Genomic DNA, 230686 nt, shown 5'->3' with positions numbered 1-230686 from the left:
CAGACGAACGAAGATTTGGAGTGGTTGACACCGGACGAAGTGGACACTTTGGCGAAGGCTACGGACAAGCTCAGGGACGAATTGATTGTGAGATTGTTGTTCCAAACTGGGGCCAGAGTCACTGAGCTTTGCAACATCCGGGTTTCTGACGTTGACAGAGAAGCGCGAAGCGTGAACATTCGAGGGAAGGGGCGAAAGAACCGGACAGTCTACTATCAGCCTTCACTCACCTTCTTGATGGACGTGTGGCTTGATGAACGACGGCCAGCAGTCTACTACGCCGATGAATCTGAATACCTCTACCCTACGTCACACAGTGAGCAAATCACTCGACAGACGGTTGAAGAGGTTGTCAGGGAAGCCGCGAAGGAAGCCGGATTGCAGTCAGAATACGGAGAAAACGCAGACGGCCACACTCTGCATTCAGTGACACCCCACGTTATTCGTCATTCGTTCGCTATGGCCGCTCTTGAAGAGGGTTGGGACGTGTACACGCTTTCCCAAGCTCTCGGCCATGAGAGTACTGAAATTACTACTTCGACGTACCTGCATGATGATGAAGAGAAGGTGAGAAACGCTTTCCGAAGGCGCGGGCCAGCTACGGATGATTGACATTTAATCAAAGTTTGTGTCCTCGGGTACTTCATCACTATCTAAGTGTATTAATGCAGATTTTCGCAAGCCTCTCACACGGTCCAGTTGCCACTTCATATAATCATATTCCGCGGATGGGAATTCCTCACCGTTTGCCTCAAATTCCCGAACAGCAGAAACCATGTCGTTCAGGATGATTGCGTTGCTGTAGTAGTTTACAACCGCAGTGCGTTCTTTTTCACCAAGTAGTCCGAGTTCAAACGATTGGCCTTCATACAAGGATGTGGAGACTGCCGAACTATACGGCAGATTCTTTTGCTCATTTCCATTGTCTCCGTAGTTCTCTCCATTCTCTTCATTCTTATCACGCTTGTAATCAAGGTAAGAACCAATGTGTTCAAGACGTTCTGCTGACTCAATCTCTGTTCGGATTGCAGATTTGAGGGCTTTCTCTTTGTCGTTCTGTTTTTTTGCATATACACAATAGCTTCCAACCACAGCAAGTAGAGCCGGAACAAATAGGGAGAGAAACTGGAGGAGAAGTTCGGTTGTTGTCGGACTTTGATTCATATCAGGACTTCATAATCCCACCGAGAAAATGATTGGTGTTGCTACTGTACAAAGCCCTTATTTCCCGCGTTTCCTTCCGTAACCACATCATCATTTAGGTTTCCTGACTATTTAATTGATATAAATTGGTTATTTGGTTCCTTGGAGTTGTTTCAGAAATACAGACCTCAAATGTATTTCTGAATGTCGTTCCATTCAGAGATAATATCTTTTGCTTCATCCCACCAGTCTTCAAAAGACACCTCTTCCGTTGCTTTGTGAAGTTCCGCTTCTTGGTTCCTGTAAAGAGAATTTACTGGGGGGACATTCCAAGAAGCACCATCAGAGAGAATCCATCGGTCATGAAGATTCCCGAGGTGTTCTCCATCCGTCATCACACGCAATTCTGCTTCCACTCCTCTATTACTCATCTCTTGTTCAAATCGCTCAAAGTCTGACCTCATCTTGTGAGTAACATTATCGGGACCACAGAGAATTCGGACAGAGGTGAACCCATCACCGGTTACTTCGTCAGAAAGAGGTTCAAACCCTTTCTTTGGGAAGTGTTTTGCAATCCACATTAAATCCCCTTCGCAAGCCCGAATTGCCCTTCTCAATCGCTTGATATTGGAGTACGGCGTGCGGTTCGTCACTCTGTAACTGTCTTGGTTTTCTTCCTCAACCTGTTCCGCTTCGGTAAACTGAACATCGCCTGTTTTCTTGCTGTATGAGACAACATCGAGGGAGTTGAGCAAATTCAAGATTCGGCCGACTTCTCTATCGTTAGTCACGTCGGTCTTCGATTTGAGAAATCGCTCTACTTTATCACGCTCGGTTTTCTGACCGTAGAACGATTGACATAGCTCCCGAATTTCTTGGAGGTTCAACACTTCCTGCCTCAGCACGTCCTTGTGGTCTCCGTTCTCGAAGATGAACTTGGAATCAAGGTAGTGTTCCCCAATTGAGGATATTTCTCCATTTTCGAGAAACTGTATTCGTTCTAAGAAATCTCGGTCACTACCTTCCAATTCCTCACCCTCCTCGTAGTGTTCGAGGAACCTTTCCTCAATATTACTCCAGCTACTCTCCATTTTTGGTGAAAATATCGTTGATAATTTCCAGCTTATCCTCAACTTCGTTTGTTTCCATCTCCGTTACGTCCATTGAAATATCTACATCAACTGCAAGTCCGGCTTGGGCCAATGCTTGCGAGGTGGTCTGACCACGGACTTCTTGTTGACCATTCTCATCGGTGTTGGGTTGGGGGTTCGTGAGTGTAACTTGTTTACCCTCTGCCTCTGGCTCTTCTTCTCCTTCTGTTTGTTTCTCCGTCTCTTCCACCTCTTCGTCTCCTTGTGAGTCGTCTGAAGATGACTTATCGGCATCAGCACTTTCGTTCAAATCAGTGGGGACCGAGACTCCACCTTCTTCGTCAATCTCCAGAAACCCCAACTCTGCGAGAATACGAATACTTCGCTCAACATCGTTTACTTCATCTTGTGAGGCGGCTACTTCACTCGAACCTGCAACCTCCGTGACCAGCTCATCTAAGTCGAAATCGTTCACACCGATGTAGAAAGTTGCCTCGCTGTACAGTGGGTAGTCACTTATCCGGTCCTCGACCTTGTGTTTAGCCTTCTTTTGAACATCACCCCCTTCGATTTTGGTTTTGAAATCAACCACTTCTTCAGGTACTTTGTACTGTCCTGCTTTTGGTGATTCCAGTAGACCGATTTCACCGAGGAATTTCAAAGCCGTAGACACCGTGGATTTATCCATCCCAATGGCCGCCTCGTCGTACTTTACCGGCTCTCCGTCGCCGTTTCTCTCCCATCTTTCCACCAAGTTCGTTAGAGCTTGGTCGTACGTTTCTGCTGAATACTTGTGAGCAAGTGGTATCTCACTCATATGCACGAGTAAATGCGTGGAATGCAATAAAAGTGTTGGATGCAATGATTCAATGATTCAGTGAATATCTTCTGAGACGCACAGAATATTATAAAGAATGATAGTCTTAGCCGGTGTTTTGAGAGGGTATAGTCAGTAGACGTATATATTCTATCGCGGCAATTCTCTCAGTGGCAAACTCGACAGAAACACACGCTTATCGAGACTTGGAATTTATGGGGTTAGGACGTTTCAGAAGCATGATTTAGATTTGTTGCATGAGGGCATACGAAGTTTGCCAATACAACTGTCGCAACTCTCTAAAATACGAGATAAATATAAGAAAACTGTCTGTATATTTGGCCCCAATTCTGGTCTCTGTTTAAAATCATCAGCCTTGTTGACCACCGTCAGAAGTTATCTGAGAAGCATTGCGCAAAGTCGATAGACCCTAATACTTACACCAAAATATTTATATACTGTATATAAGTAATAGGGAAAGATTTATAAGGCTTGGAATACAATACAAGAATAGAATCAGTCGTTTCGTCGTTTTGACTGACGGAACAACTCACATTGCGGTGTCACCACTCAGACGCAAGTGAAAATGGCTGGCAGAAATGCCGGAGCCACCAAGAAGTCTCTCACTTTCTTCTTGGTTCTCCGAGTTAATAAAACTTTCGGTAAGGTTAATAAAATTCTGCCAGAAGACAACAAGGCCCACCGTGAAACGTGGTAGCCACTTGGCGATGCGACGGCAACCCCGGAGCAAAGCCCACCGAGCGCAGGTTGGGAGCATCGTTTGATGCGAACCTTCGTCCTTCAGCCTTCGGTGGCAGTCAGACGGCAGGAACTTCCTCTACGGAGTGTGCCCTTGTCGGTTGAAGACTGCTACGACAAGAGGGGATGCAAGAACCGAAGTGCGCCCGCCCGGTTCACCGAACCAAGTACGTGAGCCGTCATTGTGGCCCGGCAGTCGAGAGGTTGCCGGAGGTGACAACACAGTGGCTACGCTCCCTTGGCCAAGGGGGACAGAGAGGTTCATCAAGAGACGACAGAGAGGTTTTGATGGATTTGTGAGAACCGTTGTTACCACTCTTGGTGGTTCTCCTCACTCGGTGGGGGTTCACCAAGGCGACACCCGTCGGTGGATGTTGGAAGTAATCACACTGCCTCGGCTTCTTTCTCCCAACCGGGGCAGTGGACAGAAGGCAGGTCGCGTGTGATTAGAACACCTTGAACCACTACTGGAGGTGTCAGCACATCGAGGCCGTAACGGTGAAGGAATCCTTGGCAGAGTGTTGGGTCACACCAACACAGAATTACCATCTTGCACCACTTGTATCGGCTCACACCCTTTGCCGAACCGAAGTCGGAATCCGGAACCGCAGTCTCAGAGTGGGTGTGTCTTTGCGAGCGGTTTGCGCACAGTTGAGGATGGGCCGAGACTTTGCGTTTTAAAAAAGAATGCCGTGGCTCTCAGCTACCCATATTGGTTGTGACACAAAATTTCGAGAAACAACCACGCCCTTACCGATAATCGGCCAAATAGTATTACAAAGTACTACTGCTGAAACGCTAACTCGTACTTCTGTTTGTCCGACTGCTCCGATTCCTGCTGCTCGCTCATTGTCTGTTGTTCGCCGAGGTTGCGTAAGAACCTGTTGACAGTAGGGCGGCGCCGAGCGTAGGGAGGGGCCGCCGACAAAGCGAACGGCGACGCGCCGGTCGATTTTGTGCGACGGTCTGGCACGGACAGCCGGGTTTATATGACTGCCAGTATAGTGGACACACAATCAGAGTATGGCCGGGTACGTGTGCACGATTGCGGGCGGGAAAGGCGGCGTCGGGAAGACGACGACCGCCGTCAACGTCGGCGCTGGACTACAGGAGCAGGGGTACGACGTCGCCGTCGTCGACGCGGACCTCGGCATGGCGAACCTCGGAGCGATGCTCACCGTCGAACCGGAGAAGAGCCTCCACGAGATTCTCGCCGGTGACGCCGCCGTCAGCGAAGCACTCACCGACGCGCCCGGTGGGCTGACTGTCATTCCGGGCGAGCAGTCCTTGGAGGCGTTCGCCGACGCGGACCCGGCGAAACTCCGGAAGGTCATCAAGACGCTCCGGAACGCCTACGACGTGGTCCTCATCGACACCGGGGCGGGCCTGAGCCACGAGGTGGCAGTCCCACTCGGACTGGCAGACGGCATCGTCCTCGTGACGACGCCCGACGACGTGGCCGTCGGCGACACCGTCAAGACGGCGGAACTCGCCGACCGCATCGACGGTAAGGTCATCGGCGCCATCATCAACCGCGTCACTCGACACACGAACGTCGCCGACATCGACGACCAACTGGCGTTCCCCTTGCTCGCCGTCGTGCCGGACGACTCGCAGGCGACGACGGACGAACCGCTCGTGTTGAACCGCCCGGAGAGTCCGGCCGCCGATGCGTACCTCCGGTTGACCGACGCGCTCGAAGGGCTGTTCTTCGAGGGACAGAGCGTCGACGAGGACGTGGAGACCATCGTCGAGGACGGGTGGTTCCTCGACGAGGACGAGGAGTCCGACGCCGACGACGAGGGGTCGAGCGGCGGCGTGTTCGGCCTGTTCAACTGAGCGGCGGCCTTTTCCCCGACCCGGCTTACATCGAGTCCGGCGCTTCGACACCGATAGCGTCGAGTGCGTTGGCGACGGCGTGGCGCGTCCCGGCGACGAGCGCGAGCCGTGCGGCCCGCGTTTCCGCGTCGGCCGAGAGGACGGGACACTCGCGGTAGAAGGCGTTGAACGTCTCCGCGAGGTCCCGCGTGTAGGTGGCGACGGTGTGGGGCTGGAGGTCGTCGGCGGCCTCGTCGATGACCGCGGGGAAGCGAGCGATGACCCGCAGGAGGTCGCGTTCCTCCGGTTCGGAGAGATGCGCGATGTCGGGGGCGGACGGAATCTCGCCGTCGTCGGCTTCGTCGAGAATCCCGCAACAGCGGGCGTGGATGTACTGGACGTACGGCGCGGACTGGGCCTCGAAGTCGAGCGCGCGGTCCCACTCGAAGGTGATACCCTTCGTCGGCTGTTTCGAGACGATGTCGTAGCGGACCGCGCCGATACCGACCTGATGGGCGATGCGCTCGATGTCGTCTTCGGTCAGGTCGCCGCGAGAGCGGTCGTCGAGTCGGGACTCGACCTCCGCGCGGGCGCGGTCGATGGCCTCGTCCAAGAGGTCGTCCAAGTCGATGCCGGTCCCCTCGCGGGTGCTCATCCCGCCCTCGGGGAGGTTGACCCACGAGTAGAACACCTGCCGGAGTTGGTCGGTGTCGTTGCCGAGGAGGTCGAGGGCCGCGTCTAGCTGGTCGGCCTGCAGTTTGTGGTCCTCGCCCAGCACCGTGACCGCGCGGTCGTAGTTGTCGAACTTCCACTCGTGGTGGGCCAAATCGCGGGTCGTATAGAGGGAGGTGTCGTCCGAGCGCAGGAAGACGAGATTCTTTTCGAAGTCGGGGAGGTCGAGTTGCCACGCGTCCTCTTCGTAGACGGCGCAGTCGAGTTCCTTCAGGCGGTCGACGAGGTCGTCGGTGCTCCCGTCGCGCATGAACCGCGTCTCCTTGACGAACTCGTCGAAGACGGCGGGCAGGCGTTCGAGCGTGGCCTGCATCCCGCCGAGGACGGTGTCGACGACTTCGGCGACGCGGTCGTAGGTCGCCTCGTCGCCGTCCTCTAAGCCCTGCAAGATGGCCTGCACCTCGGCCTCGGCCTCCTCGACCTTGTCAGCGTCCGCCTCTTCGAGGAACGTGTTGCCCTTGCGGTAGTACCGGACCATCTCGTACTCGGGGGAATCACGCTCCGGTTCGGGCAAGTCGGACTCGTCGAAGGTTTCGTAGGCCCACGTGAACACCGCGATTTGGCGGCCCGCGTCGTTGACGTAGTAGTGGCGGTCCACGTCGTAGCCCGCGTAGTCGAGGACGCGAGCGACGGCGTCGCCGATGATGGGGTTGCGCGCTCGACCGACGTGGACGGGGCCGGTCGGGTTCGCGGAGGTGTGTTCGACGACGACGCTCGTCTCTCGGTCGGGCAGACGGCCGTAGTCGTCGTCGGTCGCGGCTTCGAGCGTCTCGGCGAAGTAGGCCTCGCTCGGCAGGAAGTTGACGTACGGTCCCTGTGTCGTGACCTCGCTGACGTAGGTGAGGCCCTCGGTGTCGATGGCGTCGGCCACGTCGGCCGCGACTTTCGGCGGCGGCGCGCCGACTTCGCCGGCCAACCGGAACGCCGCGCTCGACGCGAGGACGGCGTCGACGTCTTCGGGCGGCTCCTCGATACCGAGGTCGTCGGTCGGGAGGTCGAGGTCCGTGAGCGCGGCGGCCAGCGCGTCTTCGGCCTCCGCACGGAGCGCTAAGAACATACGCCAATCTCTCACGGCGGGGAGTAAATGGGTAACGAAAGGCGGTCCCTACGCGAAGAACCGCGGCCCGAACACCATCAGGATGAGGCCGCCGATCATCGAGACGGTGACGGCGATGGTCACCGCCGTCGTCAGCCGTCGCCGGTCCGGGACGGGGAGCCGCGAGACGACCGATTCAGTCCCCGCTCGGAGGATGTGTCCGCCGTCCAGCGGGAACGTCGGCACGCAGTTGAACTGGCCGATGACGACGTTTATCCAGCCGGTCCAGAACAGCGCGTTCGCCAGGAGGAAGACGGGCGTCGTCCCCAGCGCCGCGAGCGGTCCCTCGACGGTGTAGAAGTTGGTGGCGATGCCGGTGAAGCCAGCGAAGTTGTAGCCGAAGCCACCGGCCACCCCGATGAAGGGGAGGATGATGGTCGCGAAGATTCGCTGGACGAACGAGAACTCGCGGGCGGCGTTGGGGTCCTCGGGGTTCCCGCCGATGAACTCCAGGAACGCCGCGGCGGGGTACTCGTCGATGCCGAAGTCGTTCACCTCGAACCCGCTGATACCGGCCCGGAACGTGCTGGTCAGCGTGCCGCTGTCGGCACCCTCGCGCTCGGCGAGGGTCACCGCGTAGGTCTGGCGCTGGCCGTCGACGTACCCGACGACGGTCGCCCGCTGACCGGGGTCGGTGTCGGCGAGCGCCCGCCCCAGCGCGCTGGCGCTCTGGGTCCGCTGGCCGTCGAACGTCGTGACGATAATCGATGCGCCAGCGGGCGCACCGGCCTCGTTCAGGGGGCTCCCGGCCGCGACGCGGCCGTACGCGCCCAGCGGCGTCGTCACCGTCTCGCCGTCCTCGGTCTGGATGGTGGCGACGGTGTGGTTGCGGGCCACCCGTTCGAGGTCACCGGTGGTGTAGACGGCCGTGTCGTTGACCGCCGTGATTGTCGTTCCAACCCCCAGCGGCGCGCTCTGGACCGCGCCGACGACGATGGGCGCGCGGTCGACGGTTACCGTCGAGGCGTCCTTGCGGGCGACTTCGACGCTCCGTCGGTCGTTCTCGGCCAACACGGCCGACAGTTCCCGCCCGTTACTCACCGGTTGGCCGTCGATGGCGGTGATGACGTCGCCGGAGTCGATGCCCGCCTCGGCGGCCGCCGAACCGGGCAGGGAGTCGCCGACGGGGACGCCGTCGACGACGGCCACCGCCCCGGCGACCGGCCCGAACAGTAACAGGAGCGCGATAATCGCCAGCGCGAAGTTGTTCGTGACGCCCGCGGCGTACATCCGGGTCTGTGCGCCGCGATTCGACCGCAACAGCTCTTCTTCGTCGGGTTCGACGAACGCGCCGACCGGAATCACGGCCAGCAGCGCCAGTCCCATCGATTCGATGTCGATGTCCTCGACGCGACAGAGCAGGCCGTGGCCGCCCTCGTGGACGATGAGTCCGAGCGCGAGGCCCAGCAGGATTTCGGGGGCGACAGACAGCGGGAGGAAGTCGTTCACGCCGGGAATCGCCAGCGCGTTGCGGGGTTCGTTCAGCGCGGAGGGCTGGGGGTCGACGATGGCCTGATACGCTCCGAAGACGACCAGCAGGAACGACCCGACCATCACCACGAGGGCGACGCCGACGCCGAGGTTCCCCCAGGCCCGCCAGAACCGTTTCGGGCGGGCCAACCAGTCGAGAAAGACCTTCCCTTTCTGGGTGTGAATGGTCGTAATCGGGCCGCTGAACCGAATGAAGTCCGGGACCACGCCGCGGGTTTGCAACAGCATCGCGACCAACGTGTACGCGACGAGTCCGACGAGCACCCACGTCAGCGTGTTTACCATTTGTCGGACTGTGGGGCCAGCAAAGCAAGAGGGTTCGGGTTCGACCCGTTTCCGTCGGCGCTTATCGCTCGACGAAGACGAAGGGCCGGTCGGCGACCCACTCCGCGTCGTCTATCTTGGAACCCACCGATTGTTGGAGTCGGTCGGCCTCCTCGGCGGCGTAGGAGAACCCCCGCGATTCGAACTTCTCTATCCAGTACTCTCGGGGGGCTTCGTTCACGTGGTGGGTCCCCTTGTGTCCGGGCGGGGCGGCGGTGAAGACCACCCGCGGTGCCGCGGCCGTGAGGGTGTCGACGAGGGTGTCGGCGAACCGGGCCGGGATGTGTTCGGCGGTTTCGATACACAGCGCCAAATCGTACCGTGCGTCCAGTTCCAGCGGTTCGCGGAGGTCGTGGATAGTGAGGGCGGCGTCCGGTATCTCGGCGTGGTCTCGGGCCTCCGAGAAGCCCTCGACGCCGTGGACGGTGGCACCGTGGGCTTGGAACCCGGTGAGATACCGGCCGAGTCCACACCCGAAGTCTATCACGGAGTCCGGTTCGTACATTTCGTAGAGGACGTCGGCGATGGCGTGGGCCTCTTCGGTCGGCGTGAACGACACCAAGCGAAGCCAGCGGTCGCCGAACCCGTAGATGTGGTCGGGGGTGGCGATGCCGAGTTTGTCGGCCGTGGCGAGCATCCACTTACCGACTGTACTGACGTACGGATGCATACCACGTTGTTCGAACAGCGATACATCACTATACGTCGCCTACTCGGGGGCGTCGGCCCTGCGCCGCTGGATGGCGGACAACTGGCGCGTCGACTGAGAGACGTAAATCGGTTGCTACGGCGACGGTAACCGGACGCTTATCGGTTATCGAGTGGCTTCCCGTCTGCGCCCCTCAGTCGTCGGACACCACCGGGTCCGAGACGGGTTCGTCCTCCTCGGCCAGCACCGACCGGAGGTCGAACCGCTTGCGGACCACGTCGGCGGTGAAGATGGCCGTTCCGAGGATGATGAGGGTGTCACCGGGCATCCGCGCCCAGAACAGCAGTTCCACCAGCGGGCGCTCGTAGAAGGCGACGCTCCGGGCGGCGTCGTACCCCTGCGTGAACGCCGTTTCCAACTGGAGGAAGCCGACGGGCGTCACCGAGACGAGCACCATCAGCGCGAGTCCGACGTTCCAACACCAGAACGCGTAGCGGAGCCACGACCCGTCCCACTCGCTCGGGTCGACGCTGATGCGGAGCATGTACGTCGCCATCCCCAGCGCGAGGAAGCCGAACGCGCCGAACATCGCCGCGTGGGCGTGTGCGACGGTGAGGTACGTGCCGTGTTCGTAGTAGTTCACCAGCGGGAGGTTGATGAAGAAGCCGAGCACCCCGGCCCCGACGAAGTTCCAGACGCCGGAGGCGACGATGAACATGAAGGGGAGGGTGTACGGGAAGCCCTCGCCACCGGTCGCCATGGCGCGGTACTCGTTGATGGCCTCGTAGAGGATGAACACCAGCGGGACGAGTTCCAGCGTCGAGAAGGCGCTCCCGATGGGCACCCACAGGTCGGGCATGCCTATCCACCAGTAGTGATGCGAGACGCCGATGACGCCGGTGCCCATCACCAGCAGCGCCTCGAACATCACGGCCTTGGCGGCGCTCTGGCGTTTCAGCAGGTTCATCGACACCAGCGTGATGCCGACGATGGCGACGATGAAGAACTCGAAGGCCCCCTCGACCCACATGTGGACGACCCACCAGCGCCAGAACTCCGTGACCGCGATGTTGGTCTGGGGGGTGTACAGCATCCCGGCACAGAACAGCAGCGCGATGGAGCCACCCGCATAGAGGATGAGGTGCGAGAGGCCGTACTTCGGTTCGTCGTCCAACAGCGGCTTGAACCCGCGGTACGCGAGGCCGGCCCAGAGCAGGAAGCCCGCCAGCAGGCCCACCTGCCAGAGGCGGCCGACTTCGAGGTACTCTAACCCCTCGTTGCCGAGTATCCACCACAACTGGCCGTCGAAGTACCCCTGCGCGCCGAGCCAGATGCCCGCGAGGCCGCCGACGCTGACGACCACGAGCGCCCCCAGCAGTACGTTGACGAAGGTGCCCTGCCGGGCGGGTTCGCGGCCGGTCAACAGCGGCGGGAGGAACAGCCCGGCGCCCAGCCACAGGGTCGCTATCCAGAGGATACCGAGGTCGATGTGCCACGTCTTCGCGATGGCGAACGGGAGCCACTGGAGGACGTTCACGCCCAGTAGCTCACCGAGGCCGAAGAAGGCGGCCCGTTCGACGTAGAAGTGCGCGAGCAGGCCCCCTAACAGGACCTGCCCCAGGAACAGGCCCGCCGCGACGGGGATGAACCGCGTGGCGGCCCGCTGGCCGGGGAACAGCGCGACCTCGTCGGGCGCGGGCACGTCGATGCCCTCGACTTCCGGTTCCGGCAGGTCGACGGCCCGGTAGAGCCAGACGGCCGCGCCCGCACCCGCCACCAGCAGGATCATCGCGACGACGCTCCACGTCATCGCGGCGGCGGTGGCGTCGTTCCCGGCACCGGGGGCGTACGGCCACTCGTTCGTGTAGGAGTGGTCGCCCGCCGGGCGGTCGGCGTGAGAGAACCACGCCGTCCACATGGCGAAGTCGGCGAACTGGCGAGCGGCGGCCTCGCTCGCTATCATCCCCTCGGGGACGCCCCGTTCGTGGCTCCCCTCGTGGTACCGCTGGACGTACTCGTCGCGGACCTGTCGATGGGCGTACGTCTCGGCGGCGGAGTACCGGACCACGTCGCCGTCGGCCGTCCGGTCGAGTCGCTGTTCGACGCGGGTGGCGACGGCGGCCTGTCGTTCCTCCGAGAGCGCGTCGTAGTCGGTCCCGTACTCTTCTCGGGCGTGGTACTGGCGCATGTACTGGACTTTCAGGTCCAGCGCGTCGGCGGTGTAGTCGACGCCGTAGTACGCGCCGTTCCCGAGGATAGAGCCGTGGTTCATCAGCCCGGCCTTCTGGAAGGTGGTCTTCCCGGTGCGGATGTCCTCGCTCGTCGCGATGGTCGCGCCGTCGGGCCCCTCGATACGGTCGGGGATGGGCGGGGCCTTCTCGTAGGCCAGCGCCGCACCGGCCCCCATCACGACGAGGTTGACGACGAACGCGACGACGAGGAGTCGCGCGAGCGTCTGCCTGGTTACGTGCATACAGATGGGGGTCGATGGGCCACACGCTTCAACGACGGACGGCGTTCCCAGCGGGCGGCAGTGTGGTCGAACGTGTTCGGTCATCGGCTGACTACCGGCGGGGTCGACCGGTTCCCGGCGGCCGAGAACGGGGACGACGTTTTACCCACTCGGGCGACGGACCGTCGCGTATGGAGCGTGTCACAGTCTCGCGACAGTTCGAGGCAGACCCCGGGACGGTGCGCGACGCGATAGCCGACACCGCCGCGTTCATGCGCGGTGCGGAGTTCGACACCGTCGAGTACGACGGCGACAGTCTCTACATCGAGAACCGGGTGGGACTGTTCAACATCGAACTCGAACTCCGCGTGGTGTCCGAGGCGGACGCGGCACTCGTCTACGAGCAACGCGAGGGGGTCTTCGAGTCGATGCGGACCGAGTACCACGTCGAGGGCGGCGACGGCGGGACGACGGTCACGGCGACGACCGAATACGAGTCGCTGGATCTCTCGGTCGTCGGCGAACTGCTCGATTCGAGCATCGTCCGTCGCCAGCGCCGAAAGGAGCTAGCCTCGCAGTTCGACTGGTTGGCCGAGCGCGTAGAGTGACGAACATGTTCGTGACACGACTCTGGCCCGCGGCGATGCAACCGTCGGGTATGGTGACGAGCGACGACGCGTCCCTGACCGACCACGTCCACGAGAACTCGTGGTCGGCGAACCTGGAGACGCCCGACCACGCCGAGGACCGACAGTTGGTGACCGAACAGGCCGTCGAGGCCGTCGCGAAGACGGCGTCGGGCCACCACGTGAATCTGGTGACCCACGGGGACCACGGCCACCCCGAATCGTATCTCTACGCGGTCCTCGACGAGCGGTTCGACGAACGCATCGATTACGAGTACGTCGAGCAGTGTGGCTGTGGCGGCCACGTCACGAGGGTACACGTCCACTGATGTTCGGAGACATCGACTACGACGAGCGACCGCTGGTACTCATCTGGGAACTGACGCAGGCCTGTGAGTTGGCCTGCAAGCACTGCCGGGCCGACGCCCATCCCCAACGGCATCCCGACGAACTCACCACCACGGAGGGGAAGGCGCTGTTGGACGAGGCCCGGCAGTTCGGCGAGGGGCAGTTGGTCGTCCTCTCGGGCGGGGACCCCCTCGCGCGCGAGGACGTGGTCGAACTGGTCGACTACGGGACCGACCGCGGCCTCCAGATGACGCTGACGCCGAGCGGAACCACGTCCCTGACCGCCGACGCCCTCGCCGACCTCGACGACGCGGGGCTTCGGCGACTGGCGCTGTCTCTCGACGGCGGGAGCGAGGCGGCCCACGACGCGTTCCGGGGCGAGGACGGGAGTTTCGAGGCCACCGTCCGGGCGGCGGAGGCGGCCCGCGAGCGCGGCATCCCACTGCAGGTCAACACGACCGTCTGTGCTGAGACGGTCGAGCAGTTACCGGCCATCCGTGACCTCGTCGCCGACCTCGGGGCGGTGCTGTGGTCCGTGTTCTTCCTCGTCCCCGTCGGCCGTGGACGGGTCCTGACGCCCGTCGCGCCCGAGCGCGCGGAATCGGTGATGGAGTGGCTCCACGACGTGGCAGACGAGGCCCGCTTCGGCGTCAAGACGACCGAGGCCCCTCACTACCGCCGGGTCGCCGCTCAGCGGGCGGACGGCGAACGCGACGGCCTCCGCCGCCGGAAGGGGGTCCGGGCTGGCAAGGGCTTCGCGTTCGTCAGCCACACCGGCGAGGTGTACCCCTCGGGGTTCCTGCCGGAGTCGGCCGGAACCGTCCGCGAGGAGTCGGTCGTGGACATCTACCGCGAGGCCGACCTGTTCGAGTCCCTGCGCGACGACGGTGCCCTCCGCGGGGACTGCGGGGCCTGCGAGTTCCGCGCAGTCTGCGGTGGGAGTCGGTCCCGCGCGTACGCCCACACGGGCGACCCGCTGGCCGAGGACCCGCTCTGTGCGTACGAACCGGGGACGGACCGACAGCCAGCGGACGACTGAATCGCCGTCCACCGCCGCACCGAGCGCGGGCGGCAGTCATTTTCGCCGTCTCGCACGGCTCGAACGTCGTAGCCACCCAATCGACCGGTGGCAACCACGCCGATACCGCTGGCCCGTATAAAGGCCGGTCGAACATCTTCGTGACTGGTTCTCATGCCGTGAAAACGCGTTTCAGGGGCTGAGAAGGCCCTACTCGATATTTGTGTCATCCACACTCACATCCATCTGTACGGAGGCACACAGGATGTCCACGATTCCGACCGCGACGCGCCGCCGTGTACTACAGGCGCTCGGTGCCGGAACCGCCGTGATGGCGGGCTGTGCCGGCGCGCCGGGCGACTCGGCGGAGGAACAGACCACCGAACAGCGGACCGAACCACAGGAACCTGCCATGAATCCCGCAAAGAGCACCGACGTGGACCGTGTCGCAGCCGACCCGACCGACATTCCCGACCCCATCAGCCGTTCGTCTCCGACGTCCCACAGTTTCGAACTGACGACCCAAGAGGTGGTCGCCGAGGTCGAACCCGGCGTCACCTACACCTACATGACCTTCGACGAGCAGATTCCCGGCCCGATGCTCCGGGTCCGGCAGGGGGACACCGTCGAACTGACGGTCACGAACGAGTCGAGCAACTCCATGCCCCACAACGTCGACCTCCACGCCGTCCGCGGCACCGGCGGCGGCGCGGAGGCGTCGATGGTCGCTCCGGGCGAGACGGCGACGTTCAAGTTCAAGGCGACCTACCCCGGCGCGTTCATCTACCACTGTGCGGTCCCGAACATGGACATGCACATCTCCTCCGGGATGTTCGGGCTCATCGTCGTCGAACCCAAGGAGGGCCTCCCCGAGGTCGACCGGGAGTTCTACTTCGGCCAGCACGAACTGTACACGACCGGCGAGGCCGGTGAGGAGGGTCACCACGACTTCGACATGGAGGCGATGGCCGCCGAGGACCCCACCTACGTCTTGCTGAACGGCGAGAAGTACGCCATCACGCCGGATCGCTACGGCGCGCCGACCCTCGAAGTCGGGGAGACGGCGCGGGTGTTCTTCGTCACCGGCGGCCCCAACTTAGACTCCAGTTTCCACCCCATCGGGAGCGTCTGGGACAAGGTCTGGCAGCAGGGGTCGGTGGCCGGCCCCGCAAACCGGTACGTCCAGACCACGCCCGTCAAGCCGGGGTCGGCCGCCGTCGCGGAGTTCCACGCCGAAGTGCCCGGCCCGATAAAACTGGTCGACCACGCCCTCTCGCGGGTCGCCCGCAAGGGGATGCTCGGCATCATCAACCGCGAAGGGCCGAAAAACGCCGAGGTGTTCGACCCCGACCCCTGACCGGCCCTGGCCCCTGAGACGGGGGACCGAACCGATGCCTGTGTCTCGCTCGCCGCGCCCATCCTGAACCGGGCGCGTCTCGTTCTCATCGTCACCAGCACCACCAGCCGTTAGGCCGCCGGTCGACGCTTCAGAACGGGAGGTCGTCGGTCGCCGCGGGGCCGGTCTCCGGACCGTCTCCTTCGATATCGTCTGGGACGGTTCCGGTCTCGCGGTAGGCCTGTTCGAGTCGTTCGAGTCGCCCGTTGATGGCGGCCGACTGCTGGTGGACGGGTGCGACCCGGACGCGAACGAGGTCGTACTCGTGGCGGTCGGCCAGCCCGTTCCACGCCCGGAACGCGCCGACGGTCAGGGTGTCGCTCTGCGGGCAGAACGCCGTCGTCGGCGTGAACTCCGCCCGCAACGTCCCGTCTTCCTCGGGGTCGAGCGCGTAGCGAAAACCGGCGTCCTGGTGACGGTGGTCGAGGTTGAGGCGCGCGAGGTTGTAGCCGAAGGTCACGTCGTAGACGCCCCGTTCCTCGAACAGCGCCCGCGTCAGGCGGTGGAAGGCCGCGTGGTCGTCGCCGGTCAACACGTCGCCCGCCGCGAGGAAGTCGCCGGGGTCCGGGAGGTTGGCGGGCCGGTACTCGTCGTAGCCGTCGAATCCCTGGTCGTCGGTCCCGCGGAGGCCGGAGAGGAAGCTCATGGCTAGCATTCGGGTCGCCACCACACAGGGACTGTCGCCGAACACGTTCGGGAAAAGGCGCTCCCGGCGTGGGTTCGAACCTCCGGCGATGCCAGCGACCACACTCGACCTCAGAGAGACGCCGCCGACCGAGCGCCACCCGAAGATTCACGACGCCTTCGCGGCGCTCGAATCCGGCGAGACCCTCCGCATCGTCAACGACCACGAGCCGAAACCCCTGTTCTACGAGTTCGAGGCCGAGGTCGACGACTTCGACGCCGAGAACTACGACTGTCGGCGCGAAGGCCGTGAGAAGTACGTCGCGGACCTCCCGAAAGAATGAGCGACACTGAACGCGTCTCACTCGACGACCTCTCGGGTGCCGGTCGCCAGTCGCTGTTCGAGGGCGAACCGAAGACGGTCCGTCTCGCCCTCGACGCGGGCGAGGAAGTGCCGCCACACCAGCACCCGGAGCGCGACATCGTCTGTCACCTGCTGTCTGGTGACCTATCGCTCCGTCTCGGTTCCGAGACGGTCGCGCTGTCGGCGGGGGAGGTGGTCCGGTTCGACGGCGAGCAGGACATCTCCCCGCGGGCCGAGACGGAGTGCGAGGCGCTGTTAGTGCTCGCACCCGCCGTCTGAGCCAAACAGCGCGAGCGACCGCTCGACGGCCGCGTCGTCGCCCCCGGCGGCGAGCCGTCGGAGTCGCCGTTCCGGGACCGCGAGCAACCGCTCGACCAGCCGTTCGCTCAATCGCTCGACGGCCTCGCGCTGTGCGTCGCAGAGGTCGTCCCCGTCGAGTTCCGACAGCGCACGGTCTACCTGTTCCGCTCGCACGTCCTCGCCGCGGGTTCGAATCGCCTCGATGGCCCGGTCGGCGTCCGCACACCGCTCCGGCACGTCGTCGGGTGCGCTCATTCCTCCCAGATGGCGGTCACCGTCGCCTCGTCCGTCTCGACGGTGTCGTATGCGAACCCGCGGTCGTCCAGTTTCGGGTAGAGGTGCTGTGGTGCCCGGTCGTTGAGTTGGAGGAGGACGGCCTCGCTGTCCAGGTCCGCGAGCGCCTCCAGCGTCTCAGTCAGCGGCTTCGGCGGCCCTAGCGAGCGCACGTCGAGGCGTTCGGTGGGGGCGTCGGTCGGTGCGTTCGTCTCCCGGAGGACGGACGGTATCTCCGTCGACATACCTGTCAGTTGTCGCGGGCGGCCCCCTGCTGTTTCCCCGAACACGTTCGGCCACACGTCCAGCAGGGCGGCGCGGCTACTCATACGTATGAGCGCTGTCCCGGGTGACATCGACACCGACGCTGGCCCACCGATGACCGTGCCACTGCGCCACTTCGTCGTCGCGCTCTCGTTCCTCGTGGCCGGGGTGGCGGTCGGATGGGCGGCGGGCCGTCGAGGCCACCTCGCACAGGTCCACCTGCTGGTGGCAGGGTGGGTGTGTCTCACCGTTATGGGCGCGATGACGCAGTTCGTCCCCGTCTGGTCGGGGGTCGCGTTGCACTCTCGACGGCTTGCGGCGCTCCAACTTCCGCTCGCGGCGACGGGGTTTGCCGGACTCGCGTGTGGCTTCCTGCTCGACGTTCCCGTCTTGCTCCCCGTCGCGGGGGGAGTCGCCGTCGCCGGGGTCTGGACGTTCGTCTACAACGTCGGGCGCACGCTCGCGACCGCACAGCGAGACGTGACGACCACGCACTTCGCGGTGGCGCTCTGGTGGTTCCTTGCCCTGACGGTCCTCGGCCTCGCGCTAGCGCTGGACCACGCGACGGGCGTCCTCGCCGACGTGGGTCTCGTTCGCGCCCGTCTCTCGATGGCCCACGCCACCGTCGCCGTCTTCGGGGCGGTGCTGACCACCGTCGTCGGCGCGCTCGCGCAACTCGCGCCGATGTTCACCCAGACTGACGCCACCCGTCTCGACACCGTCCTCAAGCGGTTCGAGGCGGTCGGCTACCACGTCGGCGTCGCGGCACTGGCCACCGGTCGCCTCGTCGGGGCCCCGGCGCTGGCCCGCGTCGGTGGGGTGCTCGTCGCGGCCGGGTTGGGTGCGGTCGCCGCCGTCCTCGCGGGCCGCCTCTACCGGGCGCGCGTCGAGTGGAACCCGATGTTACGGCGCTACGCCGTCGTCGCCGTCGCGGTGCTGTGTTGGGCGCCGCTGGCGGCGCTCGCGTGGCTCCGAGACCCGCTGGCCTACGCGACCCTGTTCGGCCATCCCGCGACCGGGGCGCTCCTGTTGGTCGGCGTCGTCGGGTTCGTCGTCGCCGGGACGCTGTACCACGTCGTCCCGTTCATCGTCTGGGTCCACCGGTACAGCGACCGACTGGGGTTCGAGAGCGTCCCGACCATCGAGGACCTCTACGACGGTCGGGTGGCCGCCGCCGACGGCATCGCGATGGCGCTGGCCGGCGGACTCGCCGTCGCACACGAAGCGGGCGTCGCGCCGCCCGCGGCGGCGGTGGGGGCTGGCGTCCTCGCGTTCGTCGGGGCGGTGCTCCTCGCGGCCAACCTCACTGGCGTCGTCGTGGTCCACGGCCCACGGTCGCTCCCCGAACTGGCCGGCGGTCGGGTCGGGGCCGACAGTTCCGACCGATGAGGGATGGCTACCCGAACATGTTCGGCAACACTTACCCCCCGCTACGGCGAACATATTCGCATAGACGATGCCACGCGCCGAACTCACTCTCACGGTGCCGGAAGACACGTGGATAGGGGCGGTATCTCGGCGGTACGACGCCGCAACCGTCCGAATCCTCTCGGCGTTCCCCGGCGAGGAGACCGGCGTCGGACTCGCCGAGGTGACCGCGGAGGACCTCCCCGAACTGCTGAGCGACGTCGAGGCCGCCGACGGCGTCGACTCGCTCGAACTGCTCGGGCACCGGGACGGGACCGCTCTGGTCCAGTTCGAGACCAATTCGCCGCTCCTGCTGTCGCCGGTCCAAGGCTCCGGCGTCCCGCTGGAGTTGCCCTTCACCATCCGCGACGGCGAGGCCCGGTGGGAGATAACCGCCCCACAGAGTCGCCTCTCGGAACTGGGTCGCCAACTCGACGAGTTCGGCATCCCGTTCCGCGTCGAACGCGTCGAACAACACGTCGAGACGGACCGGTTGCTGACCGAGAACCAGCGCAAGTTGGTAGGGGCCGCCGTCGAGGCGGGCTACTACGACACCCCTCGGCAGTGCTCGCTGACCGACCTCGCCGAACGAGTGGGCATCGCGAAGTCGACCTGCAGCGAGACGCTCCACCGGGCGGAAGAACAGATAATCAAGCAGTTCGCCGAGAGCGAGACGGCCGGGCCGTCGTTGTCCTGAGCGACGGGCGCGAATCCACCGAGGGCGTCGCTACAAACCGAGTGACACCCTCCGGAAGTTACGTGGGTGGTCCCCTCGTGGGTCCTCCCATGCCGACCAGACGCCGACTCCTCACCGTCTGTGGCTGTCTCGGAGCCTCGGTCGTCGCGGGGTGTCTCGGTGCCCCGTCCGATACCGGCGGCACGGGAACGACCGACGACACGGCCACACCGACGACATCGCCCGAGGACTGCCTCCCGGCCGAACGACCGGCACCGTCCGACGCGTCGTCGTCGCCGCGGCCGTATCCGGACCGCCCAGACGAACTCACCGCCGAAACGGTCGAGACGTACGTGCGAGCGTTCGAGCGAGCGTACCGGTACAACAGCGCCCTCGCGGACGACCCACGGAAGGTCGGACGGACGAACGCGGTCACGGTGTCCGTCGCAGACGTGGCCGTCGAGTCCACGGCCGACGGGTTCGCCGCCACCGTCAGCGGGGCGGTTCGGTGGGAGATCCTCGACGCCGAATCGACGCCGGAGACACCGACGGCGACGCCGCTCCCGATGGGACAACGGCCGTTCGAGGCGTCCTACACGGTGGCTTCCGGGACGGTACGTCGGGACGGCGTCGTCGTCGCGTGCTGATGACTCGACGGCTCGTCGGCCACTTATTCACCCTTCCCGGCGCAACCGCTCGACGACGAACTCCCGGTCCAGTTTGGCGATGAAGGGGCCGAGTTGCGGGCCCTGCGTGTCGTCGAACAGCAGGCGGTAGCCAGCGGCGAAGAAGTCGCCGATTTCGATGTCGTGGCGCTTGGCCGTCTCGTAGATTTCGCCCTGAATCGCCTCGCCGTCGTGACCCGCTGCGACGAAGTCGGCCAAGTCGTCAAGCGCGGCGGCGGTGTCGTCGTCGAAGTCGACGGCGGGCATCTCGGCCCGTTTGAGTTCGTAGTCGAACTCGTTTCCGGTCCTGCGCGCCCAGTTGCGGGCGCGTTCGACGCGGGCCAGTGCGCCGTCGACGGCCCACTCGGGGGCGTCGTCGGGGATGTGGCCCTCCTTGCGGGCGATGTCCTCGCGCAGGGCGGGGTCGTCGGTCATCCCGAGGACGGCGGCGAAGGTGTAGGGGACGCGGACTCGCTCTTTCCGGGGGTCGTCGACGACCATCGGATACGCGCGGTCGGCGAGCGCTTTCTCCGCCTCGTCGCGTGGGTCGACCTCGTCGAAGTAGACGGCTTCGAAGCGGTCGAAGTCGTCGACCAACTGGTCGACGTTCGCGACGGAGAAGTCCCGCTGCTTCCGCGGGTTCTTCGTGAAGAAGTACTTGAACACCTCTGGTTCGAGAATCTCCAGCACCTCGTCGACGGTGACGACGTTGCCCGAGGAGGAGGAGAGCGGTTCGCCGTCCAGCGTGAACCACTCGTACACCATCGGGACCGGGGGCTGGATGTCGAGGACGTTCTCGGCGATGTCCTCGCCGGAGGGCCACGAACCCTCGGCGTGGTCCTTCCCGAACGGTTCGAAGTCGACGCCGAGAATCTCCCACTGGGCGGGCCACTCGAAGCGCCACGGGAGTTTCCCGTCTCGGAGGCCAGCCACGCCCTCGTGCCCGCACCCCTCGATAGTCTGGTCGCCCGCCTCTACGTCCGCACAGACGTAGTGGACCTCGCCCGCTTCCAAATCCACCTCGGTGACGCCCTCGGTGAGTTTCCCGCAGTCCTCACACTGGGGGACGAACGGGACGTAGTCGTCGTCGACCTTGTTCTGGTACTCCGCGAGCACCTCCCGGGCGCGGTCGGCGCGTTCCAGCACGCGTCGAGTCACGGCCTCGAACTCGCCGTCCGCGTACAGTTGGGTGTTCGAGACGAACTCCACGTCGACGCCGACGAGGTCGGCGCTCTTTTTCAGGAGGTTCGTGAAGTGCGCGCCGTAGGAGTCACAACAGCCAAACGGGTCCGGGATGTCCGTGTAGGGTTTCCCGAGATTCCGGCCGAGCGCGCCCGCGTCGACGTCGCCGAGGCCGACGATGTTCCAGTCTAAGTCGGCGAGTTGCCGGGGGACCTTCCGCAGGCGGTCCTTGTCGTCGGCGGTGAACACCTGTCGGACCTCGTGGCCCCGGTCGCGCAGGGCTTCGGCGACGAAGTAGCCCCGCATAATCTCGTTGAAGTGCCCGATGTGGGGGACCCCGGAGGGCGAGACGCCGCCCTTGATGACGATGGGGTCCTCGGGGTCACGGCCCTCGATAACGTCGGCGACGGCGTCGGCCCAGAACGCCTGTGTCCCGTCGCTACCGACTTCGTACGGGTCTTCGGCCATGATTACCCCTCCGGCGTGATTTCGGTCCCGTCGAACTCGCCGTCTTCGACGGCCCGAACGAGTCGGTTGGGGTCGGTGCCGTCTAAGACGACCGTGCGGATGCCCGACCGCTGGATGACCTTCGCCGCCAGCAGGTCGACCGGGGCGTTGCTCCCGGCGTCCATCTCCATGTCGGCGATGATGTCGACGAGTTCGCCCGCCGGGAGTTGGTCGAACCGGGTTGCATCGCCGTCCTGCTTGGGGTCGGCGTCGTAGACGCCGTCGACGGAGGTGGCGTACACCAGCAAGTCGGCGTCGACGTACTCGGCGAAGGCCGCGGCGACGGCGTCGGTGGTCTGAGCGGCGACGATACCGCCGAGGACGGGGATGTCACCGCGACGGATCGCCTGTCGACCCTCGTCGTAGCTCTCGGCGGGGGGCGAGGCCGCGCGTCCGCCGAGGGCGGCGATGAGGAGGCGAGCGTTCAGGCGAGTGACGGCGATACCCAGTTGGTCGAGTTCTATCTCGTTGGCGCCCAGTTCGCGAGCGGTCCCGATGTACTCGCGGGCGGTCGGGCCGCCGCCGACGACGGCACCGAGGGTGTGGCCCGCTTCGTCGAGCGACTGGACGGCGGCCGCGTAGTCGGCCACCCGGTCCGGTTCGAGGTCGGGAGCGAGGACGCTCCCACCGACGGAGACGACGACTTTCATTGACCCGGCGTAACCGCGAAACGCTCTTAAGGGTTGTCAAGCCCGACCGACCCCGTATCAGGGCGTGTGGCTGACGTACGTCCGACAATTTACGGCAAGAAATGCCGAAAATGCGCGTGGAAACCTCCGATAATCGGGGGTCGGCGGTCGCAATATTCCGGTGTCTGTAGACTCCCTCTTACGCTCTCAAAAATCGTTGTAAAACGTCTAATCGACTATGGAACGGTTGTAAAAGATGCGTTTCACGTCGATTTGACCTGAAAGACCCCGAAGTGACGCGAAGCTTCACCCCTTTATATACTCTCTCCGTCACAAGACGTAGTCGAGGTGAAGAAAATGAGCGCTACTGCAACGCCCTCCGGTGAGGAAGAGCCCTCCAAAGAACAGCGACTCAAGTCCTTCCTCGCGGAGAAGGCCGCCGACGGCGAGATGTACTTCAAGAGCAAGTTCATCGCCGACGAAGTCGGCCTCTCCCCGAAAGAAATCGGCGCGCTGATGGTCAAACTGAAGGACAGTGCCTCGGAAATCGAGGTCGAGAAGTGGTCGTACACGAGTGCGACCACCTGGCGTGTCGAACCCGCGTAACCCCAGCTACTGCCCCCCAGCAGCACCCCCGTCACACGCGGCGAATCCCGACCAGCCCATTGGTCCCCTCCGTTTCTGTTCGGTTCTCGCTGAACGCCACTCGCTGAACACCGTATATTTGTGTGCGCGGGCTGTACCAATCGATGATGAGTCGCCCCGCCGACGACCCTCCCGCTCCCGCCGATTTGGCGGGCGTGTTCCGCGTCGCGACCGTCCGGCGAACCGGTGAGACGGTCCGCTACGTGGGCGACCCGCTCGTTCCGCCCGACGCCGTCGACCGCGAACTCCGGTCGACGTTCGCCCAGCACGGCTACGACGTTCGACTCGAACGACAGCGCCCCGCGGGCGAGGCCGGACAGTCGCTGCCCGGCCTGGGTCCGCAGTACGTCCTCGTCGCGGAACCGACCGACGACGGCGGCATCCCGTGGCTGAACGTCGCCTTACTGCTCGCCACTATCGGGTCGACGCTGTACGTCGGCGCGAGCGGGTGGTACTACATCCCGGTGATGGAAGCGCCGCTGCGAATCTTCGAGGCGTGGCCGTTCGCCGTCGCGATGCTGGGCGTCCTGGGTATCCACGAACTCGGCCACTACGCCGCCGCCCGGTACCACGGCGTGGACGTGACGCTGCCGTACTTCATCCCCTTCCCGTCGCTCTTGGGGACGATGGGTGCGGTCATCAACATCCGCGGGCGGATTCCCAGCAGGCGCGCGCTGTTCGACATCGGCGTCGCCGGACCGCTCGCGGGGCTGGTGGCGACGGCTGTCGTCACCGTCATCGGTCTCTCGCTCGACCCCATCGCCGTCCCCGAACGCGTGCTGAACGGCGGGGCCGAGTACGCATTCCGCTTTCACGACCCGCTGTTGATGCAGGCCTTACAGGGACTGGTCGACGCGCTGGGTATCGGGACCGACTACGGCCCGAACGAGGCGGTCCATCCCGTCGTCTTCGCCGGATGGGCGGGGATGTTCTTCACCTTCCTGAACCTCCTCCCGGTCGGCCAGTTGGACGGCGGGCACATCGTCCGGGCCATCGTGGGACGGCGACAGGAGACCATCGCGGCGGCCGTCCCCGGGGCGCTGTTCGCACTCGCCGGGTTCCTCTACTTGACCCGCGAGGCCCCGCCCATCGGCTTCGGCGTCTGGACGCTCTGGGCGTTCTGGGGGCTGTTCGCGACGGGACTGGCGTACGCTGGACCCGCCCGCCCGACCGTCGACGAGCGACTCGACGGCGGCCGGGTGGCGCTCGGCGTCGTCACCTTCGTCCTCGGCGTCGCCTGTTTCACGCCCGTCCCGTTCGAAATCGTCGCGGCGGCGTAGATGGGCGGTCCGGTTGGCAGCGGTTACCGCCGTTTGAGCCTTCGTACCCCGACATGCCCCGTTGTGAACGGAGACGAAACGTCGTTAAACGTGTAAAATCACGAGAACAATCGCTCCGTTATAGGGGGTCTGCGCCCCAACGACTGACTACGATGCGCGCCCACCCCGCAGACGACGCGAACCTCGACATCGACCCGGACGCCGACGTGGGGGCGGCGGCCCTCTCTCACGACGAGCGCAAGACGGCCGCCCTCCACGCCGTCGAGCAGGTCGCGCTGGCCCTCGCCCGGAACCGTCAGTGAGAGTAGCCCCGGTCCGGTAGCGGCTCTCCGTCCAGTGTGATACCGGTCGCCGTGACGGTGCCGATGCGGTGAAGCGGACACGGCGTCGCCGCCTGCGCGTCCGCGACGGCCGACGCCGGTACCGTACACACCAACTCGAAGTCCTCCCCGAAGAACAGGCCCAGTTCACGCCGGTCAGCGGCGTCCTCGGCCACCGCGTCGACAGCGTCGGCTATCGGTAGCGGTTCGTCGAGCGCCGCGCCGCAGTCGCTCGCTCGGCAGAGTTGATGGACCGATCTCGCGAGGCCGTCGCTCGAATCGAGCATCGCCGTCGCGTAGTCTCGGAGCGCGACGCCCGCCCGGACGCGCGGTTCGAATCGGAACAGGTCGTTCGCACGCGCCGTCTCGCCGCGGTCGAACAGGCGGAGTGCGGCCCCGGACCGCCCGAGCGACCCGGTCACGCAGAGCGCGTCGCCCGGCGAGGCCCCCGACCGCAGTATCGGGTCGTCGGCGTCGCCGATGGCCGTCGTCGCCACGGTGAACTCCGCGTGGCCGTCCAAGTCGCCGCCGACGTACTCGGCCCCGACCAGTTCGCACACCTCGCTGGCCCCGTCGAGAAAGGCGGTCAGTTCAGCGTCGTCGAACGTCGGGGCGGCGTAGACGGCCACCGCGGCGGTGGCGTCGCCGCCCATCGCGGCCACGTCGGACAGCGACGCGCCGACGGCCCGCCAGCCAGCGGTGTAGCGGGTCGTCCCGTCCGGAAAGTCCGTCCGCTGGTGGAGCATATCGGTCGTGATGACCTGTCCGTCGACGACGGCGCAGTCGTCGCCCGCCACCGACAGTCGGTCGCCGATGAGCGCGAGGGCGGCTTGCTCGTCCATACCGGTCGGTGGCGACGCCGCGACAAAACGACAGGGGATGTCCGGCCGCCGGTCGGTACGTTGAAAGCCGAGACGGTCGACGCACCCTGTATGGACGGCAACCGCGTCGCGACTGTCGCCGGATTCTTCGGGGCGGTGGCCGTCCTCGCCGTCCTCGTCTGGGTCGTCGGCGTCGAGCGGACGCTCTCGGCGCTGTTGCGGGCCGACCCCGCCGCCCTCCTCGTGGTCGTCGGCATCGCCTCCGTCTGGCTGACGGCATGGGGACTGGCGCTGTGGTCGGTGTTGCGGGCGCTCGGAACGCCCGTCGCCCCGTACACGGCCGTCCTCGTCTACGCGGCCGCCGTCTTCTCGAACAACGTCACGCCGTTCGGGCAGGCCGGTGGCGAACCGCTGTCGGCCCTGCTCATCTCCTCGGCGGCCGACAGCGAGTACGAGACGGGCCTCGCGGCTATCGCCAGCGTCGACACGGCCCACTTCGTCCCCTCCATCGGCTACGCCATCGTCGGGTTCACGTTCGTCGCGGCGGGCGCGGTTCGTCTGGGCCGGAACCTCGTGTTCGCGGCCGTCGCCGTCGCCGTCCTCGCGGTCGGCCTCCCGGTCGGAGCGTACATGGGGTGGCGCTACCGCTACGAACTCGAAGCGACCGTCGTCGACCTGTTCACGCCGCTCATCCGCCTGCTCGGGAAGGTGGCCCCGCGCCGGTCGCCGCCGACCACCGACGCCATCGAGGCCCGCATCGAGAGCTTCTTCAGCGCTATCGACCGCATCGCCACGGACCGGCGGACGCTCCTCCAGACGCTCGGACTCTCGGCGGTCGGGTGGGCCTGTCTCGCGGCGTCGCTGTGGACCTCGCTGTACGCCGTCGGGTACGTCGTCCCGGTGGCCACCGTCCTCTTGGTCGTCCCCGTCGGAAGCATCGCCAGTATCGTCCCGCTTCCCGGCGGGTCGGGTGCCATCGAGACGGTGCTCGTGACCCTGCTGGTGTCGACGTCGCCGGTCCCGGCGGCCGCGGCGACCTCAGCGGTGCTCATCCACCGTGGGGCGACGTACCTCTTGCCGACGCTCGTCGGGGCCGGGGTGGCGAGCGCCCTCGGTGCGGACCGCGCCGTCGCCAGCGCGGGGGAGTGAACCGTTCACGCCCGCAGGCGCGAACGATGCGCTTAAATGACGCCGACGGAAAGCAAGTGCCAATGACGACACTCTACGACGCCCCGGCCGAGGACCTCATCGAGGCCCTCACTGCGACGCTCGACGAAGAGGACGCTATCGAAGCCCCCGAGTGGGCCACCTTCACGAAGACCGGCGTGGACCGCGAACTCCCGCCCGAACAGGACGACTTCTGGGCGCGCCGCGCCGCCAGCCTCCTTCGGAAGGTCGCCGTCGACGGTCCCATCGGCGTCAACGCCCTCCGCTCGGAGTACGGCACGTCCAAGCAGGGCACCACCCGCTACCGCGTCCGTCCGCACCAGAAGTCCAAGGGCTCGGGCAACATCATCCGCACCGCGCTCCAGCAACTCGAAGACGCCGGCTACGTCGAGACCAGCGAGAACGACGGTCGCCGCATCACCGGCGAGGGTCGCGCGCTCCTCGACGACACCGCCGGTGAGGTCCTCGAAGACCTCGACCGCCCGGAACTCGAACGCTACGCGTAAGTCCGGTTCTCTCTGTTTCTGTCCAGCGAACAGGGGTCCGAAATCGTTTTCCGGCAGACGCCGGTAGTTCCCTATAGCTATGAGTGGCGACCCCAGCGAGGAGGAACTCGAAGAACTCCGTAAAGAGAAGATGGAACAGCTGAAAGAACAGCAGGGCGAGGGCGACGCGGAGGCCCAGCAGGCCGCCCAAGAACAGGCCGAGGCCCAGAAGAAGGCCCTGCTCCGACAGCACCTCTCCGACGGCGCGCGCAAGCGGCTCAACACCGTCAAGATGTCCAAGCCGCAGGTCGGCGAGCAGGTCGAACAGCAAATCGTTGCGCTGGCCCGCAGCGGCCGGATTCAGGGGCAGGTCGACGAGGAGAAGATGAAGCAACTCCTCTCGGAACTCACGCCCGACTCGAAGAGCTTCGACATCAAGCGCCGCTAGATGCACTGCGGGTTGCTGTACAGCGCTGGGAAGGACTCGACGTTAGCCGCACTGCTCCTCGAGGATTTTTACGACGTGACCCTCGTCAGCGGCACGTTCGGCGTCGTCGACCCCGACCCGGCCCGCGAGGCGGCCGAATCGGTCGGGTTCGACCACGAGACGGTCGACCTCGACCCCGCCGTCGCACGGGAGGCCGTCGAGCGGATGTACGACGACGGCTACCCGCGAAACGGCATCCAGCGAGTCCACGAACACGCCGTCGAGCGCGTGGCCGAGGGCGAGTGGACCGAATCGCTGGACGCCGTCGCCGACGGGACGCGCCGGGACGACCGCGTGCCGACGGTCGACCGACCGCTGGCCCAGAGCGTCGAGGACCGCTTCGGTGTGGCCTACCTCGCACCGCTCGCGGGCGTCGGCCGCGGCGCTATCGACGCGATGGCCGCCCAGTCGCTGGACGTGGAGACGGGGCCGAGCGCCGAGATTCCGAAAGCCGATTACGAGGTGGAACTGCGGGCGCTACTGGTCGAGGAGTACGGGGAGGGGGCCGTCGACGAGGTGTTCCCCGACCACATCCAATCGCGGGTTCGCGGACGGTCCGAGTGACGTGAGCGTTCTCACAGACTGACGACGCACACCGGGGGCTAAGTGGCTCTCACTCGGATATTCACGTGGAGGGGGTACACGTGACGGTATTCGTCCCGTACGACGGCACGCCTATCTCGACGGACGCGCTGTCGCGCGCGCAGTCGCTGGCCGAACAGAGCGACGAGCGACTGGTCGTCGCCACCGTCGCGCCGCACAACCGCCGCGAAGCGGTCGAGTACGGTTGGCTGGCCGACGACGAGTCGTTCGACACCGAGACGGTTCGAACCCGGCTAGCGGTCCGCGTCGACCGCGTCGCCCCGGCCGCGGAATTCGTCTTCGAGGTGGCCGACGGCCGCATCTCCGCGGGCGGTATCGCCCGCGAACTCCGCGACATCGCCCGCGCGGCCGATGCCTCGATGGTCGTCGTCGGGAGCGAGAACGTCGGGCGGCAGGTCCGACCGTCCAACACCGTCGCGGGCAGGGTGGCCGCCCGATTAGAGACGGACCTCTACGTCGTCCAGACGGCCGACGCCGGGTTCCATCCGCTGCACGAAGGGCACTGAGGCGGAACGGACAGTTTCAAGCGCGCCCTGCCTGTACGCGCAGGTATGTACGACCGCGTGAAGGGCTTTCGCGATTTCTACCCCGAGGAGATGCAGGCGCGTCGGTGGGTCATGGACACCATCGAGGGCGTCGCGACCCGCTACGGCTTCCGGGAAATCGGGACGCCAGCGCTCGAACCGACCGAGATGTACGTCGACAAGAGCGGCGAGGAAATCGTCGAGGAACTGTACCACTTCGAGGACAAGGGGGGCCGCGACGTGGCGCTCACCCCGGAACTGACCCCATCGGTCGCTCGCATGTTCGTCGAGAAACAGCAGGCGCTCTCGAAACCGGTCAAGTGGGTGTCGACGCGCCCGTTCTGGCGCTACGAGCAGGTCCAGCAGGGGCGCTTTCGCGAGTTCTACCAGACGAACGTCGACATCTTCGGGTCGTCGGACCCGGCGGCCGACGCCGAGATTCTGGCCGTCGCCGTCGATATGCTCACCGACCTCGGGTTGGCCGACGAGGACTTCGAGATTCGCGTCTCCCACCGGGACATCCTCTCGGGCTTGCTGGAGTCGTTCGACGCCGACGTGGACACGCGCGAGGCCATCCGCACCGTCGACAAGCGGGCGAAGATAGACCGCGAGGAGTACCTCGACGACCTCTACTCGGCGGGCCTCAGTTACGACCAAGCCGAGACGTTCGACGACTTGCTCCAGAGCGGCGAGGAGGAACTCGATGCACTCGCCGACCGGTCCGAAGCGGTCGCCGACGCCGTCTCGAACCTGCGGGCGGTCCTCGACGCGACGGCGGACTTCGGGGTCCGAGACGCCATCACGCTCTCGCTGACCACGGCCCGCGGCCTCGATTACTACACCGGCGTCGTCTTCGAGTGCTTCGACTCGACCGGCGAAGTCTCGCGAGCGGTGTTCGGCGGCGGCCGCTACGACGACCTCATCGAGGGCTTCGGCGGCCAACCGACCCCTGCGGTCGGGTTCGCGCCGGGCCACGCGACCCTCCAACTGCTCTGTCAGCGCGCGGGCGTCTGGCCCGAGGAGGAACTGTCGACGGACTACTACGTCCTGCAGGTCGGCGACACCCGCGCGACCGCCGCCCGCATCGCCCGTGACCTCCGCGAGAAGGGCCACGTCGTCGAGACGGACGTGGCAGACCGCTCCTTCGGCGCGCAGATGGGCTACGCCGACGGCATCAACGCCGAGACGGTCGTCATCGTCGGCGAACAGGACCTGGCGAACGACGAGGTGACACTCAAGGAGATGGACGAGGGCGAGCAGATTTCCGTCCCGGTTGCGGAGTTCCCCGGCGACCGCGACCGGCCGACGTTCGAGGACTACGCTTAGAGCGGGCGCTCCATCTCGTGTTCGGCCCGGTCGCGCAGTCGCGTCTCGAAGCCGACCTTGTCGTACAGTTTCATCGCGACGTGGTTCGTCCGGGCGACGGCCAACCAGACGTGGTCTCGGCCGTTCGCCTGGCCGTAGCCGAGCAGAGCCTCGATGAGTCGCGTGCCGATACCCGCCGACTGGTACTCGGGATGGACGAAGATAGCGAGTTCCGAGGAGTCGCGCGAGGGGACCAGCACTGCGTGGCCGACGGCGGCCTCGTCGTGCCAGACGACGACGTTCAGCCCCTCCTCCAGTAGCGTCTCGACCCACTCGCGAATCTGCGTCTCGCCGCGCGGTGGGACGCCCTGTGCTCGGGACTCCTCGTCGAAGTCCGTGTACATCGCCACCAGCGGGTCGGCCCCGCCGTCGTACGCCTCGATGTCGACCGTCCGCGCTCGTTCGTCGGTGAACGTGAGCGGCGGTCGCGGGAACTGACGGACTTCGTCGGCGGCAGGTGTCATTGCTCGAAAAGAGGTGACGGACGCTCCTAAACCCGTCTATCGTTCCCAACCAGTGAGAGTCGGACTGCACAAGTGCGTCCCCGCCGAAACGGAGGTATGCGCGCGTACCGGGTCGCCTACGACGGGCGGCCCTACAACGGCTTCCAGCGCCAACCGGACGTGCCGACGGTCGAGGGGGCGCTCCTCGACGCGCTGGCCCGACTCGGCGCGTTCGACCGGGACGAGGGGACGCCGCCGGGATACGCCGCCGCGGGCCGGACCGACGCGGGCGTCTCGGCGGTGGCACAGACCGTCGCCTTCGCCGCCCCCGACTGGCTCTCGCCCGCGGCGTTCAACAGCGAACTCCCGGCGGACGTGCGCGCGTGGGCCAGCGCGGCCGTGCCCGACGACTTCCACGCGACCCACGACGCCGCCGAGCGCCGCTACACCTATCACCTGTACGCGCCCGACGCCGACGACGAACTGGCGAGCGCGGCGCTGTCGGCACTTCGTGGCGAACACGACTTCCACAACCTGACGCCGGACGACGACGGGACGGTTCGGACGCTTTCCGGGTCGCTCTCCCGGGACGGCCCGTTTCTCGTCGTCCACTTGCGGGCGGGCGGGTTCTGTCGGCAACTCGTCCGCCGCGTGGTCGGTCTCCTGTCGGAAATCGCGACCGGCGAGTCGCCGCCGTCGAAGGTCGACCGCGTCCTCGCCAGCGACCCGTTGCCGGGACCGGCGGGCGTCGCCCCGGCCGCCCCGTATCCGTTGGTGATGACCGGCGTCAGCTATCCCGGTGTCTCGTTCGCCGCCGACGCCGACGCCGTCGAGAGCACGCGGGCGGTGTTCGCCGACCGCCGGGCCGAACGGCTAGCAAGCGCGCGGGTCGCCGGGTCGGTCACCGACGGCCTGCCCGACGGCGAGTGACCGTCCCGGGTCGTTCGAGTGACGGTCTCGGACGACGCTCGGGACGCGATTCGGCGGCCGACGGCCGGAAAGGCTTACTTCCGGGCGGGTACTACGCCGGGCCATGAGTTCGGTACCCGCCCGCGAGGACATCGACGAGACGTACAAGTGGGACCTCGAATCCCTCTACGCGACCGACGAGGACTGGGAGGCGGCCTTCGAGGAGGCCGAGAGCCTCGTTTCGGACCTCGAAGCCTACGAGGGGCGCGCCACCGATGACGCCGCGACCCTGCTCGCGACCTTAGAGACCTACGAGGAACTGATGCGGACCGTCTCGAACGTCGTCTCCTACGCCCGGATGCGCCGCGACGAGGACACGACCGACGACACGTATCAGGCCCTGACGGCCCGCTCACAGTCACTCTCCTCCGATGCGAGTAGCGCGGCCTCCTTCCTCGAACCGGAATTACAGGACGTAGAGTGGGCGGACATCGAGGCGATGATGGCCGACGAACCCGACCTCGCGGCCTACGAGCACTACTTCGACGACGTGCTCCGGATGAAAGAACACACCCGCTCGGCCGAAGTCGAGAACCTGCTGGCCGAACTGGGCGAGGTCACCGGCGCGCCAGGTGAGGTGTACAACATGCTCGCCAACGCCGACATGGAGTTCCCCGTCGTCGAGGACCCCGACGGCGACGACCAGCCGATTACCCTCAACAACTTCACGACGCTCCAGAAACACCCCGACCGCGACTTCCGCCAGCGGGTGTACGAAGCGTTCTACGACGAGTGGGAGACGGTCCGCAACGCCGTCGGCACGGCCTACAAGAACGCCGTCAAGACGGACGTGAAGATGGCCCAGGCCCGCAACTACGATACCGCCCGCGAGGCGGCGCTCAACGGGCCGAACGTGCCGACCGAGGTGTACGACACGCTGGTCGACACCGTCCACGACAACATCGAGACGCTCCACCGCCACGCCGAACTGAAGCGCGAGGCAATCGGCGCGGACGAACTGCGGATGTGGGACCTCTACACGCCGCTCGTACAGGAGGAGTCGCCCGAAATCGAGTACGAGCAGGCCTGCGAGTACGTCACAGAGGCCGTCGCACCGCTGGGCGAGGACTACCAGTCCCGACTCGCCGAGGGCCTCGAATCCCGGTGGGTCGACGTCTACGAGACGAAGCACAAGCAGTCGGGCGCGTACTCGGGCGGCACCTACGACTCCCAGCCGTTCATCCTGATGAACTATCAGGACGACGTGGAGTCGATGTACACGCTGGCCCACGAACTCGGCCATTCGATGCACTCGGAGTACACCAGCGAGGAGCAACCGTTCGTCTACTCGGGCTACGAGATTTTCGTCGCCGAAGTCGCGTCGACGGTCAACGAGACGCTGCTGACCCATCACCTCTTGGAGACGGTCGAGGACGAACGCCTCCGTCGGCACGTCCTCAACGAGTACCTCGAACGGTTCCGGTCGACGCTGTATCGACAGACGATGTTCGCGGAGTTCGAGCACAAGACCCACGAGATGGCCGAGGCGGGCGAACCGCTGACGCCGGACCGCCTCGACGACCTCTACGCCGACCTGAAAGGCGAGTACTACGCGCCCGCCGAACTCGACGACCGCATCGCCCGCGAGTGGATGCGCATCCCGCACTTCTATCGGGCCTTCTACGTCTACCAGTACGCGACCGGCATCTCGGCCGCCGTCGCGCTGGTCGACGGTATCCTCGAAGCGGGCGAACCGGCCGCCGAGCGGTACATCGACTTCCTCGGCAGCGGTTCGCGCGAGTACCCGCTGGAACTGCTCCGCGGCGCTGGCGTCGACATGGCGAGTCCGGACCCTGTCGACGCGGCGCTATCGACGTACAGCGAGTACTTAGACGAGTTCGCCAGCCTCAGCTAATCCGGCGGACACCGTCGAACGTATAAATACGTTTCAGTCCCCCACCCACCCAAAGGCACTTTGTATCTCAGCCGCGTAGTGCCGTCTATCCAAATGTCGCGTAGTCCCTCGCTTCCGGAGCGACCGCGGTTGGACCTCGACCCCGATATGACCCCAGACGAACGGCTCGAGGCGCTCCGGGACCACTTCGAAGACATCGTCAGAGTGAACGAACAGCTTACCGACCAACTGGACAGCGCCCGCGACCGGCGACAGGGGCTCGCCGACGAAGTCGACCAGCTCGAACGCGAAAACGAGACGCTGAAGACCTCTTCGCTGTACATCGCCACCGCCGAGGAGATAACCGACGACGGCGTCGTCGTCAAACAGCACGGCAACAATCAGGAGGTGCTGACCGAGGTGTCGCCGTCCATCCGGGAGACGCTGGAGGCTGGCGACCGCGTCGCCATCAACGACTCCTTTAGCGTCAAGGAGATTCTCGACCCCGAGACGGACGCCCGCGCGCAGGCCATGCAGGTCACCGCCTCGCCCGACGTCACCTACGACGACATCGGGGGCCTCGAAGAGCAGATTCGCGAAGTCCGCGAAGCCGTCGAGGAACCGCTGGTCAACGCCGACCGCTTCCGCGAAGTCGGCATCGAACCGCCCAGCGGCGTCCTGCTCCACGGTCCGCCGGGGACCGGGAAGACGATGCTGGCGAAGGCCGTCGCCAACGAGACGGACGCCACCTTCATCAAGATGGCTGGCTCCGAACTCGTCCGGAAGTTCATCGGCGAAGGGGCGCGACTCGTCCGCGACCTGTTCGAACTGGCGAGCGAGCGCGAACCGGCTATCATCTTCATCGACGAAATCGACGCCATCGCCTCGAAGCGAACGGAGTCGAAGACGTCCGGCGACGCCGAGGTCCAGCGGACGATGATGCAACTGCTCTCGGAGATGGACGGCTTCGACGAGCGCGGTGAAATCCGCATCATCGCCGCCACCAACCGCTTCGACATGCTCGACCAGGCGATTCTCCGCCCGGGTCGCTTCGACCGCCTCATCGAGGTGCCGGAACCGTCGCTCGCGGGCCGCGAGCGCATCCTCGAAATCCACACCGAGGAGATGAACTTAGACGAGAGCGTCGACCTCGTGGCGATGGCCCAGCAGACCGACGGACTCTCCGGGGCCGAACTGGCGTCGCTGGCGACCGAAGCCGGGATGTTCGCCATCCGCGACGAGCGGACGACGGTCCAACAGCGCGACTTCGAGGACGCGCTGAAGAAGATAAACCACGACGAGGAGACGGGCAGTCAGCCGGTCGCGTTCGCCTGACCGGCGTCCCGGTCGTCGTTTTCTGCGGATTTCGGCGTTTCAGTTCCCGCGAACCTCGATTCTCGCGGCCCGTCGAACGGGCGTGTAGACCGACCCGGCGGTGACGGCGTACGTTCCGGGTCCTAGTTCGGTCCGTGCCAGCGCGCCGTCCCGGCAGGTAGCCGCGATGCAGGTAGCCGCATCGCGGGCGGCCGCGCCGACGGCCCGCCGGTCGCGCCCGCCGGGCGACAGCGGCGCGACCGCCGTGTGTCCGCTGGTCGAACGGCCGACCCACTCGCCCTCGACGAGTTCGAACAGCGTCCAGCGGTCCCGACGGACCGGACCGTGGCTGTGGTTGACGAGTTCGACGGCGAGTGGGTCGTCTGGGCCGACCCGTTCGCGCGTGGGCCGGAGATACGTCGTCGTCTCGGCGTTGGCCTCGTGGAACCACGCGACGCCGCCGTCGCCCGGGAGCGCTGGGAGCGACTCCCCGGCGAACCGAGAGCGGGTGGTCGGGCCGGGACTGTTCGAGTCCCAGAGGGTGAGCGTCGCGCTCGTCTCGCCGCCGAAGCGGTAGGTCCCGGTGGGACGAGCGGCCGAGTCGGGACCGCCGACGAGGCGGTACTCCAGCGGGACCCACTCGCCGGGAGCGAGCGCGTGTCGCCCGGTCAGCCAGCGGTCGGCGTCGGCGCTGACGACGCGCCAGTAGTCGCCATCGGCGGCTACCTCGGGAGGTCGCTCCGCGAGCGGATTCCGAGCGGTCGGCGCGAGATACAGGGTCGACTCGCCAGCGTCGTGACGAGCGGTAACGCTCCCGACGGCGGCGAGTCGCCGGAGGCTGAACACCCGCTCTGCGTCGCCGGTGTTGCGGAGCCATCCCTGCACGCGAGCGGGATGGTCGGCGGTCGCGGTGCGGTCGAACCACAGCGCCGCCGACCAGTCGGCGTCCGGCGGGACCGAGAGCGACAGCGCGCAGGTCCGCGGGCCGGTGTCGAGGGCGACGACGGGCGACGCCTCGGGCGGGCGGTGTAGCCGTAGCCACTCCTCGCTCGTCTCGGGCGCGGCGGCCAGGTCGGCGGGGGTGTGCATCGCAGACCCGGTCGGAATCTCGTCGACGGGCGTGTACTCCGGCGTCCTAGCGCGCCCGAACGAACACCCGGCCAACCCGGGCACGGCGGCGGCCAGCGAGGACAACACGGTACGGCGTCGCACGGGCGAGTGCTACACAGCATCGTACAAACCGCTTCCGACTCGTGAATCGGTCGTAGAGGCGGTAATTCAGCCGAATTGTGACGTTTCCAGACTCGGTCGGTTCGCCGCGTCATTTATCCCGTCCCGGTCGGTACGGGGGTGCGTGAACGAGCGCGGACACACGCGACGGGCGTTCTTGACCACCGTCGGCACCGCCGTCGTCGGGTCGGTCGCTGGCTGTCAGTCGGGATTCGACCCGCTGGCGTCGACATCGCTGGACGAATTCGCGGCCACGCAGTTCCGGAACGGCCTCCTGAATCGGGGCTACACCGACCGGCCGATACCGACGAGCGTCGAGAAAGCGTGGGAATTACCGACCAACCGCGGCGACCACACTGCGGCGAAGGGGAGTCCGGTGCTCGCCCCGACCGGTGACTTGGTCGTGGCCGACGACACCGGGCGGATACGCGCCGTCTCGACGGACGGCGAGGTGCAGTGGGCGACGACCATCACGCAGGCGGGTCGGGGGAGCCACGGGACGGCGGCTATCGCGAACGAGACGGCCTACATCGGGACGTACGACGGCGTGCTGTCGGCCGTCGACGTCGAGACGGGCCAGCGTCGCTGGCGGACCGACCTCGGGGACGCCATCGGCGCGAGTCCGACCTACTACAACGGGGTACTGTACGTCGCCGTCGAACACGCCGCGCCCAGCGGCAGTGTCGCGGCCGTCGACGCCGCCACCGGGAGCGTCCAGTGGCGCGACACGCGGCCGACGAACCACCCGCACTCGACGGTGGCGCTCGACCGCGAGAACGGTCACCTCCTCTTCGGGTCGAACGACGGCCACGTCTACGCGTGGACCTTTCCGGAACTGGAGCGGTCGTGGACCTACGACACCGGCGGCGACGTGAAAGCACCCATCGCCGTCGCGGACGGCCTCGCCGTCGTCCCCTCGTGGGCCGGGACCGTCACCGCGCTGCACGTCGCCGACGGGTCGATGGAATGGGAGTTCGAGGCCGACGCCGACCTGATGTGCGCTCCGGCGGTCGACGGCGGGACCGTCTACGTCGGCAGTCACGACGACAACGTCTACGCCATCGACCTCGCGACCGGCGAGGAACAGTGGCGCTTCGACACCGGCGGCTGGGTCATCGGCAGCGTCGTCGCTACGCCGGAGCACGCGTTAGTCGGGTCTTACAACGCCACGCTGTACGCGCTGGACCGGAAAAGCGGCGAGGTGGCGTGGGCCGTCGACAACCGCGGCCACGTCACGAGCGCACCGCTGGTCACCGAAGACGCCGTCTACTACACCGAGCGAGCGGTCGACGGGGCGGCCGACCGGCCGGGTCGCCTGTACAAACTCGTCGGGCAGTAGGTCTCAGTCCGACTCGGCGGTGGCGTCGTGACTCGCGGTCGCCTGCACGTCCGCGCCGTCGGCGTGGAACGACCCGAGAACGTTGTACAGGCCGCGCTCGTAGATGTCCGGTTCCTTGCTGATACCGATGTGTGAGCCGATTTTGGCGTCGGCCCAGTACGCCCGGTGTGGTCCCTCGAACAACCGTTTGAGCAGTCGGGGTTCGACCTCCATCTTCACCCACCCGTCGTCGTAGTCGTCGGTGTCCACGTCGGTGACGAACTCGAATCCCTCTCCGTTCATCGACAGCTCCAGACAGACGCCGTCGACGAGCGGAATCAACACCGTCGTATCGGTTTCGTAGCCGATGCGGGCGCGTTTCCCCTCCATGTTCTCGTAGGCCAGCGGGACGTACGCCCGGAACTCGTCGATGGTCGGCATCGGGTCGTCATCGAAGTCGAACGACCGGGGAGCCAGTTCCTCCTCGATGTAGCGCTGTTTGGCCGCCTTGTCGACGGGCGTGAAGGGGGCCGACCGCTCGCCCGTCGCCACGTCGATGTGCTCGCCGGAGTTGAGGAAGACGCACTCGTGGGCGTCCGTGTCGACGTGGGACTCGAAGAACGCCTTCGCCTCCTCGCGCGGCGGGTTCGCGGTGTACTCGTTCAGGTGCGCGAGGTCACCGGCGAGGACGTACTCCCCGGCGAACGGGAGGTAGTACGTCGGTTCGAACAGGTCGATGAAGTTCAGCGCGAGTTCGTGTTTCTCTTGGATGACCCGGTCGCGCTCGGCGATTTTCTCCTCGTGGTCGTAGTTGGTGACCGCCTGCGGGTAGAACTGCGCGGCGCTGTACTGGTGACAGAGCATGTCGATGTCGCCGTAGTCGGCCTTTATCTTCTGGCAACTGGACTCGGCCATCGGGTAGGGACAGTCGTTCGTGTTGACCAGCGTGTGCTCGCCGTCGTCGATGACGGCCATCGAGTCCACCTGCGTCGACCCGGTCTGGTCGGCCTCCGTGTCGTACCACGTACAGCCGAAGAAGTTGCCACAAAGTTCGGGGTCACAGCCGTCGGCCGCGAGGACGTTGATGTGGGTGTCGCCGCCGAGGTGGGTGCGCTCGTCGTGGGACAGTTCGATGGCCTCGAAGCCGAGGTCTTCGACGGCGTCTTTCAGGTAGTCCCAGCGATAGTCGTGGATGAGGACGGGGATGTCCGTGTCCATCCGCTTGAGCGTCTCGGGATGGAAGTGGTCGGGGTGGACGTGCGAGATGTAGATGTAGTCTACGTCGTTGAAGTCCTCCGGTTCGAAGTCCGGGTCCGGATAGTGGGCCCACGACCCGTAGTACGCGCCGTCGATCAGCCACGGGTCACAGAGAACGTCCACATCGGCCGTTTCGACGAGAACCGCTGCCGATTCGAGATACGTGACTTGCATAGCTTCCGGGTAGCGTCGCCATGTAATTGTTATCGATTGGTTGATTCGAATAGTCTGGCGTTATCAATTCGGGAAATGCCGATTACCGGCCGTAGTCAGATTGTACCCGCTGGGAGCACCCGTTTTTCTGTGGGTGGGTGTCGGCTCTCGGAAACGAAACCCCTTACCGGTCGGGTCGTCGATGCCCTCGTATGAGTACGATTCGGGTCGTGTGGGGGGCCGCCACCGGGCCGACCGCGCTGTCGTCGTACGACGCCGCGCTCGCCGAGGCTGGCGTCCACAACTACAACCTCGTGACGCTCTCGTCGGTCATCCCCGCCGGACCGGCAATCGAGATCGTCGGGACCGCCCCGGACCTCGGGCCGCCGGGCGAGGCGCTGGAAGTGGTCCAGTCGGCGGCTACCGCCGCGCCCGGAGAGCAGGCGGCCGCCGGTATCGGGTGGGCACGCACGGCCGACGGCCCGGGCATCTTCTACGAAGTCGACGGCACGGACCCCGAGGCCGTGCGCGCGGAGATTCGAGAGGGACTGGCCGCCGGGCGCGAACTCCGCGAGTGGGAGTTCGTCGAGCAGCAAGTCCGCGTCGAGTCGGTCGCTCCCGAGGAGTCGTTCGCCAGCGCCGTCGTCCTCGCCACCTACGGGCAGAGCCATCCCGTCGTGTAGGCGGTGACAAATGCCGTAGATAACCGTCGATAACGGCCGATTTCGCACAGTCATTGGGTTTTTAGTACCCACCCCCCTAATCTCATGAGAACGTCTATGTATGGTAATTCGCCGCTCGGTGGCGAGACGGAGAAGGTGACGCTCACGCCGGAACAACGGCAGACGCTTCGGAAGGACCTCGCGGGCGTCGCCGCCCGAACCCGGGAACTCCTGCCGGGCGAGTTCGTGGTTGGCTCCGAGATTAGCGACGGCCAGAACGGTCCCCGGGCGACCATCGCCGTCCAGCCACCGGTCGGGTCTGTCGTCAGCGCCGACTACACGCCGGAGGACCCGGAGAACGCGACCATCTCCGACGACGAACGAGACGACCTCGCACAGGGTATCGCGGCCTCCGCGGCCCTGCAGGTCAAGCAAGTGATGGGCGATACGGCGACGCCGACAGCCCAGTAATCTACGCCGCGGCCGGTTCTTCTTCGGGCGGGTTGTAAAACAGCGCGTAGCCGATGGACCCGCTCGCGGTGAGACTGCCCGCACTCAGCGCCGTGACGACGCTCAGCGAGGTGAGAACGCCGCCGAGACCCGCCAGCACCATCGAGAATGCGATACTCGCGAGGACGAGGTCGGCCGTCGAGAGCGTGTGGGCGGCTCCGAGCATCGTGTCTCCACGGAGACACGCCTGCTAATTAAATATTATTACTCGGTGTGAGTCCGGGCTTCGCCGTCGGTGTTCGCGGAATCGTTCCAGACCCGATTCGTCGCTACTTCCCCCAGAAGGGGTCCCGATTTCGATGCTTTTCGAGGTACATCGACAGCGCCTCTCGCTCGTCGACGGAGATGTCCTCTTTCAGTTCCTGTTCCAGTATCTTGGCGTGTTTCTCGGGAATCTCGACCCAGAGGTCGTCGCCCTCTTCGATTTGGCGGCCGACGGTGGGGCCGTCGATAGAGGCGGCCAGTCGTTCGCCGGTGCGGGCGGCGTCGATGTCCTCGCCCTCGTCCTGTAAGGACTTCAGTCGGCCGACCCGTTTCGGATCGCCGCCCTCCCACTTCACGACGTTGACGTTCCGCCGGAGTTCGCCCGACAGCACCTCGATGCCGACGACGGCGGGGTCGGACTGTCGGAAGGTGTGGTCCGGCAGGACGCGGAACTTCGCGGGGCGGGTGATGTTGTCCAGAATCTGCTCTTGCTGGGCTTCCTTGATGCCGGTGACGTGGTCGTCGTACTCCTCGATGAGTTGGTAGATGACGTCGTTCTCGAACAGTTCGACGTCCTCCTGTTCGGCCAGTGCGCGGGCGTCGTCGAGAACGTCGACGGAGAACGCGAGGATGGCCCGATGGGTCGGTTCGTTGGCGGTGTCGGCGACCCGGATGTCACGCGGGGCGACGGCCCCGACTTCGGCGCGCATGATGGGGATTTCCTCCTCGGCGAGCGTACTGGAGAGGGCTTCCAGCGACCCGAGCGTGTCGGCCTTGACGACGACGCCCTCCTCTTGGGTGGTGACCTCGATTTCGGCCAGTTCCTCCTCGACTTCGGCGATGACCTCGGCCCGGTTGCGGTTTCGGATGACGCGAATCGGCGCACCGGCCATCGCGTTGTCCAATTCGGGGGCGGCTATCTTCACGCCGTCCGCCGCGGCGACTTCGTCGACTTGCTCGAACTGCTTCTCCGTGCGTATCTCTTCGAGCGGCCGTGGGCGCAACAGCGCCCGAACGTCGGTGACGATGGGGCCTTGGAGGCCGCCGACGACGATGGTGTCGTCCGCGCGGATAGTGCCGTCGTAGATGATGGCGTCCAGCGTCGTCCCGAAGCCCTGGGTGTCTTTCACTTCGAGGACGGTGCCGACGCCGGGGCCGCTGGCGTCTATCTCCATCTCCTCTTTCATGTAGCGCTGGGAGAGGCCCATCATCACGGTCAGGAGGTCCGGGACGCCCTCGCCCGTCTCGGCGGAGACGGGGACGACGCCGATGTTGGCTTGGAAGTTCTGGACCCGCCAGTACATGTCGGCAGAGAAGCCGTTGTCGGAGAGTTCGCCGATAATCTCGTACAGTTTCTGGTTGAGGTCCGACTGGACGCGGTCTGACTGGGCGTCCATCGTCGCCTGGACCGGCATGTTCTCGTTGGGGTTCCACCCGGGGACGGTGTCTATCTTGTTCGCGGCGACGATGAAGGGCGTCTGCGTGCGTTTGAGGATGTCGATGGCCTCCAGCGTCTGCGGTTGGAAGCCGTCGTTCACGTCGACGACGAGGATGGCGATGTCCGCGAGCGCCCCGCCGCGGGAGCGAAGCGTCGAGAACGAGTGGTGGCCGGGCGTGTCGATGAACAGCAGGCCCGGCAGGTCGAAGTCCGTCGGGTCGACCAGTTCGCCGGCGATTTCGGAGATGACCGACAGCGGTACGGCGGTGGCGCCGATGTGCTGAGTAATCGCGCCGGACTCTCCGGCCGTCACGGCGGACCCGCGGATGCGGTCCAACAGGCTCGTCTTCCCGTGGTCGACGTGGCCCAGCACCGCGACGATGGGCGTCCGGAGGGTGTGGTCCGTCTCTGTGGTGGCGTCGGTGTCAGACATAGATGGCCCCAGAAGTTACCGGAAGGTGTCGGTGACGGTAGTTAAGTTCGTCGTCATGCGCTCACGGCCGCGAACTGCGCGCTTCACTCGGTGACGGTGAACGAACCGGCCATGTCGAGACTGCGGTGGGGCGCGCAGTAGTAGGCGTACTCGCCGGGCACGTCGAAGGTGTACGCGTAGGTGTGGCCCGAGGAGAACGTCCGGCCCGCGTCACCGGGCGTGCCCGTCCACTCGCTCCCGTCCGGCGTCGTCTCGGCTTTGACGTTGTGGTTGCTACCGCGCCACTCCCACAGGACCGTGCTACCGACCGGCACCGAGAACGTCGCCGGTTCGAAGACGAAGTCGCCGGGGCCGACGAGCACTCGCTGGGCCACGTCGGGCGTCGGCGTCGGGGTGGCCGACGGCGTCGCCGTCCCAGCGTCGGTCGCCGTTTCCGTCGGCGCGTCGGTGGCCGTCGCGGTCGGCGTCGGTGTGTCGGTCGCGGCGTCGGTGGCCGTCGGGGTCCCCGCGTCGGTCGGGGACTCCGACCCGCCGCCACAACCCGCCAGCGCGCCGGTGACGCCCGTCGCCATCGCCGCGAGGAACGACCGTCGACTCTGTTCCATGACAGTACTGCGGGCCAGACGCGTAAAACCGTGTTGCGGGCGTCAGACACCCCCGTGGCGTTTATGTAATCTCACACGGAAGGGCGAGTATGGCTGAGATACTCGCCGAGAATCTCTCGGGGAAAGACGTCATGGGCAGCGACGGCAAAGAACTGGGTAGCCTCTACAACATCACGATGGACCTCTCCTCGGGGGCGCTGAAGAACCTCGTCATCGACCCCGCGGAGACGGTCCACAACACCGACTTCGAGTACAGCGAACAGGGCCGTCTGCTCGTCCCCGTCGAGCGCGTGACGGCGGTGAAAGACCATATGATCGTCGACCGGTAGATGTACGTTCTCGATTCGTCCGCGTTCATCCAGGAGTATCACACCGACGAGCAGATAGCGTCGATTCCGCTCGTCCACGAGGAACTTGAAGGGCAGGCCGCCTTCCGCTTCGACGCGCTGGAAGGCTCCGGGATGCACCTCCACATCCCCGAATCGGGTACCGTCGACCGAATCGAACGGGCCGCCCGCGAGACGGGCGATTTGGCGGAACTCTCGGACACCGACGTTCGGCTGCTCGCGGCCGCCTTCGAACTCGACGGGCGACTGGTAACCGACGACTACGCGATGCAGAACGTCGCCGAGAAGATGGATATCGACGTGGAGGTCATCGCCCGCGACGGCATCTCCGAACAGCGCGACTGGCTGTTCCAGTGTGCCGGATGTGGTCGGGAGTTCGACGAGAACCACGACCGCTGTCCGATCTGTGGCAGTTCGCTCTCGCGGAAGAACCCCGCCTAACTCAGACCGACTTGCTTTCTACGTCTTCGAGGCCGAGGTCGATGAGTTGCTTGAGGACTTCCTCCTCGGTGATGCCGTAGCGACGGGCGAGGACGCCGATGGCTCGGGCTTGGCCGTCGTCGCACACGACCGTGTACCGAGTTGCCATGTCCCTGAGTGCAACTGCCGATTGCATAAACACCCGTCAGACAGCCGTCACACGGCCGAACGGCTCAGACCGGCAGTTCCGCGCCGGTGGTCACGAGGTAGTAGTTGAGGACGAACAGCCCGGCGTTCCAGAGGCCGTGGGCCAGCGCTGGAACGGCGATGCTCTCGGTGTACTCGTAGATAGCGCCTAACACGAGGCCCAGCGACCCGGCGACGAGGATGTACGTCCACGCGCTGCCGGAACTGATGGCGAAGTAGTGGCCGACGCCGAACAGCGCGCTCGCGAGGACGAGGCCGGGCACCAGTCCGAACGACCGGCGGAGCAGGCCTTGGACGACGCCGCGGAAGACGAGTTCCTCGGCGGGACCGACGAACAAGAGGGCGACGGGGACCATCCAGAGGAACAGTTGCGGGTTCGACCGGCCCTGCGTGATGATACTGTTCTGCCCGGTTTCGACGACGACGCCGAACAGGGCGTCCGCGAGGTAACTGAGTACTTCGACGACGACGCCCATGACCATCGCGCCGACGAAGATGCCGACGACGCCGACGAGCGCCCATCCCACGTCACCTAGCGTCGGCGAGCGAACGTGAATGAGCGAGCGGTCGTCCCTGACGACGACGAACCCGAGGGCCGCGACGATGAAACCGACGAACGCGAGGGCGTTCAGCGCGGCGTAGAGGCCCGGCGCGACCTGTGAGGGGTCTAAGGTGTCGACACCGAACGCCGCCATCCCGAGTTGGCCGAACAGCGCCGCGAGGATGAACGCCGCCGCGACGACGGCCAGCGCCCGGACGACGCTCGTGACGACGGTCCGGCCGTCGGCGACCGAGACGTACGGAGGGGTGAATGCCATGGCGAAACGTGCGCGACAGTAGGCGTGCGCCCCTCAAGACCCCACCGATTGGCGCATCGAGCGTCGCTACGCCGTCCGGTCGTCGATGTGATGGATTGCGCTCGGCGAGAGCAACCGACCGGTCGGGAGCTTCACCCAGCCGTTCGCCAGCACCCGTAGCGCCCCTTCGTGGAGCACCGTCTCTTGAGCCATGTCCGCGTAGACGACGGCGTCCTCGGACTCCTGTACGATGTTGTCGACGGCGTCGCCCCAAACCGGTTCGTCGGAGATGACCATTGGAGTGTCGTCTCGGCGGCGAGACAAAACAGTGTCGCGGCGTCCCTCGCGTCCGCCGTTCCCCTCCGAGACCCCTCCCTCCGGTCGCCGTCTCGCTACTCCACTACGTAACTCGGCCGGTCGGCGACGGTTCGCGTCTCCTCGGTGTCCTCACCGGCGAGCAGGCCCCGAGCGGCGCGTTTCCCCCACTCGACGGCCGGTTGGGTGAACGTCTCCACGTCGGCCAACTCGCCCACGAGGACGCAGGCGGCCTCCATCGCGTAGAGGAGTTCGCCGAGGCCGTGGGCGTCCAGACGGTCGATTTCCACCTCGACGGCGGGCCGCCCGGCCGCCGAGAGACTCGCCACCGTCGCGTCGTACTCGGCGTCCAGCAGTTCGCCGAGGCCCGTCCCGGCGAAGTACGAGAGCGAGTCGTGGTCGGTGTCGGGCACGTCGACGGCGGCCCGTTCGCGGGGGCGGACGACGGTCACCATCTTGTCCCGCGGGCCGGCCCGGTACAGTTGGAGTTGGGAGTGCTGGTCGGTCGCACCGAGGGCGCGGGCGGGGGTCTGTCCGCGGCCGTCTTTCCCCAGACTCTCGGCCCACAGTTGGGCGAACCACTCGGCGAAGAACTCCAGTCGCTCGGCGTAGGGCATGACGGCGTTGACGCTCGCGCCTTCTTCTTCGAGTGCGTAGGCCATCGCGCCGTAGGCGTACGCCGGAGTGTCGTACAGCGACGGCCCGAGGCCGTCGGCGACGCTCGCCGCGCCGTCGAGCAGTCCCTCGATGTCCAGTCCCAAGATAGCGGCAGGGACGAGTCCGACCGAAGACAGCGCGGCGAACCGGCCGGGGACGCCGTCCGGAACCGGGAGCGTCGGCAGGTCGTGTTCGTCGGCCAGTTCCCGGAGCGGTCCCGACTCGCCGGTCGTGACGACGGTCAACTCGGTCCAGTCGATGTCGAGGTCCTCGTAGGTATCGCGGACGACGAGGAAGTTCGCCAGCGTCTCCGCCGTCGTGCCGGACTTCGAGACGACGTTGATGGCCGTCTCCGCCAGCGGGAGCGAGTCCAGCGTCCGGCGGACGTGTTCTGGGTCGACGTTGTCGAGGATGACGTGTCGGTCGGGGTCGTCGGCCAGCGCCGCCGTAACCGTCTTCGCGCCCAGCGCGGACCCGCCGATGCCGACGGTGAGGACGTACTCGGCGTCCGCGACGGATTCGACGGCCGATTCGATGGCGGCCGCGTCGGTTCGCTCGGGGAGGTTCAGCGCGGCGTAGCCGAACTCGCCGTCCTCGCGGCCGCGGGCGATGCGTTCGTGGGCCGACGCCACGCGGTCGTCAAGGCCGTCGAGGGCGTCCTCGTCGACGCCGGGGTCGGCGACGGTGCCGAGTGCGGCACCGATGTCAACGTACATACGCGCCGAATCGGCGGCCTGCTACATAGGTCCCGTGGACCCGATAGCGGGGCGTTTAACCGCCCCGTTCACCTAGCCCCGACGATGACAGACGCGACGACGGTCGAGGGTGCCGAGGGCAAGACGTACAACGGCCTCCCCGGCGCCTTTCTCTACGCCCTGCGAACCAGCGAGTCGTGGCTGTTCAAGGGCTACGTCGTGTTAGCGCTCTTGTTGACTCTCGCCATCGGGTTCGTGTTCGTCTCCGGCCTCCTCTCCATCCTCGCGGCTACGAGCACGGTCCGGGGCGGGACGTTCACCTTCTCGCGCTCCTTCTTCCTGTTCGTCGGCTTGCTCGTCGTCGCGCCGCTTCTCGCCCCGGTGTTGCTCGTCGCCCGCCGCCACCGTCGCTCCGTCTCGACGGTCGCGTACGACCGCGGGATGGCCCTGTCGGCGCTGGGGTTCGTCGCGACGCTGTACGTCGGCCTGGTCGTCTCCGTGCCCCCGGCCCTGCAGGAATCGACGAGCAGTGGGGTTATCGCGGCGCTGTACGACCTGCCCCAAATCGCGGGCCTCGTCCCGCCACTCGTCGGCGTCGCCGTGATGTACGCGGTTCACCGCGTCCTTCGGTGACGGGTCGAAACCCGGAAAAACGCCGCCGACGTACCGCCGCCCATGAGCACGAAAGACGGGACGTTTCTCGTCACCCACGCCGACGACGAATCGGTAACGTTGCGCGACGTGGCTGACTCGCAGGTGCTGACCCTCTCGGAGAATCCCGGTCTCGACGTCGGCACGGTGGTCGAGGCGACGGTCGAACCCGAACCGCCGATGGAGGTCACCTACACCGTCGCCGACCTCCGCGACGAGCGGACCATCCCGGTCGAACGCACCGACCTCGAACCGACGGCACAGGCCAAAGACCTCGCGGCCGACCAGCCAGTCGGCGACCTCACGACGCGCGAACGCGCCGGTGAGGGCGAGATTCACGTCCTCACCGTCGACGAGGACGGCGCGGACGCGGCCGCCGACGAAGTCGTCGACGACGAGGCGACCCTCGCACGGGCCGCCCGTCTCGGCGTCGACCGGGTGGAGGTCCGAACCGCCACCGGCGTCGTGAGCGTGCGGTATCTGCCGGACTGACGCGGGCTGTCGGTTTTCGACGGTCGCGTCGCTCCGTGGTTCTCACTCGCGTCGCTCATCGAGGCACGAAACGCCTCGCAACCCTCGCAGATTAAGAAGGCTTATTCGGAGGCGTGCCACACCCACGGCCATGGTCGCGTTCGAGGTCCCGGAAGTCGATTACACGCAGTACACCAACCGCCAGTTGGTGGCGATACCGCTGGTTGTGTTGGCGCTGGCACTCGTGGTCCTCGCCGCGTGGTGGGCGATGACCGGGTCGCCCGTCGCGCTGGGTATCGACTTCACGGGCGGGTCGGAGGTCACCGTCGAGACGACGCTCTCACAGTCGGAGGTCCGAGCGGCCTTCGACGAACCGGTCGTCTCGGTGCAGGGCGCACAAGACAACCAGTACATCGTCACGTTCGACTCGGCGAACATCGACGCCATTCGGACGACGGTGGACAGTAATCCGGACATGGAGCGGTTGCGGAGCGGCCGCACCTCCCCGATATTCGGGGAAGAGAACCAACTGATGGCCGTGGTCGGCGTCGGCGTCGCCTTCCTCGGGATGAGTCTGCTCGCCTTCGCCTTCTTCCGCACGTTCGTCCCGAGCATCGCCATCGTCATCTCGGCCTTCTCGGACATCGTCATCCCCGTCGCCATCATGAATCTCGTGGGCATCAAGCTCTCTCTGGGGACCGTCGCCGCCCTCCTGATGCTCATCGGTTACAGTGTCGACTCGGACATCCTGTTGAACAACCACGTCCTCCGCCGGTCGGGCGGGTTCTACGAGTCGACGTACCGCGCGATGCGCACCGGTGTCACGATGACGCTCACCTCCATGGCCGCGATGGCCGTGATGGCCGTCACCGCGACGCTGTTCGGCATCGACCTGATGGCGTCTATCGGCCTCGTTCTCGTGCTCGGACTGGCCGCCGACCTGATGAACACCTACATGCTCAACGTCACGCTGCTTCGCTGGTACAAGTACGAGGGGGTCAATCGATGAGTACGATTCGCGACAACTGGCGCATCGGGCTGCTCGTCGTCCTCTTACTGGCGAGTTCCGTCGCGCTGTTCGTGCCGGGCACGCCGCCGGGCGCGTCGGCCGACGACGGGGCTGGGAACGCATCGAAACTGACCAACCTCCAGTACGGCATCCAACTGTCCGGCGGGACCCGCATCCGCGCGCCAATCGTCGGAACCACCGCCGAAGGCGTCGACGTTGCGGCCAACGACTCGACCCAACTCGCCGAAACCGTCGCCGCGGAACTCGGCGTCGACCCCATAGACGTGGAAGTCCGGTCGGGCGGTCCCAACCAGAACGGGACTGTCGAGGTGTTCACCCGGAACGTCACCGACGAGGAGTTGCGGACCACGCTCGAACAGGCGGGCTACTCCCCGACGACCGTCCGCGACGGCGTCACCCCGGCGACGCGGTCCGAGATGGTCGAGAGCGTCACCGAGAAGATACAGACCTCCGCGCTCAGCGGCGGGCGCGTCCAAGAGGTGAGTTCGCCCGGCGGCCGGAGTTTCATCAGCATCACCGCACCCGACCGCGAACCGGAGGAACTCATCGACATCCTCGAAGAACGTGGCGTCGTCCGCGTCTATGCCGTCCACCAAGAGAACGGGTCGTGGGTCCAGGACGAGGTGCTCCAGCAGAACGAGTTCGCCGGTATCGGGACCGCACAGCAGCAAGACGGCGAAGCGTACGTCCCGGTGACCGTCGAGTCCAGCGCCGCAGAAGACTTCCAAGAGGAGATGGTTCGGGTCGGCTTCGGCGACGGTCAGACGGTTCGGTGTACGGCGAGTCGGGACGAACACTCCAGCGTGGAGACCATTCAGTCCAACTGTCTGGTCGCGACGCTCAACGGCGAACCGGTGTTCATCGGCGGCGTCGATAGCGGCCTCTCGCAGTCCTTCGCCGACGGGACGTTCGCGGACAATCCGAGTTTCCGGATGACGACCGGTCCCGCCGAATCGGGCGGGATGGACGACGCTCGGAACCTCGCGCTCAGCCTGAAGGCGGGTCGACTGCCCGCGCCGCTTGACTTCGAGCGGTCCGACCAGTTCTCGCTGAGTCCGGCGCTGGCCGAGCAGTTCCAGCAGAACTCCCTGCTGACGGGCTTGCTCGCCGTCGTCGCGGTGAGTCTGGTCGTCTACGCTCGGTACGGCCGCCCCGAGGTGGCGTTCCCGATGATCGTGACCGCCCTGTCGGAGGTGTTCATCCTCCTCGGGTTCGTCGCGTTCGTCCAGTACCCGCTCAATCTCTCGCACCTCGCGGGGTTCATCGCCGTCATCGGGACGGGGGTGGACGACCTCATCATCATCGCCGACGAGATTCTCCAGCAGGGGAAAGTCGAGACGGGCCGGGTGTTCGAAAGCCGGTTCCGCAAGGCGTTCTGGGTCATCGGCGCGGCGGCGGCGACGACCATCGTCGCCATGAGTCCGCTGATGGTCCTCTCGCTGGGTGACCTCTCCGGGTTCGCCATCATCACCATCGTCGGCGTCCTCATCGGCGTCCTCGTGACGCGTCCGGCCTACGGGGACATCCTCCGCAATCTCGTCCTCGACGAGGACTGAGTCGGGCGATTTCGCCCCGACGACCCGTCGCTCGACGGGGGACTGATTTGTTTCACACAAACTACAAATTGCCGTTTGGGACGTTGTGTCATATCTGTTCAGATTGACTTATCATCTCAGCCATCCTATGGTAGGTTGTCCCGTGGGAACGCGGGGACACACTGAACGACGTGTTTCAGACTGCCCATCAGGTAGAACGGGACGCGTTGGGGGCAACAACCAAGCAGTCCGTAACAGGATTCCGAGGTTAACGCTCTGAAGAAGAACCGCCACAGTCCACTGCTGGCCCGGCTAGCCGGGTCGGTGTGAAGGCCAAGTACCGGACGCCACGTAAGCGGCGTTCGAGAATCCAGTACGTCGGCAAAAGCTGGTGTAAGCCCAGTTAAAGCTCGCAAGGGCAACGCCGGTGGAAGCCCGGCTAACGTCGACAGTGAGTGCTGGAAGGGCCGTACGGACTGTCGAAAACATCTTCCGTTCAGGTCCAAGCCGCGTTCGCGGGATTTTCCGTTTTCTACCCTCTATCACGACAGTATCCGCTCCGCTTTCCTCCACTTTTCCGTACTCAGAAATCGCCGAGCGACGCCTGTTCGGCCGCCGCGAGAACGTCGTCACAGGTCGACCACGTGGTGCGGGCGCAGTCGGGGAGCACGCCGTTGTCCTCGACGTACGCCGCGAGGAACGCCCGCGTCGTCGGGTCGCTCGGATAGCCCGACCCGACTTCGCCGTACCGTTCGGCCAGCGCCGCGACGTGCGCGTCGCGGGCCACTTTTGCGACGATGGAGGCCGCACCCACCAGCGGGTCCGTTTCGTCTGCGCCGTGTTCGGCCGTGACGGTCACGGTCGCGTCGACGCGGTCGGCGACCCGGCGACCGAATCGCTCGGCGTCGGTGTCGCCCGCGTCGACCGTCCCGCCGAGACCGTCCGCGGCGACGCCCGAGAGCGCCTCGGCGTGGGCCGCGACGGTCAGCGTGTTCATGTCCGTCTCGGGGTCGTCGATACGCGCGACGGGGATTTCGGCGACGGCGACGGCGTCGGCGGCCGCTCGAATCTCCTCGTCCAATCGCTCTCGCCGGTCGGGCGCGATGCCCTTCGAGTCGCCGACGCCGTCGGGCAGGGCCGCCGTCTCCGCGCGGACGGCCGCGGCGAACATCGACCCCAGAACCGGTCCCTTCCCGGCCTCGTCGACACCGAATCGCATTGCCGGGCGGTCACCGGGGGCGCGCAAAGCAGTTGCGGTTGTCCGTTGCGGGCGCGTTCGATTCGGCCCGGATACCTCTTGCAACGATTATACGAAAGGTTGACAGTCCCGACCCGTTTTTCCAGAGACGATGGCCGAATCGGAGTCGCAGTTGGACCGCGTCTACCGCGCGCTCGCCGCCGAGGAACGACGGCTCGCGGTGGCGTGTCTCCAGTCCCATCAGGAACTGACGCTCCCGGACCTCGCGGAGTTGGTCGTCGAGCGCCAGCGCGATACCGACCTCGCCAGCGTCTCCGGTGAACGAGTCCGCGACACGTACTTCCTCCTGTACCACAACCACGTCCCGATTCTCGAAGAGTGTGGGCTGATACGGTACCGCCAAGACGACGATATGGTCGTCGCGTCGCCGACGCTCCCCGACGCGCTCGACCGACTCCGCGCGGACGTCGAGTCGCTCAACGACCCGGCCGACGGCCTCGTGGAGTGACGACTCGCCCGACTACTCGCGGAAGAACTCCTCTGTGGCGAACGGTTCGTCTTCGCCCTCCACGTCGACCACGTCGAGTGCGGTCACGACGGCGCCGACGCCCAGCAGTCCGGCGAGACTCGGTTCCGTTCGCCCCTCGTCGCTGGAGACGAGTTCCTTCACGTAGAGGCCGCCCTCGCCGTGGATGCGGATGTCGGCGTGACGGTCGTCGACGAGTTCGCCGCTGGCGGCGTACACCCCGCGGGTGCGCGTGAGGTCGGCGCGTCGGTGGGCGACTCGCTGTGGCGTGTCCTGCTCGATGGTCGCGCCTTCGAGGTCGTCGAGCGCGGCCTGTAGCGCCTCCGCGGTGACCGGGTCGTCGAACTCCACGTCCATCCGGTAGGTCTTCGAGGCGTCCAGTTCCTTCACGCGTTCGACCATGTCGTGGGTCGCCAGTCGAAGCCCCTCGACCTCGACTTTCCCGTCGGCGAACTCGTTGACGTCGCGTTCGAGCGCCGCGGTGTCGACGTCCCGAACGTGGGGGTCGGCCACCTCGATGACGAACGGGCGACCGGATTCGAGCATCAGCGCGTCCACGTCCTCACGGCCCGCGCCGTGGAACGTCGCGGCCTCGCCCTCCATGGCCTCGGTGACGACGGGCGCGGTCAGTTGCTCGACGCTCTCGTCGTAGCGGTAGCCGGTCCCATCACATCCCTCACAGGGCTGGCCCTGCCAGAGGCCCGTGCCGTTGCAGTCGTTGCAGGGCCACTTCGTCTGCGGGATGTCGCGCTGGAGTTTCCGGTAGCGACCGTAGACGAACGCGGAGTTGACCTGCACGTCCACCTCGTCGGTCGCCACGTCGAGCGTGAACTGCACGTCCGGCCGTCCGAACTCGACTTCGGTGTCGGTCAACCGGCCGATGCGCTTGCCGACCTCGCGGTTCAGTTCGGTCTTCAGGGCCTCGCCCGCCTCCTCGTCGAGTCCCACGTCCTCTCGGAGGAGCGCGTCGTTCTCCTCGAACAGTGGCGGGACCTTCGTGCCGACCTGATAGGTCGCGAACTCGTAGCCGCGCACCGCCGTCGCCGCCTGTTCGGCCCACCAGTCGACGCGGTCGCTCTCGCCCTCGCAGACCCAGCAGTCCTCGTCGGCCTCGAAGGGTTCGTCGGCGTCGAGCGCGAGGGTCACGCGGAGGGCGTGGCCGCGCTCGGCGTTGGTCAGCCCGAAACTCCGGTCGGCGAACAGCCGTCCGAGGCAGGCGTCACAGAGCGGGCCGGTGTCAAGCGCGGCCTGCGCGTCGTCGAGTATACTCATTGTCGGTGCGAGGCGTGCGGGCGGTAACTGCGTTTCGACCTCGCGACGATTTAGGGGATTTTGACGTAGTGATAGCCCGCCGACTGCAGGCGGACCACCTCGCTCACGCCGCTGTCGACCAGTTCCACGCCGTCCGGCACGTCTTCGTGGGCGATGTCGCGGGCGTCCAGACACGTCTCGCCGACGACGGCGGTGAGGTCGTCGGCCACGAGGTCGACGAGCCACTCACGGTCGGGGGCGTCCGGCCTGACCATCTCGACGGCGTCTCTGTGGAGGAGCAGCGTCACGTCGTCGAGGGCCAGCGACTCGTTGGCCCCCAAGACAGTCACCGACCGCAAGGCGTGCTGTCGGTCGGCTTCGTCGTTGCTGGTGAGGTGGACAAATGCGTACATTACAGTGACGTTACAGCGCCGAGTTTATGAATTGTTGACACGAACGCTGGCAGTTACCGCTCGTCGCGGCCGCCGTCGGTGGGGACCTCACCGCCGAACGCGTCGTCGCGCGCCTCGGCGAACAACTCGCCCGGCACGTCGGTCACCGATACCGAGACGTCTCGCTGTGGGAACGGAATCTCGATACCCTCCGTCTGAAAGCGCTTGTAGATGGCGCAGTTGAGGTTGTGGATGGTCCGAGCGTTCACCGCCGGATTCGACACCCAACACAGGAGTTCGAAGTCCAGCGAGGACCCGCCGAACTCCCGGAACCGAACGCGGGGTTTGGGGCGGTCGACGACCAAGTCCTCGGCCACGGCCAGTTCCAGCAGTATCTCCTCGAGGATGTCGATGTCGGTCCCGTAGGCGACGCCGATGGGGACGCGAATGCGCCGCTTCTGTTTCGGGGTCGACTCGTTGACGATGGCGGCGTTCGACAGTTTCGAGTTCGGCACGGTGACGAGGATGTCGTCGCGGGTCCGGATGACCGTCGAGCGCACGGAGATGTCCTCGACGCGGCCGCGTTCGCCGGTCTCCAAGACGACGAAGTCACCGACCTTGTAGGTCCCGTCGAGATAGAGCGACAGCGACCCGAAGAAGTTCGCCAGCGTGTCTCTCGCGGCGAGGCCGACGACGATACCGACGACGCCCGCCGACGCGAGCAACGGCGTCACGTCCACGTCCCACAGCACGAGCAAGAGGAAGACGGCGGCCCCGGCGATGAGTGCGCTCCAGACGTTCTGGAGGATGGGGACCACCTGCCGGTCGATGTAGCGGCTATCGGTGGCGACGTTCGAGGCCCGGCGGCCCACCCGCATCAGCGTCACCATCCAGACGACGATGACGAGCGAGAGCGTCCCCGCTTCGAGGGGGACGGCGACGGACGGGGAAATGTCGTACACCTGCGTCCCGACGTAGCCACCGGCGATGGCGATGCTGACGTACAGCGCCCGGTGGACGCCTTTGAGGACGATATCGTCGACCTGCCCGTCGATGTGGTCGGTGACGCGCCTGACGAACCGGTCGCCGAAAAACTGGACGAGCGCGGCCAGCACGATACCGCCCAGAATGAGGAGCGTAAATCCCTGCCAGACCGGCAACGCGGCGAGCGAATCGACGATACCACCCAGTTGCATACCATTGGTTGGAGAGCCGACCTATATATACTGCCACGCTCCCGCGACCGAACCGCCTTTGTCCCCCGCCGACCGCCCGATACGTGTGAACGCGATTCTCGTCGCCGTCTTGCTGGGCCTCTTACAGGGGGTTCTGGAGTGGATTCCCGTCTCCAGCGAGGGCGGCGTGGCGCTGGCGTCGACGGCGCTGTCGGGGCTGAACCCGGCCGACGCGACGCGGTTGGCGCTGTTCCTCCACGGCGGGACGGCTATCGCCGCCGTCGGCTACTACCGCGGCGAACTCCGCGACATCACTCGCTCGGCGGCCAGTCTCTCGCGTCGCCCGTTCGCCGCCGAGACGGCTGACCTCTCCTTTCTGGTCGTCGCGACGGCGGCGACTGGCCTGACCGGCCTCCCCGCCTACCTCCTCTTGGAGACGGCCGTCTCCGAACTCGAAGGGGGGCTGTTCCTCGCGTTCGTCGGCGGCTTGCTCGTCGTGACCGGCCTCGTCCAGCGATTCGCGGCCACTCTCTCGCTCGGCGAGCGGACGCGCCCGAACTGGGTCGACGCCCTCCTCGTCGGCGGCCTCCAGGGAATCGCCATCCTCCCCGGCGTCTCCAGGTCTGGAACGACGGTCAGCGCCCTCCTGTTGCGCGGCCACGAGGGCGAGTCCTCGCTTAGGCTCTCTTTTCTCCTATCCATTCCCGCGGCGCTGGCGGCTAACGCGCTCGTTCTCGCCGATACGGGAGTCCCGTCTATCTCACCCACCGAGGCCGTCGTCGCCCTCGCGGTCAGCGCTGTCGTGGGGTATCTTACGGTGGACGCGCTGGTCCGCCTCGTCCGCGAAGTGCCGTTCTGGGCGGTCTGTGTCGTCTTCGGCGGCCTCGGCGTCGTCGGCGGTCTGCTGGTGACTGTGTGAGGGCGGTGCTGGAACTTATATATCGTCGGGGGCCAACTTCCCGATGACTGCGGCTATGAGTGGTGACGAACGAAAGATACTGGACACGTCGGGGGATTTCCAGTACGCCGTCCGGGACGGCGAGGAGGTCACCGACCCGCAGTGGCGTTCCTGCCGCCTCATCGTCACCAACAAGCGACTCGTCCTCGCGACCAACGGGAGCAAACAGCCGATTCCGCACGCGAACGTCTCGCTCGTCGACGATGCCGACGCCCCCGAGAACGCGCCCGCAGACGCGACGGCGTTGGAAGTCGGCAACAACGTCCTCGTGGTCGACGCGTCAAACGTCGACGACTTCGCGTTCGAGTACTGTCGAGCGACGCTTATCGGGCAGGTCGTCCTCGCGAAACACCCGGCCGTCGTCGGCGGCGTCGTCCAAGAGGACGCCGAGTGGTCGAAGGCACGGTTTCGACTCGACGACGGCGAGGTCACCCTCCAGTTCCCCGGGGGCGGGTCGACGGCCTTCGACATCGACGACGTGGGGACTATCGAAACGGGCGACAGCACCGTCATGGGCGAGACGCGCTCGGTCGTCGAAGTCGAACACACCGACGAGGAGGGCCGGAGCGTCGAGACGCACTTCTCCGGGATGGGCCACCACACCGCCGCGCTCGAAGCGCTGTTCTCCGGTGTCGTCGACCGACGAGAGGGCGATTACGAACTCTCGGAGATGGAGAGTCAGGTCCTGATGGCGCTGTATTCGGGCGTTTCGCCGTTCGAGATGGCCGATTTCGTCGGCACGACGCCCGACGAAGTCGAGGAGATTTATCAGAACTTGCTCGACGCCGGTGCCGTGGACGAGGTCAGGACGCGGACGGAAGTGGCGCTGAACGCGCAGGGCCGGAATATGGCGAGCGAAGCGATGAGTGGGGAGTAGCGCGGTTCGGAACGAGCGACATGAGAACCGCGGAATACGAGCGACATGAGAACCACGAAACCCGAGCGGGGAACGGAGTACCCCGGACGGAAACGATGGTCGACTACTCGTCGCCGTCGCCCTCGCGGACGGCCTCCAGCGAGGCGAAGAAGCCGAAGTACGCCACGACACCGCCGAGCATCGTGAGGTAGTAGAGCCACTCCGGCGCGCCAGCGAACAGGTCGAAGACGACGGTGACGACCGTGACCCACGCGAACGCGAACACGAGGTCGACGAGCATCCCCGAGCGATGTTCGCGGACGTGGTCACCGACGGTTTCGAGCAGTCCCTTCGCGGTCATGGGCATCCGTTACTCCGCCTCGTGTTCGTCGACGACCAGTACCGGCACGTGGGTCGACCGAAGGACGCGCTCGGTGACGCTACCGAGCAGGGCACGGCGGACGCCCGAACGGCCGTGGCTCCCCATCACGACGAGGTCGATGTCGTTGTTGTCGGCGTAGCCCGCGATGACGTCGTGGGGCGTGCCGACGCGGACCTCCTCGTGGACTTCGATATCGTGTTCTTCGGCGGCCGAGACGACGGCCCCGGTGGCGCTCTCGGCCTTGTCCTGCAACTCGGTCATCTCGCCGAAGTTGCCCTGTTTGATGCGGTCGACCTGCTCGGTGCCGAGGCCGAAGTTCACCGCGTCGATGTCGACGACGTACAGGGCGTGGAGCCGTGCCCCGTACTTCGCGGCGAGGTCGACCGCGTGGTCGACGGCGACGTTCGCGGTGTCACTTCCGTCCGTGGGGATGAGGATGTTGTCGTACATTGTTAGTCGTCTGCGGGGGTTTCGCCGCCGTTACTGGAGACGATGTCTTCTGCGGTCTGTTGCTGACCCATCGGTTCGGGGCTGTGACACTGTCGGACCATCCGCTTGGTCTCGAGCGGCGGTTCCGGCGTCACCAGCGAGACGGCGATGGTGACGAGGAAGACCAGCGGCGTGCCGACGAGTGCGGCCCCGATGGGCGGGACGTACTGCGCGTAAATCGGGACGAGCGCCTGCCCGGAGCCACCGGCGATATCGGCGAGAGCGCCGATGTAGGCGGGCAGCACGCTGTTGATGATGGAGGTTATCCACAGCAGCAGGCCGACGCTCATACCGGCCAGTGCCCCCTGTCGGTTGGTGTTCTCCCACCACAGGCCGAGGAAGAACATCGGGAACAGGACGGTTCCGGCCAGCGAGAACGCGTAGGCGACGAGTTCGCCGATGAGCGCCGGCGGGTTGAACGCGGTCACCGTGACCAGCGCGCCGATGACGACGATGGTCGCCCGACCGATGAGCACCTGCTGGCGCTGGGTCGCGTCGGGGTTGATGAGTTCGGAGTAGATGTCGTGGGCGACGGCCGAGGAGGCGGTGATGAACAGCCCAGCGGTCGTCGCGATTGCGGCGGCCATCGCACCGGCGGCGACGAGGCCGACGAACCACCGCGGCAGGTTCGCGAACTGCGCGGCCAGCACGACGATGACGTCGCCCTCCGCGCCGGACATGGCCTGCTCGCCGGTGAAGACGGCCTCCGGAGAGATGTTGTTCACGGCAGCGAACAGGTCGACGCCGAAGGCAGCCATCGCGGGCGCGGCCCAGTACAGTAGGAGGATGAAGAACAGCCCCCAGACGGTCGACCAGCGGGCGGTCCGCTCGCTCTTGACCGTGTAGAAGCGCACCAGCACGTGCGGGAGACCGCAGGTCCCGAAGATGAGCGAGAACGCCGTCGCCACCCACAGGTAGTAGCTGTTCCCGCCGATGAACGGCTCGGAGAACTGACGACCGAGTTCGGTGAAGAGCGCGCCGTACTCAATCTGCGGTAGGATGGTGGAGTACCCCTGCGTGAAGCCGACCACGTAGACGCCCGCGAGGAACGCGACGATGAGGATGACGTACTGCACCGCCATGTTCTTCGTCGCGCCCAGCATCCCGGAGAGCGCGAGGTAACCGACGGTGATGGTCATCATCACGATAATCATCGGGATGATGTCCAGACCGAAGACGTACTGCCCGACGAGGCCCATGCCGCGGGCCTGTCCGACAGAGTAGACGTACGCGATGAGCAGCGTCGTGAAGGCGGCCATCGCGCGAGCAGTCGGCGAGTTGAAGCGGTCGGCGACGAAGTCAGGCGCGGTGTACTTCCCGAAGCGCCGCATTTGCGCCGCGAGGAAGATGAGCAGGACGAAGTAGCCCGTCGTCCAGCCGACGATGAACGCGAGGCCGTAGAACCCGGCGAGAGCGACCAGTCCCGCCAGTCCCAGATACGACGCGGCGGACATCCAGTTGGCCCCGATGGCCATTCCGTTCTCGATGTTGCCGATTCCCCGGCCAGCGACCCACATCCCCTCCGTGTCGGCCACTTTGAACACGTAGCCGATGACGAGGAACGACGCCATCATCAGGAAGACGATGATGGCCGGGACGAGTTTGAACGAGATGTCGAGCGCTTCGGCCTGCAACGGAACCGTCATCGCTCGACACCTCCGTCGGTGGCCGTCGCGTCGCCCGTCTCACCGCTGTCGCCGTCCTCGGGCGCTCCGGAGGTGTCGTGGTCGATACCGTACTTCTCGTCGAGTTTGTCACGCTGACGGGCGTACACCGCCGCGAGGATGAGCGCGCCCGTCGGCGCGCCGAAGGCGACGAGGAAGTAGTGCAACGGGAAGCCAAGTACCGGCATCGTCACCGTCATCGCGCCGGGCGCGACGGCCGTCAGCGTTACCGGCCCGAAGACGATGAGCGCCCAGACGATGAAACTCGTCCAGACGATTCTGAGGTGGTCGCGCATGAACGCCGTCGACGGCTTCAGGAGGTTCACCTCCTCGTCGAGATAGTTCGTCTGTCGATGCTGTTGTGCGGCCTGCGTCGGCGCGCCGCCGTCCGTCCGCGCAGCCGATTGATTCCTCTCTTCGTGCGTGGCTTTATCTGTCATGGATGGTGTGTTCGCGTGTCGTGATGCGGTGTGTCGTGTGTTCGAAAACCGATGCCCGACGCCTCAGTCGCGGCTGACCTTCGACTGGATATCGCTGACGACGTCGGGGTTACGAAGCGTACTCGTATCGCCCAACTCTTCGCCGTTCGCGATGTCTTCCAGCAGTCGACGCATGATTTTCCCGGACCGAGTCTTGGGGAGCTCGGGCGTGAAGATGACCTGTTCGGGCCGGGCGATTGGGCCGATGGCGTCCTCGACGCCCTCGATGATGCGCTGACGGAGTTCGTCGTTCTCCTCGTAGCCGTCCTCCGTGATGACGTACGCGTAGACGGCCTCGCCCTTGATTTCGTGTTCGCCGCCGACGACGGCCGCTTCGGCGACGCCCTCGACGCCGACGATGGCGCTCTCAATCTCCATGGTTCCGAGGCGGTGGCCCGAGACGTTCAACACGTCGTCGACCCGACCGAGGACGGTGATGTAGCCGTCCTGGTCGATTTTCGCGCCGTCCTCGGGGAAGTACACCCAGTCGGCCGGGTCGTCGCTGTCGACGTCGGAGTACTCGCGCCAGTACTCGTCGATGAAGCGCTCGTCGTTGTTGTACAGCGTCCGCAACATGCCGGGCCACGGCTTGTTGACGATCAGATAGCCCGCCTCGCCCGCTTCGACGGGACTCCCGCTCACGTCGACGATGTCGGCGCTGATACCCGGCAGCGGCGGCCCGGCCGACCCGGGTTTCATGTCGCCGACGCCCGGGAGGGTCGTCAGCATCATCCCGCCGGTCTCGGTCTGCCACCACGTGTCGACGACGGGGCAGGACTCGTCGCCGATGTGCTTGTAGTACCACTTCCACGCCCGCGGGTTGATGGGTTCGCCGACGGTCCCCAGCAGTCGCAGGCTGGAGAGGTCGTGGCTGTCGGGATACTCCTGGCCCCACTTCATGAACGCGCGAATCGCGGTCGGCGCGGTGTACAGTTGGGTGGCCTCGTAGTCTTCGATAATCTCCCAGAGGCGGTCCTTGTCGGGGTAATCCGGCGTCCCCTCGTACATCATCGTCGTCGTCCCGAGCGCCAGCGGGCCGTAGATGATGTAGGAGTGGCCCGTAATCCACCCGATGTCCGCAGAGCAGAAGTAGGTGTCATCGGGTTTGATGTCCAGAACGGACTGGGAGGTCCACGCGGCGTAGGAGAGATAGCCGCCGGTAGTGTGCTTCACGCCCTTCGGTTCGCCCGTCGTCCCCGAGGTGTACATGAGAAAGAGCATGTCCTCGGCGTCTCGGGAGACGGGGTCGACCGTCGCGCCCTCGTGGTCGGCGACGAGGTCGTCGAACGCCACCTGATTGTCGGCGTAGTCGTGGTCGAAGCCGTCGCCGTCGCGGAGTCGTTCGGCGACGACCGCCGTCTGGACCTCGTGGTCGACGCCTTCGAGGCCCTCGTTGGCCTTCGAGAGGTGGTCGAGGGGGTCGCCGCGTCGGTAGTAGCCGTCACAGGTGACGAGGTACTCAGAATCGGCGGCGTTCATCCGCGTCGCCAGCGCGTCCGCCGAGAACCCGGCGAACACGACCGAGTGGGGCGCGCCGATGCGGGCGCAGGCCAGCATCGCGATCGGCAACTGCGGAATCATCGGCATGTACATCGTGACCACGTCGTCCTCGCCGACGCCCTGTTCGCGCAGGGCGGCCGCGAACTCGTTGACCTCGCGGTGAAGGTCTTCGTACGTATAGGTGATGTCGTCCTCGTCGGTCGGTTCGCCGACCCATTCGATGGCCGCCTCGTCGCCGCGCTCGTCCAGATGGCGGTCCAGACAGTTCGCCGACGCGTTCAGCGACCCGCCCGTGAACCACTCGTAGAACGGCGGGTTGGAGTCGTCGAGGACGGTGTCGTACTCGTCGTCCCAGTCGAGCAGGTCGGCCGCCCGCTCCCAGCACTCGGGCCAGTTCTCCTCGAACTCGTCGTAGATGTCCGAATCGGAGACGTTCGCCTGCTCGACGAACGACGCCGGTGGCTCGAAGACTGCCTGTTCTTCCAGCCGGGCTTCGAGTTGAACGTCATCATCTGACATGGTCTATCACTTACAATCAACGGGGAACGTATAAACGGGGGGTCTAACTATGGCAACATTTGCCCGGCCTCTACTCGTCGAGCGCCGTCGGCGGTTCCGTCGACGCATCGGTGAAAAACGCCGTCAGAAGCTTCTGCTGGGACTTTCGAAGGTGTTTGTGGAGCGTCGGCGAGGAGACGGCGAGCGAGTCCGCCAGTTCCTCGGCGGTGGTTCCGCGCGGCCACTCGAAGTAGCCGCTGTGATAGGCCGCTTCGAGGACGGTTGCCTGTCGCTCCGAGAGGCGGTCCGACAGGCGTTCGCGAAAGCCCGTCTCCGTCTCGATGGAGCGCTCGGCCTCGCGTTTCGCGGTCAGCGTCGTCTCGGCGTACGTCTCCACGACGGCGTCGACGACTTCGCGGAGGTCCACGTCCCCGGGCAGTTCCGTCTCGATGGTCGTCGTACCGCGGTCGGCCGCGAGCGTGCGGATGCGGCCGCCGCTCTCGACGAGTTCGAGGGCGGGCGCGGCCGTCACGACCGCTTCGATGAGCGCGCCGTCGCCGTAGTCCTCGACTAATCGGGCGTCGTCGATGTCCGGATGCTCGACGGCGTACGACAGCACCGGTCCGGCGGCCGCGCCCTCGACGACCAGATAGTACAGGAGCGAGCGCCCGCCGACGGGGACGACGCCCGAGAGTTCGAGCGTACAGTCGAGCGTCGCCGTCAGGCCGACGGTGAACGCCTCGCTGTCGGTACATTCGAACGCCAGTTCGGTCACCGTGTCGGCGAGTAGGAGGCGCTTTCGCTCGACGGCCGCCAGCGCCGCGCCGACCTGTGCGCCGAGCGCTCTCAGCAGGTCGCGTTCGGCGTCCTCGACGACGCCGAGGGTCCCGATCGCCAGCACCCCGGCAGCGGTGTCCTCGCGGACGATCGGCACGAAGGCCGTCGGACCGTCTCGCCCGTCGGTGACGCGCACGTCGTGGCTGTCCATCGCCGCCGTCGCCGTCTCGCCGTGGTCGGCCACCTGTTCGGCGACCCGCGCATCGTCGATACCCGCCGTGGCACGGGGCGTGAGGCCGTCGCCGGTGCGCTCGGCCACCCACGCGAAGCGAAAGCCCTCCGTGTCGGCCAGTCGCTCGCAGACGAGTCGCTCTATCTCCTCGCCGGTGGCCGCGCCCGCCAGCGTCTCGCCCACGTCGGCGGCGACGGTAATCGCCCGACGCAAGCGGGCCGGTGTCGGCGCGGCTTCGGTGCGCTCGATGGCCTCGACCACGGCGTCCCTATCGGGGTCGGGCAGGAGGGGCGCGAGTCGTTCGAGGCGGTCCCACCCGCCCAACGCGCAGACGACGTGAGGCGGGACGCCGTCGTCGAGCAAGCGCGCCGCGAAGCGCCAGCGCAGGTCGCGCGAGGACACGTCGGCGAGCCGCGGCGCGGTTTCGGCGGCCCGGTCGGCCGCCTCGCCGACGAGCATCTGGAGTCGCCGGGCAGAGACGGCAAACACCGGGTCGTCGCCGTCGACACCGGCCGTGTTCGCGTACTTCCGCAGGTCGTGTTCGACGCTCGCGGGCAGATAGGCCTCCCGCGTGACGCCCGATTCTCCCCGAACGGTCAGGAAATAGTGGTCGCCCGCGCTGGTCACATCGTCGGGCCTGACTCGCGCCATCTCCGCCGGGCGCAGTCCCACTTCCGCGCCGAATCGCAAGACGAGGTCCGAACGGTGCGTCTCGGCCGCCCGGCGTAACTGCTGGTACCCGCGGGGACCGAGTACGTCGGCGGGGCCAGACATGTTTCGAAAATGCACAGGCTTGCGAAATAACTCTATGGTTTGTTTGGTGGCCGAGTCGACGACTCTATCGGAGGCGGGTGCGAATCTACCCGCTATCGGTTCGGATTCTGTTTCGCTGTATTCGAACTATCCGAAACGCGCTACGAATCGGGGGTGGCCGACTGCAATTCCCCGACTATCTCGGGATTGCGGAGCGCGCTGATGTCGCCCAGCGGGTCGTCGTTGGCGACGGCGGCCAGCAGGCGGCGCATCACCTTCCCCGAGCGAGTCTTCGGGAGGTCCGGCGTGAACACCACCGCCTCGGGTTTCGCGACGCCGCCGATGGCGTCGGTCACCGCCTCCGCGATTCGCTCGCGCAGGTCGGCCTCGGTGTAGCCGTCTTCGGCGGAGACGTAGGCGTACAGGGCCGTCCCGGTCGTCTCGTGGTCCGCGCCGACGACGGCGGCCTCCGCGATACCGGTGACGCCCGTAATCGCGGACTCCAGCTCCATCGTGCTGAACCGCCGCCCCGCGACGTTGATGGCGTCGTCGACCCGGCCGAGGACGGTGATGTAGCCGTCGTCGTCTATCGTCGCGCCGTCCTCGGGGTAGTAGCGCCACTCCTCGCCGCGGGCCGCGGCCGCGCCCCAGTCCTCGCCGGTCCGAAGCGCGTCGGGCATCCCGGGCCACGGTCGCGTGACGACGAGTTCGCCCGCCTCGCCCTCGCTGACGCCCTCTCCAGCGGGGTCGACGACGCCCGTCTCGATGCCCGGTAGGGGCTTCCCGGCCGCGCCGGGTTTCATCCCGTCGACGCCCGGGAGCGTCGAGACGAGAATCGCGCCCGTCTCGGTCTGCCACCACGTGTCGACGACGGGACACTCGCCGCCGCCGATGTGTTCGCGGTACCACCGCCACGCTCGCTCGTCGATGGGTTCGCCGACGGTCCCCAACAGACGGAGGCTGGAGAGGTCGTGGCCCGCGGGGTGTTCCTCGCCCCACTTCATGAACGCCCGCACCGCCGTCGGCGCGGTGTAGAACACGTCGACGGCGTACCGCTCGACGAGTTCCCACAGGCGGTCCTTCTCGGGGTGGTCCGGCGTCCCGTTGTAGAGGACGGTGGTCGTCCCGAGCGACAGGGGGCCGTAGACGATGTAGGAGTGGCCCGTAATCCAGCCGATGTCGGCCGAACACCAGTACGTGTCGCCCGGTTTGATGTCCAACACCGACTGGGCGGTCCACGCGACGTGGGCGAGATAGCCGCCGGTGGTGTGGTCGACGGCCTTCGGTTCGCCCGTCGTCCCGGAGGTGTAGATGCGAAACAGGGTGTCGTCGGCCGCCCGGGGCACCGGGTCGACTTCCGCCCCGTCGTGGGTCGCCCGCAGCGCCTCGTAGTCGTAGTAGCCGTCGCCTAAGTGCACGTCCAGCCCCAGTCGCTCGACGACGACGACCGACACGTCTTGGTCGACGGCGATGCGGGCGTTGTCGGCTTTGTTCTTCTGTGCGACGGCGCTTCCGCGGCGATAGTAACCGTCGCAGGTCACGAGCAGTTCCGACCCCGTCCGCTCCATGCGTTCGGCCAACGCGTCCGCCGAGAAGCCCGCGAACACGACGTTGTGGACGACGCCCAGACGGACGCAGGCCAGCATCAGAATGGGGAGTTCGGGGACCATCGGGAGGTAGATGGTCACCACGTCGTCCGCCTCGACGCCGTGGTCTCGTAGCGCCGCCGCGACGGCGTTCACTTCGCGATAGAGTTCCCGGTAGGTGTAGGTCGTGGCGTCGCCGAGCGGTCCCTCCCAGATGAGCGCCAACTGGTTCTTGCGCTCGGGGAGGTGTCGGTCGATGCAGTTGTAGGATGCGTTCAACCGCCCGCCGGGGAACCACTCGAAGGGGGGCCGCTCGTCGCCGCGAAACACGGCGTCGTAGGGGTCGTCCCAGTCGAGTAACTCGCCCGCACGGTCCCAGCACTCGGGCCACTCGGCTTCGAAGGCGTCGTACACTGACGGGTCCGAGACGTTCGCTTGCTCGACGAACCACGCCGGTGGGTCGATGGCGGGCCGGTCGTCGATGGCCGTATCGCGCCCGGTTCCGTCGCCCATCGTCATTATTCGATGCTTCGACGGCGCGGTCATAAGCCTTGGCGCTAGGGAACCCGGCGCGACGGCGGTGCTGCCGTTCTCAGATGCGACATTCGCGGCGGAAGCTATATTCACTCCCCTCGATTACGAACGGACGAGAGGCCGGTTCCGGGGTATGAGCGACACGGAAAAGAAAATCGCCGACACGCAGGGTCAGTACTTACAGGCCGTCTCGCAGGGCCAACGGCTCACCGACGCCGAGTGGCGCAACTGTCGACTCATCCTCACCACCGAACGCATCGCCATTCTGGGCGATAGCGAGCGACAGGTCGCGCTCGACGAAATCGACCGCATCGCCGACCGCTTCGACGTGAACCAGCAGAGCGCTGGGGTCTCCGAGTACGTGGGCTTTCACGTCGACGGCGACGTGCTCCTCGTCTCGGCGTCGGACCACGCCGAGTTCGAGACGGACCTCTACCGCGCGAGCCTCGACGGCCACATCGTCCTCGTCCAACACCCCGCGCTGAAAGGCGGCGTCGTCCAGAACACGGAGTGGACGAAGGGTCGACTGAAAGTGACCGACGAGGCGCTCCGCCTCGCGCTGGCCGACGGGCAGGCAGTCGACATCGTCCGCGCGGACATCGGCGGCCTCACCGTGGACGAAAAGCAGGTTTCGGGGGCCGAGCGGGCGGTCATTCAGGTCGAACACAGCCAGGACGGCATCAGCGTCGAGACCCACCTCGCGGGCGAGGAGTTCCAGGCCACCGTCTTACGGACGATGCTCGAAGACAGCGCCGAGCAGAACCGCGCCGACCTCGACCTCTCCTCGACGGAGAAACGGGTCATCATGGCGCTTCACTCGGGCGTTTCGCCGTTCGACATCCCGAGATTCGTCGGCATCGACGTGGAGAAGGCCGAGGCGATTTTCGACCGCCTCATCGAACTCGACGTCATCAGCGTCGTCCGCGAACGGACCGAAGTGGCGTTGACGACGAAGGGACGGAAGGTTGCTGGAGACAGGATGGGAGAGCAATAGCGAGAGCCTGAACGAAGTGAAGGGTCTCGAAGCGAAACGGCGAACGAAGTGAGCCGTGGAGCAGTAGGTCACGCCGAGCGCAACGAGCGGTCGCCGATAGCGAACGGGGAGCGACAGCGACCCGTGAGAAATAGCGAGACACCGAGCGGAGCGAGAGGTCTCGAAACGACGGATTCCGAAGCGCTTCGAAACGGCCAATCCCGCGCAAGAATTGCCGCCCGCCTTACCTGCAAATCCCGTTAGTTGCGCCATATTCAAATCCCTCCTCGCAGTGATACGTGTATGAACATCGACACGGCTGTGGTCCTCGCCGCCGGTGAGGGGACCCGTCTTCGCCCGCTGACGCGGAATCGGCCCAAACCGATGCTGCCCGCCGGAAATCGTCCGATTCTGGAGCACGTCTTCGACGCGCTCGTCGATGCAGGCATCGATGAACTGGTGGTAGTCGTCGGCTACAAGCGCGACCGGGTACAGGATCACTTCGGGCCGACGTACCGCGACGTACCGATAACCTACGTCACGCAGGAGAAGCAACTGGGGAGCGGCCACGCGCTCTTACAGGCGAAAGATGCGGTCGACGGACCCGTTTTGGTGCTGAACGGCGACCGACTAATTGACGTCGGGACGGTCGAAGCCGTCGCGACGAGGCACGAGGAGACTGACGACCCGGCGCTCGCGGTCGTCGAGCGCCAAGACACCAGCCGATACGGAGCCGTCGAGGTACGCGACGGCATCATCTCGGACCTCGTGGAGAAGCCACGCGAGGGCGAGTATCGACTCATCAACGGCGGCGTCTACGCCTTCCCCGAGTCGATTTTCGACGCCATCGAGGAGACGCCCCGGCAGGCCGGGGAACTGGCGCTGACGGATACGCTCGCGGACCTCATCGAGCGTAACCACGTCCGCGGCGTCGAGGTCGACGGGATGTGGGTCGACGCCACCTACCCGTGGGACCTGCTGACCGTCGCGCGCGAGGTGTTGGCCCGTGGTCGGGTCGTCGAGGCCCGACGTGACGAGGGCGTCTGGATCGCCGACTCGGCCCGCGTGCACAACGAGGCAGTCGTCCAACCTCCTGTCGTGGTCGGGGCTGACTGCGAGGTGGGTCCCGACGCCGTCGTCGGCCCCGACACGGCCCTCGGGCGGAACGTCACCGTCGGCGCGAACTCCGTCGTCCAGTACAGCGTGGTCGACGCCGACACGCGGGTCGACCCCGGATCGACGCTGTTGGAGACGGTCACCGGGCAGGACGTTCACCTCGGTGCGAACACCGTCGTTCCCGCTGGCCCGGCCGACGTGCAGGTCGGGACGGAGATATTCGAGGACCAGCGACTCGGCGCGGTCATCGCGGACCGCGCCCGCACACGCGGCGGGGTGACGTTCACGCCGGGGTCGCTCGTCGGCCCGAACGCGCACCTCGACACCGGTGTGACGGTCGACGGAAACGTCGCCGAGGGCGCGGAGGTGACTCGCTGATGTGCGGCATCATCGGTTGTGTCGGCCGCGGGGACGAGACGCTCGACACGCTGGTCCACGGCCTCTCGAAACTGGAATACCGCGGGTACGACTCGGCGGGCGTCGCGATGGCGAGCGGCGGCGTCGACCTGTGTAAGACCGCCGGGAAAATCGAAGACCTGCGCGACGCGCTCTCGTCGGTGTCGCTGTCGGGCAGCGTCGGCATCGGCCACACGCGCTGGAGCACGCACGGCCCGCCGACGAACGCGAACGCCCACCCCCACCAGGACTGCACCGGCGACGTGGCTGTCGTCCACAACGGTATCATCGAGAACTACCAGTCGCTCCGCGACGAACTCGTCTCGGCCGGGCACACCTTCACGTCGGACACCGACACCGAAGTCGTCCCGCACCTTATCGAGGACGAACTCGCCGACGGCACGGCCCCCGAGGCAGCGGTCCGGTCGGCTATCTCCCGACTGGAAGGGAGTTACGCCATCGCCGCCGTCATCGCCGGGACGGAAGCGGTGTTCGCCGCCCGGCACGACTCGCCGCTCGTCCTCGGCCTGACCGAGGGCGCGACGTTCCTCGCGAGCGACGTGCCTGCGTTCCGCGATTTCACGGACCAAGTCATCTACTTAGACGACGGCGAGTTCGCGCGACTCGACGCCGACGGGTGGGCGGTCAGCACGCTCGACGGGTCGCCCGTCGAAAAGGAGGTGAACGTCGTCGAGTGGGACCCCGAGGAGACGGGTAAGAGCGGCTACGACCACTACATGCTCAAGGAGATTCACGAGCAACCCCGTGCGCTCCGGCAGTGTCTCCGCGGTCGCGTCGACGAGATGGCCGGGACCGTCGACATCGAGGACCTCGGCGACCTCTCACCGACGGGCGTCCAGTTCGTCGCCTGCGGTACCTCCTACCACGCCGCGCTCTACGGCGCGCAACTGTTCCGCGAGGCGGGCATCCCCGCCCAAGCGTTCCTCGCCAGCGAGTACGCAACAGCAGTCCCGCCCATCGGCGACGCACTCGTCGTCGGCGTCACGCAGAGCGGCGAGACCGCAGACACGCTGTCGGCGCTCCGCGAGGCGCGCAAGCGCGGCGCGCGCACGATGGCTGTCACCAACGTCGTCGGGTCGACGGCGGCCCGCGAGTGCGACCACGCGTTCTACATCCGGGCCGGTCCGGAAATCGGCGTCGCCGCCAGCAAGACGTTCTCGACGCAACTGGCCGCGCTGAACCTCCTCATGCTCGGGATGACCAACGAAGAGGGCGCGCGCGAGGTCATCGCCGCGCTCCGGGAACTCCCCGGGAACGTCCAGCGCATCCTCGACGAATCCAACGCCGAGGCCGTCGCGGAGACGTACCGCGACGCCGATTCGTACTTCTTCATCGGCCGGGGCTACCAGTTCCCCGTCGCCTTGGAGGGCGCGCTGAAGATGAAGGAGATCACGTACAAACACGCAGAGGGCTTCGCGTCGGGCGAACTCAAACACGGCCCGCTGGCGCTGGTCACCGAGAACACGCCGGTCTTCGCCGTCGTCACGGGCGACGGCGAACAGGCCAGAAAGACCGTCGGCAACGTCAAGGAGGTCGAGGCCCGGGACGCCCCGGTCGTCGCCATCACCGACGGCCAGAGCGACGTGGGCCGCTACGCCGACCACGTCCTCGAACTCCCCGAGACGCATCCGCGAGCGGCCGCCGTCTTGGCGAACACGCACCTGCAACTCCTCTCCTACCACACGGCCGCGCTCCTCGGTCGGAACATCGACAAGCCGCGGAATCTGGCGAAGAGCGTCACCGTCGAGTAGGGAACCGACCCGCGGCGACTATCTGTCGTCGTCGGGCGGTGTCAACAGTCGCTTCGCCAGCGCCCACACTCTGCTGTCCGCGACGACAGCATGCAACGGATGAGTGGCCTTCGCCCCACGACGTACGCTTGTGCACAGTGTCGAGGTTCGTGACACCCGGACGAGCGCCCGGTATCCCGGTTCGAAGAATCGAATTATCGGCCCGACAGTCCGCGTCCGTTCGAGGTCCACGACCACCGTCGCTGGTTCCGGTTCGGTGGTGAACCACTGAACGAACGCCGACCGAGCGGTGACGGCCGCCGCTCGGTCAGTCGTGTTCTCGATAGCGCCAACCGAGACGGATGTCTCGCTGGCACGCGTACCCAATCGGTAGAGCGAGCGCACGGCGCGCGGAACGGCTCTGAGCCACGAGCGGCGAAGCGCCGTGCGTACCGCTCCGTCCTCGGGGTCGGAGCCGTCAATCATCCCTGTGAAGTGTTGGCCGTCCCGACTCGCTGGAGACGACCCGCGAGGACGGCGTCGTCGGTGACGACGGCGATGCGGTTGTCGACGCGGAGCGCCCGTCCGCCGAACCACGGCGTCCCGCTTCGGTTCCACGCCGTGAGTTCGAGGGAGATTTCGCGCGTGCCGTCGTCGGTCGGTTCGTCGGCGATACGCTCGATGGTCGCGACGTGGTCGCCGCTGACACGCACGTCCGTTCCGGGTGCGACCGAGTCCGCGACGCTCTCGTTCACGGCGATAGTGACGCCGACGCGGGTGGTCGGGAGCGCCGTGTCCGTCTGGTCGATAGCGAGGATGTCGGCACGGGTTCGGTGTCCGTGGGTCATCACTTCCGTCTCGTCGCCACCGTACAACGGGCGCTGCTGGTCTCGGAGGAGGCCGTCGCCCCACACCCACTCGCCGGAGAGGTCGCCGGTGTACGCGACGCGGGCAACGAGGTAGGCCTCGCCGTCCGGCGTGACGCTCCGGGTAACGGCCACCACGTCCATCGGGTCGCCAGCGGGTGCGGCGTCGAGAGTATCACCCGTTTCGAGGCCCGTAGCGTCGCTCGGTAGTGGGACCGCATACGCGAAGGTCGCGTAGCGGGTTGGCTCGTCCGGGGAGGAATTATCGGGCCCGCCGAGAACGAGTCCCGCCCCGGCGAGAACGGCCGATAAGAGGACGGCCACGACCAGAGCGTCGACGACGTTGATGACACCGAACAGCCGGCCCTCGCCGTCGATGACGCGTCCAGGGCCGTCGGTATCGGTCATGACATATCCCTTTCAGTGTCGGCGTATGGCTGTTTCGCTTCCTCGAAACGACTAGCTTTCCACATCGGCGACTCGCCGACGAAGGTAGCCGACAGCGTCATTTCCCACCTGATACAGCTGTCTGACGACGATTTTCACGTCGAACGCGACGGATTGGTTGCGGATGTACTCGATGTCCAACTGGAGTTTCCGTTGCGGGTCGTGCCCGGTGACGCCGCGTATCTGCGCGAGGCCGGTCAGCCCCGGTTTGACGAACCAGCGACTGCGCCACTCCCGCAGGTCGGCTTCGATGTCGGCGTCGAGTTCCGGGCGTTCGGGTCGCGGGCCGACGACGCTCATGTCGCCCCGAAGGACGGCCATCAACTGCGGAATCTCGTCTAAGTGGGTGGTTCGGAGGAGGCGACCGATATTGGTCACCCGGGGGTCGACCTCGCCCGCGTCGGCCGCCGAGATGGTCGCGCCCGTCGCTCGCTCGGCGTCGGGAATCATCGTCCGGAACTTCGCGACGGTGAACGTCTCGCCGAGCGTCGCCGTCCGCTCCTGTCGGTAGAACACCGGACCGCCGTCGTTCAGTTTGACGGCCGCTGCGATTGCCGCGGCGAGGGGCGACAACAGGAGGAGGCCGACGCCCGCGAACAAGATGTCGAAGGCGCGTTTGAACACTCTGTCTTGTACGTCCCACGGGTCGAGGTCGATTTCGACCAGTCGGTCGCCGCCGATGCCCCGGGTCAGCACCGCGTCGGCGTGGTCGCGGTGAGCTTTCGCCGTCACGCCGTGTTCGTAGCAGACGGTCAGCGCACCGAAAAAGGCGGTCCGGTCGGGTTGGCCGAACGCCAACACCGCCGTCTCCACGTCGTACTCGACGAGGATGGTGTCCAGTTTCGGCAGGCCACCGAGGCAGGGGATGTCGTCCAGCGCTTCGACGCGACCCCCGTCGGTATACCCGAGAACGGCCCGTTCGTCGGCCCGCACCGCCGCCACGACGCTGGGAGCGACGTAGCCGAGCACGTCGTCTTCCACGTCGTCGAGGACGGTTGCGACCCGGTCGGGACTGTTGCCGACGACGACGGTCCGCCCGCCGGTCGTCGGCCGACGACGGATACCGACGAAGTACAGCGGTAACGCGACGACGACCACCGAACTCGCGACGAGGAGCGTGGCCCGCGGTAGCTGATAGGTGTAATCGAAGTAGCCGACCGTCGCCAGCGCGAGGACGGCGATGCCGGTCCGCTGGACGCCGAGCATCCACGTATCCAGCAATCGGCGCGGTTGTGGCTTATACAGCGGCGCGAACGCCAGCGTCACGACAGTCGCCGCGGTCAGTCCTTCGAACAGCAGTTCTCGTCCCGTCGCGGCCTCGATAGGGAGGTCACCGACGACGGGGAGCAACGTCACGAACTGCTGGACGGGTGGCGAGTAAGCGACGGCTACGGCGAGCATCGTCGCCAGCACCGCCCCGCCGACGCCAGCGAGACGGTAACGCCACCCACTTCTCATCGTTTACCTCTCTTTGGTCCCTAAAAATAAGTCCACCGGGCCGACTATCACGGTTGACAACGAGAGTTAGGAGAGCCCTACCCGTCGCTGGCAAGCCGCGTTGCGAACTCCTTTCCGGCCGCGTGGAGCGTCCAGAGGCCGGGTGCGCCGTCGACGACCCAGATGACCGTTGCCGCGACGAACAGCACTATCTCGAAGGTGACCGTCGAACTGAGGGTCAACTCCGCGAAGTGGGCGAGAAAGCTCTGTTCGACGTCTGCCTCCGGGACCGGTAACACCGGCCACAGCAGGTAGGACAGGTCGCCGTAGTTGCCTTCGAGAGCGGCGTACAGGCCGTCCGAGAGGACGTGCGAGACACTTCCGAAAAGGAAGGGGAACGTGAGGTCCTGCCGTCGATACCGATGGCCGACGTACCACAGGACCGCCGCGAGGACGGTCAGGGTCAGCAACGAGTGCGCCAGCGAGCGCCCGCCGGGCAACAGGCCCAGTGTCCACCCGAGCGGTTTGTCGACGAGGTCGGGAAACTGCGTCCCGAGTCCCAGCGCGATGACCGACGACCCGGCCGGTGTCCGTCCGTTCGACCGGACGAGGAGTGCGTACAGGAGGTATCCGACGGCGGCGTGTCCCCAGGGCCACATGGATCCGCGTATGTGAGGGGCGGTGTTGAGGGTAGCGCTTCGGGGCAGAGAAACTCGGCACCGAGATAGGAATTGGTGGCTCTGTTGAAACCCGCACTCGCTGATAGTCGGGGTCGTGCTGAATAGCGGGGGCGTCTCGGTCGTCACCGGCGCGTGTCGTGGCTGTGGCGTGCCATCTCACGCCTGCCTCGAAAGGCCCTCTGACACGTCGACGCCATCTGTTGGCAGCGGGTTCGCGGTCTGCTGCGTGTGTCTCCAGGGTTGGCGTTGGAAGATTGTCGGATACCACTGGGTGCCGACACCGGACGCCCAATGCTCACCCGAAATACACCGCCGCCAGATATCCGGCGACCGCAACGTCGTAGATTACACAGAACGGGACGTACCATCCGACAATCTCCGTGCCGAATCCTGTCTCGGGGTGGTGGAGCGTGTCCCAAACGGCGTGGCCGACGTAGCCGAGTATCCACAACGGGGGCCAGACCCACAGGCCGAGGATGGCCACGCTACAGAAGAACGCGATGCCGACGAACTCAGCCGCCACCACTCATCGCCGACCGGCGACTTCTGTCCCGTCCTGCAGTCGGATATCCGCCCGTCGCAGGAGCTGTGCGTTCACCGCTACGATGACCGTACTCGCAGACATCAAAACGGCGCCAAGCGCGGGCGAGAGAAGGATACCCACCGGGGCCAAGATACCCGCGGCCAGCGGCACTGCGAACACGTTGTAGCCAGCAGCCCACACGAGGTTTTCCTGCATCTTGCGGTAGCTCTGCTTGCTGAGACGTATGAGGGCTACCACGTCTCGCGGGTCATTCTCCACGAGGACGACGTCTGCGGACTCGACGGCCACGTCGGTACCGGAGCCGATAGCGATACCTACGTCCGAACGGGTCAGCGCTGGCGCGTCGTTCACGCCGTCGCCGACCATCGCCACCAGCTGCCCGGCGCGCTGGAGCTCGACGATCTTCTCGTCCTTGTCCTCGGGCAACACCTCGGCGAAGTACGTGTCGATACCGAGGTCCTCAGCTACCGCGCGAGCGACCGCCTCGGAGTCACCGGTCAGCATCGCCACCTCGATGTCCATCGCGTGAAGCGCATCGATGGCCTTTCGGCTCTCCTCGCGGACGACATCAGCGAGTGCCACGGCACCGACCACTCGTGTCTCGTGGACGAGGTAGACGACGCCGCGGCCGAGCGCTCCCATCTCCTCGGCGAACGACGTGATGGCCTTCTCCGGGTCGATGTCCAATTCACGTAGCAGGTTCGGGCCGCCGACGAACACCGTCTCCTCGGCCTTGCCCCCCTCAGCACCAAGGAGTGCAGAGTCTGTCTCGACCGTCGCGCGGACGCCGCGCCCCTCCAGCGCCTCGAATCCGTGCGCCTCCGGGACGGCGAGGTCGCGTTCCGCTGCATGGTCGCGGATGGCCGCCGCAATCATGTGTTCGGAGTCGCCCTCAGCAGCGGCCATCAGTCGCACCACGTCGTCCTCGCTCCAGTCTTCGGTCGTCGCCACCTCGACGACGCCCTGTTCGCCTTTCGTGAGTGTCCCGGTCTTATCGAAGACTACGATGTCGAGGTTTCGAGCCGCCTCCATGGCGATGCGGTCGCGGACGAGTATCCCGTTGCGGGCAGCCAGTGAGGTGTTGATCGCGACGACCAGCGGGACGGCCAGTCCGAGCGCGTGCGGACAGGCGATGACGAGGACGGCGACCACCCGTTCGACCACGGTGAGGCCGAAGCCGACGGCGACCGTCCACGCGACGGCGGTGACGACGGCCGCCCCGAGCGCCCCGTAGAACAGCCACCCGGCCGCGCGGTCGGCTAGCACTTGCGTCCGTGACCGACTCTGCTGTGCCTCCTCGACGAGGCGCATGATACCTGAGAGGGTCGTCTCCTCGCCGGTCGCAGTCACCCTCACCCGGAGACTCCCGCTCCGGTTGGTCGTCCCGCCGATAACCTCGTCACCCGATGTCTTCTCGACGGGTGCGGACTCGCCGGTGACCAGCGCCTCGTTGACCGTCGACTCCCCGTCTTCGACGACGCCGTCAGCGGGGACGTTCGCCCCCGGCCGGACGAGGACGAGGTCACCCGCAGCGAGGTCGGCGACCCCCACCTCCTCTGTATCGCCCGACTCGGTCACCCGTTCTGCGATGTCGGGCAGCAGGTCGGCCAGTTCGTCGAGTGCGCCCGAGGCTTGCCGGACGCTCCGCATCTCTATCCAGTGACCGAGCAGGAAGATAACGATGAGCGTGACCAGTTCCCAGAAGAACGGCTCACCGACGCCGAACACGACGACTGCAAGGCTGTAGACGAACGAGACGGTGATGGCCAGCGAGATGAGCAACATCATCCCCGGCTCGCGGTTACGTGCTTCTACAGCCCCCATCCGGAGGAACGGGACGCCGCCGTAGGCGAAGACGAGGACGCCGAAGACGAGGGCGATAAACTCGCTCCCGGGGAATTCGATGGCGGTGAATCCGAGCCATGACTGGAGAGACGGACTGTAGTAGAGGACGGGAATCGCCAGTACGAACGAGACGAGGAACCGGCGTCTGAACATCGCCTCGTGGCCGGAGTGGTCGACCATCGCGCCGTGGTCGTGGCCGCCACCATGGCCGTCGTCCCCGGGGGTACCCGCCGTGTGGTCGGCGTGTCCCGCATGCTCGTCGCTCTCCAGGTCGTCGGCGGCCGTGCGGTAGCAGTCACACACCCGACACCCGGGGCACGCTCGGTCTGTCGGCCGCTCGTGATGGGCGTGGTGGGCGTGTTCCGCGTCGGCGTGTGAGGCGCGGTCGTGAGCCATCGGCGTCACTCCGACTCGGTGAGCCGTTGCCGACGGCGCTCGAACTCCTCGTCCGAGAGGTCACCGCGAGCGTAGGCGAGGCGGAGTTCGTCGAGCGCAGGGTCTGCGGACTCGTCGACCGTCCCGCCGAGGACGCGGTAGAACAGGTAGCCGAGGCCGCCGAGAACGGCCAGCGGGACGAGCCACATCACCATCCATATCAACGACCCGCCTCCGGTACCCCACATCCCGGTGTCGGCCATGTGGCCCCAGCCCCACATCCCCATCATCGGCATCATCACCACCATCCCCAGTACCGGGAGGAGCAGGATGGCACCGAGGACGATCAATAGCGTGCTGGAGAGGGAATCATTCCATGTCATGGGTGGTCTCGTCGTGTCGTAGTAGTCGGTGTCCGATACGTCCAGCCGGGGGTGACTCAAGCCGAGGCCTCGTACCCAGCGTCCTCAACGGCAGCCGCGAGGGCCTTCGAATCGGCCTCACCTTCGACCGTCGCCGTCCCGGCGGTGCGGTCGACCGTGACGCGGGTCACCCCGGAGACGGCCTCGATGGCATCGGCGACTGTCTGCTCGCAGTGCCCGCAGGACATCCCGTCGACGGTGATGGTGGTCGGCATACTGGTGGATATACGGTCCAACGCACTTTCCCAGTTTCCCCTTCGAATCCAAAGTCACGTGTAGGGGATAGAATTACGAGCATACGACGCTCGCTCCGCCCGCCGACGCGTCTTGCAACTTCCAGACCGACTGTTCGAAGCGTAGTGGTGGATTTTCAACTTTCGAATCATGTGGTAACCGCGCTTGGAACCTCAGTTTTACAGTAGGAATCGACAAGTCCGATGCCTACGTCAATTTACATATGGTCACCACACTCGTCAGCGGCGTCTTCGAGGCGCTCAGAATCGGTGTGGGATTCCTCTGGACGGCAGCGTGGGCCATCGTTCTCGGACTGTTCGTTACCAGTTTCGTGCAGGTGTACGTCTCGAAAGAGCGGATGGCGACTGTCCTCGGCGAGGGAGACGCTGGCGCCATCGTGAAGGCGACGGCGTTCGGCGCGGCCAGTAGCGGGTGCAGTTTCGGCGCCGTCGCCATCGGCAAGGGCCTGTTCAAGAAGGGTGCCCACGTCGTGAACGTCCTCGCGTTCATGTTCGCCTCAACGAACCTCATCGTCGAACTCGGCCTGATGATCTGGCTCCTACTGGGGTGGGAGTTCCTCGTCGCGGAACTGCTGGGTGGCCTCGTCCTCATCGTCGTGATGGCGGTCATCGTTCGTCTGACGCTTCCCGACGCGCTGTTCGACCGGGTGCGTGAGGAACTCACAGCGCGCGACCGAGAGGCGGGCGTCACCGTAGACCCGACCTGCGGACTAGAGGGCACCGAAGCGTACACGCTCAGGACAGACGGCGATGAGACGCTCCAGTTCTGCTCGGCGGGCTGTCTGGAGACCTATCGGCAGGAAGCAGCCAGCTATGGGGGGTGGCGTGAGGAACTGCGCTCGTGGGGCGGATGGTACAAATTCGGGAACCAGTACCGCAAGGAGTGGTCGATGATCTGGACGGATATCGTCGCGGGTTTCCTCATCTCCGGCTTCGTCATCGTGTTCGTTCCGCAGTCGGTGTGGAACGCGCTTTTCATACAGGGTGATGGTCTATTCGTGACCGCCGAGAATGCCGTTATGGGCGTCGCCATCGCCGTGGTGAGTTTCGTCGGGAGTATGGGTAACGTCCCGTTCGCGGTGGCGCTGTGGGGCGGCGGCATCAGTTTTGCGGGGGTCATTGCGTTCGTCTACGCCGACCTCATCACTGTGCCCGTCCTGAACGTCTACCGGAAGTACTACGGCTGGAAGGTGATGCTCTATATCCTCGGCGTGTTCTTCGTGACGATGGCGTTCACGGGGTTCCTCATGGAACTGCTGTTCGACGCCCTCGGAATCGTCCCGAACCTAGCGGGCGGGCAGACGGCGACCGAACAGACCTACTTCGAACTGAACTACACGTTCTACCTGAACTTCGTTGCGTTTGCCCTCTCCGGATTCCTGCTGTACGTCTACCGGCGTGGTCTCGGTGCCCCTGGGAAGTTCCGCGACCCAGTCTGTGGGATGCGTACCGACGAGACGGGGCCGAGTGTCTCTCGTGACGAGACGACCTACCACTTCTGCTCGGAATACTGCAAACGGCGGTTCGAGTCGAACGCAGAGGAGTTCGAGGGCGCGCATCCGACGGTATCGGAGTCCAGCGGTGGGACGGGCCACGACCACCACTGACACGGGGACGAAGCGTCGCTCACCCGAGTCGCGTCCGCTCGGAGTTCATTCGAGGATTTCGACAGAGCCGCTACTCCATCTGTCTGCCCGTCAGGACCGCCGGACCAGCGGTTCGTACCACTCGCGGTTCTCCCGGTACCAGTCGATGAACTTCGCGACGCCCTCTCGGATGGTGTGGTCGGCCTCGTAGCCGATGCGGTCACGCGCCTTCTCCGTGCTGGCGTGAGTGTGTTCGGCGTCGGCGTCGTGGCGCTCCTCGTAGACCAGGTCTAGGTCGGGCGCGAGTTGGTCGCGAATCTCCTCGGCGAGCGTCTTGATTTCGATGTTGTCCGTCGACCCGATGTTCATCGCCTCGCCGTCGGCGGCGTCTTCGTCCAGGAGGGTGACGTTCGCCTCGACGATATCCTCGATGAAAGTGAAGTCACGCGTCTGTTTCCCGTCGCCGTAGATAATCGGCGGTTCGCCATTCATACACCGCGAGACGAAGTTCGAGATGGCCATGTTCGGACGCATCCGCGGACCATACACCGTGAAGTACCGCAGCGCGACGACGGAGAAGTCGTACACCTCGCCGTACGAGCAGGCGTAGCGCTCGGCGGCGAGTTTCGACGCGCCGTAGGGAGAGACGGGCGTCGTCGGGTGTTGCTCGTCGTAGGGGAGGTACTGCGGGACGCCGTACACCGACGACGAGGAGGCCATCACGAACCGCTCGATGCCCTCGTCGCGGCAGGCGTCCAGCAGATTGAGCGTGCCGTCGGCGTTGACCTCGTCGTACTTCCGGGGGTTCTCGACGCTCGGGCGGACGCCCGCCTGTGCGGCTTGATGGTAGACGTAGTCGGCGTCGGCGACGAGGTCGGCGACGAGGTCGGCGTCGCGAACGTCGCCTTCGACGAGTTCGTACGCGCCGTCGCCAGCGTCGGCGGCTTCACGGCCGGTCTCGACGTTGTGGTGCTTGATGTCGAGGTCGTAGAAGGGGTCGAAGTTGTCCAAGACGGTGACCGCGTGCCCGTCGCGAGCGAACCGTTCGGCGAGGTGGCCGCCGATGAAGCCAGCGCCACCGGTGACGAGGATGTTCATTACTCGAATAGGGTCAGGGAACGGACAAAAAACCGTCGGGTCGGCTTACTCCTCGTCGGCGGCGATGGCGTCGGCCGCGAGGTCGGGGTCGACGCTGCCCTGTAGCCGTTCCTCTGCGGTGTCGCGGTCTTCTGGGTAGCCGATGTCGTTGCGCCAGCCGTCCATCCGGATGGCGTCGATAGTCCGGCCCGAGTGTAAGAGAAGGTCGATGGCGTCCGAAATCTCGTACTCGTCGCGGCCGGAGGGCTGGACGAGGTGACACGCGTGGAAGATAGCGGGCGTGAACGTGTAAAAGCCGGTCATCACCAGATTAGAGGGCGGGTCGTCGGGTTTCTCGACGACGTTGGTTATCTCACCGTACTTGTTGGTGTCACAGACCCCGTAGCGGGAGGCCTCGTCCCACGGGACTTCCTCGACGAGGAAGGCGGCGTCGGCGCGCTCCTCGGCCTGCCGATTGACCACGTCTTGGAGGTTGGCCTCGAAGATGTTGTCGCCGAGCATCAGCATGAAGTCGTCGTCGATGTGCTCTTCGACGGTCAGCAGGGCGTGGGCCAGTCCCTTTTGCTCGCGTTGGTGTGTGTAGGTGATGGGGACGCCGTCGAACTCGTCCTCGTAGTGGTTGATGATTGCCTGTTTCTTGTAGCCGACGACGACGAGGAGTTCGTCCGCCCCGAGGTCGATTAACTGCTCGAAACAGTGTGTGAGGATGGGTTTCCCGGCCACTTCGACCATCCCCTTCGGTTTCTCCTCGGTGAGCGGGCGAAGCCGGGTCCCTTCTCCGGCGGCGAGTACGACAGCTTTCATGTCACCGCTGTACTCCACCAACGCGTAAAATCTTTGTTCACCGACGGCTCGCCGTGTCGATAGCTTCTAACGGTTGGATAGATAATGGCCGCGCAATGGCTACCAGACGCCGCCAGCAGTTCGTCCACGGGCAAGCCCTGTGGATGCTGGCGGCAGTCGTCGTCCTTTCGGCAATCGGCGCGCTGACCCTCGAACTTTTCTTCGTCATCTCGCTCATCGGCTTTCTCGTCGTGGTGGAACTCACCGCGGCTATCAACGTCACGCCGCGGTGGCGGTCCAGACTGAAGTGGGTGATACTCGTCGGACTACTCGGATTTGGTTACATCGTCATCAGGCGAATCTTGGAAATCCTCCCGCCGGGGCTGATATAGATGGACTGGACCGACTACCCGGCTGTCGCGCTGGTGTGTCTGCTGGTCGTTTGCAATCTCGCCCTCGTGGTCGCGATGAGTACGTCGGGTGTCGCCTACGGCCCGTACAACTCAGATTGGGATGGAGGAACTGATCTCCGTGAGGTGGTCTCGGTGACCGGTGCCGATCCAGAAATCGGGACCAGCACTAGCGCCTATGTCGACGCCGACGCGAACGAGGTGGCGTTCGTGCTCGCGCCGACCGAATCCTATGGCCCGACTGACGTGACACGGGTTCGACAGTTCGTCTCGCGGGGTGGCACACTTATCATCGCGAGTGAACGCGCGAACACTACCAACGAACTGCTCGCGGGGCTCGACACTGAGACACGAATCAACGGCACGACGGTGCTTGACGACCAGACGAACTACCGGAACGCAACACTCCCCCGGGCGACGAACGTCTCGGAGCACGCACTCGTCACCGACGTTGAGGCGCTGACGCTCAATCGTGGAACCGTGCTCGACGTCCCGGAGCGAGAGGGACCGGTACAGCGCATCGAACGGCCGACAGTGCTCGTTCGTACGACATCGGTTGCGTATCTCGACCGGAACGGTAACGGGGCGCTTGATGACAACGAGACGATACAGTCGTACCCAGTCGCAGCTGTCGAGTCTGTCGGCACAGGGCGTGTTATCGTGGTGAGCGACGCCAGCGTCTTCACCAACACGATGCTCGAACGCGAGGGGAATGCGGCGTTCGCCCGAGCTGTGAGTCAGAATGCAACCACGGCACTACTGGATTACTCACACCGACCGCCGCTGCCGCCGCTGACGTACGCGCTACTGGCCGTCCGTGCAACACCGCTCGCACAGGTCGTCATCGCACTCTCGCTGCTCGGTAGTGTGGCACTCTGGGCCAGGCGCCCGACACTCGAACTCGCCGAACTAATCGATGGCGACGACCCACCGGCGCCCGACCGGACGCTCACCGAGGCAGAGGTCGTCGCGTTCGTCCGCGAGCGCCATCCCGACTGGGACCGCGAACGGGTCGAGCGCGTGTCGCAACACATTATACGCCAGCGACAGGATGCCTAACGGATGACCGACCCAGCCGCCCTGTACACCTCGATCAGAGACGAGATGGGGGAGGTCCTTATCGGCAAGGAAACCCTCGTCAAGGGCGTCACGATTGCACTGCTGACCGACGGGCACATCCTGCTCGAAGGGGTCCCGGGCGTCGCGAAGACGACGGTCGCGAACCTGTTTGCCGTCACGACCGGGTTCGAGTACAACCGTATCCAGATGACGCCGGACATTCTCCCGGCCGACATCACCGGCACGTCGATTTACCGCGAGCAGACTGGAGAGTTCGAACTCCAGCGGGGACCGGTGTTCGCAAACGTCGTCGTTGCCGACGAAATAAACCGCGCGACGCCAAAGACTCAGTCGGCGCTGCTTGAGGCGATGCAAGAACGTACTGTCTCCATCGAGGGGGAGACACTCGACCTCCCGGACCCCTTTATCGTCATCGCCACGCAGAACCCCATTGAGATGGAGGGAACGTACGAACTCCCAGAGGCCCAGCGCGACCGCTTCCAGTTAAAACTCACCGCTGATCTCCCCGAACGCGACGAAGAGGAAGAGCTATTGAACCGGTTTGACACTGACCCGAACCTGACTGCAGACGACGTCATACAGGTCGTCGACGCCGAAGATATCAAAGCGGCACGCGACGCCGTCTCCGAGGTGTACGTCGACGAGACGGTCAAATCGTACATCCTCGATATCGTCGCTGCGACCCGCGAGACGCCCGACCTTGACCACGGCGCGTCGCCGCGTGCATCGTTGGCGTTCCTAAACACCAGCAAGGCCCGCGCAGCAATCGAGGGCCGGGACTACGTCATCCCTGAGGACGTGAAAGTACTGGCCGAGGCAATTCTGGCCCACCGCGTGGGGCTGAGCACCGACGCGGAGTTGAGCAACCGAACCGCACGCGGTGTTGTCGCCGACCTCGTTGAGAACGTCGACCCGCCCGGCAGTCGCGTCGACCTCGAACCCGATATCGCTGCCGTCGGGGACGGCGGCACGACGAACGCTGACGACGGCTAGTCCTCACTCTGCGCTTCGTCGCTTGCCTCTGTGGTGTCCCACGTCAGCGTAATCCGATAGCGTCGCTCGTCGTCGGCTGGTTCTGTCTTGGCGGTCACCGGCTGTTCGAGACGGCGGGCGGTCACGCTCGCGAGGAACGAGGCAACGGGGTGGTCGAACTGGTCGACCGCGCCGTAGGCACTCTCGTCAACGACGACAGTGATTCGACCGCCCGTCGGGTCGGCGTCTGATGTTGCGCTGTCGACGAGTTCGAACTGCTCGACCAGCGCATCGCCCGCCTGGGTGGCGATATCCCGTGGCGCTGCTGCCGTGGTTGTCATCCCTCGGTCGAACTCGTCGGCCAGACCGGCACCTGTCGGTGCAAGCGAGATACCACGGGGCGAGTCGTCGTCGGTAACGACGAACACATCGCGTAGCGCGTCGTCGTCGGGGATGGTATACTCCGCATGTTTCGGGACGAACAGCCGAACGCCCACCGATTCGGTCGGTACGTACACCCGGTCGCGACGGAGACCGAGTTCGGTCGAGAGCGCTGATTCGTTGCTCGCGAGCGCCTCGTAGACACTCCGACTGAGCGACGCTGGAAGGAACCGCTCGGGGGTCAAATAATACGTCAACACGGAGAGAAATGCTCCCGTTCCACCGAGTGCGAACAGGACGGTCTGGCCCGTGGGGACCAGCAATCCGCCCAGCGCGGCAACGAGACCAAGGGCACCGAGACCAATCGCCGTCCGCTGGTACTGGCTCTGTCTCGCCCGCGTGTATTCGCTCCTCAGACGTTCGTTTTCCTCTTCAAGGAGTTCGACATGTGCCCGTAGCGTGGCCTGGTCATCAGTGACTTCGGTCTCGGTCTCGTCGGGTGCCCTCGCCCCGACGGAGTCTTCGCTACTCATCGGCTGGTTCCACGAGTCCGAGCGCGACGAGTTCGTACCGGTGGATGCCGTAGCCGACGAGCACCAACGCCAAAACGGTGAGAAGCGTCACGGCCAGCAGCGAACCCGTCGAGACGGCTAGCCACGCGAGAGCCGTTGCAGCGACGTAGCTGAGTACGGTTACTCCGAGTGTCGACCCGAAACCGTCATCGAAGATGGTAAGCAGTGCCACCGCACCTAGTAGAACCGATTCGAACAGCGCCACCGTCGCGAGTGGTGGGGGCGATGCAATTACGAGTAGCGCGCCGACGTGGCCAACCGCGAGGAGGGCGACGACCAGAACCGGCAGCGTCACTCCGGCGACCGTTTTCGGGTCAGTCATCGTTCGCTAAGGCGCAGGTCGGCATGTTGTATGTTCTGATTCCTACCGGCCGGTCGAGAGGACTGCGGCGAGTCGGTCGCCCGGTCCGACCTCGTACACCGAGACGCGGTCCAGCGCGGCGAGGTCCCTGCGGAATGACTCGAACTCGGTATACCGCGCGTAGGCGTCGTTGAGGTCGGCGAGCGCGCCGGACTCGAAGAGAACGTGCGGCGTCAGAAAGACGACGACGTGGTTCCCGTCTTGTCGTGCGATTTTGACCGCCTCGCGCAGTTCGGTCGGCTGGCGGTCGTCGGTGAATATCGCCGTCCACACCTCACCGCCGAGTCGGGAGAGGTACGTTTGTGTCGTGGAGAACAACGGGTCCTGCGCAATCTGTCTCACGTATCCGCGACGCTCACGAAGGTACGGCCGTAGCGTCGCGGCGAATGCCGATGTATCGCCTTGTAACCGTATTCGTGTGGCTTGTGCGGTTCCGGGACTGCGCGCGCCCATCGTTCGCTCCGCAACCGCCCCAGACGGTTCGAGGTCGTACAGCGTGTCCACGATGGTCCGGTACTGCTCCCCATCCAGAGAGGGCTCCAGTTCGGTCGTGAGTCCTTCGTCACCGACGGTGTATAGTCCCAGCGGGTCGTCGAACTGCTTGGCCTGTTCGGCGAGAGCTAGCGAGACTTCCCGTAGATAGTCAAGTTTCGTCTCACCCGGCTGCCCGGTGTCGAGTCGCTGACGATGGTCGACCAACAACATCGTTCGACGGTCCGTCTCCACCTCGTGCTCGCGGACGTACGGCTCGTTCAACCGCGCCGTGGCCTTCCAGTCGATGTCGCCCGCGGAGTCTCCGGCGGTGTACCTGCGCAGCTCAGCGGGGTCGATACCTTCACCGAGCGAGTCGGTCGCGTGCTCGCCGAAGGTCGCCAGCGCCGTCTCGCCACCCTGCCCGACGTGAAGCGTCCGGGCGGTGTGTGGTTCGACGCGGACTTCGGGGGTCGGCCCGCGTTCGATGGTTTCGGCGAACAAGCCGTGAGGGTCTACGACGCGTACTGTCGGCGCGCCAAACCGCATCGTCCCGACGACGGGCCACGTCACGTCGAACGTCGCCGACGCAGTCTCAGGACCGGTGATGCTGACCCGTCGCTCGGCTTCGGGCGGTCCGTCGGCACTTGCCGGAACCGTCGCCGTCACGGTGACGTTGAGCGGCGTCGAAGCGGATACTCCTCGGAGTATTGCGGGAACCGTCTCGTCCTGCGTAAGCAGCGTCCGCGGAACGGATAGGTCGATTTGCAGGCTATCGTCGAGTCGGTGGAGTCGGTGGACGAACACCATTTGCCGGGCGAAGAGATAGCCACCGATTCCGGCCGTCCCCAGCACCAACAGCGGACGCTCGACGAGCGGCGCGACCACCGCCAGCGCGAGAGCGGCTCCGACAAGTGCCCAGAACCGCCGCGTTACGTCCATCGGCCGAGTGCAGGAGGGGGCCGAATTTGAACGTGGTGGTCTGAGAGCTGTGACTGAACGAAAGAGTGTTTATATCGACACGGGACAACACGGGAGCGTGAGCACCGCCGACCGGCTCCGGAGCCGCGCCCTCCTCGCACTCGTGGTGATGAGCGCCGTCGTCATCATCACGGGGACCGTCGTCGGCGTGGTGGCCCCCGGAGCCGCACTCGGTGGGAACGAGGACACAGGGACCCATGCCGACCCGGCCAGTGTCAGTAGCGAGCGTGACCTGAGCGGACTCGAACGACAGATGGCCGACCGGTTGGCCTCACGAGCCCGAAGCGGCTCGCTAAACGTCAGTCGGGAGGATGCCCGGCGGGCACGGGAAGCGCTCAATGGCTCAGAGTATGAGTCATTGCTCAATCGGTATGCTGACGTAGCCGAGGAGACGGGTCAGGTCGACCGGGCAATCGCGTTCCGCCGCGTCCGGTCTGACCAACTGGAACTGACGACCGCTATCGACCGCTACTGGACGCTATACGGGCTGTATCAAGAGCCCAGAAACGGGACCTTCGAGTACTCACAGTACAACAACACGTCGCGTCAAGAGATCAAGCGAGACCTCGCACGCCAGTTAGAGGGAGAGTGGCAGACTATCAAGCAGAGCCGTAGCGAACTGGTCACCTCGCAACGACGGCTCGCGGAGGTAACCGGCGAGAACGTCACCGCGTCGCTTGACACCATCAACGAATCTGTTCGAGAAGTCAACGTGACGCAGCAGGAGGTCCGTGACGAACAGTTCATCGAGACGCGGTTGACCGTCGAGGCGGATGACAGGCAGGCCTCGTTCCGTGACCCGCTCGTAATTCGGGGACGGTTAGTTACAGAGGCAGGAGAGCCGATTCGCAACGATACCGCGACGTTTGCCGTCGGGAACCAGACGCTCAATACGACGACCGACGATACCGGGGCGTTCACTCTCAGCTACCGCCCGACGACGATTCCGGCAAATGCCACGACCGTCACCGTCCGGTACGCCCCCGGGAACCAGTCGCTATATCTCGGCGATGCGCAATCGGTTCCGGTTTCGATTACGCCCGTGGTGCCTACCGTGGATGTCAGCGTAACGCCCGAACAGGCCAGTTACAACGAGACGGTTCAGGTCTCGGGCCGCATTGGCACGGCCGAGGCCGGAGCCGGCAACGTGAGCTACCTGGTCTCGCTCGGTAACCGCGTGCTGGCAGCGAACAGGACCGCACACAACGGAACGTTCGCGCGGAACGTGTCGATTCCGACGTCCGTTGCGGACGGCCGACAGACGGTACAGGTGTTTGCGATATTCGATGAGCAAGCGTTGCGTCCCACAACCGGATCGACGACACTTGATGTCGCGGCGACCGAGACCACGCTGTCCGCCGACGCGACTCGCGTTGACGAGCGGACGATTCGTGTCAGCGGGTCGTTTGCGACGGCTGCCGGTGAGCCAGTACCCAACCAGGAAATCACTGTTCGCGCGAACGGTACCGTCCTGGGGACTATCTCGACCGGTTCTGCTGGGAATTTCGACACGCAGCTAACCATCCCGAGTGGTGTCGGGTCCGCGGGCCCGTTCGACTCAATATCGACCATCAGGCTCGAATTCCAGTTTGAGGGAACCGGAACGAATCTCCGTGAATCGCGTACTGGTGGGTCTGTGACGCTTTCATCACCACCGATAGGGCTCTGGGCCGGTGGAGCGCTCGGTGTCCTGGTCGTGTTGGCAGGCGCGGGACTGGGTGTGCGAAAGATACGGGAACGACGGCGAACTGGCGTCAGTTCGCAACTTGACCGAGAATCGGTTACGCTGGACACCGGCCACCCTGTTTCCGAGTACGATACGCAAACGTTGGTTGAACAGGCCAGGGACCGACTCTCTGCCGATAGACCACAAGAGGCTGCCAGAATCGGCTACATCGCGCTCAGACAGCAGTTCGCACAAACTTCGGATGCTGCCGGTCAGACACCGTGGGAGTTCTACCGAGACCAGACAGACTCAGAACTCGGGGAGTCGGCAAGCAAAACGCTACAGCGTGCCACAGAACTGTACGAATGGGCACGATTTAATTCGTCTTCAGAGTCGGTTCCTGCTCGTGATGTTGAATCGGTATTGAACGATATCAGAGAGTTACTTTCACAGTCAGAGTTCGCAGACTGAACCGTGGACCGGGTCACGCTATTAAAAATCGGAATCACTTCTCAATGGGATTGAGAGGCCGGTCATTACAATCACACTCTCCAATTCCAAACCAATAGTCCGAGTAGCAAAACAAGTGCTGGGTATAATGTGGGGAAGATTACCCCGCGGAGTATCCACAATCTCCAACGCAAGAGCGTTCACAAATATAATGTTAGTACTCCGCATTAAGTAAGTGGATAAATCTATCCCTTTTTATATTTGCAGTGTCTGCTCATGTTCATGCCTGAATTAAGGACTGCATATGCTATCTATAAAAAGAGAGGAATTTTATCACTCTTTCAATCGGTGTTGAGTTATATTATATGGAAGATTCTCCCAGAAGCGAAAACAAAGCGATTTATATCCCGGTCAGCATTGATATCTAATCTGTACTTCCACTTCAAAAAAACATTCAAATTTGAACAAAAGTCTATACTCCATGGGCAGGCTTTGTACCAAGAGTTAGAGGATAGCGGATCAAAACCCCAACATAGGGTTATTCGCCAGATACATCGAATAGAAAAAGGCATATCCATGAAGGACCGTCGAGATGTGTTTGCTGAAGGTTACATTCAGCAAACTGTCAACGATGTATCTAAATTGTGGAAGCAATCGAAAACAGCTGATACTCAACTCAAGTGGTCCATAGACGTACTATCAGAATATTTTGAAATTGTCGAAAAGACGGAACCGATTTCACGGGCGGAAACTAATTTCAAACATTTGCTCACAGAAATTGACTATGAACCAGAGGAGAAGAAACCAATCAAGCGTAGTGAGGTTGAATCAAATTCTGTAACATACCGCGACTTTCATGAACTAGCATTGCAACGAACTAGTACTCGATGGTTCGAACAACGGAAGGTACCGAGAGAGGTACTTAATAAATCACTGGAAACAGCACTACAATCTCCAAGTGCCTGTAACAGACAGTCATTCGAGTTCCGTTTCTACGACGAAAAAGAGTTGATACAAGAGATCACAGAGTTGCCAATTGGAGTATCTGGATATCGAGACAATATCCCCTGTCTAGCGGTAATTGTCGGGAAACATCGAGCCTATTCCGATGCACGAGATAGACATGTCGTATATATCGATTCTAGTTTGACGGCTATGAGTTTCCAATATGCTCTAGAGGCTCAAGGATTAGCTTCGTGCTGTATCAATTGGCCGGTCATCCACCGATTAGAAGTGGATATGGCCGACACAATTGGGTTAGATGATGACGAGGAGGTCATCATGCTTATGGCGATAGGATACCCTGATTCAGAAGCGAAAGTTCCTTTCTCTGCAAAAAAAAGTGTGGATGAGGTTGCATCGTTCAACGAGACGTAACCGCCAACTACAATACGTGAGACAAAAAGAAATAGCCCAAGATGTACAGTCGCATCCGGGCGATTGGGCAAAAATTTGCCTTCGGAACAGCGGTCACTGAACAGCTTATCTTTGATTCGCTCACATCCCAAGAATCGAGGAGCGAATTAACTGGAGAAAATATTGTCATTGTCGGTGGTGAATTATTCAACAAAGGTGCACAGGCGATGACCTTCACAGTTGTTGACCGACTCAAGCGGCGATTTCCGGGGAAGTCGATTTACCTCTTTTCGAACCGAGATTACCAACGAGACAGTATTGAGAAAGAACAGTACGATTTTACGATACTGCCGTGGTCTGGTGGTGCCCGGATAGATGCAATGTCTTCAATAGTGCCAGCAGTGTACGACGATCCGTATCCACAAACCGCTCACCAGGAAGTGAAGGCTGTACTCAACGATTGCGCCTTTATTATAGATATAAATGGCTACGCTCTCTCCTCACAATGGGGTTTTCAACAATCGTTACAGTATATGTCTAATTTAATTTCGGCCAAACGAAAGAAGATACCAATTTACATTTTACCACAGTCTATCGGCCCGTTTTCGTATCCTCATGCTGCTGCTACGATTCTCAAGCCACTGTTTTCCGCCTTTCTTCCTTCTGCAGAAGTTATTTGTCCGCGTGAGAAGGAGGGCATCAAGTGCTTGCGCCCTTACACAACAGAGAATGTCCAGTTGGAGTCTGATATTGTTCTTCAGTATCAGGATTATAACTTGGAAAACGTATTCACTGAGGTTCCGGAGTTTCAGGTTCCGGATGTTGAGGGAGATGCAGTTGGTGTTGTACCGAATTCAAGGCTCGTAGAGCGCAAAGAACGAGATCAATTGAAAGATATGTACATTGCGATACTCGAAACACTACTTGATCAGGGGAAGAATGTGTACGTGCTTCGGCACTCTTCCGAGGACGAAGAAATTTGTACGTGGATTAAATCCTTGTTCGATGATGACAATCACATCTATCTTCTCGACGACGAACTAAACGCAATCGAGCTAGAGCAAACAATCGAACAATTTGACTATTTGATTGGTTCTCGATATCATTCATTGGTCCATTCGTACCGAAATGGGGTGCCCGTCATCGCAATCGGATGGGCAACAAAATATGGGGAACTACTCGAAAGCTTTGATCAATCCGCATATTTTTTTGATGGTCGAAACAAGATTGACATCTCCCAATTAGAAGCAGCAATCCGTCAGTTGGATACAAAGAAGGAGGACGAAAAAGAGAGGATTCAAGAGCATATTGAAACAATTCATCAAAGCGATTTACTCACTCAGTTGTTCGGTGCAGTCTAATAAGAATGGAACGGAACCCGCTTCGAGCATTCGTTTCAATTCTGGGAACACGAGTCGGAAAGCTGGTACTTGCAGTGTTAATCACTCCGATTCTTGTTCGGCTACTCGGGAATAGTAACTACGGAGACTATGCTTTAATTCTGTCTATATTTGGGCTGATCTCTACTGTTGTCCATTCTGGAATATTTAATGGACTTCGGAAGTATATCGCCGAAAATCGAGAATTGGAAAGATGGGAGGACTACATTTTTACGTTCTACACACGGATTGCAGTTTTCATATCAATCATAGTGGGGCTGATAGTCTATGTGGCCAGTACGACGCAATTCGTTACCGAACAGTTCGGTCCAGAATTCCAGCAATATCTTTTACTACTCGCCTTCTTAATTGTTGCAAATCAACTGTACTCCGTTGCGCGTGGATCACTCATGGGATTTGGATTAGAGCACTACTCGGAACCACTCCAGATTCTTGATAAAATACTGTTTGGCAGTGTTGCAATTGGGCTCGTCTACTTGAACTGGGGAGTACAAGGCGCACTCATCGGAAGAATTGTTGCCATTACCGTCGTTGGTGTAATCGCGTTCTATGCAACTCATTCGAATGTATCGTTCAGGACATTGTTTCAGAGATTGCCAGAGAATATTCCACGACGTGAATTGCTAACGTTCAATCTCAATAGTATCTTACTAGCATTTCTCACAGTCTCATTATATCATGTAGACATAATACTACTCCAGCCGATTGCTGGGTCCGAGCAAACGGGATACTACAAAGCTGCCCTGGTAATCGCTGAGTTTCTCTGGTTTGTGCCTATGGCGATGCAATATACACTGGTCCAATCTGTTTCAGAGATGTGGTCAGAGGGCAAGTACGGTCTTGTCTCAAAGATTGCCAGCGACGTAACTAGGTATTCACTTGCGTTTATTCTTCTGCTGATCATCGGACTCACCGCTCTGGCAGATGAGTTCGTACCACTATATTTTGGTCCGGAGTTTGCCGTGGCCGTTGGTCCTCTACTGTTGTTGTTGCCCGGTGCTCTGGGGTTCGCTATCGCACGGCCGATCTTTGCGATTGGACAGGGAATTGGCGATTTGCAAAAGATAATCTATGCGACAGCATCAGCGTCAATAATTAATCTGCTGTTGAACCTGATATTGATTCCTCGGTACGGGATGTACGGAGCAGCAGTTGCGACAAGTATCGGGTACGGTTCAATGTTCTTTTTTCACGTTTGGTGCGCCCGCAGAATTGGATTCGATCCACTCAAGGAACTCCGGCTATCCCGTATCTTGGCGACGGCCCTACTCACAGCACCGGTTATCTTCGCTCTTGCACACAGTATCACTAGTACAGTACTGTTGTTAACTATTGTACCATCTGTGGGGCTTTTCGTATATTCCCTTCTTTTAATTAAATTTGGAGTGGTTCAACCTCAGGAGATCAAATCCATTGCCAATCGAATGCCAGCTCCGGTCGACGAAGTCCTGTATACTATCCACCGTTTATCATGATTTCCTCTATTCAACTTTAATTATCGCTACGATAAATAGCTCAAATCTCTTTCCGGTGGGTTTATTCGCACCTCTACGGTTACAATTTGTATGGACGACGTACGCGAGGCCACAGACGACCTCCTCGCGGACAGACCCGACGTTGAGTCTACAATCGAAGAGATTCTGAATGTCGACGACGACGGTCCCTGGACGTTCGACGACCTCTCTACCGACTCCGGAACGTTCGGTGAAATCGTCTCGCGTGGCATCGTGGAGAAGGGCAGCGATGGCTACAGGGTCGCCGACCGGACGGCTGTCCAAGCAGCACTAAATCAAGAGACTGTCGAAAGTGGTAGTGACACGGAAGGGTTCGACCTGTCGTTGATCAAGCTCCCTGATATTGACCGACAGACCACGCTTGCCGTCGGCGGAGTGCTGATGTTCGTTACGGTGGTGCGAATCGTTTTCATGTGGTCAAGCGTATTCCGCGGAAGCGACATCGTTCTCGCGGGCAATGACCCGTACTTTTACCGGTCCTGGGTCGATATACTGTTGGCAAGTAACCTGCAGGCGTTCGATTTTGGCGCGCTGACGCAGTTGCCTGAGGATGTCGCTAACCATGACGTGCTGTTGATCGTTGCTCTCTGGTGGACTGCGAGTCTTTTCGGGAGCGGGCAGACCGCGTCGGGTCTGGTGGTCGCCTGGTATCCTGTGGTAGTCGCTACTGCGACAGGGGCCATACTATATATCATTTCAACACGACTTACTAATGACCGGAGAGTTGGTTTAAGTTCGGTGTTGATACTCGCTGTTACGCCGGCACACGCGTTCCGCACTGGACTAGGGTTCGGTGATCACCACGCCTTCGATTTCCTTGTTCTAGCGTTCATTGTGTACACAATAATTGAGCTGGTCCGAATCGGTGATGACCAGCAAGCACATCGTTGGGGACAACCGTTAACGGCCCTGGGTCTCGGATTGGGTCTCACGACACAACTCGCGGCATGGCGCGGCGGACCTATTCTGCTGCTCCCGATTGCGATTTGTGTTCCAGCACTGGCTATCGGGGCTGTCCGGGCAGACCAGTCGCCAACCACAGTGACGAAATGGCTACTTGTTGGTCTCGCAATCAGTTCGATACTGACATATTCACTGCACGCTACATTGGGCTGGATGGGACTCTATCGGGGCATCACTCCTCTCCTACTCTTTATCGGCGCAGTTGGTTCTGTCGGAAGCGCTGAGCTATGGCACAGGAAGCACAGGTCAGCGCGGGAACTAGCCGCGTTCACAGTCACTGCTGCGCTTGGGGGCAGTGTCTCAGTGTGGTATCTTCTTCCGGAGCTTCGATCGGCACTGCTGATATTCAGGCAATTTCTCTCACAGTCTGGATCCGTTGCCGAGACGATGTCTATTTTCTCGACCGACATAGGGTTGATTTTAACACCGATACTCATTTACGGCTTTTTTTTCTTTCTCGCACTACCCCATCTCGTGTGGCTCAGTTGGCGCTCTGCACACGAATATCAGCCATCGTGGCTGGTTATCTGTATCTTCACTTTGACTGTGTCGTTGCTCACAATCAACCAAATCCGGTTTGCTGGTGAGGGGTCACTCTTCATCTCAATTTTCGCCGGTATCGCATTAGTACATCTGGCAGCGAGCGTAAAAAGTGCACGGCGGATCGACTTCCGTGACCGCTCTCCAGTGTCGTTCCAAATTCCCGAGAAAAAAACAATCAGTGTATTGGTTGCCCTCTTTCTCCTCGTCGGTAGTATGGGGCTAGTCCAAACACCAGTCAAAATGAATCAGATTGCGACAGATAAAGATACCTATGAAACCGCCATTTGGATCGACCAATATGCAGCAGAAAAAGGACTCGAATATCCAGAAAATTACGTGCTCACGCGATGGGGCCAAAGCAGGGTCTACAATTATTTTGTCAACGGAGAGTCGCGCTCATACTCATTTTCGACAGTTTACTATTCGGACTTGATGCAGGCCGAAGATCCAGACGCCTGGGTGGAGCGGTCAACTATTGACAGCTCAGGACAGGAACTGTTCACAGTGAGGGGGTTCGTAGTGACTACCGGGGAATCCACGACCGCACAAGGAACTGGATTTGAGATCCTCCATAACCGGTATGGGAGTCAACGAGGGAACTCCCCCGGAACACAGTACTTCCGGGCAGTTTACGTCTCTGAAGATGGCTCAATAAAGGTATTCGAAGTCGTTCCAGGCACTCGCATTGTTGGACAGGCCGCGCCTCAATCTTCAGTTGACGTATCGACATCCGTCCTAATCAGAGGTGAGATAGTTACATATAATAGAACGGTGTCCACTGGTCAATCTGGTGGATTCAGTGTTATTGTTCCATACACCGGTCAATACCGTATCGGAAATCGCTCCCTGAACGTGACTGAGGAAATGGTCGTCAACGGACAGTCTGTGTCTTTGAATGGAACAGTCAGCGTATGACTCTAGGTGCGATAGACACCACGACTGGCTACGAATCTACATTACAGTATAAACGACGAAATTACCGCTCGAATATGTCCTACCCACGTGGTCTGTTGTGTTGAGATAAGCAAAATCAGACCTATTGTATCTAAACCCACCGAGCGTTTTGTCATAATACTGTCTGTCCATCCGTGTTACTACGATCTTTTGTCCACGGGGGTAAACGCTGTCAAGACTCTGATTCGCCATGTGTGATGGAATAAATGAGTACCGGGGTAGTCGATACGGTGTGCCGGAGTAGTTCAACTCACGCGTCTCTTCAACTCCATAGAGTGCATGTTTGTATCGCTGAGGTTGTGCACGTATCGCAGCGAAGTGGTTCTCCTCATTCCAGTACTCAAATGAGGTATCATAACCTTCCATTTGGGCTTGGGTGACATGCGCGTTTCGCTGGAAAATGTAGTTTGAATCGTGAATAGTTGCTCCGGAGAGTGTTAGGGCAAGCAAAAGAACAATCGCAACGACGGTATTTTTCGTAACACGTCGATCCATATGAAGGGTTTCACTCAGTTGGAACAGTCCGATGCCACCGGTCACAACGCCAAGTGCCAGCAGCGGAGTCAAGTTTCGGAATGACATGAATATCCCTGCTACAACTGAAAAAACAAAAAATATAAACAGTGTGACCATTCCACCAAACAATCTGAATGACCGCTTCGAAAATTCTTTCGAATAGTCGGTAAATGTATTTAAAATAAATATTGTTGAAGTGAGTGTGAAGATGATTGGTGCCGCGAATGCCCGTAGGGTAAGGGAAACTGGATTCACTCCAGCCTGAGTAGCCACACTAACAACCCCAGTAGTTACGCCTGCATTTCCCGGGTTGATATAAAATATACTAACAAGAATTATTCCAAGGGACCGGACAAGTTGCCCTTCAATCCACAACCAGACTATGAGCCCGAGAACCAGTATTGAAGAGATAAGATGGATCTTGCTCCGTTTCAACGCTGCATCTACGTCAGTCAGATATACAGTCGCTAATAGACCGACGGCATACAGTATCAGCGTCACTCCGCGGTGCGGGTGTAAAAGTGTGAGGACAAAACCAGTACAGATGACCAAAGCGTAATTCCGATACGACGGTTCGTCAACGGTCTTGTACAACAGGTAAGCTGGTAAGACGAAGTAGATAGCTGATTGCGAGGCGGGTTGGGCACTTACATTGGCCACGAGAATATTTATAATTGGGAAAAAACTCGTCGCTACGATTGCGACGATAATCGTTGGGCGACGGCGTCTAGTTATTGTCCGTGCGAAAAGTGGACAGGCTGCGACCAACACCAGCGTATAGCTCACCGCACCGAGGTAGATACCGTGACGGAGAGAGAAATCAGCCACGGTGCTCAGAGCAAGTGACTGGAGATGGAGAATGGGATATCTAAAGTTAGAAGGGTCAAGAGTTCCGGTGGCAATGTCTTGCAACCACCCAAGGTGAGTGAACGAGTCACCTGTCCCGTATATGTAGTATCCCCTGAATAGCGGGAGCAACAAGATGACAGTTCCGACAAGCAAGAGTGTTAATACTGATGCCAATTGGAGGGATGATTGACGGGATAGTGATACAATAACAGCAATTGCAACCGAGCCGAATAGGAGCCCCCAAACGATTGAAGGCGTCGATGTGTATAGGTTATACTCGTAGGTCACCGCCGGTGTCAAGTAGCTCAGCAAGACACCTGCGGCAATGGCTATATTACTGAGAATGAGCCAGAATTTTGCTCTCCGAATTACCACTATAGATTGATATCCCTCCAGTAGAAAATACATTGTGATTGCTCATATCGATGTAACTATATTGAAATGGAGCCATACTGATACAACCTGCATTTATCTCTGTTAGAGATACACCATTATAAACACAAAATACACTCACCTGATAATCTACCTGGAAAACGCTTCGTTCAAGTATGCAAGTTGAACGAAGAAGAATATTATAGCGTGGACTGTCAAATGTGGCCGTGCAAGATATGAGCGGCAACAATATCGTCATTGCTTCACATGCATTTCCCCCGCGAGAAACTGTCGGTGCTATCAGACCCGGGACGTTCGCTGACGTACTCCGTGAATATGGCTGGAATGTTGAGATAATCACTACTCCTGAGCCAAATCGGTGCCAGCAGGATGACGTGTTCCCAGCCGGGTCCTTGCTTCCAGAGAGCGTTGATTTCGGACGCCTCGGTTGGGCACCGATACTGGCTCATACGCTGTATCGGCGGATTCGTGTCCACCAGCCGGATGTAGTTTGGTTTACTGGGGCACCGTTTCCGCCAGCAATCGTACTTCCGGTATTGCAACGCCTCACATCTGTTCCCTACGTGCTAGATATGCGCGATCCATGGTTACTTGCACCATACAAAAATATCTCGTCACGATCGCAACAGTCGGTTCTAAAAGCGATGGAGAGTATTGTCCTCGAGAAAGCAAACGTAGTAACGACGACATCGGAACGGACATCAAAACGATACAGACAGCAATATCCTGAAACTGAATTCAGGACGGTCCGAAATGGTTTCCGAGCCAACCGGACGCTGAGGAACTCCAACAGACAATCCGAAGATACGCTTGAAATCGTTTGCCCGGGGAAAATTTATCAAGACGAGTCAGTACTGGCCGAGGCTCTTGTGCAACTTGCTCACAGGGATCCGCCCTCAGTCGCCTTCACACAGATTGGAAGACATTCTTCGACAATTGAGCGAATTACAAATGGTAGCAGACAGGTCAGGTACGAGTCAACGGACTACATCAATCATCAAACGCTCCTCGGCCTCATTTCGGAGGCAAATATTGGCCTGTTGACCAACCGGGATTCAGCGCAGATTCCAATGAAAACATATGACTATATCGCTGCCGACACGCCCATATTGGCGCTATGTTCAGAGGAAAGTTCGATAGGTGATGTCTTACGTCCATTCGAAGGAACTGGCTTCGTCGGAGAACCGACGCCAGAGCGTATCGCTAATACGGTCATCGCACTACAAGCGGAACAGTCGCTAACTAAGGGAGTTGACCGGTCCGAGTACTCTTTTCGCAGTCGCGGTGGGAAACTCCACAGAGTGTTGACAGAGGTGATAAAATCTGAATTCTGAGGGTCAGAAGTAATTATTGTCTGTTCTATGAGGGTTGGGCACATTATTATTAACTGACTTTCATGGTGGTAAGTTAATATTATATTTATATACTTGATGGGAAAATACTCTCCGCCTTCTCCTTCATTTATCATACTATTCTACAATCAAATTTGACACTCTTCGAGGGAACACCTAAATGTTCGGAAAATGAGCAGTCATCAGTAAAATTTATTGTATACTTCCTCTACCTTCTGACTTGACTGCGCCCAATTTAGTCTTGTTTCGATGATTTTTCGATTTCTACGTGCCATTTCAATGACAATTTCTGGTTCACCTAACAACTGGTGAAGAGACGAGGTAAATGCTTGGACATCACCTACTTGTTCTACTATTCCATTTCTTCTATGTTTGATTAATTCTGGTATACCTGAAGTATCTGTCGTGACTATTGCATTCCCGCCACCCATCGCTTCAACGATAGCGATTGGTGGACCTGCTTCAGAGTATGTTGGTAACATGAATACAAGTGATTCACTAAGCAAGCGGTGTTTCTCTTCTTCTGAGACGTAGCCGTGGTATTTGACAGAGCTGAACTCCTCATCAAGTTTTTCAAACTGGTCCTGTAACATACCGGTCCCAGCTAAATGGAACTTGACGTTGGTGTCGCCGCGATCAAGTACTTCACGAATTATCTCATCTAGATCAAGTATTCCTTTCCGATAAATAATATCGGAAATGAAGGTAATTCGTAATGGATTTGTCTGGTATTGTGGGTCGTAGGCCTCTGGCTCGACCGAGTGATGAATATGTGTAATCTTCTCATCTTCAGCCAGTGAGCTGATAGAGTCCCGTGAATATTCAGATATTGTTAGGATCTCATCTGAAATACTGAAAACTAGTCTCGTCACTTGGCGTTGCCAGAATGAAGCGGACTGTACGAACTGATCAAATTCAGATCCATGTACGTGGAAAACAAGTGGTCTTCTCCAGATATATTTTGTAATTAATGAATATATGATACTCCTGTAAAAATCTAGTCCGAAGCTGGCATGCACGTGGACGATATCCGTTCGGTGTCGCACAAGAAACCTGACCAAGCAATACGCAGAATAAATAGCCGCAACGAAAACTGCACCGGGCCAATCCTTATCTAAGGATCCAACATGGTGCGTATGTACATTAACATCATCAGAAAGGTTTTTTGTTAGATCTTCAATGTACTGAGACATGCCGCCTCTCGTGTGATTAACAGGCCCAACCATAATGACTGACAATTTTTCCATGATGTCAATAACCGGCTTGCCATTATATGTGTTCTTGTACTAGGATAGCAATTCCACTCTATTGAGTGGCTCTGATCACCACTTAACAGCGTTGGGTTCAACCGTCAGAACTAGGAAAATGAAGCAGGAAATGATCGATATCTCTGTCGAAAATCTCCTTCTTCAAGAGAAACCTCTATCAATTAGCTAAAAAATGCTGTTAGTGGACGAGGTGAAGTCGCCGCTTCGCAAAGCGGTGGTGGATTCGGAAAGTATTCTGTGGTGTCGATACATTATCTGTGGGCTTACCTAGAGAAATCCTACCGAGAAGCACTTGTTTCCTGAGTGGTGTGATATACATTTTCGGGGAGATCTGTCCGTAGTGTTCAGATAAGGATTGAAGAGTGAGGCACGGCGGTTTTGAAGTGTCTATGCCTAAAAACGCCGGCCTCAGCGGTAATCTTGACCAAATCGACTTAGATTTTGTGGAGCGAGAAGCGACACCGGAGCTGCTGATGAAGCTGAGTATTCAGTTGCATCTGGCTGGACTATCACTTTCGAATACTGTCTCAGTTCTTGAGATATTCGATGTCCAACGCGGTCGGTCAACTGTACATAATTGGGTTCACAAAGCAAATTTACAGCCCGAAGATGGACGGTCTCCGGATCACGTTGCGGTTGACGAGACTGTGATCCAACTCAACGATGAGAAGTATTGGCTGTACGCCGCTGTCGATCCGCAAACGAACAGATTACTCCATACGAAGCTAAGACCAACCACAACGACGGTTCTCACCCATTCACTCCTCACCGAGCTCAGTGAGAAACACGACGTCAACGACGCCGTGTTTCTCGTCGATGGCTCCAAATCGTTACAAGCTGCGTGTCAACGACATGGCTTCGATTTCAGATACGAAAAACATGGAAATCGGAATGCTGTCGAACGTGTCTTCAGAGAAATAAAACGCTGAACTATCTGTTTCTCAAACTGTTTCAGCAACGCCGAAGCAGAAACAGCCGACGATTGGCTCAGATCATTCAGCTTCGCATGGAATCAGCTTATCTGAACACGATGGATCTGTCGCGTTTGGGCCAATCTTCCCGACCATTCCACATAATCAGGTGGCTTGACAGAACAAAGATCGACTCGTCCAGCGGTCTCGTTGCTATTGATGCGACATTTTTCGGCGGTGAAAACGATAACAAAAACTGCCGCAGCCGGGCAAATTCCGGGTTCAGGCACTCAAAGCGACAGCTCTCATCGACACAGAAATCCAAGCCATTCTGGACGTTCACTGTACGACCGAGAAACGCCAAGACACACAGTACGGCTAGCAGGTCGCCAGCTTTGGGGCGGGGCGATCTAGCCAACATCTTTGCCGACAAAGGCTACGACTGGATGGAATTAAGTGAAAAATTCTGCGAAGACGGCGTAAGACCGCTAACCAAATATCGTGAGTAGCGGCCCAGATCCCGCCAGTATCTGTGAGACTGTCTTCTCGCCCATCAAGCGCACGTTCGGCGACGCCATGCGTGCACAAACTTGGTACGGTGAATTTCGTGAATTCGCCTTGATGTGGGACGTTCAAACATGAATCATGCTCTGAAACCGTGAAACCAAACCATGTCTGGCGATTTATCACATCCTTTTTATTTAGTGAACTGTCTTGATGTCGTCAAGCGTTTCACGAAATCATATTACTAGGAGTATCCCGTCCTTCTGGTGTCGGATTCCGCACCTTCATGTGCTTTTGGCGAGCAGACTGGCCACCAAGTCCACAACCTCGTTACGGACCATACGGGCTTGTCCACGACCGGGAGCGGCATCCTGCTGATCAATCGAGTTGATATAGTCGAGTATCGCCTCCGGCTCACGTGAGTGAAAGATCCGTCCTTCTGCTTCCATCTCTTTATCGACAGACAACAGCGTGTTCGGGAAGAAGGAGACGGCCGGTTTCTCCATACAGGCCGCCTCGCGTGCCATCGTCCCCGAACCGGTGAGCATACAGCGACAGTGCCACGCCAACTGGAGCCCGTTGAGGGCGGCGTCAGGGACGTACACCTGCTGGTCGTCGTACGGATCTGCGTGGACCTCGTCACCGCGTCCGCGGGGCAGATACACGACTGAAAGGTCACGCTCGGCGGCCCCCTCTAGGAGGTCGGGCACCAGCGAGCGCTCGGCATCGACGTAGGCCGCATCCAGTGCCTCGGGACGGATCACGATGTACTCCTCGAAGGGGAACTGGTCAGTGAAGTTTGGGTCAGGTTCGAAATCGGCGATGTAGATGTCCTCCTTGTACCCGTCGTAGGTGTGGACGCTGTCAGGGTCTGCACCGCGCTTGGTCAGCTCCTCGGTTTCGAAGGCGGCTGGAACGACGTTGTGGGTCGCCATCGCCTCCAGCCGGTTGTAAAGCTTCTCGTATTCAAGCCCATCGACGTGGGCGGTGATATCATTGTCCGTGAAGTGAATCGATGGAATCCCGCGGGCTTTGGACGCGAGCACGCACATCGCATTCCGGGAGGACAGCGAGATGTCGGCGTCGGGCGCGGAGACCGCGAGCTGCCCTGTCCGGAGCGGGATGCCGACCTTCCGCAACAGCGGGTTGTCGAAATCCCGTCCAAGGACACTGTAATCGAAGCCGACTTCAGCTGCTAAATCGACCGTTTCGGTCTTGTTCCGGACAGTGGTCCGGAAGTCGACGTTTGGAATCTCCGAGGTTAAGGCGTGGAAGAAGAACGGATGGGATGGACTTGCGAGGTCTATCCATCCAGTCATCGTAGCTGACATACTGGTACTCAGATACGCCGCAATGAGAACCCTTCTGATATCCACTCACGTTCCGGGAGCATATCTTTCGTATCCACGAGGAGGTCCCCAGCCATCGATTCGCATAGTTCTGCTGGCACCAATTCGGCGAACTCATCGTGGTCAGTAGTAATGACGACGGCGTCCGCATCGTTGACGGCCGCCTCGAAGTCGACGAGATGCAGAATTTGGTCATCGACGTGGGGGTCGTGGAGTCGCACATCGACACCGTCGCTATCCGACTGTATCCCGCCGTCGGCCGTCGCTTCCGGTGCTTCGGCGACAGCCTCTTGCAGTTCGTGTGCTAGGTCCAGCGCTGGACTCTGTCGAGTATCGCCGACGTTGCCCTTGTACGCGACACCGAGCAGTGCGATCCGCTTGCCGTCCAACGTACCGAGTTCTTTCCGGAGGATGTCGACGATGTGGCCGGCCATCCCGTCGTTGATCGTTCGCGCAGTGCGTATCAGGTCGAGCTGGTCGGAGCCATGGCCGAGGAACCACGGGTCTATCGGGAGACAGTGGCCACCAACACCCGGCCCGGGTTGGTGGAGGTCGACGCGAGGGTGTGTATTCGCCATCTCGATGGCCTCACGGGAGTCGATATCGTAGTCGGCGCCGATGAGCGCCAGTTCGTTCGCCAGCGCGATGTTGACATCCCGATAGGTGTTCTGGATGAGCTTGACGAACTCGGCCGTTGTCGCGTTTTCCGTCGTGTAGATCTCCCCGTCGACGAAGGACTTATACAGTCGAACGGCGGCCTCAGTCGAAACCCCGTTGACCCCACCAATGATACGGTCGTTCCCTTTGAGTTCGGTAATAATGTCCCCTGGGAGGACAGTCTCGGGACAGTGGACGAGTGCGAAATCTGCACCCGCGTTGAGCCCGGACTGTTCGAGGGCTGGCTGTAGCGTCTCGACAGTCGTACCTGGAGGGACGGTCGATTCAAGGATAACCGTATCGCCAGTCCTGAGATGCGGGGCGATGGCCTCGCCAGCGGCCTCCACGTAGTCAAGTGTCGGCTCTTTGCTCTCGTCGTCGAACGGCGTCGGGACAGCGATAATGTGATACTTCGCCTCACCGACCTCGTTGCTCACGGTCAGGTTGCCAGATTCAAGCGCTTGTGTGACGAACGCGCGAAGTCCGGGTTCCTCGATATGGATATCGCCGTCGTCTAGGCCCTCAATAATCTCCTCGTCGGTGTCGTACCCGGTGACCTCGTGTTCATAGTTGGCGAACATCGCTGCCGTCGGCAACCCGATGTATCCGAGTCCGTGGACGAATATCGTGCTCATTGTGGGACTTGCTGACCGTCTACCGACCGTTCACTTACCGTGTCAAGTATCTGTTCCGATGCTGTTCCGTTGCCAAATGGGTTCTCCCACTCAGTCGTTCTCTCGTACATCTCAACTGCCCCCGTTCTGATTTCGTTCGGGTTGACGCCGACCAACCGGTTCGCGCCGACATCGATGGTCTCGGGGCGCTCGGTGTTGTCCCGGAGTGTCACACAGGGGACACCGAGAATACATGCTTCCTCTTGCACGCCGCCAGAGTCGGTGAGAATCACCGACGCAGTCCGCTCCAGTTCGAGGAAGTCCAGATAGTCTTGTGGGTCGACCAACTGCACGCAGTCAGGAATCGTCAGGTCGAAGTCGTTAAGTCGCTGTTGTGCGCGCGGGTGAATCGGATACACAACCTCGTGGCCAAGCGCTGAGGCAGCCCGCTCAACGCCTGCGAATAGGTCAGCGAACCGGCCCCGGTCGTCTACGTTCTCCGCTCGGTGGGCCGTTAGCAGTATGAACTCCTCCGGTGCAAGCCCTAGTTCATCGAGAACGGTGCTCTTTTTCGCGGCGAAGTCGCTGTGTCGCTGGGCGGCGTCGACGATCGTGTTCCCGGTCACGTGTATCCGTTCTTCGTCCAAGCCCTCACTCCGAAGGTAGTCGGCCGATGTCGCCGTCGGTGCGAACAGATAGTCCGCCACGTGGTCGGCAAGAACACGGTTCGTCTCTTCAGGCATCTCCCGGTCGAAGCTCCGGAGCCCAGCCTCGACGTGTCCGATTTCGACTGGAAGCTTGCTCGCGGCGATCGTACCGGCGAGTACCGAGTTCGTGTCGCCTTGGACGAGTACCACATCGGGTTCTATATCGAGGAGAACCGCCTCAATCTCGGCGAGCATCGCACCGGTCTGCTCGCCGTGTGAGCCCGAGCCGACACTGAGATGGTAGTCCGGCTCTGGGAGCTCCAGTTGGTCGAAAAAGACGCTATCAAGCTCTTCTGAATAGTGCTGGCCCGTGTGGATGAGTGTACACGGAATGTCATGTTGATGGCACGCCCGGATAACGGGAGAGAGTTTGATGATTTCCGGGCGTGTGCCGAGGACAATCGCAATGTGCGTGTTATTGTTCATGAATTGTTGAAGGCTGGCGTCATTGTGACTCGGACTCATCGAGTTGTTCGAGCATGTTGCTTATACGGTTCAGTACGAGGCCGAGGAACAGTCCAATCGCCCCGATGACTGTCGAAAAGCCACTAACGAGCACTTTCGCGGGATAGAACTGACCGGTGTTCCGGAAGACAAGAACGGCATCGATGCCGTAATATGCTCCGATAGTCAGGAAAACCAGTCCGGGGAGGCCGAAAAACAGCAGTGGATGGCGGTCACGAACGAGTTGAAGGATGAAAATGACGACCGTCAGCCCATGCCGGAGCGGGTTCTGAGTCTGGCCGTCAATGCCCTCGTAACGGGCCTCTATAGGCCGTTCAGTAATAGACAGGTCATTCCGGGAGGCGAGGTCTATCATCTCCGTCTCGACCCCGAAGTTGTCCGTCGTAACCGCCAGTTCGTCGACTGCACGGGGAGACAAGGCCCGAAAACCGCTCTGGGAGTCAGTCACGCGCGTTTTCGACGGACCGAGGGTCAGGATATCCAGAATACGCTGGCCGACACGTCGATAGGCCGGTGTTTCATCCTCGGTGGAGTCGTCGAGATACCGGCTTCCGATGACCAGGTCAGCCTTACCGTCGTGTATCGGCTCTGCGATCCGTGGAATTTCGTCGGGGTCGTGCTGGCCGTCCCCGTCTAGCAACACAAACGTGTCGAACTCTCGTTCACGAACAGTCTCGAACAGCGTCTGGATAGCTGCACCCTTTCCCCTGTTTTCCTCGTGTTCGATGACCGTTGCACCGGCTGCTTTCGCGACCCCGACGGTGTCGTCGGAGCTCCCGTCGTCGATGACGATTACCTCGCTTGCGACCGATTTTGCCAATAAGACGATGCTACCGATACCAACTTCCTCGTTGTACGCCGGAATGCCGATAATCAGGTTCGACTCCGTCTCGTACTCGATATCAGCCGGAACGATGTATTCGGAACTGTTCTGGAGTCGGGCATTGCTAGACTCGAAATCGAGACGTTCCCCGGGCGATTCGAGATGGATGATACCGGGAAAACCATACTCGCGGGCAAGCGACCGGGAGTGCTCTTGGATAGGTCGGTTCGGGTCGTGCTCGACAACGGTGGCATCAAGCTGCCGAGTGAATTCGGCGATCTCCGAATCGCGGTCCTTACAGTAAACGAATACGTAGTGGCCGTGTTCCTTGGCCCGAAGAATCGTCGTAAGAACGCCCTCGCCCACGTGGTCGTCAGCCACCGAAATCACAACGACAGCCCGGTCACGGGCAGTTACGAGCGATGCGTCGTGTTTCTGATTCGTTGCCTCAGTCATTGGACACTGTCTATCAGTTACGAGGTTTGTTACTGTCCAAGGTTAAATACTAGATGGTTTGGTAATCTGTTGTTAGGACCAGGAAAGCCGTTACTGGGCAGTAACGTTAACCCAAATGTAGTTCGACCGGTAAGCCGAGTCTATATCTCGCTGTGGTGCTGGGTCATCCTTGTACAGCAGGTACGTCATGCGGAGATTCGTTCCCGTCGTGGTCGGCGTTATCTCGTGTGGCCGGTGCCACGTCTCGTTGTCTGCAACCGTCGGTGAGAACCGAGCCAAATCGGTTGACTCTCTAACGACCGTTTCGTTGTCGACAGCTTCGATCCGCTGGAGCGCGACAATGATGGTGTAACTCGTCCGTTCGTTCTCCTGGTTACCAACACCAACGACGAGTTCCTTGCTCTCACCAACCGTGAGTTCGGTCGGGTAGCCACTGGCGACGAGTTCGCCATCGTCGTTCTCCGTTAGCAGATAGAACTCGCTGAACGACTCGCCTTGTACTGGAACAGCGACAGCATAGACGATAGAGCCAGAGGCCAGTAACAGGCTACAAACTAACAAGATATTCAGTGCGGAATCGAGACGTGTTTCCGGCGAGATTAGCGCGTCGTGGCTATCAGAGACCCACTCTCGGTACGGGACCGAGAATCGCTCGTCTTCGGGGAGTGCTTGTCTGCGCAGTGAAGCAATGACGGTCGCAGCCGTGGTGAAGCCACCGACACCGACGAGGATGGGAGCCAGTCGAATCCCCCACGGAGTGAAGTTCAAGGCTAGGCCAATCAGCGGGACGACTGCGATGCTCAACCCGAACGAGAGCGCGACTCGCTCGATGCCGTCGATACCGGTGTTGATCTCATTTTCCTCTGCTGCGTCCGGAGGCGAGCCGGCTTCAGGAAACAGCGCTGCAATGAGGGCATACCCGGGTAGAAACAGGACAAGAGGCAGTCCGAAGACGACTCGAATCGGCGTCTCGCTGACGACCGGTACTGTCGCAAACAGCGTCGTGAGAACGACGAGAGCAAGCGTAGCAGCCAAGTCAGCAGGAAGCTCTCTGACGGAACGTGGGAGAAGTAGCCAGAGCTTCGAGTCTCTCGCTGACGGGCTGCTCATCAATGGTGCGTACAGCGGAGCCGCTGAAAAGTTCCTCGGTCTCTGACCTGCCGATGGCGAAATGCGTTACCAGCCATGAAGAACAACGCCCCGGCTTGCCAGAACAGCACGAATGACGAGATGACAGAGCGGAGCGGCGTTAAAATAGCGAATACTAGCTGTCCTGCGCCGCCGATTGAGAGGGCAACTGATGAACCAAGGAGCTGTCCGACCCGAAGGAGCAGGGCAACAAGCGAGGTCATGAACAAGAACGGGACGTAAAATCCGGCCGGCCGTTTCACCGACTACGAAGACAGACCATATGGCCCGATATCAGGTGCATTATCAAGACCAAAAGATAGAGAACAACCTGGCGAGTCAGATACACAGCGCGAGGATTAGCAAAAATGGCAGTTCGACCGTTAGTGAGAGTGAAAACTGAGGATACCGATAGATGTTATCGAGAGGTATCAAACAGTGAGGTGTGCTCAAGAAAGGAGAGCAGGAATTTGCTTAGGCCGTCGACGAGTCGGAATAAGTGGATGGCAATCGTCCGGGCTTCGGGCGTCAGCGTGAACTCGCTGCCAGCCTGTGTGATGAAGTTCAAGGCGGGGTCGTAATGTTGCGAATGTCGCACAGCCGTCTCGAAAGAGCCGAGGGGGAGGTCGAATCATCCATCCGATAGTGTATCTCACCTATGACGAATATGACTGATGCTGATCACATTGATCACTCCCCAGACGGCTGAGAACTGGCTGTCGTTCGGGTCCGTCATCGAGAGGTTTGGTGACCTCGTGTTATCGAGCGTATCAAATCTGTTATTATCCTTCAGTACGAATATGGATAGATGACTGAAATTCCATCCTCGCTGCGTCTGCTGTTCGAAACAGAACTCGAACGGGACGGTGACCGCTACGTACTGCCCATCCCGTCCGAACTCATTGACGGGGGCTCTATTTCGACCGACGAAACCTACCGGATCGCACTGTTGGCGGCACAGGAAGCAGGGTCCGACGAGACCGCGTCGACGCCACGACAGACGATTGAGAAGGAGGAGACATCGTCTCCGTCCCCGTCGCCGTCTCCGACTTCGGAGGTACAGACTCCACCGGTGACAGAAGGCGAGACTCGCTCGGTGACTATCGACACGCTGGGCGACCAAGGCGACGGCATCGCCAAGGTCGAACGCGGGTTCATCGTCATCGTCCCGGGCACGCAACCGGGCGACCAGGCGAAAGTCGAGATTACAGACGTTCGTGATACGGTCGCTTTCGCCGAGCCAATCGAGGACCCGACGGTCAGGTAATTGTCGGCGGCCGCTCGCTTGGGGTCTGATGATGCGCGAATGGGCGTAGACTGGCGAAAGATCGGGTGACCGAATGGACAGAATGGGATACGCCGACCAAGCCCATATTCTGGATTCGGTGAGGGGTACCACGAATGATTCCTGTAAGACCGATTTCAACCCCCTCCCCCCTCGCAACGAGTGTAAGCGGAAGAAAGGGTAGGTCCCCTTAATCTGTCTTTGCGCGGCCAAGTGCTTGGAGGACGATTTCCGGGTCCTGCAATAACCGATGTTCAAGATAGCTCCCTTCTCCACGTCCACCACCGGTGTGATTGGATTCGGTGATTCCAAGGAAAGATTGCTCTTTCAGCAGCCGATAGACACGCTCTTCTGAGAGTGGCTCTGCCCCGTCTTCGTCGGCAAAGTTCGAATAGACGTTGTAGATACGATGCGTGCGAAAAACGTCTGTCTTCGGTGTCTCGACGGTCAGTACAGCCAGTGCATGAAGGATATATTTGACATGCGGAGTCGTCCCCTCAATGAGTGATTGGAATCGATTGATCGCTGCACGTTCGACTGCTTCATCGACGTGTGTTGATGTGACTGTCTGTTCCCTCGCTGTTTCTGCTAAGCGACCTGCCTCGTACAGTGTGTCGATTGCTTTTCTGGCATCACCGTGTGCTCTTGCGGCGAGTGCTGCGACCTTTGGAATAACCTCTTCCTCCAGAACATCCTCCTCAAATGCGTCTGCCCGACTATTCAGTATTTCTCGGAGTTGCCCTGCGTCGTAAGGATCGAAGATGAGTTCCTTATCCTGCAAACTGGAGTTTAGACGCTCGTTCAGTCGGTCTCTGAATTCGACTTTGTTGCTGATACAGATAACCCCGATGTACGCACTTGCTTTGCCACTCTCTTTGGCGCGAGAGAGACTCCGTAGTAACTCGTCGTCATCCAATGTGTCGATCTCGTCGAGAATGACGACAAACGAATTGACATTATTATACTTGAGTGTCTTCCAAGTTATATCGCGATAGTCTGCAGCTGCGAGACCGGATTGGGGAACATCGCCGTTAATGTTCAGATTCGATGCGAGACTGTGGGCCATCTCCCGACTGGCCTGTGCATCGGTTCGGTAGTCCGAACAATCGACGTAGGCAAACTGGAAGGCGACATCGTTCCGTTCAGCTTCCAATTTGGCTTCCCGGGTGACACACCGGGCAACGAGTGATTTTCCCGTCCCCGTCTTCCCGTAGATTGTCGTCGTCTCGGGTGGACCACCAATGGTGGCTGGGCCGAGCGCCTGTCCAAGTGCTCTCACCTCGTTATCTCGCCCAACGATACGTGATAACTCCGGGACGTGTCCGATACGAACAAGCTCTCGATTCGCGAAGATTGACCCCGTCGAGAAAATGTTGTCTTCGTCGTCATTGTCTCTGTGTTCCATGAGGTATTTCACGCATACGTGATACCGATAAAATCTCCCGTAATGAGGCGGTATGGTGGATGAGTCGACCGAATCTTCTGATCATCCCTGAGCGAGGGTGACCACTATGACTGCTTCATTCTAAATCTCATTGTCATTTCGATTCTGGGACACCGTATTTAGGTTTACACTCGTTGCGAGGGGGGAGGGGGTATGGTGGTATGAGGATCCCATCCTGACATCGGGGGTACCGTCTTGGATGTACTACCTACCAATCCCGCGTTACACTCGTTACGAGGGGGGAGGGGGTGACGAAGTTTGTTGCTCCGTTTCTCGGTTCCATTCCGAGTGAGGGCCCTGTATGTTCGAATCCCAACTATGGAGAGCGCACTCATCACCCCGTAGTCACAGAGAAACAACTCTGTCACGTCGACTGAATCTGTGCACTGGTTCGTACTCTCGTTCGACATATAAGCGTGGGTAGCACTCGCAATAACGTGGTCATCGTCTGTAGACGAGTTCGCATGTCTTCGGTCGCGGCTTATGAGTCCCGTCGACGCCGAGGATATGTCTTTCTAGATGCCCTCGATATGCTCCCAGATAGAGCCCACCGAGTGCCCACACGCGATCGGATTCACGTGATTTTCCGAGCAGACACCAATCGCAGGAGGGACTGCCGTTATCGATTCTTCGGTGCTGGATGCTCGCTCACCCACACAGTGACTTTGAGGCAGTGTGAGTGGCTCGTACCGGAAACCCAACTCACACTCGATGTGTGATGTCCAATAATTCAGTCACGCAGCACCTCCATCAATAGCTTCCACCTCGAACGCGCTCGCCCGGACCCGCAACGGGAACCATCCCTCTTCGTCGATACCCAACAATGCTTCCGAATACCCATCCTCTTCGTTCCCGGCTTTCGCCGTCCGGACCCAGTTCACCTCACGCTCGCTCAGGTCGAACCATTCGGCCAACTTCTCGGCCTCCTCGTTCACGCGGTGAATCAGCGTCATTGAACAGAGACTTGCAATCGTCCGGGCTTCAGGCGTCAGCGCGAACTCGCCGCCGGTCTGGGTGATGAAGTGCAACGAGAGGTCGTAATGTCGCGAGTGTCGCACAGCCGTCTCCAGAAAGTCGAGCGAGGTCGAATCTCCCATCAGATAGTGCGCTTCGTCAATCGCGAAGATCACGCGTTTCTCGGTCTGTTTCGCCCGCTCATACACGGCGTTGAACAGCACCTGCATCATCAGACTCGTCTCGGTGCGACCGCGAGCGCCTTCTTCTTGATGGAGATCCAGATAGATAACGTTCGCATCGAGGTCGAACTCCGTCGGCCGTGCGAGATTCGACAAATCCCCGCCTTGGCGGAAAGAGGGCCGAAGGTCTTTCAGGAGTGATTGGGCGTCGGCTTCGACGCTCGTTTGCTCGCCCTCGGTGGTGTATCCGAACGCCGCTGGTGAGGCGAGCAGTTCCTCAAGTGTCTCGATGAGGTCGCGAATCGTTGGCGACGGCTTCGAATGTGTCCCCGGATCGCGCGTAATCCCTGCTCGCTCGTAGGTCTCTTGGACTGCGCGTCTGAGCGTTTGCTTGCGCTCGTCAAGTGGATTGTTCGCGACGTGTGCGAAGAATGTCTCGAAAAAGGACATCGCCCACGAAATCTGCTCGGCCCACGGATCGAGGTCTGGGACCGACGCCAGTACGTCGGCGGGCGTCGGTTGCAATTCCAGCGGGTTGAACCCGCGCGTCCCGCCAACAGTCACGCATTCCCCACCGAGTGCGTCGTTCACGCCCGCGAACCCGCGCAGAGGATCGAGCATGATGAGCACCGTCTCGGGGTCGTACATTGCCCGGCGAACTAACTGGAGCTTCGTCGAGAAGGATTTCCCCGCCCCGAGCTTCCCGATGACCATCGTACAATACCCAGTCTCACGCGCAAAGCGATCCAGAATCAGCGGGCTCTCATTCAGTGCATACGTCCCGTATTCGATACCGGGTTCGGCAAACGCCCCGGAGACGAATGGAAACATCGCGCCGACCGCACCCGCGAGCATAGGTGTCTGCGTCGAGAGCGACGCCTCCAGTCTGTTCTCGCCGATAGGGCTCGTGGAGATGAGCGTCTGGAGTTGCTGCCAGCGCGGCGTCACGGGGGTGAGATTGGCCGGGGGCTGTCTGGCGGTCTTTCGGACGGCACTTCCCGAAAGGGAATCACGGTCGTCGGCGCGACTCGTCAGATACGTCGCGACATCGAAGGCCTGCATGGAGCTATTCCTGAGCGTATCGTAGAGGTCGCGATAATCTTCGAGATCTTTCTGGAGGCCGCGGGCACCGGCGCGGCGTTTCTCTTCTAAGTATTCGACATCCGCCTCTAACTCCTCCATATGGTTTTCCAGCGAGTGAAGTGTCGCCTCTGTGTCTCGCGGGTCGACGTGAATCGAGATATCGGTCTCTCGCGTCTCCGGGGCGGCATACAGTCGTTCGAGAAAGCCGTCCATCGGTGTCTCTGGATACTCCGCAATCCATCGCGAGCGCACCCACGTCTCGCCGACGCGGACGCTGTTTGGGTTCGTCTCGATACCGGACGGTCCGATGAGCGAGGCGTGAATATCGCCGAGATCAGGGAGGGCTTTGATCGAGGGAGGGTACGAAACGTCGATATCGTCCGTTGTACGAGGCTCCGTCGATGTGCCAGACTCCGAATCGTCCTGCGACTCGACCGAACCCTCAGGACTCCCATTCGTCGGCGTCGCTGCCATGAGCGATGCGAGTACTTGGGAAATCACTGTTTCTTCCCCCGCACGACTGGCGTCCCTCGAGCAAGCTGTGACAGCGTCTCGGGTCGATACGTCTCGTTCGTCCAGAACTCACCCACCACACCCAGTGCTTCGTGTGCGTCGAGCCGCTTTGCCCCGCATCCCTCGATATCGCGAATACCGGCTTCAACACGCCGCAAGCGACTATCGAGTTCGTCGAGCATCGCCTGGCGCTCGTCGGCGAGTCGCGGTGCGAACCACGCGCTGACGAACAGGCCGAGTAGCGGTATCGCCGCTATTTGTTGTAAGAGACTCTCGCTATCGAACTGTACTTCGGCTGGGGTGACGGGAACCACGACGTAGTGATCGCGGATGGTCATCTGCCGTGCATCCATCTCCGTTTCGTACCACGTGGTGTAAGCGTCTATGAGGCCCGCAAGCTTCGGATTCGCTCGGACATCTGGGTCTGCTAATCGCTCTTCGTAGTGAGCGAGATACGCTTCGACGGGGAACGCTTGGGTGGTCGAATATAGCTGTATCGGGAACTCGACGGTCGTGTTCAAGAAGTCGGCAAAGGCGTCGGCGCGTTCACCCCACTCCTCACTCGTCGCTAGCGCCATATTCGGCGGGTCGACCTGCACCAACCCAACAAAGGCACCATCGGTCCGTTCGAGTGCATCATGTTCTGAGTGAATCCGTTCGAGTTGTGTCTGCTCTTTTGCGGCAGCAACGTCGTACTCCGTCGGTGCTCGGAGTGACGCCACGTATGCCCCAACCCAGTCGATGCTCGACGTGTACGATGGGGTGAGGTAGACGAACACCGCCCCGACGAGTATCGCCCCACCGGCCAACGGCAGGGTGAGTGTCTGGAGTGCGTACCCACCAACAGTGAGTGACTCGGGGAGGATGACCTGTACGAGCAAGACGACCACGACGGCTGGAAATAGGCCGACCGCGGCGTCTGAGAGGGTGTAGGTTCCAAAGAGCGTTGCCTCGGTTCCGAGGAACTTCGGGATTCGCTTTGCGGGGTCTCGATGTGACATTGAATGATGGATTAGTTGATGTAGCGCGGGCGGTCGTCGTTCGGTCGGTCACTCGTCGAGTCGGCTGATTCCATGTCTGTCTCTGTCTTTGTGGACTTCGAGGGACGGGAGCGACCTGGACGGTCGCGCATTGTCGAGAAATCGGTTGCTCGGCTGTCGGTGCCCTTCGATGCAGGGCCCGAACTCGCCTCTGTAGCGTCGGATGCTGACGAACCCGGCCGTACGCTCCTGACTCGGTCGCGAAGTGAGACGGCCGTCTCTCGCACTCGTTTCCCGCCCCGATGTGCTCGTGAGCCTCCAGAGCCGAGGACCGTTTGGCCGTCGCGTTTCATTGCGTGGTCGCCACGAACGCCACGGCTGAAGTTCTGCGTTCCGTGCACAGTTGTCTGTGCCTTGGCCGTCGTCCCCGTCACCCGCTGTTGTGCGCGCCCTGCGGACGCGTGATGGCTTGCACGCTCGCCGAAGACGAAGATAGCCCCCGCTTGCCAGAACATCAACAGCGGCGCAACGACGGCGACAAACGGGATGATCAACGCAACGAACCAGAGTGCGATGCCGTCGACCGTGAACTGGAAGCTACTGCCCAGTATCTCTCCCAGTCTGAACAGCAGTGCAACGGGAATCGTCATGAACAAGAATGGTGCGTAGAACCCGGCCAGTCGCGTCATGAACCGCGAGACGAGTGAGAACGGCCCAACGCCGGGTATCCAGAAGACGATGAGGAGCGGCATCAACAGGACGAACAGATAGAGCATCACCTGCCGCGTGAAGTAGATGAGGCCGATGAGGACGAACAGAATGAGGTCGACCGTCGAGGAGACCAACAATCCAAGTAACCCCATCACTCCAAAGGAGAGCGACTCGAACAACGAGATATTCGAGAGGTCCGGTACCAGGACGCCCGCAAGGCCATTCACCAACTGTAGGGAGAGGGCGGCAATCCACCACCACGCGAGGATCCCCAAGAGTCCGGAGAACGCCCGCTTTTTCAGCTTCGTCCGGTGGTAACTGGAGAAGAGGTGACTCGTCGATTCGAGTAAGATGACGAGTCCAATCGCGACACCGTACAGCAAGAGGGTTATCGGGATGAGTTCACCCCAGTAGTACTCATACAGGTGAGGCCATGCGTCATTGGTCGGCTTGCCGAACACGCGGTTGGGTGCTGGCGTACTAACGATGGCCTCAACGACGGCCTCAGTACTACCCTCAATAGCCTTCCCAACTGGCTTGAGTAGTGAGCTAATCCAATCGGAGAGGGAAGTAGAGATTACATCACTGAGCGTCTGCATCAGTTACCCCACTGAGAACAAATCGACGCTGTGGCAGTCATGCGACCTCGTCATGTAGCGTTAGTTGGACATCAGAACACACATAGGCATCAATGAGGCTCACTGACCCCGGTTTGCCACCTTTCGTGGCTTCTATTTTGTAACGAAGCAAATCGGATCGGGGAGTGCTGACCACGAGAATCATCGAGAAGTCTTCTGGAGAGCAGTCTTGCTCCTCACTAAGAAACCGAAGGGGGACTTGCCGTGAAAGATACGTCTGACTCGACTGTGGCTGTAGAATCGCGTCAGTGGGCTTCTCTATCCCATGCAACGATGGAAACGTATTCGTCGAAACTTCATCGTTCGCTGCATAGTTGGGTGCCCCTTCATAGGTTATATCTGATATCCATGTTGGGCCAGTCCCACTGTTCTGCATCGCGATTGCAATTCGGCCAAAACCAAGTGGCGTTTCTTTTCCGAACTGTTCAACACGAATAACTGAGATTTTCGGAACCAACTCGACGTGTTCAGTGTACGACTCCGATTCTCGCGGATCGAAGACGAACTGGAACGTCCCCGGTGTATAGTGATTGTCATCATCGAAGCTGTCTACATCCAACAACGGAATCCGTGCTTTCCCGGTCGTATGCTCGGTCGACGTCTTCGCCCACACCGTCTCAGTCGGGTCGACGACGTGGAGTTCGCTCCCGTGAAAACCCTCTGTCGCAGTGAGGACGAGGTCTTCTCCCTCGAACGAGAGGTCTGCAATCGCTTCTGACTCTGCAGTTCCCTGTTGACCATCTCGCTCCGCACCGCGTGAGAGACAGCCTGCAAGTCCGACACCACTACCGACCGCGACAGTCTGAAGAAACCGTCGGCGTGATTGTCGTGTGGCCGTCGAGCGTGAGCGTTCTAGTACTGTGGTTTCGTCGTTCGGTTTCATAGTGATCTCCACGGTGGCCAGATACCCCAGCCAGTGATGCGGTCGATGAGCCAGACGGCAAGCAAGAACAGGGAAACGGGGACCGAAAAGACGAACAGCGTCGAGAGAAGCCCCAGCACGGGACTGCGGATATACACTGTATCGCTGTCACTGACGTAGCCGGGAATGTTCAGCCACCACTCACCGGGGACGTATCGAGCACTCACTGCATCGCGTCTTGGCGGCACAGTGAACACGGCGACGCCTGTTGCGTTCGTCTGAATGCGCTCGCCGTCGACGAGCAGATAGCCATCGCGTGAGTGCGTCTCGATCGGCTCTCCTGTCTCGGCATCGCGGAGGATAACTCGGACAGTAGCGCTCTCAGCCGACTGATTCTGCAGAGTAAGCGTGAGGTTGCTCTCACGAATCGGGACTTCAGCGAGGGTATCGAGGGTGCGCGTCGTCTCGACGCCGCGGACGAGGCCGCGTGCGGTGATTGCTGTCGTCTCGAAGTCGTTGCTTGCCTCGGCCTCGATTTCGGTGTCCGCTGGTGTCTCTCTATCCGCTTCCCAGCGAGTGACAAGCCCATAGCTCGCCAGGTAGGGTTCTGAGACGACATCGAGTGAAACGTTCGATGGAAGCGTCGGCGGCGAAAGCTCCTCCCCAAATGCACGCAGTATCCCGACGCTGTTTCGGGGTGTGGCTGTTGGCCCAACCTCAATCGGGAACGCATGGACCTGTAGTGGATGGGCTGGGGAATGAACACGCGTCGTATTGCCTGCCCGTCGGCGCTCGAGCGTATCCCATGCAGGATTGCGAGCGGTGTAGAACCGCCAGACGCCAGCGACTCGGCCTTCTGCGTCCGAACCTGAATCCACCGTCGACGCCGTCTCCGTTAGCTCGTAACCACCCCACGGGTCGCTTTTGTAGACGACTACTCCGAGGTCGCCGTCGGGATAGCGCCCGACATACCCAGAGACGGCCAACTCATAGGGATAGACCGCAACGGAATCGCTGACGCGAACCGTCTCGGCCCCATAGCTCACTCGCCGGTCCCAGCCCGTGCATCTCTCTCGGGTAGCGTTGTACACCCTGCAGGCTCGACGCTCTGTTCGGATTCGCGTCTCGATGGTCGTTATGAGAGTGAGCGTCGTGGGCTCTGTTTTCGCGACGAGCCCGGTGTACGATAGCCTCGGTGTTCGGGTCCGATTCGTCCGGGTAACCACGTCGCCGTCGACGAGCAACCGCGTCTCGTTCACGCGAGCATCCACAACGGAATGTGTGACTGTTCGATTTGCCGTCCGCCGCCCGAGAGGTGTTTGGACGCGAAAATCGACGACGCCGAGGACCTCGCCGTCAGGTGCAACGTAGTGCGTTCGCTCAGTCGCCGATGTATGGACGATAGTCGAGGGTTGAACCGTCAAGATAGTCACGTGTGCATCGCGAATATACTGACCGTCTTCGAGCGTCGCATGTGACGGTGCAGCCGATACCGCACTGCCAGTGTGAGGAAACGATTCGTGCTCGCCCTCGTTCCAACGCTCGACGGCCAGTGGTGGTTCATCGAGTGGGATATCGGTTCCTGCCGCCAGCGTACTGAGTGCCCGGGCCGAAGCGTTCACGTCTCCGACAGCGTCGTCGGTATCGTTCGACCATAGCGGTGCGAACGCCGTCTCGTTCACGCCGTGGTCCGGGGACGCTGGTGGATGGGCAGTGACGACCATGGGCGCAACGACGAGTGAGGTGAGGACCGTCATGATGAGTGTGCGTCGGGTCACCCACCTCAGAAGCCGCAACTCGTCCCACCCGCGACGATGTTGTTCAGGATGAACTGCAGGATAACGGTCGCGAGCGGCGCGACGATGACGCCCCAGATGACGCCCTGATTGCGAATCTCTTTGAGCTCTTTTTTCATGTCCGCTCGGCGAATCGTCGGGATGGCGACGGTCGCACCGAGGGCGAGGACGCCGCCGATGAGCGGGCCACCGAACTGGATGACGGTAAAGAGATTTTTGACGGTGAGTGCCATCGCCGATTCACAGAAAGCGGTACCCACGGTCTGAGCCGCGACGGACTCGACTGCGAGGAGTGAGAGCAATCCCACTGTCAGCCCAAAGCGGCCGACAATCCGTCTCGGGTGAGTGATGCGACTCGGCGTGTCATCTGTCGGCCCGCAGGCCGACGTCGGTGGCGTAGACATTTCTCACGGGACGTACCGAACAGCGTATCGACTGAAACCGCCTGCAGCGTGCCCTGAACCGTGTACGTCTGGGCTATCCACTTCAGTATCGAGTAATAAGTTTTGCGTAAGATTCTAACGCGTAATCAGGATACCACGCCGATATTTCTCAATGCGTCCTAGTTAGTTACCAACTAGACACTATTTGTGGATAACTGAAAAAACAGCCCTCACCGTCCCCGCAGGAATGACTCACACTGCTCAACCCTCCGGTCAGTCGATCGTGACCACGGCCGTCCCGCGCTTGTGTCCAGTGTCGACGTAGCGATGCGCCTCAACGATCTCCACGACTGGATATCGCCGCCCGATCACCGAATGAATCTCTCCGGCGTCGAGGAGCGCTCGGAGCTCCCTGAGGTACTTCTTCCGCACGCCCGCTGACTTCATCCCCGTGGCCGCGAAGACGGCTCGCTTCTCACCGACAAGCCTCGTCCGCACCATGTCGAGGAGAATCCCTATCGAAGGGACGGTCGTCATATACAGCCCGCCCGGATTCAGCGCGTCCTCGAATTGCGCGAACGACCCCTTGCCCACGGCATCGAAGATAACGTCGTAAGTCTCGCCTGTCCCGACCACGTCGGTGGTCGTATAGTCGATGACTGCGTCGGCGCCCAGCGATCGCACGAGGTCGACGTTCCGGGTACTGCAGACGCCCGTGACCTCGGCGCCGACGTGGGCGGCGAGCTGGACGGTGAACGTCCCGATTCCGCCCGAGGCGCCGTTGATCAGGATGGACTGGCCGGGCTGGAGGTCGGCTACGTCCCGAAGGAACAGCATGGCCGTGAGACCATTGTCGGCGACGGCAGCGGCCTCCGCGTCGCTCACGTCCGCGGGCGTCAGTTCGAGCGTGCCCTCTTCGGGGACACAGACGTACTCGGCGTGTGTGCCCGACTCGGGAGCGATGGTCCCGAACACCCGGTCATCGACGGCAAAGCGCGTGACGTCCCTGCCAACGGCCGCGATCTCTCCGGCGAACGCGTCCCCCGGGATGGACGTGGGTCGTCGGAGGCCGCTGAAAAAGCGGACGGGAAACGGTCGACCCTCGCGCATGGCTGAGTTGGCCGGTCCGACGGTGGACGCACGAACACGGATCAAGACCTCCTCAGGCTCCGGGGTGGGTCTCGGCACGGTGTCGAGTCGGAGGACCTCGGGGCCACCGTACTCGTTGGCCGTTACGGCTTTCATTCTGGTGTCGCTCCCGGTCGTTCGTTCGGTGGTACTCATCGACATTTCGAGAGAAGTAGGGCGGCGAGCGTCGTAAGCTGAGTGCTCGGTATGAGAGCCGAAATACTAGGGTTCGGGAGTGGCTATGAAATGTAGAGATGCGGGCGACTCGGGGCGTCGGGTAACGTCGTAGACTACGAGAGTTCGTACGTGACGACGTCTGTCGGTCCACAATACGGACACTCTTGTCCGGGTGATTGAATCGTCGTCCCGCAGTTCCGACACTCGTAAACGAGGTGGTTCTCTCCCTGATTGGAGAGATGTCGACGTATTGCCTTCGCGTACTTTCGGACCCTGACCAGCACAGCGACCCTTGAACGCCCAAGTCTACCCATCATTCGCCTGTCTCCTCCAAATCGTACATTCGCTGACGAAGCGTCACCGTCGAGACGCCCGCGGCGTCGGCTATCTCTCGTTGGGTCCGTCCGTCGCCGAAATCTTTTCCCGCGAGATAGATCGCCGCGGCAACCACGCCTGCGGGACGACGACCGTTGGCGATGCCTGCTGACTCGGCTTCTCGGATGAGTTCTCGTGCCCGATTAGCCACAGTACGTTCCAGTTCCAGCGTGGATGCAATTCCCGGAAGGAGTTGGTCGGGTTTCTGGAGGGTCGTCTCTAACTGGAGTTCGACATTCAACGTTCGATAGTCGTTCAACAGGGTTTCTCCGTTACATTGGGCGACGGACGCAATCTCGGCCGCCGACCGTTGGATGCCCCGACACCGACAGGCTGCGAAGACGCTCGCCGCCGCAAAGCCCTCGAGTGAACGCCCTCGGATGAGACCGCGGTTCTGTGCGCGGCGAAACAGGCGGCTGGCGAATTCACGAATGTCGCGTTTCAGGTCGATTGCGCCGACGATTCTGGCAATCTCGCCACAGGCGAATGCGAGGTTCTGCTCGGCTTTCGACCGGAACCGTCCGCGAGTGTGTTCGCGGCGCAGTCGGCGTATCTGCCGACGCTTTCGTGCTGAGAGTGGGTTCCCGTTCGCGTCGCCACCGCGCCCGATTTCGCTGGAGAGGCCATCGTCGTGTCTGGCTGGCGTTAAGGGTGCGCCCGTCCGTCGCGTATCCGGGCCGTCTTCGGACCACCGCGGCCGATTGCCGTAAGCCAGGCCGTGTCCGTTGATGACGAGGCCACAGTCGGTACACGCTCGTTCGCCGCCGTCGACCGCGACTGCACCCGTGCATTCAGGACACGCACCGCGAAGGTCGGTATCTGGATCCTCATCGAAACCGTCTGTGTAGGGTTTAGAACTACTCATTGATTCGTCGGGGCCTGTGGTTGCTGGCCCCGCACCCGTCAGGGGGCAATAAAAACGGGCTGTCGGCGTCGCCTGTGTCCTCTGTCGATTCGGGTAGTGCCCGGTCGTTGTTCGGCTGCGTTCGCGGAGACCGCGACGAGGGGCTTCATCTGTGCGGACAAGATGGTGAGAGAACAAACTATAAGTCATTATCACAATAATCATTATCTAACGAATGGCCTTCTACGATCGAGATTCCGAACTCGCTGCTCTGGAGGATGCATTTGAGTCCCCAGGTCACGACTTCTACGTGGTCTACGGGCGTCGCCGCGTCGGGAAGACAGAACTCCTCAAGAAGTTTTGTTCGGACCAGCCACACATCTACTTTCTCGCAGCACAAGAGGCCGAGCATCGCCAACGCGAAAAGTTCATCGAGAAGATCGCTACTCATTTCGAAGACCGCATTCCCCGAATCGAGGGGTGGGACGAAGCCCTCGATTATCTCGGCGAGCACCTCGACACAGACGAGTGTATCGTCGTCATCGACGAGTTCCCGTATCTCATCGAAGAGAACGATTCACTACCGTCCTATATCCAGTCCTTCGTCGACGAGCAACTTCAGGACACAAACTCGATGCTCGTCCTGTGTGGATCCAGTGTGAGTACGATGGAATCGGAGGTACTCGGCCATGAGAGCCCGCTGTACGGTCGTCGGACGGGACAGATAGACCTCCAACCGTTTTCGTTCCAGCAGGCTCGCGAGGCCATCGCCTACGATATCGAGGATGCAATCAGATCGTTTGCGGTCACCGGTGGAACGCCGATGTATCTCACCCTCTTCGAGTACGACCAATCTCTCGGTGAGAACATCCAGACACGAATTCTCTCCCCAATGGCCGTTCTCTATACCGAACCCGAGTTCTTGCTCCGGACTGAGCTTCGCAACCCCGCTCGGTATAAGAGCATCCTCGAGGCAGTCGCGACCGGGCACACGACACCCAACGAGATCGCGGGTGCAACCGGAATCGATTCGGGACCGCTATCGAAGTATCTCCAGACGCTCCGTCGCTTACGATTGATCGGCCGCGACGTACCCGTAACTGCCTCACCAAAGCAATCGAAGCGCTCACGCTACCGAGTTGCTGATGAGTTCCTCCGATTCTGGTTTCGCTTCGTCGAACCGAACCGCTCCAGTATCGAAGAAGCCCCACGTATCGTCTACGACGGGACAATCGAGCCGAACCTTCCCGACCACGTCGCGACGACCTTCGAGGTCGTGTGCCAAGAAGTCGTCTGGGAGGCGATTCGACGTAGCGAACTCGGACCCTATTCGGAAGTCGGCCGGTGGTGGTACGGAGAAGACGAAATCGATATCGTCGGGCTGGCTCCCGATGACGACCGCATTCTCCTCGCAGAGTGTAAATGGACAAGTGATCCTGTCGGCCATGCACTGGCTTCACAATTACGCGAGAAAGCTGAGCGCGTCCGATGGGGGCCTGACACACGAGACGAGGAGTTCGCCTTATTCTCGAAGAGTGGCTTTGCCGACGGCCTAAAGGACGAACTGGACGATGATTGGTCGCTGTTTGACCTCACCGCGGTCGAGAAGTGTTTTTCCTCAAAGGGCTAATCTCGGTCGACTCAATATACGATTCGTCTTGAGGAGGTCGATCCGCACCATATCAGCGAATCGTTCCTGCTGTGGCACGATCAGTTGAGTAGCGCGGGTCGGAAAATCGTGAATAGTGAACTGCCTCGGGGCTTGAACCCGAGGCGGTTCACTCGAAGGTCTTTCGCCCATCGCGGTAACAAGGCCAACACGGCACTGAATCCGGGAGCCCGTCACACTCACAGTCGTCTGTGCCTGGTTCGCTGTCCGCTGTTGATTCGGGTAGTGCCCGGTTGCTGTTCGACCTTTCTCTCGCGGTTGATGGTTGGATGGAGTCGCCGCCGTCGGCTCGGAGTTGGACATCGGTGACGAGGTCGACGAGCGGTCGGCGAATCGCGACGCCGACGCGGTGCTTACACGCCCCCTCAAAATGCTCGTCGGCCGGGCAGGTACAAGACACTGGGATGCCGTCTTCGATACGGACGAGATATTCGTGATTTTCGGGGTCGGCGTAACTCCCGTTTCGGACACGAATCTGTTCGCCGAGGAGGTCGAACTCGAAGGCTTCGTACTGGGCGCGCTTTGCGACACGGGTGGTAAAATCCAACTTTGAGAGTGGATTCGTCGGTGAATGTGCGTTCGACATTATCTGTTCAGGACACGAGTGTGTGCCCCGCGCCCCTCGCGGGGCACGACAGAACGTCCGTCGACGGTGGCGCGTCCGAGGACCAAACGCCAATCTTTGATGACTACTGACGTCTCATCGAGTGATCGGTGGGGGATATGGCCAGATTGACGGCAGCGTCGGTGACGAATACTCTTCGCGGACTTGGCCACCATCACCAAGTTCCGTGACGGTCGACCACAGTACGGTGACATGCACCGTTGGGTCGACACGCTCTCAGCACATCCGTGACTGGTCATGACGGTGTGCCCCGATTCAGACTTTGTTCGGCGTCCGAATCAGGAGCTCCGACCTGTCGCCAGTCCAGCTGTCGAGTTTCTCGGCCATGTACGCTGCCGCCTCTGTGGGTGAGAACACACCGTGGTCGACCATCTCGCCGACGACGGCTTTCAGCGCCCGGAATTCGCCTTGGGCAAAGCCATCGCCGACTGGTTCGCCGTCGTACCACCGGACTGTCCTGAGTGCGCCATTCCCGATAGTGGGCCCACTCTCGACAGTGCGACAGTTGTACTGCAGGCCGAACCAGTGGGTTCGATACGCCGTCACGTCGAACTCGGCGTCGACGACGTAGAACGCCTCGTGATGGAGGAAATCCAGGTACTCGGCGATGAGCGTCTCGATGGTCGTTCCGACAACGAGTGGGTCATGGTCAATCTGTGTCTGTGGGATCGGTGTCGCTTCGAGTATCTCGTCCGCAACGGTCTCAGAAGACGCCTCCAACAGTTGCCGAAAGCAGGTACAGCGTTCTTCGTGGTGTCTCTCCCCGCCGAATGGCGTCTCGGGCGTGATATCACGCTTCAGCCTGAGGGTGAGTGCTCCCCAGTGCGAGTAGTGGCAGTTGTATCGGTGATCCGGTCGTTCGTAGGCGATGAGTGCTCTGTGTCCCATGTCGGTCATGCGGGAAAGCCCCCGCACCCGTCAGGGGGCAAAAAAAGTACTGGCAGGGCGAGACGGAACTCCTGAGGCCGAATGGCGATGAGACAGGGCTTCGTTATGAGGATCGGGGTCCAGTTATGAAATCGTCACATCGTGAAGCCGAAAGCACGCCTGCAGTGCGTCGCGTGACATACCGTTACTCATCTCGAACTGTTTTCAAGTCAAGTCGTGGAGCAAACGATTCGCACGTCTCATCACTTGAGACGATAGTGTCACCATCGGATTCGACGAGATGGAGTGCATCGAATGGGGTGAATCCGTGGTCTTCAACGTAGGTTGCTGCTGCGACGACTGTATCCACGTCACCGCGCACGTCCAGTAAGGAAGCCGCATTTGTGATGACTCGCTCGGTATCTCGTCCCTCACGATACGCAACCATGAGGAGCTCTATAAGTGTGAATCGAGATGTCCACAACTCGTCCTGATGATTATTATATACTGCCTCCGCGGCGTCACCAAGCCAGTCTTCGTCCTTGATCAGTGCTAGCAGGAAGTCCGTTTCAGCGTACATTCAGCGTCCAGCCTCGTCTAGCATTGCGGCACGCGCGCCCTGGCGGAGTTCTTCCGCTGTCTTCTCCACGTCCGCGAACTCAGAACGGAGGGCCTCAAGCGGATCTTCTTCGATTGGAATCAGCTTGATACCGTCGTGGAGTTGGACGATGTGATACCGTTCACCATATCGCTCTCGAATCTCTTTCGGAAGGGTGAGGCGGCCACGACCGTCCAGCGTAGCTTCGGACATACCCTCCTATATGGTGGGTGGAAACAATAAATTTCCCCATATTCCGATACTCTCCCACGCTGATGAGATATTCTCATTGCTCAATTACCCTATAGACCGTGTCTCATGCAGGTCATGCGGGAAAGTCCAGAACCCACCGGGGCAGAAATAGTCCGTGTTAAGAGAGCGCAGAGTTCGGTATGATACTCTATAGTACGATCATTCTGCGACTGGCGCGCGATGAATCGGCGTGTCGGCGCCGAGAACGCGCGAGGGGCGTCCGAGCAACGCGAGGACGACGGTTGGGGAGGCGACGGGCACGAACAAAAAAGAGAGCCGCCCAGAGTCTACAACGCGCCCGCTTCGCGTTCAGGGAACTCGACGTGACTCCAGCCCGTCAGCGCCACCGAGACGCGCCCGTCGTACCAGCTCTTCGCGGCCGACCGCAGCCGCACCCGCTCGCCTTCTTTCACTAACGGCATATCCGATTTCGTCCAGGCCGTGAACTTCGTCCGTCCGGTCTCGTCTTCGATGAGCCCCACCTGTGAGATTGCCGGGCTTCGTGGGTCCCACAGCACGGTCACTCGCCCTTCCAGACACACCTCTGGCCGGTCAGCCTCACCGAGTTTCTCGATAGGGACGACCGTCCCCGGTGCGAGCCATTCGGCTTCCGTCACCGACACTGATGCATCCACGATATCCACACCGTCTGCCACCTTCCGCGCCAATCGCTTCGAGAGCGCCGCCGTCGTCGTCCCCGTTCGGACTCGCTCATGTATCCGCCGTGCCTGCTGGTTCACCGTCGCCAACTCCTCGGCCGCCATCGACGCCCGTGGGTCCGCCCGTCGCGTATCCGTCCATTTATCGACGCTTGCCGCCCGTTTTTCGAACCGCCGTCGTCGCGCCTCGTTCTGCCGTTCGACGACGACTCTCGTCCGTGCCTCTCGGTCTGATTCCTCTCGGGCATCCCACCGGGTTCGGGTTCGCCGAATTTCCCACTCGCGGGCCGCCAGCCGCTCTTCGGCCTCAAGTGTTAGGCCTCGGCCGACCGCCGCATAATGATTCGTGTCGACCTTCGCCTGTTTCTCCTGTTCAACCGAGCCTCGCAGCTCCGGCTCTTCGACGACCGCCTCCGCCCCCGTCTGTTCATCGTGCGAAACTTCATATCGAATCGAGTTCTCTATACTCATTGCTGTTCACTGAAGGCGCCTACTCAGCGTCTTCCAACTTTCACGACTCTCCAGCCGTGGCTCTCCGCACACGTCGACGACCTCTTCGCGCGCTGTCCGCGCCTTCACGCGCCCGATAGGGCGCGGGCAGCGCGCGCTTTCGACAGCATCCAGCCAGTAGCGCGCGCCCGGCCAGTCCGCCCGAGCGGCCAGTTTCAAGTCGGTTCTCGGTCAGAGGCACGAAGACCGAAACCGCACTTGATGCTGGCGTCCCAAACGGGCGAGCGAGGAACGAACAGCGAACCTTGTTCGCTGTGAGTGATGCGGGCGTCGGCCGGGCGAGCGAGACGGACCACCAATGGCCCATCCAACCGCCCCCTGGTGGACTGAAAGGGCGAGGGTCGCTCGACGAGCCCCGGCGACGAAAGCACTGCAACGAGCGCAGCGAGAAAAGCGCGCAGCGAGCCGCGGGCGTCGACGGCCCGAGGGCTTTCGAAGGTTCCGTCACTCACAGAGTTCCGCACGGTTTGTTCTCTGTCGACAGACCGCTGTTGCAATCGGTGGAATCGGCTGACCCGCTTGCGACATACTGAGCCAACCCAGAAGCCGTACCAGAACAGCTATGTCTCTACTTCAGACAGAATCTTCGAATATAGGTCATCGGAGAGCCAGAAGCCAGCCTCACGAAGTGCATCGAGTTCTTTTTCGATCTCAACAGCCCCGCTCTTTGCTCCTCGGAGGAGTATGCCGATAACCCCGGTTACACGCAGATCATGCCTACGAGCAACGCGTCGGCCGTCTTTTTCATCTAAGAGGATTAGATCAGCATCATTTTCTATAGCGTGACAGATAGCGGCCGTCTCACCGAGATCCAACTCATGATATATTTCAATAAATAAATCGGATTGCTCGACATCGGTGACGGTAAGCAATCCGTCTGCACGTATGCTGCGAAGTGCTTCAACCCCTCTTTCGCCCTCGGTAAGTTCGCCCCAGACCTGTTCCGGGACTGTCACGCCCGAAAACTGCGACTTAAGAAGGTCAAGTCGGTCGATAAGTGAGAGATTCAGTAGTGGTGATGTATCCGAGACGACAAGCTCGCTATTCGGCATATTCGATGTCTTCAGCGAGCTCAGTATCAGTATAGTGACGTGGGATTTCACGTTCACCGAGTAACGCTTGGAACTCTCGGTTTGACATCTCTGCGAGCGCGCGGGCCTTTCCGAATGAAAGGATCTGACGTGCATACAGTGAGACAGCTAACTCCCGTTTCATTGCTTGAGAGCGCTCCTCTTCAGGAACCTGCAATGCATCATATACTGCGTCGTCAATCTCGATAGTAGCCATTGGTATGATAATTGCGTGAGCCGACTATTGAGTGTTTGGCCATTCTGCCTACACATGACGCTCCTTCAGCAACAGACCTTCGTTGAGAGTGTGAACGGCGTACGCTGTGAGTGATGTGGGCGGTGGCCGGGCGAGCGAGACGAGCCCCGGCGATGTCCTCGCAAGAGCGCCGTACGCTTTTGCAGGATGCTGAAAATCGCCGCCGGTGATTTTCAGATAAGCACTGCAACGAGCTCAGCGAGGAAAGCGCGCAGCGAGCCGTGGGCGTCGACGGCCCGAGGGCTTTCGAGGTGATAGACACCCGCGATATCTCGTCATCTTCTCGGTATTCCTCAGCATTGTCGGGGAGTATTCACGAAAAACAGTCAGTGATGAAGCCGAGGCATGCTACTGCTTTGAGTACATGTTCTCTACAGGCGGACCAAGCGGAGTCCCTCGGGGGGTGACCCCGAGGCGGTTCACAAGCTGATTGCTATTCACACAGACATTCGTGGCCTTGTGAAGACCGCCCGAGGACGAACTCGTGGACCTCCTGAGCGAGAGCATACATCGCTTTGGCGCGGTCCGCTGCCGCGAGGCCGTCCTGATAGTATGTCTTCGCCCGATGGTCACGCCACAGGTCCGCGAGATCATTCGCCGTCGACTCCGAAAAGATACCAGCCGACGCTGCTTCTCGATATACACCAGGATGGGTTCCGGGCAAGTCTGTCGGCTCCATCATCCCCCGTTCGAGCAGTCTAAACTCGACCGTTCGCTCCATCGCCACAAACGACGCCTCAATGACAAGCGTGTAGTAGCCTTGCTCCTGCAGTGCTTTTGCTCCAGCGAGTAGTCGACACGCCTTCCTGAGCTGGAGTAGCGCAGCGTCAGAAACGTTGAGTCCGGCCTCGATATCGGTGGGCCGATGGTCAAAGGCGGCCTGTGCATCGTTCAATAGTTGCTCGATACGCGTGCTACTCATCGGCGAACACTCCCTTTCGAATCGACTGGAGTTGCTCACTCCCGACGACAGTGATGCTCTCGTCGAACACCTCTTCGAGCTTCGATCCCGCTCGGATTGCGCTGTCGACAGACTCGACGTACGGTTCGAACGCGAACCGGTCGCCATCGAATCGCTCTTCGGAGAGGGTGCTTACCACATCGGTCACAAGTCTGCGGGCAGTCGTCCGGTCACCCTCGACGACGACGAATAGGTCGATATCACTCCGCCTATCAGCCTCGCCACGGGCGACACTGCCAAAGACGACGACCCCGACGAGTTCGTCGATTACATCGGTTTCTTCGATACGGTTTCGAACGCGGTCGACGAACGCCCGAACCGGCTCGTGAAATGCAGTTTGTTCGATAGCGAGCACAGGGTCGTCCTTTTCGAGGCGGTCCGGATCTATCGAGACGTAGTTTCGCTGTGGTGTCTCGCGGACGCGAACGACGCCGAGCGTTTCGAGCAGGTCGACCGCCCGCCAGACCGATGAGCGGGCCGCTCCCGTCGTATCGACGAGTTCGGGAATGGTGAACTCCGTCTCATGGCTGTCGACGAGGAGTCTAAGTATCTTATCGGCCGCACTAACTCGAAAGATATCGACTTCGCTCCCTATCGCGACGTCGATACAGACCGTCGGATATCGTTCCATCTCCTCGGACACTGTCCGAAGATACGAAACGAGGTATAAAATAGTTTGTGAGGGAGTACAGTCCATATCGGAAACGGCTGCTTTTCAACTGAAGCGGTAGCGCCGAGTCCCCTTCCTCAAGGAACGAGCGAAGTTCTGGACTCACTCGTGCATAGTCGACCACACTTCTCCCTGACAGAAGTGTTATCGTGGCACTCAGTAATCGAGTCACCACCCACGACAGATGGCTCGCTCTCCACCCACCGACAGCACCCTCCCAGTCCCTGCAGAAGACGCAGACACGTATATCCGAATACAGCCAGCTGAGGACTCGCTTGACCCGGCCGGCGTCGAGGCACAGATCCGCCGACTTCATCGACTCGTAACACCAGCGAAAACGGGCTGGCTGGCACGCCTCCGTGACAGTGCAGAACCACCGACCATCGAATGGCTGCTGGTCGGCGACGAGACGGGCGGTGCCTATTACGTCACGACCGACCATCAAGAGACGCTCTCGGCACTCGAAAGTACGCTCAGAGCGCTCTTTCCGGATTCGTACGCGTTCGAGCGCGTCCACGAACCCAGAGCTGGCGTTCTCGGCGACCTCGTCACGCCATTCCCATCGGAGACCACGGCCGCAGCCGTCTCCTACGAACGCGAGACGGCACACCCCAAAGACTGGCAGATACCGCTCGCACCGTTCGAATCGTTCTATGAGGATAGAGACGATGCGGATGGCCACGGCCATCGCATCCCACTCGCGGGCGTCATCGAGACTATCGCGAACAGTCCCGTCACAATCGCGTTTCAGATACTTATCCAGCCGAAAGCCGACTGGTCGGCCGAACTCGCTGACCGGAAACTCGCCATCGCGACCGGCGAGGATACGCTCGGGGGGTCGATTGCGAACGCAGTTTTTGGCTCACCAGACCCAGACGATCAGCTACTCCTCGCGGATGACGAACGCCGACTGACGGAACTCGACGAGCGCGACCCTCGGTGTTCATTTGACGTCAACGTTCGCGCCGTCGTCGCGCCGGAACCATCCATGGACGGCCCGACTACAACGGACCACCTACCCAAAACGATCGCCGACGAACTGTCGACGGCCTTTGCACACGTCTCACGGACGACGCACGACATTACGGGTCACGTCTCGACTGGGAGCGATGTCGAGCGAATCAGACAGCAGCTCGAAGAGGGGACGTTTCTGACCGCGAATGCACGCCTCACCGACCGACTTCCATGGTCATCGGTCCGTCACCCAACGCTGGTCGTCGACGCCACCGAACTCGGCGGCCTCTGCATACTCGATGGCGCTGGGCTCACCGCAGCGGGTCGGCGCTGTCTCGATGCAACGCCGACCGACCGCCAGTCCCTCTCGCAACCACCGGAAAGCCAACTCACACAGTATCGAACCACAGGTCTCCCGATCGGCCATCCACTCACACAGGACAACACACCCGACCCTGACCCACTCGCGCTCCCACCGGAACTCCAGTCACTCCATCTCGCGTGGTTCGGCAAGACTGGCTCCGGGAAGTCGACGAGTCTCATCAACGCCATCCTCGACAATCACGAGGCCACAGACGGCGCGGACATCCTCATCGACCCGAAGGGTGATGGAATGCCCCTCGAATACATGTGCGCTCACTACGAGCGCTACGGCACACTCGAAAACGTCCTGTACTTCGACTGCGCGACGCTGTTACCTGCCTTCTCGTTTTTCGATATCCGAGACGAACTCGAAGAGGGGATTTCCCGCACGTCAGCGGTGGAAGACCGTGTCGATCATTATATCGAGATACTCATTCAACTGATGGGCCGTGACCGCTTCGAGCAGGCGGTTCGCTCGCCGGACATCATCCGGTATGTGACGAAAGCCATGTTCGACCCGGTGAGCGGGTCGGATGCCTTCAGCCACCGCGACCTCCACAGTGCAGTGCAAGAAATGCACGACCGGAATACGGCGCCGCCTGTCTCGGACGGCGACCTCGAACGCATGCTGGCTGGCGTCGTCGCGAACAGCGCTCGGACGTTCGACGAGCTCATGCAGGGAGTGGCGAACCGTATCGAGAAAGTCCCGGTCAATCCCCGACTTGCACGTATCTTCAATCACGTCCCTGACCGAACCGATAGTGACGACCCGCACTTCGACCTCCGTGAGTATCTGGATGAAGACGTGGTCATCATCTTCGATACGGGCGGCCTCCGGAGTGAGTCACAGCGAGCACTTGCACTGTTGATCCTCTCGAATCTCTGGTCGGCGCTCAAACGCCGTGCCAGCGACGTGCCACACCAGCGTGGTGCGCACGCTGAATCCCAGGACGACGAAGACGAACCCACCGATATGGACCGACCGCTGGTCAACGTCTACGTCGAGGAGGCTGCAAGTATCGCCGTCTCCTCGCTCCTTTCGGAACTGCTCTCACAGTCTCGAAGCTTCGACTGTGCGCTGACGCTGGCCATGCAGTTTCCCGCCCAACTGCAAGAAACGAGCGACCGTGCCTATCGCGAGGTACTGAACAACGTCTCGACCATCGTCACCGGTAACGTCGCCGTCGACGACCAGCTCGCAACGCGGCTGGCGACCGACGAGATGGGCGTTCGAAAGGTGGGGAATCGACTGCGCGCACTCCGACGCGGCCAATGGTTCGTCTCGCTCCCTGCGGGCTTCGACGAGGACGAACCCGCGCCGTTTCTGGTGCGCTCGCTCACCCCGCCCGCGGGCCACCCAGCGTCGACGACGCCCGCCCGTCGACGAGGGTTCCAGCGCGCGACCCAGCGTATCGAGGCGCGGATGAAAGAGCAAGTAGCACTCCGCCTCGTCGAACCGAGCCCGGCCGAGACTGCCGATACTGAAGAGGAAACAGAGCCACCACAGCGAGTCGACAGCGCCTTGCCCTACACGAATCGGCTACCGCCGACGGTCATCTATGACGCTTCGATACACAGCCTTGCCTGCTGTGAGTGTGAGAGTCGGTATGACCCCGATGGGCCAGGGATGTGCCGCGCAATCGAATGCTGCTCTATACTCGATGAAACTGATCCGGACGACATCCCCATCTGTGAGGTAAACCTCAAACTCACCCCCGGAGAACGCGAAGAAACGGAGTTTTCGGATAGACAGCTCATGTTCGTTCAGGCGGTGTACAACGCTCAGCAACTGCGGTATACACCACCGGAATACGACCTTCTCCACGACAGCATGCTCCGGTTACAGGAATATCTCGATATCCAGAGCGATGCGATTCGAGACCTCCTTGATGCAGGCGTGCTCACGCACGATGCAGACCGGCCACACAAGCTCTATACCGTGACACCTGCGGGCCGCAGCCTTATCGGCGAGCACTATCGCAAGGGCGTCGATTACGGCCACGGAAAGGGTGACTTAGAGGAGACGAGCGAGCACGTCCTCGCCGTCGAGGTCGGTCGTCGATATCTTGAAGCTGAGTATGGAGACGACCCGGAGTCACCGGTCGAAGAAGTCATTCCGTATTTCGAACTCGACGAACGTGACCGCAGTGCTGTCCCCGCAGCGAGTGCCATGGGTGGCAGCGAAAACGAACTCAGCGACGCCGCAAGTGAGTACGACCGTCATCGAATCGATGTCGTCGGCCTCGACGGTGACGGCCGTATCCGCATCACGCTCGAAGCCGAACGCATCAATCACGACGTTCGCCGTGCAGTACCCGAAGACTTCGATAAGATGGCGGCCTGCGATCCCGATGAAGCGATTTGGCTGGCGATGTCGCATGCAGAGGCCCACCGCATCCTCGACGCGCTCAACGACCCGCTAGAAGGTGCGCCACGCATCGAGAAGACCTACGCCAAGAGCACGCCCGCCAACCAGTTCCGTCTGGATACCCCCGGCTGTACGGGGATGTACACGGTCGAGCAGGTCCGGGATATGGTCTACGAACACTCGGCGTGAGACGCCGGGTGGGCGACGACCGAGACTGGCGACAGTACCCTCCGCGTCGCGATCGACCGGGATACCCAGTACGAGGCCGATCGTGGCCTGCTCGACCACGTCTTCGAGAACCTGTTTCGAAATGCTGTCACTCACAACGACGAACCGGTGACCGTGACCGTGGGTTCGCTCGAAGACCGACCAGGCTTCTACATCGCCGACGACGGAACCGGGATCCCGCCCGAAGAAGTCGATGCCGCCCTGGAGTACGGCTACTCGACGGCGGGGTCGGTCTCTCGATCGTCAGCGAGTTCGTCGAAGCGCAAGGATGGGAAGTGACGATTACGGATGCCGAGGGTGGTGGGGCGAGGTTCGAGATAGACACTGAGTGACCCGCTCTCCGTCGGCTCTCGTCTGCGGCGGTACCGAAATGGGAGACGAAGGCCCTGACCCTTAGCCCGGGGAGGAGGGCAAGGCCACGCTCACAGGTCGCCACGATCGCGGCTGAGTGCCGCGTCTCTCGGCCGCCAGCACATTCCGAGAGGCGAGTCCCGAAGCACACATCCGCGGGGGAGCCGCTCACAGCCTCGCGTTCGCCGACGTTCTGAGTCGGGACCAGTACACCGATGTCGTCGGGATCCGCGTTCGCTCTCAGCCGTGTCTCTCACTGGTCTTCGTAGAGCGCTCCTCTTCACCGCCGGGCGGCGAGTGTAGGAACGGGTTTGGTCTGTTCGTCAGTCTACGAGTACTAACGCCGCGCTAGTCGGCACAGAGGTGTTCCAACCTTGGGAAAATCCCCGCCTAGGAAGGGGTGGTGTGTGGAATCCGTCGCTAGGCTACTCTGTGTGGTGTGTGAGTATCTGCGAATGCGTCAGTCGGCGTCACGGTGATTCTTGTGAATACCCCGGCGTGAGTCGCTCTCGTTGCCGTCGACGGGTTTCAGCTTGCTGACCCGCGGTCGCCAAAACTCACAGGAATCTGTATAGTCGTCTCAGTTCGGGCTTCAAGGTTGTCGCAGTCTCTCGGTTTTGCCTAACCTTGGGACTACTCGGGAATCTGTGAGGTTGGCCCGCGATTCGTGTCGTGCGATCAGTATCGCCGTCGGTGGGCCCACACGATGCCGTCGGCGAGACTGCCCCGTCGACGCATTCGCGAGGGCGACGCCAACCTTTGGTTCCCGATATTCACCTGCCTACTAGCGGGGGATTCGTGAAAGGTTGGCCGTGGTGTCGTGACTCGTTCCCATGCTTAACCAACAGACTCCCGGAATCCAGTCTTTGTTGGTTAATCGCTCGACAAAGAACCGAAGTCGATTCTCGGAGGTGGACCGGAAACGTGCACCTCCGCAACCGTCACAATCGCCCTGCCCTCACTCGTCTGCGTCACCCAACTTCCGATACGTCGCCGCCCGCGATTCCCACACCTCGCCCATCGCCTTGCGAACGTCGACGTAGAGGTCGTACAACTCGGCGTACGTAGGGACAACGTCGTCCCGGGGCGTATAGCGCGTCGCCACGCCTGCCATCTCGCCGACGGCCGCTTCCAGCGAGTCGTACTCCTCCAGTCCGACCGCGAGGACGATTGCCGCGCCCTTCGCGCCTAACTCCGAGCCGTCGGGGACGACCACGGGGCGGTCCAGACAGTCGGCGATGAGTTGGGGCCAGAGGTCCGACAGCGTTCCGCCCCCGCTGAGAGCGACGCGCGTCGCGTCCGTCGGGAGGTGACCGTTGCAGTCACGAATCGCCAGCGACAGCCCCTCGTACACCGCACGGGCGAGGTGGTCGGTGTCGTGGTCGGGCGTGAGGCCGACGAACTGGCCGCGAGCGTTCGGGTCGACGAACGGGCCGCGCTCGCCGGTCGGACTCAGATAGGGGTGATAGCAGACGCCGTCGCTCCCCGGAGGCGCGTCGGCCGCCCGTGTCTCCAATGCATCCACGTCCTCGACACCGGCGAGCGTCTCGGCGGCCCAGTCGAGACTCGGCGTCCCGGCGTTCGAACCGATGGCGTAGGTCCACAGGCCCTCCATACCGAGGGCCATCTGGATGCCCGAGCGCGTCGGTTGGGGGCCGTCGACGAACACCTGATGGGTGAGGGAGGTCCCGAGCGTGACCGCCGTCCCGCCGGTGGTCGCGGTGCCGCTTCCGATACCCGATGCGGGTACGTCGAACAGGCCCGTGACGACCGGCAAGCCTTCGGGAAGTCCGGTTTCGTCGGCGGCGGCCTCGGTAATGAGTCCGGCCACCTCCGTCGGTGCGGCCAGTCGGGGGAGCACGTCTTTCGCGCCTTCCAACCCCACCAAGTCGAACACCGAGCGGTCGTATTCGCCGGTCGCCGAGTCGAGATACGGGACTGTCGCCTCGCTGTGGTCGGTCGACCGGTCGCCGGTCAGTCGGAACTTCAGCCAGTCCTTACAGGAGAGTATCGTCCCGACCCGGTCGAACGCGTCTGGTTCCTCACGAGATAGCCACGCCAACAGCGGGAGGCTCATCCCCGGGTAGGGAGCGGACCCACACTGGTCGACGATAGTGTCGAGCGTGCCGTCTTCGTCCCACTCGCTGAGGATATCGGCCGCCCGACTGTCCGACCAGAGGACGGCGTTTCGGACAGGCTCACCGTCCTCCGTGACGGCCCACAGACCGTCGCCCTGTCCGGTGAGGCCGACGCCCCGCGGCCGGGTGTCATCGGGGAGTGCCGCGACCACCTCCCGAATCGTCGCCACCGCTCGCTCGTACACCCGCGGCATCGACTGCTCGGCGTGACCGGGTTCGGGGTGATACGTCTCCGTCTCGCGGGTGGCCGTCGCCAGTTCGGTCCCGTCGAGGTCGAACGCGACGGTCTTGACGTTCGTGGTGCCTGCGTCGACGGCGACGAGGGCGTCTCGGGTCATGAATGGAAGGCGTCTCGCATCTGTCTGTGTTGTCTCTCCTCGCCTAGCGCCTCAGAACGTACACCCGGTCTCCTCGCAGGGACGGACCGTGTCCTCTCCGGCCACCTTGTTCAGGAGTTCGACCTCGGTCCCCTCGCCCGCTTCGACGATTTCGCCCGTCCAGACCGGATTGACCGACTGGTGGTCACACTCTCGGTAGGAGGTTTCGCCGAGGACCGTCGTCATCTGGAGGCCTTCCAGCGTATCCCTGACGGTTTCGTGGTCGGCGGTCCCGGCTTCTTGAATGCCCTTGGCAGCGGTCCGGACGAGTTCGTAGCCGACGCGGGCGAAGTTGCCGGGCGGGGTGTCGTACTCGCTCTGGTAGGCCTCGACGAACTGCTGGTTGTCGCCGCTCTCGAGTTTGTGGTTGTACAGCGTCGAGGAGTACGTCCCGACGGCGGTCTGACCGAGCGCCTGTCGGCTGACCTGCGCGAACAGTGCCGTCCCGATGATTTCGACTTCGTCTTTCAGGCCCGCGCTCGCCGCCTGATTCATGAAGTTGATGAGCGCGCCGCCGGTTTCGGGGATGACGAGCACCTCCGCGTCGGAGTTCGAAATCTGGCTTATCTGCGGGCCGAAGTCGGAGGTCCCTTGGTCGGGCATCGTCTCGCCGACGAGTTCCACGTCCAAGTTCTGCTCTTCGATGCGGCGGTCGAGTTGGGCGCGCGCGGACTGACCGTAGGCCTCGTCGGTGCTGTGGAACCACCATTTCGTCCCGAGTTCCTCGGCGGCGAACTCGGTGAGGCCCGCCATGTGCTGGGCCGCGTTCGACTCGTAGCGGAAGGTGTTGGCGTTGCAGTCCTCGCCGGTGAGCGCGACGGTCGCGGCCCCGGACATGTACAGCGCCTCTTGCTGGCCGACGTAGTCGGCGACGGCGAGCGAGACGGAACTCTCCAGCGCGCCGACGACCAACTGCGCGCCGTCCTCTTCGACGACCTTTCGGGCCTTCTCGCGGCCGGTCGCGGGGTCGGTCTGGGTGTCCTCGTAGACGGCCTCGATTTCGAAGTCGAAGGCGTCGCTCTCGTTGACGTACTGGACGCCCAGTTCCGCGCCCTGTCGCTGTGCCCCGCCCAGCGGCGCGGAGGGGCCGCTCGTCGGGACGAGCACGCCCACGTTCACCGTCCCGATGTCGGCAGGGGTGGTTTCCGTGTCGGCGTCGGTGTCACCCTCGCCGCCGTCGCCGGTCTCTTGGACACAGCCAGCGAGGCCGGTCGAGACGGCGAGTGCGCCGCCGCCCATGTACTGGAGTGCTCGTCGTCTGCTCAGTCCGGTCGCCGCGGCGTCGTCCGCGGCCGTCGCGTCTTCGTCAGTAGGCATGCCACCTCGTATCGAGGTTTAGAACTAAAGCATGTTGGTGTGACACACAGCGTGTCAGGTCGACGGAATTAGCTGGAACGGATGTCCGACTCGAAGACGGCGGTCTCAGTCGTCCGCGACGGCGGGTGCAGTCGGCGTCGCCGAGTCCATCTCGACCTGTTCGGACATCGGCGACCACTCTAAGTCCGCCTCGTAGTGGAAGGCGCGGTGGTCCTGGGTCGGGTCGACGACGGTCAGCGAGAGCCAGTCGTTGTCCAGCAGTTCGGTCAGGTCCTCGTGGTCGGCAAGCACGTCCGTTACGCGCTCGACCGGCGCGTGGACGACCGTCGAGAGGCGAAGCGGCTGGTGGTACGGATCGTCGTCGTCGGCCAGCAGCGATTGGAGCGGGAGGCCGGTCATCAGGTCGCCACCGTTGCCCTGGTAGACGCCGACGTTCCCGACCGGGTTCTGGGTCACTTTCGACCCGCTCCCGTACACTGCGTTGTCGACCGTCGAGAAGTAGTACTGCGTGTTTATCCACTGGGTGACGACCATCGGCCCGGTGAGAATCGCTTCCAGGGCATCACCGTCGGGGTCGGTCGACCAGTCGTAGGAGTGGAGGAACGCGCGGCCGTCGAGGTCCACGTCGCTCGTCAGGTCGCGGGGACCGACGACGAATCCGGCGTTACCGGCCAGCCCCCACTCGGGGCGCGTCTCGGCCCAGTCGGCGGCGCGGCGCTCCGTCTCGCTGACGCCCGTCGAACCGTCGGCGTCCATCGAGTCGGTGCGCTCTGCGGTCGCGTGCTCGCGGGCAGTAGCGAGGTCCGCGCGCAGTTGTTCGAGGTCCTCGGCGTGGCTTTCGGGCACGTGGCCGTCGTACAGTTCGACTTCGTCGGTGGTGGTGTTGTGCTGCCCGGCGAGGAAGACGGTGTCGTCGGGCAGGTCGAAGCCGCGTTCGCGCAGGGCCGCCGCGACTTCGTCGTCGTTGCAGATGGCCGCGAGGACGCGAGCGCTGGGGCCGCCGGGGTTGCCAGCGCAGGCCCCGCAGTCAAGACTCGAGTCGTAGGGGTTGTTGGCCGTCTCGCTGGCGTGGCCCGTGAAGACGACGAGACGCCCGAACGTCTCCCAGCCCATCAACTCGAAGGCTGTCGCAGCGTACTCGACTTTCTCCTCGTGAGTCATGCCGACCGGGAGGTCGCCAGCGTACGTGTGCTGGTGGTGGACGACCTGGTCGCAGAACTCGTGTTCGTCGGGCACCGCGTCGTCGGCGCTGTCCAGCAGGTCGTAGACGCGGCCGGGGACGAGCGTGCGGGCCGCGAGCGCGAGTCCGTAGCCGCTGCCAGCGCTCTCGACGAAACCGAAGGCGGTGGCGGGGTTGGTCTTCAGCGTCTCGACGACTTCGCCCGCGGCCTCGCGGAGACTCGACCGACGGTCGTGAGTCGCCTGTACGTCGTCGTCCGCGGGCATCTCGGTAATGCGGTGCTGTGGGTCGAGAATCGGCGGGCAGGCGTCGACCGACACCTCGGCGTCGTAGCCGTCGTACTCCATCGGAATACCGAAGAACCCGGCGTAGCCGTGGGTATCGTAGTCGCCGGTCGTCTCGATATGACGGCGGATGACCTCAGAACGCGTGTCGATACAGAACACCAGTTGCGCGTCCGGGCGACCCGATGGCTCGCTGTCGGCGAGGGCCTCGCTCTCGGCGGCGACGTGTTCGACGACCTCACTGCGGTAACTCGCCTCCCACGCGCTCAGGAACGCTTCGGCGAGTTCGTCGCTCGCCTCGGCCGCGGCGCTCTCGGGGCCAGTCGAGGGTGTGATATCGACACCGAAGGCGTCCAGCAACGCGAGGCGAACCGCCAGATACCCCTCTAGCGTGATGGGGTGCGTCGACTGCCACGCGCCGTCGTCGTCGGCGCGTTGTTTGATGAAGCCGGTCCAGCCGGGGAGCGCGGTGAGTTGCTCCTCGAAGATGGGGACCCACTGGCTCTCGGCGTACGGTTCGAGCACGGACTCGATGGTCTCGGTCGGGGACGTCGGGAGGTCGGCGACGACCCCCTCGTCCGGAATCTGGCTGTCGTAGGCGGCCACCGACCGGACGGCGCTGTAGAACCCGTCCTCGCGGTTCGGCATCGACCACTGCGCCTGGCCTTCGTCGAGGAACGCCGACAGCCACTTCGTCAGCGCGTGGTCGACCCGCTGGGCGTCGGTGTCGGGGCGCTCCGTCTCGACGGTGGTGTCCAGTTCTTCCAGCAGGGTCTCGGGGTCGCCTTCGTAGCCGCGTTCGGCCAGTTCCGACTCGAGTATCTCGGGGTCTATCTGCCCGTCGTCGAGGGCGGCTTGGAACGTCTCCGAGCGTGGATAGCCGCGGCCGCCGAGGAGGTCCGCGGCCTGGGTGACGGCCTCGCTGAACGGCATGTCCTCGAAGCCCGAGAGCGGGTTGGCCGTCACGAACGAGTGAATCGGCCAGACCGACCCGACGGTGGTCGCGGCTTTGTCGATGCTGTCTTCGATAGCGTGTTCAGTACTCATTGTAGTCCTCCGTAGTGGTCAGCACAGTGCTGGAAGCGGGTTGGCTCGCGTTCAACAGCGCGACGTAGAGGCGCTGGCTGCGCTCGTGGACGCCCGCCTCCATCGCGACGTAGACGGCGAGGAAGACGAGGGCGAGGACGCCGTGGAGCGCGGTCAGTTCGGTCGGCGCCGAGACGACCGGGAGTCCGGACAGTAGCGCCGAGATGCCTTCGTAGACGAACGCGTAGACGGCGATAGCGGGGATGAAGACCAGCGGGACCGCGCCGTAGCGGGCCGTCGCCGGGAGCGAGGTGTGTGCGACGGCGTTACGGGCCGCGTGCAGCGTGGTGAGTACCACGAACAGGACGAGCAGGAGTCCGCTGTCGAGACTCGTGCCCTTCCCGGTGAGAACCGCGAACAACGCGCCACCCGCCAGTCCGGTTGCGACGGTGACCACGACGCCCGCGAGCGTCGTCTCGTGGGCGTCGCTCTCGCCGGGACCGGTGCGCTCGACCTCTCCGCCCGCACTGAGGAAGTGATACGCCTTGTAGAAGCCGTGCAGAACGAGGTGGGTGATAGCGGCCCCGAAGAAGCCGAGGCCAGCCTGCATGAGCATGAAGCCCATCTGCCCGACCGTCGAGCAGCCCAGTTCGCTCTTGACGTCCGTCTGGACGGTCTTCAGGAGCTTTCCGAGCAACGCACTCGTCGCGCCGACGACCACGATAGCGAGCATCAGGGTGGCGTCGACGGTCACGACCGGGGCGAACCGGGCCAGCAGGATGCCGCCCGCGTTGACGAACCCGGCGTGCATCAGCGCCGAGGCGGGCGTCGGCGCAGTCATCGAGGAGAGCAGCCAGCCGTGGAACGGGACCAGTGCGGACTGAATCATCGCCGCGAGGACGAGTGCGGCCACGCCGAGGAGCCATACCGCACCGCCGAGGCCGTCGGCGGCCGCGGCGAACCCGGACACCGTCGTCGCGCCCGTTGCCCACCATAGCGCGGTCAGTGCGACACCGAGGAGCGCGCTGCTGGCGAGGAAGTACTTCCGGGCGACGCTTGCGGCGACCTGTGCCTGCGTCCAGCCGTCGGCGAGACCGATGAGTTTCGCCATCAACAGGCCCATAGCCAGCCAGAGCAGCCAGAACAGCGCGACGTGGTCGGCCGCGACGAGCCCCATCACGACGACGGTGAAGCCGAACACGGTCGCGAAGAAGCTCGTCTCGCGGGCACTACCGGCCATGTAGCGGCGCGAGTAGCTGTGGACGATACCGCTGAAGAACGTGACGACCACCCACAGCAGGACGGTCAGGCCGTCGACGACGACGAGACCGGGGACCTCCCACGCACCACCGAATCGGACTCGGGCGACGAGGGCGGCGATGCTCGCGGCGAACAGCGACCACACGAGCCACGTTAGTGCGACGGGCACGGACGGCGATTCCACCGTCGTGTCCGGGAGCGCTCCGATCGTCGGTTTCGAGGTACGTTCTGACATCGTTCAGTTCGTCGTTCGACCGTTCGCGGTCGCCGAGGCGCGTCGGCTTCCGTTACTGGTCGTCCTTATCCACTCTAGATAACAGACTGTCTATTAAATCTATCTAAATTCACAGACTGTTCGCAAATAAGCAATTATAGAACATTATGTTTTATCGACCGACACTCGAACACCTCAATGGCGAGAGTCAGCGCAGGCGACTGCTATCCGTACCGGCGTGTCTTCGGGGAGACGGGCCCGGTGGCATCGACCGACAATAGCGGGTCGTGGCTGCAGTCAGTCATCGCGGACGAGGTGAGGGCGGTCGTCCAAGTGGCAGCACCATCTCCCCAGTCCCTCGGCGAGTCGGGCCGCGATTCTCTCCGGCGGAGACACCACCAACTTCAGAAGGATTTACCGAATCGTTCGATATCCTCACTCCTGCTACCAAATCGTTAGTCGAGTGGGTGTCGGGACGAGAGAACACACGTGCGCCCCTCAGTGACCCGTCCGCTGGCGCGAGAACTGGAGCGTCGCCCGTCGCCGCGTCAGGCGTCGTCCGCTGTGGAGCGCTCGGAATCGAACTTGCCGAACGGCGTCGTCTCGTGTTCCCGAACGAGCACTTCGTCGGCAACGGTGAGTCCCATATCGAGGAGTTCCTGTGCGACGGGCGTGATGTCGTCGTCAGATTCGCCGACGGCAGTCACGAGGAGGTTCTGTTCGCCGGTGACCAACTCTTGGACCGAGACGACGCCCTCGATGCCCAGAATGTCCGGGACGAGTTCGCCCCGCTCGGGTATCGACGCGGTGCAGAAGAGCAACATTCGGAGCGGATAGCCCGACCGCTGGTAGTCGACGCTGGCACTGTAGCCTTTGATTACGCCGTCGGATTCGAGACGCTGGATGCGCTTGCGGACGGTACTGTCCGAGGTGCCGGTCCGCTCCGCGATGTCTCCGGACGACATGTTCCGAGCGTCTTCCTGGAGTGCATACAGGATTGCCCTGTCCACGTCGTCGATCTCCTCGTCGGCCATACCACTGTCTCCGAGACACGGGCACTTTACTCTTTGATGTGGCTCGGGTACGCCGTCGCGTTCTCCGCGTGCGCCTGCTCGACGGGCTACTGACCCACGCCGAGATGCCGGTCCAGCACCTCGCCGTCGGCCCGCAATTCGTCTGCCGGACTGCCGTGGACGACCTGCCCGTTCGCGACGACGTAGACGTAATCACACACGTCGAGGGCGACGTGGACGTTCTGTTCGACCAGCAAGACGGTGAGGCCGTCGGCTCGCAGTTCACGGACCACGTCGATGACTCGCTCCACGATGAGCGGGGCGAGGCCCTCGGTCGGTTCGTCCAGCAAGAGGCAGTCCGCGCCGCTGACCAGCGCGCGGGCGATGGCGAGCATCTGCTGTTCGCCGCCGCTGAGCGCGCTCCCGGGGGCGTGTTCGCGCTCGGCGAGGTTCTCGAAGGTCGCCAGTACGTCCTCGATACTCCGCCCGCCGCCGGACCCGCCCAACTCCGCGAGTTCGAGGTTCTCGCGAACGCTCAGCGAGTCGAAGACGCGCCGTTCCTCGGGCACGAGCGCGATGCCTTCGGCGACCGTTGCTTCCGGCCCCATTCCGGCGATGTCGACGCCGTCGTAGGTTATCGACCCGCTCCGGGGCGCGAGGTTGCCCATAATGGTCCGCAGCGTGGTCGTCTTTCCGACGCCGTTGCGGCCGACGATGCCGACGACTTCGCCACGGCCCACGTCGAAGCCGACGTTCTGGAGGACCGTCGTCGCGTCGTACCCGGCGCTCACGCCCTCGACGCGCAGCAGGGGGTCGTCGAGGCGGTGCGTCGCCGGTCGTCCGTCGGACGTATTCGTCATGCGTCGTATCCTCCGAGATAGGCCCGCTGAACCTCGTCGTTGTCGGCGATTTCGCCTGGCGTTCCGGTCGCAATCGACTGCCCGCCGTTGAGAACGGTGATGCGGTCGGAGATGCGCATCACGAGGTCCACGTCGTGTTCGACCAGCACGAGCGTCTTCTCGGCGAGTACGTCTTCGACGAGGTCGATGGTCGCGGCCGTCTCCTCGCCGCTCATCCCCGCGGTCGGTTCGTCGAGCAACACGACTTCGGGGTCGGTCGCCAGCACCAGCCCGAGTTCGAGGCGGCGGCGGTCGCCGTAGGCGAGCGTGCTCGCTTGGGCGTCGGCGAGGTCGGCGAGGCCGACGCTGTCGAGGACCGAGTCGGTCCGCTGGTCGACCGCCGCCAGCGACTCCGTCCCGACGAACAGTTGCTGTGCCGTCGAGAGGTCGCCGAACTCGGCGGCTTGGGCGGCGAGGCGGACGTTCTCTCGCACCGAGAGGCCGTCGAACACCGTCGTCAACTGGAACGACCGCGCCAGTCCGCTCTCGACGCGTTCGGCGGGCGACTGGGCGGTGATGTCCGTCCCGAGGAGCGAAATCGTCCCCGAACTCGGCGTCAGTGCCCCGCTGATGAGGTTGAATAGGGTCGTCTTACCGGCCCCGTTCGGGCCGATGACGCTCCGGAACTCGCCGCGCTCGATAGACAGGTCGACGCCGTCGACGGCCCGGAACTCGCCGAACGCTTTGGTGAGGCCTTCGGTGCGGAGGGCGATGTCGCCCGTCTCTCGGTAGCCGGGTTCAGTCATCGGTTTCGACCTCCCGAGGCCGGGTGTCGCCGACGGCGTCGTCCTCGCGGCCGCCGACCAACCCGTGGAGACGCATCGGCAGCGATACCAGTCCCTTCGGCAGGAAGAGGACGACGAGGACGAACATGGTCCCGAGCAGGAGTCGCCACCACGGGATAATCGACGAGAGACGTTCCTCGAAGACGGTGAACACGGCCGCGCCGAGCATCGGGCCGTAGAGCGTGCCGGACCCGCCGAGGACGGTCATCACGACCACGTCGCCGCTGTTTATCCAGTTCAACAGCGAGGGGCTGGCGAACCCGCTGTTGAGCGCGAACAGCGCGCCCGCGACTCCGGCGAGCGTCCCGCTGACGGTGAACGCGCGGCGCTTGAACGCCTGTACGTCGTAGCCGACGAAGCGCGCGCGGAGTTCGCTCTCCCGAACCGCCTGCAGGACGGTCCCGAAGGGCGAGCGCATCAGGCGGCGGACGAACAGGTACGCACAGACGGCCGTCGCGAGCACGAAGTAGTAGAACAGCGAGTCACCGGTGAACGCGAACGGTTCGATGCCGACGAGGACTTCGCTGAAGCGAAAGCCGACCGGACCGACGCCGTAGAACGGTTCAGGCGCGCCGAACAGGCCGTTACTCCCCCCGGTGAAGTCGACTTTGACGGCGGCCTCGCGGACGATTTCGGCGAAGGCGAGCGTCATCATCACGAAGTAGACGCCGGAGACGCGAATCGAGAGGCGGCCGACGACGGCGGCGGCCAGCGCGGAGACGGCCATCGCGAGCGCCAGCGCGACGAACGCCGACGGCGTCACGTGGAGCAATACGAGGACGACGGTGTACGCGCCGAGGCCGTAGAACAGCGCGTGCCCCAGCGAGATGAGGCCCGAGTAGCCGAGGACCACGTCGAGGCTCAGCGCGAACAGCGCCCAGATGAGCGCCGTCGTCAAGAGCGAGACGACGAACCCGGAGTAGAGGACGCCCTCGAACACCGGGACGAACGCGAGGAGGGCGACGACGGCGACTCCCAACCGGGTGTGGAGGCGGTCGCTGAGGACGCCCCCACCCAGGCCACTGACGAAGTCGCTCGGCTCGGAGTCGCCCGCGTCGACGCTGTCGCCGCCGCCGCCGAACAGTCCCTCCGGGCGGACGAGCAACACGGAAATCATGAGCGCGAAGATGAGCATCCCCTGTAACTCCGGCAGGAAGGTGCTGACGACGCTCTGGATGACGCCGACGACGAGGCCGCCGACGACGGCCCCGCGGAAACTCCCGAGGCCGCCCAACACGACGATGACGAACGCCGGGATGATGACGGCGTTGCCCATCTCGGGATTCACGTTCTGGTAGCCGCCGAGGACGACGCCGCCGAACGCGGCCAGTGCCGCGCCGAACCCGAAGACGAGCGTGTAGTAGCGGTCGATATCGATGCCGAGGTTCCGGACCATCTCGCGGTCTTCGGACCCCGCTCGAACCACGAGGCCGAATCGGGTGTGCTGGAGCAACGCCCACGTGACGAGGGTGAGCGCCGCTCCCGCGAGAATCATGAAGTAGTTGTACCGCGAGTAGGAGAAGCCCAAGAGGTCGACGGCCTGATTCAGCACCGACGGCGGGGAGATGAGTTTCGCGTCCGTGCCCCAGGCCAACTGCTTCACGTCGTAGATGATGAGCAGGAGACCGAACGTGAGCAGAATCTGTGCGAGTTGGCCGCGGCCGTAGACGCGGTTGATGAGGCCGCGTTCGAGGAGTGCTCCGATACCGCCGACCAGCAACGGAACGACGACGAGCGCCAGCCAGAACCCGCCCTCGCCGAAGCCGACGACCATCGAGAACGCGAAGTACGCCCCGAGCGCGAGCAGTTCCCCGTGCGAGAGGTTCAACACGTCCATCACGCCGAAGACGATAGAGAGGCCCGCGGCGACGAGGACGTAGACCATCCCGATAGTCAACCCGTTGAGGAGAATTTCGAGGAGTTGCAGCGCCGAGACCATACGAGAGCTATCTAAGTGCCGACGCTATCGCTGAATAAATGTATCGGGATTGGGGTCGACTGCCGCTGCGCGGACCGACGCGCTCCCGCTTCTCGATTCGGACCGCATCGGTTCGTCGGCCCTATGGTAGCGGTCAGTCAGTCGAGTTGACTGCGTCGAACTGCTGGGGGCGCACGAGGGAGTCGTTGGCCTGCCTGTCGAACACCATCGCGAACAGGAGGAACAGCAACCCGGTCACGACCAGCAGCGTTGAGAGCAGGCCTTCGAAGAGGACGCTCGCGTTCGCGGTGAAGAAGCTCCACAGGGTGTACAGCCCCCCGAACGTGCCAAAGCCCGTGATTCCCGCACCGAACACGTAGAAGAACACCAGCGGGTGGCAGTCCACGATGAAGTACTTGGTCTTCAAGCGCCACAGAAAGCCAGTCAGCAACAACAGTGACACCTTCGGAATGTACGACGAGTATCGGATGTGGCTCTCTTCGTCGGAGTAGTTTACAGCGGTCGGTACGTCGGCGATGCGTGTTTCAGTCACGTTGAGTTTGATGAGCAACTCGTTACAGTAGCCGTATCCCTCGTAGAGGTCCTCGACGCCCACTGCTTTGAGTGCCTGCCGAGAAATCACGGTGTAGCCGTTCTGCGGGTCCATGACTCGCCAGTACCCGCTCGCGATCTTCGTCAGGAACGTCAGGATGGAGTTGCCGACGAGCCTGAAGGTCGGCATCTCGCTCCGGTACTCTCGATACAATAGCCTGTTTCCCTTCGCGTACCCCGCCTTCTCGTCGACTATCTGATCCAAGAGGAGCGAGAGCATCTGCGGGTCCATCTGACCGTCACCGTCGATGGTCGCGACGGCATCCACGGCGTCGACGAGGGCCGCGAGATACCCGGTCTTAATTGCGCCGCCTGCCCCCTGATTCGTGCCATGTTGTATCGCGACGACGCGGCCGTGTCGAACCACTCGGTCTGTCCGGTCGGTGAGTGCGGTGTGAACGCTATCGTTCGTTTCAGCCATCGATTCGAGATTCCAGTCCCGTTTCAACGCAGCCGCTCGGTCGGTCTCGTTCTGTTCGGCTATCTCGCTGGGTTGGCGCGGTTTGGGTCCCTCACTCGGCGCCCGCCGGTCCATTCCGCCGTCGGCCTGTTTCTCCCGTGATACCGACTCGCTGGCGTCGGTTGTCGCCGCTGCGAGTATTTGCCCCCACGTGCCGTCAGTCGAAGCGTCGTCGACGACGTATATCCGGTCGACGTACTCGGGGATATCTTGAATGACGCTGCCGATGAACTGTGCTTCGTTGTATGCTGGGATAACCACGCCGACGGTGCTGCTTGCGTACATGGTTACAGTCCTCGGTAGAGAAAGCCCTGCTCAATCGCTTCCTCGTAATCGTAGGTCCCCGTCACGTCGACCATCAGCGGTAGCTCGTTCATCTCACCGCTCAAGGCCCCGAGGTCCAACGATTTGAACTGGTCATGTGGCGTAGTTACAAGTAGCGCATCGAAATCCTCGACTGACAGTTCGTCTTGGACGGTGATGTCGAAATTGGACCGAATCTCTTCGTTCGGTGCGTGTGGGTCGATTCCGACCACCTCGCCGATGTCCTGTAACCGGTCGATTGCGTCTTTGAGTACGGGTGAGCGGATATCGGTCGTGTTCGGCTTGTAGGCCAACCCGAGAACGAGTATTCGAGGGCTGCTGTTCTTCGATTCTGACAACTGTCCCCCGTCGGCGTTCACGGCTTCTGGCTCTGCGTCCAGTATTTGCATTCGCTCCGTAAGTCCGTTGGTTGTAATCCTGGCAATGTGGGCCGCAAAGTCGCTATTGACCTCCCGCGCGGCCCGCATGACAGAAAATTCGAATCCGTGTTGCTCGAACTTCCAAATTAAGTATTTCGGGTCGACGGGAATGCAGTGGCCACCCACGCTCCCCGGGTGGTACTCGTGGAAGTTCCACTTCGTCGATGCGGCGTCGATTACCTCACGCGCGTCTATCGGGATATCCACCTGCTGACAGCCGAGTGCGAACTCGTTCATCAGCGCGATGTTCACGTCACGTTGGGTGTTCTCCAGGCATTTGGCGGCTTCAGCGATTTCCATCGTTCGCGTCGTGTGGATACCTGCGTCGACGATATCGTCGTAGAGCGAACGGAGCCGATTGAGGGCCGTCTCGTCGTGGCCGCTGACGATTTTGACGATATCTTCGATGTCTTTGGCGGAGTTTCCGGGAACGATCCGCTCCGGCGAATAGCCGACGAAGAAGCCTTCCCCGGCGACCCGTCCGGATTCTCGTTCCAGTGCCGGAAGGAGGACTTCACGCGTTGCACCCGGGAAGACCGTCGACTCAAGGACGACTGTCGAACCCTCGGTGAGATGATTGCCGACGGTCTCACCGGCGGCCTCGACGAAAGACAAATCCGGTCGTCCCGTCTCGTCGATGGGAGTCGGCACTGTGATGATGTAGTAATCGCTGGATGCAATCGTCCTCTGATCGGCGGTAAACGTGATATTGCTCCGGCGGACGGCTTCCGAACCCACTTCGGTGGTTGGGTCGTCTCCTCGATTGAAGGCTTCGACTTTCTGTTCGTCCGTGTCGTAGCCAACAACGTCGTATCCTTCGGCATCGAGTGAGAGTCCGAGAGGTAGCCCGACGTATCCCATCCCGACGATGCTCACAGAAGTCATGACGCGAAAAGGGGCCATTGGAATCTATTTAGTTATAAATACCTTTTTGTATAAATCGTGGCTTAGAAGGTCTCAGGGTGGTGATTAGACAACTCTATATCGGATATAAGACAAGAATACTTGCGAGTTTACGACGCGTTCGGCCCCGATAGCACAGATTCACTGTCCTTACTCGAAATTCTCCAAACGTTGAATATTTCACCCGATATCTGAACAACGTACCCGATGCGGGACGGGTACAATAATCACTTGCTTGAACTCGGTAATCTCGATAATCCTCTACCCGGACACAGCGTTCCGTCAGTACCGTCTGAATTTGAGTTGTCACAGACGCTGGCACCAAGCGGGATATCATCTCTATAACTAACCGGTAGACGAATCTCTGAAAGTTTAGCGCGTCCGGAGGAGAAAATCTACGAACTCATTGTTTGCTCCGACGCATCCGTGGTGAACGGCTATCATGCAAACTCTGGTAATTGGTCTCGACGGTGTCTGTCTGTCCGTACTCGAACCGCTGATGGACGAGGATGTCGTACCGACCCTCGCCGAAATCCGGAGTGGCGGTGCCGCGGGGCCGCTCCGGTCACAACTACCGCCATGGACACCCAGTGCGTGGCCCTCGATGTACACGGGTGTCAACCCCGGTAAACATGGCGTCTACAGTTTTCTTCACTTCGATGGCTACGACTGGGACGTGGTCAACCGTTCACACGTAAAGGAGTTCGCGGTCTGGGAACTGCTCTCGATGAACGGTTTTAGTTCGGTCGTTCTCAACGTCCCAGCCACGCATCCACCACGTGAGTTCGATGGGGTTCTCGTACCCGGATACATCGCTCCCGAGGGGGCAGCGTGCCATCCATCTGGCGTCTGGACCGAACTCCAGGAGGAACTCGGCGGATACTCGCTCTACGCCAATACACTCAGAGCCAACGCGTCGGACGGGGGCTTGGCTGAGGGACTGTCACGGCTTACGCGAATGCGCGGCGACGCGTTCCGCTATCTTGTCGAGAAACACGACCCGGACTTCGGCTTCGTGCAGTTCCAAGCGACCGATACCGTCTACCACCAATTTCCCGGTGACGAAGCGGTCATTCGCGGGGTCTACAGCGCTGTCGACCATGAGGTAAGTCAAATTCTCGACGCCTGTAACCCCGACCTGACACTGGTAGTAAGCGACCACGGGCTCGGTTCTATAGATGGTCGCGAATTTCGAGTCAACGAGTACCTCAGAGAAAACGGCTACGTCGCTACAACGACGGGAAGCGGAATGCCGTCTTGGAAGTCACTCGCCGCCGACGAAACGGAGAACGCTGGGTGGACCGATGCAGCGGAGTCGCTAGCTGCGAAGACGCTTGAACAAGCTGCGCGCATCGGAATTACGAGCCAGCGCATCGGGGCTGTTCTGCGACGCCTCGGGGTGGAGGACAGGGTCCTCGAAACGGTACCGATAGACCTTGTCCGCGCGGGAACCGAACAGACCGACTTCGCGGCGTCGACCGCTTACATGCGGGTTCGAACGGAGATGGGCGTTCGCCTCAATCTCGAAGGCCGAGAACCGGACGGCGTCGTCTCACCGGAGAACTACGAGCAGATTCGCACCGAGTTGATGAAGGCGTTGGAGGGAGTGATGACACCGGAGGGGGACCCGGTCTTCGAAGCCGTCTACCGACGCGAAGCGGTGTTCGACGGCCCCTACGTCGACGACGCACCGGATATCGTGACCGTCCCGAACCGCTTCGACCATTTCTTGGTGGCAACGCACAAGGGAGCGACGTTCGGGGATCCGACCGAACCGTGGGAACACAAACGTGACGGGGTCGTCATGGCGACAGGCGACGACATAGATCCGGAGACGAATCTCGATGGGGCACACCTCTTCGATGTCACACCGACGATTCTGACGAGTTTCGGGCTTCCGGTCGGCGAGCGGATGGACGGCGGCCCGCTCTCTGTCGTCGACTCAGCTGCGCGAACCACGTACCCTTCCTTTTCCCCGGCTGAAACTGTTGCGACTGACGATGTCGCCGTTGAGGACCGACTATCGGACTTGGGATATCTGGAGTGACTCTCCGGGAACTCGTCCGGTCGTGCAGTCGGACCACCACACCCGACGTAGCGCCGAATGCGGACGAGACCGAGGCATCCCGAATGCGAGGTTACTTCTTCGCGACGTAGTGCGGGTCACGCTCGAAGAACCGCAAGAAATTATCACGCTCTCCGAGGATGGTGAGCGGCGTGTACCCACACTTTCTGAGTTGGAACCACTGGTGTAGCGGGTTCGAGAGATATATTTCGATATCGCCCAACGGGACGTTCTCTATCTTGTACCGTGACCCGATCCGTCCGCGGTTCTTCTCGCGCAGATACAGGTCGGTCACGTCTTTGAGGGCAAAGCCGAGGTTGCGGACAGACAGCGGGACGAGCGGGTGCCAGCTGTTGTGAGACGAGAACGTCAGGATACCGCCCGGTTTCAGGAGGCGGAAAATCTCTCGCAGCGCCGTCACTCGCTCGGATTTCGGGACGAGATAGTCGAGTCCGAAGTATGTGAAGATGACGTACTCGAAGGAGTTCGATTCGAAGCTCGTCTCACGGATATCTTCGACGTGGAACTCGATATCGGGGAACAGCGAACGAGCCTTCGCGACGAGCGGTTCGCTGACGTCGATGCCGGTCACGTCGTACCCGCGCTCGTCCAGCAGGTGCGAGGCCCGGCCGACACCACAGCCAACATCCAAGACTGTACCGTCTGTCTCGGTAAAGTATCGCTCTACTGCCTTCGCTTCCTGTGGAAACAGCTTGGGGTCCTGTATCCGCTCGGTGTAGAGGTCGACGGCGTTTTCGGTCGTGAACAGTTCTTCTTCCTCATCGCGCCCTCCCCGGTCCCAGAGCATCGAACTAATTCGGTCCGTCCACCGACACCCAGAGGTGTAGTTCCCGATAGGCGTTCGCCACTGTCGGGTCAGCCGGTGAGTCGCCCTTATACAGGAGGAAGGTGAGTCGGAGGTTCTCTCCGGTCATCGTCGGCTCTATTGGATAGGTCTGGGTCCACGTCTCGTTGTGCCCGATTTGCGTGTGGAACTCGCGGAGCGTCGCTTCTTCGACCGGGGCGTTCGTGGCGTTCCCCTGCTGTGGATTCTGGACGCGGTGAAGCTCTATGACGACGGTGTAGTCCGTCGCGTCGTGCTCTTGGTTGTCGATGCGGACCACGACCGGTTCTGAGTCGCCCACGGTGAGGTTCGCGGGATATCCGGCCTCGACGAGTTCGCCACCGTCGTTCTCTGTGAGGACGTAGAAGTCGGTGAACTGCTCACCCTCTGGCGGCGCGGCGACGGCAAACGAGACGGAGCCGACAGCGAAGAGGATTGCGACGGCGAGTCCGACGTTCAGGACGGCGCTGAACCGAGAGTCCGTACCCGTAACGAACCCAGCCCCCGTGGCGACCCACTGGCGCGGGGAAACCCGAAACCGTCGGTCGGCCGGTAATCGCCATCGTCGTATCGCTGCGACGACACTACAGAGAACCGTCACCACGCTAATGAGCAGGAGTATCGAGCGGAGGGAGAACTCGACCGGCGTAACCGACAACGCAATCGCGAGAAGCGGTACGACAGCGATACTGAGTGCGAACGCGAGCGCGCCCCGCTCGACAGCGTCTATCTCTCCGGGTAAGCGCTCTCGACCGGATGCGAAGAATCGACCCATCCTCGAATCGGCTGTGCCGCTCACGCTGGCGGCGGGCGGTCGACCGGCCTCTGGAAACAGTGCCGAAACCAACGCATATCCGGGAGCGAAAAACACGAAGGCGAGTCCAACGACTACCTGTCCGACCGACTCGTCGAGGGCCGGTAAGAGGACCGCCAGATTGGCGACCACGACGAGTGAGATAACGGCGATCAGGTCGGCCGATATTCTCCATGCTTGCCGTACAGAAGGCACAGATACTTCGTCTCGATTCATCTCACAATACGGATTCGACGGGTCGACCCTGCGTTTGCAGACTATCCATAGCTGTTCGTCTGACCATCGAGATGCGCGTGGTACAACTAAGTATACAGGGGCTATTGCGGGCTAAGTTGGGATAAATAACCATTTCGACCCCGGTTCCACGAGCGGCGAAGCAGTTTCAGAAGCGCTCCGAGAGATTCTGCAGCGTCACGTGACGCCGAGCGGTGTACACTTTCCTCGCCAGTAACATCAGGTTAGATTTAATTTCGTAATTGACCACAGGGTCGCCGTTGAATTTGCTCTTAAACCGCGAGATGCGACGGTTCAGAGCATTTCCGAGGTGATAGCGCTCGACGCTCTCTAGTTCCGGGTCGTCAAGAATGTCCGTGATTATCTCCCAGTGGAGGAGGCTGTTTACGCTCACGCCCTGATAGTTGGCCTTCGCGCCGCCCTGCCAGAACATCGCCTCACCGTTCGCATACAGGAGGGTGATTCCGCTGAGAAACTCACCGTCTGGCGTTCGCGCGACGTACACTCTCGTCTGGCCGTCGAGTTGAGAAACGAGGTCGCGGGCGAACGCCCGCGGAGTGGGATATGTGAGGCCCTGTTCCGCGTGACGACGCTTGAGGTCGTCGCAGATTCGTTCAGCCGTCGCTGCCCCTTCGAGGGTGATGGAGATGTCCAAGTCCTTGCCCTTGCGGATCTCTTTGCGTAAATCACGCGTAAACGAGCCGAGAACGCTCTCTGAGTCACGGTCTTCGAGCGGAAGGATGAAGTTGAACCGCGGGTCCACGTTCAGGTTCTCCCAGAGATACGGCCGGGGGTCACCGTATTTCGGGGTGCCGACCATTCCGAAGAGCGTCCGTCGACTGTCCACGTCGACCGCTTCGAGAACCGCCTCGGTGAAACGCTCGTTGAGCTTCTCCCGTTTACGCTGCTTCGGACTGGTGGGCATCAACACCGGACCGAGCCACGGCACGCTAAGGCCGGGTGGTGGCGAGACAACGAACCGCAGGGAATACTTTTCGCGAACGAACACGGGGAAGAGTCCCACCGGCTGTTGGCCCCGGAATCCGCCAAGAAGCCGTAGTTCGCCCGGTTCGTACTCGTCCATCAGTTCGAGTACCTCCGACGCGTGAAACGGCCCGACCCCAGATTCAGGCAGCAAGTCATCCCATTCGTTGAGGGAGAGTCTCTGAATGTCCATGGAACTCAGATACCGATTTGTTTTCGCACGTGCGGTCCAACCATCCCAGCGACCGATAGCGGGAGGAGTTTCCAGACTTCCCTCGCTCGCTCGTACTTGTTCTTTTCCGGGTTGGGAAGGTTGACTTCCCCGTTCGGGAAGTAGTGTATGTCGTCGTACCACACCTTCGTTCCGCCGAAGCTCTTCTTGAACATGTAGACGCCTGACCCTTCCCGCGTACGACCGAACTCGTACGTGTCGTATCCCTCTTCAGCGGCCTGTTCAAGTGATTTCCACAGTAGGAGACTGCCACCGTTGAGATCCCGGTACTCGTAATCGTTCACCACTCCCCACTGATAAACTGTCGAACCCAACGCGAGGTTGATTATTCCGTTGATCGGGGTGCCGTCATAATCTATCGTGGTGAGACGGAACTTCCCGTCCTTGTGTAGTCGCTCCCAGAGGATTCTGAAAAACTCGAACGAATGGGGTGGGCTTCCGTGCCGGTGCATCGTTTCGAGGTAGAGGTCGTAGTATCTTTGTACGTCCTCCAGTGAGGTGCCGACGGTGAGTTCTAAGTTGTCGTTATCAGCAGCTTGCCGTATCTGCCGTTGACGGCTGTCTCGAATCTTAGACCAGATGGCGTCAGGTCCCTCCTCGACAGGCACCTGAAAGGTCACATATCTTTTCTTGGAGGTAAAGTCGTCCGTACTACTCCCGGTGGCACCACGCAGACTGACGAAGTCGATGTCGAGGCGTTCGGCCAGTTGCTTCGTCTGTTCTAAGAGAAGCCGTCTCGCGGTGGTCGAATGGTTCTCTCTATCGAACACGACCGCTCCTCGCTCGGCGAACGCAGGAGACAACAACTGTGACCCAAACAAGTGGCTGTTTATGTGACATATCGGGAGCGCCGCTGCAATAGCACCAGTATCCTGTCTCCGAGCGACGAGGTTCTGCTGGTCGTGACCGTACGAGGCTACCGCGTCGTACCACCCCCAGTGGGTGTACACCGGACCGTCGTTGCGCTCGATAAACGAATTCCACTCGTTCCTGTCCGTACAAATATCTATAGCGTACTGGTCGGTAGCTCGTAGTTTTCCCAGCATTCCTTTTTAACTAATCGCACACGCGTTCCATTGCGAGCATTCTAGGTCTCGGGCTGACCGACATCCGCGGCAGTGGACTACAGCATAGCAGCATCGACAATGGGTTCCCCGTGTTACTGTTTCAGCAGGACGGGAGTTCGACTAATTAGTATGAAGTGATTATCGAAATAATACAAGAAATCAACTGGTTTTTCACCTCATAACATTGCTGTCCTGCCGTCATGAGTAGCCGAAACCGTGACAAATCTGAGACGAAATCCAGATAGCGATAGTTGCGAGAAGGTTCGCTTCCGACGGAGCAAATCGAGCGACGGTTCGAAATGAACCTCTCAAGACTGACGAAAGGCGAGGTGGGACGCTCACCAGAACCGTCTATCCGAAATATTCGCTCCGGTGATTCGGCATGTAACGGCTGGCTGGACATGGGTGAGTGTATCTCGTGTTCCCCGCATTGTTCTTGCGAGACACGTGTAGTCGCGTACCGCCGACCTCATCCAGCAAAATACTATAACTGATAAGTTTAAATAAGCTTACATGTCCGGAGAATATTTCTCAGCCGACCTTCATACCCACACGTCGTGGTCCTACGATTCGCTTCAGCCCCCAGCGACGGTCGCGCGATACGCCGAACAGGTAGGATTGGACGCGATAGCGATTACCGACCACGACGAGTTCGGGGCACACGCCGAAGTCAACGAGTCGACTGAGGTAATGGTGATTCCCGGAATGGAGGTTCGAACACGAGATTACGACGACTTGCTGGCGCTGTTCATCACCGAACAGATTACGAGCGACACACTCGCATCGGCTGTCGACGAGATTCACAGCCAAGGCGGACTGGCTATCTTGCCACATCCCTATCGGAAAGTGACTGACTTTGAGGAGTGGGTCTTCCGAAAAGTCGATGCGGTCGAAGGCCTCAACGCGAGGTCGAGAACACAGACGAACGTCCGTGCGACGGCTCTCGGACAGCATCATGACTGTCCGCTCACCGGGGGGAGTGACGCTCACACGCCATGGGAGGTTGGCCGAGCCAGAACGATCGTTTCCTGGGACCCGATTACCTCGCTGGCCGAGCTAAAGTCAGCAATTCGGGAGGGCGCGGTCGCCCCAACCGGAACGGAGTCTCCCTACTACCTTTACCACGGACTGAGTAAAGCTATGGAGACTGTCAAATCTGTCAAGTGACATGGCGACAATTTTCATCACCGACGGACAGCGTCGGAGTGCGTTGGCAGCAGTACGGTCGTTGGGACGACGCGGACACTCGGTAGTCTGTGGCGAATCGATGCGGTTCGCGACGTCGTTCGCGTCGAAATATACCGACGATTGTGTGGTGTACCCTTCCCCCGAAGAGCGCCCGTCGGAGTTCGTCGAATTCCTGGTGAAGTTCCTTTCGAACGAGGAGATCGACCTGTTGATGCCGATTGCCCACGAATCGACTCGGCTAATAAACCACCACAAAGACCGACTTTCCGAACACACCATCGTCCCTGTCGCTGGTGCGGAACGGTTCGATGAACTGGTGCGAAAAGACGCCGTGATGCGACGGGCCGAACGCCTCGACGTCCCCCACCCCCGCACGGCGTATCCTGACAGTGTCGACGATATCCGCGAGATTCGGTCCGAATTAGAGTTTCCCGTCGTCGTGAAACCACTCGATAGCGCGGGGTCGAGGGGGCTCCGGTACGTCGACTCGCCGGATGCACTGGCTGATGTCTACGAGTCGGTCGAGGCGTCGTATCCCGGACCGATCATCCAAGAGCAAATACCCCTAGAGGGGAGGGGGTTGGGGGCTGGATTCCTGGTTTGGGACGGCGAGGTGCTCGCGGAGTTCGCGTATCGTCGACTCCGGGAATATCCGCCGAGCGGCGGTCCGTCGACGCTCAGGGAGAGCATCCATCACGACGCGCTTCTCGAGTACGGGCGGAAAATATTGCTCGACGCCGACTGGCAGGGGGTGGCGATGGTCGAGTTCAAAAACGACCCGCGGACGGATACGCCGAATCTCCTGGAAGTGAATCCGCGGTTCTGGGGGTCGCTTCATCTCCCGTACTACGCTGGCGTCGACTACCCTGCGCTTCTCGCATCCGTGGCACTGGGGGAGACCGTAGAACCGACACGGGAGTACCCCGCTGGCGTGAAGTGTCGGTACCTCGTGCCCGGTGACTTTCTGCACCTCTTTAGCGAACGGGACCTTGACGCCGTACGCGACTTTTTCCCGCTCGTTGACGAGGACCTGTACTACGACATCGTCGACGCCGATGACACGTTCCCGCTCGTCGGACGCATCGGTGCGATACTGCGGTACTCAGTCGATCCGGATATCTGGCGGCGAGTGGTGTTTCGGTCTTCGCGGTGAGACACTCGCTGCCGACCTGGTTCCCTGTGGACGAGTCAGTCGTTGGCTGAGCGACGCCGCGGCCTGTCGCCGCCCTCCGTATAGGCGTCGTACACGTCGGTCATTTTGACGAACGAGTATCCCTTCCGCCGAAGGGTCTCGACGACTCGCTCGAAAATGTGCTCGGATTGCGCCACGTTTCGCCCGTAGAAGAGTTTCCGTTGCGGACCGAGTCGTTCGTGCGCCTGGGTGTGGTAGAAGTCTTGAAGATGTGAATTGTACACCACCACGTCCTGTAACGGGATGTGTCGTAGAACGGCGAGAAACGGGGCTCCTATGGCCTTGACGTACCCCTGTGAGAGAGGGAAGCGAAGTCTGGGGACGACGGCCACCGGAATCTCGAGGAGCGAATCGGTCCCGGTGGCCTGATAGGGTTCGACCGGTGCTCGAAGGTTGTTGTACACTCCCGGTCGGTACGTCGGGAAGACACTCGAATCGAACAGGAAGCCCGAGGATTCGAGGAACCGGAAGGCAGACCGCTCGATTCGACCTTGCGTCGACCGATATCCTTCCGGCTGACGCCCGAAGAACGACTCGAACGCCTGCGTCCCCAGTCGGACTTCCCGTTCGAAATCCGCCGATCCGGAGATGTCATGTGAGTACGAGTGGAGGTGGAACTCGACGTCGAGGCGTTCCTGAAGCCGTTCGATGGCGTCCGGTCGGTCCTCGATAGTCTCGCCGACGACAAACACCGATAGCGGGAGGTCGAGAGTGTCGAGTAAGTCGATGTAGTCGTCGAGATAGTCGAAGGTCGCGTATTTCAACTCGGGATCCTCGAAGTTCCAGTTTTTTTCGAGGTCGAGCGTGAGACAGGCGCGGCGTGGGCTGTCGTCGGTCATCTGTCCAACCAACACCGATGCGTGTCCGATCGCATGGACAGTCGACGACAGCCCACGGCCACGTTCGATGAGCTTGGTCGCCGTATATCAAATTTAGCGAACATTCGAACGCCGAATCGCTACTCTGTATCTGCAAATAGTAATTAGCAACGTACGGCAGGTGAGCGGCCACAATCCAGCATTAGGATATACTAAGGTCGCTCTAACGGACTGCTTTTATGTAAGCTTGCGTGAGAGGTTGACCATCGTATGGCTAAGATGACTCATTCTGTACGAGTAGCGATAACAGAATTGGACAGTGTCTGGCCTGGTCTCGACTCCTCGGGGAGACAAGAGACGCCACCTACGAGTACGCGGTACCGGTGGTTTCCCCACGAGGCTCGTCCCGGAATCTCCCGCTCCGGGCTTCTACGGTACGTTCGGGATACGCCGTACATAAGCTGTTGATACTTATTGTTCGAAATATCGTTGGAAGTGAATCGTAGGTAGATACAATCGGACCGATGCAAGTAGAGTCTGAATCCCTGCAGTATCGGGCACGGCGATGATGTCAGAGAAGCCGGAAACAGCGTATAAAACACGTATTTGCGCCGGTTTCGGCAGGGGATATCGGCAACCGAGTCTGACGGTCGCCGGGACCGCGTCGGTCACGGCTGCCGATTCAAGCGCGGCTACGCATCGAACGCCTCGCGTGTGGGGCGGAACGTCGCACCGTCTCGCGGCGTCCGACCCGAGCGCAGAGTCACTGCCGAGTAGACCGGTACACAGGCGTACAGAGTACACGAAACCCTCCGTCGGAACGACCATACGACATATCCACTCAACTCAGATGTTCAAGAATGCACCACCGCCATGCGAAACGGTCACTAACAACCGCCGAGGGAACGAATCGACTCGACGGCACGAGGGGAGGGGACCGTGAGTACCGCAAACGGCCACTCGCTGAAAGTGCTACAGATTTCCAGCGCTGGCATGGAGTTCTTCCTCGATCAAGTACGGATACTCGAAGAGCGCGGAATCGAATGTGACGCACTGTATCAGGGTGATTTCCGTCAGGACGGCCACGTTCACGGAGACAGAAGCATTCACGAGGGACTGTTAGACAGTATCGCTGGCCACAACCCGATTTACTACGCTGTTCGCGGGTCGATGCTGTATCCGAAGATACTGCAAGCCTCGCTGGCCGAAGACTACGACATCGTTCACGTTAACTCAGGCGTTGTCGCGCCGCTGGGACTGCTCCAACCGAACCGACCGGTCGTGATGACGTTCTGGGGCGACGACCTGCTGGGCGACCGACTGGCGGGGTTGCAACCGAAAATAACGAAGCTCTGTGCCACGCAGAGCGACCACGTCATCGTCCGAAGCCAGGAGATGAAAGACGCGCTACCGTGCGACGCGACGATAATTCCGAGCGGCGTTGACCTGTCGGTATTCGAGCCGATGCCGCAGGTAGAAGCGAGAGAAGCGGTCGGTTGGGACGCCGACGACAGGCACGTGATTTTCCCATATCACAAAGGGCACGAGAAGAAGCGCTACCACGTCGCGAAGCGAACCGTCGAACGGGTGAACCGGTCGTTCGAGGAGACGGTGCGGTTACAGGACGTTCACGACGCAGACCACGACGAGATGCCGCTGTACTACAACGCGGCGGACGCGCTGTTACTTCCCTCTCTCCGTGAGGGGTCTCCCAACACGGTCAAAGAGGCGATGGCGTGCAATCTCCCCGTCGTGTCCACGGACGTGGGTGACACGAGACGGCGACTGGGACCGGTGGAGAACTCGTACGTGTGTTCGAACGACGCGGAGTTGGTCGACGCGGTCGTGTCGGTACTCGAAACCGGCGAGCGATCTGACGGGAGAGTACACGTGAGAGAAGTGAGCCTCCAACGGATGGGCGAACGAATTGAGTCGATTTATGAATCGCTACTGGCTGACCATCGCTCACCGAGGTAGGACCCATATGCGACCCTGTCTCCTCCTCAACGACTTCAACGGCGGCGGTGCAGAGCGGTTGGTTAAGGACTTGGCGGTCGAACTGGACCAACGCAACGATGTTGACCCCGTGGTCGTCGCTTCGAACCGACGCGGCGAACTCGAAGAGGCGTTCGAAGAGAGCGGTGTCGAACTCTCCGTCCTCGGCGTCGACGTCGCGATTGCGTCCGTCGGCAACGGCACGGCGCGACTGCTCTCTCGCCTGCGAGAACTCGATGTCGACGTGGTTCATTCCCATCTCGCGTTTTCCGACCTTGTCGGCCGATTGGCTTGTCTGGGGTTGTCGCTGCCACACGTTTCGACTTACCACAACGTCGAAGAGAAGCGGCCACCCCTGAAGCGGGCCGTCGAACACGCGACCCGCCCGCTCTCAGAACAGATAGTCTGCGTTTCCGATGGGGTTCGCCAGTCATACGGAAACGACCCGCGGATGCGCGTCATCTACAACGCAATTGATGTCGAGGCGTTCAACGGCCGCGTCGCCGCGGCGGACCCGGCCAACGTTCCGAAACGCGTCCAGTCAGCCGAGACGGTGTTTCTCAACGTCGCTCGCTGTGTGGACGTGAAACGACAATGGGACCTCATCAGCGCTATGGAGCGACTCGACGCACCGGACGCCCATCTCGTCGTCGTCGGCGACGGGCCACTACGCAGCGACCTCGAAGCCATCGTCTCGGAGAAAGGCCTCTCGGAGAGCGTGACCATCACGGGGTTCGTCGATTCCATCGAGCCCTACTACGCCTGCGCGGACGCGTTCGTCTCGTCGTCGTCCAAGGAGGGTCTGCCGACGACACACATCGAGGCGATGGCAGCGGAACTCCCCGTTATCTCGACAGACATTCCGGGTGTCCGCGAAATCGTCGAGCACGACACGACTGGGTACCTCTGTCCGGTCGGAGAACCGGAGACGCTTGCGGGGACGATGCAGCGAATCCACGGGAAGGACTGTCGACACCTCGCCGACAGGGGGTACCAGACCGCGATGTCGACGTTCTCGATGGAGCGAGTCGCCGCAGAACACGCGTCGTTGTACTGGGAAGTAGCCGGGGATAGCTGACCGGTGGCCGAACTCCGTGTGAGGCGCGTGCCGAGCGGGTGACCGCCGTCTCGAAGGTCGATGGGATTTCACGGTGCTATAGCCCAATCACCGAGACGGGACGACGGATTACCGCGGCCAAAGGAGTCTATAACTAACGGGAAACCGGCGGTCTATCGGCCAACGATGGACGTCGACCTCCGGACGGGTATCCAAAACTACCTTTCGCCGGTCCCCACTCGTGTCGACCTGCGTGACGTTCCTCAGTTGATTCGCTCTCAGTGTCGAAAGACCGTCGTGTATCATTTGCTCAAGTCCTATACCTCGGACTTTCGGTCCGAACTGGGCGTCTCTCCGTTGGAACTCGTCTGGGTGAGTCCCGAGCGAATCGCCAAGCACACGCCGACGTTCTTCCACCGACGGCGGAGATTCGGCGAAATCAGGGATGGTGACTGGGACCGATACAACACGAGAGACGTTTCACGGGACTGGCTCGGCACCCCGATAGCGGAACACGGTCTGTATGAGGCGATGAAGGCGCACTTTGAGGAGGGCACCGACTGGCTATCGACCGAGTTCGTGCAACAACAAGTCGAGACAGTCGCGGGCGGAGAGACCGCTTGGTACGGGAAGTGTCCCGATAGACAGAGTATCCACGCGCAGTGTCGGTACTTGGACCGACTATATCGTTCTCTCGAAACTAACGGGTTCGACAGACACGCTGAGGAGAACTCTGCCTGGGTATTTTCCGATCCGTACCACGAGATAACCGTGAACGTCGCTCGGGACGGTGAGCTACTGTTCGCCAGTGACGGTCGCCACCGATTGTTCCTCTCGAAGCTACTCGGTATCGAACGTGTTCCCGTTCGAACACTTGTCATCCACCGAGAGTTCGTCGACGGGGCTGCCGATATCGATTCGCTCGCCGACGTGTTGCACCGCACCAACCGGCGGAGTCTGCAGTCTCCGCGAGGCGATCCACCGACCGAAACCCGACGAGACGCCGACTAACGGCCGATAGTGTCCCTTTTACAATATCTGTTGGACGGAACGGTTCCCGTAGGGTCGTTGAGACAAATCCATGCTTGCAATCTGTGAAAGGCTGTCGAACAGGCTGGAGGACGAAGACATCCGATACTGTCACTGGAAGAGTAACACCTATTTATCGGAATCTGCCGACGGGGAAGCCGATCTAGATATTCTCGTGGATCCTGCTGAGGAGGAGCTGGTGAGAAAGCTCCTGAGCGAGTTGAATTTTAAGCTTCTCCAAACGTCTACGTACTCGAACTACCCGTCTCTGGAAGATTTCATCGGCTTCGACGCTCGCTCTGGAACAGTTATTCACCTCCACCTGCACTACCGACTCGTCTTGGGCCGACCGTTTCTGAAAGAGTTCAGACTGCCGTGGGAGGAGCAGCTACTGACCGACAGGGTCAGAGACGAAGACACCGGTATCTACATGGTCCATCCCCGGCACGAACTGCTGTTGCTGTTGGTCCGATACGCGCTGAAGCTCCGGTGGCGAAACTACGTCTTCGAGCCGCTGGGAATCCCGTTGGTCCGCGGCGATGTCCGGACGGAGTTCACTGACTTACGGCACACCGTGACGGCAGCGGAACTTGAGCGTGCCACTGAACGACTGCTCGGAACCGACTGCGTAGACGCGGTCCTCGCTCTCTACGAGAACGGACCGTCCGTCTGGCGACTTCGGAAGCTTCGTTCTTCACTCCCCGAGGTGTTCGAACAGTACCGGCGACACGGGAAGGTCTGGGGCGGGCTCGTCGCGGCCAAACAGGAACTCCAGTCGATAGCAGTGAAAGGAAACGACAAAACGCTCGGGCTGAACTTTCCCTACCAGAAGCTCGTCAAAAAAGGCGGTATCTCGGTTGCGTTCATCGGAGCGGACGGGTCCGGAAAATCGACGGTCTCGAAACGAGTGGCCGACGAGATCGGCTGGATTACCGATACGGAGCAGATTTACTTCGGCCACGGCGACAGCGCCGAGAGCGCGCTCCTGTTCCCGAAGCGATTCGAGCGATGGCTGGCAGCGCAACTGCTCTCGAACGACGACCAGCAGCGGCGCTCCGAAACGGAGGGTGAGTCCACCGAGAACTCGACGGCCGAGAACATCAAATCGTCACCCCTGTATACACTTTGGGACACAATTGCGGTGTTCTCCATCTCGCTCGACAAGATGCGGAAGCTAACGAAGATGAACACGGCGCGGAACAACGGCTACGTCGTCATCACCGACAGGTACCCGACCGTCGACGCTGACTCGCCCGACAGCCCCCAGTTGGACCACTGGCGAAGTTCGTGGCACGTCGCAAAGCGGAAACTGGCGGCGGTCGAACGGCGTCCATACGAGATTGCCCAGCAGTATCCGCCGGACCTCGTGATTCGGCTCTCTATTCCGCCGGAGACTGCCGTGGATCGAAAGCCCGAGAACACGCTGGAGAGGGCGAAAACGCGGACGGCACAGGCGGACAAAATCGAAATCCCGGACGCCCGAGTCGTCGACATCGACGCGACCCAGGACCTCGACGACGTGGTCACCGAATCGATGGCGAAAATCTGGGCAGCCCTCTAGGTATCGTCCTGCGAGGGTTTCTCGGCGACCGATAGCATCTCCCATCGAACTCGTCGTCGACTCGGATTACGGCGGTCGGCTCACATGCGATAGCCGAGGTCCTCCAGTTGCTGTTCGACCGCTTCGTGGTCTATCTGCTCGTCCAGTGCGGCGGCTGGCTTCTCCGCGACGATTTCCTTTCGTGGGCTGGTCTCGAGTACGTGCCAGGGGACTTCGAGTAACTCGTCGACGTACACCCCGCCGGGGTGTCCGAACCCTCGAACCGGAATCGGTCGTTCGCGCTCGCCCAACAGTTCTCCGTGGTCGGCCGTGATGACCGTCTTTCCCGTGAGCGAGTCGACGAGGGATCCTACTTCGCCGAGAACGAGGTCGAGGTTCTCACGATAGGCCCGGATCACATCGCCTCTGTCGACGTCACTTCGCTTCACCGACAGCACCGCGTCCCTGTGGAAATCGAAGTTCTCGCGACCGAAATCGGTCAGGTACGGCTGGTGGGGCTGCAAGTAGTGGATGATGAGTCGCTTGTTCGGATACGTGTCGTGGGCCTCGACGGCGTGTTCCGTGACCGTTTCGGGTCTCGTCGTGAGTCCGCCGACCGCATCGCGCTTCTCGTCGGTGTGGAGGTTCACGTAGTCGTGGACTTCGCCGCCGATACGTTCGTGTAGCCTGAGAAACCACGGGTTTGCCGAGACGTAGACCGTGTCGTGTGCGTCTCTGTTCGTGAAGTTACCGCGAATGAACTCTCGGCTCGTCGCCCCTCGCGAGGTTCGCCTCTCGGTCGTTCCCGGGAGTGACACCTGTCGCACGAAGAAATCGTATCGGCAGGCATCGAGAATGATGAGGTTGTCCCAGTCCTCGTCAAACACGTCGACGCCCCCGGGGTAATATCGCTCTCCGACTCGCCATTGGTTGAGCATCCCGTTGACCTTCGAGAATATCAACTCGGGATGTTTCACCCCGGACCAGAGTTGTTCAATCGAGTACATGATGTCGGGTTAGACCGGTAATTTGGAGGGCGCTCCGCGCTGTTCCGAACTCGCTTCGATCGGTCGTCGGGAACGGGTTCCGTCTCACGGCTCTAAACGAGGTACCCCATATCCGAGAGGTGGTCTTTGATATCGGAGTCCAGTTCCTGCTCTCGCTCGGCGGCGGGTCTGGTTTCGTGCTCGTCGAGCCAGCGTCTCGCTTCGGTCAGCATCTCCTCGTACTTCTCCGAATGCCGGTCTTTCAGGTTAGTCTGCTCGTCGGGCAACGCGAACAGTTCGACCGCGTCCTCGCTGTGGACCAACTTATCCTCTGTCGACCGGAAGGAGGTGGCCGTCTGTAGGTGTCGAATCGGGAGTTCGTACTTTGGGTCGTACTCGCGGACCTGCTTCAGGTTCTCCTGTGCGTTGTTGCCGGACCGCTGGGTCACCGCGAGCGTACGGCTATCGGTCCTCAGATTGCTACCTTCGAACTGCAGCGATTCGACGCCAATTTGCGATAACGCGGTTTCGAGGACGTCGATGTGCTGGACTACTTCCCCGGTTTGGTGGTCGACTCCGTCGAGTCCATGCGTTACGAGCGGGACGTGTATGAGCGCGTCGTCTAAGACGAACTTGTGCCCGGCCAAGTCGTACTCATCGAGGAGGTCGCCGTGGTCAGCCGTGACAACGACGATAGTATCGTCGCTGTTTCGCTGGATGGCGTCGAAGAGTTCGCCTACGCAGTAGTCGACGTGGGATATGACGGCGTCGTACATCGCCTCGACCGCCTGCCGTTCGTCCGGGGACAGTCCGCCATCGGCGATTAGTTCGTGGATGTCCTCGTACCGCGATTGGGCGATGTCCAGCGCCTGCTGTGGACTGATAGTGAGTTCGTCTGTGAAGGCGTCTAGGTACGCCGCTGGGGGTAAGTACGGGTGGTGACTGCTTCCGAGATGGAGGTACATGAAGTAGGGATCGTCCTGCGATGCGACGAAGCGCTTGGCGAGGTCGACCGTCATATACGACGTGAGACCCTTGTGGCGGTCGATATCTGCGGTGAGACCCCCGCCGTGGGACCAGAGCTGAGGTGTGGATTTCGCCATCGTCCAAAGCCCCACGTCGTCCCGCAGTCTCGATGGGACGACGTATCGCAGGTCGTCGAACCCGCGGTCGAGACCCCTCGCCGGACCGGCATTCGGATTTGAAACGAGGCTCTGTGTGGTCATCTCTTCGGGGAGTAGCTCTGGGATCGTCTCAATGTCCTCCGAGAGGACGAGGCTGCTCTCTCCGAAAATCCCGTGTGTCGGCGGGGTCGTTCCGGTCAGAATTGACGCTGACGACGTTCCCGTCCAATTGCCGTGGCTGATGCAGTGATCGAAGGAGTTCCCCTCCGTGCCATCCGCGATTCGCTGGAGCGAGGGAGTCGTGTCGCGGTCGTAGTCACTCAGAGATGTGTGATCGTACCTGATGCTTTCGAGCGTTATCCAGACGATGCTCTGTCGGTTCGTCACTGGTCGCAGGTAGAATCCTGTGTGTGATTGTTAGCAACGAAGTACTCCGATTAGGGCAGTGTTAGATGCCCGGCAAACGGACGTGGAGACTGACCGCCGTCAGTAGTCGAGTCCAGAGTGACGCATCGACGGCCGTCAGCGCCATCTGCCAGCACTCGTCTCGTACACGTGGTTGTCCGTCGCGACCGACCCCTCATTTATCATAATCGTGTCTGTCGGTGGATCCGGAGCATAGTACGCGTTTTGCGTAATCAGATTCCCGGTCGAACTTGGTCCGTCTACGTACATGAGGACGGTAGACTCCGTCTCGAATCTATTGTTCGAAACGACGCACCGGTGGCCGTGTGCCAGTCGAACGAACGCTCTGTCTCCATTCCCTTGCGTAAACGTATTGCCGCTGATCTGAAGGTTTCTGATAACGTTGTCCGGGTCGCCACGTGCCAGAATGTGTGGTTGGTCCGGCGCATTGCCGAAGTTGTTACCTTGGATAATACCACCGTCAAGTTGGTTCAACAGCCGAATCCCCTCCTCGTCGACTTCGTCCCAGTAACACCCTCTGAGAAGCAGGTCCCGCACACGATCTATCTGACCGCCGCCGAGCGAGAAGAACCGATTACACCCGTAGGCACGCACGCCTTCGAGATGGACAAGCTTCCACAGCGGGGCGTAGTTCCAATCTTCCTCCTGACTGAGTTTGATAGCGTTCGTCGCGCCGAAGATGTCCGTGTCGGTGACGGTAACGATTCGCTCTTGCCCGTCGCCCCGCGTATCGACTGCGTTGTTGCCGTCCAGTCTGAACTCACAGCCAGCGACGCTCGTCCGTTGCGCACCGGTGACAACCCCAGACTCACCCCACGTATGAACCGTACACCCCTCGAACCTGATGTCGTGTGCCGCGCCGCCGTGACAGTTCAGCGCCCCCGCCCCGTCGGACGTGACGAAGCAGTCGCGGACAATGACTGTCCGCGACGGGACCTGTCGGTCCCCGCCGGAGGTCACAGACACCGGATGTCTGCACTCCTTGGCGACGCATCCCTCCACGATGACGTCGTGACAACCCGCCCACAACTGGATGCCGTACCCGTCACTCGCCTCAATGTCGGAACTTTGCAGCACCGTACAGTCCCGGACGCGGACGTTCGCACAGGCTTCCAGCAGTATCGCGCGGCTTCCGAACTTATCCATCCATAGCCCCTCGAAGGTGGAATCACGGCATTGGGAGGCCATCACGCCGTAGTAGTTCTCGTCTTTCGCGGGCGCGCTCAGGTCGAAACCCGATAGGTGGACCGTTATCGGATCGAGAACGTAGACCAGCGTTCCGGAGGGATAGCCGTCCCGCCAGACGACGGAGTCTTCCAGTCTGACGACTCTCCCGTCGACTCCAAGCACGCTGTGTGGCTCACCCGGGGGTTGCCCTCGGCCGAGGACGGGGGCGCCACTTTCCTCGGCGAGGAGGACCATATCGCCCTTCTCAATCTCAGACGTGTCCGCTAATCTGATGCTGTTCGAACCCGTCGTCACCTCCTCGGCGAGCGTGGTTTCGTATCGTTCCTCACCTTGGAAGCGGAACACGAAATCACCGGCGTGACGGTGCTCGATGGTGGCCTCGTCGCCGTACACCGTGAGTGACTTCGCTACTTCTATTGTCGACTCGCTCTGGTACTGTCCTTCGACGTAGACCGACCCGCTATCGGGCGCGGCACGGATTCCACTTTCGAGGATTGCCCATCCGTCGCTGCCAGAGTTGACCGTCTCGCCGCCCGAACTGACAGCTTCGTAGCCAGTGTCTGTTTCGTACACGGCGATATCGTACATTCGTTCCTGCTCGCTGGCGCTGTCGGTCGTGTCGCCGTCCGTGCCGAGAGCGTGGTCGAGGCCAACAGCGGTCGCTCCGCCGAGCGCGCCCGCGGCCAAGTACTGCAGGATCTGTCGGCGCGAACGCACCGCTGATGGTTCCGATTGCGCGGTACGGGGTGCCGTGTCGTCACTCATGACCTGCGCAGGCGCTATCTGACGCCAGTCGGCGAGGCTCTCTCACTCGGAGACCACTCATTCATAGGTGACGGTCAACTTCGGCGGCGTCGCTCCTTCGGCCGAGTAGAACTCCCATCCGTTAGTCCCGTTGGGGAGGATACCCCATCCGTTGTTGGCTTGCCCATCGACCCACGCTTGCACTCGGTCGGTTACGTCGAGTGTCAACGTTCCTTCGTCGACCCTTCCCGTGTTGAAGTCGGGATTAGTTTCCGCTTCCGTCGAGTCGTTTTGGATACCTCCGTCGAGCGTGTTCCACGTGTCCGTGTCGCTCCAGTCGACCAACATCGGGTGGAAGCTGCCTCCAGAGCCGCTGTTCGTGATTTCGAGCGTCAGCGTGGCCTCGGTAACCGTCCCCCCCGATGGGACCTGTCCGGTGTCGCTTCCGACGATAGAATCGAAACGCAGCAGGCCTTGAACGACCTGTTGGGTCCGTCCCGGATTGGATCCGTCGATGAGGAGTTGTGCCGCCGCCCCGTAATTTTCGTCCGGTTGTGACTCTTGGAGGTAGGTATCGGCAGCGCCGTCGTAGCCATCGACACCCGCTTGGAACACGACCGTCCCCGGCGTCGACGACCCGTCCTCGGTCGCGGTCACGAACGTGTATCCCACGCCGGAAGTCTTGTCGGCGTCGCTCTCGGCGATAGCCAGATACTCGTACTCTGTGTCGCTTTCGAGGTCAGTGAGCGATTGGCTAAATTCTCCAGGCGCGTCGAGCGTCTGCGGCGTCGTCGCGTTCCACTCGTCCGCGCCGGTCTGTCGCCACTCGAAGTAACACTCCACGGTGTCGTTACCTCCGAGTTCGACCAGATTCCCTCGCAGGAGTGTGGAAGTTGCGCCGATGTTCGTCGGTTCGAGGGTTTCGACAGCGACCGGGACATCGTCTTCGATGTCGTTCGAGTTGGAGACTATCGCTCCGTCCAAATTACTCTCTGACTCGAACGTGCCGACAGCTTCGTTGTCGACAAACGGATGTGTCGGATTGTCGGGGTCGCCGCGAATGTCGTACGCACGGTAGCTGTCCTCCACGACGTTCCCCTGGAATTTGTTGTTGGTGCTACCGTCGTCAACGGCGATTGCCGCCCGCGTACGCGAGTTGGACCCGATTACGTAGTTGTTCGTTATCTGGTGGTTCCGTCCCCGCATCAGGATGCCCTCGTTCGCCCTATCGTAGGCCCGCATGTCGATGTAGTTGTCAGATATCGAGTAATTGACTGCCTCGTCGGTGAGGTCGACGTCGATAACGTCGGCGGTGAAGGGCTCTTCGAAATAGCACCCTTCCACGGTCACTCGCTGTCCGCCTTTGAGGTCGAGGAGGTCCGAATTCCCCGAACCGGGGTCGTCGGTGTAGGTCATCGCGTCGAGATTCCCGCTGAAGCCGAGGTCGCGAATCGTGACGTCGTCCGCACGCCTGACGAGGAGGATGCTCGTCGTCGGGAACTCGTCGAGATTCCACGGTGCGTGAAGCAACTTCGATTCTTCCCCCTCACCGTAGATAGTCGTGTTCTCACGGATTCGGACCCGCCGTATCAGGTATTCGCCGGGAGGGACGTACACCGTCCCACCGCCGCGTGCCGCATCCACCGCATCTTGAAACGCCTCCGTATCTTCCGTGTCGTCATCAGCCGTCGCCCCGAAATCTCTCACGTTGAGCTCTTCTTGTGCCGCTCCGACACCTGTTCCGAGAATATTGAGTCCTGCCACTGACGCGGCGATTTTTACGACACTTCTTCGAGAATGGTAGGTCCGTTCGGACCCCGTTTCACTCTCCTTCATGCCCCTATCGATTATATCGGATTAGTAAAGATATATACTCGTTTACCAGTTACGCTGGCTATTTGTGGCGCTCTCTGTAGACTGTCTGGAACTACTTTCACACCGGATTCTGGAAATTTCAGCGTTTGTGACGGAGTTTGTTGCGAGATATTGAAACAAAGAATATCTATGGATAAGTTCCCAAAAATACCACCTTACCAACTCTCTCCACGTTCTGTCCGTTGATTCGACGTATCTGACTCCGGCATCTTGGAGGCAAAAGCGTATCGATACCCGAGTGTAGTCGATTCTGGTACGATGGCCTTACTATACTATTCCACTGTCCACTTCGGTGCGTCGTGGCGTCACGCCGTAGTGCGCCCGGGAGTACTGACGAGAAAAGACAACCGCGAGGGAGTTCGGAAGGCGACGAAATTCACGGCGCTGCGAACAGGCTCGGTAATCACGCATCGTCCGGAAATCGCCGTTTCCGTCCTCTCTCAGCGTCGGGAGGACCGCGCGGCGCGAGCGATATCACGCACTACTCGTCTGACCGCGTCGAACAGGTCGCGGGCGACGGGCATTCCGTCATAAAGCCACACTGCCATTCCAAGTAGCCAAATTCCGAGCAGGAGGAGGAAGTACGGGTCCGGGTTGGCAGACACCATCTCGCTGCTCATCCAGCGGACGTACCCGACGATGTTGCCTGTCAGTTCTCCGACGAACCCGGTGTCGTATCCTGACCCAGCCTGCCGAATCGGCCACAGAACCCGGGCCAATTGCAGTTCCCCATCGAGGAGAAACTTCGAGCCGAGGTCGGCCATGAGATGGAGGAGGTAGCCCACTGTGAACGCTATGCCAAGCCGCGGCCGTCCGCGTGACCACGCGAACCATCCTGTGGCAACCGACACAGGCAACGCGAAGAAAACCGAGTGAGCGATACCATACCCGCTCGGGAATATGCCCAACTCCCACGCAAGGGGCTTATCGACGAGGTCCGGGAACAGCGAGCCAACACCGACCACGATTGTCGACGCACTCGTCGGTGACGCGCGGTAGACTGCGTGGACGAACAGTGAGTAGCTAACGTACCCGACGAAAGCGTGTTCCCACGGCATCATGACACTGGATGATATTGGTACGTACTCTATACCAATATAGCTGTGCTCCAGCAGGTTTCCACGTGAACTGTGGGACTAGCGCCCTTGATGCCACTCGAGCGAGATATCGGCGGGTGCGTCGTCGATACCGGAAGTTTTCGCAGCCCACTGGACGCTACGTGACGCAGCCGTCGGCGGGACGTACAGCACCGACCAACGGTTTACTCGATATCCACCAAACGCGGGTGATTCGCGCTCGCGACGTTCTGGAGCGGACACGTCGCGTCAGTGTCGTAGGCCATCGATGAGTCTCAAGGACGAACTCGCCTCGCGTTTCAGGGCTCAACTCGTAAGCAAGTTCATCACCGCCGCTGCTGGAGCCGCGCTTTCCGTTGGGCTGGCGCGGCTGTTGGACCCCAGCAATTACGGGGTACTCTTTCTCGCGCTCACCGTCGCCAGTACATTTCAGTTGGTCGCACGGTTCGGTATCGCACGCTCGGCTGGCAGATACATCGCCGAGTACAGGGAGACCGACCCGACGCAGATTCCGCACATCGTGCGAACATCGCTGCTTTTCAATGTCGGATCCATCCTCCTCGCGGGGCTGGTGCTGGTGGCCAGTCATCGCTACATCGCCACTCTCCTGAACGAATCGGCGTTGGTCCCGTTTCTGCTCCTCGGCACGCTGTTCATGGTGTTCGGGACGCTGGTGGCGTACTTGGAGAAGGTCATTCAGGGGTTTGAGGACATCACATTCGTCGCCGTGCTGCGAGCGGTCGGCCGAGTCAGCCGCGTGCTACTCGCACTGGGCCTCGTCGTCGCTGGGTTCGGCGCAACAGGTGCGCTCTGGGGGTACGTAATCAGTTCGCTCCTCGCGAGCGTCGTCGGTTTCGTTTATCTCGCACGACGCGCCCGTAGCTTCTACGACGCCACGGCCACCGCCGAACCGGGGCTCCGACGCCGAATCGCGGAGTATGCGGTCCCGATTATGGCGACGAACACGTCTATCGTCTTGGACAAGCGGATAGACACGCTCCTCGTCGGGTTCTTCCTCTCTCCTGTCGCGGTGAGCTACTACGTGGTCAGCGAGAAAGTGGTGAGTTTCGTCTTAGCACCAACCTCCGCTCTCAGTTTCACTATCTCGCCGACGTTTGGCAGTGAGAAGGCGGCAGGGAATCTCGGTCGAATCTCCCGGATATACGAAGAGACGGTGATGAACGCACTCCTTTTGTATGCACCCGCTGGTGCCGGTCTCGTCCTCGTCGCCGAACCGCTAATTACCCTCGTGTTCGGAGCGGAGTACAGTGGCGCTGTAGCCGTGCTTCGGGTTCTCGGTCTGTACGTGATACTGACGATGGTGATGCAGATCTCGGATAACGGGCTGGACTACCTCGGCCGAGCGCGCGAGCGAGCGATTGCCCGGCTGGTCACCGCCGTGCTGAACGTCGGCTTGAACGTCGCGTTAATACCGGTCATCGGGGTCGTGGGTGCTGCCATCGCCACTGTGGCAACACGCGGCCTCTACACCGCCGCGAACGTCGCTATCATCACGCAAGAACTTGACCTCCGCGCCGGATTTGTACTCCGGAGGCTCGGACTGATTGCATTTATCACGGCCACGATGTCCGTCGTCGTGTTCACTCTCATTGAGTACATCACCGGGTGGGTCACGCTCGTCGCTGTCGTCGCTGTCGGCGTCGTTGTCTGGGGAGCACTGTCGCTCGTGACTGGACTGCTAGAGACAAAGCAAGTGCTGTCCTTTATCAAGTGACCGATGCGCGAGTCGCTCGGTATGGCCGTTACGGCCCGAACGTTTCAAGTAAGGCCAGCATAGTCGCGAACACGAAGAATAACTAACTATTCTCCGTGCTTTGGCAGGCGCGTTATGCGGGTCACCATCGACACAGCCGACGGCGGATGGATGGGGGGGATGCCATGAGCGGGGATGACTCGAGTTCTCGGACAATCGTATTCGGGTTCGACGCGCTCGACTTTCGGTATCTGGACCGGTATCGAGAATCGCTACCGAATTTTGAACGACTCCGCGAGGGCGGCTTTGAGGCCCCGCTTCGCTCGACACATCCGCCGTGGACGGGGAGCGCGTGGCCCTCGATGTACACGGGAGTCGACCCCAGTTATCACGGCGCGTACGGGTTCTTTCGGTACGACGGGTATCCCGACCAAGGCGAGTTGATCTCTCGAGCGGACGTGGCGGCGCCAGCGATATGGGACTTCCTGTCGACCGAGGGGGTGCCGTCAGTAGTGCTCAACGTTCCCATTACGCACCCGGCCGAACCTATCGAGGGCGTCATGATTCCGGGATACATCGCACAGGAGACTGTCTCCGGGCATCCGTCCGGAATACGCGAGGAAGTTTCGGGCGCTATCGACGAACAGTATCGTATCTACTCACACGCTGAGAAGTCCTCGGACGGGGAAGAGCGACTGAAAGGCTATCTCGACCTCATCGACACGCGAAAGCAGGCCGCGAAATATCTGGTGCGCGAAAAAGAATGGGAGTTCGCGTTCGTTCAGGTCCAGAAGACCGACGCGGTGGTTCACAATTTCGACGACGACGCGGCATTCAGGCAGGTCTACGAAGCGGCCGACGACCTGATGGGGACGGTTCTGGAGGAGATAGCGGAGCCAGTAAACGTCATTGTCTGCTCGGACCACGGTATCGGACCGGTTCGAGGCCATCGCATCTTCGTCAACGAACTGCTCCGACGCGGCGGGTACTTGGAGACGACCGAAGGCGGGGCGACGCCATCACTCGGGGGCCGGAAGTCGGAACTCGTCGGCGAGACAGTCGACGATGACCGCGACGAGTCGTGGGCCACTCAAATGCTCTCGACTGTCGTTGACACGCTCGGCCGTGCGGGTATCACGCCGGGTCGGGTGTACAGGACGACCACCTCCCTCGGGGTTCCGCCGGCGGTGTTCAAGAGGTTACCCGAGGCCCTCGTCGACGCCACCTCGAAACAGGTCGACTGGCGACAGTCGCGGGCGTACTGTCGGCGGCACACGCGACTGGGAATCCGAATCAACCTTGAGGGGAGAGAGCCGGACGGTGTCGTTGCACCCTCGGAGTATGAACAGGTTCAACGGGAGATAGTCGACTTACTGGAACGCGTCGAGACGCCGGACGGCCAACCGGCGTTCGACTCCGTTGTGCGACGGCAGGAGTTTTACGACGGACCGCTCGCCGACCACGGGCCTGACGTAGTCGTCCGTCCGCGAGACATGGACAACAGTCTCTCGGACTCGCTCTACGGTGGGGAATTCGTCGGGGTAGACAAACACGACCACAAACTCGACGGCGTCTTCGTGGCGTCGGGACCGGCGTTCGATGAGGACTTTGAGGCCGAACGGCTCTCGCTGACCGACGTCGCGCCCGTGGTGTTGGCGGCGATGGGGCGACCGGTTCCCGAACGGATGACGGGGACGGCCCCGCGGGACTTGCTCGCAGCGTCGGTCCGCGTACGGCGCTTCGACGACGTGCCGTACGCCAGGGGTTCCCTCCACGACCAATCGTCGGATGGCGAGGTGACTGAGCGACTCGAAGACCTCGGCTATCTCTGACGGCCGAGTCACTCACCCGCCGCTCACTGGGGAGAATGCGGGGTTGAAAGGGGGCAACCCCGGGGGAAGATGTGGCGCGCGTCTGAACGCCTTATTCGACTTCGTTCGTGTACTGCTGGACCCAGTCCAGCACACCGGTGCTCGGCGGATTGAGTGACCGCATGTTCGGCGAGTAGGAGGGGTACCCGCCTACCTCGTCGTGGTGGTCGATTATCTCTCCACCTCGGTTCACGAAGTCGTCGACGATACGCTGTTCCTGCGGGGGTCGGTCGGCCGGGCGAGGACCAGCGGACGGCACGAGGGCGTCGGCTAACTCCGAGGATGGAGTCAGGTCGGACACGCTGAGGCCGTCCGGGAGGTTCATGGCTTGGTCAACGTAGTCGACGTTGCCGTCGTTCAGCGGTGTATCGGATGGGATGAGCGTGTTATCCTCCCAGTAGACGGTCGCCTTGTTGTTCTCGAAGACACCTTCTCCGATGTCGGTATCCGGACCGCCTTCCGCCACGTCGCCTATCCAGTCGATGTCGGGACCCTCGTCCTCGCGTCCGTGGTACAATCGCTTACCCCAGTTCCAGACGTAGTTGTTGACCCAGATGATGTCCACGTCGGGATGTCGCGAGCGGGGATTACGCTTCCAATTGTGCGACCAGATATTGCCCATCAGGTCCCATTTCCCGTCGTATCGCGCGTTGAACCCGTATCCGTGAGGGGCTTCCGGGTTGCTGGAGTTGTTCAGTGCCTCTGTACAGATACCATTGATGAACGCACCGGGACCGCCGCCATCGGGGACGCGGATGTTAACGTCCGTGGCCCACGCGGCCGTGCAGTGGTTGAGCAAGACGTTGGGCTGTTCGTCGATGGTGACGGCACCAGCCTTAGTCGTGTCGTTCACGTCGTCGCCACAGAAGAAGGACATGTGCTCAACGATGACGTTCTCGGCCTCTAATCGGGGTCCACCCCGAATCATGGAGATACCGGGGGATGGTGCGGTCTGGCCCGCGATGTACGTGTTCGGCTGCTCCATCCGCCAGTACGGACCACCGCCGATGTCGATGACGCCACCGACTTCGAAGACGATGACTGTCGGATCGCTGCCGCCGTTCTGGACGGCTTCGGTGATGGAACCGGACCCTTCCAAGTCCAGGGACGTGACTTTCTCGACGTTCAGGGTATCGTTTACGGCCGCGTCAGTCAGCCAGGACGTATCGACGTGGGTCTGATCCCAGGTAAATCCCGTTCCGCCAGTGGTGGAATCGGTCGTGCTGTCATCGGTCGTGTCTGAGGTACTGCCGTCGGTGCTGTCGCTGGTATCGCTGGTGGCTGCGTCGAGTGCCTCCTGCGCTGCTTCCAACGCGGCTTGCACGTCTGCATCTATCAGTTGCCAGTTTTCGTTGACTGGGACGTGCCAGTCGGCGTCGCCCTCTTGAGGAAGGTTATAGTCGCGATTTTCGGTCGGCATTGTCAGTTGCCTCCAGCGTCGTTGTCGAGCTCGTTCCACACGGCATCTACCGTGTCGAATACGGCTTGGATGTCCGCGTCTATCTGTTCCCAGTTCTCGTTGACTGGGGTTTCCCAGTCGGCGTCGCCTTCCTGGGGAAGGTTGTAGCTGCGATTTTCCGTCTGATGTGATGTCATAGTTGTTGAAGGTAGGTGTTGCTGCGTCGATCGGACCTTGATGCTCCGTGGGCGGTCAGGTGGACCAAGTACGTCTCCCCTCCGCCATCTTCGCTATACTCGGGCGATTGTCCGTCTGGACCAGACGTCGGCGGAGTTCGAGACCGGGGTTCGCTACTCGGTGCAACTGCGGTACGGTCGTTAACCACACCAGGGTAACTATCCCTTACCAAAATAGTCGTTCTCACGGAATTATGACCAGCTAAACAATCGTGGATGTGAGATTCTTACCACTTATCGTGAATCCATTAGCAATCGTTGCAGGGTAGTATCCATGATATGTGTGTTCAAGTAGACGACACTTATCGCGATAAGCAGTTACTACCAACGGATGCATCCCGAATGACGGGTCGCCCACTCCATCGGAATGGTGGCCGAGTTGAGGGTGCCGCCGCTAACGAATGTCGCGGAACGGCCGTCACACGTCAAGCCAGGGTCCGTCGCAGACCCACGGAGTGACGTGGGACGCAGAACTGCTTCAGCTCGCTATGCTATCCGAACTCACCGCGCAACGCCGCTCTCTTGGGGGCCGGAGAATCGAGAAAAACGCGTTCCGTTCGGGGTGTTACTCGGTAACCGACTCGGTCTGGCTGGTGCTGTTGCCCAGCGTATCGACGACGGTCAGCGTGACATCGACTGTCTTACTGTCTTGGTGTCGGATCTTGATTTCGTTGGCGAGACTGGCGGACGAACCGGTGACCTCGGTCACACCTGCATCGATGAGGGTTCCCGAGCCATCGGTCACTCGGATGATTACTGTATCGAGGTCACCGTCCGCGTCGGAGACGCTCCAGTTCGTCGTAATTTGGAGATGCGGGTCTGGCTTGCCCGCCTCGCTCACGGAGTACGAGTCGATGGTCGGCGGTGTGCTGCTAGTACTCGTCGAGAACGACAGCGTACTCCCGGTTGCAGCATCGCCGTCTACCGCATCGGTGACCGCTCGATACGCGTAGCTGACACCCTCCGTGAGGTTGCTGATGTCGGCGCTGAACGACCCCGTCGACGAGAGGGACTGTTTGGCGGTGGTGTTCCACGACGAGGAATCGGCCTCTCGCCATTCGAAGTAACACTCGGCCGACGATGCGTTTCCGAGACTGTCCAGTGAGCCGTTCAGTGTCGCTGCCGAGGCGGTCACAGAGGAGGCGGAGTCCGTGGTGACTGCTGGCAGGGAGTCGCTTGTAGTGAAGCGAACAGTGCTCCCCGTGGTGCTCTCTCCGTCTGCGGCATCGGCGACAGCGCGGTACTCGTAGTCCACGCTGTCGTCGAATCCGGTCAACGACGCACTGAACGACCCGGTGGTCGAAAGCGTCTCGCTCGTCGTGGCGTTCCAGTCGGTCCCGCCGACCTGTCGCCACTCGAAGTAGCAGGCGGCGGAGTCGGCCCCATCGAGGTCCGATAGTGTTCCGTTGAGTGTCGCCGACACGGCCGTGACATCGGTTACCGCTTCCGTGGTAACAGTCGGGCCACCACCGCCGTATAGCCCGTTGCCGTAGCCGTTCTCACCGTATCCATCGCCCACAGCCGAGACGTTCTCGCTGTAGATTGTCGCCGCTGTCACTGTCGTGGCAGCAACACCGACCGTCTTTAAAAACCCTCGACGACCGACACCATATCCGCCCTGGTCTCGACTGTCGTCTTGCTCTGCCGTACTACGATCTTTGCTGCCTTCCATTGCAGTAAGGGACTGTTACTGGTGGTGGTAAAATTACATTTTCACCAGTTCGATAAGATTACCACACGCTTTGTAATCCTTGCTCACTGCTTGCTAACGTATTAAAAAAACCCTTACCCGAAATCGAATGTGGTATAGGCTTCTTACCGTGGTGTTAACAAGTAGTATTTCGACGACCACGGTGCTAACTCGCTAGACAGACGTGGTCCTCGTACACGGAGGGGTCGGACCGGATTCCCGGCACGGACTACGAGCGTCCGGCGACCCTTTGGTCGGGGTCGACTCAGCCGCGACACCAGAATTACACCGGTCGCCTGTCCGTCTCATCTACAGTTACGATGCCGACGACTATCGCACCCCGCCGAACCCGCTCGACGAAGACGCGTATCGCTGTGGTCGAACCGCCAGGGCGGCGTTCACTCGTCACGGTCCGCGTGGAAACTCGACGCTCTCGTCGATGTACCGAGAACGAGCGGTCGTGAAATACTCGGCGGGGTCCTCCTCCAGGTTTGCGGGGTTCGCGAGAAATACGAGATGTAAAATCTATGACTATATGGTCTCGTCGGGGAGTCTCCCGCGAGTCGTTTCGCTCTCGTACTCTGTCGGCGGCGTTTGCCAGTCGACGGTCCCGCCCGTACCTTCACGAGGGCGCTGAATCGGAGCCTTCGGCCTGTCCGGCGCATTCGGCCGCTATCGCCTGCGGACTTTCGGGGTCGGTTCCTTGCGCTTCGTCGGACCCGCTACCGGGTTTCGGATTGACCAAGTACAGTGTGTAGCCGCCGGTGCTCTGGACTCTGTCGATTCCGGGTTCGGACTGGATGTATTCGAAGTCCTCATGGTCGAATCTGAACCCCTTCCAGAGAACCGGGTCGCGAACCCGGTCGGCCTCGGTCACCGGAATGTAGGTCTGTTCGTCGTAGTACCGCCGCAACGATTGATTACAGAACCGGTCCGGAAGTCCGTGGTGGAGCTTCTGGTAATAGATGTCTTCGGAGCGATTTGTCCCCTGAATAGCCGCCCCATACCGAGCAACATCCGACCGAACGAAACCGAAGGCAATCGAATCCGCTTGATGTTCGAACGTCGTCTCGTACCCGTCCATCTGTGTTTCAGTCACGTGGCCGGACGGGTAGTAGATGTACGGCGACGGGAAGACGACTATCAGGGACAACGCTGCGAGCACGACGAACACGAGCGCGATAGAGCGTCGTGCAGCGGTCCCTGACCATCGGCCACGAACGTACTGCATCGTCCGACCGATCATGATGGACCCGAGAATCGTCGCGAACACCATGAGCATTGCGAGGTGTCGGAAGTTTTGGATAGAGATACCACCCACGAGATAGACGAGGAATATCATCGTCACCGGGACGAGACCACCGAAAATGGACAACAGCAGAATCTGGTCGGCCCCGCCGTCGGGCGCAACCTTCTCCAACGAAGTGTGTGATTTGGCCCTTCTGAGGCTTCTGAGGACTAACATGCTCAAGAGACCGGTTAGAACGACGTACACGAGCGAGACGAGAAACAGTTTCGCGAAAACTTCGGGGATGCTCCCGCCGACATCGGCCAGCGAACTACCCCGCTGGGCAGTGCTTTCGGCGAAGTTCGTTTGCCCGGAGAGAGTCGTCAGCACGCTCTCCAGATTTCGCTCGAAAACGGGGAGGCTCCGCGCCCATAGCCAGAACACCGTCGCGTATATCGCAACTTCCGGTGCGACCCACTTGTGGACTCGTTCAAGTCGATGTCCGCTGAGGAGGTCGTAGCCGATTTGGATGGCCGCTACCACGCCGAAGAACGCGACGAGATTCGCCGCCTGCTGCGGGTGAAGCAGGACGAAAACGGGCGACAGTAAGAGAAACATCGTCGAGTGACGGAGGTTCCGGTATTTGTAGAGCAAGAAGAACGCGAACAGGAACACTGGTGTGTACATTATCGCCTGACTCGTGGGGTGGAAATTGAGGGGTGGACTCTGGTGGTTTATCGGTAGCAGCAAGAACGCGGAGAACAGACCGACGTAAGCCGTCCACACGTTGCCCGTGAGTTCTCTGACGACGAGCGGAACGAAGACGAAGAAGCAGACCACGAAACTCACGAGAACTACCAGCGTCACGTGGTGAAGGGGTAAGCCGGAGACGTAGTGGACGACGGTAGCGAGACTGTGAATGACTGGATACCGGCTTTCGGTGAGCGGCAAGAACCCTGCACTCATGTCCCGTGCGATTCCGAGGTGGTCGAGTGCGTCTCCTTCTCCAAAGTAGTAGTAGCCGCGGATGACTGGCAGGGAGACTATCGTGGTCATCGCTAGCCCGCCGAGAAGCATACCGAGGACCCGGTATTTGTGGCTTCGCACTAAGAACACGACCAGTATCGAGAGGAGAAACGCGAACACGACGCCTATCCAGAACGTCGTGGGCGTACCGGCATAGATAGACAGTTCGTATCCGGTTGCTGGGTTCAGGTACGCAGTGACAGTCGCTATCCCCAGCGCCACGAACCCGACCACCAGTCCAACCTTTGGCAATGAACCGACTCGCATGGGTAATAGATTCCGTATTCGGGAACCCTCCATGGGTAAAAAGTTATAATTCTCTTTCAGTCGATAGGGTGGCCTTTTCGAGGATTCTGGCCGAAATTCATCTTTGTAGCCGGTAGCGATAGATTCCACTATCGTTTACGAACTGGAAAGCGACTGTGGCGAACGAGAGTGACAGTACGACGACAAGATATCGGGCTGACAAAATCAAAAGGCCTCGCGGGGGTAGATAAATAACGATTTTTCGTATAATACGGTTTTAGATACTGTCGAATTTGTAAATCGGTCTCTGTCTACTCAACGGAGTTTACGTTGCTGGACTCCGCTGCGGGAGTAACCCACTGATAACTAAGCCCGTAATCGGACCATGACCGCCCGATGAGTACGGACACAGACGTCGATGTCGTCACGGACCACTGCGGCACCGTCCTCGACGCCGTCGAGGGCGCGGTCATCACCGAACGGGAGACGCTCGAAACGGTTCTGTCGGGCTTTCTCGCCCGGGGACACGTCCTTCTCGAAGACGTTCCGGGGACGGGCAAGACGCTGACCGCGCGGTCGCTGGCGGCGGCGCTGGGACTCTCTTTCTCACGCATCCAGTTCACGCCGGACCTCTTGCCGTCGGACGTGACCGGGACGTACGTCTTCAACGAACAGGCACAGGAGTTCGAGTTCCGCGGCGGCCCCATCTTCGGCAACGTCGTCCTCGCCGACGAGATAAACCGCGCGTCGCCGAAGACCCAAGCCGCGCTGCTGGAGGCGATGGCGGAGGGGCAGGTGACCATCGAGGGGACGACTCACGAACTGCCGGAACCGTTCTTCGTCATCGCGACGCAGAACCCCATCGAGCAGGACGGGACGTTCCCGCTACCGGAGGCGCAGGTCGACCGCTTCGTCGTGAAGACGAGTCTGGGCTATCCGGACGAGGACGGCGAGTTGGAACTGGTCGACCGGCGGGCGGCCCGCACCGACCGGACGCCGACCGTCGACGCGGCCGTCTCGATGGCCCCGCGGGAACTCCGGCGGGCGCCGGAGGCGGTCCACGTCGAGCGTGACGTTCGAGAGTACGTCGTCCGACTGGCGCGGGCGACCCGCGAGGACCCGCGGGTGCAGACTGGGGTCTCCCCGCGGGCGACCCAACGGTTGTTCGAGGCGGTGCGGGCGCTGGCGGTGGTCAGGGGGCGGGACTACGTCACGCCGGACCACGTCGCCCGCATCGCGCCGGAGGTTCTGGCCCACCGCCTCGTGCTGACGCCGGACGCACGCGTCGACGACGTGGAGAAGCGTGCGGTGGTCGCGGACTTACTGGAGTCGGTCGAAGTCCCGACGGTGGAGTACAGCGAAGGCTGAGCGGCGTTTTTGGCGGTCCGACTCCGAGGGTGAGGGCGGCACAGCGCACCGCCAGCGACGGATACCGGTCCCCTCACTCGATATATACGGGATTTCCGAAGACGGACCGTAGTTGGATGTAGCGGTTGTTCTTGCTCATCGAGTTCGACGGCCTCAACTGGAGCGCCCAGTCGTACTCGCCGGGGTCGGCGTCGAGCGAGGCGAGGTCGATTTCGAAGACGCCGTCGTCTGGGCGGTGGGTCGCCGTCGCGGTTCCGCGTGGCTGGTAGGCGTTATCGAGATAGAACGTCGCTTGCCACTCCTCGCCCACCGAGCCTTGGCGCGTGATGAACGCCGCCGACTCGGTCTGGTCGAAGCCGTACTGGTAGGCTTTTCCGAAGATACGGCCGCCCGTCTCTCCGATGACCGACCCGCCTTCGAGTAACTCGACGACGTACGTCGCGAACGTCTGGCGCGTGAACAGTCGGAAGTCACCGGACCAACTGCCGGGAATCGTCACGGGCGACCCGTCACTGCCCGCGACCTCGAAGCGCGGCGACTCCTCGCGGAGTCGACCGTCACCTTGAGTCTCGATGTCGGCTTCGGTGACGTCGTAGCGGTCGGTTCCTGCGTCCGGTTCGAACGTGAGCGTCGTTCCCGAGACGAGGTTCCGCACGCGTAGGGCTCGCCCGGTGTCGCCGCCGAACGCGAAACCGCCGGGCGCGTAGGACTCGACGATTACGTCTTCGGACATGACGATGCTTCCGTTCGCGCCGGAGCCCCCGCTGGTCCCGCTCCCGCTGGTGGAGAAGGCGATTTTCCGCGGTCCGTCGCCGTCGTAACTGCCGTACCCGCCGGGTTGGCCGCGCGCGAACGACCCGACGTACGAGATGGCGTCCTCGCGAGTCGAATAGGACTCGGGTAAGGTTCCAGTCTCCTCGGGTTGCTGGGTCTGTTCCGCGGTGGACTGGTCGGACTGTCCAGCCGACGGCTCTTCGGTCGGTCCTGTCGTGGCTGTCCCGGCCGGAGCGTCGGCCTGCTGGTCCGTCGCAGTCGTGGCCGCCTGCCCGTCGGTGAGTCTGAGACAACCAGTCGTCCCAGTCGCGACAGCAGCGCCAACTGCGGTGAGAAACGCTCGCCGCCGACACGTCTGCGTCCGTTCGCTCATCGTATCGTTCGAACGGGTACTAACTAATAACTGTGTCCGGTAGTGGCGAGAATTAGGACGCGAAGTGCCCGGAACGCAGGAACGCCGGGGCGCGGGCTGTCAGAGCGCGGGTGGCCGGGGGGACTCATCGATACAGCGCCGCCATCAGGACGACGGCGGCGGCGAGCAACAGCGCCAACACGGACAGCGGCAGGTCCCGGCCGCCACCGGCGAACAGTAGCGTCGCGGCCACCACGAGCACTGCGCCGAAACTGGCGCTGGCCCCCCCGTGGAGCAGTTCGACCTCGCGGGTCCGGGCGTCGGCGCGCAACTGCTCGCCGAGGCCGATGCCGTGTTCGCCGAGGTCCCACGCGACGACGGCGCTGGCGGCAGCCGCGAGCAGGAGCGTCGGCCCCGCGCGCTGGAAGACACCGGCGAGGAGGACGCCGACGACGAGCGCCGCGAGACCGGCCGAGACGAACCGGCGGGCGAATCGCTGACTGAGCGGGCGGACCCCGAGGCCGAGCAAGACGAGGCCGACGAGACCCGGGACGAGTTCGGCCCGCGCGCCGAACTCCGCGACGGCGGTCACGCCGTGAGCGACCGACCAGACGACGAGGCCGACGCCCGCGGCGGCGAGGAGGTAGGTCGGCAGGCGGTCGAGTCCGAACAGCGACCGTCCGTCGACGACCACGAGCGCAACCCCGAGGAGCGTTCCGAGGACGGCGAGTTGCTGGCCGGGCGTCGAGACGAGCAGGAGCGTCGAGACGGCCGCCAACACCAGCGAGAGCGTACTCGCAAGCGGCGTCGGTCGGTGGTCGATACGCGCGTGCTCACGGTCGCTCGCGCTCACGCGGACCACCGCCGTTGTTGTTCGTCCAGCAGGACGGTCCCGAGCGCCTTCTCCGGGTCCCAGTCGACGACCGGGACGCCCGCGTTCCGGAGCGCGTGCATCCGGTTCGCCCGTTCGGTGCGGGCCAGTCGCTCGCCGAGCGTTCCGTCGGCGGTCACGTTCGGACTCACGACCGTCGTCGGGTAGCCCGCGGCTTCGAGGGTCCGGACCGCCTGGCGGATTCGGTCGTCGGTCAGCGGCGAGAAGACGACGACCTGCGTCTCGGAACCGAGGCGTTTCCGGAGCATCTCGGTCTGCCGCTCGATGTCTTCGTCCGTATCGGCGGCGGGCGGTGTCGAGGACAGCGTCGGATGCGTCCCCAACAGTTCGCGCAAGCGAGCCATGTGCGTGGGGCCGACGCCGGGGGCGGCCCAGCAGAACTCGCGGCCGAGGCCCGCGACGCCGACGGCGTCGCGCGTATCGCCCAGCGCCGAGAGGACCTGTTCGACGCCCGCGAGGCTGTGGGCGACGGCGTTGGGCGTCTCCTCGGTCCGGGCACGGTACGCTGACTCGCAGGCGTCGACCACCAGCGCGACCGACGTGCGGTGTTCCTCGCGGAACTCGATGGTGGTGAGGTCGCCGGTCCGCGCCCACCGTTTCGAGTCGATGCGGCTCATCGGGTCGCCGGGGCGGTACTCCCGAACCGTGTGGAACTCGATACCGCTCCCGCCTTCGTCGGTGACGAGTCGGCCCGCGTGGCCGTTCGCCTGCTGGCGAATCGGGACGGCCGGAACCGGGTCGGCGCAGGAGATTTCGGTCCCGTCGGCGACGGTGGTCTCGACTTCGTGGCCGCCGGTCACGTCCCGGACGAGGACGGTGGCGGGGTCGAACTGGTGGCGGCCGTGTTCGGCGTCCAGCGCGTAGGTAAACTCGGCGCTCTCGCCGGGGCGCAACACCGCCGCGTGGCGGGGGCTTCCCTCGGCGACGGTGAGCATCGGCGGGACGCCGTCGACGACGCGTACGTCGGTCAGCGGGCGACTCCCCGCGTTCGTCAGGCGAGTGGTGACCGTCACGACATCGCCGCGCGAGGGGTGGCGGTCGTCCAGTCGCCGTTCGAGTTCGAGGTCGACCGACGGCGGGCCGACGAGGTGCGGATACGCCGCAAAGCCCGCGCCGACGACGCCGACGAGCACCACCGCGGGCCGGTCGACGAGGACGCCGACGGCGACCGCAAAGAGGGCGATGGCCACGACGCCGCGCCAGCGTCCCGTGGTTCGAACGGTCGTCACGAGTCGCCCTCCCGCGCCTCCGCTATCGTCTCCGTCGCCGTCTCACCGGTCGAGTCCGCCCGCTCGACCACCGCTCGCGCGCTCGCGCTGGCCGCGTGCTGGGTCCATGAATCGCCGCGCAGGACGTGGTTGAGTCGCTCGCCGAGCGTCGGTCCCGACGCGTCGGCGGCGAGGAACGCGGCGGCGGTGTCGTCGTCCGTCCACGTCCCTTCGTCGACCCGTCTCGCCGCCGTCTCGCGGGGGAGGCCGTCGGTCCGGACAAGCGTCTCGACGGCCGCCGTCCGCACGCGCTCTCGGATGTCGTCCTCGCTCCGGACGAGGTGTGCTCGGCCCGGCCAGCCCGTGACTTTCGTGTCGAAGCGGTGGCCCGGTCGCGGGGCGTCTCGAATCGTCTCGGGGTCGGGCGGTGCGGCCTGGTCGACGCGCTCGATAGCCCGTCTGAGCGCCATCCCGCCGAAGACGACCAGCGCGAGAGCGCCGAACGCCGCCAGCAGGAAGTAGTCGTTGCCGAGCGCTTCGAGGGCGGCGTCGACCAGCCCCGATGCGGGGTCGTTCGACGACAGCGCGAGACCGAAGACGACGACGCCGAGGCCGACGAGCGCGTACTTCCCGACCCGACGGAGGCGGGGCGCGGTCGGGTTCATTCGCGCTCCTCTAACCCGTCCAGCGTCTCGCTGGCGCGTCGCTCCTGTTCCGGCGTCGGTTGTGTCTGCCCGTACTGTACCTCCTCGAACGTGTGGCGGAGTCGGTCGACGGCGTCGGCGTCGAAGCCGGTTTCGACGGCCCGCCGCGCGCAGTCCCGCGGCGTCCGCGTCCGCGGGTCGGTAATCCCCGCGCGCCGGAGGAGTTCCACCCACGCCCGCTGAACGCCGTTCGTGGGGTTCGGGACCATCTCCGACACCTCGCCGGACCGTCGCTCAGCCCCGACGACCGTGCCGAGGAGCGCGACGATGCGCCGCCGGTAGCGGTACGTCAGTCCGAGGACCGCCGCGACCAGCGCGAGGCCCGTGAGTATCGCCCACCAGTCCGGTCCGGGGTTGGTCGGCCGCTCGGTCTGTCCCTGCGTCTCGCTACTGTCCGCGCCCGATTGTCCGTCCGACGACTGACTCGACTGGCTGGACTGTTGGGACTGTTGGGACTGGCTAGTCGGCCCGCTCTCGGCGCGTTCGGGTCGCCGGACGCTCCCGTCGCGTTGGTTCTCGTACTGTTCGTGGAGGCCCTTCGCCGCCGCCTCGACGTCTCCCGCCTGTTCCTCGCCGATGGGGAGGGCGTCGTACTCTGGGTCGATAGCGTCGCCTGGGTCGGTCGACATCGACTCGTCGAGTGTCGACGCCGAGAGGCCGACGGCGACGACGACGAGACACGCGACGGCGACCGACACGACTCGTTCAACGTTCATGCTGTCTGGGGGCGACGTACGTCGCCTGTCTGCTGATTCGGCTTCCGTCAGACCGGGGTGTTGTTATGGGGTGGCTATCGGCCGGTAGGCGACCGCTCGTGCGGGCGATTTCAAAAGGTCGGCCAGCCACGCTGACGCCGTCTCTACCGTTCCGAAGGACCCGAGTTCTCAAGTAGGGTGGTGGCCAACCCACGCTCAATGAACGTCAGCATCGTCGGGAGCGGCTACGTCGGGACGACCGTCGCGGCGTGTCTCGCCGACCTGGGGCACGAGGTCACGACTATCGACATCGACGAGGCCATCGTCGACGCCGTCAACGCCGGTGAGTCGCCCATCCACGAACCGGGACTGGACGAACTCGTCGCCGAACACGGCGGCGAGCGACTGCGGGCGACCACCGACTACGACGTGGTCCGCGAGACGGACTTGACGATGCTGGCCTTGCCGACCCCCTCCAACGAGGACGGCAGTATCGACCTCCAGTACATGGAAGCGGGCGCGGCAAGCGTCGGGGAAGCGCTGGCGGCGGGCGACGGCGACGACGGCCCCCACCTCGTCGTCACGAAGTCCACCGTGATTCCGACGACGACCGACGAGGTGCTCGCCCCGCGCATCGCCGAATCGGGCCTGACCCGCGGCGAGGACTTCCTTGTCGCCTCGAACCCCGAGTTCCAGCGCGAGGGTACGGCCGTCGAAGACTTCCTGAACCCCGACAAACTCGTCTTCGGGGCCGACGACGACCGGGCGTTCGCCCTGCTTCACGACCTCTACGCCCCCCTTCGCGAGGCCGCCGACGGCGACGTCCCCGTCGTCGAGACGGGCATCGCCGAGGCCGAGATGATAAAGTACGCCAACAACACCTTCCTCGCCTCGAAGGTCAGCCTCATCAACGACATCGGGAACGTCTGCAAGGAGTTCGGCGTCGACGCCTACGAGGTGGCCGACGCCATCGGCTTAGACGACCGCATCGGCGAGCAGTTCCTGCGCAGCGGCGTGGGGTGGGGCGGCAGTTGTCTCACTGGTGACCAGCGAGTGATGGCAAAGGATCAAGAAGGTACCAAACTCCTGACCCTCGCGGAGTTCTTCGACCGGTACGTTACGGGTGACACTGTCGCAGATGTCTCCGTACTCAGCTGTGGCAAGAACGGGTCATTCGAGTTCAAGCCGGTCGAGGCAGCGACACGTCGGCCGTACGAAGACGAACTCTATACGATCCGGACGAAAATGAATAAAGAGGTTACCGTCACTCGGGACCATCCGATGCTGGCCATCGAGAGCGGTAAACCAACAGTCTGTGAGGCTAGCACGTTGTCGTCCGGTGACAAGCTTCCGGTACAAACGAGCCTGCCGGAAGACCCCGTCGGAGCGATAGACCTACTCGAACTCGTGGCTTCCGCTGATCGCTTCGATAATTCGAACGTCTACCTGAAACCGTCGTTCGAACTCCAGACCATCGATGACGAGTTCCGTGACGTGTTGGCTGAGTATAACCGACAGTTCGACTACTCGAAACTTCACGACCTCGTTCGGAGTAACTACCTCCCACTGGATGTGTTCCTCGAATACGAAGAGGAGTTACCGTTTGGCCGCGAGGATCTGTCGATATACACGACGGTCGGCGGTGGACAAACGTACGTTCCCGCGGTCATCACTGCAGACGACGCGTTCTGGCGGTTCATCGGCTACTACCTGAGCGAAGGCCACATCAACGAAGACAACTCGGGACGCGGCTCTACCGCCAGAAAGCGAGTTTTCCTGAGCTTCCACCCATCTAAGGAAGACGAGTATGTCTCGGACGCCGAGTCGTTCTACGAGGGACTCGGAATCCGATACCGGACCGAGACACAGGAGACGGCGACGCAAATCAAGGTTTCGAGCCGTGTCTTCGCCTACCTACTCGAATGGCTCGGTTGTGGAACGGGATCATACACAGCAGCGATTCCAGACATCGCCTATCAGGAACCAATCGGCCATCGGAAAGAGCTCTTGTCTGGCCTGTTCCGGGGCGACGGACACATCGAATACACAAGCCATTCTAACGCTGTCGTGTACGATTACGGGTCCGTCAGTGAGGAGTTAATTCAGGGGATGCAGTTTCTCCTTCACAGTATCGGTATCGTACCCAGCTACAAGACCTCTCAGTCGGCGAAATCCACGAGGCCAGCCCACTTCCTCCGTGTGAGCTCGAAACGACAGATTGCGATGCTGAAAGACATGTTCCTCCCTGCAGACCAACAAGCCATCCAGCAACGTCTTGACGCCTACGACCGAGATATCAAACCGACGGGGCATGCTGATGGGGGCACTCACACGACAGTCGAGGTCCGTGATATCGATACTAACGATGCATCGACCGAGGTGTATTCACTGGAAGTAAAGGATAATCACACGTTCGTGACGACGGACGGACTGGTGGTCCACAACTGCTTCCCGAAAGACACCGACGCCATCATCGCCGCCGCCCGCGAACGCGGCTACGACCCCGCGGTGCTGTCGGCGGCCGTCGAGTTGAACGACGCCCAACCCGAACGCCTGCTCTCGCTACTGGACGACCACGTCGACGTGCAGGGCAAGCGCGTCGCCGTCCTTGGCCTCGCGTTCAAGCCCGGGACCGACGACATCCGGAACACGCGGGCCGTGCCGGTCATCGAAGGCCTCCAAGAGCGGGGGGCCGACGTGGTAGCCTACGACCCCGTCGCCACCGAGAATATGCGCGAGCGCTATCCCGACGTCGAGTACGCAGAGTCTGCTGGTGAGGCACTGGATGGGGCATCGGGCGCGGTGGTGGTGACCGACTGGGACGAGTTCGCGGCCTTGGACGACGAGTTCGACGCGATGGCCGACCCGGTCGTGGTCGACGGACGGCGGATTGTGGGGCGGCGTGAGGGGATTACGTACGAAGGGCTGACGTGGTAGTTACGAATGCCGGTCCGGTCGACGCTATTGGCGGTCGTTGTCGTAACAGGTCCCTTGATCCGAGCCGGCCGCGCTGTAGTAGATGTTGGAGAGTCTGTTTCCCATCGTCGCCCAGTCGAACCGATTGACCTGATTATAACCTTTCCGACGCAGCTCCGCCCGGAGCCGCTCGGAACTGGTAACTTCAATGATTCCGTCGGCGATACTGTTTGGGTCGGTGGGTGTGATGTATCTGGCGGCCTCACCACACACCTCTGGGATTGACGCCCTATCCGCCGCGATGACGGGCGTTCCGGCGGCCATCGCTTCCAGTAGAGGGAGTCCGAAACCCTCGTATAGAGATGGGAAGACGAATGCAGTGGCATGGGCATAGAGCCGAGCAAGTTCCGCGTCCTCAACGTAGCCCGGACGGTGGACGACGGCTTCCAATCCCCAGCGGTGGATCACCTCTTTGAGGTCACCGAACCTGTCATTATATTCTCCGGCCATGACGAGTGGAATCGGTTCGGCACGTTTCTCGTTCGCTATCGACACCCCCTGCAGAAGATTCTCGATGTTCTTTCGTGGTCGGTTGGACCCCACGTACAGTAGATACGCGCCATTGACGGTTGCCGGTTGACCGGTGGAATTGCCGAATTCCGACGGCGAAACACCCTCGTAGACGGTCTGAACGTCGTCGGGGTCGGCATCGTAGAAGGAAGCTAGGTCTCGCTTCGTGCTTTCGGAGACGGCGACAACCGTGTCAGACTGTCTGACAGCCCGCGCCATCATCGACCGGTAGTACTGTCTGGCTAGGGGCCCTCTATCGCCGAATTCGGATGGAAAGTGGTCGTACGCACAGTCGTGAATCGTCGTCACTAGGGGACCGGTCCAGATGAGAGGTATGTTGAACTGGGTGGCGTGAAAACAGTCGATACGTGATCGATACAACTGTGCCGGCAGCGTCATCTGTTCGAGTGGGCTAAACGGGTCCGCATACACACGTCTTGTCTCCGCTGACGGTCTGGCGCGCTCAGCCGTGGCTATTGTCTCACTAGTCACGAACGCAACGACGTTGACGACTGTCGGCAACGACTGCAGCAGGTTCTTCACATACCGTCCGATTCCTGTCCGGCCAAGAAACCGTGCGTCGATACCGACCCGGATACTCATCAGTAGCTCACGAGTCCCGATAGTACTCAAGCGTCTTTCGCAGGCCTTCTTCGAGGGACACTGCTGGTTCCCAGTCCAGCTTGTATCTCGTTTTTTCGAGATCCGGTTGCCGCCGTGACGGGTCGTCGTCTGGAAGCGGCATGTACTGTATCGAGCTCTCGGTACCGGTAAGTTCGATTATTGTCTCTGCCAATGTCTCAATGCTAATTTCGTTGTCGTTACCCATGTTGAGTACGTCGCCTTGGAATCCGTCGGTCCGCATGAACGTTCGCAGGCCAGCAATCATGTCCGAGACGTAGCAGAAACTCCGTGTCTGCGTTCCGTCACCGTACACAGTCAGATCATTCCCCTGGAGTGCCTGTGTCACGAATGTCGGAACAACCCGGCCGTCGTCCGGTCGCATCTGTGGGCCATAAGTATTGAATATCCGAACAGTTCGAACGTCGACATCGTACTCTTTCTCATAGGCGACAGTCAGTGTCTCGCCGAATCGCTTTGACTCGTCGTAGCAGCCCCTTGGGCCTCGGATATTCACGTTCCCGTTGTATGTTTCGGGCTGTGGGTGGACCTCTGGCTCACCGTACACCTCACTTGTGGACGCATAGAGGACGCGTGCGCCACACCTTGTGGCGTGTTCAAGGACGTTTCTGGTGCCGATTGTGTTCGTGAGTGCGATTTGGACTGGATACTCCGTGAAATCTTTGGGCGAGGCTCTGGACGCGAGATGGAATATCCTGTCGGCGTCCGGAAACGAATTTGTCTCCCGGATGTCTAGTTCCTTTATTTCGAAGCGGTCGTTGTCGCGTAAATGTTCGACATTCTCGTACTGACCACTGCCGAAGTTATCCACACAAATTACGCGATGTCCGTCCGAAAGGAGTGCCTCACAGAGATATCCACCGAGAAACCCTGCACCACCTGTCACGAGAATACGGGCCATCGTAGTACAGTATTCCAATGTATATGGTTAATTAACGTTTACGGCTGCTGATACTGTCCTCAGTCCGGTGCCATACCTACCGGAACACCTTTTTGCTTCCTGACCTCACTGATTTTATGTTCCGCTGTGTCCTGCCAGCAGGGTAACGCACTTGTTTCGTTTTGCCCGACTTCAAGCTGTACCCGGGAATGCCGGAAACAAAGCTTTTAGCTTTCCCAACCACTTCCTAATTAAACCCGCCTTCTGAGAACTATGCACACTCCCCCCTCGTTCCGGAGCAAACTCCGCGCGCTGTTCAATGTCGTTCAATTTCGGCCCCGGACCATCATCGTTGTCTTCAGCCTCGGAGTCGCGACCGCGTTTCTTGAGGGTATCGGAATCGGGTTCATTGTTCCCGTCATCCAGACTGCACGTGGCGATAGTGCGGGTAAGAGCCGTCTAATTGAGGTGTTCAGAACGGCTTACGAGACACTGGGGGTCCCCTTCACGCTTGAGACGATTATGCTTGGTATCGGGTTCGTTATGGTTTTGCGCTACGGGTCGACATTTCTCGTAGCGTGGCTCCGGGCCATTCTTGAAACGACCTACATTCGCCATCTTCAACAGCGGGGCTACCGCGCCGCACTGGATGCCGAAATCAGCTATTTCGAAGAGTACGGGTCCGACGAGATGCTGAACGCGATCATCAAACAGGCGGACTACGCAGGGTCGACGATTAATCAAGTCGTTCGGCTGTTTGAACTCGGGACGATGTGCCTGATGTATGCTGCCCTTGCAGTGGTGATTGCGCCCACTCTGGCGATTGGCTCTGGTATTCTGTTCGGTATCAGCACCTACGTGTTCCGGACACGGCTTGAATCTGGCTACTCCGCCGGTGACCGCGTCGCGGACGGGCATGAGCGGATACAGTCGGTGGTCCAGGCCGGCATCCAAGGCGCGCGCGATGTCAAGACCTTCGGGCTAATTGACGAACTTGATGACCGGTTTTCGAACGCCATTGACCAGTACACCGAGTCTACGATTACACTCCGGCGCAATCAGAACGCGATCGCGAGTTTCTATCAATTGATTGGTGTGCTGACTATTTTCTCGCTGATCTATGTCTCCCTGCGGTTCACGTCGCTGTCGCTGGGGAGTCTCGCTGTGTTCTTGTTCGCGATGTTCCGACTGATTCCCCGGGTCAGCACGCTGAGCAACACGTTTTACAAGGCACAGGGGAACCTCCCCCATCTCGTCCGGTTGCAGGAGTTTACCGAACGATTGGAGGCACGATCGGAGCGGGGTGACGGCACTCAGACACCGCCGGAGACCGTCTCCGGTGTCAAATTCGACGAGGTGTCGTTCACCTATAGCGACGGTACACAGGTCCTCGATACCGTCTCTTTCGAGTTCGAACGCGGCGATTTCGTCGCCTTCGTCGGTCCCTCCGGTGCGGGCAAGTCGACCATCGTCTCCCTGCTTGCCCGACTGTACGAACCTGACACTGGCGAGATTCTGGTGGAGGACAGACCGATCAGCGAGTTTCGGATCGACGCGTGGCGCGACCATGTGTCGATTGTCCGCCAAAAACCATTCCTGTTCAGTGACACGCTCCGGTACAATCTGACGATCGGCAACCGAGATGCGACCGAAGAGGAGATCAAGCAGGCGTGTGCAATCTCGAATGTCGACGAATTCTTCCCGTCTCTCCCCGATGGACTGGACACAGAACTCGGTGAGGACGGCGTCCGCCTCTCCGGCGGCCAGCGCCAGCGCGTGGCGATTGCTCGGTCCATCCTTGAGGACCCGGATATCTTGGTGCTCGACGAGGCGACCAGCGACTTGGACTCCATTTCCGAGAACGATGTCCAAGCCGGTATAGAGTCCATGGACAACAACTACGCGCTCGTCGTTGTCGCCCACCGTCTCTCGACCGTGACGAACGCCGATGTGATCCACGTGATGGAGGACGGGAAGATGCTGGAATCAGGTAACCACGATGAACTCATGGGTCAGGATGGACTGTACTCGTCGCTCTATCGGCACCACAAGTAGGCGACGCGGTCACTGACCTGTAGCGCTGACTACTTGTACCCGAGGTCTTTGAGACGCCGCGTCACCGACGGAGAGACCGCTCCTTTGTTGCCCTGGCGTCCACTGTGGTGCTCGCTGAGAAACTCCTCCGCCTTGCCGAGGAACCACTCCTCATCGTGGGTTTCGGGGACGCTAATCCGCTCCTCCCGCTCCGATTCCGACCCGCTCAAGCGGTAGTACACGACGCTATCGGGCCCACGATCGGCCGTTTCGGGTGTCGGTCGATCCGGATAGTTCGAGGGGTAGGTCAGTATCGCTTTCTCTTCGCCGTCTTCGATGGCGAGCTGATACACCGGACGGATGATCCGTTCCGTGATACGGACGGTCTCACGGTCTGTTTCCTGCCAGGGCTGGCCCGGACACCTGGCGGGAACGTCGCCGCCAGTGGCCCGAACGACTGTCGGCAAGAGGTCTATGATGTCCGGGGTCTCCGGGACTGCTATATCGGAGTCAGCCGGCGTTTTGACGACCATACCCGGCCGGATGTTCTCGTCGTGGAGACTGTTGTGGAACGCGTAGCCGTTCTCGAAGAATTCCTCGCCGTGGTCCCCCGTGACGACGATCAGGCTCTCTCCCAACACGCCAGCCCTCGACAATTCGTCGACGAACCGCCGTAGCTGGCTGGCGACGTACCGTAGCGACTGCCAGTAGCTACGCTTCAGCCGGTCCAGATCGCCCTCTTGCAACTCTGTCTGGTCGAGTGTGGTCGGTTCGACTTGGGTGTCCTGTAGCCTGGCCGCCAGAGTGAGTGTCCGCGAGACCAGTTCAAAGTCCGCTTCGATATCCGGCGAGAACGGTGCCGGCGGAACGTATGGGTAATGTGCGTCAAAAAGATGCAGGAACTGGAACACCTGATGGCCTCCGGCGAGATCGGTCTCCAACCATTCGATAGCCGTATCGACGATCGACCTCGCGTCGAACTGTCTGTCCTCCCAGTCCATCTCTTGGTGGTCGTATCTGTAGAAGCCACGGCCGAACCCAAATCCCGGAGAGAGATTTCCGCTGCTGACACACGCAGAGCACCGGTACTGGGCGTCGCTTAGCAACTCTGCTATCGTCGGCCGATTTTCGTCCAACGTCCCGTGGGTGATACCGTGTATACCGGGATGTGTCCCGGTGTATAGCGCTCCATGGGACTGCTGTGTGGCCGTTCCCTGGACACGCGGCTCTGAGGGCACCGTCACGCGGTCACCTAGGGCGGCCAGTAGTGGGTCGAGTGCGTCAAGATAGTCGTATCGGAGTGAGTCGATGGACACCACGAACACGTGTGGTCTGTCGTCTGGCGTCCTGTTGACTGAGGGTCTAGAGAGCCAGGGGTCTCGCTCGATCTTGAGCCACTGTGTCGTTTGCACCGGTAACACCCGGGCCAGCGACACCAGACGGGAGTCGTAGGGACTGTCTCCGGCCACGGCGGTCAACTCGATGGTTGCCCGAGTCGTCGGAGCCGGCAGTTCGAACTGGAACGGAACGATGGCCGGTCCGCCGTCGTCTGGCGGGCGATACATCGCCTGTTTTGAGTCTGTGCCACTATCGGTGTCGAACGTGACCGAGACGGTCAGCCGGCATACGCCCGCCGGGTCGACGACCTCGAAACCGAGGGTATCGAACTCTTGAGGTGGGTCAACCGTCAGGCGGTCACCGTTCCGAAGGTGGAGTACGTCCCGATACCGGTTCCGTCCATTACCGTCGGCTATCCGGACGGTCGTGGGTGTCCCATCGTATGCCATCCACGATGGAAGGGTTGGTGAGCCCCGGAGGACAAACGGGTGGCTGTCCCGTGCCGACGTGGCACGCATCAGCCACTCAAGTGGGTGGCGGAGATCCCCTCTGAGAACACTCGAGACGCCTACTGAGACAGTATCTTTCATGTGATTTGCCGGTTCACAGTCCGTCAGTTCGACCGATGAGCCGACGGTAGAGTCCTCTTACCGACTCGTAGACGCCAATTTTCTTGAGTGTTCCGACGACCGCCGGGTGGCCGAGATATGCCTCCAACCTGGGTAATCCGACCGCTCGGTTGTCGCCGCTCTGGAAGTACAGTCGCCGCTGCCAGTCAATGTACACCCTCGGTTCGGTTCGGTCGTTCACGACGGCCGCGAGCGCGGATGCCTTCGTTGAGTGTCCCATGTGCATGACGGTGACAGCCGACTCGGCGTATGCGGCAGGTCCCCGGAAATTGTACTCTGGTGGCATAACAGTAAAACGGATATCGCTGTGGTAGAGTGCCTCTCTGAGTGGGGGCTGGTCGTGTAGCCGACCGAACGGAATTTCATCAAGCGTCTTGGCGTCGGAGAACCGGATCGTCTCGTCCGGCCGTCCCTCCTGTCGCTGTCGGTCGAAACACGCTTGCCAGCGTTCGAACAACGACGCCACCGCCTCACTCTGTCGGTAGGCGATGACGCCACCGTTCACTTCCGGAAACGCGGGCGAGACGCCGTCGATCGAGACGACGGACCGGAACGGCGCATGCGTTACAGCGATGTCGAACCAGTCGAGAACCTCGAAGATCGGTTTGAGATCATCGAGAACGAACGTGTCGGTATCGAGATACAGTGTACGGTCGTACGGCGTGAGGTGTAGGTTCGCGTGCTTGTCCCGGATGTCGTCAAACTCGGCTGTCGCGACGACGATGTCGTCAAACTCGGGAGCAGCCTCGGCGGCGTCTACCAGCGACTCGGCGGTGATGACTCCAATCGAGAGCGACGAGTTCGTCTCACGGACAGTTCCGGCCGACACCATCGCGTCGTCCAGAAACTCCTCGCCGGTTGCGACGTAGACAACTCCACATGACACGGCCTAACGCACGCCGAGTCGCCAATAAAATGTATCGGTCCGGTAGGCTCGACAGCACGATTTATGCTTCGGCAATGAATAGCTGTTTCAGATGGTGTCTATCGGGGTACTCGAACTGAAAGCCCACGAGCAGTATCTGGTTCGGCTCTGTCGGCTGCTCGAAGACGACCTCACCGTCTTCACCACCTCTGCTATCCGTGAGGATATTACCACAGATGCCAGCGTGGCCGCTACGCGACACGTCACGAAGCGGCCCACCGAGTCCCTCAGCTCCTACCTTGGACGGGTCGAGCGGGTCAGCAGTGCCCTAGACATGCTGGTCTGTTTCCCGTTCTCCGGTGGGCGGCGCGAGCTGTTCCAATACGCTCGGTTCTCGCCGAACTGCCCATCGCTCCTTTGGGTGTTCAACGCTCGGGGATGGTTACAGGCCCCGGTACTCACGTCAAGCCCACGGGAGTCGGTTCGTCGGGGGCTGAAACGCTGGATCGTCCGGAAACAGCGTGGACTCCTCTTCGAGTACCCGAGCATCCGGCGCTACGTGACGACGGCCGGATTGACCCGGAAGCAGACGTACACTTTCGTCCCGGCGGTCTTCACCGGCCGGCAGTCGTCGCCGACGATCGACCCGGTCACTGTGACCGTGCCCGGAAACGTCGATCCTGCCCGTCGTGACTACGATACGGTGCTGGGTGCCTTCCGGGAGGCGGTTGACGCTGGGGCGTCACTCCGCCTGGAACTTCTGGGGAGGCCTGCCGAAGACGCCAGGGAGGCGATACTCTCACATTGCCGGGCGCTCGCCGACGAGGGATACGATATCCGGTTCTACGACGATTGGATTCCTGTCGATACATTCCGACAGACGCTCCGAGACAGTACGCTCTTGGTTGCTCCGCTTAGGCGAACGAAACGCGTCGAAGATATCGTTGAGTACTACAGCAAAACGAAGGGTAGCGGGAACATCGCCGACGCCATTCACAACGCGACGCCGCTGGTGTTGCCCGACCACGCACGCTTCGAAGATTCGCTCGGTGAGTCCGGACTGTTCTACGGCGACCGGGCTGACCTCGCGGACACGTTCGAACGTGTCTCCACGGATAGGTCGTTCCGTGAACACGTCAGCCGCGCCGCGGACAGAAACGCCACTCAGTACGAACCCCGACGCCAGCGCGAGCGGTTTACCAAGATACTCGAATCGGTCATCGATGGGCAGTCCAAACATTAATTATCGTTGGTAATCACAAATCTCCCCGTGCGAATCAGACGTGCAGCCGCGATTCACCGTCAGAACGGAAGTGTCGGGCTGTTGAAAAAAGGGTTCACTCACCTGTACAACCGACTGGTTAGGCCATGGCTCCCCGTGCGCGGCCCCCACCCGGAGTTCAACGGTATCGCCGTCGGCGGTGCCTTGGGACCCGACAGCAGAGCACCGCACCTCTTCGATTCCGTTGTTCCGTGGAGCACGCCCGCAATCCACAGCATGCCCGACTACGAGGTAGAACTGCTCGCCGCAATCGAGTCACAGGTTGACCCTGGAGACAAAGTCGTCATTGTCGGCGGTGGGAACGGTATCTCGACTGTACGGGCCGCACAACTGGCGGGACCCGACGGGCACGTGCTGACCTATGAGGGGAATAGACGGCGCGTCAGCGCGATTCAGAACACGGCGGCGTTGAATGACGTGGCAGACCGGGTCCAAGTTGAACATGCCATCGTCGGCCCGCCGAAAGAGATCGTCGGCAACGATTATGAAGCCGACGGTGCCACGCACATCGAGCCAGCCACGATTCCGCCGTGTAATGTCCTTGAGATGGACTGTGAAGGCTCCGAGCGGGAGATCATCCGTGACCTCAAAATCACACCCCAGATTATTATCGTCGAAACACACCCGGCCTACGACACACCGGTGACGACTATCAGCACCGAACTGGCCGATCTGGGCTACACCGTCGTCAACACGGCGGGAGCGGTCCCAGCGGAGGACATCTACATCCTCACCGCTGAACGGATGCCAGTGACTGACGTAGGAAGTGACCACTCACTATGAATATCCTCATTTACGGGAAGACCCACTCCCCTGCGCTGGAATTTATGTGTGGGCGGGCACTGGAGCAGTTGGACCACGAAGTCGCCTACGCTAGTCGTGCTGGCCCCACGATACTCCCGGGAACGCGCCTCGCATCGATCCCACGAATCAAATCGACGCCCCTGTTCGAGTCACTCGTACAGTACAACACACGGCGGCGGGTCCGACGAGTGGATCCTGATGTGATCCTCGTCATCAAGGGGTACGAACTTGATCGAGAGACGGTTGCCAGCATCGGTACGATCGCCGACGCACCCGTGGTGAATTGGAATCCGGACAATCCCTTCCAAGTCCGTTCTAAACGCCGACGAGCCGAACAGTATCTTGACGCGCTCCCGGCGTACGATCTCGTCTACACCTGGGGACGACACCTCATCGACCCACTCCGCTCTGAGGGTGCGGCGCGCGTCGAACACCTGCCGTTCGCACACGACCCGTTCGTCCATCACCCGAGGGAGGTAACTCCCGCCTACGCCTGCGAGATCACGTTTGTCGGACAGTGGTCCCCCAAACGCGAGTCCATCCTCAGGACGCTCACTGACTACGACCTTCAGGTACGTGGGCTCTGGTGGAACGAGCGGTGTTCGGACCCCGAACTCCGATCCTGTGTCAAGGGCGGCCACCTTGACGCCGAGGAGTACGCGAAGGCGATCAACGCCGGATCGATCGTAATCAACGTCGTCGGTGACCACAACCTCCCATACTACAACATGCGGACCTTCGAAATCCCTGCTGTCCGCTCCGTTATGGCGACGACGAGGAGCGAGGGTCAACAGGAGGTGTTCACTGACGGTGTCGACTGTTTGATGTACGACGGTCCCGACGAACTCGCCACCGAGGTTGATCGCCTGCTCAACGACAGGAGTCGGTTATCGGAGGTAGCCGCGAATGGTCACGAGACAGTCCAGGAACACACGTACCGCGCCCGTATGGAGTCGTTCCTCCAGACGGTCAAGGCCCTTTAGTCTCCAGTATGGACACCGTTCACAGATCCGCTATCGGAGTATCGCTTTCGATATTTTAATCGAATCGTCTTTATTGCCTCCTTGTTTGTAGATAGATATGCGACGGCTAGCTGTCTTCGGGCTCGGATACGTCGGCAGCGAGGTCGCTATGCTGGCAAGCGAACGAGGATTCGAGGTTACTGGTGTCGACACCGACTCGACCGTCGTCCAGGCGGCCCAAGACGCTCCGCTCACCACCTCCGAGCGGTTCACTGCAACGACTGACGGGGCTGCTGCCGTCACGGGCGCCGACACAGTCGTTGTCACCGTCCCGACACCAATCGATTCTTCGTTCTCCGTCGACCTCTCGGCGCTCCAAGCTGTCTGTGAGACGGTGGCTACCGGGCTACCGGAGTCTCCTGGTGGGACACTCGTCGTCGTCGAGTCGACGATACCCCCGGGGACCGTCTCGGACATTGTCGCTCCAGCCTTCGAGGATCTCGGTCACGTGCCCGGTCAAGATGTCCAACTGGCACATGCTCCCGAGCGTATTGACCCCGGAAACGACGAGTGGTCGCTCGCCGAGATTCCCCGGGTCGTCGGCGCCGACAATGACAGCGGGCTTGACGCCGCGGTGACTTTTTACGAGCGGCTCTTGGATGCGTCCATCCACCCCGTCTCCTCGACGGCCGCAGCAGCGGCCTCGAAGATAATCGAGAATGCGTACCGCGACATCAATATTGCGTTCGTCAACGAGATCGCGACGACGTTGGAGCAACTCGGCATCGATACGACCGAGGTTCTCGACGCCGCGGATACCAAGCCGTTCGGCTTCACGCGGTTCTCGCCCGGCGCAGGCGTCGGGGGGCACTGCATCCCCATTGACCCGTACTTCCTCATCGAGAAGGCAACCTCGAAAGACCTGAATAGCCGCTTCCTAGAGACAGCCCGGGAAATCAACGATAAGATGCCACGGTACGTCGCCGACAAGACTATCCATTATCTGGTTCGGTCGGGTCGGCTCCCCCAGCATGCATCGGTGCTGCTTCTGGGCAAGGCGTTCAAGCCCGATATCCCGGACACGCGGAACAGCCCGTACTTCCCGATCCGGACTGCACTGGAGACTTACGACGTCAGCATACACACGTACGACCCGCTGCTGCCCTCCGAATCGACGGTCGAGTCACCATATCAACCGGTTGACGCCGTTGTCCTCGTCACAGACCACGAGGCGTTCCGCGGACTCGATCCGGAACGATTGGCCGACAGGGGCGTTGAGGTCGTCGTCGACGGACGGAACGTGCTTGATGCGGACGCCATCCGGGCGGCCGGCTTGCGGTACGCCGGCGTCGGCAGACCGTAGCGACTGACATGCAGAGGCCGGCGGATCGCCAGCGGTCTCGGCGAGTTTTCCGATGGCGGCATTCTGTGGTAAGTATGTGGATATGGATTGGTGAAATAATCGAAATATTCAAGACCCAAATCACGCTACCACTCCTGTGCGAAGGAGACGTGGATTCCAGCTCACGTGCGCTGCGGTCGCTACGACCCCGTTTACCGGACTCGACCTCGTCTGGTTCTTATCCTTACCTGACATTTTTCTGCTGGTGGCGGCGTCGGCTGTACTCGTCAGCGCGCTGGAGCGGGGGGCGATCGACATCCAGCGGACGGCCTTGCTTGGCCTTTTCGGGCTGTGTATCCTTTTCGGTGTGGAGGTGGCCGCGATCCCCAACGCCGTCCAACCGCTAGCCGGTGCCATCTGGGCCCGAACCCGCTTGGGGAACCTCCTCTTGCTGGCCTCGGTTCTGCTCACGGTTGACTCCCGCCGGGATATCTACGTGCTGTTACGTTTGCTGTGTGTCTCTCTCCTGATCGTCGCAGTCCTCACCGTCCTTCACTCCGTTGGGCTCGTCGAGTTCGGCGATTCGGTCATCGAACCGAGATGGATCTTCGGATATCAGATTCCGTTTCGCCGGACACTGGGCGTACCGATGGACTATGGGAACTTCGGGATGTACATGTCCCTCGGGACTGCGTACCTCCTCTACGAGACTGACCAGTTCGACAACTGGTGGGCGCTTGGCGCACTCCCGGTCTTCCTGCTTGCGGTGTTCATCTCACAGAGCCGGAGTTCGTGGCTCGCCGTCGGTTCGGTGGTGGGATTGATTCTGGCGTACAAAGCTCTTAACATCATCTGGGGACGCATTCGACCCGCTTTCGGCTACTCGCTTCTGGCGGTCGCTGTTATCGCCGTACCGTTCGCCATGGTCGGCGTCGCACGCTGGCTTATCGCCATTGATCCGTTGACACTCTACTCCCGGCTCCACGCGTACCGGACCGCATTTTCCGTATACCTCCAGTCGCCGCTCATTGGCATCGGACGTGCGTCGTACTTTCACGCCTACGGCACGGAGGTCATCCACAACGGTGTCCTGAGCATCTTGGTCTCGTTCGGCCCGCTCGCATTCGTACTGTTTCTTGCCGTCTATACCCTCGCGTTCCGAACCGGCCTGCAGACAGCCTGCCGATCCCGTACCCCGTTCCTCTGGGTCACGCTTCTAGCCGCCTACGCTGGAGTAAGCGTCGAACTGATGCTATTCGACGGCTCTTATACGAAGATACTCTGGCTGACCGTCGGCCTGTTGCTGTCGGGTGCCACAGTGTACCATAGCGAGGCGGACCGAGGTACCGTGACAGTGCGGCCGTGAGGCTGGCAGTGTGATGTCATCGAAGCCCGTCAGGCGACAGAGTTCAGGATTGCCTTTCGGATGTTTATTCCCCACTGCTCGCGGGTGAACTTCGACGCCCGGTTAAGTGCTCGCTCCCGCTGTTGTCGGTAGTAGTCGTCGTCGGCAACGATCCGTTCGAGGGCGTCCACCAATTCGTCTTCGTCCGCACACAGCTGCCCGGCATCGTCGATGACCCACGGGACCGAGCCACTGTCCATCCCAATTGGTGGCGTCCCGCAGGCCATCGCTTCCATGAGTACCATCCCGAACCCCTCATCGCGGGAAGGTAGTACGACCGACCGTGCGCGGTTCATCCACTCCGGCACCGATTCCCTAGGAATACGGCCGTACACCTCAACGCTTGACGCGACGCCGAGCTCCGCCGCGAGCTCCTTGACCTCTGTCTTGGCGGTTTCCCGCCGTGCGCCGATGAGGACGAGACGCGTGTCGACCCCGCGTTCCCGAACCCGGGCGAATGCACGGACGAGTAAGGGGAGTCGCTTTTCGGGTGCGAACCGGCCCACGTACAGCAGTAGATTCTCCTCGGCATCAACCTTCGCATCGGGTCGAAACATCGGGTGGACACCGTTGGGGACCACTTCGATATCGACACCAGCAAGTTCCTGTAACCGGTCACGGGCCTTCGGTGTGAGACAGATTCGGCCGTCCGACCGTCGCAACAGGAACCGGAACGTGTAGAGATGCTTATCGAATGCCCCCGGACTCCCTTCTGGCAGTCCGATGAAGTACGTGACGAACGGGATGCCGACAGCGTCACAGTACGCAGCGAGCAAACAACCCGGGATATGCGGGTTGAAGTTGACGACCGCAACCTCCTCGTCCCGATGTCGTCCAAGTTCCCTGACCGCCCGATAGAGGTATTTCACTATTGATGCTCTCCCGGTCGTTCTGATAGTGACATATCTGTTCCCGTCTGGATGCCGGACCATGGACTCGCCCTCCTGCCAGCCAGCGATGAGCGTGACGTCGTCAAACTCGTCGGTGAGCAAGCTGATTCGGTCCGCGATTAGCGGGGCAGAGAAGTCCGCAAGCGATGGTGAAGAGAGGTCATCGGAAAAGAACCCGAACGGAATAACCACAATACGCATGGTTCATACATTGTCTACACGTAGTAATAAAGCCAACATACGGCGCGCACTGAGGATTGCAGACGCGAATTTTAAGATAGCTCCCGCTAACTCCTTAACGAATGGCCCATATCGCTCTGATTCGGGGTCCGTATCTCCGACCAGACGGGGTCCGTCCGTGGGAGTACCTCCACAATGAGACAGACCACCGGGTCGTTGCCTTCGAAAGCGACCCGCCGCGGTTCGACACCGACTCCCTATCAATGCCGGTTGAACAGCTCCCGTGGCCGGACGGCTGGCTCAACCTATTTGGGTACGACCACTTTATTTCGCGGGCGGTCAGGAAGCTTCGGTTCCCTTCGGACTACATGGTCGGACTCGGGGACCTGATAGAGCGGTTCGACGTACTCCACACCAGTGAGAACTTCAATCTATTTTCGGCCCAGGCTGCGCGCGCGACGCGTGGCACGGATACGGCGTTCGCGTTCAGCACCGGCGAGAATATCCCCTATCCCCTCTACCAGCGCAACCCGCTCCTCTGGAAGACGAAACAGTACGTCAACCGGCGCGCGGCCGGTATTACGACTACGACACCGCTTGGAAGACGCGCGCTGATCCACGAGGGTGTCCCTCATGAGAAGGTGACCGTACTGCCAAACGCGATAGACACAGAGCGGTTCGCACCAGTTGAGGACGCCCGGCCGGCGGATGTCAGTCTGCCGACCGAGCTGAACTCAACCCGAAACGTGCTGTTCGTTCATGGCCTTTGCGAGCAGAAAGGGACCTACGACCTCCTGAGTGCGTTCGAGCGCATCGAGAATGAAGATGCTCGCCTCGTCTTGCTGGGGACCGACGAACTTGACGACGAGGCCAGCGCGCGTATCGCCAAAAGTGAGCGCATCGTTTGGCGCGAGCGGATTCCATACACTCAGATGCCGACACTCTACAACCTCGCGGACGTAGCAGTACTACCGAGCGTGACGATGCCGAACAACGAGGAGCAGTTCGGCATGGCGGTTCTTGAGGCGATGGCCTGCGGTACGGCCACTGTCGTGACGGACGTCGGGGGGTTGCCCTACGTCGTCTCTGAAGGGGAGAGTTCGCTTGTCGTTCCGGAACGGTCGCCCTTGGACCTAGCTAGGGCCATTGAGAACCTCCTTTGCGACGAGGTTCGACGAACGGAACTAGGAAACAACGGCAGACATCGCGCTTACGAGCGCTACCGGCCAGCTGTCGTCGGCGAACAGCTACGTGAGTTCTACGACGATCTAACACATGAATGACTACGACCTCGCCATCGTCACACCCAAATATCCGCCAGATACCGGCGGTGCGGCGACCTACTACCGGCTCCTTTCGGCTGAACTCAAAGAGAGTGAGGCAGTGCGCTCGCTGTCCGTTCTGACAACCGTTCACCCGTCACGACCGTTCCGCGAAACTAATGGTAACCGGACGGTGTACCGCATCCTACCGCGGACGAGCAGCCGTGGCACCCTCCTTCGGCCGTTTTCGTTTCTACTTAAACAGCTCATTCTCTTGATGGCGCTGACGTGGTACTGTTTTACCTACCAGGAAACCGTTGTCCAGATCCACTCGACGGTCACCTTCGTCGGTCGACTTGGTTATAACCTTCCTCTTGACTGGGGTTTTCGTGTTTTGCGTGCCGTGACACGGTGTCGGTTCGTACTCGACGTTCGGGACATGAGCACGATTCCACCTTCTGCTCCGGGTTTTGCGGCTGTCATCTGTGGGTCGAGGGGTATCCACGAGCGGTGTCGTCGGAAGAGCAACATCGCGCTCAATCGGCTCGTCGAAATCCCCGTCCCTGTCGACATTGACGGGATACGGACCTACGACAGGAACGAACGGCTCGCCTCGTCACTGCCGGAGCGTTATCTGGCGTTCGTTGGTGATATCTCGGCCGCGAAAGGTGCCCCGCTTCTCGTCGAGGCGATCTCGGGGATGGACAGCAATCCTCCGGTAGTGATTCTGGGTAACCCTGTCGATAAGGCAGGACGACAGCTCGTTCGCTCGCTCCCTGAGGGCGCCGTGCATCTGGGCTCGCGACCACACGACGATGCCCTTCAGGTTATTGACGGCGCAGAGATGCTCGTCCTCCCCTCCGTTAGCGAGGGATTCCCACGTGTGGTCCTCGAAGCGATAGTTCTCGGTACGCCAGCCCTCCTCACCGTCGATGTTCCGGAGTTGTCCGAGGCGGATATCGTCCGGATACTCGACACACGCTCCCTGTCGACGCTCAGGCGAGCGATTGGCGAAGAGTGGTCAGAACCACGCGGCACCTACTGGATAGAGCGACACGATGTGGGGCGTGTCTGTGCCGACACCGTCACCCTCCATCGCTCGCTCCTCTCGTAGGGCACCGGGGCGGCCCCGCACGGGTCACGCTACCGTGCCAGTAGCGTATGATGGGGCGTCCGTTGACGGTTATGTCTTCGTCCGTCGATGCGCCTCGTACCACTCGACAGTCCGCTCCAACCCCTCCTCGAACGGCGTCGACGCCGTCCATCCGAAGCGCTCCTCGGCCCGAGAGGTGTCCAACCGACGCCGCGGTTGGCCGTCCGGTTTTGAGGTGTCCCACTCCACCTCGCCCTCGAATCCGGTCACCTCGACGATGGTCTCGACCAACTCGCGGATGGATATCTCCGTGCCGCTCCCCAGATTGACGGGGTCCCCGCCGTCGTAGCGTTCGGTGGCGTCGACGATGCCCTCGGCGGCGTCCTCAACGTAGAGGAACTCGCGGGTCGGGTCGCCGGTTCCCCACGCGGTTATCGACTCGCGACCGGCCTCGCGGGCCTCGATGCACTTCCGGATGATGGCGGGGATGACGTGGGCCGTTTCGAGGTCGAAGTCGTCGCGCGGGCCGTAGAGGTTCACCGGCAGGAGGTAGATGCTGTCGAAGTCGTACTGGTCGCGGTAGGCCCGCGACTGTGTGAGCAGGGCCTTCTTGGCGATGCCGTAGGGGGCGTTCGTCTCCTCGGGGTAGCCCTCGTAGAGGTCGTCTTCGCTGAACGGGACCGGGGTGTGTTTCGGGTACGAACAGATGGTCCCCAGTATGGTGCACTTCTCCACGTCGAACTTCCGGGCCTGTTCGAGGAGTTCGATGCCCATGATGGCGTTGTCGTAGAAGTACCGCCCCGGATTCTCGGCGTTCGCGCCGATGCCACCGACGGTGGCGGCGAGGTGGAGGACCACGTCGGCGTCGGACTCGACGAACGCCCGCCGGATAGCCGCCCGTTCGCGCAGGTCGTACTCGTCGCTCCGCGGGACGAACACGTCGACGTCGGGGGAACGAGCACGGAGTTCGTCGACGACGTGACTGCCGAGAAAGCCCGCGCCGCCCGTGACCATCACCGTCTTCTCGGCCCAGTAGTCGCCGCTCATTGCCAGTCGACCCGACCGTACCACGTCTCCTTGTTGTTCGCGTACCACTCGATGGTCCGGCGGACGCCCTCGCGCCAACTGACTTCGGGTTCCCACCCGGTCTCCGCGTTGAGTTTCTCGTACCCGACCAGCAGTTCCTCCACGTCGCTGTCGCCGGGCCGGTACCGGTCCTCGCGCTGGACGATTTCGGGGTCGTCCCAGTAGCCCTCTTGCGTGCCGACCGAGAGGATGGTCTCCGTCCACTCCCGCATCGAGATATTCTCGCCGTGACCGTAGACGTACTCCTCGCCGGGATTCCCGTCGAGGGCGACGTGCATGTGCCCGCGCACGCCGTCAGTGACGTAGCACATGTCCCGTTTCGGCGTGAGGTTCCCGAGTTCGACGATATCGCGTTCCAGCGCTTGCGTGATGATGGTCCCCGTGATGTAGCGGGGGTTCTGTCGGGGACCGTAGTTGTTGAACATCCGGGTCGTGACTCCCGGCAGGCCGTAGGCGTCGTAGAAGTTCATCGTCAGGAAATCGGCGGCGAGTTTCGACGTGGCGTAGATGCTCGTCGGATTGACCGGCGAGCGCTCGCTCAACAGGACGCGGCCGTCGTCCTCGAAGTCGTGTTTCTCGGCCATCTCCTCGTTGACGTTGCCGTACTCCTCGCTGGTCCCGGCGGTGTCGAACTTCGAGATGTCCAAGTCGAGGTCGACGACGCTCTGCAGGAGGTTCAACGTTCCCGTGACGTTCGTGTCGATGGTCTCGTAGGGCCGGTCCCACGACTCGCCGACGTGGGCCTGCGCCGCCAGGTGAAAGATGATGCTCTCGTCGTACTCCTGTAAGGCGGCCAGCGCCTGTGAGACGGAGTGTTTGTCCCGCAGGTCGCCACGGTGGACGGTGATGTCGTCTCTGAGGTGGCGGATGTTCCGGAGTTCGCCGCTGGAGGTGGCCCGGACGAACACGTGGACGTTCGCACCGGCCTCGACAAGGCGTTCGGTGAGGTGTGAGCCGACGAACCCGTCGGCACCGGTGACGAACACCGGACGGTCAGCGAAACGAGCGTCGAGGTCCATTCGTCCGAAGGGAGCGGGCAATCCCGCTTGTAAGTTCTGGTTACTGTAGTTCGACTGTCACTGACGGCTGTCCAGCGCCGCCCGAACGGTCGCCTCGACGGTCTCGGTGGCCTCCCAGTTGAGGAGGCGCGCCGCCCGCGAGGTGTCGACCTCGAAGGAGTCGACCAGCGTCTCCTCGCCAGCACGGGGGTTCTCGACGAGTTCCACGTCGACGTCGATGCCGTGGTCGGCCGCCGCCGACTGAACGAGTTCGGCCACCTCGTGGACGCTGGGGTCCTCGTCGCTGGCGAGTTCGAACTTCTCGACGCCCGTCTCGCCTGCCTCGCGTTGGTCCAGCAGTCGCTCGGCGCTCAGGACGTACGCGCGAGCGATGTCTTTCACGTGGACGAAGTTCCGCGACTGTGTCCCGGGTTCGTAGACGGTCAGCGTCTCCCCGGCGAGCGCGCGGCCGAGGAAGAAGTTGATGACCGTCCCCTTCGAGACGAGGTCGCCGCCCACTTCGTGGCCGCCGTAGAGGTTCGATATCATGAACTGATGGGCTGGGAACGCACCGTCGGCGAACGTATCGATAGCGCGCTCTGAGAGCAGTTTTGTCCGCCCGTACCAGTTGATTGGGTCTCGCGGGTGGTCGACAGTGATGGGAAATTCCTGTGGATCGCCGATGACGGCCATCGAGAACGGGAACGCCAGCGCGGCGCCTGTCTTCCGGCAGAACCACGCCACGTTCTCGGTACCCTGGACGTTGACCTCGTAGGCCAGATCAGGGTTCTCGTCGCAGTCGTCGACACCGGATATCGCCGCGAGGTGGAGCACCACATCAGCCCCGTCCAACGCGTCTTCCAGACGATCGCGATTCCGGATGTCGACGTGCTGGACCTCGACACCGCCGACCGTTCGCAGGTCGCCGCGGTAGAAGTTGTCGATGGCGGTAAGTTCCCAGTCGGGGTGTTGGTCTTGCAGTTCGACGAGGACGCGGCTACCGATATAGCCAGCCGCGCCCGTGATAGCGACGTGTGGTGTGTCTATTGCTCGTTCAGGCATCGGTGAATCTCCGTGCGAGGTCGCGAACCCCCTCTCGGAGGGTGGTCTGCGGTTCGAATCCCGTCTCCCGAAGTCGGTCGAAGTTGACGTGGTACGACGGACCGGGATGTTCGTCTTCCAGATAGGTCACGTCGACCGCGCCGACCTCCTCGTCGACGATGTCGGCAATTTCGGATATCTGGTAGTTCAGATCGTTGTCGCCCACGTTGTACACCGTCTCGTCCCACTCGCCCGGTTCGAGAGCAGCATGTTTGTAGGCGCGGGCGGCGTCCGAGACGTGGATGAACGGCCGCCAGTTCGACCCGTCGCCGTAGACGGTGAGCGTTCGGCCTGTGAGCGCTCGGAACACGAAGTAGTTGACCACGAGGTTGAACCGGACGCCCGCCGAGTAGCCGAAGTTCGTCGCCATTCGCAGGGCGGTGCCGTCCATGCCGAACTCCTCGCAGTACTCCCGCAACAGTGTCTCGGAGTCGAGTTTCGTCTCGGCATATGGGTTGATGGGGTCCGGATCGACCGTCTCGTCGATGTCCGTACTCGTCGCCCGCCCGTAGACGTTACACGAGGAGGCGAAGACGACGCTCTCGACGCCCAACTTTCCGGCGGCCTTCAGCACGTTCTCTGTGCCGTCGTAGTTGATAGCGACCGTCTCGTCCCGTCGATCGTGAGTGCTGGACGCACCAGTGATGGCTGCAAGGTGAACGACCGTGTCGACACCCCGAATCGCACTCTCGACGTCACCATACTCCCGGACGTCGCCGCGTCGGAACTCCAGATTGCCGTCGACAGCACCCATGAGCGCTCGGGGAGACCCTGAGGAGAGATTGTCGAGGACTACCACGTCTCCCACACGGTTATCTGCCTGCAGACGGGGAATCAGGTCGCTCCCGATATAGCCGCAGGCCCCTGTGACCAAGATGTCGGTGCTCATTCTTCGTCGTCTTCCAGCACGCCCGGCAGGAACCGGTCCTCGTGGGCCTCGATGGTGTCGGCGTAGCGGGTCAACGTCCCGAAGATGTCCCGAACGCCTTCCTCGAAGGTCTGGGACTGCCCGTCGATGAGGGCCATGTAGCGGGCTTTCTCGATTTCCATCTTGTGGGTCTCGTCCTCGTCACGCGGGTTCTCGAAGTGTTCGACGGCCACGTCGAGTTCGAACTCCCCGCCAACCTCGGCGATGGTCTCGGCGATTTCGACGATGCTGATGGCGCGGGTGACCTGGTTGTACACCGTGAGCCCGTTCGGCCGGTCCTCGTGGTCGCCGAGTGCCAACTGCGCGAGGCCTTCGACGGCGTCTTCCAGCGAGACGAACGGCTTGCGCTGTTCGCCCTTGCCGTACACCGTCACGGGGTAGCCCGCGACCGCTTGGGCACAGAAGCGGTGGCCGACGGTCCCGAAGTAGTAATCGAAGTCGAACCGGGTTTTGAGACGGTCGTCTTCGCGCGTCTCGGCGGTTTCGGTCCCGTAGGTGATGGCCGTCCGCACGTCGGAAATGGGGATGCCGAACTGCTTGTGGGCCAGGCGCATGTTGGCCGCGTCGTGGGACTTCGTAAGGTGGTACCAACTGCCAGCCATCGCCGGGAACGGCACGTCGTCCCGTTCGCCCTCGTTCTCCATCGTCGCGCCGCCCTCGGGGATGGGGAACTCCGGCGCGCCGTAGACGCCCGTCGTGGTCGTCTCGACGAAGTGGGTGTCGGTCAGGTCATGCTCTTCGAGGCCCCACAGCAGGTTCCGCGTCGACTGGAGGTTGTTGTGCTGGGTGTAGTTGGCCCGCTCGCCGTTGATTTGGGAGTAGGGCGCGGAGGGTTGGGCGGCCGCGTGGACGATTGTGTCGGGTTCGTGGACCGCCAGCAGTTCGTCGACGACGGCGCGGTCGGTGAGATCGCCCTCGACGAAGGACATGTTCGTGATACCCAGCGTCTCCTCGGCGGCGTCGAGTCGCTCGTCGATGGACGCGACGGGGGTGGCGCTGGTCGCGCCGACCTCCTCGACCCACTCGCGGCGAGCGAAGTTGTCCACCAGCAGCACGCGGTCGTCGGTCCGGTTCGCGATTCGGAGGGCGGTCGGCCACCCGATGTAGCCGTCGGCCCCAGTGACGAGAATCGTCATCGGTTACTCAACTTGTGAGTAACTCCAATTCGGTAAAAGTCTTCTGCTCGTGTGTAGACTCGTGGCTCACGTTTCGGAAGGGTTAAAAATCGCCCTCGCATTCGTTCAATTGCTATCGCACGGGCCGGTGGGGTAGCCTGGTATCCTTCGGCCTTCGGGTGGCCGTAACCGCGATTCGAATTCGCGCCGGCCCACTACCTACAAACCCTTTTCGGGTTTCTATGACACTTAGCGGCGGCTTTAGGCGGAGGTCCACGTGAGTCTCTCGGCCGTCGGGAGCGGCTCATCTGCGATACCTGTGGCGAGGTCATTGAGGGCCAGCTCCAGCACTGTCCGGCCACTGACGACGGTCGGAGGTGTCGGCCATGATGTCGAAGCCGACGCCCGAAACCCCCTGTCTCACGCAGGGCAACTGGCTCCGGTGTCCGACCGACTCGCGTCACGCCGACGGCCGCGAGTACTGCGGCTAGTGCTTCCTCGACGGTGGGACCAGAGTCGACGGGTTCGGCGTCGAGATGTACCTTATCACGTACAAGAACGGGACGAAGCTACACCGGAGCGTCGACACAGGCGAAGAGTTAGACAGTTCCGAGTTTGGCAACCACGGCTATCCCGACGACACGCTCACCGACCGACTGGCGAGCGGCAAAGCGTCCCTCGATCATGAGTTCGAGTGGGACCGCCAGCACACTACTGGGGATGACGCGTAGATGCGCTCGACGACGCAGGGCGGCGACAGCAGGGACAGGATGCGCTGTCCGAACCTCGCTGACCGAATTGGCGAGGCCCGGCCCCTGGCTGGACGCCGACCTACTGACCAGCGCCGGTCGGAAGCAATTCGTCATCTCCGTCATCAACGACATCGATAGTCTCGAACGCGTCTCCCCGTGGCGTGCCGTCGAGAAGCGCCTCGCGAACGACCGCTATGCCGACGAGGCCCGGAACCCGCTGGACCAGTCGCGGACGGCGATCATACAGCGCCTCGACAAGCGCGAACAGTGGCTCCGGCTGAACGGCGAACGTCCCGACCGGGTCCGTTCGGCCGCCGCGAGTCATGCGAGTGCTGTGAAGCCGACGGCTTCGTGACCGCCGCCCACCTCCGCCACCGCGACGCAGAGGAACGTACCCGACTGACGGAGGGGTGGTCTCCCGACCGCGTCGACACGGGTGCGACAACGTCGGCGATAGAGACTGCGACGCTCGGCGAGTACGCGACCGACGGCGGTGAGGAGTTATGACCGGGGTCTCGACCAGCATAAGGAGGTCATCGACCTCCAGACCCACCGCATCGGTGCGAACCTCGTGTTCGACGAGGGTGGTCCCTCTCCGTACTGGGCGGTGGTCAGTCAGTACGAACCGGACCTCGAAGACCGCGGCGAGACGTTCGTGTTCAACGGTACGGAGTACGAGATAGTCCGCTCGACGCATTGGACGGGCAAGATAGATACCCTACCTTCGGCCACGTTCGACGGCACGATGAACGAGTACAAACTCGGGATGTATGCAGCGGACGACGAGAACGATGAACTTGGTGCGGACTTCACGTTTCGACCAGGATTTCCAAAGGCGAGGCACATCGAGACGGGCGAACTCATCAGCGTGATGCCGACGCAGTCCCCTGAATCCATCCGTGTACAGGTCGAATCGACGAACCTCTCACAATTTGAGGTGCTCGGATTGGTTCAGTCGCTCGCATCTCCTCCAGTTCTTCAAGCCGGTTGAGCCCATCAACCATCGCTCGAAGTAGATTGCTGTCGCTTACCTCAGCCGAGGCGGGAAACTTATTTAACAAGTCCTCATACTCCGACTTGGGGATACTACCCTGCAGTCGGACGGTATCTTAACCCATAGCCGTCCGGTTTCGGTGGCGCCAAAATAAGTGTGAAGTAGCTACGGTGCAAAAATAATCAGCTAAGCAGCTGACGCCTAACAGGCTTATTTATAGCCGAGATCAGCAAGACGCTCCCTTGCCTCCTGACCGATCGCTCGTTTCTCGCCGCCAATATCAGATGGAGATGCCTGCATATGCTGGCTCATCTCTTCCGGGATTTGTTCTGCGATGATTTCGCCAGTTGATACATCAACGACAGCTGTGTCGTCGCCCCACTTGATGTACTTTCTACCAGCGGCTTTGTCGTAGACGGCAGTTGCTCTGCCGGAGAGATTCTCGACGTATTCATGAGCCTCAGTGACCTCGATCGGAGCGTACCGGAGATCGTGATCTGCAGACGCGATAACTGGCTTGTCGTGGATCATTGCATCACTAGGCCGGGCATCGCCAGCCACTGCCTTTCGAATGACAGCAGGCATTCGTGTTAATGAGGTGATGCCATCGACGGTCTCCGTGCCGGTTTCATTCGGGTTTTTGATGAGCAACGGCACATGGAGTAGTTCCTCTGGTACACCGCCAGTGTGGGTAAGGTGTCGAACATCGCGAAGTCCACATTCCTCGCCGAAACAATCACCGTGGTCGCTGGTTACGACGACGAGTGTGTCAGAGAGTTCGTCCGTTGCCTCTAGTGACTTGAACAGGATCTGAATTGCGGCATCAGTTTGGTGGATTGCTCCGTCGTACAAATCCTCAAGTATCTCGGTTTGCTCCCACGACCGATTGCCGGCGATCAGCTCCCATCGGATGTCCGTTTTGCCACGATACACACTATTTGGCACGGGGCCCCACAGATTGTGTGTTGGCGTCGGGAGATATGGCTGGTGAGCGTCGGTAAAATTGAGGCACGCACCCCACGGATCGGTCGTTTCGTCGATCCAATCGAGACAGCTCTGTGCGACCGCCTTACCAACTGGCTTCGGGCGGTACTGAAACCGTGATGGGAGAAATGGAGACCCACGGTATCTCATCGCAACACCGTTCAACAGCGATGGTACCGGGTTCGGATTGTCGAGACAGACAGAGAGATACGACTGTGGATTCATCCCCGATAACTCAGTTGGATTGAGGCCCGACGGGAATGGCGGTTCTTCGGTCGAAAAATCGCTCTTGATTGTGTCGAACCCTGCCGTCAGGCCGTATTCAGGCAACGTAATGAATGCGTTTCTGGAAAACACGCCCGTTTCGTATCCTTCTTGTTGGAGCCATTTCCAGACGGTGTCCCCATGCACGAGAGCGCGATCGCGACCATGAAGTGAATGATCTGTTGCCTCTACGCCGGTGAACATGGAAACGTGGCTCGGCAAACTGAGGTTGCTCGGAGCCCGTGCCTGCAAAAAGTTCACACCAGAAGTATGTGAAAGAAATGGCGTCGTGTCGCGATGGTAGCCATTGAGACTGCAGTTGGCGGCCCGTACAGAATCCATAATAAGAACGAGGATATTCGGTGGCATGCTCTGAGAATGTCTGTCGACCCGTATTGAAATTTCGGACCGTTAGTACCCCTTAAACCTAATGCGTAGTTATACATTATTCACTACTGAGAGCAATTGTAAGGTGGATATGGAAGGAAAAATCTAATTCAAAAATCATATCAAATTGCGAAAGAGGAGGGAATTCAGGATCTATTTTTAGCATCCAGACGATACTTGCGCAATTTTATTCCCAGCCACCACTACTTGAAAGGTCAATTTCAGTCAGAGGTGCAAATGGAATGTAGTGGTGTGAATGTTACATTTGACACCACCAATCAAATTGCAAAATCCTGGTTTTATCCGCGATATATGGGTGGGGAATTACACGAACCTGCTTTTACATATCGCCTTCTTGAAAGTCTTCATCAGGATAGTGTGTTCTACGATATCGGAGCAAACGTGGGTTATTTTACTCTATTTGCGTCAGAAGTGTGTATTGATGGCGAAGTTCATTCGTTTGAGCTGGATTCGAAGTTTGTCGACTCGATCAAAGCAAGTCTCCAGAAAAATGGGACCTCCGCAGTTATCAATCAGAAAGCTGTTTCCAGTGAATCAGGCAATACGATAAGATATACAGATTCTGCTGCTCCGAGTGTCACTGATCAACAATCAAACGCGAACGAATCTGAGACAATAACGATAGATGAATATCAACGAACGCATGCTGCACCAGATGTGATGAAAGTTGATGTAGAAGGGTTTGAGTACGAAGTATTACTGGGTGCGAAAAACACACTCAATGATACAGATATAACGGTTTTATTTGTTGAAATTCACCCAGATCTACTGAACCAATATGGACATGACAAATACGATGTTTTCACACTCCTTGACGATATGGATTTCAAAATCAGAGAGCTAGAAGACCATAGATCCCAAAACCCATCAGGACTGCATAGCTCAGATCCCGATGAAATAATGAGTAACACAATGTTGGAATGTCGTCTATAATTGTCTCTTGTTTTTGAGACTTTTCAACGATGATACTTGATGTAGATCGTCCCACGAGCCAACACCCACCTTCGAAATGCCGCGCGTGTCGGTCAGACCGTCGCGATCACGACTTCGAAGGGCCCCCGCCGCGGCCGGAGCCGCAGCGTCAGTCCGGTGAGCGCCAGTTACCGAAAGACGGCGGATGGCGCGCCTTCGCTGTCGACCACCGCCTCCGGCGTTCACCAATCGAACTTACTTGCACTAGATGCGACGACATCGACGACGTCGGATGGGACTGCGCGAGTGGCCCGGCGGAGGCGGTAACAGTTCTCGAAATATCTGGATATATACGATTGCCGGGCAAGTGGCTAACCAACAAAACCGGCCATTTCCCCGTGAATGTTGGTTAATACACTCATGCCCCGATCTCGTTGGCAACATCATCGAGATCACCGCCCGACACACCCCGTTCTCGAAGGAGTTGGAGTGCCGCTGAGGTACCGCCGTCCCGGCCAGGAAGCGGCATACCACTGAAGAACAAGCGCCGCGGCGAGCGGCGGGTCGGGCTACCACCAGAGACAGCCGATGCCGTCCAAACCTACATCGACGAAGACCGCCACGGCACCCACGACGACAACGGCCGCCACCCGCTCCTCTCGAGTTTTCGAGGCCGTCCTCGCAGGAGCAGCGCTGTACCGACTGGATCGCCAGCAGCCGACGCCGTATGCACATGTAATCTGTTCACACCAATCAACGACCGGGATACTACCCTGTGGCCGGAAAGTGTCTTCAGTACTAGCTGTCTGGTTTCATCGGGGTAATGACAAAAAGGGGAGTTGCTACTCCCACACCCGATATTGCCGTGACAACCCATAGCCGTCGTTGCGTATAATCCCGGTCGACTTTACGATGGTTACTATTGAGCATGAATGAATAACTCGCGGTCGTGAACTATAATCGGAATGTGCACCTGCCAGCGTCCAAACTGCAATCGTAGGTGCGTTTTCAGGTTAGGCGGTGAGGACAAATATTCCCAATAGCGACTTGATTGACCTGAATGTGAGATACATCATGAGCGCACCGACCGCCCATCGGCGGGCAGACCACTGAGAAGCTGGTCCGGCAGTCCTAAGCTCTCGATCAACGATGATGCCCAGTATCCCGGCGCTTGCAGGAACAAGAAGCCAGAGGTAGTAGTCGTGGACCAGGAATCCGCCGGGGAACACAATCAACACGCCCAAGCCTGCTGCAAGCAATCCTTTCATCACAGCCCAGTCTGGTCCAGCGTAGCCTGATGCGATTCCTAGGGCGACGATACCTGCTAGAAATAGTGGGTGCACGGACGGAGCATACATTCCAGCGTACTCTATCCATGTCGTGTAGAACTCCGGTTTAATCAGTTTGCCAGCGGAATTTTGGATCATGTATCCACTATAGTCGGAGGCACTCGGTAACGTCTGATAATACAAAAAGAGGGCCAGTGCTGGCAGCATAGCGACGGCATAGGTACAAAGCAAGCGGAAGGCCGCTTGCCATGACCTAGCGGAAGTCAACGAATAGTGCGGTACAAGCAGCAATGCAACAATGCCCGTCCAGAAATGATTCAGCGTGCCTATTCCAACACTGATCGCACTCAGAATCAGTTCGCGTCGGTTCTCCGTGTCGAGGAATTGAAGGTATATAAGTATTCCAAGAAGTCCGAACAGGAGGTCGATAACGTATGGCGTTCCGACAGCACTCATCAAGATGTGCTGTGGATTTAGAATCATGATAGTGGCGGCAGCGTAACTTCCTAACATAGACACTCCGAGTCTTCGTAGTATTTTGTAGAAGACGTATATTGAGGCCGCGCCACCGATAACTGTCACTACTCTAATTATCCAGGGTTCCAACCCGAAGAACGGCACCCACCAGGCTAATACACCATGTAAATTCGCGCCGGCAAATGAATACGAGCCGTGGCCACCAGGAATCGGATGGCCATGGACAGCAGTGTCACGAGCCACTTCAAGCATGTTCTCCTGCACAGCGCGCCGATACCATGCAGGAAATGGACTTAGCAGAACCGGAATACGGAGAAGAAAATATAACAATAAACTCACAATAGCATAGAATCCCTTGCCCACATGAATATCACGAGAGTCCAATACGGAACCTACTACTATCATTTCTACTTGATTAACGGTTTCATGTTGGTGACAAAGTTATTAAGGTTTATTGATGCCGTTCTAGTCATTACGAGAGGTCCTTGTTCCGTTAAAGTCCGCGGGTGGCCAGTCCCTGAAATTTAGGCCGGTGAAAAGTTCTATCGAAACATCCCAGTTCCAGCTTTGACTTTCATTGGCTCTGGTGAACCGCTGGATAGCATCGGCTTCTACTGTCAGAACTAGAGAATTAAAGCGGGAAATCACCGATGATATATGTAGGTATTATTTTACTTCACGAGCAAAGTCGTTCAGTTGGCTAAAAATGCCGTGGTGAGCGAGGCGAAGTCGCTGTACTGCCTTCGGGTTTACCTAGGAAAATCCTACTGAGACGCGTTAGATATGCTGAGCGAAATGCCAGAAATACTTAGGTAACTCTGCCTCAAAGCGGCTGATCTCCCAGACCATTCGACGCTAGTGGAGTGGTTTGACAGAATCAAGATATCAATCTGACGAGTGTTGATGCTCCTCTCGGCGCAGCTGCACGACTCGAGCGGTCACGCTGCTATGACGCGATAATTTTCGACCGCGAAAACGCGAGCAAGCACTACTGTCGTCGGATGAAGTACCGCGTTCAGACACTCAAACCAACAGCTCTCGTCGACACAGAAAGCGACGCGATTCTGGACGTTCACTGTACGACTGAGAAACGCGGCGACACACAGCTCGGTGGGCAGGTCGCCCACCGCAACGCGGGCGACCTCACCAGTCTCGCTGCCGACAAAGGATATCATTGGATAGATTTACGCAAAAACTCCGCGAAGAAGACGCTAGACCGTTGATCAAACATCGTGAGTTCCAGCCCATCGATCATGCGCACAACGTGCGGATTGACGGCTCCTCGATACCGTTAGCGAGCATATGTAAGGCCGTCTTCTCGGCGATTAAGCGCGTGCTCGGCGACGCCGTAGCTACGCGAGCTTGATGCGGCGAATTCCGAGAACTTGTACTGGTGGTTGCGGCTTACAACATCAAGCAGGTAGTGGAACAGTGAAATCACGCTACGTATGGCGAGTCACCATAGCCCTTTGATCTCTTTTGCGACTCGGTTGCCTTACCGCTCCGGCGGGCTTGCGGTGGTCAGGTCGTAGGGACCACGCCAGCGGTTGTCAACGACACTGATACTGGTTCCAGTGACGGTAATATGGCGGAGCGCTACGCTGTCGTTGAGATCCCGAAAGCAGAGGCAGGTCGTCTCGCTGGAGGCAGCGTTTTCCAGTGCCCCGAAAATACGAGCCTAGACCCTGTCCCTTGTCGGTGGGATGCGTGATCGAGTCTGCCAAATTGACGACTAGACCCTGGAAATCGTTGACTGGTTATTGAAAAACCCCGTCGACCGTCGTCGGAATCTGCTGGGTAATCGGAGATAAGAACTTATTCAGATGCTATCTGTCTACCTGATTATTTCTTGTGGCGCCGCTGGGTGGAACGCCTTGGACGAACAGCATCAGCGTCCCGTCAGTATAAATCTGTGCGGGATTCGGGTAACCGGGCTCCCGTGGTTTGCGTCGGCGTAGATCTGCCCAGTGCGCCGACCGATGCATTCTCTATCCTTCGATGTTCAGGTCCCCGTACACTGCCATGACTCCATCTAACATCCCTTCTAGGGTGAACATCTCGCGGACCCGCTGCCGCGCTGCGGCGCCGCACTCCGCCCGCAGGTGCGGGTCGCCCAAGAGCGTCGCGAGCGCATCGGCCAGATCCTCGCTGTCCCGCGGCGGCACTGTCAATCCGGTCTCGCCATCCCGGCTCACCCACGGAACGCCCGTCGGGAGGTCGGTATTGACAACCGGCAGTCCGCGGGCCATAGCCTCCAGCTGGACGATGCCGAACGCCTCGCTCGGTTCGACGGACGGGAGCGCGAACACGTCGGCGGCGGCATACCACCGGTCGAGGTCGTCGTCCGGGACGTAGCCGGGGAAGACCACGCGGTCGGCGACCCCCAGCGAGTCGGCCAGCGCTTCGAGTTCCCTGCGCCGGTCACCCTCGCCGACAACGACGAAGACGGCGTCCTCAACCTGCGCCGCCGCCCGCACGAGGTACTCAACGCCCTTGTAGTAGGTCAGCCGGCCGACGAACAGCACGACGGGACGCCCCTCTATCCGCGGGTCCGTGACGGGATCGGCGTCGCGCACCTCGGGGTCGATACCTAGTGGGACGACGCTCGTCTTCCCGACGTGTGGGGCCAGCAAAGTTGAGTTGTTCCGCAAGCGGGGGGAGGTAGTGATGATGTGGTTGACATCGGCGAGAACCCGCTCCAGCAGCGGGCGGTAGAGCCGGAGCGCCCGGGCCTGGCGGACGATGTCGCTGTGATAGGTAACTATCGTCGGCGCGTCGGGGCGGACGAGAAGGTGGCTCACCACCGCCAGCGGATTTGGAAGGTGGTAGTGGACAACATCGGCGTTAGCAGCTGCGTCGGCGAGCGAGCTAGGGAACGTCGGGGCGAGTGGGGTTGAGAGGACGGTCCCGATGGTCCCAATGCGACGAACAGGGACACCGTCAACGCGCTCTCTGGTGCCTTGAACGCGGTCTGTTCCAGCTAGGACACACACATCGTAACCTCGGCTGTGGAAGCCATCCGCGAGTTGCTTCACGGCGTGTTCAACCCCACCGATGGCCGGATGATAGAGCTTGTTCACCTGCAGGATGCGCATAGGAGTGGTTCGCTTCACATACGCCAATCTGTCGGATAACCGTTCGCATAACTCAATTCTCGCTGACGATGGCTCACATTCGTGGGTCGTTGCTGCTCCACGGATAGACGAACGTGCTCGCGCCGTTCTCGATCCCGCGTTCAAGCAGCAACTCCTTCGCGCCGCCGATTTGCGAGCGGACCGCGTCGGTGTTGAGGTCCATAAACCGTTCACGGTCGACCGTGTGGATCCCGATTCCCCATCCGACGTCCTGCAGGTCGCGGAGTTGGTCCAGCGATAGGGCTCGGTCCGAGAGGTCGAAGTCGTCGTCGAACTCCCGGCCGACCTCAAGACTCCCGCCAGTGCCGGTCTGCAGCGAGAGTCGCGCAGAGTGGGTGCCGCTGTAGAGGTCCATTGTTTAGACGTAGAGCGACCCGTTCTTGACGTCCCACTCGTTAATGTTGTTGAAGTCGTTGACCTGTTCGCTGGCGTCGAGGTACCGGTCCGGACTGGCGAACGCGGTCCGATGTTTGTTGATGATCCCAGTCTGTTTCCGGTTCGACTCGACACACCTAACCCACCCCGTCGTCACCACCGAATATGCGCCAGTTCGTCGTCGTCGGTCACGACGCACCCACGACACCCGACTTCTCGTTAGACGACCTCGCCGGGGCGGCCGGTCGCTTAGACGTCCTCTGTCGCTGTGTCAACAGCGCGTTCTTCCTGAGTCACGCCATCCGCGAGGACGTGCGCGCCCACCTCGTCCTCGCCGACGAGTACACGGTCTCCTTCGAGGGAAGCGACCTCCGCCGCCTGAATCCCGACGAGCGGTCGACGGCGGCGCTCGTCCGCAACGCACTCGAAGAGCGCGAGGAGGCCATCGGGCACATCCCGGTCGAAACGTCGCCGGGGGTCTCGCTCACCCGGCGCGGATTCGAGGGGACGCTCGACGCCGTCGCCCGCGAGGGGACGGTCGTGCAACTCCACGAGGACGGGGACCCCGTCGTCGACGTCGAGACGCCGACGGACCCGGTGTTCGTCCTCTCGGACCACCACGACTTCACTGAACGCGAGGCGTCTCTGCTCGCCGAGGCGGCCGAAGAACGCGTCTCGCTGGGGCCGAAGGCGCTCCACGCCGACCACGCCATCACCGTCGCGCACAACTACCTCGACACCGAGGGGTTCACGACGTACTAGCGCAGGGTTTAGATATAGGGTTCGACAACCGAACACCCATGTCAGTTCGTCTCCCGCTCTTGCCTCGCTGGCTCCGCTGGGGGGCCGTCGCCGCCGTCGGTGCGTTCATCTTCTACGCATCTATTCTCACTGTACCACCTGAGACCGTAGTCGACACGGCGAAGCCCGAATTACTCCCGCTGGACAAGTGGCGGCACTTCGTTGCCTACGCGACGCTCGCCGCGACGGTGGTGTACGCGACTGCCGACCGAGACGGCCGCTTGCGCTGGGTCGGCCTCTTGCTCGCGGGCGTGGCGCTGTACGGCATCGGTATCGAGTTCGGCCAGTCGTTCCTCCCCAGTCGGTATTTCTCGCTCGGTGACGCGTACGCGAACGCCCTCGGGGCGGTGCTGGTGTCGCCGTGGTTCCTCCTCCGGCGACACGTCGAGTTCCGCCCGGTTCGAGCGTGGCTTCCCGATGCCGTCACTCACTCCTCGTGAACGGGTCCCAGAAGACACTTTGCCCGTGCTTCCCAGACGGGGCTATGGACCAGTGGCGTCGCTACCAGGCTCGTCGACGGGTCGGGGGCGGTGAACGGTGACGGACCGGACGCTCGACCGCCGGACCGTCCTCGCCTCCCTCGCGGGTGCCGCGGCAGCCTCGCTCGCCGGGTGTTCGTTCTTCGAGGGCGGCGAGGACGGCCCGGCCACCGAAGTCGAGGGTGACCGCGCGAGCGAACTCGCCGCCCGGTTCGCGCCCACCCTGTACTTCGACGAGAACGAACCGTGGTTCCCGACGGACCCGCGGCCTTACACCAGTCAACGCGACGGCGAGACAATCGTCGACGGATTCGACGCCTTCGACGGGTACCACGAGCGATTCACCGGCGAGACGCCGCCGGACCCGACGGTGTTCTACCACGTCGTCGAGTACGCGGACTCGCCGCTCGCCGTCGTCCAGTACTGGCTGTACTCGGCGTTCGACCAGTTCACGACGAACTTCCACTGGCACGACTGGGAGGTGCTGCACGTCTTCGTGGATACGGACTCGGGGGAGCCACAGCTCTACGTCGCCAGTTCGCACTCCCGGAAAGTCCCCAACAACGAGTTTCTGGACCCGGACCCCGAACGCGTGCCGCGCATCCTTTCGGAACTCGGGTCGCACTCCAGTGCCCTCTCCATCAACGACCAGGCCGACCGGTTCCAGCGGTTGCCGACCGACACGGACCTCGCGGACATCACCAACAGCGCCATCCGGACGATAGAGGACGTGGCGACCATCCCGCTGGCGTACGGCCTGCCTCGGGACGAGGGCGGGCGATTACCCTACGTCGTCCCGGAGTACGAGGGTGCGCCGCTGTACGAGCACTCCGACCTGCCGTCGGTCGAACAGTCCTCGCTCGTCAGCGACGACCTGACGGTGCGGTCGTTCGACTCGCTCACGTCGCCGCCGTCGGACCTGCCGGGACGGACGACGGGACTGGTGTTCGACTACGAGGACCGGGAGGGGAGCGACGACGCCGACATTCAGTACTCGCTCGTCCCGACGGCCGAAATCGAGTCCATCACCGACTTCACCGGCCCGCAGTTGAGTTTCGAGTTCGCGGTGCCGAAGTTCGGCGAGGACGCCATCGCGGGCCACATCACGACGACGGGCGCGCCGTGGGGGCAACCGCGCTACCAGAACCCGGCGGCGGACATCACCGAACCGAACCATCGGGCGGCGCTGGCCGAACGCTACGACGCCATCGGCGAGGCCGCGGCGGTCAACACTATCGTCGCCACCGTCTCCGAAGCGGTGACGACCGACGACGCGCCAGAAGACGAGGGGCTGACGACCGAGCAATCGACCGTCGAAGCGGTCACGCTACTGGAGAGCGACCCCGAGGCGGTGCCGACGTTCGGCGGCATCGCGGCGGTACAGGACGTGCCCGCCGGCGAGCATCGCCTGACGGTCAACCGCGCGGGGACCGCCCCGCACAGCGAAACGGTGTCGGTCAGCGCCGACGGCGGGCCGACGGTTGCGGGCGTCGACGGCGATATTCCGCTGGTCGCCCGCGAGAACGCCCGGAAACTGGAACTGGACCCGGCAGAGGCCGACAGCGACCTGACCGCCCTCGCCGTCGAGGACGACTTCGCGGGGCGACTGTACGACGCGCCGCTGTCGGGGCCGGACGCGGTGTACGTCCACTCGGGCGGAGCCTACACCACGGAGGTCCGGGACGCAGAGGACGCCGTCGGGGCGTTCCGGGTGAACCCGGACCCGGCGGCGGAGGAGTCGGTCCGCATCGCCGAACCGAACACGGGCAAGGCGTCGCTGGCGACGTTCCTCGCGGACATCGCCGAGGAGACGCGAGCGGCAGTCGCGGCGACGGTCGACGACAGCGACGACAGCGACGATGATGACGGCGGCCGAACGAGTTCCGTCCGCGGCCTCGCACAGGCGCTCGAAGCCGTGGGTGAGGCCGCGACTCGGGCGTCCGAACGAGCGCGGGCCGGTGACCGCGGGAACGCCGACCGGCAACTCGAAGCGGTCGCCGAGCGACTCCAGCGCGTCGCGACGCGACTGAGCGAGGCCAGCGACGACTTACCCGACCCGCTCTCGAACGCGGCGCGCAACCGCCTCGAACAGGCCACCCGGCGCACCGAGCAGGCCCGCGCGTCGGAGAAACTGTGAGCGCGGGTCTGCCGCGTTACCGACGGTAGGCCGCGGCCGCCGCGAGGACGGCCAGACACCCGCACGCGACACCGGGCCACGGCGTCGTCGTGAGTATTCGGTCGCCCGCTTACGCGTCTGTCACGGCGACAGGCCGAGGCCGGACCAGAACTCGGGGAGGCGCTCTACGAGCGCGTCTCGCAGGGCTGTCGGAGACACGACAGAGCGGCGAGTGACGGCAGTATAACCGTCGGGTCCGGAGAGTCCGGACTTCCGGCGGCGGTATCGAGACGCGCTACGCGCCCAGCCACCGAGCGACCGCACCGAGCAACAGCGCGAGTGCACCGGCGACGAACGTGCCGGGAACCGGGAGGACGAACAGGACCGCACCGGCCAGTATGACGATACTGGATACTCTCATCGAGTCAACAAGTCCGCCCCCTCGACGGGTCAATCTTGTGGTGGAATCGTCACCGCTACGTCGGTCGGTCTCAGACTCCCGTCCATGTCCGAGGACCTCGACTGGGAGACGCTCGACGCCGAAATCGCCTACACGTGTCCGGGGTTCGACGTTGTCCACGAGGACGTGCGCCTGCCCGACGGCACGGAGACGGATTTCGACTTCCTGCGAGAGGGCGACAGCGTGGTCGTCCTGCCAGTCACCGCCGACGGCGAGGTGGTCGTCATCGAGGAGTGGCGACAGGCGGTCAAGCGCGTCAATCGGGGGCTGCCCGCCGGGAGTATGGAGGCCGAGGACGACGACCCGGCGGCCGCCGTGGACCGGGAACTCCGCGAGGAGACGGGCTACGAGGCCGAGGAGGTCCGGCATCTCTACACGGCGGAACCCGCGAACGGGTACGCCGACTCGGTGTTCCACTACTTCCTCGCGGAGGGGTGTGAACCGTCGGCGACGCAGGAACTGGACTTCAACGAGTCCATCCGCGTCGAGACGACGACGTTCGACGACCTCCTCGCGGACGTTCGGTCGGGGGAGGTCCGCGACGGACGCTCCGTCGTCGGCATCATGTACTACGCGCTGTTCGAGCGCTAGTCCCGGAACACAACCCTTAGGCGCACCCCCCGCCCACCACGGACAATGACGAACTTCGAGGTCCGTGCCTACGACGCCGCGGGCCGACTGGGCGAACTGGACGTCCCCCGGGCCGGCGTCACCGTCGAGACGCCGACCATCCTCCCGGTGGTCAACCCGCACGTCCAGACGGTCGACCCCTCGGCGCTCGAATCCGAGTTCGGCGCGGAGATACTCATCACGAACAGCTACATCCTCCACGGTTCAGAGGACCTGCGCGAACCAGCCCTCGAACGGGGCCTGCACGACCTGCTGGACTTCGAAGGGGCCATCATGACCGACTCGGGGTCGTTCCAACTCGCCGAGTACGGCGAGATATCCGTGACCACCGAGGAGATTCTGCAGTTCCAGCACGACATCGGGTCGGACATCGGGACGCCCGTCGACATCCCGACACCGCCGGACGTGGACCGCTCGCAGGCAGAAGACGAACTCGCGACCACACAGGAGCGCCTCGAAATCGCCGCGGGCGTCGACACCGGCGAGATGCTGGTCACCGCGCCGGTGCAGGGGTCGACGTATCCGGACCTCCGCGAGCAGGCGGGGGCACACGCGAAGGCGACGGGACTGGACGTGTTCCCCCTCGGCGCAGTCGTCCCCCTGATGAACGAGTACCGCTACGCCGACCTCGCAAACGTCGTCAGCGCGTGTAAACGCGGCCTCGGCGAGGCGGGGCCGGTCCACCTGTTCGGCGCGGGCCACCCGATGATGTTCGCGATGGCGGCGGCGCTGGGGTGTGACCTGTTCGACTCCGCCGCGTACGCGCTGTACGCCCGCGACGACCGCTATCTCACCGTCCGCGGGACGGAACTGCTCGACGACCTCGACTACTTCCCGTGTGAGTGTCCGGTCTGTACCGAGCATACGCCGTCGGAACTCCGCACGATGGGCGAGGACGCCCGCGAGGACTTGCTGGCCCGGCACAATCTCTACGTCACCTACGGCGAAATTCGCCGCGTCAGGCAGGCCATCCGCGGCGGGAACCTCCTCGAACTGGTCGAGGTGCGCGCCCGGGGCCACCCGGCGATGACCGACGGCTACCGGGCGCTGTTGGACCACGCCGAGCAACTCGAACGGACCGACCGCGTCTCGAAGGACGCCTTCTTCCACACCTCCGCCGAGAGCGCGCGCCGCCCCGAAATCCTGCGCCACCAGTCGCGTCTCGACCGCTTCGAGATTACCGGTGACACCGTCTTGCTGACCGAGGGCGGGTCCAACGACCGCTACGACGAGACGTGGGGCGTCCGGCCGCCCTTCGGCCCGTATCCGCGCGAACTCGGCGACACGTACCCGCTCACCGCCGAGGTACCGGACCGACTGCACCGCGACGCCTACGAGGCGGCCGCCGACGGCGTGGCCCGCCTCGTCGACTGTCACCCCGACGTGGCGTTCACGCTGGTCCACGACGACTGGCCCGCGTCGGCCCTCGACCGGGTTCCCGAGACCGTCGACTTGCGGGACCTGCACGCGCGGGAGTAGCCCGTCGGCCTCGCGCGCGGCGGCACGCGGCTATTCGCGCTCGTCCCGGCATCTCGGGGTAGATGGCCTCGAAACCCGATTTAGTTGGTTTTCAACCGGCTTAAACGGCGTTAAATCGGCCCGAAATCGGCTTCAGCGCCGCCCCCCACTTTATCCCTCTCGCCGGAAGGCCGAGATGCGATGTTCGAAGCAGACCCCGTCACGATGGTAACGCTCACGACCGACGCGGCGCAGACGGCCATGCAGGCCGGGCCGCCCGCAGACCTGCCCGCACAGGTTCCCGACTTCGTCGGGGACATCCTGGGCGAAGTCGGGTCGCGGGCCAGCGAGGCCACGGACGGACTCGGCGAGACGATTAGCGGCCTGACACCGGGCGGCGGTGAGGCGGCCGAAGGTGCCGACGCGGCGGCCCACGGTCGCGGCGCGAGCGAGGCCGCGAGCGGCGCCCCCGGTAACTAGCGTCTCGTCCCGCTGACGCTCCCACACGCGCGGTCGGTATCGTCCCGGCCGTCGCGTGGCCCCTCCCCACGCACCCTTCACCCCGTCCCTGACTCGTCCGTCTCTCCCCCTCGCCCTCCGTCCCACCCCATTCTCGGTGATGCCGTCCGAGTCCGTGGTGCCTTTCACCGCACCGGCAGTAACCTCGGGTATGAAGAAATCACTCGACGAACACGCCGACCGATTTTCGGACCACGCCGCCGACTACGACGAGAGCCAAGACTCGCCGGAGTACCGGGCCTGTGCGGACTTCGTCGTCGCCCACGCCGACCCGCGCGAGGACGAGGTGGTCCTCGACGTGGGAACCGGGACGGGTGCTATCGCCTTCGGCGTCGCCGACGCCGCCCGCGAGGTCATCGGTCGGGACATCAGCGAGGGGATGCTCGACGAAGCGCGGGAGAAAGCCAGAGCGCGCGGCGTCGAGAACGTCTCCGTCGGCGAGGGACGGTTCCGCGACCCGCAGGTCCCCGAAGGCGTCGACGTGGATGTCGTCACCTCGAACTTCGCGATGCATCACCTGGGCGACGAGGAGAAGCGCGAGGCCATCGACGCCCTCGCCGGACTGGAACCCCGGCGCATCGTCCTCGGTGACGTGATGTTCTTTGGCGAACCGAACCCCGAGGACCCTTTCTACAGCCCCGAAGTCGACGACCCGGCGACGGTCGGCGTCCTCGTCGACGCCTTTACCGACGCCGGGTACGCCGTCACGGCCGTCGAGATGGTGTCCGAACAGGTCGGCGTCCTCGTCGCGGACCGGCAGGCGCCGTCAGTGTAACTGCTTCGTGATGTCCGAGGAGGAGACCATCCCGACGTAGTCGTCGTCGACCACGGGGAGGTGGTTGATGCCGAAGTTGGTCATCATCGCCGCCGTCTCGCCCAGCGGGAGGTCCGGCGGGACGGTTTCGACGGACTCGGTCATCAGGTCCGAGACGACCAGTTCGGCGGTGTTCTGCTCCTTCGCGACGGCATCGAGGATGTCCGTGCTGGTGATAATCGATGCCGGGGCGGTGGTCACGAGCAGCGCGCTGATGTCCTTATCGCGCATTGTCGCCGCCGCCTCGACGATGGAGGCGTCGGGCCGTATCGTCACGAGCGGCGTCGTCATGATGTCTTCGACGAGCGTTTGGTCGTTGGTCATACCCACATTACTCGGCCGCGGGGGATATTGCTTTTCGCCTCGTCGCAACTATTTCGGCTCGAGACGGCTCCCGTCTCGCGGGCAGTAGTCGTAGGCCTCGACGGTCGACTGGAAGCCACAGTGCGGACACTCCTGTGCCACCGGCGAGTCGTCGCCGCCAAAGCCCCGAAAGAGGATGGGGACGAACGGGAGAAACAGGAAGACGAGCAGGGTGTCGAAGTACCACCACAGCGCGACGGTGATGGCGACGCTCACCGCGAGACCGACCAGCGCCGTCAGGGTTCGCGACCCGGCCATACGCGTCGTAGCGGTTCGACGCCGAAAAGTCCGGCCGTCTCGGTCGAAGAGCAAGATAGTTCACTCCCCACCGACGACGCTACTGCATGACCGACTATTTCGAGGTCCACGAGCGCGACGGGGCCGCGCGACTTGGCGAGTTGCGCCTCGCCGAGTCCGTCACGACGCCGGCGCTTGTCGACGACGTGGACGCCGATACGCCCGGAGACGTGCATCGTCTCCTCGACGACGCGGGGAGTCTGTGGCCCCGAGAGCGCGAGGCACCTGCGGGGGACGATTCGGCGGTGACGATTCTCCCCCACCGCGGGCTTCCCGCGGGGACGCCCGACGAAGTCGCCGAGGCGTTCGCCGACGCGCCCGCCGACGTGGACTTTCCCAGCGGGGCCGTCGTCTCGCCGGACACCGCCACCGACCACGCCGCCGACGTGACCGTCCTCGCGGGCGCGCCGGGGTACGTCGGCCACGCCGCCGCGTTCGTCGACGCCGTGACGACCGTTCGGGCGGCCGTCCCCGCCGACACCGCCCTGTATCTGCCGGGCGTCGCCACGCCCCGGAACGTCGCGACGCTCGTCTACGCGGGCGTGGACCTCGTCGACCCCCACCGGGCCGTGATTCGCGGCACCGAGGGTCGGTACCTGACGACCGACGAGGCGTACTTCCTCGAAGACTTGGACGAACTCCCCTGCTCGTGTCCGGCGTGTCAGGTCCCGCGCGAGGAGTTCTCTCGGGAGGACTGCGTCGAACACAACGTCAACGCGCTGGCGGCGGAACTCCGACGGGTCCGCCGCCGCATCCGCGACGGCCGCCTGCGCGACTACATCGAAGGGCAGGCCCGACAGGACAACTGGCTCACCGCGACGTTCCGCCGACTCGACCAGCAGTACGGCTACATGGAGGAGCGCACACCGCTCATCCGCCGCGCGCAGATAGCCGCCGCGAGTGAGGACGCCATCCGCCGCGTCGAGATTCAGCGCTTCGCCGAACGCGTCACCGAGCGCTACGTGCCCCGGTTCGACGACCGGCCGCTGGTCATCGTCCCCTGCTCCGCTCGGAAACCCTACAGCGACTCCCAGAGCCACAAACAGTACCACGACGCCATCCAGTGGCGCGCCCACGTCGTCTCGATGACCTCGCCCATCGGCGTCGTCCCGCAGGAACTCGAACTCACCTACCCCGCCCAGCACTACGACTCCGTCGTGACCGGCCGGTGGACGGCCAACGAAATCGAGTTCGTCTCACGGGTGCTCGAACGCTACCTCGAAGACGCCGACTACCCCGAGGTCATCGCCCACGTCCCCGGCGAGGGCTACCGGGACATCTGCGAGAACGTCGCCGAGTCGCTCGATATGGACTTCACCTACACCGTCCGCGACCACCCGACGACGGCCGATTCGCTGGGCAATCTCGCCGCCGAACTAGAGGGATGGGACACCTACCGGAAGTCCACCCGTGAGCACAACACTATCCGCGCCATCGCCGACTACCAGTTCGGGGCGGGTGCGGGCGACGAGATGTTCCCGGACATCGGCACGCAGGGTCGGTACCCGCAGTTACGGGCCGACGACGCCGACGGCGAGCAACTCGCCGCCCTCGCCCAGCAGTACGGTGTCCTCTCGCTGACCAACGCGGGCGCGCGCCGCTGGGTCGAGAGCGACGTGCCCACCAAGACAGTCGACATCGAACCGTTCGTCCCCCACGGGTCGGTGCTCGCGCCCGGTATCACGGACGCCAGCGACGACATCCGCGTCGGCGACGAGGTGGTCGTGCGGGGCGACGCCGCCTTCGGCGTGGGCCGCGCGGAGATGAGCGGTCCGGAGATGCGCTCCTCGACGCGGGGCATCGCAGTCCAGATGCGCCACGTCGACGAGCGGTAGGCGGGACGCGGCGCTCTCGGGTCAGTTACGAGTCGACGGGCCGAATCGACCGCTCCGCGGGTGCGCGAATCCGACGGGAGTGAGAAAACCGGCCGAGTGAGTTCAGACCGGAGAGAGCGTCTTCTGGTCTGTCAGGTCGAGATACGAGATTTCGACGTCGCGCATCTGGGGCTCGGTCAACTCGCCTTCGTCGACGAGATAGTCGTTCCAGGCGCGAGCGTTCGCTTCCTCGTCGAACTCGATGAGGACGACGATATCGTTCGGGCTATCGGTGGACTGAAAGAGCTGATACCGCTGCCCGCCGTATTCGGCCCGGCGAGAGTGATACCCCTCGAAGTCGGCCCGCCACTCGTCGACGTCGTCCACGGTCGCTTTCACGTGCATGTACGCCATTGGGTTCACCTAGTAGTCGATACGACGGACGAGCCCAAGAGCTGATATTGCCGCTTACTGCTATTTTTGCGACAGATAAACACACGCGTCGGACGGCCCACTCGCCACCCATCTTTTTTGCCCGGCGTCGGCTACCGAAACCGATGGCCGGAGCGCTCACGCTGTATCTCCTCGTCGTCGCCGCGATGGTCGTCTGTTTCGCGGCCGCGTACGCCTACTACGAGGCGGCCGCGATGCCGGTGAACGCGCTTCCGCTCGAACTCACCGCCCGCGACGTGGCTGGCGTCACCGTCGCCGCCCTCGCCGTCGTCGTCTCGATGGGGGTTCTCGGCGACGTGGCGGTCTTCGACCCCGAGACGGACGTTCGCGGCCTCGGGATGCTCGTCGTCGGGGCCGCCGTCCCGCTGGTCCTCGGACTGGTCGCCCTCGCGAGCAGTCGGACCCTCGCCGGTCGCTGGCGTCGCCTCCACCCCGACGACGACGTTCCGACGGGGCGTCTCTCGCCGGGCCGGGTGGCCTGCACCGGGACGGTGACCGACGAGACTGCGGGGACCGCGCCGGTGACCGACCGCGCGGCCTGCTGTTGGGCGTGGGAAGTCGAGGTGCGAGACCCGCACGGCATCGAGGGCCTGAGTCGGGGCGGCGAGCAGTGGGTCGTCCGGGATGGCGGCGTCGGCGGGGTTCCCTTCGCCGTCGACGACGGGAGCGGGCCGGTGTGGGTCGACCCCGCCGACGCGACGGTGGACCTCGGGAACACGCGGACACTCGCGCTTGACGCGGACGAGCGTCCGGGCGAGGACTTCCCGAATCCCGCGCCCAAAGTCGAGCGCGACCACCGAGACAAGTCCCGTCGCTACGAGGAGTCCGTCGCCGCGCCCGGCGACCTCGTGGCTGTCGCGGGGACGGCGAGACGGACGGACGACGGCCTCACCGTCGACGCGGGCCACGTCGCCGTCGGGTCGCTGTCGACGGCCGCAACCCGGTACCGGAACCGGGCGGCGATGTACGGCCTCGCCGGACTCGTCGGCGTCGCCGTCGGCCTGCGTGCGCTGGCCGGCGTGTTGGGCGTGGTCTGACGGCGTGGACCGCGCGGCTTATCGGCCGTGAGACGGTACTCCGCGTATGGCCACGGGAACGACCCACCGGGTCCCGCGCGGATACCGGCCCGCGATAGCCTTTGCCGCCCTCGTCCTCTGCACGTCGCTGATTCCGGTCCCGGAGAGCGGGAGTACCGCCGTCCCCGCACTCCTCGGCGTGTCGCTGGACAAGTGGGTCCACGCCGGGAGCTACGGCCTGCTCACCGGCTTACTGGCGTGGGGTCGGCGGACGCGCTCCGTCGCCGCCGTCGCCCTCTTCGTCGGTGTCGCCGTCACCTACGGAGCGGGCGTCGAGGTGTTGCAGGGCCTCGTCGCCTCGCGGTCGACGAGCGGCGCGGACTTCCTCGCGAACGCCGTCGGGGCGGTTCTCGTCGGCGTCGCGTGGCTGACGGTCGGTCGCTCAAACGACGACTGAGCCTCCGGCAGGCCCTTTGTGCCGGTGTCCGAAGCGCCTCTATGCCCTCCCGCAGACAGTTCGTCGCCGCCGCCGGCTCGGCTCTCGCGGCCCTCGCCGGATGTGTCGACGGCGAAACGGACCCGGTTACCGCGGTTCCGACCACCGACCGCACGGTACGGTCGGCGACGGAAACAGCGGCCGAACCGCCCGAAACCGATAGACCGACCGATACCGAAGCGCCGACCGAGGATTCTCTCGCGGAGTGGTCCCCCGCGTGGACCCTCGAAACGGAGTTCGGGCACGTTCTCGCGCTGACGCGAGACGGCACGGACCTCTACGCGACGCTCAGCGACGACGGGTCGCGCTCGGCTATCGCGGCTGTCGACTACGCGGCCGAACGCCTCCGTTGGCGGACGGCGTTCGAGGGCGACGCCGTCGTCACCTCGTTCCTCGAACAGGGGAACGCACGCGATAAGTGGGGCGTCGGCGTCCGCGACGGGACGCTGTACGTCGTCACCGGGAACACCGACGACTACGCGTGGACGGCCCTCCACGCGCTCGACCCGGCGACCGGCGAGCGCCGCTGGTCGTTCCGCCGCGAGCGGGAACTGACCGTCG

At 61.8% G+C, this 230686-nt stretch carries 207 protein-coding genes, 1 tRNA gene and 6 pseudogenes (2 of these 214 only partly in view); 93 read left to right on the top strand and 121 right to left on the bottom strand.

Annotated elements, in window-relative coordinates:
• Positions 1–612: the 3' portion of a tyrosine-type recombinase/integrase gene (locus NJQ44_RS16500; RefSeq protein ID WP_254272425.1), read on the top strand. The gene continues 390 nt to the left of window position 1, outside the view; 612 of the gene's 1002 nt are visible here — the last part of the coding sequence; its start codon lies beyond the left edge, outside the window; its stop codon occupies positions 610–612.
• Between the two features lie 3 nt (positions 613–615).
• Here NJQ44_RS16500 and NJQ44_RS16495 read toward each other — a convergent pair whose 3' ends face one another.
• From NJQ44_RS16495 to NJQ44_RS16485, 3 genes are all read right to left on the bottom strand, one after another.
• A complete protein-coding gene (locus tag NJQ44_RS16495) occupies positions 616–1164 on the bottom strand; it encodes a hypothetical protein (RefSeq protein WP_254272424.1) in 549 nt (182 codons plus the stop codon).
• Positions 1165–1331: 167 nt separating this feature from the next.
• Complete coding sequence (locus tag NJQ44_RS16490; RefSeq protein ID WP_254272423.1) at positions 1332–2234, bottom strand: hypothetical protein; 903 nt, start codon at positions 2232–2234, stop codon at positions 1332–1334.
• The gene (locus NJQ44_RS16485) at positions 2224–3051 is read right to left on the bottom strand and encodes a hypothetical protein (RefSeq protein WP_254272422.1); all 828 of its coding nucleotides are present in this window, start codon (positions 3049–3051) and stop codon (positions 2224–2226) included. The genes NJQ44_RS16490 and NJQ44_RS16485 overlap by 11 nt, the downstream gene beginning before the upstream one ends.
• A 1782-nt stretch (positions 3052–4833) precedes the next feature.
• Here NJQ44_RS16485 and NJQ44_RS16480 point away from each other — a divergent pair.
• Positions 4834–5649 (top strand): MinD/ParA family ATP-binding protein, encoded by an 816-nt coding sequence (locus NJQ44_RS16480; RefSeq protein ID WP_254272421.1) that lies wholly within the window; start codon positions 4834–4836, stop codon positions 5647–5649.
• A gap of 25 nt (positions 5650–5674) precedes the next feature.
• Here NJQ44_RS16480 and argS read toward each other — a convergent pair whose 3' ends face one another.
• The 4 genes from argS to NJQ44_RS16460 all read right to left on the bottom strand — a co-directional run bounded on the left by argS (position 5675) and on the right by NJQ44_RS16460 (position 12393).
• Positions 5675–7417: an arginine--tRNA ligase gene (argS, locus tag NJQ44_RS16475; protein ID WP_254272420.1), complete on the bottom strand. Its 1743-nt coding sequence runs from the start codon at positions 7415–7417 to the stop codon at positions 5675–5677.
• Between the two features lie 48 nt (positions 7418–7465).
• Complete coding sequence (locus tag NJQ44_RS16470; RefSeq protein ID WP_254272419.1) at positions 7466–9232, bottom strand: site-2 protease family protein; 1767 nt, start codon at positions 9230–9232, stop codon at positions 7466–7468.
• Between the two features lie 61 nt (positions 9233–9293).
• A complete protein-coding gene (locus NJQ44_RS16465) occupies positions 9294–9941 on the bottom strand; it encodes a class I SAM-dependent methyltransferase (protein ID WP_254272418.1) in 648 nt (215 codons plus the stop codon).
• Positions 9942–10113: 172 nt separating this feature from the next.
• Positions 10114–12393: a nitric-oxide reductase large subunit gene (locus NJQ44_RS16460; protein ID WP_254272417.1), complete on the bottom strand. Its 2280-nt coding sequence runs from the start codon at positions 12391–12393 to the stop codon at positions 10114–10116.
• Positions 12394–12563: 170 nt separating this feature from the next.
• Here NJQ44_RS16460 and NJQ44_RS16455 point away from each other — a divergent pair, with 170 nt between their 5' ends.
• The 4 genes from NJQ44_RS16455 (at position 12564) to nirK (ending at position 15721) form a co-directional block, all read left to right on the top strand.
• A complete protein-coding gene (locus NJQ44_RS16455) occupies positions 12564–12980 on the top strand; it encodes an SRPBCC family protein (RefSeq protein ID WP_254272416.1) in 417 nt (138 codons plus the stop codon).
• Positions 12981–13015: 35 nt separating this feature from the next.
• On the top strand, positions 13016–13327 hold the full coding sequence (locus NJQ44_RS16450; RefSeq protein ID WP_348533089.1) for a CGCGG family putative rSAM-modified RiPP protein: 312 nt from the start codon (positions 13016–13018) through the stop codon (positions 13325–13327).
• Positions 13327–14385 carry a radical SAM protein gene (locus NJQ44_RS16445; protein WP_254272415.1) on the top strand — a complete coding sequence of 353 codons (1059 nt, stop codon included), beginning with the start codon at positions 13327–13329 and terminating at the stop codon, positions 14383–14385. The genes NJQ44_RS16450 and NJQ44_RS16445 overlap by 1 nt, the downstream gene beginning before the upstream one ends.
• 244 nt (positions 14386–14629) lie before the next feature.
• Positions 14630–15721 carry a copper-containing nitrite reductase gene (gene nirK / locus NJQ44_RS16440; protein ID WP_254272414.1) on the top strand — a complete coding sequence of 364 codons (1092 nt, stop codon included), beginning with the start codon at positions 14630–14632 and terminating at the stop codon, positions 15719–15721.
• Positions 15722–15851: 130 nt separating this feature from the next.
• On the opposite strand, the gene NJQ44_RS16435 is transcribed toward nirK, so the two are convergent.
• Entirely contained in the window at positions 15852–16406 is a 555-nt protein-coding gene (locus NJQ44_RS16435; protein WP_254272413.1) for a DUF7998 family protein, read from the bottom strand.
• Positions 16407–16494: 88 nt separating this feature from the next.
• Here NJQ44_RS16435 and NJQ44_RS16430 point away from each other — a divergent pair, with 88 nt between their 5' ends.
• Both NJQ44_RS16430 and NJQ44_RS16425 read left to right on the top strand, forming a co-directional pair.
• Entirely contained in the window at positions 16495–16728 is a 234-nt protein-coding gene (locus NJQ44_RS16430) for a DUF2249 domain-containing protein (RefSeq protein ID WP_254272412.1), read from the top strand.
• Positions 16725–17027: a cupin domain-containing protein gene (locus tag NJQ44_RS16425; RefSeq protein ID WP_254272411.1), complete on the top strand. Its 303-nt coding sequence runs from the start codon at positions 16725–16727 to the stop codon at positions 17025–17027. The genes NJQ44_RS16430 and NJQ44_RS16425 overlap by 4 nt, the downstream gene beginning before the upstream one ends.
• Here NJQ44_RS16425 and NJQ44_RS16420 read toward each other — a convergent pair.
• Positions 17004–17303 carry a hypothetical protein gene (locus NJQ44_RS16420; protein ID WP_254272410.1) on the bottom strand — a complete coding sequence of 100 codons (300 nt, stop codon included), beginning with the start codon at positions 17301–17303 and terminating at the stop codon, positions 17004–17006. The genes NJQ44_RS16425 and NJQ44_RS16420 overlap by 24 nt on opposite strands.
• Positions 17300–17566 (bottom strand): DUF2249 domain-containing protein, encoded by a 267-nt coding sequence (locus NJQ44_RS16415; RefSeq protein ID WP_348533088.1) that lies wholly within the window; start codon positions 17564–17566, stop codon positions 17300–17302. Before NJQ44_RS16415 ends, NJQ44_RS16420 begins: the two co-directional genes overlap by 4 nt.
• An 88-nt stretch (positions 17567–17654) precedes the next feature.
• Between NJQ44_RS16415 and NJQ44_RS16410 the strand changes: the two genes are divergently transcribed.
• From NJQ44_RS16410 to NJQ44_RS16400, 3 genes are all read left to right on the top strand, one after another.
• Entirely contained in the window at positions 17655–18974 is a 1320-nt protein-coding gene (locus NJQ44_RS16410) for a hypothetical protein (RefSeq protein ID WP_254272408.1), read from the top strand.
• A gap of 67 nt (positions 18975–19041) precedes the next feature.
• Positions 19042–19689, top strand: a complete 648-nt coding sequence (locus NJQ44_RS16405; RefSeq protein WP_254272407.1) for a helix-turn-helix domain-containing protein — start codon at positions 19042–19044, stop codon at positions 19687–19689.
• Between the two features lie 89 nt (positions 19690–19778).
• The gene (locus tag NJQ44_RS16400; protein ID WP_254272406.1) at positions 19779–20315 is read left to right on the top strand and encodes a hypothetical protein; all 537 of its coding nucleotides are present in this window, start codon (positions 19779–19781) and stop codon (positions 20313–20315) included.
• 27 nt (positions 20316–20342) lie between these two features.
• On the opposite strand, the gene lysS is transcribed toward NJQ44_RS16400, so the two are convergent.
• Positions 20343–21983 carry a lysine--tRNA ligase gene (gene lysS, locus NJQ44_RS16395; RefSeq protein ID WP_254272405.1) on the bottom strand — a complete coding sequence of 547 codons (1641 nt, stop codon included), beginning with the start codon at positions 21981–21983 and terminating at the stop codon, positions 20343–20345.
• A gap of 2 nt (positions 21984–21985) precedes the next feature.
• The gene (gene pyrH / locus NJQ44_RS16390; protein WP_254272404.1) at positions 21986–22672 is read right to left on the bottom strand and encodes a UMP kinase; all 687 of its coding nucleotides are present in this window, start codon (positions 22670–22672) and stop codon (positions 21986–21988) included.
• 336 nt (positions 22673–23008) lie between these two features.
• Here pyrH and NJQ44_RS16385 point away from each other — a divergent pair, with 336 nt between their 5' ends.
• From NJQ44_RS16385 to NJQ44_RS16375, 3 genes are all read left to right on the top strand, one after another.
• Positions 23009–23257, top strand: coding sequence for a DUF7123 family protein (locus NJQ44_RS16385; protein WP_220619046.1), 249 nt, complete (start codon positions 23009–23011; stop codon positions 23255–23257).
• 146 nt (positions 23258–23403) lie between these two features.
• Entirely contained in the window at positions 23404–24576 is a 1173-nt protein-coding gene (locus NJQ44_RS16380) for a site-2 protease family protein (protein WP_254274347.1), read from the top strand.
• Between the two features lie 152 nt (positions 24577–24728).
• Positions 24729–24878 (top strand): hypothetical protein, encoded by a 150-nt coding sequence (locus tag NJQ44_RS16375; RefSeq protein ID WP_254272403.1) that lies wholly within the window; start codon positions 24729–24731, stop codon positions 24876–24878.
• On the opposite strand, the gene thiL is transcribed toward NJQ44_RS16375, so the two are convergent.
• Positions 24872–25738, bottom strand: a complete 867-nt coding sequence (gene thiL, locus NJQ44_RS16370) for a thiamine-phosphate kinase (RefSeq protein WP_254272402.1) — start codon at positions 25736–25738, stop codon at positions 24872–24874. The two genes, NJQ44_RS16375 and thiL, sit on opposite strands and share 7 nt — an antisense overlap.
• Before the next feature lie 90 nt (positions 25739–25828).
• Between thiL and NJQ44_RS16365 the strand changes: the two genes are divergently transcribed.
• The 6 genes from NJQ44_RS16365 (at position 25829) to hisS (ending at position 30309) form a co-directional block, all read left to right on the top strand.
• Complete coding sequence (locus tag NJQ44_RS16365; RefSeq protein ID WP_254272401.1) at positions 25829–26866, top strand: lysylphosphatidylglycerol synthase transmembrane domain-containing protein; 1038 nt, start codon at positions 25829–25831, stop codon at positions 26864–26866.
• Between the two features lie 62 nt (positions 26867–26928).
• Entirely contained in the window at positions 26929–27390 is a 462-nt protein-coding gene (locus tag NJQ44_RS16360; protein WP_254272400.1) for a 30S ribosomal protein S19e, read from the top strand.
• 79 nt (positions 27391–27469) lie between these two features.
• The gene (locus NJQ44_RS16355; protein ID WP_254272399.1) at positions 27470–27817 is read left to right on the top strand and encodes a DNA-binding protein; all 348 of its coding nucleotides are present in this window, start codon (positions 27470–27472) and stop codon (positions 27815–27817) included.
• A complete protein-coding gene (locus tag NJQ44_RS16350; protein ID WP_254272398.1) occupies positions 27818–28420 on the top strand; it encodes a DUF7411 family protein in 603 nt (200 codons plus the stop codon).
• A gap of 80 nt (positions 28421–28500) precedes the next feature.
• Positions 28501–28965, top strand: a complete 465-nt coding sequence (locus tag NJQ44_RS16345) for a universal stress protein (RefSeq protein ID WP_254272397.1) — start codon at positions 28501–28503, stop codon at positions 28963–28965.
• Between the two features lie 45 nt (positions 28966–29010).
• Positions 29011–30309 (top strand): histidine--tRNA ligase, encoded by a 1299-nt coding sequence (gene hisS, locus NJQ44_RS16340; RefSeq protein WP_254272396.1) that lies wholly within the window; start codon positions 29011–29013, stop codon positions 30307–30309.
• On the opposite strand, the gene NJQ44_RS16335 is transcribed toward hisS, so the two are convergent.
• Complete coding sequence (locus NJQ44_RS16335) at positions 30306–30812, bottom strand: GNAT family N-acetyltransferase (protein ID WP_254272395.1); 507 nt, start codon at positions 30810–30812, stop codon at positions 30306–30308. The genes hisS and NJQ44_RS16335 overlap by 4 nt on opposite strands.
• A gap of 96 nt (positions 30813–30908) precedes the next feature.
• On the opposite strand from NJQ44_RS16335, the gene truA reads away from it, so the two are divergent.
• The 3 genes from truA (at position 30909) to pan2 (ending at position 34929) form a co-directional block, all read left to right on the top strand.
• Positions 30909–31721 (top strand): tRNA pseudouridine(38-40) synthase TruA, encoded by an 813-nt coding sequence (gene truA / locus NJQ44_RS16330; RefSeq protein ID WP_254272394.1) that lies wholly within the window; start codon positions 30909–30911, stop codon positions 31719–31721.
• Positions 31722–31824: 103 nt separating this feature from the next.
• Positions 31825–33615: an oligoendopeptidase F gene (pepF, locus tag NJQ44_RS16325; RefSeq protein WP_254272393.1), complete on the top strand. Its 1791-nt coding sequence runs from the start codon at positions 31825–31827 to the stop codon at positions 33613–33615.
• Positions 33616–33708: 93 nt separating this feature from the next.
• The gene (pan2, locus tag NJQ44_RS16320; RefSeq protein ID WP_254272392.1) at positions 33709–34929 is read left to right on the top strand and encodes a proteasome-activating nucleotidase Pan2; all 1221 of its coding nucleotides are present in this window, start codon (positions 33709–33711) and stop codon (positions 34927–34929) included.
• A gap of 39 nt (positions 34930–34968) precedes the next feature.
• On the opposite strand, the gene NJQ44_RS16315 is transcribed toward pan2, so the two are convergent.
• Positions 34969–36120, bottom strand: a complete 1152-nt coding sequence (locus NJQ44_RS16315; protein ID WP_254272391.1) for a hypothetical protein — start codon at positions 36118–36120, stop codon at positions 34969–34971.
• A 142-nt stretch (positions 36121–36262) separates the two neighbouring features.
• Between NJQ44_RS16315 and NJQ44_RS16310 the strand changes: the two genes are divergently transcribed.
• Positions 36263–37477: an outer membrane protein assembly factor BamB family protein gene (locus NJQ44_RS16310; RefSeq protein ID WP_254272390.1), complete on the top strand. Its 1215-nt coding sequence runs from the start codon at positions 36263–36265 to the stop codon at positions 37475–37477.
• Between the two features lie 3 nt (positions 37478–37480).
• Here NJQ44_RS16310 and NJQ44_RS16305 read toward each other — a convergent pair whose 3' ends face one another.
• The gene (locus NJQ44_RS16305) at positions 37481–38887 is read right to left on the bottom strand and encodes an MBL fold metallo-hydrolase (RefSeq protein WP_254272389.1); all 1407 of its coding nucleotides are present in this window, start codon (positions 38885–38887) and stop codon (positions 37481–37483) included.
• A 191-nt stretch (positions 38888–39078) separates the two neighbouring features.
• Between NJQ44_RS16305 and NJQ44_RS16300 the strand changes: the two genes are divergently transcribed.
• Both NJQ44_RS16300 and NJQ44_RS16295 read left to right on the top strand, forming a co-directional pair.
• The gene (locus NJQ44_RS16300) at positions 39079–39549 is read left to right on the top strand and encodes a pyruvoyl-dependent arginine decarboxylase (protein ID WP_254272388.1); all 471 of its coding nucleotides are present in this window, start codon (positions 39079–39081) and stop codon (positions 39547–39549) included.
• A 96-nt stretch (positions 39550–39645) separates the two neighbouring features.
• On the top strand, positions 39646–39999 hold the full coding sequence (locus NJQ44_RS16295) for a DUF5811 family protein (RefSeq protein ID WP_254272387.1): 354 nt from the start codon (positions 39646–39648) through the stop codon (positions 39997–39999).
• A 1-nt stretch (position 40000) separates the two neighbouring features.
• Here the strand turns inward: NJQ44_RS16295 and NJQ44_RS16290 are convergent, their stop codons facing one another.
• The 3 genes from NJQ44_RS16290 to NJQ44_RS16280 form a co-directional block, all read right to left on the bottom strand.
• Entirely contained in the window at positions 40001–40204 is a 204-nt protein-coding gene (locus NJQ44_RS16290) for a DUF8015 family protein (RefSeq protein WP_254272386.1), read from the bottom strand.
• A 103-nt stretch (positions 40205–40307) separates the two neighbouring features.
• Positions 40308–42113: a translation initiation factor IF-2 gene (gene infB / locus NJQ44_RS16285; RefSeq protein WP_254272385.1), complete on the bottom strand. Its 1806-nt coding sequence runs from the start codon at positions 42111–42113 to the stop codon at positions 40308–40310.
• Between the two features lie 83 nt (positions 42114–42196).
• On the bottom strand, positions 42197–42718 hold the full coding sequence (locus tag NJQ44_RS16280) for a plastocyanin/azurin family copper-binding protein (protein WP_254272384.1): 522 nt from the start codon (positions 42716–42718) through the stop codon (positions 42197–42199).
• Positions 42719–42807: 89 nt separating this feature from the next.
• On the opposite strand from NJQ44_RS16280, the gene NJQ44_RS16275 reads away from it, so the two are divergent.
• Positions 42808–43047 carry a PRC-barrel domain-containing protein gene (locus tag NJQ44_RS16275; protein WP_254272383.1) on the top strand — a complete coding sequence of 80 codons (240 nt, stop codon included), beginning with the start codon at positions 42808–42810 and terminating at the stop codon, positions 43045–43047.
• Entirely contained in the window at positions 43048–43506 is a 459-nt protein-coding gene (locus NJQ44_RS16270) for an NOB1 family endonuclease (RefSeq protein WP_254272382.1), read from the top strand.
• Between the two features lies 1 nt (position 43507).
• Here NJQ44_RS16270 and NJQ44_RS16265 read toward each other — a convergent pair whose 3' ends face one another.
• The 4 genes from NJQ44_RS16265 to NJQ44_RS16250 form a co-directional block, all read right to left on the bottom strand.
• On the bottom strand, positions 43508–43654 hold the full coding sequence (locus tag NJQ44_RS16265; protein ID WP_254272381.1) for a CopG family transcriptional regulator: 147 nt from the start codon (positions 43652–43654) through the stop codon (positions 43508–43510).
• A gap of 64 nt (positions 43655–43718) precedes the next feature.
• Positions 43719–44510, bottom strand: a complete 792-nt coding sequence (locus tag NJQ44_RS16260) for a CPBP family intramembrane glutamic endopeptidase (protein WP_254272380.1) — start codon at positions 44508–44510, stop codon at positions 43719–43721.
• A 66-nt stretch (positions 44511–44576) separates the two neighbouring features.
• Positions 44577–44786 carry a hypothetical protein gene (locus NJQ44_RS16255; protein ID WP_254272379.1) on the bottom strand — a complete coding sequence of 70 codons (210 nt, stop codon included), beginning with the start codon at positions 44784–44786 and terminating at the stop codon, positions 44577–44579.
• Between the two features lie 95 nt (positions 44787–44881).
• Positions 44882–46177, bottom strand: a complete 1296-nt coding sequence (locus NJQ44_RS16250; RefSeq protein ID WP_254272378.1) for a glucose-6-phosphate isomerase — start codon at positions 46175–46177, stop codon at positions 44882–44884.
• Positions 46178–46261: 84 nt separating this feature from the next.
• Between NJQ44_RS16250 and NJQ44_RS16245 the strand changes: the two genes are divergently transcribed.
• From NJQ44_RS16245 to NJQ44_RS16230, 4 genes are all read left to right on the top strand, one after another.
• Positions 46262–46789, top strand: a complete 528-nt coding sequence (locus NJQ44_RS16245) for a DUF8056 family protein (RefSeq protein WP_254272377.1) — start codon at positions 46262–46264, stop codon at positions 46787–46789.
• Positions 46790–46831: 42 nt separating this feature from the next.
• Positions 46832–47299: a DUF5812 family protein gene (locus NJQ44_RS16240; protein WP_254272376.1), complete on the top strand. Its 468-nt coding sequence runs from the start codon at positions 46832–46834 to the stop codon at positions 47297–47299.
• 130 nt (positions 47300–47429) lie between these two features.
• Entirely contained in the window at positions 47430–48287 is an 858-nt protein-coding gene (gene secF / locus NJQ44_RS16235; protein WP_254272375.1) for a protein translocase subunit SecF, read from the top strand.
• Positions 48284–49864, top strand: a complete 1581-nt coding sequence (locus NJQ44_RS16230) for a preprotein translocase subunit SecD (protein ID WP_254272374.1) — start codon at positions 48284–48286, stop codon at positions 49862–49864. The genes secF and NJQ44_RS16230 overlap by 4 nt, the downstream gene beginning before the upstream one ends.
• A gap of 562 nt (positions 49865–50426) precedes the next feature.
• Here NJQ44_RS16230 and rnhB read toward each other — a convergent pair.
• Positions 50427–51062: a ribonuclease HII gene (gene rnhB / locus NJQ44_RS16225; RefSeq protein ID WP_254272373.1), complete on the bottom strand. Its 636-nt coding sequence runs from the start codon at positions 51060–51062 to the stop codon at positions 50427–50429.
• 130 nt (positions 51063–51192) lie between these two features.
• On the opposite strand from rnhB, the gene NJQ44_RS16220 reads away from it, so the two are divergent.
• A complete protein-coding gene (locus tag NJQ44_RS16220; RefSeq protein WP_254272372.1) occupies positions 51193–51549 on the top strand; it encodes a DUF7344 domain-containing protein in 357 nt (118 codons plus the stop codon).
• Positions 51550–51561: 12 nt separating this feature from the next.
• Here the strand turns inward: NJQ44_RS16220 and NJQ44_RS16215 are convergent, their stop codons facing one another.
• From NJQ44_RS16215 to NJQ44_RS16205, 3 genes are read right to left on the bottom strand one after another with little or no spacing between them, the layout of a single operon-like run.
• Positions 51562–52839, bottom strand: coding sequence for a tRNA pseudouridine(54/55) synthase Pus10 (locus NJQ44_RS16215; protein ID WP_254272371.1), 1278 nt, complete (start codon positions 52837–52839; stop codon positions 51562–51564).
• A 50-nt stretch (positions 52840–52889) separates the two neighbouring features.
• Positions 52890–53231, bottom strand: a complete 342-nt coding sequence (locus NJQ44_RS16210; protein WP_254272370.1) for a DsrE family protein — start codon at positions 53229–53231, stop codon at positions 52890–52892.
• A gap of 53 nt (positions 53232–53284) precedes the next feature.
• The gene (locus NJQ44_RS16205) at positions 53285–54406 is read right to left on the bottom strand and encodes a mechanosensitive ion channel family protein (protein ID WP_254272369.1); all 1122 of its coding nucleotides are present in this window, start codon (positions 54404–54406) and stop codon (positions 53285–53287) included.
• 85 nt (positions 54407–54491) lie between these two features.
• Between NJQ44_RS16205 and NJQ44_RS16200 the strand changes: the two genes are divergently transcribed.
• A complete protein-coding gene (locus NJQ44_RS16200) occupies positions 54492–55304 on the top strand; it encodes an undecaprenyl-diphosphate phosphatase (RefSeq protein ID WP_254272368.1) in 813 nt (270 codons plus the stop codon).
• A 55-nt stretch (positions 55305–55359) separates the two neighbouring features.
• Entirely contained in the window at positions 55360–56220 is an 861-nt protein-coding gene (locus NJQ44_RS16195) for a CheF family chemotaxis protein (protein ID WP_254272367.1), read from the top strand.
• Positions 56221–56323: 103 nt separating this feature from the next.
• Here the strand turns inward: NJQ44_RS16195 and NJQ44_RS16190 are convergent, their stop codons facing one another.
• From NJQ44_RS16190 to acs (NJQ44_RS16160), 7 genes are all read right to left on the bottom strand, one after another.
• Positions 56324–56566, bottom strand: a complete 243-nt coding sequence (locus NJQ44_RS16190) for a DUF8119 family protein (RefSeq protein WP_254272366.1) — start codon at positions 56564–56566, stop codon at positions 56324–56326.
• Between the two features lie 3 nt (positions 56567–56569).
• Positions 56570–57031 carry a universal stress protein gene (locus tag NJQ44_RS16185; protein WP_254272365.1) on the bottom strand — a complete coding sequence of 154 codons (462 nt, stop codon included), beginning with the start codon at positions 57029–57031 and terminating at the stop codon, positions 56570–56572.
• A gap of 2 nt (positions 57032–57033) precedes the next feature.
• Positions 57034–58716: a sodium:solute symporter family transporter gene (locus tag NJQ44_RS16180; RefSeq protein WP_254272364.1), complete on the bottom strand. Its 1683-nt coding sequence runs from the start codon at positions 58714–58716 to the stop codon at positions 57034–57036.
• Positions 58713–59174 (bottom strand): DUF4212 domain-containing protein, encoded by a 462-nt coding sequence (locus NJQ44_RS16175; RefSeq protein ID WP_254272363.1) that lies wholly within the window; start codon positions 59172–59174, stop codon positions 58713–58715. The genes NJQ44_RS16180 and NJQ44_RS16175 overlap by 4 nt, the downstream gene beginning before the upstream one ends.
• A 63-nt stretch (positions 59175–59237) precedes the next feature.
• Positions 59238–61232 (bottom strand): acetate--CoA ligase, encoded by a 1995-nt coding sequence (gene acs, locus NJQ44_RS16170; protein ID WP_254272362.1) that lies wholly within the window; start codon positions 61230–61232, stop codon positions 59238–59240.
• Between the two features lie 70 nt (positions 61233–61302).
• Complete coding sequence (locus NJQ44_RS16165; protein WP_254272361.1) at positions 61303–62994, bottom strand: bacterio-opsin activator domain-containing protein; 1692 nt, start codon at positions 62992–62994, stop codon at positions 61303–61305.
• Positions 62995–63134: 140 nt separating this feature from the next.
• Positions 63135–65078 (bottom strand): acetate--CoA ligase, encoded by a 1944-nt coding sequence (gene acs / locus NJQ44_RS16160; protein ID WP_254272360.1) that lies wholly within the window; start codon positions 65076–65078, stop codon positions 63135–63137.
• 148 nt (positions 65079–65226) lie between these two features.
• On the opposite strand from acs (NJQ44_RS16160), the gene NJQ44_RS16155 reads away from it, so the two are divergent.
• From NJQ44_RS16155 to glmS, 3 genes are all read left to right on the top strand, one after another.
• Positions 65227–66087, top strand: a complete 861-nt coding sequence (locus NJQ44_RS16155) for a CheF family chemotaxis protein (RefSeq protein ID WP_254272359.1) — start codon at positions 65227–65229, stop codon at positions 66085–66087.
• Positions 66088–66369: 282 nt separating this feature from the next.
• Positions 66370–67560, top strand: a complete 1191-nt coding sequence (glmU, locus tag NJQ44_RS16150; RefSeq protein WP_254272358.1) for a bifunctional sugar-1-phosphate nucleotidylyltransferase/acetyltransferase — start codon at positions 66370–66372, stop codon at positions 67558–67560.
• Positions 67560–69350, top strand: coding sequence for a glutamine--fructose-6-phosphate transaminase (isomerizing) (gene glmS, locus NJQ44_RS16145; protein WP_254272357.1), 1791 nt, complete (start codon positions 67560–67562; stop codon positions 69348–69350). Before glmU ends, glmS begins: the two co-directional genes overlap by 1 nt.
• 18 nt (positions 69351–69368) lie before the next feature.
• Here the strand turns inward: glmS and NJQ44_RS16140 are convergent, their stop codons facing one another.
• From NJQ44_RS16140 to NJQ44_RS16105, 8 genes are all read right to left on the bottom strand, one after another.
• Positions 69369–69815, bottom strand: coding sequence for a hypothetical protein (locus NJQ44_RS16140; protein WP_254272356.1), 447 nt, complete (start codon positions 69813–69815; stop codon positions 69369–69371).
• Positions 69812–70603 carry a DUF4330 family protein gene (locus NJQ44_RS16135; RefSeq protein ID WP_254272355.1) on the bottom strand — a complete coding sequence of 264 codons (792 nt, stop codon included), beginning with the start codon at positions 70601–70603 and terminating at the stop codon, positions 69812–69814. Before NJQ44_RS16135 ends, NJQ44_RS16140 begins: the two co-directional genes overlap by 4 nt.
• Positions 70604–70654: 51 nt before the next feature.
• Entirely contained in the window at positions 70655–72100 is a 1446-nt protein-coding gene (locus NJQ44_RS16130) for a sugar transferase (protein WP_254272354.1), read from the bottom strand.
• Between the two features lie 77 nt (positions 72101–72177).
• Positions 72178–72738 (bottom strand): metal-dependent hydrolase, encoded by a 561-nt coding sequence (locus tag NJQ44_RS16125; RefSeq protein WP_254272353.1) that lies wholly within the window; start codon positions 72736–72738, stop codon positions 72178–72180.
• Positions 72739–73054: 316 nt separating this feature from the next.
• Positions 73055–73282, bottom strand: a complete 228-nt coding sequence (locus NJQ44_RS16120) for a hypothetical protein (RefSeq protein WP_254272352.1) — start codon at positions 73280–73282, stop codon at positions 73055–73057.
• A 3-nt stretch (positions 73283–73285) separates the two neighbouring features.
• A complete protein-coding gene (locus tag NJQ44_RS16115; RefSeq protein WP_348533064.1) occupies positions 73286–75544 on the bottom strand; it encodes a heavy metal translocating P-type ATPase in 2259 nt (752 codons plus the stop codon).
• A gap of 5 nt (positions 75545–75549) precedes the next feature.
• Complete coding sequence (locus tag NJQ44_RS16110; protein WP_254272351.1) at positions 75550–75906, bottom strand: SHOCT domain-containing protein; 357 nt, start codon at positions 75904–75906, stop codon at positions 75550–75552.
• Positions 75907–75962: 56 nt separating this feature from the next.
• Positions 75963–76160, bottom strand: coding sequence for a heavy-metal-associated domain-containing protein (locus NJQ44_RS16105; RefSeq protein ID WP_254272350.1), 198 nt, complete (start codon positions 76158–76160; stop codon positions 75963–75965).
• Between the two features lie 242 nt (positions 76161–76402).
• Between NJQ44_RS16105 and NJQ44_RS16100 the strand changes: the two genes are divergently transcribed.
• Positions 76403–77806, top strand: a complete 1404-nt coding sequence (locus NJQ44_RS16100; protein WP_254272349.1) for a permease — start codon at positions 76403–76405, stop codon at positions 77804–77806.
• Between the two features lie 90 nt (positions 77807–77896).
• Here the strand turns inward: NJQ44_RS16100 and NJQ44_RS16095 are convergent, their stop codons facing one another.
• Both NJQ44_RS16095 and aglF read right to left on the bottom strand, forming a co-directional pair.
• Positions 77897–78883, bottom strand: a complete 987-nt coding sequence (locus tag NJQ44_RS16095) for an SDR family oxidoreductase (protein ID WP_254272348.1) — start codon at positions 78881–78883, stop codon at positions 77897–77899.
• 45 nt (positions 78884–78928) lie between these two features.
• Entirely contained in the window at positions 78929–79687 is a 759-nt protein-coding gene (gene aglF / locus NJQ44_RS16090; RefSeq protein WP_254272347.1) for a UTP--glucose-1-phosphate uridylyltransferase AglF, read from the bottom strand.
• 95 nt (positions 79688–79782) lie between these two features.
• Here aglF and NJQ44_RS16085 point away from each other — a divergent pair, with 95 nt between their 5' ends.
• The 3 genes from NJQ44_RS16085 to NJQ44_RS16075 are packed head-to-tail and all read left to right on the top strand — an operon-like array spanning position 79783 to position 82149.
• The gene (locus NJQ44_RS16085) at positions 79783–80058 is read left to right on the top strand and encodes a DUF8044 family membrane protein (protein WP_254272346.1); all 276 of its coding nucleotides are present in this window, start codon (positions 79783–79785) and stop codon (positions 80056–80058) included.
• Complete coding sequence (locus NJQ44_RS16080; protein ID WP_254272345.1) at positions 80059–81135, top strand: DUF4350 domain-containing protein; 1077 nt, start codon at positions 80059–80061, stop codon at positions 81133–81135.
• A 3-nt stretch (positions 81136–81138) separates the two neighbouring features.
• Positions 81139–82149, top strand: a complete 1011-nt coding sequence (locus NJQ44_RS16075; protein WP_254272344.1) for an AAA family ATPase — start codon at positions 81139–81141, stop codon at positions 82147–82149.
• Here NJQ44_RS16075 and NJQ44_RS16070 read toward each other — a convergent pair.
• The 3 genes from NJQ44_RS16070 to NJQ44_RS16060 are packed head-to-tail and all read right to left on the bottom strand — an operon-like array spanning position 82146 to position 84855.
• Entirely contained in the window at positions 82146–83042 is an 897-nt protein-coding gene (locus tag NJQ44_RS16070) for a DUF7982 domain-containing protein (RefSeq protein ID WP_254272343.1), read from the bottom strand. The two genes, NJQ44_RS16075 and NJQ44_RS16070, sit on opposite strands and share 4 nt — an antisense overlap.
• Positions 83035–83403: a DUF8163 family membrane protein gene (locus tag NJQ44_RS16065; RefSeq protein WP_254272342.1), complete on the bottom strand. Its 369-nt coding sequence runs from the start codon at positions 83401–83403 to the stop codon at positions 83035–83037. Before NJQ44_RS16065 ends, NJQ44_RS16070 begins: the two co-directional genes overlap by 8 nt.
• 42 nt (positions 83404–83445) lie before the next feature.
• Entirely contained in the window at positions 83446–84855 is a 1410-nt protein-coding gene (locus tag NJQ44_RS16060) for a DUF58 domain-containing protein (RefSeq protein WP_254272341.1), read from the bottom strand.
• A 97-nt stretch (positions 84856–84952) separates the two neighbouring features.
• On the opposite strand from NJQ44_RS16060, the gene NJQ44_RS16055 reads away from it, so the two are divergent.
• From NJQ44_RS16055 to NJQ44_RS16035, 5 genes are all read left to right on the top strand, one after another.
• Positions 84953–87031, top strand: a complete 2079-nt coding sequence (locus NJQ44_RS16055) for a hypothetical protein (protein WP_254272340.1) — start codon at positions 84953–84955, stop codon at positions 87029–87031.
• 261 nt (positions 87032–87292) lie between these two features.
• Positions 87293–88387 carry a nitroreductase family protein gene (locus tag NJQ44_RS16050; RefSeq protein WP_254272339.1) on the top strand — a complete coding sequence of 365 codons (1095 nt, stop codon included), beginning with the start codon at positions 87293–87295 and terminating at the stop codon, positions 88385–88387.
• A gap of 41 nt (positions 88388–88428) precedes the next feature.
• Positions 88429–89727 carry a polysaccharide pyruvyl transferase family protein gene (locus tag NJQ44_RS16045; protein WP_254272338.1) on the top strand — a complete coding sequence of 433 codons (1299 nt, stop codon included), beginning with the start codon at positions 88429–88431 and terminating at the stop codon, positions 89725–89727.
• 5 nt (positions 89728–89732) lie between these two features.
• The gene (locus tag NJQ44_RS16040; RefSeq protein ID WP_254272337.1) at positions 89733–91241 is read left to right on the top strand and encodes an oligosaccharide flippase family protein; all 1509 of its coding nucleotides are present in this window, start codon (positions 89733–89735) and stop codon (positions 91239–91241) included.
• Between the two features lie 90 nt (positions 91242–91331).
• Entirely contained in the window at positions 91332–93701 is a 2370-nt protein-coding gene (locus NJQ44_RS16035) for an STT3 domain-containing protein (RefSeq protein ID WP_254272336.1), read from the top strand.
• Positions 93702–93737: 36 nt separating this feature from the next.
• Here NJQ44_RS16035 and NJQ44_RS16030 read toward each other — a convergent pair whose 3' ends face one another.
• Positions 93738–95480, bottom strand: a complete 1743-nt coding sequence (locus NJQ44_RS16030) for a hypothetical protein (protein ID WP_254272335.1) — start codon at positions 95478–95480, stop codon at positions 93738–93740.
• A gap of 218 nt (positions 95481–95698) precedes the next feature.
• Here NJQ44_RS16030 and NJQ44_RS16025 point away from each other — a divergent pair, with 218 nt between their 5' ends.
• Positions 95699–96832, top strand: a complete 1134-nt coding sequence (locus NJQ44_RS16025; RefSeq protein ID WP_254272334.1) for a glycosyltransferase — start codon at positions 95699–95701, stop codon at positions 96830–96832.
• Positions 96833–97032: 200 nt separating this feature from the next.
• Here NJQ44_RS16025 and NJQ44_RS16020 read toward each other — a convergent pair whose 3' ends face one another.
• Positions 97033–98097: a glycosyltransferase family 4 protein gene (locus NJQ44_RS16020; protein ID WP_254272333.1), complete on the bottom strand. Its 1065-nt coding sequence runs from the start codon at positions 98095–98097 to the stop codon at positions 97033–97035.
• Between the two features lie 143 nt (positions 98098–98240).
• Here NJQ44_RS16020 and NJQ44_RS16015 point away from each other — a divergent pair.
• From NJQ44_RS16015 to NJQ44_RS16005, 3 pseudogenes are all read left to right on the top strand, one after another.
• Positions 98241–98412, top strand: a pseudogene (locus tag NJQ44_RS16015) (IS5/IS1182 family transposase); the annotation flags it as partial.
• A gap of 95 nt (positions 98413–98507) precedes the next feature.
• Positions 98508–99143, top strand: a pseudogene (locus NJQ44_RS16010) (IS6 family transposase).
• Between the two features lie 24 nt (positions 99144–99167).
• A pseudogene (locus NJQ44_RS16005) lies at positions 99168–99691 on the top strand (transposase); the annotation flags it as partial.
• A 126-nt stretch (positions 99692–99817) separates the two neighbouring features.
• Here the strand turns inward: NJQ44_RS16005 and NJQ44_RS16000 are convergent.
• The 6 genes from NJQ44_RS16000 to NJQ44_RS19630 form a co-directional block, all read right to left on the bottom strand.
• Positions 99818–100864, bottom strand: a complete 1047-nt coding sequence (locus tag NJQ44_RS16000; protein ID WP_254272332.1) for a DUF354 domain-containing protein — start codon at positions 100862–100864, stop codon at positions 99818–99820.
• A gap of 8 nt (positions 100865–100872) precedes the next feature.
• Positions 100873–102174: a nucleotide sugar dehydrogenase gene (locus NJQ44_RS15995; RefSeq protein WP_254272331.1), complete on the bottom strand. Its 1302-nt coding sequence runs from the start codon at positions 102172–102174 to the stop codon at positions 100873–100875.
• Positions 102171–103286, bottom strand: coding sequence for a non-hydrolyzing UDP-N-acetylglucosamine 2-epimerase (gene wecB / locus NJQ44_RS15990; protein ID WP_254272330.1), 1116 nt, complete (start codon positions 103284–103286; stop codon positions 102171–102173). The genes NJQ44_RS15995 and wecB overlap by 4 nt, the downstream gene beginning before the upstream one ends.
• Positions 103287–103305: 19 nt before the next feature.
• On the bottom strand, positions 103306–104604 hold the full coding sequence (locus NJQ44_RS15985) for a glycosyltransferase family 2 protein (RefSeq protein ID WP_254272329.1): 1299 nt from the start codon (positions 104602–104604) through the stop codon (positions 103306–103308).
• Between the two features lie 90 nt (positions 104605–104694).
• Positions 104695–105714 (bottom strand): DUF1616 domain-containing protein, encoded by a 1020-nt coding sequence (locus tag NJQ44_RS15980; RefSeq protein ID WP_254272328.1) that lies wholly within the window; start codon positions 105712–105714, stop codon positions 104695–104697.
• Positions 105714–105995, bottom strand: coding sequence for a TrbL/VirB6 family protein (locus tag NJQ44_RS19630; protein ID WP_489146249.1), 282 nt, complete (start codon positions 105993–105995; stop codon positions 105714–105716). Before NJQ44_RS19630 ends, NJQ44_RS15980 begins: the two co-directional genes overlap by 1 nt.
• A gap of 545 nt (positions 105996–106540) precedes the next feature.
• Between NJQ44_RS19630 and NJQ44_RS15975 the strand changes: the two genes are divergently transcribed.
• A complete protein-coding gene (locus NJQ44_RS15975; RefSeq protein ID WP_254272327.1) occupies positions 106541–106999 on the top strand; it encodes a TRAM domain-containing protein in 459 nt (152 codons plus the stop codon).
• 208 nt (positions 107000–107207) lie between these two features.
• Here NJQ44_RS15975 and NJQ44_RS15970 read toward each other — a convergent pair whose 3' ends face one another.
• From NJQ44_RS15970 to NJQ44_RS15930, 9 genes are all read right to left on the bottom strand, one after another.
• Positions 107208–108422 (bottom strand): Cdc6/Cdc18 family protein, encoded by a 1215-nt coding sequence (locus tag NJQ44_RS15970; RefSeq protein ID WP_254272326.1) that lies wholly within the window; start codon positions 108420–108422, stop codon positions 107208–107210.
• A 773-nt stretch (positions 108423–109195) separates the two neighbouring features.
• A complete protein-coding gene (locus tag NJQ44_RS15965; protein ID WP_431357795.1) occupies positions 109196–111154 on the bottom strand; it encodes a VirB4 family type IV secretion system protein in 1959 nt (652 codons plus the stop codon).
• Between the two features lie 23 nt (positions 111155–111177).
• Positions 111178–112194, bottom strand: a complete 1017-nt coding sequence (locus NJQ44_RS15960) for a TraC-like domain-containing protein (protein WP_254272324.1) — start codon at positions 112192–112194, stop codon at positions 111178–111180.
• 11 nt (positions 112195–112205) lie between these two features.
• Positions 112206–113483 carry a TrbL/VirB6 family protein gene (locus NJQ44_RS15955; protein WP_254272323.1) on the bottom strand — a complete coding sequence of 426 codons (1278 nt, stop codon included), beginning with the start codon at positions 113481–113483 and terminating at the stop codon, positions 112206–112208.
• A 37-nt stretch (positions 113484–113520) separates the two neighbouring features.
• Positions 113521–114405, bottom strand: a complete 885-nt coding sequence (locus tag NJQ44_RS15950) for a twin-arginine translocation signal domain-containing protein (RefSeq protein WP_254272322.1) — start codon at positions 114403–114405, stop codon at positions 113521–113523.
• Complete coding sequence (locus tag NJQ44_RS15945; protein ID WP_254272321.1) at positions 114402–116141, bottom strand: DUF8186 domain-containing protein; 1740 nt, start codon at positions 116139–116141, stop codon at positions 114402–114404. The genes NJQ44_RS15950 and NJQ44_RS15945 overlap by 4 nt, the downstream gene beginning before the upstream one ends.
• A 26-nt stretch (positions 116142–116167) precedes the next feature.
• Complete coding sequence (locus tag NJQ44_RS15940; protein ID WP_254272320.1) at positions 116168–116413, bottom strand: hypothetical protein; 246 nt, start codon at positions 116411–116413, stop codon at positions 116168–116170.
• Between the two features lie 423 nt (positions 116414–116836).
• Positions 116837–117847, bottom strand: a complete 1011-nt coding sequence (locus NJQ44_RS15935) for an NAD(P)-dependent alcohol dehydrogenase (protein ID WP_254272319.1) — start codon at positions 117845–117847, stop codon at positions 116837–116839.
• 334 nt (positions 117848–118181) lie between these two features.
• Positions 118182–119108 carry a transcription initiation factor IIB gene (locus tag NJQ44_RS15930; protein ID WP_254272318.1) on the bottom strand — a complete coding sequence of 309 codons (927 nt, stop codon included), beginning with the start codon at positions 119106–119108 and terminating at the stop codon, positions 118182–118184.
• A gap of 214 nt (positions 119109–119322) precedes the next feature.
• Here NJQ44_RS15930 and NJQ44_RS15925 point away from each other — a divergent pair, with 214 nt between their 5' ends.
• A complete protein-coding gene (locus NJQ44_RS15925) occupies positions 119323–120717 on the top strand; it encodes an ATP-binding protein (RefSeq protein WP_254272317.1) in 1395 nt (464 codons plus the stop codon).
• A 148-nt stretch (positions 120718–120865) separates the two neighbouring features.
• Here NJQ44_RS15925 and NJQ44_RS15920 read toward each other — a convergent pair whose 3' ends face one another.
• The 9 genes from NJQ44_RS15920 to NJQ44_RS15880 form a co-directional block, all read right to left on the bottom strand.
• Complete coding sequence (locus NJQ44_RS15920) at positions 120866–121342, bottom strand: SWIM zinc finger family protein (protein ID WP_254272316.1); 477 nt, start codon at positions 121340–121342, stop codon at positions 120866–120868.
• A gap of 294 nt (positions 121343–121636) precedes the next feature.
• On the bottom strand, positions 121637–122269 hold the full coding sequence (locus NJQ44_RS15915) for a DUF6735 family protein (RefSeq protein WP_254274345.1): 633 nt from the start codon (positions 122267–122269) through the stop codon (positions 121637–121639).
• 184 nt (positions 122270–122453) lie between these two features.
• The gene (locus NJQ44_RS15910) at positions 122454–122828 is read right to left on the bottom strand and encodes a type II toxin-antitoxin system VapC family toxin (protein WP_254272315.1); all 375 of its coding nucleotides are present in this window, start codon (positions 122826–122828) and stop codon (positions 122454–122456) included.
• A complete protein-coding gene (locus tag NJQ44_RS15905) occupies positions 122829–123059 on the bottom strand; it encodes an AbrB/MazE/SpoVT family DNA-binding domain-containing protein (protein ID WP_254272314.1) in 231 nt (76 codons plus the stop codon).
• A gap of 326 nt (positions 123060–123385) precedes the next feature.
• Positions 123386–124228 (bottom strand): DNA-binding protein, encoded by an 843-nt coding sequence (locus tag NJQ44_RS15900; RefSeq protein WP_254272313.1) that lies wholly within the window; start codon positions 124226–124228, stop codon positions 123386–123388.
• Between the two features lie 599 nt (positions 124229–124827).
• The gene (locus tag NJQ44_RS15895) at positions 124828–125319 is read right to left on the bottom strand and encodes a PIN domain-containing protein (RefSeq protein ID WP_254272312.1); all 492 of its coding nucleotides are present in this window, start codon (positions 125317–125319) and stop codon (positions 124828–124830) included.
• Positions 125309–125554: a UPF0175 family protein gene (locus NJQ44_RS15890; protein ID WP_254272311.1), complete on the bottom strand. Its 246-nt coding sequence runs from the start codon at positions 125552–125554 to the stop codon at positions 125309–125311. The genes NJQ44_RS15895 and NJQ44_RS15890 overlap by 11 nt, the downstream gene beginning before the upstream one ends.
• Positions 125555–126026: 472 nt before the next feature.
• Positions 126027–126515: a DUF8154 family protein gene (locus tag NJQ44_RS15885; RefSeq protein WP_254272310.1), complete on the bottom strand. Its 489-nt coding sequence runs from the start codon at positions 126513–126515 to the stop codon at positions 126027–126029.
• The gene (locus NJQ44_RS15880) at positions 126508–127185 is read right to left on the bottom strand and encodes a nucleotidyltransferase domain-containing protein (RefSeq protein ID WP_348533087.1); all 678 of its coding nucleotides are present in this window, start codon (positions 127183–127185) and stop codon (positions 126508–126510) included. Before NJQ44_RS15880 ends, NJQ44_RS15885 begins: the two co-directional genes overlap by 8 nt.
• A gap of 223 nt (positions 127186–127408) precedes the next feature.
• Here NJQ44_RS15880 and NJQ44_RS15875 point away from each other — a divergent pair, with 223 nt between their 5' ends.
• Together NJQ44_RS15875 and NJQ44_RS15870 are read left to right on the top strand one after the other, a co-directional pair.
• On the top strand, positions 127409–131098 hold the full coding sequence (locus NJQ44_RS15875) for an ATP-binding protein (RefSeq protein ID WP_254272308.1): 3690 nt from the start codon (positions 127409–127411) through the stop codon (positions 131096–131098).
• Between the two features lie 51 nt (positions 131099–131149).
• Positions 131150–131416 carry a sensor histidine kinase gene (locus NJQ44_RS15870; protein ID WP_348533086.1) on the top strand — a complete coding sequence of 89 codons (267 nt, stop codon included), beginning with the start codon at positions 131150–131152 and terminating at the stop codon, positions 131414–131416.
• 1030 nt (positions 131417–132446) lie between these two features.
• On the opposite strand, the gene NJQ44_RS15865 is transcribed toward NJQ44_RS15870, so the two are convergent.
• The 10 genes from NJQ44_RS15865 to NJQ44_RS15820 form a co-directional block, all read right to left on the bottom strand.
• The gene (locus NJQ44_RS15865) at positions 132447–133964 is read right to left on the bottom strand and encodes an FGGY-family carbohydrate kinase (RefSeq protein WP_254272307.1); all 1518 of its coding nucleotides are present in this window, start codon (positions 133962–133964) and stop codon (positions 132447–132449) included.
• A 51-nt stretch (positions 133965–134015) separates the two neighbouring features.
• On the bottom strand, positions 134016–135320 hold the full coding sequence (locus NJQ44_RS15860) for an ABC transporter substrate-binding protein (protein ID WP_254272306.1): 1305 nt from the start codon (positions 135318–135320) through the stop codon (positions 134016–134018).
• 105 nt (positions 135321–135425) lie between these two features.
• The gene (locus NJQ44_RS15855; RefSeq protein ID WP_254272305.1) at positions 135426–137831 is read right to left on the bottom strand and encodes a DUF2309 domain-containing protein; all 2406 of its coding nucleotides are present in this window, start codon (positions 137829–137831) and stop codon (positions 135426–135428) included.
• Complete coding sequence (locus tag NJQ44_RS15850; protein WP_254272304.1) at positions 137821–139305, bottom strand: proton-conducting transporter transmembrane domain-containing protein; 1485 nt, start codon at positions 139303–139305, stop codon at positions 137821–137823. The genes NJQ44_RS15855 and NJQ44_RS15850 overlap by 11 nt, the downstream gene beginning before the upstream one ends.
• Before the next feature lie 527 nt (positions 139306–139832).
• Positions 139833–140318, bottom strand: coding sequence for an Lrp/AsnC family transcriptional regulator (locus NJQ44_RS15845; protein WP_254272303.1), 486 nt, complete (start codon positions 140316–140318; stop codon positions 139833–139835).
• Positions 140319–140404: 86 nt separating this feature from the next.
• Positions 140405–141157 carry an ABC transporter ATP-binding protein gene (locus NJQ44_RS15840; protein WP_254272302.1) on the bottom strand — a complete coding sequence of 251 codons (753 nt, stop codon included), beginning with the start codon at positions 141155–141157 and terminating at the stop codon, positions 140405–140407.
• Positions 141154–141942 (bottom strand): ABC transporter ATP-binding protein, encoded by a 789-nt coding sequence (locus NJQ44_RS15835; protein WP_254272301.1) that lies wholly within the window; start codon positions 141940–141942, stop codon positions 141154–141156. Before NJQ44_RS15835 ends, NJQ44_RS15840 begins: the two co-directional genes overlap by 4 nt.
• Entirely contained in the window at positions 141935–143920 is a 1986-nt protein-coding gene (locus NJQ44_RS15830) for an ABC transporter permease (RefSeq protein ID WP_254272300.1), read from the bottom strand. Before NJQ44_RS15830 ends, NJQ44_RS15835 begins: the two co-directional genes overlap by 8 nt.
• Before the next feature lie 133 nt (positions 143921–144053).
• On the bottom strand, positions 144054–145256 hold the full coding sequence (locus NJQ44_RS15825; protein WP_254272299.1) for a glycosyltransferase family 2 protein: 1203 nt from the start codon (positions 145254–145256) through the stop codon (positions 144054–144056).
• A gap of 2 nt (positions 145257–145258) precedes the next feature.
• Entirely contained in the window at positions 145259–146599 is a 1341-nt protein-coding gene (locus NJQ44_RS15820; RefSeq protein WP_254272298.1) for a nucleotide sugar dehydrogenase, read from the bottom strand.
• 460 nt (positions 146600–147059) lie between these two features.
• Here NJQ44_RS15820 and NJQ44_RS15815 point away from each other — a divergent pair, with 460 nt between their 5' ends.
• Positions 147060–148664, top strand: a complete 1605-nt coding sequence (locus tag NJQ44_RS15815; RefSeq protein ID WP_254279277.1) for an alkaline phosphatase family protein — start codon at positions 147060–147062, stop codon at positions 148662–148664.
• A gap of 91 nt (positions 148665–148755) precedes the next feature.
• Here the strand turns inward: NJQ44_RS15815 and NJQ44_RS15810 are convergent, their stop codons facing one another.
• The 4 genes from NJQ44_RS15810 to NJQ44_RS15795 all read right to left on the bottom strand — a co-directional run bounded on the left by NJQ44_RS15810 (position 148756) and on the right by NJQ44_RS15795 (position 152836).
• On the bottom strand, positions 148756–149490 hold the full coding sequence (locus tag NJQ44_RS15810; protein WP_254272296.1) for a class I SAM-dependent methyltransferase: 735 nt from the start codon (positions 149488–149490) through the stop codon (positions 148756–148758).
• A 4-nt stretch (positions 149491–149494) separates the two neighbouring features.
• On the bottom strand, positions 149495–150556 hold the full coding sequence (locus tag NJQ44_RS15805) for a DUF1616 domain-containing protein (RefSeq protein WP_254272295.1): 1062 nt from the start codon (positions 150554–150556) through the stop codon (positions 149495–149497).
• 166 nt (positions 150557–150722) lie between these two features.
• The gene (locus NJQ44_RS15800; protein ID WP_254272294.1) at positions 150723–151658 is read right to left on the bottom strand and encodes a GNAT family N-acetyltransferase; all 936 of its coding nucleotides are present in this window, start codon (positions 151656–151658) and stop codon (positions 150723–150725) included.
• Positions 151659–151756: 98 nt separating this feature from the next.
• Positions 151757–152836 (bottom strand): GNAT family N-acetyltransferase, encoded by a 1080-nt coding sequence (locus tag NJQ44_RS15795; protein ID WP_254272293.1) that lies wholly within the window; start codon positions 152834–152836, stop codon positions 151757–151759.
• A 534-nt stretch (positions 152837–153370) separates the two neighbouring features.
• Here NJQ44_RS15795 and NJQ44_RS15790 point away from each other — a divergent pair.
• Together NJQ44_RS15790 and NJQ44_RS15785 are read left to right on the top strand one after the other, a co-directional pair.
• Positions 153371–154024 (top strand): CehA/McbA family metallohydrolase, encoded by a 654-nt coding sequence (locus NJQ44_RS15790; RefSeq protein WP_254272292.1) that lies wholly within the window; start codon positions 153371–153373, stop codon positions 154022–154024.
• Positions 154025–154124: 100 nt separating this feature from the next.
• Positions 154125–155198, top strand: a complete 1074-nt coding sequence (locus tag NJQ44_RS15785) for a carboxylate--amine ligase (RefSeq protein WP_254272291.1) — start codon at positions 154125–154127, stop codon at positions 155196–155198.
• Between the two features lie 35 nt (positions 155199–155233).
• Here the strand turns inward: NJQ44_RS15785 and NJQ44_RS15780 are convergent, their stop codons facing one another.
• On the bottom strand, positions 155234–156076 hold the full coding sequence (locus tag NJQ44_RS15780) for a polysaccharide deacetylase family protein (RefSeq protein WP_254272290.1): 843 nt from the start codon (positions 156074–156076) through the stop codon (positions 155234–155236).
• Between the two features lie 918 nt (positions 156077–156994).
• Here NJQ44_RS15780 and NJQ44_RS15775 point away from each other — a divergent pair.
• The 4 genes from NJQ44_RS15775 to NJQ44_RS15760 all read left to right on the top strand — a co-directional run bounded on the left by NJQ44_RS15775 (position 156995) and on the right by NJQ44_RS15760 (position 161697).
• Positions 156995–158032 carry a glycosyltransferase family 4 protein gene (locus NJQ44_RS15775; RefSeq protein ID WP_254272289.1) on the top strand — a complete coding sequence of 346 codons (1038 nt, stop codon included), beginning with the start codon at positions 156995–156997 and terminating at the stop codon, positions 158030–158032.
• A 7-nt stretch (positions 158033–158039) separates the two neighbouring features.
• Positions 158040–159128, top strand: coding sequence for a glycosyltransferase (locus NJQ44_RS15770; protein WP_254272288.1), 1089 nt, complete (start codon positions 158040–158042; stop codon positions 159126–159128).
• Between the two features lie 351 nt (positions 159129–159479).
• Positions 159480–160118 (top strand): ParB N-terminal domain-containing protein, encoded by a 639-nt coding sequence (locus NJQ44_RS15765; protein ID WP_254272287.1) that lies wholly within the window; start codon positions 159480–159482, stop codon positions 160116–160118.
• 70 nt (positions 160119–160188) lie between these two features.
• Positions 160189–161697, top strand: a complete 1509-nt coding sequence (locus tag NJQ44_RS15760; protein WP_254272286.1) for a hypothetical protein — start codon at positions 160189–160191, stop codon at positions 161695–161697.
• 80 nt (positions 161698–161777) lie between these two features.
• Here NJQ44_RS15760 and NJQ44_RS15755 read toward each other — a convergent pair whose 3' ends face one another.
• The 5 genes from NJQ44_RS15755 to NJQ44_RS15735 form a co-directional block, all read right to left on the bottom strand.
• Positions 161778–162683 (bottom strand): alkaline phosphatase family protein, encoded by a 906-nt coding sequence (locus tag NJQ44_RS15755; protein ID WP_254272285.1) that lies wholly within the window; start codon positions 162681–162683, stop codon positions 161778–161780.
• 92 nt (positions 162684–162775) lie between these two features.
• Positions 162776–164173 carry a sulfatase family protein gene (locus NJQ44_RS15750; RefSeq protein WP_254272284.1) on the bottom strand — a complete coding sequence of 466 codons (1398 nt, stop codon included), beginning with the start codon at positions 164171–164173 and terminating at the stop codon, positions 162776–162778.
• Positions 164174–164308: 135 nt separating this feature from the next.
• Positions 164309–166165: a right-handed parallel beta-helix repeat-containing protein gene (locus NJQ44_RS15745; RefSeq protein ID WP_254272283.1), complete on the bottom strand. Its 1857-nt coding sequence runs from the start codon at positions 166163–166165 to the stop codon at positions 164309–164311.
• Positions 166166–166222: 57 nt separating this feature from the next.
• The gene (locus NJQ44_RS15740; protein ID WP_254272282.1) at positions 166223–167851 is read right to left on the bottom strand and encodes a DNRLRE domain-containing protein; all 1629 of its coding nucleotides are present in this window, start codon (positions 167849–167851) and stop codon (positions 166223–166225) included.
• A gap of 608 nt (positions 167852–168459) precedes the next feature.
• A complete protein-coding gene (locus NJQ44_RS15735; protein WP_254272281.1) occupies positions 168460–169077 on the bottom strand; it encodes a metal-dependent hydrolase in 618 nt (205 codons plus the stop codon).
• A 286-nt stretch (positions 169078–169363) separates the two neighbouring features.
• Here NJQ44_RS15735 and NJQ44_RS15730 point away from each other — a divergent pair, with 286 nt between their 5' ends.
• A complete protein-coding gene (locus NJQ44_RS15730; RefSeq protein ID WP_254272280.1) occupies positions 169364–170830 on the top strand; it encodes a flippase in 1467 nt (488 codons plus the stop codon).
• Between the two features lie 164 nt (positions 170831–170994).
• Complete coding sequence (locus NJQ44_RS15725) at positions 170995–172641, top strand: alkaline phosphatase family protein (RefSeq protein ID WP_254272279.1); 1647 nt, start codon at positions 170995–170997, stop codon at positions 172639–172641.
• Between the two features lie 91 nt (positions 172642–172732).
• On the opposite strand, the gene NJQ44_RS15720 is transcribed toward NJQ44_RS15725, so the two are convergent.
• The 4 genes from NJQ44_RS15720 to NJQ44_RS15705 all read right to left on the bottom strand — a co-directional run bounded on the left by NJQ44_RS15720 (position 172733) and on the right by NJQ44_RS15705 (position 178493).
• Complete coding sequence (locus NJQ44_RS15720; RefSeq protein WP_254272278.1) at positions 172733–174100, bottom strand: hypothetical protein; 1368 nt, start codon at positions 174098–174100, stop codon at positions 172733–172735.
• Positions 174101–174102: 2 nt separating this feature from the next.
• Entirely contained in the window at positions 174103–174276 is a 174-nt protein-coding gene (locus tag NJQ44_RS15715; RefSeq protein WP_254272277.1) for a hypothetical protein, read from the bottom strand.
• Positions 174277–174880: 604 nt separating this feature from the next.
• Complete coding sequence (locus NJQ44_RS15710) at positions 174881–175873, bottom strand: hypothetical protein (RefSeq protein WP_254272276.1); 993 nt, start codon at positions 175871–175873, stop codon at positions 174881–174883.
• 754 nt (positions 175874–176627) lie between these two features.
• Positions 176628–178493 carry a hypothetical protein gene (locus NJQ44_RS15705; protein ID WP_254272275.1) on the bottom strand — a complete coding sequence of 622 codons (1866 nt, stop codon included), beginning with the start codon at positions 178491–178493 and terminating at the stop codon, positions 176628–176630.
• Between the two features lie 408 nt (positions 178494–178901).
• On the opposite strand from NJQ44_RS15705, the gene NJQ44_RS15700 reads away from it, so the two are divergent.
• On the top strand, positions 178902–179873 hold the full coding sequence (locus tag NJQ44_RS15700; protein ID WP_254272274.1) for an AAA family ATPase: 972 nt from the start codon (positions 178902–178904) through the stop codon (positions 179871–179873).
• Between the two features lie 73 nt (positions 179874–179946).
• On the opposite strand, the gene NJQ44_RS15695 is transcribed toward NJQ44_RS15700, so the two are convergent.
• The 5 genes from NJQ44_RS15695 to NJQ44_RS15675 all read right to left on the bottom strand — a co-directional run bounded on the left by NJQ44_RS15695 (position 179947) and on the right by NJQ44_RS15675 (position 184519).
• Complete coding sequence (locus NJQ44_RS15695) at positions 179947–181020, bottom strand: hypothetical protein (protein ID WP_254272273.1); 1074 nt, start codon at positions 181018–181020, stop codon at positions 179947–179949.
• A gap of 124 nt (positions 181021–181144) precedes the next feature.
• Positions 181145–181861: a DUF7519 family protein gene (locus tag NJQ44_RS15690; RefSeq protein ID WP_254272272.1), complete on the bottom strand. Its 717-nt coding sequence runs from the start codon at positions 181859–181861 to the stop codon at positions 181145–181147.
• A complete protein-coding gene (locus NJQ44_RS15685; protein ID WP_254272271.1) occupies positions 181849–183120 on the bottom strand; it encodes a DUF58 domain-containing protein in 1272 nt (423 codons plus the stop codon). Before NJQ44_RS15685 ends, NJQ44_RS15690 begins: the two co-directional genes overlap by 13 nt.
• Positions 183117–183764, bottom strand: a complete 648-nt coding sequence (locus tag NJQ44_RS15680) for a DUF7269 family protein (RefSeq protein ID WP_254272270.1) — start codon at positions 183762–183764, stop codon at positions 183117–183119. Before NJQ44_RS15680 ends, NJQ44_RS15685 begins: the two co-directional genes overlap by 4 nt.
• Positions 183761–184519 (bottom strand): DUF4129 domain-containing protein, encoded by a 759-nt coding sequence (locus NJQ44_RS15675; protein ID WP_254272269.1) that lies wholly within the window; start codon positions 184517–184519, stop codon positions 183761–183763. Before NJQ44_RS15675 ends, NJQ44_RS15680 begins: the two co-directional genes overlap by 4 nt.
• 198 nt (positions 184520–184717) lie before the next feature.
• Here NJQ44_RS15675 and NJQ44_RS15670 point away from each other — a divergent pair.
• Together NJQ44_RS15670 and NJQ44_RS15665 are read left to right on the top strand one after the other, a co-directional pair.
• Positions 184718–186937, top strand: a pseudogene (locus tag NJQ44_RS15670) (nucleotide sugar dehydrogenase); the annotation flags it as partial.
• 3 nt (positions 186938–186940) lie between these two features.
• A pseudogene (locus NJQ44_RS15665) lies at positions 186941–187435 on the top strand (UDP binding domain-containing protein); the annotation flags it as partial.
• Between the two features lie 24 nt (positions 187436–187459).
• Here NJQ44_RS15665 and NJQ44_RS15660 read toward each other — a convergent pair.
• Entirely contained in the window at positions 187460–188587 is a 1128-nt protein-coding gene (locus NJQ44_RS15660) for a glycosyltransferase family 4 protein (RefSeq protein ID WP_254272268.1), read from the bottom strand.
• 7 nt (positions 188588–188594) lie between these two features.
• The gene (locus tag NJQ44_RS15655; protein WP_254272267.1) at positions 188595–189527 is read right to left on the bottom strand and encodes a UDP-glucuronic acid decarboxylase family protein; all 933 of its coding nucleotides are present in this window, start codon (positions 189525–189527) and stop codon (positions 188595–188597) included.
• Positions 189528–189779: 252 nt separating this feature from the next.
• Between NJQ44_RS15655 and NJQ44_RS15650 the strand changes: the two genes are divergently transcribed.
• Positions 189780–191561: an ABC transporter ATP-binding protein gene (locus tag NJQ44_RS15650; protein WP_254272266.1), complete on the top strand. Its 1782-nt coding sequence runs from the start codon at positions 189780–189782 to the stop codon at positions 191559–191561.
• A 29-nt stretch (positions 191562–191590) separates the two neighbouring features.
• Here NJQ44_RS15650 and NJQ44_RS15645 read toward each other — a convergent pair whose 3' ends face one another.
• The gene (locus tag NJQ44_RS15645; RefSeq protein WP_254272265.1) at positions 191591–193468 is read right to left on the bottom strand and encodes a sulfatase-like hydrolase/transferase; all 1878 of its coding nucleotides are present in this window, start codon (positions 193466–193468) and stop codon (positions 191591–191593) included.
• A 13-nt stretch (positions 193469–193481) separates the two neighbouring features.
• Positions 193482–194393 (bottom strand): glycosyltransferase family protein, encoded by a 912-nt coding sequence (locus tag NJQ44_RS15640; RefSeq protein ID WP_254272264.1) that lies wholly within the window; start codon positions 194391–194393, stop codon positions 193482–193484.
• Positions 194394–194484: 91 nt separating this feature from the next.
• Between NJQ44_RS15640 and NJQ44_RS15635 the strand changes: the two genes are divergently transcribed.
• The 5 genes from NJQ44_RS15635 to NJQ44_RS15615 all read left to right on the top strand — a co-directional run bounded on the left by NJQ44_RS15635 (position 194485) and on the right by NJQ44_RS15615 (position 200128).
• Positions 194485–195615: a glycosyltransferase family protein gene (locus tag NJQ44_RS15635; RefSeq protein ID WP_254272263.1), complete on the top strand. Its 1131-nt coding sequence runs from the start codon at positions 194485–194487 to the stop codon at positions 195613–195615.
• A 27-nt stretch (positions 195616–195642) separates the two neighbouring features.
• Positions 195643–196437, top strand: coding sequence for a hypothetical protein (locus tag NJQ44_RS15630; RefSeq protein WP_254272262.1), 795 nt, complete (start codon positions 195643–195645; stop codon positions 196435–196437).
• A gap of 221 nt (positions 196438–196658) precedes the next feature.
• Positions 196659–197441, top strand: coding sequence for a CgeB family protein (locus tag NJQ44_RS15625; protein ID WP_254272261.1), 783 nt, complete (start codon positions 196659–196661; stop codon positions 197439–197441).
• A gap of 97 nt (positions 197442–197538) precedes the next feature.
• Positions 197539–198783, top strand: a complete 1245-nt coding sequence (locus NJQ44_RS15620) for a nucleotide sugar dehydrogenase (protein ID WP_254272260.1) — start codon at positions 197539–197541, stop codon at positions 198781–198783.
• Between the two features lie 136 nt (positions 198784–198919).
• Entirely contained in the window at positions 198920–200128 is a 1209-nt protein-coding gene (locus tag NJQ44_RS15615; RefSeq protein ID WP_254272259.1) for an O-antigen ligase family protein, read from the top strand.
• A 29-nt stretch (positions 200129–200157) separates the two neighbouring features.
• On the opposite strand, the gene NJQ44_RS15610 is transcribed toward NJQ44_RS15615, so the two are convergent.
• Complete coding sequence (locus NJQ44_RS15610; protein WP_254272258.1) at positions 200158–201258, bottom strand: glycosyltransferase family 4 protein; 1101 nt, start codon at positions 201256–201258, stop codon at positions 200158–200160.
• Between the two features lie 101 nt (positions 201259–201359).
• On the opposite strand from NJQ44_RS15610, the gene NJQ44_RS15605 reads away from it, so the two are divergent.
• The gene (locus NJQ44_RS15605) at positions 201360–202520 is read left to right on the top strand and encodes a glycosyltransferase family 4 protein (RefSeq protein WP_254272257.1); all 1161 of its coding nucleotides are present in this window, start codon (positions 201360–201362) and stop codon (positions 202518–202520) included.
• Positions 202513–203613 carry a glycosyltransferase family 4 protein gene (locus NJQ44_RS15600; RefSeq protein ID WP_254272256.1) on the top strand — a complete coding sequence of 367 codons (1101 nt, stop codon included), beginning with the start codon at positions 202513–202515 and terminating at the stop codon, positions 203611–203613. Before NJQ44_RS15605 ends, NJQ44_RS15600 begins: the two co-directional genes overlap by 8 nt.
• Positions 203614–203682: 69 nt before the next feature.
• Here the strand turns inward: NJQ44_RS15600 and NJQ44_RS15595 are convergent, their stop codons facing one another.
• From NJQ44_RS15595 to NJQ44_RS15575, 5 genes are read right to left on the bottom strand one after another with little or no spacing between them, the layout of a single operon-like run.
• Positions 203683–204639, bottom strand: a complete 957-nt coding sequence (locus tag NJQ44_RS15595) for a GDP-L-fucose synthase family protein (RefSeq protein WP_254272255.1) — start codon at positions 204637–204639, stop codon at positions 203683–203685.
• A complete protein-coding gene (locus NJQ44_RS15590) occupies positions 204636–205697 on the bottom strand; it encodes a GDP-mannose 4,6-dehydratase (protein WP_254272254.1) in 1062 nt (353 codons plus the stop codon). Before NJQ44_RS15590 ends, NJQ44_RS15595 begins: the two co-directional genes overlap by 4 nt.
• 57 nt (positions 205698–205754) lie before the next feature.
• The gene (locus NJQ44_RS15585) at positions 205755–206738 is read right to left on the bottom strand and encodes an NAD-dependent epimerase/dehydratase family protein (protein ID WP_254272253.1); all 984 of its coding nucleotides are present in this window, start codon (positions 206736–206738) and stop codon (positions 205755–205757) included.
• The gene (locus NJQ44_RS15580) at positions 206731–207666 is read right to left on the bottom strand and encodes an NAD-dependent epimerase/dehydratase family protein (protein WP_254272252.1); all 936 of its coding nucleotides are present in this window, start codon (positions 207664–207666) and stop codon (positions 206731–206733) included. Before NJQ44_RS15580 ends, NJQ44_RS15585 begins: the two co-directional genes overlap by 8 nt.
• Positions 207663–208841: an NAD-dependent epimerase/dehydratase family protein gene (locus tag NJQ44_RS15575; RefSeq protein WP_254272251.1), complete on the bottom strand. Its 1179-nt coding sequence runs from the start codon at positions 208839–208841 to the stop codon at positions 207663–207665. The genes NJQ44_RS15580 and NJQ44_RS15575 overlap by 4 nt, the downstream gene beginning before the upstream one ends.
• A gap of 121 nt (positions 208842–208962) precedes the next feature.
• Here NJQ44_RS15575 and NJQ44_RS15570 point away from each other — a divergent pair.
• The 5 genes from NJQ44_RS15570 to NJQ44_RS15550 all read left to right on the top strand — a co-directional run bounded on the left by NJQ44_RS15570 (position 208963) and on the right by NJQ44_RS15550 (position 210563).
• Positions 208963–209035: transfer RNA gene (locus tag NJQ44_RS15570), tRNA-Pro, on the top strand.
• Between the two features lie 321 nt (positions 209036–209356).
• Positions 209357–209551: a hypothetical protein gene (locus tag NJQ44_RS15565; RefSeq protein ID WP_254272250.1), complete on the top strand. Its 195-nt coding sequence runs from the start codon at positions 209357–209359 to the stop codon at positions 209549–209551.
• A gap of 67 nt (positions 209552–209618) precedes the next feature.
• Positions 209619–209927 carry a hypothetical protein gene (locus tag NJQ44_RS15560; protein WP_254272249.1) on the top strand — a complete coding sequence of 103 codons (309 nt, stop codon included), beginning with the start codon at positions 209619–209621 and terminating at the stop codon, positions 209925–209927.
• Positions 209924–210079, top strand: coding sequence for a hypothetical protein (locus tag NJQ44_RS15555; protein ID WP_254272248.1), 156 nt, complete (start codon positions 209924–209926; stop codon positions 210077–210079). Before NJQ44_RS15560 ends, NJQ44_RS15555 begins: the two co-directional genes overlap by 4 nt.
• Entirely contained in the window at positions 210066–210563 is a 498-nt protein-coding gene (locus NJQ44_RS15550) for a DUF7845 domain-containing protein (protein WP_254272247.1), read from the top strand. The genes NJQ44_RS15555 and NJQ44_RS15550 overlap by 14 nt, the downstream gene beginning before the upstream one ends.
• A 213-nt stretch (positions 210564–210776) precedes the next feature.
• Here the strand turns inward: NJQ44_RS15550 and NJQ44_RS15545 are convergent, their stop codons facing one another.
• Complete coding sequence (locus NJQ44_RS15545; protein ID WP_254272246.1) at positions 210777–212183, bottom strand: sulfatase-like hydrolase/transferase; 1407 nt, start codon at positions 212181–212183, stop codon at positions 210777–210779.
• A gap of 255 nt (positions 212184–212438) precedes the next feature.
• On the opposite strand from NJQ44_RS15545, the gene NJQ44_RS15540 reads away from it, so the two are divergent.
• Positions 212439–213155 (top strand): FkbM family methyltransferase, encoded by a 717-nt coding sequence (locus NJQ44_RS15540; RefSeq protein ID WP_254272245.1) that lies wholly within the window; start codon positions 212439–212441, stop codon positions 213153–213155.
• 992 nt (positions 213156–214147) lie between these two features.
• Here NJQ44_RS15540 and NJQ44_RS15535 read toward each other — a convergent pair.
• Positions 214148–215164, bottom strand: a complete 1017-nt coding sequence (locus tag NJQ44_RS15535) for a glycosyltransferase family 39 protein (protein WP_254272244.1) — start codon at positions 215162–215164, stop codon at positions 214148–214150.
• A gap of 432 nt (positions 215165–215596) precedes the next feature.
• On the opposite strand from NJQ44_RS15535, the pseudogene NJQ44_RS15530 reads away from it, so the two are divergent.
• Positions 215597–216335, top strand: a pseudogene (locus tag NJQ44_RS15530) (IS5 family transposase).
• Positions 216336–216888: 553 nt separating this feature from the next.
• On the opposite strand, the gene NJQ44_RS15525 reads toward NJQ44_RS15530, so the two are convergent.
• The 3 genes from NJQ44_RS15525 to NJQ44_RS15515 all read right to left on the bottom strand — a co-directional run bounded on the left by NJQ44_RS15525 (position 216889) and on the right by NJQ44_RS15515 (position 218566).
• Positions 216889–217995 carry a glycosyltransferase gene (locus NJQ44_RS15525; RefSeq protein ID WP_254272243.1) on the bottom strand — a complete coding sequence of 369 codons (1107 nt, stop codon included), beginning with the start codon at positions 217993–217995 and terminating at the stop codon, positions 216889–216891.
• Between the two features lie 73 nt (positions 217996–218068).
• A complete protein-coding gene (locus NJQ44_RS15520; protein WP_254272242.1) occupies positions 218069–218389 on the bottom strand; it encodes a polysaccharide deacetylase family protein in 321 nt (106 codons plus the stop codon).
• Between the two features lie 3 nt (positions 218390–218392).
• Positions 218393–218566: a hypothetical protein gene (locus tag NJQ44_RS15515; RefSeq protein ID WP_254272241.1), complete on the bottom strand. Its 174-nt coding sequence runs from the start codon at positions 218564–218566 to the stop codon at positions 218393–218395.
• An 8-nt stretch (positions 218567–218574) separates the two neighbouring features.
• Between NJQ44_RS15515 and trmY the strand changes: the two genes are divergently transcribed.
• The 3 genes from trmY to NJQ44_RS15500 all read left to right on the top strand — a co-directional run bounded on the left by trmY (position 218575) and on the right by NJQ44_RS15500 (position 221826).
• A complete protein-coding gene (trmY, locus tag NJQ44_RS15510) occupies positions 218575–219171 on the top strand; it encodes a tRNA (pseudouridine(54)-N(1))-methyltransferase TrmY (RefSeq protein ID WP_254272240.1) in 597 nt (198 codons plus the stop codon).
• Positions 219172–219209: 38 nt separating this feature from the next.
• Positions 219210–219650, top strand: coding sequence for a VanZ family protein (locus NJQ44_RS15505; protein ID WP_254272239.1), 441 nt, complete (start codon positions 219210–219212; stop codon positions 219648–219650).
• 97 nt (positions 219651–219747) lie between these two features.
• The gene (locus NJQ44_RS15500; RefSeq protein ID WP_254272238.1) at positions 219748–221826 is read left to right on the top strand and encodes a hypothetical protein; all 2079 of its coding nucleotides are present in this window, start codon (positions 219748–219750) and stop codon (positions 221824–221826) included.
• A 274-nt stretch (positions 221827–222100) separates the two neighbouring features.
• On the opposite strand, the gene NJQ44_RS19500 is transcribed toward NJQ44_RS15500, so the two are convergent.
• Positions 222101–222226, bottom strand: a complete 126-nt coding sequence (locus NJQ44_RS19500; protein WP_256557177.1) for a hypothetical protein — start codon at positions 222224–222226, stop codon at positions 222101–222103.
• 84 nt (positions 222227–222310) lie between these two features.
• Here NJQ44_RS19500 and NJQ44_RS15495 point away from each other — a divergent pair, with 84 nt between their 5' ends.
• The 4 genes from NJQ44_RS15495 to NJQ44_RS15480 all read left to right on the top strand — a co-directional run bounded on the left by NJQ44_RS15495 (position 222311) and on the right by NJQ44_RS15480 (position 225647).
• Positions 222311–222856: an NUDIX hydrolase gene (locus NJQ44_RS15495; protein WP_254272237.1), complete on the top strand. Its 546-nt coding sequence runs from the start codon at positions 222311–222313 to the stop codon at positions 222854–222856.
• Between the two features lie 45 nt (positions 222857–222901).
• Positions 222902–224374 carry a tRNA guanosine(15) transglycosylase TgtA gene (tgtA, locus tag NJQ44_RS15490; protein WP_254272236.1) on the top strand — a complete coding sequence of 491 codons (1473 nt, stop codon included), beginning with the start codon at positions 222902–222904 and terminating at the stop codon, positions 224372–224374.
• A gap of 180 nt (positions 224375–224554) precedes the next feature.
• On the top strand, positions 224555–224833 hold the full coding sequence (locus tag NJQ44_RS15485) for a hypothetical protein (protein WP_254272235.1): 279 nt from the start codon (positions 224555–224557) through the stop codon (positions 224831–224833).
• 190 nt (positions 224834–225023) lie between these two features.
• Positions 225024–225647 (top strand): class I SAM-dependent methyltransferase, encoded by a 624-nt coding sequence (locus NJQ44_RS15480; RefSeq protein ID WP_254272234.1) that lies wholly within the window; start codon positions 225024–225026, stop codon positions 225645–225647.
• On the opposite strand, the gene NJQ44_RS15475 is transcribed toward NJQ44_RS15480, so the two are convergent.
• Together NJQ44_RS15475 and NJQ44_RS15470 are read right to left on the bottom strand one after the other, a co-directional pair.
• Positions 225639–226010, bottom strand: coding sequence for a CBS domain-containing protein (locus NJQ44_RS15475; RefSeq protein ID WP_254272233.1), 372 nt, complete (start codon positions 226008–226010; stop codon positions 225639–225641). The genes NJQ44_RS15480 and NJQ44_RS15475 overlap by 9 nt on opposite strands.
• 48 nt (positions 226011–226058) lie before the next feature.
• Positions 226059–226307 carry a hypothetical protein gene (locus NJQ44_RS15470; protein ID WP_254272232.1) on the bottom strand — a complete coding sequence of 83 codons (249 nt, stop codon included), beginning with the start codon at positions 226305–226307 and terminating at the stop codon, positions 226059–226061.
• A gap of 86 nt (positions 226308–226393) precedes the next feature.
• Between NJQ44_RS15470 and arcS the strand changes: the two genes are divergently transcribed.
• Positions 226394–228181: an archaeosine synthase subunit alpha gene (gene arcS, locus NJQ44_RS15465; RefSeq protein ID WP_254272231.1), complete on the top strand. Its 1788-nt coding sequence runs from the start codon at positions 226394–226396 to the stop codon at positions 228179–228181.
• Positions 228182–228283: 102 nt separating this feature from the next.
• On the opposite strand, the gene NJQ44_RS15460 is transcribed toward arcS, so the two are convergent.
• Positions 228284–228574: an antibiotic biosynthesis monooxygenase gene (locus NJQ44_RS15460; RefSeq protein WP_254272230.1), complete on the bottom strand. Its 291-nt coding sequence runs from the start codon at positions 228572–228574 to the stop codon at positions 228284–228286.
• A gap of 143 nt (positions 228575–228717) precedes the next feature.
• Here NJQ44_RS15460 and NJQ44_RS15455 point away from each other — a divergent pair, with 143 nt between their 5' ends.
• The 3 genes in view from NJQ44_RS15455 to NJQ44_RS15445 are tightly spaced (at most 46 nt apart) and all read left to right on the top strand, a layout consistent with a single transcriptional unit that may run on beyond the window.
• Entirely contained in the window at positions 228718–229650 is a 933-nt protein-coding gene (locus tag NJQ44_RS15455) for a hypothetical protein (RefSeq protein ID WP_254272229.1), read from the top strand.
• Positions 229651–229696: 46 nt separating this feature from the next.
• Entirely contained in the window at positions 229697–230086 is a 390-nt protein-coding gene (locus NJQ44_RS15450; RefSeq protein ID WP_254272228.1) for a VanZ family protein, read from the top strand.
• Between the two features lie 41 nt (positions 230087–230127).
• A protein-coding gene (locus NJQ44_RS15445) for an outer membrane protein assembly factor BamB family protein (protein ID WP_254272227.1) crosses the window boundary here: on the top strand, positions 230128–230686 show its 5' portion. 827 nt of this gene lie beyond the right edge of the window; 559 of the gene's 1386 nt are visible here — the first part of the coding sequence; its start codon is at positions 230128–230130; its stop codon lies beyond the right edge, outside the window.

It is taken from the genome of Haloarcula marina (genome assembly GCF_024218775.1).
Classification (GTDB): Archaea; Halobacteriota; Halobacteria; order Halobacteriales; family Haloarculaceae; genus Haloarcula; species Haloarcula marina.
Note: the sequence above shows the minus strand (reverse complement) of the source record. Positions and strands in the feature narration are given on the sequence as shown.

Coding starts and splice junctions, on each gene's coding strand:
- glmU (WP_254272358.1), top strand. CDS start 66,370: ATGAACATCGACACGGCTGTGGTCCTCGCCGCCGGTGAGGGGACCCGT.
- NJQ44_RS15575 (WP_254272251.1), bottom strand. CDS start 208,841: ATGACGATTCTCGTCACTGGGGCCGACGGCTACATCGGGTGGCCGACC.
- NJQ44_RS16450 (WP_348533089.1), top strand. CDS start 13,016: ATGCAACCGTCGGGTATGGTGACGAGCGACGACGCGTCCCTGACCGAC.
- NJQ44_RS15720 (WP_254272278.1), bottom strand. CDS start 174,100: ATGCCGACCGAAAATCGCGACTATAACCTTCCTCAAGAGGGCGACGCC.
- NJQ44_RS15565 (WP_254272250.1), top strand. CDS start 209,357: ATGTACCTTATCACGTACAAGAACGGGACGAAGCTACACCGGAGCGTC.
- hisS (WP_254272396.1), top strand. CDS start 29,011: ATGTACGACCGCGTGAAGGGCTTTCGCGATTTCTACCCCGAGGAGATG.
- NJQ44_RS15805 (WP_254272295.1), bottom strand. CDS start 150,556: ATGAATCGAGACGAAGTATCTGTGCCTTCTGTACGGCAAGCATGGAGA.
- NJQ44_RS16095 (WP_254272348.1), bottom strand. CDS start 78,883: ATGAACATCCTCGTCACCGGTGGCGCTGGCTTCATCGGCGGCCACCTC.
- NJQ44_RS16280 (WP_254272384.1), bottom strand. CDS start 42,718: ATGGAACAGAGTCGACGGTCGTTCCTCGCGGCGATGGCGACGGGCGTC.
- NJQ44_RS16410 (WP_254272408.1), top strand. CDS start 17,655: ATGAGCGCTGTCCCGGGTGACATCGACACCGACGCTGGCCCACCGATG.
- lysS (WP_254272405.1), bottom strand. CDS start 21,983: ATGGCCGAAGACCCGTACGAAGTCGGTAGCGACGGGACACAGGCGTTC.
- NJQ44_RS16430 (WP_254272412.1), top strand. CDS start 16,495: ATGCCAGCGACCACACTCGACCTCAGAGAGACGCCGCCGACCGAGCGC.
- NJQ44_RS15725 (WP_254272279.1), top strand. CDS start 170,995: ATGAGCGGGGATGACTCGAGTTCTCGGACAATCGTATTCGGGTTCGAC.
- NJQ44_RS15950 (WP_254272322.1), bottom strand. CDS start 114,405: ATGAAACCGAACGACGAAACCACAGTACTAGAACGCTCACGCTCGACG.
- NJQ44_RS16100 (WP_254272349.1), top strand. CDS start 76,403: ATGGTCACCACACTCGTCAGCGGCGTCTTCGAGGCGCTCAGAATCGGT.
- NJQ44_RS16045 (WP_254272338.1), top strand. CDS start 88,429: ATGTACAGTCGCATCCGGGCGATTGGGCAAAAATTTGCCTTCGGAACA.
- acs (WP_254272362.1), bottom strand. CDS start 61,232: ATGTCAGATGATGACGTTCAACTCGAAGCCCGGCTGGAAGAACAGGCA.
- NJQ44_RS16495 (WP_254272424.1), bottom strand. CDS start 1,164: ATGAATCAAAGTCCGACAACAACCGAACTTCTCCTCCAGTTTCTCTCC.
- NJQ44_RS16075 (WP_254272344.1), top strand. CDS start 81,139: ATGACCGACCCAGCCGCCCTGTACACCTCGATCAGAGACGAGATGGGG.
- NJQ44_RS15780 (WP_254272290.1), bottom strand. CDS start 156,076: ATGACCGACGACAGCCCACGCCGCGCCTGTCTCACGCTCGACCTCGAA.
- NJQ44_RS15885 (WP_254272310.1), bottom strand. CDS start 126,515: ATGAGTAGCACGCGTATCGAGCAACTATTGAACGATGCACAGGCCGCC.
- NJQ44_RS16275 (WP_254272383.1), top strand. CDS start 42,808: ATGGCTGAGATACTCGCCGAGAATCTCTCGGGGAAAGACGTCATGGGC.
- NJQ44_RS16175 (WP_254272363.1), bottom strand. CDS start 59,174: ATGACAGATAAAGCCACGCACGAAGAGAGGAATCAATCGGCTGCGCGG.
- NJQ44_RS15995 (WP_254272331.1), bottom strand. CDS start 102,174: ATGAGCACGATATTCGTCCACGGACTCGGATACATCGGGTTGCCGACG.
- NJQ44_RS16195 (WP_254272367.1), top strand. CDS start 55,360: ATGAGTGGTGACGAACGAAAGATACTGGACACGTCGGGGGATTTCCAG.
- NJQ44_RS15795 (WP_254272293.1), bottom strand. CDS start 152,836: ATGCTGGGAAAACTACGAGCTACCGACCAGTACGCTATAGATATTTGT.
- NJQ44_RS16485 (WP_254272422.1), bottom strand. CDS start 3,051: ATGAGTGAGATACCACTTGCTCACAAGTATTCAGCAGAAACGTACGAC.
- NJQ44_RS16105 (WP_254272350.1), bottom strand. CDS start 76,160: ATGCCGACCACCATCACCGTCGACGGGATGTCCTGCGGGCACTGCGAG.
- NJQ44_RS15905 (WP_254272314.1), bottom strand. CDS start 123,059: ATGTCCGAAGCTACGCTGGACGGTCGTGGCCGCCTCACCCTTCCGAAA.
- NJQ44_RS15925 (WP_254272317.1), top strand. CDS start 119,323: ATGGCCTTCTACGATCGAGATTCCGAACTCGCTGCTCTGGAGGATGCA.
- tgtA (WP_254272236.1), top strand. CDS start 222,902: ATGACGAACTTCGAGGTCCGTGCCTACGACGCCGCGGGCCGACTGGGC.
- NJQ44_RS15910 (WP_254272315.1), bottom strand. CDS start 122,828: ATGTACGCTGAAACGGACTTCCTGCTAGCACTGATCAAGGACGAAGAC.
- NJQ44_RS16245 (WP_254272377.1), top strand. CDS start 46,262: ATGACAGACGCGACGACGGTCGAGGGTGCCGAGGGCAAGACGTACAAC.
- NJQ44_RS16355 (WP_254272399.1), top strand. CDS start 27,470: ATGAGTGGCGACCCCAGCGAGGAGGAACTCGAAGAACTCCGTAAAGAG.
- NJQ44_RS16445 (WP_254272415.1), top strand. CDS start 13,327: ATGTTCGGAGACATCGACTACGACGAGCGACCGCTGGTACTCATCTGG.
- NJQ44_RS16470 (WP_254272419.1), bottom strand. CDS start 9,232: ATGGTAAACACGCTGACGTGGGTGCTCGTCGGACTCGTCGCGTACACG.
- NJQ44_RS16215 (WP_254272371.1), bottom strand. CDS start 52,839: ATGAGTATACTCGACGACGCGCAGGCCGCGCTTGACACCGGCCCGCTC.
- NJQ44_RS15655 (WP_254272267.1), bottom strand. CDS start 189,527: ATGGCCCGTATTCTCGTGACAGGTGGTGCAGGGTTTCTCGGTGGATAT.
- NJQ44_RS15915 (WP_254274345.1), bottom strand. CDS start 122,269: ATGGGACACAGAGCACTCATCGCCTACGAACGACCGGATCACCGATAC.
- NJQ44_RS16255 (WP_254272379.1), bottom strand. CDS start 44,786: ATGGTCATCTCCGACGAACCGGTTTGGGGCGACGCCGTCGACAACATC.
- NJQ44_RS15745 (WP_254272283.1), bottom strand. CDS start 166,165: ATGAGTGACGACACGGCACCCCGTACCGCGCAATCGGAACCATCAGCG.
- NJQ44_RS16480 (WP_254272421.1), top strand. CDS start 4,834: ATGGCCGGGTACGTGTGCACGATTGCGGGCGGGAAAGGCGGCGTCGGG.
- NJQ44_RS15955 (WP_254272323.1), bottom strand. CDS start 113,483: ATGCAGACGCTCAGTGATGTAATCTCTACTTCCCTCTCCGATTGGATT.
- NJQ44_RS16020 (WP_254272333.1), bottom strand. CDS start 98,097: ATGGAAAAATTGTCAGTCATTATGGTTGGGCCTGTTAATCACACGAGA.
- NJQ44_RS15845 (WP_254272303.1), bottom strand. CDS start 140,318: ATGGCCGACGAGGAGATCGACGACGTGGACAGGGCAATCCTGTATGCA.
- NJQ44_RS15525 (WP_254272243.1), bottom strand. CDS start 217,995: ATGCGCATCCTGCAGGTGAACAAGCTCTATCATCCGGCCATCGGTGGG.
- NJQ44_RS16125 (WP_254272353.1), bottom strand. CDS start 72,738: ATGTGGCCCTGGGGACACGCCGCCGTCGGATACCTCCTGTACGCACTC.
- NJQ44_RS16385 (WP_220619046.1), top strand. CDS start 23,009: ATGAGCGCTACTGCAACGCCCTCCGGTGAGGAAGAGCCCTCCAAAGAA.
- NJQ44_RS15825 (WP_254272299.1), bottom strand. CDS start 145,256: ATGTACGCAAGCAGCACCGTCGGCGTGGTTATCCCAGCATACAACGAA.
- glmS (WP_254272357.1), top strand. CDS start 67,560: ATGTGCGGCATCATCGGTTGTGTCGGCCGCGGGGACGAGACGCTCGAC.
- NJQ44_RS15895 (WP_254272312.1), bottom strand. CDS start 125,319: ATGCCGAATAGCGAGCTTGTCGTCTCGGATACATCACCACTACTGAAT.
- NJQ44_RS15800 (WP_254272294.1), bottom strand. CDS start 151,658: ATGGACGAGTACGAACCGGGCGAACTACGGCTTCTTGGCGGATTCCGG.
- NJQ44_RS15790 (WP_254272292.1), top strand. CDS start 153,371: ATGTCCGGAGAATATTTCTCAGCCGACCTTCATACCCACACGTCGTGG.
- arcS (WP_254272231.1), top strand. CDS start 226,394: ATGACCGACTATTTCGAGGTCCACGAGCGCGACGGGGCCGCGCGACTT.
- NJQ44_RS15985 (WP_254272329.1), bottom strand. CDS start 104,604: ATGACTGAGGCAACGAATCAGAAACACGACGCATCGCTCGTAACTGCC.
- NJQ44_RS16405 (WP_254272407.1), top strand. CDS start 19,042: ATGCCACGCGCCGAACTCACTCTCACGGTGCCGGAAGACACGTGGATA.
- NJQ44_RS15595 (WP_254272255.1), bottom strand. CDS start 204,639: ATGAGCGGCGACTACTGGGCCGAGAAGACGGTGATGGTCACGGGCGGC.
- NJQ44_RS16065 (WP_254272342.1), bottom strand. CDS start 83,403: ATGACTGACCCGAAAACGGTCGCCGGAGTGACGCTGCCGGTTCTGGTC.
- NJQ44_RS15545 (WP_254272246.1), bottom strand. CDS start 212,183: ATGCCACCGAATATCCTCGTTCTTATTATGGATTCTGTACGGGCCGCC.
- trmY (WP_254272240.1), top strand. CDS start 218,575: ATGCGCCAGTTCGTCGTCGTCGGTCACGACGCACCCACGACACCCGAC.
- NJQ44_RS15930 (WP_254272318.1), bottom strand. CDS start 119,108: ATGAGTAGTTCTAAACCCTACACAGACGGTTTCGATGAGGATCCAGAT.
- NJQ44_RS16365 (WP_254272401.1), top strand. CDS start 25,829: ATGGACGGCAACCGCGTCGCGACTGTCGCCGGATTCTTCGGGGCGGTG.
- NJQ44_RS15975 (WP_254272327.1), top strand. CDS start 106,541: ATGACTGAAATTCCATCCTCGCTGCGTCTGCTGTTCGAAACAGAACTC.
- NJQ44_RS15880 (WP_348533087.1), bottom strand. CDS start 127,185: ATGGAACGATATCCGACGGTCTGTATCGACGTCGCGATAGGGAGCGAA.
- secF (WP_254272375.1), top strand. CDS start 47,430: ATGGTCGCGTTCGAGGTCCCGGAAGTCGATTACACGCAGTACACCAAC.
- NJQ44_RS16305 (WP_254272389.1), bottom strand. CDS start 38,887: ATGCAAGTCACGTATCTCGAATCGGCAGCGGTTCTCGTCGAAACGGCC.
- NJQ44_RS15840 (WP_254272302.1), bottom strand. CDS start 141,157: ATGACGAATACGTCCGACGGACGACCGGCGACGCACCGCCTCGACGAC.
- NJQ44_RS15835 (WP_254272301.1), bottom strand. CDS start 141,942: ATGACTGAACCCGGCTACCGAGAGACGGGCGACATCGCCCTCCGCACC.
- thiL (WP_254272402.1), bottom strand. CDS start 25,738: ATGGACGAGCAAGCCGCCCTCGCGCTCATCGGCGACCGACTGTCGGTG.
- NJQ44_RS15940 (WP_254272320.1), bottom strand. CDS start 116,413: ATGGCACTCACCGTCAAAAATCTCTTTACCGTCATCCAGTTCGGTGGC.
- pan2 (WP_254272392.1), top strand. CDS start 33,709: ATGTCGCGTAGTCCCTCGCTTCCGGAGCGACCGCGGTTGGACCTCGAC.
- NJQ44_RS16130 (WP_254272354.1), bottom strand. CDS start 72,100: ATGAGAAGTGGGTGGCGTTACCGTCTCGCTGGCGTCGGCGGGGCGGTG.
- NJQ44_RS15610 (WP_254272258.1), bottom strand. CDS start 201,258: ATGCGTATTGTGGTTATTCCGTTCGGGTTCTTTTCCGATGACCTCTCT.
- NJQ44_RS16210 (WP_254272370.1), bottom strand. CDS start 53,231: ATGTACGCATTTGTCCACCTCACCAGCAACGACGAAGCCGACCGACAG.
- acs (WP_254272360.1), bottom strand. CDS start 65,078: ATGACGATGGGCGACGGAACCGGGCGCGATACGGCCATCGACGACCGG.
- NJQ44_RS16465 (WP_254272418.1), bottom strand. CDS start 9,941: ATGCATCCGTACGTCAGTACAGTCGGTAAGTGGATGCTCGCCACGGCC.
- NJQ44_RS16375 (WP_254272403.1), top strand. CDS start 24,729: ATGCGCGCCCACCCCGCAGACGACGCGAACCTCGACATCGACCCGGAC.
- NJQ44_RS15875 (WP_254272308.1), top strand. CDS start 127,409: ATGGCTCGCTCTCCACCCACCGACAGCACCCTCCCAGTCCCTGCAGAA.
- NJQ44_RS16490 (WP_254272423.1), bottom strand. CDS start 2,234: ATGGAGAGTAGCTGGAGTAATATTGAGGAAAGGTTCCTCGAACACTAC.
- truA (WP_254272394.1), top strand. CDS start 30,909: ATGCGCGCGTACCGGGTCGCCTACGACGGGCGGCCCTACAACGGCTTC.
- NJQ44_RS15830 (WP_254272300.1), bottom strand. CDS start 143,920: ATGGTCTCGGCGCTGCAACTCCTCGAAATTCTCCTCAACGGGTTGACT.
- NJQ44_RS16165 (WP_254272361.1), bottom strand. CDS start 62,994: ATGTCTGGCCCCGCCGACGTACTCGGTCCCCGCGGGTACCAGCAGTTA.
- NJQ44_RS15755 (WP_254272285.1), bottom strand. CDS start 162,683: ATGTACTCGATTGAACAACTCTGGTCCGGGGTGAAACATCCCGAGTTG.
- NJQ44_RS15460 (WP_254272230.1), bottom strand. CDS start 228,574: ATGGCGTACATGCACGTGAAAGCGACCGTGGACGACGTCGACGAGTGG.
- NJQ44_RS15470 (WP_254272232.1), bottom strand. CDS start 226,307: ATGGCCGGGTCGCGAACCCTGACGGCGCTGGTCGGTCTCGCGGTGAGC.
- NJQ44_RS15590 (WP_254272254.1), bottom strand. CDS start 205,697: ATGGACCTCGACGCTCGTTTCGCTGACCGTCCGGTGTTCGTCACCGGT.
- NJQ44_RS15675 (WP_254272269.1), bottom strand. CDS start 184,519: ATGAACGTTGAACGAGTCGTGTCGGTCGCCGTCGCGTGTCTCGTCGTC.
- NJQ44_RS15890 (WP_254272311.1), bottom strand. CDS start 125,554: ATGGCTACTATCGAGATTGACGACGCAGTATATGATGCATTGCAGGTT.
- rnhB (WP_254272373.1), bottom strand. CDS start 51,062: ATGCGATTCGGTGTCGACGAGGCCGGGAAGGGACCGGTTCTGGGGTCG.
- NJQ44_RS15450 (WP_254272228.1), top strand. CDS start 229,697: ATGGCCACGGGAACGACCCACCGGGTCCCGCGCGGATACCGGCCCGCG.
- NJQ44_RS16460 (WP_254272417.1), bottom strand. CDS start 12,393: ATGCACGTAACCAGGCAGACGCTCGCGCGACTCCTCGTCGTCGCGTTC.
- NJQ44_RS15700 (WP_254272274.1), top strand. CDS start 178,902: ATGAGTACGGACACAGACGTCGATGTCGTCACGGACCACTGCGGCACC.
- NJQ44_RS16135 (WP_254272355.1), bottom strand. CDS start 70,603: ATGACCGATACCGACGGCCCTGGACGCGTCATCGACGGCGAGGGCCGG.
- NJQ44_RS15605 (WP_254272257.1), top strand. CDS start 201,360: ATGGCCCATATCGCTCTGATTCGGGGTCCGTATCTCCGACCAGACGGG.
- NJQ44_RS15520 (WP_254272242.1), bottom strand. CDS start 218,389: ATGGACCTCTACAGCGGCACCCACTCTGCGCGACTCTCGCTGCAGACC.
- NJQ44_RS15970 (WP_254272326.1), bottom strand. CDS start 108,422: ATGGAACACAGAGACAATGACGACGAAGACAACATTTTCTCGACGGGG.
- NJQ44_RS15860 (WP_254272306.1), bottom strand. CDS start 135,320: ATGCCTACTGACGAAGACGCGACGGCCGCGGACGACGCCGCGGCGACC.
- NJQ44_RS15495 (WP_254272237.1), top strand. CDS start 222,311: ATGTCCGAGGACCTCGACTGGGAGACGCTCGACGCCGAAATCGCCTAC.
- NJQ44_RS16265 (WP_254272381.1), bottom strand. CDS start 43,654: ATGGCAACTCGGTACACGGTCGTGTGCGACGACGGCCAAGCCCGAGCC.
- pepF (WP_254272393.1), top strand. CDS start 31,825: ATGAGTTCGGTACCCGCCCGCGAGGACATCGACGAGACGTACAAGTGG.
- NJQ44_RS16360 (WP_254272400.1), top strand. CDS start 26,929: ATGACGACACTCTACGACGCCCCGGCCGAGGACCTCATCGAGGCCCTC.
- infB (WP_254272385.1), bottom strand. CDS start 42,113: ATGTCTGACACCGACGCCACCACAGAGACGGACCACACCCTCCGGACG.
- NJQ44_RS16220 (WP_254272372.1), top strand. CDS start 51,193: ATGGCCGAATCGGAGTCGCAGTTGGACCGCGTCTACCGCGCGCTCGCC.
- NJQ44_RS16070 (WP_254272343.1), bottom strand. CDS start 83,042: ATGAGTAGCGAAGACTCCGTCGGGGCGAGGGCACCCGACGAGACCGAG.
- NJQ44_RS16295 (WP_254272387.1), top strand. CDS start 39,646: ATGTATGGTAATTCGCCGCTCGGTGGCGAGACGGAGAAGGTGACGCTC.
- NJQ44_RS15965 (WP_431357795.1), bottom strand. CDS start 111,154: ATGGCAGCGACGCCGACGAATGGGAGTCCTGAGGGTTCGGTCGAGTCG.
- NJQ44_RS15645 (WP_254272265.1), bottom strand. CDS start 193,468: ATGAAAGATACTGTCTCAGTAGGCGTCTCGAGTGTTCTCAGAGGGGAT.
- NJQ44_RS15600 (WP_254272256.1), top strand. CDS start 202,513: ATGAATGACTACGACCTCGCCATCGTCACACCCAAATATCCGCCAGAT.
- NJQ44_RS15475 (WP_254272233.1), bottom strand. CDS start 226,010: ATGACCAACGACCAAACGCTCGTCGAAGACATCATGACGACGCCGCTC.
- NJQ44_RS15620 (WP_254272260.1), top strand. CDS start 197,539: ATGCGACGGCTAGCTGTCTTCGGGCTCGGATACGTCGGCAGCGAGGTC.
- NJQ44_RS16335 (WP_254272395.1), bottom strand. CDS start 30,812: ATGACACCTGCCGCCGACGAAGTCCGTCAGTTCCCGCGACCGCCGCTC.
- NJQ44_RS15865 (WP_254272307.1), bottom strand. CDS start 133,964: ATGACCCGAGACGCCCTCGTCGCCGTCGACGCAGGCACCACGAACGTC.
- pyrH (WP_254272404.1), bottom strand. CDS start 22,672: ATGAAAGTCGTCGTCTCCGTCGGTGGGAGCGTCCTCGCTCCCGACCTC.
- NJQ44_RS15945 (WP_254272321.1), bottom strand. CDS start 116,141: ATGACGGTCCTCACCTCACTCGTCGTTGCGCCCATGGTCGTCACTGCC.
- NJQ44_RS16155 (WP_254272359.1), top strand. CDS start 65,227: ATGAGCGACACGGAAAAGAAAATCGCCGACACGCAGGGTCAGTACTTA.
- NJQ44_RS16300 (WP_254272388.1), top strand. CDS start 39,079: ATGAGTACGATTCGGGTCGTGTGGGGGGCCGCCACCGGGCCGACCGCG.
- NJQ44_RS15660 (WP_254272268.1), bottom strand. CDS start 188,587: ATGAGTATCCGGGTCGGTATCGACGCACGGTTTCTTGGCCGGACAGGA.
- NJQ44_RS16000 (WP_254272332.1), bottom strand. CDS start 100,864: ATGTCAGCTACGATGACTGGATGGATAGACCTCGCAAGTCCATCCCAT.
- NJQ44_RS16420 (WP_254272410.1), bottom strand. CDS start 17,303: ATGAGCGCACCCGACGACGTGCCGGAGCGGTGTGCGGACGCCGACCGG.
- NJQ44_RS16240 (WP_254272376.1), top strand. CDS start 46,832: ATGAGCACGAAAGACGGGACGTTTCTCGTCACCCACGCCGACGACGAA.
- NJQ44_RS16290 (WP_254272386.1), bottom strand. CDS start 40,204: ATGCTCGGAGCCGCCCACACGCTCTCGACGGCCGACCTCGTCCTCGCG.
- NJQ44_RS15715 (WP_254272277.1), bottom strand. CDS start 174,276: ATGACATCACATCAGACGGAAAATCGCAGCTACAACCTTCCCCAGGAA.
- NJQ44_RS15485 (WP_254272235.1), top strand. CDS start 224,555: ATGTTCGAAGCAGACCCCGTCACGATGGTAACGCTCACGACCGACGCG.
- NJQ44_RS15815 (WP_254279277.1), top strand. CDS start 147,060: ATGCAAACTCTGGTAATTGGTCTCGACGGTGTCTGTCTGTCCGTACTC.
- NJQ44_RS15980 (WP_254272328.1), bottom strand. CDS start 105,714: ATGAGCAGCCCGTCAGCGAGAGACTCGAAGCTCTGGCTACTTCTCCCA.
- NJQ44_RS15960 (WP_254272324.1), bottom strand. CDS start 112,194: ATGTCACATCGAGACCCCGCAAAGCGAATCCCGAAGTTCCTCGGAACC.
- NJQ44_RS16250 (WP_254272378.1), bottom strand. CDS start 46,177: ATGTACGTTGACATCGGTGCCGCACTCGGCACCGTCGCCGACCCCGGC.
- NJQ44_RS16110 (WP_254272351.1), bottom strand. CDS start 75,906: ATGACATGGAATGATTCCCTCTCCAGCACGCTATTGATCGTCCTCGGT.
- NJQ44_RS16435 (WP_254272413.1), bottom strand. CDS start 16,406: ATGAGCTTCCTCTCCGGCCTCCGCGGGACCGACGACCAGGGATTCGAC.
- NJQ44_RS16085 (WP_254272346.1), top strand. CDS start 79,783: ATGGCTACCAGACGCCGCCAGCAGTTCGTCCACGGGCAAGCCCTGTGG.
- NJQ44_RS16040 (WP_254272337.1), top strand. CDS start 89,733: ATGGAACGGAACCCGCTTCGAGCATTCGTTTCAATTCTGGGAACACGA.
- NJQ44_RS16425 (WP_254272411.1), top strand. CDS start 16,725: ATGAGCGACACTGAACGCGTCTCACTCGACGACCTCTCGGGTGCCGGT.
- NJQ44_RS15855 (WP_254272305.1), bottom strand. CDS start 137,831: ATGAGTACTGAACACGCTATCGAAGACAGCATCGACAAAGCCGCGACC.
- NJQ44_RS16140 (WP_254272356.1), bottom strand. CDS start 69,815: ATGATTGACGGCTCCGACCCCGAGGACGGAGCGGTACGCACGGCGCTT.
- NJQ44_RS15900 (WP_254272313.1), bottom strand. CDS start 124,228: ATGAGTATAGAGAACTCGATTCGATATGAAGTTTCGCACGATGAACAG.
- NJQ44_RS15580 (WP_254272252.1), bottom strand. CDS start 207,666: ATGAGCACCGACATCTTGGTCACAGGGGCCTGCGGCTATATCGGGAGC.
- NJQ44_RS16115 (WP_348533064.1), bottom strand. CDS start 75,544: ATGGCTCACGACCGCGCCTCACACGCCGACGCGGAACACGCCCACCAC.
- NJQ44_RS16080 (WP_254272345.1), top strand. CDS start 80,059: ATGGACTGGACCGACTACCCGGCTGTCGCGCTGGTGTGTCTGCTGGTC.
- NJQ44_RS15770 (WP_254272288.1), top strand. CDS start 158,040: ATGCGACCCTGTCTCCTCCTCAACGACTTCAACGGCGGCGGTGCAGAG.
- NJQ44_RS15920 (WP_254272316.1), bottom strand. CDS start 121,342: ATGTCGAACGCACATTCACCGACGAATCCACTCTCAAAGTTGGATTTT.
- NJQ44_RS15820 (WP_254272298.1), bottom strand. CDS start 146,599: ATGACTTCTGTGAGCATCGTCGGGATGGGATACGTCGGGCTACCTCTC.
- NJQ44_RS15680 (WP_254272270.1), bottom strand. CDS start 183,764: ATGAACCCGACCGCGCCCCGCCTCCGTCGGGTCGGGAAGTACGCGCTC.
- NJQ44_RS15785 (WP_254272291.1), top strand. CDS start 154,125: ATGCGGTTCGCGACGTCGTTCGCGTCGAAATATACCGACGATTGTGTG.
- NJQ44_RS16270 (WP_254272382.1), top strand. CDS start 43,048: ATGTACGTTCTCGATTCGTCCGCGTTCATCCAGGAGTATCACACCGAC.
- NJQ44_RS16205 (WP_254272369.1), bottom strand. CDS start 54,406: ATGCAACTGGGTGGTATCGTCGATTCGCTCGCCGCGTTGCCGGTCTGG.
- NJQ44_RS16260 (WP_254272380.1), bottom strand. CDS start 44,510: ATGGCATTCACCCCTCCGTACGTCTCGGTCGCCGACGGCCGGACCGTC.
- NJQ44_RS15585 (WP_254272253.1), bottom strand. CDS start 206,738: ATGCCTGAACGAGCAATAGACACACCACACGTCGCTATCACGGGCGCG.
- NJQ44_RS15735 (WP_254272281.1), bottom strand. CDS start 169,077: ATGCCGTGGGAACACGCTTTCGTCGGGTACGTTAGCTACTCACTGTTC.
- NJQ44_RS15650 (WP_254272266.1), top strand. CDS start 189,780: ATGCACACTCCCCCCTCGTTCCGGAGCAAACTCCGCGCGCTGTTCAAT.
- NJQ44_RS16380 (WP_254274347.1), top strand. CDS start 23,404: ATGAGTCGCCCCGCCGACGACCCTCCCGCTCCCGCCGATTTGGCGGGC.
- NJQ44_RS15695 (WP_254272273.1), bottom strand. CDS start 181,020: ATGAGCGAACGGACGCAGACGTGTCGGCGGCGAGCGTTTCTCACCGCA.
- NJQ44_RS15635 (WP_254272263.1), top strand. CDS start 194,485: ATGGTGTCTATCGGGGTACTCGAACTGAAAGCCCACGAGCAGTATCTG.
- NJQ44_RS16230 (WP_254272374.1), top strand. CDS start 48,284: ATGAGTACGATTCGCGACAACTGGCGCATCGGGCTGCTCGTCGTCCTC.
- nirK (WP_254272414.1), top strand. CDS start 14,630: ATGTCCACGATTCCGACCGCGACGCGCCGCCGTGTACTACAGGCGCTC.
- NJQ44_RS15850 (WP_254272304.1), bottom strand. CDS start 139,305: ATGTCAGAACGTACCTCGAAACCGACGATCGGAGCGCTCCCGGACACG.
- wecB (WP_254272330.1), bottom strand. CDS start 103,286: ATGAACAATAACACGCACATTGCGATTGTCCTCGGCACACGCCCGGAA.
- NJQ44_RS16415 (WP_348533088.1), bottom strand. CDS start 17,566: ATGTCGACGGAGATACCGTCCGTCCTCCGGGAGACGAACGCACCGACC.
- NJQ44_RS16180 (WP_254272364.1), bottom strand. CDS start 58,716: ATGACGGTTCCGTTGCAGGCCGAAGCGCTCGACATCTCGTTCAAACTC.
- NJQ44_RS15505 (WP_254272239.1), top strand. CDS start 219,210: ATGTCAGTTCGTCTCCCGCTCTTGCCTCGCTGGCTCCGCTGGGGGGCC.
- NJQ44_RS16035 (WP_254272336.1), top strand. CDS start 91,332: ATGGACGACGTACGCGAGGCCACAGACGACCTCCTCGCGGACAGACCC.
- NJQ44_RS16190 (WP_254272366.1), bottom strand. CDS start 56,566: ATGCCCATGACCGCGAAGGGACTGCTCGAAACCGTCGGTGACCACGTC.
- aglF (WP_254272347.1), bottom strand. CDS start 79,687: ATGAAAGCTGTCGTACTCGCCGCCGGAGAAGGGACCCGGCTTCGCCCG.
- NJQ44_RS16350 (WP_254272398.1), top strand. CDS start 27,818: ATGCACTGCGGGTTGCTGTACAGCGCTGGGAAGGACTCGACGTTAGCC.
- NJQ44_RS15480 (WP_254272234.1), top strand. CDS start 225,024: ATGAAGAAATCACTCGACGAACACGCCGACCGATTTTCGGACCACGCC.
- NJQ44_RS16400 (WP_254272406.1), top strand. CDS start 19,779: ATGCCGACCAGACGCCGACTCCTCACCGTCTGTGGCTGTCTCGGAGCC.
- argS (WP_254272420.1), bottom strand. CDS start 7,417: ATGTTCTTAGCGCTCCGTGCGGAGGCCGAAGACGCGCTGGCCGCCGCG.
- NJQ44_RS15455 (WP_254272229.1), top strand. CDS start 228,718: ATGGCCGGAGCGCTCACGCTGTATCTCCTCGTCGTCGCCGCGATGGTC.
- NJQ44_RS15760 (WP_254272286.1), top strand. CDS start 160,189: ATGCTTGCAATCTGTGAAAGGCTGTCGAACAGGCTGGAGGACGAAGAC.
- NJQ44_RS16455 (WP_254272416.1), top strand. CDS start 12,564: ATGGAGCGTGTCACAGTCTCGCGACAGTTCGAGGCAGACCCCGGGACG.
- NJQ44_RS19500 (WP_256557177.1), bottom strand. CDS start 222,226: ATGAGAGTATCCAGTATCGTCATACTGGCCGGTGCGGTCCTGTTCGTC.
- NJQ44_RS15730 (WP_254272280.1), top strand. CDS start 169,364: ATGAGTCTCAAGGACGAACTCGCCTCGCGTTTCAGGGCTCAACTCGTA.
- NJQ44_RS15935 (WP_254272319.1), bottom strand. CDS start 117,847: ATGAGTACCACCGAACGAACGACCGGGAGCGACACCAGAATGAAAGCC.
- NJQ44_RS15540 (WP_254272245.1), top strand. CDS start 212,439: ATGGAATGTAGTGGTGTGAATGTTACATTTGACACCACCAATCAAATT.
- NJQ44_RS16050 (WP_254272339.1), top strand. CDS start 87,293: ATGCCTGAATTAAGGACTGCATATGCTATCTATAAAAAGAGAGGAATT.
- NJQ44_RS16060 (WP_254272341.1), bottom strand. CDS start 84,855: ATGGACGTAACGCGGCGGTTCTGGGCACTTGTCGGAGCCGCTCTCGCG.
- NJQ44_RS16185 (WP_254272365.1), bottom strand. CDS start 57,031: ATGTACGACAACATCCTCATCCCCACGGACGGAAGTGACACCGCGAAC.
- NJQ44_RS15810 (WP_254272296.1), bottom strand. CDS start 149,490: ATGCTCTGGGACCGGGGAGGGCGCGATGAGGAAGAAGAACTGTTCACG.